The organism is Gammaproteobacteria bacterium (assembly GCA_015709615.1).
Lineage (GTDB): Bacteria > Pseudomonadota > Gammaproteobacteria > Burkholderiales > Nitrosomonadaceae > Nitrosomonas.
Genome location: CP054179.1, coordinates 973313 through 1203998, shown reverse-complemented (window position 1 = coordinate 1203998; position 230686 = coordinate 973313). Strand labels below are relative to the sequence as shown.

The window sequence follows — 230686 nt, the reverse complement described above, 5'->3', positions numbered from 1 at the left end:
GACCGCCGCGTCGTTGCCAGTATGTCCAGAGTCAGCGATGTCGGTACCGATCCCGTAATGGCGGAAAACAGTTTCAGCCGCACCGGATATTCCGGCATATTGCGTAACCAATATGTCGATGTCGGCGTCGGCAGCATATTGCTGGATCAAAAAGCGCCGGTAGCCGCCTTATTGACCAAAGCGACTTTAAACGTGGTGGCTACACCGGATCCCGATAAGTTATTTTTCCAGCGCTGGACCGACTGGATTGTGGATATTGCCAAAGCGTTCTTCCACAATGAAATCAAATCATCGATCAAACATGGCAATTACGATCCTGATACCACAGCAAAACCGCTGGCTTCATTGAACGCCTACAAGGCGCGTTCGCTGAACGGCATTTGGGCGACCGCGCCCTATTTGCACAACGGTTCTGTACCGACGCTGTACGATTTGTTATTGCCCAAGAAACATGAAGGCGATCCGGAAGACGGCGAATACCGTCCTGATCAATTTGAAGTCGGTTCGCGTGAGTTCGATCCGGCGAAAGTGGGATTGAAAAGCAGCGGCTATCAAGGATACAAGTTTGATACCAGCTTAAAAGGTAATAGCAATGCCGGGCATGAATATACAACCGGTAAAACGGCGCAGTTGAACGGAAAAATTCTGAAACCGCTGACGAAGGAGGAGCGTCTGGACTTGCTGGAATATCTCAAGACTCTGTAATTTGAACGATCAACCATCATTAATGAATGAACAGGGAGAAATGAAATGAGCACAAGTTATCTTGAACGGTATGATGCGACCCCCGATGCAGAAAAATTTCCTCTGGTGCGGCGCTGGATGGATACAGAGCCGTTGCCGTTTTTTAAGGAACTGCGCGCCAACCGTCCGATTTTAGTAACGCCCGACTGCACGCTGGTCACCCGTTTTGACGATGTCAGGGAAATCTTGAAGATGTACAAAGTGTTCACCGTCAAACCGTATGTGCCCAAGATGGACAATTACCTGATGGCGCATGATGACGATGCGCTGCATACCCGTGAGAAATCGTTGATGCAATTTATGCTGAATCGCGATGATCTGCCCAGGGTGCGTAATTTGGTTGCGGAGATCGCTAGCGGAATTCTCGATGATGCCAATGGCCAGATTGAGGTTGTAAACAGTTTTTGCCGGATGGTACCGGCAACGTTGGTGCAAAAATATTTTGGCCTGACGGGTGCAAAACGGGAAGATTTGATCGAATGGTCTTACTGGAATCAATACGATACCTTTCACAACCAGCCATTCGACCTGGTGCCGGCGGAATTATCAAAGCAGATTATCGACCGGCATAATGAGACTTCCAAAAAACTGGGCGACTATATCACGATGCTCATTGCAAAGCGCTTGCTGGCAGTGAAACTGGAAAAATTGACGTTTTCGACGATTGTCCGGCTGGATGACGATATTGTCACCCGGATGTTGCGTACCAGTTTTGCCAAGGAATTGGACTTCGACATCAAACGGCTGGGGGTGAACGCCGGCGGTCTTCTGATCGGCGCCATCGAAACCACGTCGCAAGCGGTAGCTCAAGTGCTGCAATATTTGTTTCAGCATCCGCAATGGCTGGCAGCGGCCAAAGCCGCTGCGCACAAGGAAGATACCACCGAGTTCGACGGTATTGTGTGGGAAGCGTTGCGGTTTGTACCGATCACATCGTATTTATTTCGCACCACGGTGAGCGACTATACCGCGGCGAAGGGAACAAATTACGAAACGGTTTTGCGTGCCGGTACTTATGTGCTGCCGGTGACGTTGTCTGCGATGTTCGATGAGCGGGCATTCGAGTCGCCGGATGAATTCATTCCGCAACGTAATTGGTACAACTACTTCCATTTCGGTTTCGGCGATCATGAATGTCTGGGCCGTTACGTGGGTATGGTGATGATTCCGGAAATGGCGCGGCAGGTATTTTTGAAGAAAAATATTGAGCCTAAAGGTAATATAGACTATAAGTCCGGTCCGTTCCCTGAGTCGTATGATTTGTCGTGGACTGCGGCGTAAATTCTAGTCTGGTGCAGTAATTAAACGGTAACGAATAGGAAATGAAGTTCAATCGACTGTATGGATTAGTTCATTTCCTTTCCTTTTCTTTTTGTATCATGTGCAGAAATTCTTACCGGTAGCGGTATAAAGACAGTGTTCTATAGCCTGAATTGCTTGTGATTACCGACTATAGAACACTGGCCACCCTCTAAAACTCTAGTAATTTGATTTCTCAGTCGTTGATCTGGCTTTACCGCCGCCTTCCTGATCATCTGCCGGTATTTGATGGAAAGGTTGGATGGTTTTGCCGTAAGCATCAGGATTCGGTGTTTCTGGCGCTGTTGGTTTGCCGCCGCATGCAACCAAAACTAAAACCGCCGATACTGCTAATAAATGTGTAATTCTCATATAAAACCTTCTAAATGTAAGTTGTTAACTAATATTGTGTTACGACGATTGGCAGAATACTGCTTACAGTTATGCTAAACATTGATCTTGATCAAACTAAATCAACGATGGCTAAGGGGTATTGTCATCAGTGGCGCAGATCGGCATACGTTTTTATCGCACATTAAATGATTTCATCGCGCCAGCGCTGGGTGATAGTGAGATCATTCATCATTTCGAGCGGAAAGCTTCGGTCAAGGACATGATTGAGTCTTTCAACGTGCCGCATACGGAAGTTGAGCGAATTTCGGTGAATGGCGTTGTTGTCGGCTTCAACTATATCGTGCAAGACGGAGACCGTATCGAAGCTTTCCCGGCTGGTGAGAATTTCGGCGCTATGTCCGCAGCGCAGCTTCGCCCGCCGCTAGCGCAGCCGCCGCATTTCGTGGTCGACAGTAATCTTGGGAGATTGGCGCGGTATCTGAGATTGCTCGGATTCGATTGTCTTTATTGCAATGATTACAACGATGGCACGGTCGCGAGGATCGCCAGCGAACAACAACGCGTCGTGCTCACCCGGGATCGCTCGCTGTTGCGCCGTAAAATCGTGACACATGGGTATTTCGTGCGCGCCGCTAAACCCAAAATTCAAACCCGGGAAGTTCTGAAAAGATTTGCGTTGTTTTCTTGGATTAAGCCTTTGACACGCTGCACGCATTGCAATGGGATATTGGTGGAAACCGGAAAAAGCCGTATAGAACATCGCCTGGAGCCATTGACTAGGCAATTTTACGATAAATTTCTAATGTGCCCGGATTGTCACCGGATTTACTGGCAAGGAAGTCACTCAATGCGCATCAAGCAACTGCTTGATGAGTTAGTGGATGAAAGGTTGTAATCCGATTCAAATCTTCAATTGAAGACTTCGCCGGTGGCATTTTTATTCAGTCAATATTCAGATTGAACGCATTATGATGGTGCCAAGGCGTTAAGAAAACTGATTCTCAAGTCATCAGGACGCTTTCCTTGTGTGCGAGTTGAAAGGTAATGGCTCAGCAAATTCCGATCGAGGTTGGTATGAGAAAAATTAAATTAATGTGTTTGACTATCGTCCTCTGCGGAATATTTTCAGTGAATCTGGTAAACGCTGAAGGAGATGACGGCGGTTTCGATGGCGGTGGCTTTGATGGTGGGTTCGATGGCAGTTTCGATGGCGGCGGCGATTTTGGTGGTGACTACGGCGGTGATTTCGATGCTGGCGGATATTCTGATTTTTCTGATCCGAGCGGTTCCGATCCAAGCGATGCTTTTTATCAGCATGATCAATTCAATCAGCCGGAAGATTTTGGATCCGCTGACGATGCTGGTAACGGGAGTCATTTTGATCAGACCGATGTGATTCATCAGTCAAATGATTTTGCTACGGAAAATAACGCGAATCATAGTGGTAGTATCGAAGCAGCCCCCAACAACGACGGATTTGCTCATGAATCCATGAAGAAAGAGCTGCCGGACCAATCGGCCGATACCGTTCAGCATGCAGAGCAAAATAGCGATTTTGCTCAAACGCGCGCAGCGGATCACCGGAATGATGCAGACACAAACCCTGGGGCACATTCCGTTACAGGAACTGCGGATTCAATTCAATCCACCGCAGCAGCCGACTCGAATGAAACTGCCGGCAATGCTTCTGCCGCTACGGATTCATCGATCCACCACGGCACGGTTACACAGACCGATCCATCCCTGCAAAATGTGAATATTCAGAATAATACGCATATCGATCACAATACCGGACATAGCCATTATGCCGGACATGATAATCACCATCACCATCATCACGGCGGAGGACATCATTACTACGATAACTTCGGTTTGGGGTTCGGATTAGGTTTAGGGATGGGACTGGGCATCGGTTCTTTTGGCTATTACAGCCCATTCGCGCCGTTCGGCTATTATGGCGGTTTTGGCGTGCCTTTTAGCAGCTTCGGCTTTTACAGCGGCCGTGCCGGTGCCGGATTCTATGGCCAATATGCCGGTTTTGGATCTTATCGTTATTTTGAACCGTATTATCCTTTGGGCGGTTTTCTGGCGGCTTCCCCGGTATTTGCAGCACCTCTGCTAGCACCTGCCAGAGCGCCTACCTATGTTCAACAAAATGAAGTTTCAGGACCTGCGCAGGCGCAGCAAAAAAGCTACTGGTATTACTGCCGCAATCCCGAAGGATACTACCCTTATGTGAAGCAATGTTCAGGGCAATGGATTAAGGTTCCTCCACAACCTTCCTGATGATTTCAGTGAACAGCACAACCTGATAACCCTATTGTGGTTTTACAAACCGGCTATCTTTAATTGTAAGCATCTAGGATAACCGGTAATCTATAAAACTGTGGCTGACAGCTTTGTCTGAATTTTTGGAATTTGAACTAAAGAACCTAATCTTGACAGGAATTAATGATGAAGAAACAAATAGGGATCGTAATAGCTTGTGTGATGATATTACCGTTGTTATCCGGTTGTTGGACACTGGTTGCCGCCGGCGCGGGCGCGTATGGCGGATATAAAATGAAAGAAAATGGTTATACCCTGCAGAGCCCGATCGCCAAGGAAAGGAAATCGAACAAATGAGATACGGTTGGTTATTTGACTCTTTTCGTTGAATCTTCCGGATTCTCTTTTTTCCGGAAACTGTCATAAATCATCAGCGCTGCGCCGACAAAAATGGCGGAATCGGCGATATTAAATGCCGGCCAGTGATAATTTCCAATATAGAAATCGAGAAAATCGACCACATGACCCAGCGTGACGCGATCGTACAAATTTCCCAGTGCGCCGCCCAGGATCAAGCTCAACGACAGGCAAAATAATTTTTCATGGCGGTATTTGTTAAGCAGAAAGATGATCAACAGGGCCGCGCTGCCGGCGATGCCGCTCAGGAACCAGCGCTGCCAACCGGGTTGTTCGCTGAGGAAACTGAATGCGGCGCCGGGATTGTAAGTCAGCACTAAGTTAAAAAAGCCGGTAAGCGGAATGCTCTGACCAAACTCCAATGCAGACTCGACCCAGAATTTGCTGGCAAGGTCCAGGATGAGGACGATCAGAGCGATGATCAGGCTGATGTAAAGTTTCATAGTTGCGATTTTCTTTTCAATTGAAGTCAGGTTTTACGCAAAATGCCGTTCTTCGCCAACGCCGTAAAGATTGGTGATGCAACGTGCGCACAAAGTAGGGTGCTCGGCATGATGGCCGACATCCTGGCGATAATGCCAGCAACGTTCGCATTTCGTGTGGGTGCTGGATACCACAATAATCCCTTCTTGTTGTGCATCGTTAACCAGAGTTAAACGCGTTTCGGAAACGATCAATACGAAGCGCAAATCGTCACCGAGTGCATTCAGTAGCGCGAAATCTTCATGGTTGGCGCGAATCTCTACGCTGGCCGCCAGTGAGGAACCGATTTCTCCTTGTGCGCGCGCGTCTTCCAGTTTTTTCAACACCTGCGAGCGCAATGTGCGTATTTTCGCCCAGCGCTGCTGCAACAGCACGGTATCCGCTTGTGCCGGGAAAGCATGCCAGGTATGCAGCAGCACGCTGTCGTCGCTATTACCCGTCAGATGCTCCCAGACTTCTTCCGAGGTGAAGCTCAGAATCGGTGCAAACAAGCGCACCAAACTATGCGCGATATGGTGCAACACCGTTTGCGCCGAACGCCGCGGAACACCTTTGGTCGCTGCTGTGTATAGCCGATCCTTGAGAATATCCAGATAGAAACCACCTAAATCTTCGGAGCAGAAATTATGCAGTTTATGCACGACTTGATGGAATTCATAACGCTGATAGTTTTGCGTCAAATCGTTCTGGAAGCTTTCTGTCAGCACCAGCATATAGCGGTCGATTTCCAGGCAGTCTGCCACAGCGACAGCATCGCTATGCGGATCAAAATCCACCAGATTAGCGAGCAAGAAGCGCAATGTATTGCGGATACGGCGGTAGCTTTCGACCACCCGTTTGAGAATTTCTTCGGAAATGGAGAGTTCGCCGGAGTAATCGGTCGAAGCGACCCACAACCGCAGAATGTCGGCACCCGAAGTATCCATCACTTTTTGCGGTGCGATGACATTGCCTTTGGATTTGCTCATTTTGTGACCGCTACCATCCACCACAAAGCCGTGCGTGAGCAAGGCATCGTACGGCGCGCGCCCGTCGATGGCGCAACCGGTCAGCAGCGAGGATTGGAACCAGCCGCGATGCTGATCGGAACCCTCCAAGTATAAATCAGCCGGAAATTTAAGCTGTGCATCGGCTTTCACCACGGTATCGTGCGTCGTGCCGGAATCGAACCAGACATCCAGTGTATCGGTCAGCTTTTTATATTCGCTGGCTTCAACACCGAGCAATTCGGCCGGGTCAAGCGCAAACCACGCCTCGATACCTTGTTGTTCCACTTTTTGTGCGACTTGTTCGAGTAATTCGAGTGAACGCGGATGCAGCGCGTGGGTGTCTTTATGTACAAAAAATGTCATCGGCACGCCCCAATTACGCTGGCGTGACACACACCAGTCCGGGCGGTTTTTGATCATCGCTTCCAGGCGCGCCCGGCCCCATGCCGGAAAGAATGCAGTGGATTCGACCGCTTTCATAGCGAGTGCACGCAAGGTTTCTTTCTGCGTTGCGGTAGCGGCAGTGTTGTGCAGGTTCATGCCGATGAACCACTGCGGCGTTGCGCGGAAAATAATAGGTGTCTTATGCCGCCAGCAGTGCGGGTAGCTGTGATCGATTTTTTTCAGGCAGAGCAAATGACCGCTGTTTTTGAGTGTCTCGATAACAACTTCATTGGCTTTCCATACCGGAAGTCCGCCCACCAACGGTGTGCTGGCGGTAAATTTGCCGTCGCCGTCAACCGGACTGTCGCTCGGTAGACCGTAATTTTGTCCGACAAAATAGTCGTCCAGTCCATGTGCCGGCGCTGTGTGAACCAGGCCGGTACCGGCTTCCAGAGTGACGTGCTTGCCGCAAATGATTTTTACCGTGCGCGGTTCAAACGGGTGTTGTAGCGGCAAGTGTTCCAGAGCCTGACCCTTGCAGGTGGCAAGGATTTCGCCGGTGAGATCGTAGCGCGCCAGGCAGTTTTGTTTCAGCTCGCTGGCGAGTATCAGTAATCCTTTCGCCGTCTGAATCAATTCATAATCGAAATCGGGGTGAACGCTGACTGCTTGGTTGGCGGGCAATGTCCACGGAGTGGTGGTCCATATGACGGCGTACACTTGCGCATTTCCGGAGAGCGTGATGCCAAAAATACTACCCAGTGTTGCGGGCGCGGCTGCAACGGCAAAGCCGACATCGATTGCGGGTGAAGTCTTGTCCTCGTATTCCACTTCGGCTTCTGCCAGCGCCGAGCCGCAATCGATACACCAGTTGACCGGTTTTTGCCCTTGATACAGATAGCCGTTCTGATAAATCTTTCCCAACGCACGAATAATGCCGGCTTCTGTTTTGAAATTCATGGTGAGATACGGATTGTCCCAGTCACCCAGCACGCCCAAGCGGATGAAATCGGCTTTTTGGCGTTCTACTTGTTCCTTGGCGAAAGCGCGGCAGAGTTCTCGCACTTTATCGGCAGGCAAATGCTTGCCGTGTTTTTTCTCGATTTGATGCTCAATTGGCAGACCGTGACAGTCCCAACCGGGAACATATGGTGCATCGAAACCGGCCAGGGTCTTACTTTTGACGATGATGTCCTTGAGAATTTTGTTGACGGCGTGACCGATATGAATGTCGCCGTTGGCATAAGGCGGGCCGTCGTGCAGAATGAATTTGGGGCGTCCTTTGCGGGCGGAACGGATTTTCTGATACAGATTCTTTTCTTGCCAGGCTTTCAGCATGCCGGGTTCGCGGCTGGCCAGATTGCCGCGCATCGGAAACGGCGTGTCGAGTAAATTGAGCGTTTTCTTATAATCGGTCATGAAAGTTACAATAAATAGGTTAAAGAGCGTTGCACATGCTACTGAAACGGGGTTGAGTTGTCATGAAAAAGCGTTTGGCTTGCGCGACATCTTGCTCGATTTGCCGGATGAGTGTGTCGATATCTTGATATTTTTCTTCGTCGCGCAATTTGTGCAGAAAATTGACCTGTAAATGCTGCCCGTAAATTTCCTGATTAAAATCGAACAAATGCACTTCCAGCACAGGTTTGCCGTTCTCATGCGTTGTCGGGCGTACGCCCAGGCTGGCGACGCCGGGCAGCGCAATAGCCGGTGAAGACAGAAGCGCGCCGTATACCGAGACGGCGAAAATTCCCGACAGCGGCGGGCGGTTATGTTTCAGTTGAATGTTCGCGGTCGGAAATCCGAGTTGTTTGCCTATTTTGTCGCCATCTACAACCCGTCCGCTGATGCTGTAGGGCCGCCCGAGTAATTTTTCGGCTTTATCCAGATCGCCGTGGGCTAACGCTTCACGTGTTGCGGTGCTGGAAACGCGCTGACCGTCGATGGTGAAACTCGGCATCGTTGCAACGGTATAGTTGTTTTCTGCTGCCAGCGCTTGCAACAGGGCAAAATCACCGGCGCGGCGCGCGCCGAAACGGAAATCATCGCCCACCAGCAACCAGCGCACAGCGAGTTGCTGATTCAAAATACGCGTAATAAACTGCTCCGCGCCAATTCGGGCAAAGTCATAATCGAAACGGCAAATATGAATGCAATCGACTTCCGCTTGAATCAAGCAGGTTAATTTTTCCCGCAGGCTGGTCAGCCGGGCGGGTGCCTCATCCGGGGCGAGAAACTCGCGGGGGTGGGGCTCGAAAGTCATGACGCAGGCGGGAAGTCCGAGCTGTTTGGCGGCATTTTTCAAGCGGGTGAGCATAGTCTGATGACCCAGATGAAGTCCGTCAAAATTGCCTATGGTCAGTGCAACCGGTGTTTTAACAGCGGCGGGCACTTTTCGCCACGTATGCATACGCTCGAGTCCAAAAAATTAGCAATTCTAGCGTGTTTAAGCCTATCAGGTCTAGCTTGCGCTGCGTTCCGATCCTATCGATTCCGCGTAATTATAGATACTTACCGGATGGAGAGCTGCGGAAAGGATGGATGAGTACTCGCGCCGGTTCGTTAATTTGGTTATATTCCTGCTATCGTTTTAGTTATGTAGTGATCAGAGAATTGAGGCATTCAAATCAATCCATCAACCCGGGCGAAAGAGAAGACCGGATCTTGCAGGCACTGGCCGGGATGCTCGAGCAGCCGCACAGGATTAGAATTACCACGGCTGCGTTGGCAAAGCGGTCGGGAATCTCGGCATCGGCGATCTACCGCTGCTTTCCCAATAAGTCGAAAATGTTTGAGGCTTTGATCGCATTTATTGAAAAAACGCTGTTTGTATTGATCAATAAAATTTTGCAGGAAGAGCAGTCCGGTGCCAAGCAGATTGAGAGTTTGTTATTGCTATTGTTAGGTTTCTCGCAAAAGAATCCGGGTATGACACGTATTCTGACCGGCGATGCACTGGTGCATGAGGACGATCACTTACAGCTGCGAATTCAGCGGCTGCACGACCGGCTTGAAGCAACTTTCAAGCAGGCGCTAAGGTTTGCGGTCAGTGAGCAGCAATTGAAACTTGATGCGGATATAGCGGCGCAGGCGAATTTGTTCATGTGCTTTGTGATTGGCCGCTGGTATCAATTTGTAAAAAGTGAATTCCGGCGAGATCCGCTGGCCAATTGGGAATTGCAGCGATTGACTGTGCTGCCGGATGCATTGTTGTAATGCGGCGAATTTACCGGTGGTTACGAGTGGCATACCGGACAAGCCGGATCTTTGCTTAATCTGATCGAACGCCAGTTCATGGTCAAACCATCCAATACCAGCAGACGGCCATTCAGGCTTTCGCCGATATCGAGCAAAGTTTTCAGTGTTTCCGCCGCTTGCATGCTGCCGATAATGCCGACCAAAGGTGAAAATACGCCCATGATCGCGCAGGGCATGTCTTCCTGCTCACCGTCAACCGGAAATAAGCAGTGATAACAAGGGTTGTCGCTATGGCGTAAATCGAATGCGCTGATTTGACCGGAAAATTGCACGGCCGCGCCGGAAATAAGCGGTTTTTTATAGATGACACAAGCTTGGTTGACAAGGTGACGTGTACTGAAATTGTCACTGGCGTCAATGACAGCGTCTGCTTGCGGAACAAGTTGCGACAGCCTCTCTGCATCGACGCGCGCTTGGATTGCCGTGATCTTGATTCCGGGATTGATTCTGAGCAGAGTTTGTTTGGCCGATCGTGTTTTTTCCACACCGATGGCACCGCTGTCATGCATGATTTGACGTTGCAGATTGGTCAGATCAACCCGATCGCCATCGCAGATCGTCAGATTGCCAATGCCGCTTGCTGCGAGATACAGCGCGGCAGGTGAACCCAAACCACCCGCGCCGATGATTAATACATGGGATTGATTAAGTTTTTCCTGCCCCGCAATGTCAATTTGCGGGAGCAGGATGTGGCGGCTATACCGCAGTAACTGATGATCATCCACAAGCCTTGTGCGATCAGCTTTCGCTTTTCTCGGTGTGTTTTTTCTCAGGTGATGCGGTAATGCCTTTGAAGTAATTCATGGCTTGCTTCAGCAGAAGATCTTCCTCAGAGCCGAATTCCATCGGGGCTTTGTTTTTGTCTTTGTTTTTCTTCTCTTTTTTCTCTTTTTTCTCACCGGCTGGTTTTAATGCAGCTTTATCGACTTCCGGAGCTGTTTTCTTTTCTGTTTTCTTGCCATTGGACAAATGCCGGTTCAAATCCGCTTCGCGCAAACGTTGTTCATCGCCGCTGTCGGTTTCGTCCAGAACATCGGGGGTAATGCCTTGCGCCTGGATAGATTGACCATTCGGTGTGTAATAGCGCGCGGTCGTCAGTTTGATCGCGGTGTTGTTTCCCAATGGCAGAATCGTTTGCACTGATCCTTTGCCAAATGTTTGCGACCCCATCACGACGGAACGTTTATGATCCTGCAAGGCGCCAGCAACGATTTCCGATGCGGAAGCGGAACCGCCGTTAACCAGAGTGATCATCGGTACGGTTTTCACTTCGGCCGGCAATCCTTTCAGATAATCTTCATCCGGTCCGCGCAAATAATATTCCGGATTGGCGTGCAATTTCATTTTTGCATCAGGGCTGCGTCCTTCGGTGTAAACGACCAGAGCATTTTCCGGCAGAAAAGCAGCCGATACGGCAACGGCACCATTAAGTAATCCACCCGGATCATTGCGCAGATCCAATATCAATCCTTTCATAGTGCCATTACTTCCGGCAAAAAGTGTTTTGATGGCTTGTGCCAGATTTTCACCGGTTTGCTCTTGGAATTGCGTGATCCGGATATACGCATAACCCGGTTCGATCATTTTTGATTTAACGCTTTGGATTTTAATGATGTCGCGCACCAGATTGAAGACCAGCGGTTCCGTTTCTCCTTCCCGCACAATCGTGATTTTGATCGAGGTATTGGGTTTGCCGCGCATGAGCTTGATCGCGTCATTCAACGTCATACCTTTGACGACGGTATCATCCAGTTTGACGATCAGGTCACCGGTTTTAATGCCGGCACGGAATGCCGGAGTGTCTTCAATCGGCGATATGACTTTTACGACACCGTCTTCCATCGTAACCTGAATGCCTAACCCACCAAACTCGCCTTGGGTGCCTATTTGTAATTCTTTGTATTCGTCTTTATCGAGATAGGATGAATGCGGATCCAGTCCGATCAGCATGCCATTGATAGCCTCGGTAATCAGTTTCTTGTCTTCCACGGATTCGACATAATCGCTCTTGATACGGCCGAAGACTTGGGCGAATGTGCGTAATTCCTCGATTGGCAGCGGATGGATTGCCTCGATATTATCCTTTTTGGCAATAGCGGAGAAATTCAAACTGAGCATCATGCCAGCGATTGCACCAATCAGAATTAAACCTGTTTTTTTGATTACGTTACTCATTATGCTATCTCCGCACTGGTGAAATTGATGTAAATGGCTGCTGTATTCATTCTATTTTTATCCACGTCAACGGGTCAAACGGCTTTCCTCCGTGACGAAGTTCAAAGTACAAACCTGAATCGGTATTTCCGCTGCTATTTCCAACAGTTGCAATCGTATCTCCGCCGCGGATCGGCTCGCCGACTTGTTTGTGAAGTGTTGCATTATTGCCATATAAGCTCATATAGTTGTTTCCGTGATCCAGAATTATCAAATTGCCAAACCCTCTCAACCAGTCTGCAAACACCACTCGGCCCGCGGAAATTGCTTTGACCTCGCTGCCGGGAGGAGATTCTATAAATAAACCTTTCCACGTCACGTGTTTACCTGAGCGTTGACCACCAAAGGTGTTTACAAGTTTCCCGCGTACCGGCAAATTTAATTTTCCCTTTAATGCTGAAAATGCGACGCCGGCACCGGTAGCATTGGGGAGCTGATTATTAATAACCGTATTATTGGGCTTTTCTTTAACAAGCAGTTGATTAATCTCATTGACTAAATTAGTTAAGCGCTTTTCATCCTTTTCAAGTTTGCTTATTTCCTGTTGTTGCTGGCTAATCTGCCCTGATACTTGTGCGAGTACCATTTTGTGCTTGGCTTTTTCTTGTTCAAGTTTTTTACGTTGATTGAAATATTCAGTCTGGTTGGCGGTGATTTCATCTTTTTTTTGACGGCTTGCTTTTGTCAGGGTTTCAATTTCATCTTGATTGTGCTGAAGATTTTGGATGCTATTTGCGCGTGCTTGCGAGAGCAGCCGGTAATAATAAATATCGCGGGCGATCTGGTGGGGGTCTTGCTGATTCAATACCAATCGTAAGTAATCTTGTCGTCCGCCGATATATTGTTGGTAAAACAATTTTTCAAGCTGATTGCGTTCAGTTTCAATTTCATCGCTGATTTTTTTGTACTGCATTTGCAGCAATTTATACTCTTCTACGGCTTGCCGGTCATGTTCGATGAGTTTGGCCATTTTTTGCGCAATGCTATTGATTGCACGCTCCGTATCTTGCAATGCATCCGTCGTGTCTTGTTTTAGCGTTTCCTTGTTTGCTAGATCCTTTTGCAGTGATTGGATGCGCTCGCGCAGCAGTTTGAGATTATCCTGATTGTTTGCATATCCTGGCAGTGCATAAATGAAGGTCAGAGCGCAAGTTGCCAGTATTGAGCGAATATGCTTTGTAAGGTTGGGATTAAACGTACGAGTTTCCGGATAGATGAGGTTTATTCGAAATAGTGTGCTGATCACGCGCAAATTTTGAATAAATGAATAATAATTAAGCTGTAGATTTACCTTGGTTGGCCACGCTTTGCATCGCTTCCTGAATTTCAGCCGAATTTCCAAGATAGTAATTTTGAATCGGTTTCAAGTTATCGTCTAATTCGTAAATTAATGGAACGCCGGTTGGGATATTGCAGTTCAAAATATCTTCGTCGGATATGTTATCCAGATATTTAACCAGCGCTCGTAAAGAGTTGCCGTGTGCCGCAATGATGATACTTTTGCCTGCCTGAACTTGCGGTGCGATGGTGGTATTCCAATAAGGCAGGAATCGTGTAACCGTATCCTTCAGGCATTCAGTCAAAGGAATGTCGCCGTGCGCTAAATTTTTGTAACGCGGATCCATGCCTGCATAACGGGTGTCGTCGAGGGTTAATGCAGGCGGCCTGACATCATAGCTACGCCGCCAAATGAGGACTTGCTCATCACCATACTGTGCGGCGGTTTCTGCTTTGTTCAATCCTTGTAATGCGCCGTAATGCCGCTCATTCAAGCGCCAAGTATGCTCGACAGGAATCCACATCAGATCCATTTCGTCCAGCACGATCCATAACGTGCGGATGGCGCGCTTGAGGACGGACGTATAAGCAATATCAAACGTGAAACCATGTTCGCGCAATAGCCGGCCGGCATTTTGAGCTTCTTGTATGCCTTGGGGTGTTAGATCAACATCTGTCCAGCCAGTAAACCGATTTTCTTTATTCCAGGTACTTTCTCCATGCCGCAGGAGAACAATTTTCTTCATATTGACCTTTTGATAAAAAGGAGGTGAGTTTCTTAAGCAGATTTAAAAATGTGCGTATTTTATTATATTTTTGCTGATAAACACAGCATTAGACTAATTCTTTTATACGAAAAAAGCCTCTGGTGTTTTTTTCATGAAAATGATGATGAGTTCTTATTTTTATTCCTATGCACGCCTATAAGCGCAATACTGCCGCTATGTATGCAGTCAAATGTCAAAAAACCGGAGAATCCCTTAATTTTTTAGTTTCTGATAAAATCAGCGATTCAAAAAATCGAACAAAATAAAGCTAATATGGAATTGTCATTATTTCAAGATCATTTTCTTCTCAGACTGGAGAATATTCTCTTCGTTATTACGGCCGTTATCAGCGGTTCAATGCTGTTATGGTCGATGGTGACGCAACGTGGTATCAAGGAAGTCGATACACGTACGGCGGTTCAGTTGATAAATTATCAGGACGCACTGGTATTGGATGTGCGCGATGATAGTGAATTTGCTGCGGGCCATCTTCCCAATGCTAGGCATATTCCTGCCGAGAAAATCGAGGAGCGCTGGGCGGAGCTACAAAAATTCAAGGAGAAGCCGGTTGTAGTAATTTATCGCGGCGGTATCCGATCTAACAATGCCAGCCAGGTTTTAAAGAAGAATGGCTTTTCCCAAGTGGTTAATCTGATGGGCGGTATTGATTCCTGGAAGCGCGCCGGCCTGCCGATGGTTAAACGCTAAAGGAAGTAAATGTAAATGCCCAAGGTGATTATGTATACAACAAGTTTTTGCCCTTATTGCAGAATGGCGGAAAACTTATTGCGCGCAAAGGGTGTGCAGGAAATTGAGAAAATCCGCGTTGATCTCGAGCCGCAACAACGTATCGAGATGATGGGGAAGACTGGGCGGCGTACCGTTCCGCAGATCTACATAGGCGAAAAGCATGTCGGCGGCTATGATGACCTGGCGCAACTGGATCGCGCAGGTGAATTGGCCGTTCTGCTGGCCAATTGATCAAGGGATCATGACTGATGCGCTGGCGGATCGTCATTTTAGGGTAATTTTTTAATTCACTACTTGGATAAGGTCAATATGAGTGAGCAACAGCAACCAGTTTTTGCCATAGAAAAAATCTATGTGAAGGATTTGTCCTTGGAGATCCCCAACGCACCAAATATCTTTCTGGAAAGAGATACACCGGAAATTAATTTGCAGCTTGGAACCAAGAGTCAAGGGATCGGCGAGGGGCTGTACGAGGTGCTGCTAACGGTAACGGTAACCGCTAAGATAAAAGACAAGATCATGTTCCTGGTTGAAGCACAACAGGCAGGAATTTTCCGTATCCGCAATATACCGAATGGAGAAATAGATCCTGTGCTGGGAATTGGATGTCCTAACATTCTCTTTCCTTATTTGCGGGAAGTGGTGTCGGATGTTGTGACGCGCGCGGGCTTCCCGCCGGTTATTCTCAATCCAGTTAATTTTGAGGCCATTTATCAGCAGAAAAGAGCGGAAACAAAGCCGAATTAAGAAGAACTGCGAATACGGAGGTGATGTGGCCATGGAGAAAAGCTCGCTGATTCATTCGTGCTGGTTAAAAAACAGAGTAAGTATTCCGTTGATCGGTGTTTTTCTGTTTCTTCCCGGTTACACCGTTGCCGACATAGAGTTTTTATCGATAGCTGAAAATTCCGCTGTGATGTATGACGCTCCGTCACTTAGGGCCGACAAATTATTTGTGGCGGACCGTCATCTTCCGGTCGAAGTTGTCGTGGATGTTGAGGGCTGGGCAAAAGTTCGTGATAGTAGCGGAAGTCTTGCCTGGGTTGAGAAGAAACTATTAAGCCCGCAGCGTTATGTTGTTGTGACGGTACCTTTTGCCGGTATCTACAAATCGGCCGATACGAACTCGGAATTGGTGTTTCAGGCCGAACAGAATATTGTTCTGGAATGGCTGGATTCCGATAGTAACGGTTGGGTAAAAGTGCGGCATTCCAGTGGTCAAACCGGTTATGTCAAAGCCAATCAGGTCTGGGGGTCATGAAAATTGCAGTGCTGGGCGCGGGTGCGTGGGGTTCCGCGTTAGCAATTAACCTATCGGCGCGTCATCGTATTCATCTGTGGACAAAAAATCCCGATCATGCTGCCGCAATGAATCGTCAACGAAAGAACCATGCTTATCTGCCGGATTATTCGTTACCCGAGTCTCTGAAGATTACTTCCGTGCTCGAAGAGGCATTGGAGGTTGCGGATCTTGCTCTAATCGTTGTGCCGGTTGCCGGTTTGCGCGACACATTACGTGCTATTGTTGCCGGTAATTTCAAGGTGCCTATCATCTGGGGATGCAAAGGGTTCGAATCAGAAACGACTTATTTGCCGCACCAAATTGCGGAAGAAGAATTTGCCGGCTTATTGCCACCCTGTGGCGTGTTGTCGGGGCCGAGTTTTGCCAAAGAAGTGGCTCAAGGTCTTCCGACCGCTTTAACATTGGCGTCGCGGGATGCCGATTTCGCACGTAAAATGGCGATGGAGCTGCATAGTGCAAAGCTGCGCATTTATACCAATGAGGATGTTGTCGGTGTCGAAACCGGAGGCGCGGTAAAGAATGTCATTACGATAGCGGCGGGTATCTCAGATGGCATCGGTTTCGGTCACAACGCACGTGCCGCTCTAATTACCCGAGGATTATTGGAAACTATGCGATTAGGGCTAGGTTTGGGCGGAAATAGGGAGACCTTCATGGGCTTGGCGGGTGTGGGTGATCTCATTCTGACTAGCACAGGTGATTTATCCAGGAACAGACAGGTAGGATTGATGCTGGCTGAAGGTAAGCCCCTGGACGATATTTTGAATACGCTAGGGCATGTTGCCGAAGGTGTGCATACAGCCAATTCAGTGTTGCAATTAGGTCATCGATTGAATATTGAAATGCCCATTACCCAAGCGGTATGCGATATTTTGCATGGTGTAGTATCCGCCAAGAGAGCGGTTGAGGTGTTGTTAAATCGCGAACAAAAATCAGAAATTTATTAGTGCGGAATTCCTTGTGTGAATTTAAGGTTAATTCTGCTTAATGATATTAATTGTTTGTTTCTGATCATCTTTATTTTCTGTTGACCCGATCGTTCTCGTTAAAATGGTTGATTCTCTTGATAAATGATGCAGTGGGTGAGCCTTAATATGCTTGACCAGGCGTTAACAGCTTGATATAAGAACGGCTGCAGTACTTGCTTGTGATTTAATTACCATTAACCAAGAAGGGGAATTATATGAACAAATCCGAACTTATCGAAGCTATCGCAAAATCGGCTAAAATTTCTAAGGCTTCAGCAGGCAGTGCATTGGATGGCGCATTAACTGCAATAAAAGGGGCGCTTAAGAAAAATGAAAGTGTGACTTTGGTCGGATTTGGGACTTTTAAAGTGGGCACAAGAGCTGCACGTACAGGCCGTAATCCCCGTACAGGCGCTGCCATTAAAATCAAGGCAGCGAAGGTTCCTAAATTCAGTGCTGGTAAAGCACTCAAAGATGCAGTAAACTAGCGCTCTTTTTTGACCGGGTGCTTAGCTCAGCTGGTAGAGCGTCGCCCTTACAAGGCGAATGTCGGCGGTTCGATCCCGTCAGCACCCACCAGTCAATTTTGCTAGTTCTAGGAGTGGTAGTTCAGTTGGTTAGAATACCGGCCTGTCACGCCGGGGGTCGCGGGTTCGAGTCCCGTCCACTCCGCCAAATAAAGTCAGCTTGCAGTAGTCAATTCATTAATTGCTGTTTCACTATCTAGCTTCTTAGGTTCTATTGTGTTTGATTTCGTCAATCGTAAAAAACGTATTGTTCAAGTCTTCATGGGCTTGTTAATATTGCCTTTTTTGTTCTGGGGTGTCGAGTCGTATCGTAACATGGGAGGGGAAGGTTATGTTGCGATCGTGGATGGTGAAGAGATACCGCGGCGCGAGTATGAGCAAGCATTACGTGATCATCATGAAAGAATGCGTTCTATGCTCGGGGCAAATTTCGATAGTGCAATGCTTGATACTTTTGAAGTAAAAAACTCGGTACTTGAGAGACTCATTCAGCAGCGATTATTGTACCGGGAAGCGACCGGAAACGGTTTTGCCGCGCTGGATTCGCAAGTTATCAAAACTATTCGGGATGTACCGGCCTTTCAAAAAGACAGCAAGTTTTCCAAGCAGCAATATGAGCAATTGTTGCGTGCTCAAGGTCTCACTCCGGCACTATTCGAGTCGCGCATTCGTCAGGAGCTTTTACTCCAGCAGTTGTTGGGCGGTTATAGTGATTATGCATTCGCTCCCAAAGTGGTAATCGAGAAGGTTCATTATTTGAGTGAAGTTAAGCGTGAAATTAATCAATCACAAATTGCGCCAGAGCAATTTGTGACGCAAGTAACGCCGGAAGAAAAAGACATAACCGCTTATTATGATAAACATAGAGCCGACTTTGATTTGCCGGAACGCGCGCGGGTTGAATATCTGGTTTTGTCGCTGGATGCGGTAGCCAAAAATGAAACAGTCAGTGATGAAGCGGTCACTGCTTATTTTTCCGAACATCAGCAGGAATTCGGTCAGCCGGAAGAACGCAAAGCTAGTCATATCTTGATCAGCATAGCGGCTGATGCATCAGATGAAGAAAAACAAGCTGCAAGAAATAAGGCTGAAAGCATACTGGAACAAGTCAAGCAGAATCCAGAGCAATTTGCGGAAATTGCCAAGCAAAACTCGGATGATCCTGGTTCGGCAATGCGGGGTGGAGATCTTGGATTCTTTGGCCGTGGGGTAATGGTTAAGGCTTTTGAAGATAAAATTTTTTCAATGCAGTTGGATGAAATTAGCGGTCTTGTAGAAACGGATTTTGGTCTTCATGTCATTAAACTGACTGCTATTAAAGAACAAAAACAACCCAGTCTGGGTGATGTTCGAGAGCAGATTGAGAATAAGCTCAAGTTGGAAATGGTGAGCAGTATCTTTGGAGAAATAGCTGAGGATTTCAGTAACGTCGTTTATGAGCAAGGCGATAGTTTGCAAGCTGCTGCAAAGAAGTTTGAATTATCTGTACAAACAAGTGACTGGATCACGAGAAACTCAGCGGAACCGGCAATTCTAAGTAATGACAAGTTATTATCGGCAATTTTCTCGGAGGATGCTGTTACAAATCACCGTAATACCGAAGCTATTGAAGTGAAACCTGATACGTTGGTGGCCGCTCGTGTTCTTGAGTATAAACCTGCAACGACGAGATCTCTTGAAGTTGTCAGAGATCAGATCGTAGATAAGCTCAAGAAGCAGATGGCTGAAGCGAGGGCTATTGAAGAAGGGCAAGCAAAGCTGGCGCGTTTGCAAGCAGGGGAAGATGTAAGCGATGTTACTTGGGGTGATGCAAAACAGATTTCATATATGCAGCCGCAAGGCTTGGATCCTGAGGCCTTGCGGGCGATTTTTAATACTGATACAAGCGCTTTGCCGGTTTATGCAGGGACGGTTAATTCAAAGGGCGGTTTTAATCTGATCAGGATCAATCGCGTCGTAGAGCCAGAATCTGCAGAAAAAGCTAAGCTGGATGGTTTTGCCAAACAGCTTCAGCAAATGATTACTCAAGAGGAAATGTCCGCCTACTTGGCCGCGATTAGGCAGCGCTATGAGGTAAAAGTCAAACAGGATAGCTTTTAAAATTAACTGAACTTACCTATCGCCGCGTATGTAGAAAATGACTTTCCAGTCCAGCCTCAATCATGAAGGTTGAACGCAACAGTATTAAAGCCTGCATCTACATATGTTATTTCTCCGGTAATGCCGCTAGCCAGATCACTGCATAAGAAAGCGGCAACATTACCGACCTCGTCGGTGGTTACATTGCGGCGTAACGGTGAAACTTTTTCGGTATAACCCAGTAATTTTCCAAAATTTCCGATGCCGGCAGCAGCCAGAGTTTTGATCGGTCCGGCGGAAATGGCGTTGACACGAATTCCTTTGGGGCCCAGGCTGGAAGCCATGAAACGGACATTCGCTTCAAGGCTGGCTTTAGCTAAGCCCATCACATTGTAATTAGGCATAACGCGGACAGCACCTAGATAACTCAATGTTAAAAGTGAGCCGTTGCGATTCTGCATTAAAGGCAATGCTGCTTTAGCAAGTGCGGAAAAGCTGTAGGCGCTGATGTCATGTGCAATGCGAAAAGCTTCCCGGCTAACACTTTCCAAATAATCACCGGTTAATGCCTCGCGTGGTGCAAATGCGATGGAATGAATAATACAATCCAGACCGTCCCAATGTTTCTGCAGGTTCTCAAAGCAGAGTGCGATTTCGGTGTCACTGGAAACATCGCAAGGAAACAACAGATTACTGTCAAATTCTGCAGCCAATTTTTCCACCCGGCTGCGAACCTCTTCACCTTGATAGGTAAAGGCCAACGAAGCACCTTCACGTTTCATGGCTTTTGCGATACCGTAAGCGATGGACCGGTTGCTGAGTAAGCCGGTAATAAGGACGCGTTTATTTGCCAGAAATCCCATACATTTTCCTTGTAAAATTGTGCGAATTGGCGAATTATAGCTGAAGGGCGGCGTAAGGTGGCGTTGAGAAAGGAAAGATATGCGCAGATGCATGGATTGCAGTGAATGAAAATGACATTGAGTACCAAGATTGTTTTATTGTGGGCATTGCTAGCACCTCTTTTGTTGACCGCATGCGGCGGAAATAATTGGAATAATCCCTATGCGGCTGAAGACGCGGTGAGAAATATTCTTTACACGGTGTTCACTGAACGTCCTAAGCATCTGGATCCGGTGCAATCATACAGTTCCAATGAAATTCAGTTTACTGCGCAGATTTATGAACCTCCCTTGCAGTATCATTACTTAAAACGGCCTTATGCATTAATCCCGGCTACTGCCCAGGAAATACCCGTGGTGAAGTACTTTGATGCGCAAGGTAATCAATTGCCGGATGATGCACGTGCGCACGCTATTGCATATAGTGCTTATGAAATTTCAATTCGACCGGGTATTTTTTATCAACCCCATCCAGCCTTTGCCAATGATGCGCGAGGTAATGGATTGTTTCATGATCTGAGTCAGCAGGAATTGGTGTCCATACACAAGCTTTCCGATTTTTCTCAAACTGGAACAAGAGAATTGGTGGCGGAAGATTATGTTTATCAGATCAAGCGTCTGGCGCATCCAAAATTGCATTCACCGATATATGGACTCATGGCCGATTACATCGCGGGACTTCGGGAGTATGCCGAGGTGCTCAAGCGGGTTGAGCAAAATCAACCAGAGGAAGAAATGTTTCTGGATCTGCGAGATTATCCGTTGGCAGGAGCGAAGGTGGTTGATCGATATACCTATCGCATAACCGTGATTGGTAAATATCCGCAATTTGTTTACTGGCTGGCTATGCCGTTTTTTGCACCGATTCCTTGGGAGGCGGATCGCTTTTATTCGCAACCTGGGTTAATCCAAAAAAATATTACACTGGATTGGTATCCGGTTGGCACCGGTCCTTATATGCTCACCGAAAATGATCCGAATTTACGAATGGTACTGGAAAAGAATCCGAATTTTCATGATGAGTATTATCCGAATGATGGTATGCCGGAGGACGAAGAAAACGGTTTATTAGCCGATGCCGCAAAGAAATTGCCCTTTATCGATAAGATTGTCTTCGTTCGGGAAAAGGAAAGCATTCCGCGCTGGAACAAATTCCTGCAAGGTTATTATGATGCCAGCGGTATCGGTTCGGATAGCTTTGATCAAGCCATACAATTAATTGGGCAAGGCGAAGCGACAGTGACTGAAGCGATGGCTGAGCAAGGGATAAGACTGGAGACAGCAGTTGCGGCGTCAACCTATTACATGGGGTTTAATATGCTTGACCCGTTGGTTGGCGGAGTCGATGAGAAATCGCGTGAGTCGGCTAGAAAATTGCGGCAGGCGATTTCGATCGCTGTCGATTACGAAGAATTCATTTCAATTTTTGCCAACGGTCGAGGGATGCCCGCTCAAAGTCCTATTTCACCGGGTATTGCAGGTTACCGGGAGGGTGAAGAAGGCATCAATCCGGTAGCATATGATTGGGTAAACGGTCAGCCGCGGCGTAAGTCAATTCAAACCGCCAAGGCTTTACTTGCGCAGGCGGGTTATCCGGACGGAATCGATCAACGAACCGGCGCGCCGCTCATTTTATATTTTGATGTGACTGCGCGTAGCGCCGAGGACCGATCCAGACTGGATTGGGTGCGTAAGCAATTTCAGAAGCTAAATATCCAGTTGGTGGTGAGAAGTACTGACTACAATCGCTTTCAAGATAAGATCCGGAAAGGGAATGCGCAGATTTTTGAGTGGGGTTGGAATGCCGACTACCCGGATGCGGAAAATTTTTTGTTCTTATTGCACGGACCGCAACGTAAAGTGGGAAATAGCGGCGAGAATGCCGCAAACTATCACAATGCGGAATATGATCGCCTGTTTGAACAGATGAAAAATATGGAGGATGGACCAGAGCGGCAACTGATTATTGATCGCATGGTCGAGATTCTGCGCTTTGATGCGCCGTGGCTGTGGGGCTATCACCCGAAAGACTACGGTTTATACCATTCGTGGTATCAGAATGTTAAGCCCAATCGAATATCGAATAATAATCTTAAGTATTTCAAGATAGATACTGAACTGAGGGCGCAAAAGCGAGCAGAATGGAATGAACCGGTACTATGGCCGGTTGCGTTGATTCTGGCTGTGCTGGCGGTAAGTTTTGTTCCGGCAATAAGCGCTTTCCGCCGTCACGAAAGCGGTACTGCGGTGCGTGCTGCTTCATAATCTATAATTTGGTTACATGCTAAGCTATATTGTCAGGCGTGTTTTTTACGCAATACCGATCTTGATCGGTGTCAATCTCATCACATTTGTGCTGTTTTTTGTCGTGAATACACCGGATGATATGGCGCGTATGCAGCTGGGTATTAAGTATGTAACACCGGAAGCGATTGAAAAATGGAAAGCGGAACGAGGTTACAATAAACCGCTACTGTTCAATCAAGAGGCGGGGAGGTTGGGTCAATTGACGGACACTATTTTCTTTGAGAAATCGTTATCCATGTTTGCTTTTGATTTCGGCCGGGCGGACGATGGCCGGGATATCGCACAGGAAATCAAGTCACGCATGCTGCCGAGTCTGGCTATTGCATTGCCGGTATTTGTTCTGGGATTGATTGTGTATATCACATTTGCGCTCCTGATGGTGTTTTTTCGCGCAACCTACATAGATTTTTTTGGCGTGGTTCTGTGTGTAGCATTGATGTCTATTTCTGGCCTGTTCTATATTATCGTCGGACAATTCTTGATTAGTAAGCTATGGCACTGGGTGCCCATATCCGGTTATGAGACGGGATTGGATGCGGCAAAGTTTTTGCTGCTGCCGGTTATTATCGGCGTAATCAGTAGCGCAGGATCCAATATCCGCTGGTATCGCACTCTATTTTTAGAGGAAATGAATAAGGAGTACGTGCGTACAGCCAGGGCAAAGGGATTGTCGGAGCGCATCGTTTTATTCCGGCATGTTCTGAGAAATGCATTAATTCCGATTTTGACCGGCGCAGTTGTCGTGGTGCCTTTATTGTTTCTCGGCAGTCTGCTGGTTGAATCGTTTTTTGGCATTCCGGGGTTGGGCAGTTACACCATTGATGCAATCAATTCGCAGGATTTTGCCATAGTGAGAGCGATGGTCTTTTTGGGTTCGATTCTTTATATCGTGGGTTTGGTCTTGACCGATATATCGTATACTCTAGTTGATCCACGAGTGCGATTGGCTTAAAAAGTTAGGTGTGCGATTTATTTGTTGATTTCGTTTTAATCGATTGCGAAATTTTTATAGTGTTCAAATGTGCGCAATTTAACGCAAACCCGATTTTCGCAAATATTTTCGATGAAATTAATTACTGACGCATATAACTTTTCGTTAAATCAAGATTGACTTATGGGGGCAATATATTCATAATTGCCAGTTTCGTTCGGAGGGGTTCCCGAGCGGTCAAAGGGATCAGACTGTAAATCTGACGGCTCTGCCTTCGAAGGTTCGAATCCTTCCCCCTCCACCAATTTAGGAAGCACAGCGAAATGGCTTGGCGATAGCTTGTGGCGAAGATTGGTTGATGTAGTGCTTCCAGTGAATAGTGCGGGTGTAGCTCAATGGTAGAGCAGAAGCCTTCCAAGCTTACGACGAGGGTTCGATTCCCTTCACCCGCTCCAATTGAGGGTTAGAAGGTAAACGGTTAATGGTTGTTGTTTATGCTTGCCCATGTAGCTCAGTGGTAGAGCACTCCCTTGGTAAGGGAGAGGTCACCAGTTCAATCCTGGTCATGGGCTCCATAGGTTGTATGTAAGTTGTATGGTCAAAGCACGCAAAGGGGAAACAGGACATGGCAAAGAGTAAATTTGAGCGGTCGAAGCCACACGTAAATGTTGGTACGATAGGACACGTTGACCACGGAAAGACGACGCTAACGGCGGCGATCACGACGATATTGACGAAGAAATTTGGCGGCGAAGCGAAGAGCTACGATCAGATTGACTCGGCACCGGAAGAACGTGCGCGTGGAATTACCATCAATACGGCGCATGTAGAATATGAGACAGCGAGTCGCCATTATGCGCATGTGGACTGTCCTGGGCACGCGGACTATGTGAAGAACATGATTACCGGTGCGGCGCAAATGGATGGAGCGATTCTGGTTGTGTCCGCAGCCGACGGACCGATGCCGCAAACGCGTGAGCATATATTGCTGGCGCGTCAAGTAGGTGTTCCGTACATTATCGTATACATGAACAAAGCGGATATGGTTGATGACGCCGAGTTGATTGAGTTGGTGGAGATGGAGATACGTGAACTGTTATCGAAGTACGATTTTCCAGGTGACGATACGCCAATCATTGTTGGCTCAGCGCTGAAAGCGTTAGAAGGAGACCAAAGCGATATCGGTGAACCTTCCATATTGAAACTGGCGGAAGCGCTGGATAGTTATATACCGCAACCGGAACGCGCGATTGACGGCGCATTCATTATGCCGGTTGAGGATGTGTTCTCGATTTCTGGCCGCGGAACGGTAGTAACCGGGCGTGTGGAAAGAGGTATTATCAAGGTAGGTGATGAAATTGAGATTGTTGGTCTCAAGCCCACACTGAAGACGGTTTGTACCGGCGTTGAAATGTTCCGCAAGTTACTGGATCAAGGTCAGGCTGGTGATAATGTGGGAATATTGTTACGGGGTACAAAACGGGAAGAGGTTGAGCGAGGTCAAGTGCTGGCAAAACCGGGCAGCATATCCCCTCACACCAAATTCACGGCAGAGATTTATGTGTTGAGTAAGGATGAAGGCGGAAGACATACACCTTTCTTTCCTGGCTATCGGCCGCAATTTTACTTTAGAACGACGGATGTTACGGGAGCGATAGAGTTGCCGGCGGGTACGGAGATGGTGATGCCTGGGGATAATGTATCGGTGACGGTGAATTTAATTGCGCCGATTGCGATGGAAGATGGGTTAAGGTTTGCGATACGTGAAGGCGGAAGAACGGTAGGTGCTGGTGTAGTCGCAAAAATTATTGAGTGATTTTTGATATATTTTTAAAACAATTGTTTTGGTGTGGTTTTAACCTTAGATACGTTCCAGTTAGAAGGCCAGTAGCTCAATTGGCAGAGCGTCGGTCTCCAAAACCGAAGGTTGGGGGTTCGATGCCCTCCTGGCCTGCCATAATGGATAGTGTTAAGTGTGTTGCAAGTCTAAAACAAAATAAGACTATTGCTTGTTGATCGATCAAAAAGCTATTCATGATTTTAAGAGATAAAAGGATTCAATCGACGTGAATAAACTGAAGCTTGCGCTTGTGTTTGTGTTCATTATTGCTGGTATAGCGGGATTCATTTATCTAAATGAAAGCGCTACGGTTGTGCGCATATTATCAATATTGGCGGGATTCGCGCTGGCTGCAGTTACTGCGAAATTTACAACTCAAGGTCAGGATTTTTATGTATTTTGCAGGGAATCTTCTGAAGAAGCAAAAAAGGTAGTATGGCCTAGTCGTAAGGAAACGCTTCAAACATCGGGTGTGGTGTTTGCATTTGTCATTGCGATGGCATTATTTTTATGGTTCATTGATGCTGCCTTGATGTCACTCGTAAAAATTTTGATGAGTCAAGATGCTTGATCACATTTCTCAGAGGAAAGAATGAGTAAGAAATGGTATGTGGTTCACGCTTATTCAGGTTATGAGAAAAGTGTACAACGTGCATTGAAGGATCGCATTGAGCGGGCTGGTATGCAAGATAAGTTTGGCCAAATTCTAGTGCCGGTTGAAGAGGTGATAGAAATGAAAAGTGGTCAGAAAAATATCAGTGAGCGCAAGTTTTTCCCGGGCTACGTATTGGTGGAAATGGAAATGTCTGATGATTCGTGGCATCTGGTCAAGAATACAGACAAAGTGACGGGTTTTGTGGGCGGCTCGGTCATGAAGCCTACGCCGATCAGTCAAAAGGAAGTTGATAATATACTTCATCAAATTCAGGAAGGTGTTGAAAAACCGAAACCGAAGATTCTGTTTGAAATCGGTGAGGCGGTTCGCGTCAAGGAAGGGCCATTTACGGATTTTCATGGCAATGTGGAAGATGTCAATTACGACAAGAGCAAACTCAGGGTTTCGGTTTCCATATTCGGGCGCCCAACACCTGTTGAATTGGATTTTAATCAAGTAGAGAAATCCTGATAGGGTATGGTCGTTGTTTTTATAATTGAAACTGCATTAAATTAAAGTTTTTTAGAGCGAATTATTGTTTATCACCGGGGAGAGCGAATAGTCGTTCGATTGTACCCATCGGGAGGATATTGTGGCAAAAAAAATTATCGGATATATAAAGTTACAAGTACCAGCCGGAAAAGCAAATCCGAGTCCGCCTATTGGGCCGGCACTTGGTCAGCGGCAGTTAAATATTATGGAATTCTGTAAAGCATTTAACGCGGCTACCCAGAAAATGGAACCGGGTTTGCCTGTGCCAGTGATCATTACTGCATATGCTGACAAAAGTTTTACGTTTGTCATGAAAACAACACCGGCATCAGTCTTAATTAAAAAGGCAGCGGGTGTCGGCAAAGGAAGTTCTAAACCGCATTTGGATAAAGTAGGAAAATTAAGTCGCAGTCAAGCTGAAGAAATTGCCAAAACAAAGATGCCGGATTTAACGGCGGCAGATTTGGATGCTGCGGTGCGTACAATTGCGGGGAGCGCGAGAAGTATGGGCATAGAAGTGGAGGGTATATAAAATGGCACATTCATCAAAGCGCTATAAAGCTATTGCCGGAAAAGTGGATCGTAATAAGACATATCCAATAGATGATGCATTAGGGTTAGTTAAAGAAGCAGCGACTGCAAAGTTTGATGAATCTATCGATGTTGCAGTTAATCTGGGAATTGATGCCAAGAAATCCGATCAAGCTGTGCGCGGTTCGGTAGTTTTGCCTGCAGGAACGGGAAAAACGGTTCGTGTCGCGGTGTTTGCACAAGGTGACAAAGCGAAAGAAGCGCAAGAAGCGGGGGCGGATATTGTTGGTTTTGATGATCTGGCGGCTGAGATTAAGGCCGGCAATATCAACTTTGATGTTGCTATTGCAAGTCCGGATGCCATGCGCGTTGTTGGTCAATTAGGTCAGATTCTGGGGCCGCGCAGTTTAATGCCGAATCCAAAAGTAGGCACCGTGACTGCAGATATCGCGGGGGCGGTTAAAAATGCTAAAGCCGGGCAAGTCCAATTTAGAGCGGATAAAACCGGAATTATACACTGCACGATTGGCAGGGCATCGTTTGATGCGAATGCATTAAAACAAAACCTGAAGGCATTGATTGAAGCATTGAATAAATCAAAACCTGCTTCGTCAAAAGGTGTTTATCTTAGAAAAATATCTGTTTCGAGCACTATGGGTATCGGTGTACGAATAGATCAAGCGAGTATTTCGTAATATAAAGAACTTTGGGCCACAGAATACACTATGTATTGGAGTGGATTATCAAAGACCGCTGGGGCGCACGAAAATAAATAAATCATGATAGATGTGATTTGTGGGGTGTCGCTTAATTATTCGGTAATCTTGAAGATGAAATCGTATAAATCATACGGTTTGTTTAATTCGGTATATTGAGTGCCCAGCGCAGATGGTGTACCCAAAACAGGAATCAGAGTCTTATTTTTCCTGGTTTAAGGTCACCGGTGTGTAGTGTTCGGGAAAGAGTATTTGTATAGATGAGCCGAATACTATTTTTAACTGATGGAGAGTGAACCTTGAGTCTTAATCTTGATGAGAAAAAAGCAATAGTGGCGGAAGTGGGGGCTCAAGTAGCTAATGCTCAAGCCATTATCATTGCAGAGTATCGAGGGATGGAAGTTGGTCAAATGACACAACTAAGAGCGAAAACTCGCGAGTCAGGAGTTTATTTTCATGTCATAAAAAATTCGTTGGTCCGCCGCGCCGTAGCAGATACACCATATGCGGAGTTGGCCAAACATATGGTTGGCCCGCTTGTTTACGGTATAAGCACTGATCCAGTGGCAGCTGCGAAGGTGTTGCATGAATTTTCTAGAGACAATGAAAAATTCGTAATTAAAGTTGGTGCAATTGGCGAGAAAGTGATATCACGTGATGAGATCACTGCACTCGCATCGTTGCCAAGTCGTGAAGAATTGCTGGCAAGATTGCTGGGAACAATGCAAGCACCTATTGCTAAGTTTGTACAAACATTAAATGAAGTACCTGCCCGATTTGTGCGCGGCTTAGCCATGGTACGAGACAGTAAATAGCATTCTTCAAGCTTCCTTAACGTAATACAGAAAATAACCAGGAGAAAATAATGGCTGTAACTAAAGATGATATATTAGAAGCAATTGCGAATATGACCGTACTTGAATTATCGCAATTGATTAAAGAGATGGAAGAAAAATTCGGTGTTTCTGCCGTTGCGACCGCTGCGGTTGCGGTTGCTGCTCCAAGCGGTGGTGCTGCTCCTGCGGCTGCAGAACAAACTGAATTTACGGTGATTCTGTCTTCTGCTGGTGAGAGCAAAGTCAATGTGATTAAAGTGGTAAGAGCGGTAACCGGACTAGGTTTGAAAGAAGCAAAAGACTTGGTTGATGGTGCACCAAAACCTGTTAAGGAAGGTGTTTCAAAAGAAGATGCGGCTGCAATCCAGAAACAGTTGGTCGAAGCTGGCGCTACTTGCGAAGTTAAGTAATAAAAAATTATAAATTTTCTGGGCTGGTAGGCTATTAAAGCCGCCAGCCTTTGATATTTTGACCATTTGATGCGTCATTTTGGGCATTTGAACAATTGATAGTTATCTGGCCTCAATCCTTCAATCCTCTGTCTTCTTCTGCCGGAGAAAATTCATGAGCTATTCGTTCACAGAGAAAAAACGTATCCGTAAAAGTTTTGCCAAACGTGCGAGCGTGTTGCCAATTCCGTTTCTTCTCGCTACTCAGCTCGAATCATATGCAGCCTTTTTGCAGGAAAATGTGGCACCTAATAAGCGCCAAAATCAGGGACTGCAGGCTGCTTTTAATTCAATATTTCCAATCGAAAGTCATACTAAAAATGCACGTCTTGATTTCATAAGCTATGAGCTTGGAACGCCTGTATTCGATGTCAAGGAATGTCAGCAACGTGGACTGACGTATGCATCGCCTTTGCGTGCAAGGGTAAGACTAACGATCATGGATAAGGAAATATCCAAGCCGACTGTCAAGGAAGTCAAGGAACAAGAAGTGTACATGGGTGAAATACCCCTGATGACTGAAACAGGCTCTTTTGTGATTAACGGTACTGAGCGCGTGATTGTTTCACAGCTGCATCGTTCACCTGGCGTATTTTTCGAGCATGATCGCGGTAAAACCCATTCGTCAGGAAAATTATTATTTTCCGCACGGATTATTCCTTACCGCGGATCGTGGCTGGATTTTGAATTCGATCCGAAGGATTGCTTATTTTTCAGGATCGACCGTCGTCGCAAAATGCCGGTCACTACCTTGTTGAAGGCAATCGGATGCACTTCTGAACAGATACTGCAAGAATTTTTCATTTTTGATTGCTTTCATTTCTCAGACAAAGGTATTCAGTTCGAACTTGTACCTGAACGCTTGCGAGGCGAAGTCGCGAGTTTCGATATTATAGGCAAAGGCAAAAAAGTCATTGTTCAGAAAGATAAACGCATAACGGCCAAACATATCCGCGAAATGCAGGAATCCAATATCGATCAGCTGGATGTGCCGGAAGATTTTTTATTGGGAAGAATACTGGCGCACAATTTAGTTGATAAGGAAACCGGTGAGTTTGTCGCGCTTGCCAATGACGAAATCACAGAAGATACAGTAACCAAGATTCGTAAAGCGGGCATAAAGAAGATTCATACGCTGTATGTGAACGATCTTAATTATGGTGCGTATATCTCACAAACACTGAAGATCGATGAAACGACCGATGAGATGAATGCCCAGGTTGCAATTTATCGTATGATGCGCCCGGGAGAGCCGCCGACAGAAGAAGCTGTTAAGGCCCTGTTCGCCGGTTTGTTCTACTCACCCGAGCGCTATGATTTATCAGTTGTCGGTAGAATGAAGTTTAATCGCCGAGTGGGTAGAACTGAGCTGACAGGATCGCAGACACTATCCAATGAAGATATTATCGCAGTTATTAAAATTCTGGTTGAACTGCGTAATGGCCGTGGTGAGATAGACGATATCGATCACCTTGGTAATCGCCGTGTGCGCTCGGTGGGCGAACTGGCGGAAAACCAATTCAGATCGGGACTGGTGCGTGTAGAACGTGCAGTGAAAGAACGGTTAAGTCAGGCAGAATCGGAAAATCTCATGCCGCATGATCTGATTAATGCAAAACCGGTTTCCGCAGCAGCACGGGAGTTCTTCGGTTCCAGTCAATTATCGCAATTCATGGATCAGACCAATCCATTGTCTGAGATCACGCATAAACGGCGTATTTCAGCTTTAGGACCAGGGGGATTAACGCGCGAAAGAGCGGGTTTTGAGGTGCGCGATGTGCATCCAACACATTATGGCCGGGTATGTCCGATTGAAACACCGGAAGGACCTAATATCGGTTTGATAAATTCGTTGGCGTTGTACGCGCGCACCAATGAGTATGGATTCATTGAAACACCGTACAGTAAAGTGAAAGATTGCCGGGTAACAGAAGAGATAGATTATCTGTCCGCAATTGAGGAAGGCAATTATATGATTGCCCAGGCGAATGCCGAGCTTGATGAGAATCATCGGCTGATTAGCGATATCGTATCCTGCCGTCACAAAAACGAGTTCGCATTATCTTCTCCGGAACGAATTGAGTATGTGGACGTGGCGCCGGCCCAGATTGTTTCGGTTGCCGCTTCGCTCATACCTTTTCTAGAGCATGATGATGCTAACCGCGCTTTGATGGGATCGAACATGCAACGCCAGGCTGTGCCATGCCTGCGCGCCGAAAAGCCATTTGTGGGTACGGGTATTGAACGCGTCGTAGCAGTGCATTCAGGAACTACCGTGCGTGCTAGGCGCGGCGGTATTGTGGATTATATTGATGCGAGCCGGATTGTGGTGCGAGTGCATGATGCAGAGACTCGCATGGGCGAAGTCGGTGTGGATATCTATAATCTTATTAAATATACACGTTCAAATCAGAATACCAATATTAATCAGCGTCCTCTGGTAAAGGTCGGCGATAATATCAGCAGGGACGATGTCATCGCGGATGGCGCTTCCACCGATATGGGGGAACTCGCACTGGGTCAGAACATGCTGGTGGCGTTTATGCCGTGGAATGGTTATAACTTTGAAGATTCCATTTTGATATCCGAACGGATTGTCGCCGAAGATCGTTTTACGTCGATACACATTGAAGAATTGTCCGTTGTGAGCAGGGATACCAAGCTTGGAACGGAAGAGATTACCGCTGATATTCCCAATTTGTCGGAACATCAACTAGGGCGTCTTGATGAATCGGGTATTGTTTATATCGGCGCGGAAGTTGAAGCAGGCGACGTATTAGTAGGAAAAGTCACACCAAAAGGTGAAACGCAATTAACACCGGAAGAGAAATTGCTGCGAGCAATTTTTGGTGAAAAAGCATCGGATGTAAAAGATACTTCACTGCGCGTACCGTCGGGAATCTCTGGAACAGTGATTGATGTGCAAGTATTTACGCGGGAAGGAATCGAACGTGATAAGCGCGCGCAAAAAATTATCGATGAGGAGTTGGATCGTTACAAAAAAGACCTGGCTGATCAATTACGTATTGTGGAAGAAGATGCATTTGAACGTATTGAACGCTTACTGACAGGTAAGATTGCAACCGGCGGGCCGAATAAGCTTGCCAAAGGGAAAGAAATCACGGTTGAATATCTAAAGAGCATCGATCCGCATTACTGGTTTGATATCCGCTTGGCCGACGAAGATGCTAGCATACAGCTGGAGCAAGTACGTGAGAGCATGGCGCTAAAACGTAAGGCGTTTGATGCTGCATTTGACGAAAAAAAGAAAAAACTCACACAGGGAGATGAACTAGCCCCTGGTGTGCAGAAAATGGTGAAGATTTATATCGCAATTAAACGGCGATTGCAGCCAGGCGATAAAATGGCAGGGCGTCACGGTAACAAGGGTGTGATCTCGAAAATCGTACCTTTGGAAGATATGCCCTATATGGCGGATGGAACGCCAGTCGATGTCGTGCTAAATCCATTGGGTGTTCCTTCCCGGATGAACGTAGGGCAGATTCTTGAAGTACACTTGGGGTGGGCGGCGAAGGGACTTGGCAGGAAAATCGATGAAATGCTGAAAACTCAAAAGAATGCTAGTGAAATTCGAGAGTTTCTGAACAAAATTTATAATGGCAGTGGTAAAAAAGAGGATATCTCCTCGCTATCGGATAGTGAAATTCTATCGCTAGCGGAAAATCTGACTGAGGGAGTCCCGTTCGCAACGCCTGTTTTTGATGGAGCAACCGAGGAAGAGATCAAAGACATGCTGGAACTGGCTGGATTGCCGCGATCAGGTCAGATTACCTTGTACGATGGCCGGACTGGTGAAGCTTTCGATCGCCCCGTCACGGTTGGCTATATGCATGTTCTAAAACTGCATCATTTGGTGGATGATAAGATGCATGCGCGTTCCACCGGTCCTTATAGCTTGGTAACGCAGCAACCATTGGGTGGTAAAGCGCAATTCGGCGGACAGCGTTTTGGTGAGATGGAGGTTTGGGCATTGGAAGCTTATGGTGCGGCTTATACCTTGCAGGAAATGTTGACTGTGAAATCGGATGACGTCACTGGGCGTACTAAAGTATATGAAAGTATTGTCAAGGGTGATCATAAGATTGATGCTGGAATGCCGGAATCATTCAATGTGCTGGTAAAAGAAATACGTTCATTAGGAATGGATATTGATTTGGAACAATATTGATTGTTCCGGATTTTGCGTGATCGAACGATTTTTTAGCTATTAGTACCGACTCATATAACTATTATTGCCCCCTGATTGACAGGAGTGACAAATGAAAGCACTGTTAGATTTATTTAAACAAGTTACTCATAAAGAAGAATTTGATGCCATCAAGATTGGCCTTGCGTCACCCGAGAAAATACGCTCATGGTCTTATGGTGAAGTAAAAAAACCGGAAACGATCAATTACCGTACATTCAAACCGGAAAGGGATGGTCTGTTTTGCGCCAAGATTTTTGGGCCGGTGAAAGATTATGAGTGCTTGTGCGGTAAATACAAGCGCTTGAAGCACCGCGGCGTTATTTGTGAAAAATGCGGCGTTGAAGTGACGCTATCAAAAGTTCGCCGCGAGCGAATGGGGCATATCGAGCTTGCTTCGCCGGTTTCGCATATCTGGTTTCTAAAATCGTTGCCTTCGCGCCTTGGCATGGTGTTAGACATGACCTTGCGAGACATTGAGCGAGTACTTTATTTTGAAGCTTATGTGGTGACCGATCCGGGCATGACGCCATTAACACGCTGTCAGTTATTGACCGAGGATGATTATTTAATCAAAACGGAAGAGTATGGCGATGATTTCAGTGCCAGCATGGGAGCGGAGGGTATCCGGGATTTATTGAGTAATCTCGATATAAGCGCGGAAATCGAAAGCCTGCGGCGTGAATTGGAAAGCACAGGTTCCGAGACGAAGATTAAGAAAATCTCTAAGCGTCTTAAGCTGCTTGAAGCCTTTAATAAATCAGGAATTAAACCGCAATGGATGGTGTTGACGGTTTTGCCTGTATTGCCGCCAGACCTTCGTCCGCTAGTGCCGCTGGATGGCGGGCGTTTTGCGACTTCTGATTTGAATGATTTGTATCGTCGTGTCATCAATCGTAACAATCGGCTTAAGCGGCTGCTGGAATTGAAAGCGCCGGAAATTATTGTTCGTAATGAAAAGCGAATGCTGCAAGAGGCCGTTGATTCGTTACTGGATAATGGCCGTCGCGGAAAAGCGATGACGGGTGCGAATAAGCGTGCGCTCAAATCTTTGGCCGATATGATTAAAGGTAAAGGCGGCCGCTTCCGTCAAAATCTGCTGGGTAAGCGTGTCGACTATTCAGGACGTTCGGTAATCGTTGTCGGACCTCAGCTGAAACTGCATCAATGCGGATTACCGAAGAAAATGGCGCTTGAGCTATTTAAACCCTTTATCTTCAATAAGCTGGAGCTGATGGGGATAGCAAGCACGATAAAAGCCGCCAAGCGTGAGGTTGAGAATGAGAGTGCGGTGGTATGGGACATCTTGGAAGATGTGATCCGCGAGCATCCAGTCATGCTGAACCGCGCGCCAACGTTGCATCGATTAGGTATACAAGCTTTTGAGCCAGTGCTGGTTGAAGGTAAAGCAATTCAATTGCATCCGTTAGTATGCGCGGCTTTTAATGCTGACTTTGACGGTGACCAAATGGCCGTGCATGTTCCGCTTTCGTTGGAAGCGCAAATGGAATGCCGCACCTTAATGATGTCAACCAATAACGTACTATCACCTGCTAATGGTGAACCGATTATAGTGCCATCGCAAGATATCGTGCTTGGACTCTACTATACAACGCGCGAAAAGATTGGTGCGCGTGGAGAAGGTATGATATTTCAAAACGTGAATGAAGTTTCGCGTGCCTATGAAACACGTAATGCAGAGCTGAATGCCAAAATTACGGTTAGGATTAAAGAATATGAAACGAACGCAGATGGTGAACGTTCTGAAAAAATCACCCGTTATGAAACAACGGTAGGCCGAGCCTTACTATTTGAAATTTTTCCGCCAGAACTGCCCTTTTCGCTTCTTAACAAGGCGCTTAAAAAGAAAGAGATTTCAAAACTCATCAACGCCAGCTTTAGACGGTGCGGATTGCGCGAAACCGTTATTTTTGCGGATAAACTGATGTATGCGGGCTTCAGCTACGCAACACGTGCGGGAATATCCATTTGTGCGGATGATATGCTGGTGCCGACGCAAAAAGGCGATATTATCGCGGCAGCGGAAAAAGAAGTGAAAGAGATTGAAGGGCAATATACTTCAGGTTTGGTGACTCAAGGCGAACGCTATAACAAAGTTGTGGATATTTGGGGGCGCGCGGGTGATCAGGTTGCAAAAGCGATGATGAATCAACTCGGCGTTGAACCAGTACATGATCAAATTACCAGCAAGATCAAATTGAGTGAGGATGGTAAACCGCTAACGCAAGAGTCTTTCAATTCGATCTACATGATGGCGGATTCCGGTGCGCGCGGCTCAGCGGCACAAATACGTCAGCTGTCGGGGATGCGGGGATTGATGGCGAAACCGGACGGATCGATCATTGAGACTCCAATTACCGCTAATTTCCGTGAAGGATTGAATGTATTGCAATACTTCATTTCCACACATGGTGCTCGTAAAGGTTTGGCGGATACGGCATTAAAAACAGCAAACTCAGGCTATCTAACGCGGCGTTTGGTTGATGTCACGCAGGATCTTGTTGTCACCGAAGAAGATTGTGGCACAGGCAACGGCGTTGTGATGAAGGCACTGGTAGAAGGCGGTGAGATTATTGAAGCATTGCGGGAACGGATTCTTGGCAGGGTTGTAGCAATCGATTTGGTCAATCCCGAAAATCAGGAAGTCGTTTTTGCCGCAGGTGAATTGTTAGATGAAGACGCTGTCGATTTAATTGAGTCATTGGGCATCGATGAAGTAAAAGTTCGCACACCCTTGACTTGTGAAACGCGTTACGGGTTATGCGCTAAATGCTATGGCCGGGATCTGGGACGCGGTACCCCGGTCAATGTCGGCGAAGCAGTAGGTGTCATTGCAGCTCAATCGATTGGCGAGCCGGGAACGCAGTTAACAATGCGCACATTCCATATCGGTGGTGCAGCATCGAGAACCGCCGTTGTCAGTCAGGTTGAAAGTAAGTCAAGCGGCGTAGTGCATTACTCATCCACGATGCGTTATGTAACCAATGCGCAAAATGAATTAATCGCCATATCGCGCAGTGGTGAAATCATTATTCAAGATGAGAATGGCCGTGAGCGTGAAAGGCATAAAGCATCATATGGTGCGACATTGATGGTGCGCAATGGTGAAACGGTTAAAGCAGGTCAAATACTGACTACTTGGGATCCGCATACGCGACCGATTATCACCGAGTATAGCGGCAAGGTTCGTTTCGAGAATGTCGAGGAAGGCGTGACGGTTGCCAAGCAAATCGATGAAGTAACCGGATTGTCGACATTGGTGGTTATTGATCCGAAGCGTCGTGGTGTATTGCAATCAAAAGGCCTGCGTCCTTTGGTGAAATTCTTGGATGACGACGGCAATGAGATTAAAATGGTTGGAAGTAATCAGTCTGTGAGTATTACATTCCAGATTGGTTGTATCATTACTGTACGTGACGGGCAGCAAGTAAGTGTCGGTGAGGTATTGGCACGAATTCCGCAAGAAACGTCCAAAACACGGGATATTACCGGTGGCTTGCCGCGCGTAGCTGAACTGTTTGAGGCACGATCACCAAAAGATGCCGGTATGCTGGCCGAAGTAACCGGTATCGTGTCGTTCGGGAAAGATACCAAAGGTAAGCAGCGGCTTGTTATCACTGATCTGGAAGGTGTCGTTCATGAGTATCTCATACCGAAGGATAAACATGTCATGGCGCATGATGGACAAGTTGTCAACAAAGGCGAGATTATCGTTGACGGCCCGGCTGATCCACGTGACATACTGCGTTTACAAGGTGTCGAAGCATTAGCGCGCTACATTACCGATGAAGTTCAAGATGTATATCGTTTGCAAGGTGTCAGGATAAACGACAAGCACATTGAAGTCATCGTGCGTCAAATGTTACGGCGAGTGCAGGTTGTTAATGCCGGGGATTCGTCATTTATACCCGGAGAACAGGTTGAGCGAGCTGATTTGTTGATCGAAAATGAACGGCTGATCGCAGAGAAAAAAATGCCGGCTACCTACGAGTTCTTACTGCTTGGTATTACAAAAGCATCACTGTCAACGGATTCTTTCATCTCAGCTGCATCATTCCAGGAAACAACACGAGTGTTAACTGAGGCGGCCATCATGGGTAAGAAAGATGATTTGCGAGGGCTGAAAGAGAATGTTATTGTCGGTAGGCTTGTGCCAGCAGGGACGGGATTGTCTTTTCACAGCAAACGAAGAAATCAAGAAAAGTTATCCGAGTCAGGTTTGGAATCAGATATTTCAATAGATAACACAGTCTAGCAATTAAAAGCCTACTATTCGATTATCAATATCGTCCCTTGACAGGTAATGAAGTACTAAGTAGTCTTTGCAGCTGTGTGGCTATTACTGAGGTCATGATAGATGATCAAAGTTTGAGGTAAAGCAAGAGAGGAAGGTGAGCATTTGCTAAACTCCTCATAGGTAGATTGAGAAAAAATAAAAAGAGAAGGAATAGAAGGAAGGCGAAGGGTTAAAAGAGAATGGAAAACCAAAGGAGAGAGAGATGAAAGGCAAGCTATGGCCGAAGATAGTAGCGGCGATGTTGGGTGGGTTGCTGATAGGAGCGGCGCACGCGAACATACCGAGCGTACCGAACGAATTATATGAAGCGTTGAAACTGGATCGAGAGAAAGTAACGCCGAAGGAATTGCACGAAGCGCTGGTTAAGCGTTACAAGGATCCTGCGCAAGGAGCGGGCCGCGGCACGCTGGCGCAATATTGGGAACCGATTCCGTATGGAATTTACCTGGATCCGGCGACATTTTACAAATCGCCTACCACGAACAAAGAAGTTGCGAGCCGTAAAGAATGCGTGGAATGCCACACCGACGAATCGCCGGTATGGGTACAAGCGTGGAAGAGAAGCAGCCATGCGAACCTGGACAAAGTCCGCAATCTGAAACCGGGCGATCCTACTTTTTATAAGAAAGCCAAACTGGAAGACATCGAAAAGAACCTACGCTCGATGGGCAGACTGGCTGAAGGTGAAAACCTGAAAGAAGTCGGCTGTATCGACTGCCACGTAGACATTGGCGCGAAGAAAAAAGCCGATCACACCAAAGACATCAGAATGCCGACGGCGGACGTATGCGGTACCTGTCACCTGCAAGAATTTGCAGAACGTGAATCGGAACGCGACACGATGATCTGGCCGCACGACCAATGGCCGGATGGACGTCCATCGCATGCGCTGGACTACAAAGCCAACGTGGAAACCACGGTATGGGCAGCGATGCCGCAACGCGAAGTAGCCGAAGGCTGCTCGATGTGCCACACCAACCAAAACAAATGTGACTCCTGCCACACCCGTCACGAATTCTCAGCAGCGGAATCCCGCAGACCGGAAGCCTGCGCAACCTGTCACAGCGGCGTAGACCACAACAACTGGGAAGCTTACTCCATGTCCAAGCACGGCAAGATTGTCGGCATGCTGGGTAACCAATGGAACTGGGAAGCACCGTTAAAAGACGCCTATGCAGTAGGCGGACAAAGCGCGCCAACCTGCGCCGGCTGCCACATGGAATACGAAGGCGAATACAGCCACAACATGGTTAGAAAAATCCGCTGGGCGAACTATCCGTTTGTTCCTGGGATTGCTGAAAACATCAAGAGCGAATGGTCGGAAAAACGTCTGGACTCATGGGTCGTGACTTGTACCCAATGCCACTCGGAACGTTTTGCCCGCTCCTACCTCGACCTGATGGACAGAGGCACGCTGGAAGGACTGGCTAAATACCAAGAAGCCAACGCTATCGTACACCAACTGTACAAGGAAGGCTTATTGACAGGGCAAAAAACCAACCGCCCTGCACCACCTGCACCGGAAAAAGAAGGCTATGCATACTTTGCCCAACTGTTCTGGTCGAAAGGCAACAGCCCTGCAGCGATCGAGCTGAAAGTGCTGGAAATGCATGAAAACGACCTGGCTAAAATGCACGTAGGCTTAGCGCACGTCAACCCGGGCGGCTGGACTTACACCGAAGGCTGGGGGCCGATCAACCGCGCCTACGTTGAAATTCAAGACGAAAACACCCGCATCCGTGAAATGGTTGCACTGCAAGAACGTGTTAAGAATCTTGAAAGCAAGAAAACCAGTCTACTCGACTTAGACGGCACAGCAGAGAAAATCTCGCTGGGCGGTTTAGGCGGTGGCATGCTGCTGGCCGGAACACTGGCTCTGGCAGGCTGGCGCAAACGTAAGCAAAGCGAAGCTTGATAAGCGCTAACGCAGAAGATCGCACTGCCAAGGCAGTGCGATCGGGAGACAAGCTACTCCCGTCATTAGGGATCCTCCTGGTGACGGGAGGTTTGCTTTTGTTGGGCTGGTTTACATATATATGGTTCAAACCGGTACCGGCCCCCTATCACTATCAACTGGTTGCGGAAGGCGACAGCCGGAAGTTCAGCAAAATGGACCTGGAAGGCTGGCCGGAACTGAAGCTCAGCCAATACAAAGTACAAGCCGACGGAGTAACCAAACCGATAGCCGAATTCATGGTAGCGCGGCAAGAAGGCGGAGCGCCGGTACTGATCTACTGGAAGAACAGCACCAACGAAATACTGTACAACTTCGACCGCAAACCATCGGAACTCAGTGCGCTGGCCGCCGTAATCAAAAGACACGCGCCGAAAGACGCCCTGATACTGTCCTGGTGGGATACCTCGCGGCAACTCAAACTGCTCACCGGCAACGACACGCTCTTTACCAGCCACCTGAACGAACCGCTGATGATACCGGTGCCCTGGCTGGAACAAAGCGAAGCCATCCAAGCCTATGAAAACCAATTCTGGGAAAGCAAAGCCAGTCAAAAAGAACGCGCACAATTCAAACGCTTCAGCGAAGCCCTGACAGCCCCTGCGGAAGAAGGCGTCAAGCAACTGCGGGAACTGGTAGGCTCAGACCGGGAAACCTACGTCATCGTACACGTCACCGACCTATACAAAGTCGGACTCATGCACCCGGACAAAATTGGCGTAGCGTTTCAGAACTTCCCGATGACCGGCAACATGCACGGCATGATCAACCAAATGAAAGTGCAACTGAAGGAAAACGACTTCAACACCTACACCCTGCAATCGGTCGCGGACGAAGAAATCAGAGTATTCTTCCTGAGCGATGAAAAGAGCAGTCAAACGCTACTGGCCAGAATGCTGCCGTTTGTCGACAAGAAAGCCCCGACGGAACTGGAAGTAGCGCAACTGATCTATCAACAAGGCGGCTACTGGGTTTACAAACTACCATAAACGGCAACGCCAGCAAAATAGCCATTTACACAATGCGGCGATAGCGTACAATACGAAGCCAACAAACTTGAATTAAAAAAAGCATAAAGGAGGAAGGATGAAACACCCAATAACCTATATACTGGCGGTACTAGCGGCAACCGCATTTTTTTCAGGCGCGGCACTGGCGGACACCTTTGAAGGCCGTGCGAAATGCAGCTCCTGCCACAAATCACAAGCCAAATCGTGGAAAGACACCGCACACGCCAAAGCGATGGAATCGCTAAAACCGGGCGCGCGCAAAGAAGCCAAAGTTAAAGCCAAACTGGATCCGGAAAAAGACTACACCCAAGACAAAGACTGCGTAGGCTGTCACGTCGACGGCTTCGGCAAAAAAGGCGGTTACAACATAGACGCACCGAAAAAACCATTGGCGGCAGTTGGCTGCGAATCCTGTCACGGCCCTGGAAAGAGCTACCGTGGAGATCATCGCAAAGCAGGACAAGCATTTGAAAGCAAAGGCACCACCACACAACGCAAAGTGGTTGCAGACAAAGGACAAGACTTCCACTTTGAAGAAGCATGCGCCGCCTGTCACCTGAACTACGAAGGCTCACCCTGGAAAGGCGCGAAAGCTCCGTACACCCCATTCACACCAGCAGTTGACGCGAAATACACGTTTGACTTTGACAAAATGGTCAAAGACGTCAAAGCGATGCACGAACACTACAAACTGGACGGCACTTTCGTAGGCGAACCGAAATTCAAGTACCATGACGAATTCCAAGCCAGCGCCAAGGAAAAGACAGCGGACAAAAAAGATAAAGGAAAAGAGTAATGACAGGGATACAAAAAGGAGCGATAGGCACGCTGCTGACAGGCGGATTGCTGGGTATCGTACTGGTAGCGGTAGTATTTGGCGGAGAAGCGGCGCTATCGACCGAAGAATTCTGTACCAGCTGCCACTCGATGACCTATACGCAAACGGAACTGAAGCAATCGACGCACTACGGTGCGCTGGGTGTAAATCCCGGCTGTAAAGACTGTCACATACCGCAAGGGTTCAAGAACTTCCACTTAGCCGTGTATACCCACGCGGTGGATGGTGCGAGAGAACTGTACTTGGAACTGGTGAACGATTACTCGACGCTGGAGAAGTTTAATGAGCGCCGTTTAATCATGGCGCACGATGCGCGGATGAACTTGAAGAAATGGGACAGCATCACCTGCCGCGACTGCCATAAGAACCCGAATCCGCCGGGAGCGGACGCACAGGAAGCGCACAAGAAGCTGAAGACGGAAGGTGCGACGTGCATAGACTGCCATCAGAATCTGGTACATGAAGAAGTGCCGAAGACCGACCTGAATGCGAGCTTGAAGGCGGGCAAGATGGTACTGGTGAAGGAAGAGGATGAAGGTGGGTCAGGAGAAGAAGACGAAGAGGATGAGGACGAAGGCGAAGGTGCGGGCAGCGGTGCTGCTGCTGGCGGTGAAGCCGGAAGCTCGGAAGCCTCGGACGATGATGATGAGGACGATGAGGAGTAATGAATTCCCGGTCTCGACTCTTAGTCTCTGTGCTTCATTATGAGTATTGAAAAATTCTTAATAAAGTTAACAGCATAACCTGAAAAGAACTCGCACAAATTTTTTTGTGCGGGTTCTTTTGCTTATTGAAATTGCATCATTATCATGGATATGATTAATCATTCTTCTCAAAACATTCAATTATGAGTTGTATATTTAGTGAACAAATCAAGTAATTTTCAGGAGCAGTAAAAATATGTCATTCGAGCAACTCGGTTTATCAACCGATTTATTGCGCGCGATCTCTGATCAGGGATATGTAAATCCCACTCCAATTCAAGAACAAGCAATACCCGTCATTTTAGAAGGAAAAGATGTGATGGGCGGTGCTCAAACGGGTACCGGAAAAACAGCAAGTTTTACCCTGCCAATGCTGCAACGGCTGCAGATTCATGCAAATACCAGCATGTCGCCGGCCAAACATCCAGTCCGCGCATTAATTTTAGTTCCAACCAGAGAACTTGCGGTACAGGTCCATGACAGTGTTAAAACATATGGAAAATACTTGGCACTCCGATCGACTGTTATTTATGGTGGAGTGAACATCGATACTCAGATCGATATTGTGCGTTCGGGTGTGGAAATTTTAGTCGCAACACCGGGGCGATTATTGGATCATATCCAACAAAAAACGTTATCACTGGCAAAAGTAGAAATACTGGTTTTAGACGAGGCCGATCGGATGCTGGATATGGGATTTCTGCCTGATATAAAACAAATTATTCAGTTGCTTCCGGAGCATCGTCAGAATCTCATGTTCTCGGCTACTTTCTCACCGGAAATCAAAAAACTGGCGAACAAATTATTGCAAAGCCCTGTACTGATCGAGGTTGCAAAACAGAACTCGGTCAGTGAATTGATAACACACGTTGTTTATCCGGTTGAATCCATCAGAAAGCAAGAATTATTAATTCGATTGATTCAACAAGAGGAGTTGCAGCAAGTGCTGGTTTTTACACGAACCAAGCATGGAGCGGATCGATTGACGCAGCGCTTAAAACGTCATCAAATTAGCAGTGAAGCGATACATGGCGATAGGAATCAACTGCAACGCACGCAAGCGTTGGATAATTTTAAGCAAGGTCTGATCCGGGTGCTTGTTGCAACGGATGTTGCAGCACGCGGCCTCGATATAGAAGAATTGTCCCATGTGATTAATTTTGAATTGCCCAATAATCCGGAGGATTATGTTCATCGCATCGGGAGAACCGGGCGTGCCGGAACGAAAGGGCTTGCAATTTCGCTGGTCAGTAAAGAAGAAAATAATTTACTGATTGATATTGAGAAATTGCTGGGTATTAAAATCAAAGCTGAACAAATCAATGGATTCGAATTAAAAGAAACGCAAGTTCACGATTTTAGAAAAAACACGACAAGCGAAGAGCTAAAAAGCAAACGGAGCGGATTATCCAAGCAAAGTAAGAAAACACACTCGTTCGTCAAAAACGGAGAAAAAGTTATTCACTTTAATAAAGAAACGATGACGAGAAATGCCAAGCGTGCGGATAATAAAATTGACGATCCATTATTTACTCAACCCTATATATCCAAGTATGCGGACGTAAATGCTTTAATCGAGGAATCAAATCAATTAAATAAAAAACCAGCTCATCGCCGGCTTTCCAAAAGACCGGTACCGGCTTTATTTATCTCTCCTGCAATCAATAAACAGAAAAAAAGCGAAGCTTCTTAATTCTCCCATCGACTGGTTTTCGTGAGTAACCGATGGCATAAAGCCAAACTCGAATGTAAAAAGCTGTATATTTCATGTAAGGAATTGCGGCGATAATCTATATAATAGTGTACTGATTACTTGAAAGATAACAGTGTTGCAAGGTTTTGACACTTTCCGCTCCCCAATCCCTTTTTGCTTATCATGCGCCCAATTCTAAAATCCAGCAAATTAACCAATGTGTGTTATGACATTCGCGGTCCGGTGATGGAGCGCGCCAAGCAAATGGAGGAGGAAGGTCATCACATTATCAAACTGAACATCGGTAATCCGGCAACCTTCGGGTTTGATGTGCCGGAAGAGATTTTGCAGGATGTCATCCGCAATCTGTCGGATGCTTCGGGATATTGCGATTCCAAAGGCTTGTTCGCAGCGCGCAAGGCGATTATGCATTACACCCAGGAAAAGCAGATCAAGAGCGTTCAGTTGGATGATATTTTTATCGGTAACGGCGTATCTGAACTGGTCGTATTGACGATGCAGGCGCTGTTGGATAATGGTGACGAAGTCTTGATACCGATGCCGGATTATCCGTTGTGGACGGCCGCGGTTGTGCTGTCCGGCGGTACGGCGCGGCATTACGTGTGCGACGAAGCATCGGGCTGGTTACCCGATCTCGACGATATTCGGGCTAAGATCAATTCCAGAACACGCGCCATCGTCATCATCAATCCCAACAATCCGACCGGTGCGCTTTATCCGAAGGAATTGCTGCTGGAGATCATTGAAATTGCCCGTCAACATCAACTGATCATTTACGCCGACGAAATTTATGACAAAATTCTGTATGACGAAGCTACGCACACTTCGATCGCTTCATTGGCCGATGATGTGCTGTTCGTTACATTCAACGGGCTATCGAAAAATTACCGCGCCGCCGGTTTCCGTTCCGGTTGGGCTGTGGTCTCCGGCGAGAAAACCCATGCCCGCGATTATATCGCCGGATTAAACATGCTGGCTTCAATGCGACTGTGCGCCAACGTACCGTCGCAATTCGGGATTCAAACCGCACTGGGTGGATATCAAAGCATTTACGATCTGACCATGCCGACCGGGCGGCTGATGAAGCAACGCGATGTCGCATGGAAGCTGTTGACCGATATTCCCGGTGTTTCCTGCGTCAAGCCGCGATCGGCGCTGTATTTATTTCCGCGGCTGGATCCGGAAGTTTATCCGATCGAGGACGATCAACAATTCGTGCTCGATCTTCTGCTGGAAGAGAAAGTGCTTTTAGTACAAGGAACCGGTTTCAACTGGATGAATCCGGATCATTTCCGCGTCGTGTTCCTGCCGAATGTCGATGACCTGACCGAAGCGGTTGGACGCATTGCGTATTATTTGCAGCGCTATCGCAAGCGGCACGGCACCAACTGAAAATCTAAAGGGATTGTTCAACGAATAAGTTGCCGATAAATAGCCGGCAACAAATGCGCTAGCCGGTCGGGCCGGGATACGATGGCGTAGCCACCTCTGCCGAACAAAAAGGGAAAATAGTCCTGCGCCTCGCTGTCAATCGTAATACCAAAAACCGATAAACCGCTGTGCCGGGCTTCCAGTATGGCTTGCCGAGTATCCTCAATGCCATAGCGGCCTTCATAATAATCCAGATCGTTGGGTTTGCCATCGGTCAACAACAGGATCAGGCGATGACGTTCCGGCCGCTGGTTCAGCAGTTGCCGCACATGCCGCAGCGCGGCGCCCATGCGGGTGTAATAGCCGGGGCGAAGAGCGGCGATGCGCTGCAAAACCTGCGAATCGTATGATTCATCGAAATGCTTGACTTCAGTGACGCGCACGTAGCCTTTTTTGCGTGACGTGAATGTATAGATCGCAAAGGTATCGCGGCAAGCGGCCAATCCGGATGCCAAGGCAATTAACGCTTCCTTTTCGATATCGAGGATGCGGCGGCCATCGATCCAGCTATCCGTGGACAACGAAACATCCATCAGTATGGCAACGCTCAGATCGCGCGCCTGCTGACGAGTGTTGCGATACACACCGTCGGAATGATGGCCGGTCGCCAGAAAATCACAGCGTGATCGTACCAGCGCGTCCATGTCTAGCTCAGCACCGTCGTACTGGCCGCGCAGCACTTCCCGCTTGGGTAGCAAAGTTTCGAACTGGCGGTGGATCTGGCGCAAGCGTTTCCGGGTTTGCTGGCCGGGTGTCCATAATTCATGGCCAGGTTGCGCCCGCTGAAAGATCACTTGGCATTGCCGCGGGTGATATTGCATGCGCTTGAAGTTCCACTCCGGGTAGGTGAACTCGCCCATCAGTACTTGCGGATTCACATCGTCCGGGGAGAGATCCAGATCGAACTTGAGTTGCGTGGCCGCCTGCTGCTCGTGCAGGCTCAACGTGATGGTTTCAATCGCTTGTGCGGCTGCTTTTGCGGATTGTTCGTCATCATCTTCGACAGGCCGGTTGACATTGACCATTTCCGACCAGCTCAACAGTTTTTCGAAGCGGTTCAACAAAAGGGGATCGTCGCGCCGACTTTGATCCTGATTGTGCCGTCGGGTTGGTTTTTTGTATTGCGGAACATGCGTTTCCTCGCTGTTGCTGGCAGATTTTTCGGATCCATAGGGTTCGGTGCTACCGGCTACTTGGTCGGTGTGCATGCTGCCCCAAAGCGGCACCGGCAGAAAAGTTCGATAGTGCCTTCCGGCCTGCCACGATGAAAAATCAGGAATATCTTGTTGCAGAGCACGCCAACAGGCGCCGGTTTCTTGGGAGCAAGCGGTTTGACCGAGCATCGTCCGGATCACGTCTTCGATCGTCTGTTCCTGCTTCGGAAGCGACCGGTGCGGCCGTTGCGCAAGCATGGCGCTGCACAATCTTTGATAGACAGGGAGCAGACCGGGATGATGCTGGCATGCTGCCGAGCTGATCCGGTATGACCGGTGCAGGAAAGCCAGATCGTTTTGTAGTGGATCGGTGCGGGTCTGTTCAACCGCAGCGGTGACATCCGGATGATACGGAAAGTCGCGTGCCGTGGCGAAGAATGCCGCCAGCCAGAAATAGTGCAGCCGGTTTAGATCCGGATCCGGAAAATAGGCCAGCGACGCAGGCAGCAGCATGCGTTGTGTATCGCAATCGATGTGCGTCAGCGATTCCTGCATCAGGCCCAGCCGCTGACGCCATGTCAAGCGATGTCCGGACGACTGCGGGGATCCGCTCTGGATGACGATACCGGTAGCACCGCCCAGTCCGCGAAAGAAAACCCCCAGAGCCGGGCGTACCCGGTCCAGCGATACGGCTGCCTGCGGATAATGCGGGTAGCTTGCAGCCGCACCGGCGATTCGGTGCCAGAAGCGGCCTGCCTGTTCCTCCAGCTCGGTGAATTCCAGCCAGTGCATGGCTAACCGAAGGTGGCGCGCACCAGCGCCAGCAATCCCTGCTTGACGTCATCGTCATCGCAGAGCGGCTCGATCATCGTGGCTTGTGCCGCTTGATAGGGATCGAAGCCATTTTTCAGCAATGTAGCGCAATACACCAGCAGCCGCGTGGATACGACTTCCTCCAGATCGATGTCCTTCAGTGCGCGGATGCGTTGCGCCAGATTGACCAGCGGACGGCACTGTTGTTCCGCCAGGCCGCTTTCGGTGGCGACGATCCGGGTTTCGATATCGGGTGCGGGAAAATCGAAGCTGATCGAGACAAAACGTTGCCGTGTGCTGGGTTTTAGCGATTTCAGGATATTCTGGTAACCGGGGTTGTACGATACGATCAGCATGAATCCGTCCGGCGCCTGCAGAAATTCGCCGGTACGCTCCAGCGGCAGAACCCGGCGGTCGTCTGTCAATGGGTGCAGCACAACCGTGACATCCTTGCGCGCTTCGACGATCTCATCCAAATAACAGATGCCGCCTTCGCGCACGGCGCGGGTCAGCGGGCCATCCAGCCATTTTGTTTCGCCACCCTGCAACAAATACCGTCCGGTCAGATCGGCTGCGGTCAGATCGTCGTGGCACGAGACGGTATGGAGCGACCGCCCGAGACGAGCTGCCATGTGGGCGACGAACCGGGTCTTGCCGCAGCCGGTGGGGCCCTTGAGCAGCAGCGGCAACCCTTCGCGGTAGGCAGCCGTAAACAGGGCGCATTCATTGCCGGTTTCGTGATAGAAAGGAATTTCCGTGGCGGATTGAACCGGTGTTGCGCCTGCTGCCGTAAATAGTACCGGATCGTTTGTCATTAGGCGTTATGCTGCGCGTACTTGCCGGTGGCCGATGCTTCACGGACAGATCCCAGCATTGAATAGATGAACATCAATGCGCCAAGAATGAAAAACACCCCGGCACCCAGGCGCAACCAGTAAAACAGTTCGAGTTGCGACTGCACTTGCATGTAACCCATATTCATCACACGTTGCAGATGCGTTTGCAGGATACCCGCAAACAGCAGGGCGAACGTGATGCCGATCATGGCGGCATTCATGAGCCAAAAACTCCAGATATTCAGATTCTGATTGTATGGCTGCACATTGCGTAGAGCGGGCATGGCATAGGTGAAAAAGGCCAGATTCAGCATGACATAAGCGCCATAAAACGCCAGATGCCCATGCGCCGCTGTCAATTGCGTACCGTGCGTGTAAAAATTGATCGATGGAAAACTGTGCATCAGTCCGAGCAATCCGGCGCCGACGAATGCCATGATCGGACAACCCAGGCTCCACAGCAGCGCGGCCTTGTTGGGGTGATTGCGGCCACTCTTGCGGACCAGATAGAACGACCACAGAATCATGGCGAAAAACGGCACGACTTCGAAGAAAGAAAAGACGATGCCGATCCAGTGCCAGTATTCCGGCGCGCCGATCCAGTAATAGTGGTGCCCGGTTCCCAGTAATCCGCTGAACAGCGAAAAGCCGACGATGATATACAACCATTTTTCAATCACTTCACGGTCGACTCCGGTCATCTTGATCAGCAGAAAAGCCAACATGGCCGACATGATCAGCTCCCAGACCCCCTCGACCCACACATGCACCACCCACCACCAGTACAATTTGTCCACGGCGAGGTTGTCCGGATTATAGAAGGCGAACATGAAGAACAGGGCCGCTCCCCACAGTCCCAGCAGCAAAACGATCGACACCACGGTTTTGCGGCCTTGCAGCACTGTCATGGTGACGTTGTAGATGAAAATCAGGAATGCAATGACCATCAGGATCTTGATCCAGAAAGGTTGTTCCAGGAACTCCCGGCCTTCGTGTACGCCCGAGAGATAACCGGCAACTGCCGCCAGCGCGGCAAAGACGAAAATGCCGAGTTGCAGCCAAGCCAGTTTCGGACTGTGGATTTCCCGCTCGCTTTCCTCCGGTATCAGGAAATAGCTGGCGCCAAAATAACCCAGCAACAACCAGATCAGCAGCGCATTGGTATGGATCATGCGCAGGATATGGAATGGCGCGGTTTCTGACAAGAGATTGGGGAATACGTAAATCGAACCGGCCAGAACACCTGCCAGGATTTGCAGCAGGAAAATGGCCAGTGCGGCGACAAAATAAGGGTAAGCCAGTGCCTGAGTCTGATACTTCATGGGTATGTCTCCAGTGTGGACCGTGATGAGTGAAAGTGGCGTAAATAATTGTTTGCACAAGAGATCTGTTAAGATCGCTGATGATGGAAATTTTCCTATCGTCTGGATCGGCTATATTTCCCGCACTTCACTGTTTTGTATTGTCTTGCTTGATGCGCTATTCAGCGCTTTCTCATTTTGAGTGAATATCTTAGATGCGATTACCCGGAAATGCTGGGAGGCCAGCCGAGTGTATTGATGCGGCTCGTCCATTCCAAGAAGTCGACGAGATCGTCGAGTTCCTGTTCCGATAAGTTGAACTGAGGCATCTGCCGCCGTCCTTCGGTGCGAGTGGGTTGCGCACGCATCCATGCTTTGAGTCCGGCTCTTGCACCTTCTGGGCTTTGCTGCCCGCCATAGCGAATCCACACATTGCCTAGTTCGGGTGCGAAATAGGCACCCTCGCCCAGCAGCGAGTGGCAGTTGATGCACGAGTGACGTTCCCAGACATGCTTCCCGCGTGCCACCGATTCCGTCAGCGTGGATTCATCCGTGGCAACGGTGGTCATGTAGAAGTGACTATGAACCGTCAATGCCGCGAATATCAGTAGAAAAAAAATTGACCCACCATAAAAAATGTTACGTGCGGCTGATTTGGTGAGATGTTGTGTCATATGTGATTTTTTCCTCGCGGTAGTAATTAAAGACCATTTTGAAAGGCAGTGTATTTGTCCATATTTATCATATGGATATGAGATATTTCTAGAATTGAGATTCAATTTTAGCCCATACCCGGAATGAAATGCAATGAAGCAAAGAATAGAGACAGATATGAATGTGACCAACGATTATTGAAGCTGGAAGATTATTTAAGCATGCTCTGGAAAACGGCTGGATTCGTTCATGCCGCGTTGAAATGGGATTCGAAATGCTCATTGATTACTCGTGAACTGCACTTTTTGCTACTTGTTGTTATCCTTTTCTGGATACCCCTAAGTGATGGAGCAGCCGCATAAAATTACGGAATCAATCCGGCTGCGTATTCCTTGAGGACGCGCTCGTATATAATCTCGGTCATTCTTTATTAATTTGCTTTTATTCCAAAATTTATGAAACCCATTCATGTTGGCTTATTAGGTGTAGGCACGGTCGGTGGAGGCACGTATACCGTTCTTAAACGCAATCACGAGGAAATCGCGCGCCGCGCGGGCCGGGAAATCGTTATCAAAATGATTGCCGATACCAATCAGGAAAGAGCGCGCAGCCTGGCCGATGCCGGTGTTATCGTTACTTCCGATGGTCATGAAGTGACCCGGAATCCGGATATCGATATTGTCGTCGAGTTGATCGGCGGACAAACCATTGCCAAGGAATTGATCCTGGAAGCAATCGCCAACGGCAAGCATGTCGTGACGGCGAATAAAGCACTGCTGGCCAATCACGGCACCGAAATTTTCGCCGCAGCGCGCGCCAAAGGTGTGATTGTCGCTTTTGAAGCGGCGGTGGCCGGTGGTATTCCGATCATCAAAGCGCTGCGCGAAGGACTGACGGCCAATCGCATCACCTGGATTGCCGGCATCATCAACGGCACGTCAAACTTCATTTTGTCGGAAATGCGCGATAAAGGATTGCCGTTTGAAACGGTACTGGCGCAAGCGCAAAAACTTGGCTATGCGGAAGCCGATCCGACGTATGACATCGAAGGCATCGATGCGGCGCACAAAATCACGTTGATGTCGGCGATTGCGTTCGGCATCCCGGTGCAATTCAGCAAAGTGTATATCGAAGGCATTACCAAGCTGACCGGTGAAGACATCCGCTACGCGGAAGAATTGGGGTATCGCATTAAACTGCTCGGTATCACCAAGCGCGTTGAGAAAGGGATCGAATTACGCGTGCACCCAACCTTGATTCCGGTGCGCAGGTTGATTGCCAACGTCGAAGGCGTGATGAACGCCATCGTCGTCAAGGGCGATGCGGTTGGCGCGACATTGTATTACGGCGCCGGCGCCGGGGCGGAACCGACTGCGAGTTCGGTGATCGCCGATCTGGTCGACGTCACGCGCTTGCAAACTGCCGATCCGATGCACCGCGTGCCACCGCTGTCGTTCCAGCCGGATTTGCTCAGCGACACGCCAGTCATTCCGATGGAAGACGTGGAGACCTCGTATTATCTGCGCATCCAAGTTGTCGACAAACCCGGCGTGATGGCGGAAATCACGCGCATCGTCGCGGAGCAGAATATTTCGATCAGCGCGTTGCTGCAAAAAGAGGCAAGCGACGAATCCGATCAAGTCAGCGTCATCATGTTGACCCATTTGACGGTTGAGAAAAACATCAACGCAGCCATCAGCCGCATCGAGGCGTTACCGGTGGTCACCGGTAAAGTATTCCGCTTGCGTATCGAAGAATTGAATAATTAATGTGAAATCCGGCGACAACACGGCAAGCTGCTTCGATGGCGTTTGCCGTATCCCCGGCCTCTCGCTGCTGCATAACCTGAAGAGACAAACCATGCGTTATATTTCCACCCGCGGCGGCATGCCGCCCAAATCCTTTTCTGAAATCCTGTTGAGCGGCTTATCGCCGGATGGCGGACTGGCGATACCGGAAGCGTATCCCCAAATTTCCGCAGCGGAACTGAATGCCTGGCGCGGCTTGAGCTACCCGGCGCTGGCGTTCGAAATATTGTCGCGTTTTGTCGACGACATTCCGGCGGACGATCTACGCAGCATCATCAATCAGACCTACACTGCCGAAGTTTTCGGTAGTGCGGATATCACACCTTTGAAAACGCTGGAACCGGGGCTGCATATCCTGGGATTGTCGAACGGCCCGACACTGGCGTTCAAAGACATCGCGATGCAGTTGCTCGGCAATTTGTTTCAGTATCAACTCGCCAAGACCGGCGACGAATTGAACATTCTCGGCGCGACCTCGGGCGATACCGGCTCCAGCGCCGAATACGCGATGCGCGGCAAGCGCGGCATCCGTGTGTTCATGCTGTCGCCGCTCGGAAAAATGAGCCGCTTCCAGACTGCGCAAATGTTCTCATTGCAAGACAAAAACATTTTCAACATCGCCATTCGCGGCGTGTTCGACGACTGCCAGGACATCGTCAAAGCGGTCAGCAACGACCACGCTTTCAAACAAGCGCACCGAATCGGTACGGTTAATTCGATCAACTGGGCGCGCATCGTCGCGCAAGTGGTTTATTACTTCAAAGGCTATTTCGCTGCGACCAAAAATAACAACGAGCAAGTATCGTTCGCGGTGCCGTCCGGCAATTTCGGTAATATCTGCGCTGGTCATGTCGCGCGTATGATGGGACTACCGATCAGACATTTGATCCTGGCGACCAACGAAAACGACGTGCTCGACGAATTTTTCCGCACCGGCGTGTACCGTCCGCGCACCACCACGGAAACCCAACACACCAGCAGCCCGTCGATGGATATTTCCAAAGCCTCCAACTTCGAGCGCTTTATCTTCGACCTGACCGGCCGCAACGCGCAACAAGTCAAGGAACTATGGTCGGCAGTCGATCAAGGCAAACCTTTCGACTTATCGCAAACCCCGCTATTCGGCAAAATCCAGGACTATGGCTTCGTCTCCGGCAGCAGCAACCACGCTGCGCGTATCAGTACCATTCGAGACATCTACCAACGCTACCATGTGCTGGTCGACACCCATACCGCCGACGGCCTCAAAGTCGGCCAAGCGCACCGCGAAACCGGCGTGCCGCTGATTTGCCTTGAAACCGCGCTACCGGCGAAATTCGCCGAGAGCATTCAAGAAGCCATCGGACGCGAACCGGAACGCCCGGCGGGTTTTGAGAACCTGGAAGATTTATCGCAGCGGTTTGTGGTGAAGGATGCGGATGTGCAGGCGGTGAAAGATTTTATTGATGAGCAGTGCAGGATTGCTTGATAAATCAAATTTGCTTAATTCAACATAATTCGCCGGATGGATGATGAAATAATTTCTGTAATTGATGCTGCTAAAAATCTGGATAGACATAAGGCTTATATGTAAGAATTTCTAGCGTTGTTTACAGTATTCAGGAGAATACTGTAGATGAACATACACAAACGCACTCGTTTAACATTATTGGATCGTCAGGAAATCTGGCGGCTGTATCAAACCCGGCTGTGGAAGGTAGTTCAGCTGGCAGAATACTTTCACGTCAGCCGGCCAACGATTTATGACGTACTGAAACGAGCCAGACTCCAGGAATTTACTCCGCGTAGCAGTACCAATCAGCGCTTCAAGACACTGCAGTATGGCCTCAAACGTTTGGCTAAAGTAGAGCAAACCATCCAGGAACGTCTCAAGCGTGAAGCGAAGCGCTATAACAAATCTTATCCGGGCGAGCTCGTTCACCTCGATACCAAGCGGCTTCCATTATTGAAAGGACAGTCTGCCAATGAACCTCGCGAGTACCTGTTTGTGGCCATCGATGATTTCTCCAGGGAATTATATGCCGATATCTTCCCCGATAAAACTCAATACAGCGCCGCTTGCTTTCTCATCGCTACTGTTGCCCAATGTCCTTATCAAATCGATTGCACTTATTCCGATAACGGCACGGAATTTAAAGGAACTGACGATCATGCTTTTGTCAAAGCTTGCAGGCAACACGGTATCGGTCAGAAGTTTACTCGTGTCAATCGTCCTCAAACCAACGGGAAAGCTGAGCGCGTGATCCGCACGCTCATGGACATGTGGCACAACAAATTCTGTTTTAAAGACACTGCTGACCGACGTATTCAACTTGTCCGTTTCATTAACTTCTACAACACCGTCAAACCCCATAAGAGTTTGTATAACGCAACCCCTTATGAAATACTCAACGCTTATTTCAATCAACCTCTCTGTAAACAACCCTGAGATTTCTTACAGCTTATATTTTTAAGATATTAGGTCGTCTTGGTATCGATACAGTAAAAGAGAAAAATAGCGCTGCAAGAGGACAGAAAATTGCCTACATCACGACTGATGATTATAAGAAAGTAAAAGATTATCTATCTAAAACAGAAAGAGAAAGTGACCAAACTTCTTTAACTCAGCAACCGGATGTTAGTGGGGTATTCTATTTGATTCAGCTCGAACCTGAGCATGATCCGGGTAGATTCAAACTTGGATTTGCTACTAACATCGAAGAAAGGTTGAGATCACATAAAACAGCAGCGCCATTCTCCAAAGTTCTTAAAGTATGGCCATGCAAAATACTCTGGGAGAAAACTGCTATTGAGTGCGTTTCTCAAGGATGTACGCGACTGCATACTGAATTTTCGTACCGAATCAATAAACGAGGTTCAGTCAAGGTGTGAGCAGTTTTTTAAGTTAATGCCAAAATTAGCAAGTAACCATGATGAGCCACCATTATTCGAGAGCTGATTTGAAACAATAAGTGATGAAGCTTAGCCTCTAAGTCAGAGCCATTTTCTGGTTCTTTACCTTTAAAATCTATCAAATTACTAGAAATCTCTCTCCCTATTTTTGGATTCATAAAAAAAGTATGTGCATGGTTTCTTGACGACTATGTTCTTACAAATGCAATAAAACAAAATTGCATTTCCATTGATATACCCAATCAGGCTAATTCCATGCAAGAATATGGCGGTAAATTCAAGTCAAGGAGATATTCATGTCACTACGCATCAATGATCAAGCACCCAATTTTCAAGTAGATACCACGCACGGAAAGATTGATTTTCACGAATGGATTGGAGATAAATGGGCGGTTTTATTTTCCCACCCCAAGGATTTCACACCTGTTTGCACGACAGAGCTAGGCTATATGGCGAGCATCCAAGCGGAGTTTGATAAGCGCAATACTAAAATTATCGGACTGAGTATTGATCCGCTGAACGACCATGAGAAATGGCTGAAAGATGTGGAAGAGGTCGGCGGTTCAGCCGTCCGCTACCCTGTGATCGCCGATACCGATTTGCATGTGGCCAAACTCTATAATATGTTCCCGGCGGACGAAACCGGTTCGGCGGAGGGGAGGACGGCAGTGACGAATGCGACCGTTCGTTCGGTGTTTATCATCGGCCCCGATAAAAACATTAAGCTCATGATGACTTATCCCATGACGACAGGCCGCAATTTCAACGAGATTTTGCGTGTCATTGATTCGATGCAATTAACTGCAAAACACAAAGTCGCAACCCCCGTGAACTGGAAGCAAGGCGACGATGTCATCATCGTTCCTTCGGTCAGCAACGAAGAAGCACAGAGAATTTATCCGCAAGGCTGGGAGACAGTGAAACCGTACCTGCGCAAGGTAAAACAGCCTTGATTCATGGATTGTTCTCGGAGCATTGCGAGAAACCTTGGGTCTCAATATTCCGGAATGTTCGCGCCATTCCGGGATTGATTTGAAACAACAGGCGATAACAGGCGATGAGACTGAGTTTATAATTAGCGCCATCTCTCTTTTTCTAACTTCCTGCTCAAATCCGGGGAGCTTTAAATCACTTCCCAAACGATTATCAATGATTGCCTATCATTTCACTTCATCTGGATTCGCGCTGAAAGCGTTGCGTGACCGCCGCCTGAAAATTGCCCGCATCAATGAACTGAACGATCCCTTCGAATATTGTGCTGCGGATTTTTCCGATACTGATACCCGGATCAAATTGGAAGCATTCAAGAACCAGGCGAATGAACGTTACGGTGTTATTTGTTTTTGCGAGAGTTATCACGATCCGGTGCTATGGAGTCATTACGCCGATGGTCATCGCGGTGTGGTGATGGTGTTTGAAATTCCGGATGACCAAGCGATTCGCATCAATTATCAGCCTGAGCGCTTTAAGCTGGATGTTGATGCCGCGATCCGGCGAGGCAGTTTCGATGATTCCGATTTGAATCAATTAATCTCGACAAAATTTTCAAGCTGGGGTTACGAAAAAGAGATTCGGATGATGTGCCGCCTAAACGATCATTTTTGTCAGATCGATGCTAAAGGCAAAAAAGTCTATTTTGAATCATTAAGCCTGGAATCGTATGGTGTGGATGCGTTGAAGCTGGTCGGATTAATTCGCGGCGTCCGCTGCGATTTAAAACCTGCGGATATCGCGAGCGAATTGCTGGCGGTCGATACGTTGCCGGTTCAAGATGCCCAGTTGGATTTATCGTCGTTTCAAATCATTGCCGGTGAAGCCTATCCGGTAAGCGGAGTACGATCGTTTTCCGCTTGCTGCTTCAGGGTTTGATGGCGGGACTTACTCTCCGCTGACTATGCTTTGCTATAACAGCGAAACATAAAAATCTACGTTTTATTTTTCTTTCCAAGAAGCCTATACCTATTGATCTGCCGAAAATAGAGGGAGAAATCCTTTTTATTTTAAGTTTTCTTCCATTCGATTTTCCGTAGTATTGCAATGAATAAAAAGTGAAAATTTAAAACAATTGTGACGCCATTCAGCGCCTCGCGAAAACTGAAATAGCCCGCTATCCGCAATTTCTATAGTTGTATTAGAAATGCGATTTGTAATATTCAATGGAAGAGGATAATCCAGTGATAACACGAGTTGAATGGTTTTATCGGGGAAAGTATCGAATCGGTTTTCTTTTCTTATGTTTCTTATTTCAGAATTCTCTTGTTTTTGGGTTTGAGCGCGGGCCGATAATAATAATTGGTGGCACATCAATCTATAAATCAGATCCTCAAACCGCTTGCGAATATATTGTTAATACACGGCGAGGTGGACCATTCTTTGCTGTGCCAGGTTCAAGTGATGCGGATGTTTTAAAAATATGGACCACGAACTGGCCAACTTCAGGTCCAGCATCAGGATATGCATGTAACGTAAAAATATATCGATTCCCCCCAGTCAATGCGATTTTTGATCTCATGCAGGTACAGTGGGTTTATCCAGTTTGTAATATTGGTGATCCCGTAACTGTAATTACCAATGAAACTATATGTGAAGTTCCTAACACCATTCCCGATATATCCGCCAATGCCGGCCAACCGCAGGAAGGATCATGCACCGGTAATCCGGTGAATTCCGCAACTGGCAACAAATTTGCAGAAGAAATCGATATTGCATCTTCCGGTAGTTTAAGTTTTTCCCGCTACTACAACGCTAAGGGCTTATCGGGCGGTTCACAAATAGGAGCTACTTGGAGCCACACTTTTAATCGCAATCTATTTATCAATGTGGAAACTGTCACGGCCACACGACCTGACGGCAAATCAGCATATTTCCGGTTTACCGGTTCCTCTTGGGTAAATCAGCAGGCGGGTGGTGACCGGTTGGTTCAAATCCCCGGCAACGGCTGGCAGTTGATAACAGTCGACGACACAATCGAGACATACAACACCATAGGCAGATTGCTGGCCATCTCCAACCGCAATAATCGCACGCAAACGCTATCGTACGACGCCAATGGAAGACTAAGTGCAGTAACCGATGATACTGGCCGCGCCTTGAGTTTCACTTATGATGGTTCCGGTCGTATCAAAACACTGACCGACCCGGCTGGCGGTATTTTTCAATACGCTTATGATTCTGTTGGTAATTTGACTTCAGTCACCTATCCCGACGGCAAAACCCGCACCTACCACTACAACGAACCGGCTTACATCAGTGGAGCCAGTCTGCCGAACGCGTTGACCGGCATCACCGACGAGAACGGCGCGCGTTTCGCTACCTACACTTACGATGCGCAAGGCCGTGCAGTGGTGACCGAGCATGCGGGTGGAGTGGAACGCTATGTGTTGGGTTATAGCACCGACGGCAGCTATACGCTCGTGACCGATCCGCTGGGCAGTCAATACACGCATAACTTCCAAACAATCCTCGGTGTCGCCAAAAGTACCGGTCAATCACAACCGGCGGGTTCCGGTTGCAGCGCAGCATCGAGCCACATCAGCTACGATGCCAACGGCAATGCTGTTAGCCGGGCGGACTTCAACGGCAATAAGACTTGCTATGCTTACGATCTGGACAGAAACCTCGAAATCGGGCGGATTGAAGGCGTGAGTAGCGCCGGTAGCTGCCCAGGCGATTTATTGGGTTATATACCGACTCTCGGCAGTAGCGAACGCAAGATTCTCACCGAGTGGCATGCCAACTACCGCCTGCCGGTCAAGATCGCCGAAGCCGGGCGCGAGACCGGTTTTGTTTACGACACGTACGGCAATGTCACCCAACATCAAATCAAAGACACCGTCACCAACGACGTACGCGTCCGGAGTATCCGCTATGTTTATCACCCGAGTATTCCCGGCGTGATCCTGCAAAAAACCGAAGACGGCCCGCGCACCGATGTGGCGGACGTTACCACCACCCACTATTATCCGCCAGATGCCGCCTGTAGCGGCGGTCATCCGGGTTGCCGCGGCCGGATTGCCAGCATCACCAACGCGCTTGGTCATGTGACACAACTCACTCGCTATAACGCCCACGGCCAGCCGGAAGAAATCGCCGATCCGAACGGCTTGACCACGGTATTGACTTACGACACCCGACAGCGGCTGCTGACCCGGACGGTGGGCGCGGAAACCACCGCCTACCAGTACGACGGCGCGGGACAGCTCAAGAAAATAACCTTTCCCGGCGGCAGTTTTCTTAGTTATAGCTACGATTCTGCGCATCGTCTGACCGGTATTGCCGATAACTCGGGTAACCGCATTCAATACACGCTAGATGCGATGGGCAACCGCACGAAGGAAGAGCTGTTCGATGCCGGCAATAACCTGGCTAAAACCCAACAGCGCGAATTCGATGCCTTAAGCCGGTTATGGAAAGACATCGGCGCGCAGAATCAAACCACGCAATATCAATACGACGCGCAAGGCAACCTGAAACAAATCGCCAACCCGCTGCTGCACGCGGTTAATTTCCAGTTCGATGCGCGCAACCGCCTGACGGAAACCACCGACCAAGCCAGCGGCTTGACCCGGCAAATGCACGATGCGTTGGATCAAATCACCTACTTGGCCGATCCGCGCAATATCGCCACCACGTATAGCTACAACGGTTTCGGCGATGTGACGCAAGAAATCTCCGTCGATCGCGGCACTACGACCTATACCTATGACAGTGCCGGTAATCTCAAAACCGTGCTGGACGCGCGCGGCGTCAAACATACGTATACCTGGGATGCCTTAAACCGCCCGGCCAAACGCAACCATGCCACGATACCCGGTGTGCCTGGGGCAATTGCGCTGACCTGGAGTTACGATGCAGGCGCCAATGGTATTGGCCGATTAACCGGCATGACCGACGAATCTGGTTCCACTGGCTTCAGCTACGATCAGCACGGCCGTTTACTCACAAAAATACAAACAGCCAAGATTGTTAGCGGCAATGGTGCGGCCATCAACTACATTCATACATTGAGTTACCAGTACGACAGCTTTGGCCGCTTAAGCCAAACCACGTACCCATCCGGCACGCAAATCACCACCAGCTATGGTGCCGACGGGCGTCCGAATGAGATTCGTATCGATGGCAATGTGCTGTTGAATAACATCACTTATCATCCCCTCGGCGAACCGAGGAGCTGGGTATGGGGCAATGGCCAAGCATATACCCGCAGCTTTGACTTGGATGGACGGCTCAGCACTCATCCGGTTGGCAACGACATTCGTACGCTGACCTACGATCCTGCCAGCCGCATCACGCAAACAACCGATACCAATCCGCTGTACAACCGCAGCTACGATTACGACGCGCTCGACCGCTTGGTCAGCCAGTCGGACAACAACGACTTCAAACTGTGGGAGTATGACGCCAACAGCAACCGTACCCAAGCGCAATTCGGTGGCACGGTTTATCCTTATGCCATCGCCGGAACCAGCAACCGTCTGGCAAACGTGGCCGGACCGGTTGCGAAGAACTATACCTACGATGCTGCCGGTTATCCGCTGAGCGATGGCGCTACGGCCTTCACCTGGAGTGCCGCCGGAAAACTCGTAGCTACGGTCAAAAGTACCAAGACGCACACCTACAAATACAATGCCCTGGATCAGCGTATCATCAAGAACGGCCCGCTGAGTCCGAAGCTTTTGTTCTTCTACGACCCAAACGGACAATTGATTGGGGAGTACCGCGACGATGCAAGCACGGCGCAATCAGATGACTGGCTGGTCAAACAGGAAACCGTGTGGCTGGGCAACATTCCGGTTGCGGTAATCACGAAACCCACTGCTATCAGTGAAATTCAGGTGTATTACATCCACGCCGACCACCTCAATACCCCACGGGTGATCGTGAACCCAAGCAACACCCCGGTCTGGCGCTGGGACAACACCCATGCATTCGGCGCGAATCTGCCGAACGAAGACTCAGACGGTAACGGTCAATTATTTGAATACCACCCAAGATTCCCAGGGCAGTACTTCGATAAGGAAACCGGCCTACACTACAACTACTTCCGCTATTATGAACCGGAGACTGGAAGATACATCTCGCCTGATCCGATTGGACTTGCGGGTGGAATGAATGTTTGGGGGTATGTGGGGCAGAATCCGCTGGGGTTTGTGGATGTTGATGGATTAATTCGTTATAACGCGCCTCCCCCTCGGACGGTGCCAGTCAGCGGAGCCACATTAATAGCATTACAGTGTATGGAAGAATGTCTCAGAAAATCAACAGGAAATCAAAATTTGGATTTATTGATTACAGGAGGCGCTGAAATTGTTGGTCACAGCAAAAATTCTCATCATGCTAAGGGGCAGGCTTGTGATATTGCAAGCGCAAAATTCAATCCAGGATTAACACATGAAAGTGTAGGTGCATGTGCAATTAATTGTGGATTTACTGCTGGTCAATACGAAATGTTTCCCGCTACTCCAAATAGAGACCATTGGCATCTTCAAATCGAACCTGGTAATGGTGTACCTAAGATTCTGCCGGGTGTTCTCATTCCGATCAGGAGATTTCAATGAAGTGGCAACGGGAATTAATATTGATAGTTTTAAGTATTTTAACCTTAGAGTTGGCCGATGCAGAGACAATGGAGATAAGGATGTTTTTGGCAACGATAACGGAAGGGCCTGTTAATATTACGCGAGAAGATCTCAATTGGTCAGTGCAATATTGCCCGGATAATACATGCGATTTGCTGAAATTTTCGACTTCTTTAAATGAAAAAGATCTAGAGCGGCTAGTGCTCGGTTATTTTGTTTATATTTCTTCATACATTTATTTGAAGGAATGGCAGGAAAATGCGCGAGAGGATGAAGAAATACAAAGCGAAATACGCTATTTAATTAATGAAGAGTGTCCGAAACGGGGGGGTAAGCAGCTTGTCGAATGTCGATTGAGAGAGCTTATGTCAATCGAAAAACTAACGGTGTTCCATATTAGGTATGATGAAGGTATAAGATCGGCTGTCCGTGTACATCTTGATGATGTCATTCGATGAAAGCAACAAAGGATGATTTCATCGAATACTTGATCGGGGAATACCGGAACAATGCATAACAACCACGCCAACCGATGATTGTCTAGTCAGACAGGAAACCATGTGGCTGGGCAACATTCCGGTTGCGGTAATCACGAAACCCGCTGCTATCAGTGAAATTCAGGTGTATTACATCCACGCCGACCACCTCAACACCCCGCGGGTGATCGTGGACACGAGCAACACTACCGTCTGGCGCTGGGACAACACCCATGCCTTCGGCGCCAACCTGCCCAACGAAGATCCGGGCGGCAACGGTCAATTATTTGAATACCATCCAAGATTCCCCGGGCAGTATTTCGATAAGGAAACCAATCTGCACTACAACTATTTCCGCTATTATGAACCGGAGACCGGGCGGTATATTTCACCGGACCCGATTGGTCTAGCAGGTGGGGTGAATGTTTGGGGGTATGTGGGGCACAATCCGCTGGGTTTTGTTGATTACTCAGGATTGTCAACGGCTCTAGTAGATCGGGACAACAATACACAATATCAGTTACTTTCAAAAATGGTCAGATCGTTACTTATGCAGCTGGAAATAACACGATAAATCCATCAGGTGATCCCAATAAAATAGGAAGTAATGGCCCTGCTCCGGCAGGCACCTGGCCTGTTCAGTTACCGATAAATACTTCCGGGGATATTAGGTATGGACCTTACTTCTGGCCTATAGGGGCAGTTAATGCACGAGGTAACCGTGCAGACGTCGCACGCCAACGTGGTATCGGTTTACATGGAGGGCGTCGTAGCTATCAGTCTCGCACAGAAGGATGCATTCGAATGAATGATGCAGATATTCTTGATTTGTACCAGCGCACCATCAACGATCCTATGACCACTATCGAAATTCGTTAGAAATTATGGCTATCGGTTATCGAGTAGTTTCAGGTTTTATTTTTTTGTTTTCCATTATTACCTGTTCTATGGCAGCAACGGCATTGAAGGAACAAGGTACTTATCCATCTCCTGGGAAGATGTGCACAGCAGTATTAACAGTGTCTACACAAGGTGGTTTTCTGCAACTATCAGTTCAAAGCATTAATGGAAAATTGACCCATGTGGCAGATGATGTTACCGGTTTCTTATGGATAAACGAAAAGTCTCTAGTATTTTCATCCGGTCCAATTTACGGAAGACCTGGAATTTATGAAGCTACATGTGTTCATAAGCAACCATCCTTACGAATGCTCATTGGTCCCATGAATATCAATTTATCTTATCCACATGGAGCCGATTATTTTGAATTGAAAGAAATCAATGATCGTAATCTTAAGTTCTTTTATGAGACAGATGTGGATAGCATCGACTTTAATGAGTTTCGTACTGAAAAATATTTGCGTTCGATAGAGTTAGTGCCGTGATCCTGTATTGGGAAAGCAAGTATCCTAACTTGCGTCATCCAGATTCAAGAATTTCCACACATTGTAAATAAAACGTTCTGTATCAATGCATCATCAAAAACGGGCTGTTAAGTTCGAAAATGACCGGTACCGTCAAAACTTGAAACTGAAGTCGATACGATATTATTTTTGATCGGAGCTAATTTGATTTTTAGTCCATGAGAATTCCAAGAAATCCATTTACATTACTCGCAGTAAGTGTGTTTATTGCTTTGAGCACCATTCTGGTTGAAAAATTATTTTGGTATATTGGTTATTTAAATAATTTGCAACTACTGAGTATTCTCGCTTTGATGCACGTCGTAGTTAGTGCTCTGATTATCATAGATAATCCAGGAAAACTTTTGTTGCGGCTGGGAACAGTGGTCATATTTATCATTGGTCAACAGTGGCTCATTGAGCTGATTGCAATGCTAATAATTTGGCAGGCTCGTGGATTCGCACCATAGCAAGTAGCTTGGATAAGCTTGTAACATCTAGGATTTACGTAATAACATCGTTGGAAAACTCGCTGCATCTTTTAAAGCAATCTGTCTCGTTAGCTGAATAGAAATAACTCGGTAAGCAAGCTGCTTAAGCTTGATAACATCTTGAAGTAGCGAGGTTTGCGGAAGTGGGGGCGGTGGGCGGCATTTCACTGATCTGTCTTGCGATTCACAATTTCAACCAAACGATGTCAATCTGGTTTCAAATCTGTATACTTCATGCCATTCGAAATTATTTTTGACTTGAATCCATCATTCAACCAGCCGGAGCCAGTCTATGAAGTTTTCGATTTACCGCTACGATCCCGATAAAGATGACAAGCCTTACATGCAGGATTACGACATCCAGCTGGCGCCGACCGATAAAATGCTGCTGGATGCGTTGCTGCGCATCAAATCGGTCGATGACAGTCTGAGTTTGCGCCGTTCTTGCCGCGAAGGTGTATGCGGCTCGGATGCGATGAATATCAACGGGCGCAATGGATTGTCATGCATTACACCATTGCGCGATCTGAAAGAACCGGTGGAGATCCGTCCGTTGCCGGGGCTGCCGGTTATTCGCGATCTGATCGTCGACATGACGCAGTTTTTCCAGCAATACCACTCGATCAAACCTTATTTGATCAACAATGACCCACCGCCGGAAACCGAGCGATTGCAGTCGCCGGAAGAGCGTGCGGCGCTGGACGGTGTATACGAGTGCATTTTATGCGCGTGCTGTACGACGGCATGCCCCTCGTTCTGGTGGAACCCGGATAAATTCGTCGGTCCGGCGGGGTTGCTGCAAGCGTACCGGTTTCTGGCCGATAGCCGCGATCAGGCGACCGCCGAGCGTCTGGATAATCTGGAAGATCCTTACCGGTTGTTTCGCTGCCATTCCATCATGAATTGCGTCGATGCCTGCCCGAAAGGCTTGAATCCGACCAAAGCAATCGGCAAAATCAAGGACATGATGGTCAAACGGATGGTATGAAGGAATTCGAACGTGCGCGCTGGCGCTGCCGGCGCGGTTTGCTCGAATTGGATATCGTGTTGCAGCGTTTCATGGATCAATATTACGTGCAATTGGATCAGCAGGGGCTGGAACAATTTGAACGATTGCTGTCGTTGCCAGATAATGATTTGTGGGATTTGATCTCGGAAAGAAAAACTCTTGACGATCGCAGCTTGCAAACGGTACTGGAATTGCTGAAAAAGAGTTAGGGAAGCCCTGAAAAAAGTAGCGAGCGATGATCAGGCAAGGCGGATTCAGGCGAAAATGCGCAGTTTACAAAAGGTAAATGAGCATTTTGAATCTGATTTCAACGTGGCATGACCGAGCGTAGTAGTTTTTCAGAGCTCCCTTAGGTTTCCGGCGGTATTCTGGTGATTCCGGAGCCTGAAACAGTGCATACTAATCAATCATTCGCATTAAGTGGAGAAGTCATATGGCACAAAATGGCACAGCGACGCTGAATCTGAACAATGGCAGTGCGCCTATCGAGCTACCGGTTTTATCGGGAACCATGGGTCCGGATGTCATCGATATTCGTAAGCTGCATGCACAAAGCGGTATGTTTACTTACGATCCCGGGTTTGTGTCGACGGCCAGCAATAGTTCTACGATCACCTTCATTGATGGCGACAAAGGGATTCTGCTGTATCGCGGCTATCCGATCGAGCAACTGGCGCTGCATTGCGATTTCATTGATGTGTGCTACTTATTGCTGCACGGCGAATTGCCCGCACCCGAACAGAAAAAAACCTTCGACGCCGCGATTAAAAACCACTCGATGCTGCACGAGCAGCTGGTGCGTTTTTACAGCGGTTTCCGCCGCGATGCGCATCCGATGGCGGTGATGGTTGGCGTGGTCGGTGCGTTGTCGGCGTTTTACCATGATTCGTTGAATATTTCAGATCCGGCGCACCGCGAACAGTCGGCATTCCGTTTGATCGCGAAATTACCGACGATTACTGCCATGGCGTATAAATACAACATCGGTCAACCCTATGTTTATCCGCAAAACAGCCTGAGTTATGCGGAAAATTTCCTACACATGATGTTTTCCGTGCCGACCGATAAATACGAAGCCAATCCGGTGATCGTGCGCGCTTTGGATCGTATCCTGATTCTGCACGCCGATCATGAGCAGAATGCATCCACCTCGACGGTGCGTTTGGCGGGATCCAGCGGCGCCAATCCGTTTGCCTGCATCTCCGCCGGTATCTCCTGCTTGTGGGGGCCTGCGCACGGCGGCGCGAACGAAGCGTGCCTGCACATGCTGGAAGAAATCGGCGATGTGTCGCGCATCGATGAATTCATCCGGCGCGCCAAGGATAAAGAGAGTAATTACCGGCTCATGGGCTTCGGCCACCGGGTGTATAAGAATATGGATCCGCGCGCGAAACTGATGCGCGAAACCTGTCATGAAGTGCTGAACGAACTGGGATTGCAGAATGACCGGCTGTTCAAGCTGGCGCTGCAACTGGAAAAAATTGCACTGGAAGACGAGTACTTCATTTCGCGCAAACTTTATCCCAACGTCGATTTTTATTCCGGCATCGTGCAACGCGCATTGGGCATACCGACCAGCATGTTTACCGCGATTTTCGCCATGGCGCGCACGGTCGGTTGGGTGGCACAATGGAGCGAGATGGTATCCGATCCCGATCATAAAATCGGTCGTCCGCGCCAGTTGTACACCGGTACGACGATGCGCGACGTACCCGATTCGTATCGCAAGAAATAGCCGTTTATTGATTTCAGGCCGCCTATTCTATGAACAAGCCGTTATTGGATGATACGCTATTGTCCGGCGCGAATGCCGCATTTATCGAGGCGGTTTATGACGAGTATCTGCATAATCCCAACTCGGTCGCGCTCGCCTGGCGTGAATATTTTGACCGGCTGGCGAAGCAGCCGGAAGCTGTTCCGATCAAGCAAGGCCAAATTCCAGCCGGTGAGACGCCTGCGGCTGCCGGCGTAAAACCTGCCGCGATAGAAGCGCAAACCGCATTGTCTGAAGTGGTTGGCGTGGATACCGACGAGCGTAAGCAAGTGGCCGTGTTGCAACTCATCAACATGCATCGCTATCTCGGTTTGAACCAAGCCAAGCTCGATCCGTTGGGATTGAAACAGCATGCGGATGTGGCGGAATTGAATCCGGCGCATTTCGGCTTTACCGAAGCGGATATGGATAAGGTGTTCAATACCGGTTCATTGGTCGGTCCGGAGCATGCGTCGTTGCGGGAAATATTGCAGATTCTGCGGGAAACTTACTGCGGTTCAATCGGCGCCGAATACATGTATATTTCCTCGGTGGAACAAAAACGCTGGATTCAGGCACGGCTGGAAGGTCAACGTTCGAACCCGGACTATTCTGCCGACTATAAACGCCATATTCTCGAACGCTTGACCGCAGCGGAAGGATTGGAAAAATATCTGCACACGCGCTATGTCGGGCAGAAACGTTTTTCCGGAGAAGGCAACGAAAGTTTGATTCCGCTGCTCGATTGCCTGATTCACCGCGCCGGAAAAGCCGGTGTGCAGCAAATTGTCATGGGCATGGCGCACCGCGCCCGGCTCAATGTGCTGGTAAATACGTTGGGGAAAATGCCTGCCGATTTGTTCCGCGAATTCGAAGGTACACAACCGGAGGCTTTGCCGTCCGGTGACGTGAAATATCACCAGGGATTTTCTTCCACGATCAGAACTGCCGACGGCATTGTGCGCTTGGCGCTGGCGTTCAATCCTTCGCACCTGGAAATCGTCAATCCGGTGGTCGAGGGGTCGGTGCGCGCGCGCCAGCATTTGCTGAACGACAAACTGGGCGACCGGGTATTGCCAGTGTTGATTCACGGCGACGCCGCTTTCGCCGGGCAGGGTGTGGTGATGGAAACGTTGAACCTGTCGCAAACTCGCGGTTACGGCACCGGCGGTACTGTGCATATCATCATCAACAACCAGATCGGATTCACCACGTCAGACCCGCGCGATAGCCGTTCGACGTTGTATTGCACCGATGTCGCCAAAATGATCGAAGCACCGATTTTTCATGTCAACGGCGACGATCCGGAAGCGGTGCTGATGGTCGCCGAATTGGCGTTCGATTTCCGCATGCGGTTTCACAAGGATGTCGTGATCGACATGGTGTGCTTCCGCCGTCTGGGTCACAATGAGCAGGATGAACCGATGGTGACGCAACCGCGGATGTATCAAATTATCAACCAGCATCCCGGTACGCGCAAAAAGTATGCGGATAAATTGATCGCGCAACAGATTATCAAACCGGAAGATGCGGAGCATTTGGTGCAAGCGTACCGCGATGCGATGGATGAGGGCGACAATCCGAATAAGACCGTTTGCTATGACTACAAGTCGCCGTACGCTATCAATTGGGAACCTTTTATCGGGCCGCTCAAATGGAATAAGAAAGTTAAAACCGGTGTCGCGCTGCAAACGTTGAAACAGCTGGCTTTGCGGTTGACGGATATTCCCGAGGGTTTCAAGCTGCATGCGCGCGTGGAAAAGATCATTGCCGATCGGCGTTTGATGGGAAAAGGGGAATTGCCGCTGGATTGGGGCATGGCGGAGAATCTGGCGTACGCAGCCCTGCTGAAGGAAGGTTATCCGGTCAGATTGTCCGGACAGGATTCGGGGCGCGGCACTTTCTTTCACCGCCATGCCGTGTTGCACGATCAGGTCGCGGCGGATCAGAACGAGCGTATTTATGTGCCGCTGCGCCATCTGTACCCCGAGCAGCCGGATTTTGTTGTCATTGATTCGATGCTGTCGGAAGAAGCCGTGCTGGGGTTTGAATACGGTTACGCCACCACGCAGCCGAACGAGTTGGTGATCTGGGAAGCGCAGTTCGGCGATTTCGCCAATGGTGCGCAGGTTGTGATCGACCAATTCATCGCCTCCGGCGAGGCCAAATGGGGGCGCTTGTGCGGTTTGGTGATGATGCTGCCGCACGGTTACGAAGGGCAGGGGCCGGAACATTCATCGGCGCGATTGGAACGCTATCTGCAATTGTGCGCGGATTACAACATCCAGGTGTGCGTGCCGTCGACACCGGCGCAAATGTTCCATGCACTGCGCCGCCAGATGATCCGTCCGATCCGCAAGCCGCTGATCATCATGAGTCCGAAAAGCATGTTGAGGCTCAAGGAGTCGGCATCGAGCCTGGACGAATTGGCGCACGGCCATTTCTATCCGGTCATTCCGGAAGTGGAGGCATTGGATCCGCAAACCATCAAGCGGTTGATCGTTTGCAGCGGAAAAATCTACTACGAACTGCTTGCTTACCGCAACGAACAGCGCATCCGCGATATGGCCATCATCCGTCTGGAGCAGCTTTATCCGTTCCCGCACGAGGAATTCCAGGCTGAAATCGACCGCTTCGGCAACGCCAAGGAAGTGGTGTGGTGTCAGGAAGAACCGGGCAATCAAGGCGCATGGCATCGCATCCAGCATTATCTGCTGCGCCATATGAGAGCGGATCAGGTGCTGGCGTATGCGCTGCGGGCGTCGTCGGCTTCTCCGGCGGTCGGTTACACGGCAAGACACAAATTGACGCAGAGAGAATTAATCGTCGCAGCATTCCGAGAAAAAATTTAGCACGAGGGCGCCATGCTGATTGAAGTCAAAGTTCCTGCATTATCCGAGTCGGTAGCCGAGGCTACCTTGATTTCCTGGCATAAAAAAGCAGGAGAGTATGTCAACCGGTCGGAAAATCTGATCGACATCGAAACCGACAAAGTCGTATTGGAATTGCCGGCGCCGAACGCCGGCGTGCTGGCCAAAGTGCTGAAAGGCGATGGCGCTACCGTGGTCAGCGGCGAAGTGATTGCGATGATCGAAACGGAAGCGTCCGCGTCTACCGCAACACCGGAAGCTCAAGCGCCGGCCGCCGGTCAACAAACGCAAGCACCTGCTGCGGCCAGTGCTGAAAAATCAGGTACCGAAGCCGTCGATACCGCAATTCCGATGCTGATGCCGGCAGCGCGCAAACTAGCGGAAGAAAACAACTTGAAAACCACGGAAACCTCGGCGATCAAGGGTACCGGTCTCGGCGGTCGCATCACCAAGGAAGACGTGCAAGCGTACATGGATAGCAGAACCGCAGCGGTTGCGAAAGCCGGAACCGGCAGTAGCGCCGGAGGCATTGTAACGGGCGGGCGCACCGAACGGCGTGTCGCCATGTCGCGGCTGCGTCAGCGCATTGCCGAACGTCTGGTGCAATCGCAATCGACCGCAGCAATTCTGACGACGTTCAACGAAGTTAATATGCAAGCGATCATTGACTTGCGCGCGCGCTACAAAACAGAGTTCGAGAAAGAACACGGCGTCAAGCTCGGCTTCATGTCGTTTTTCGTCAAGGCGGCTGTCGCCGCGTTGAAAAAATATCCGATCGTCAACGCCTCGGTGGAAGGCAATGAGATCGTTTATCACGATTACTATGATATCGGCATCGCCGTCGGCAGTCCGCGCGGACTGGTCGTGCCGGTCATCCGTGATGCCGACAAACTGTCGACGGTGGAAATCGAGCTGCAAATCGCCGATTTCGCCAAGCGTGCGCAAGACGGCAAACTGAGTATCGAAGAACTGAGCGGCGGCACATTCTCGATCACCAACGGCGGCGTGTTCGGCTCAATGCTGTCAACGCCGATCATCAACCCGCCGCAAAGCGCCATTCTCGGCATTCATGCCACCAAGGAACGCGCGGTGGTCGAAAACGGCCAGATCGTCATCCGGCCGATGAATTATCTGGCGTTATCCTACGATCACCGCATCATCGACGGCCGCGAAGCGGTGTTGTCGCTGGTCGCGATGAAGGAGGCGCTGGAGTATCCGATGAGTCCGTTGCTGGAAAAGTAATAAGAAACAAGAATGGATCCTTGTTTTAGGCTCGCATATTCCTCCAGATAACGTGATCGGGGTTTCATTCTTCTCAATGATTTATACGTTGTTTTTCCGGTGAAACCGGTTTCATGAATCCGGATTGCCGGGTTTATCAAGAACACACTGTAGATCGATTGCGCTACCGGCAACTTCGGCGATCCCTGTGGCGGTAAGTGGCGAAATAATATTTTGAATTCATATCCCGGGGATTTTCATGGAATTATTCCGCCCAGCCAATTTCTTCTTTTGTTTATTTTTTCTGTTGTCCGCCTGCCAAGGCGGCAACAACCCGATAGCTCCCCGCCAGCAAGTACCGACGCCGGTTGCGTTACCTGCTGCCGTGGAAAGAACGGTCTCGTATCATGACGAGATCCGTCCCATTCTGGAAACCAAATGCTTGTCGTGTCATAGCTGTTTCGACGCGCCATGCCAGCTCAAGCTGGAGAGCGCCGAAGGATTACAGCGCGGCGCTTTCCGCGAATCAATTTATGTTGGTGCGCGGGCTGAGGCTCTGTCGCCCACCCGGCTAGGTATTGACGAATTGACTGTTTCAGGATGGCGTGAGCGCGGCTTTCATTCGATTCTGCAGTCTCATAATGCACAGTCCGAGCCTCTAATTGCAGGGATGATATCACTGGCGAAACAGTATCCGTTTCCGCCAAATAGCAAGATACCGGACTCGATTGAATTGGGGGTTACCCGGAAAAACCAATGTGTCACCGGCGAGAAATTTTCAGATTATGCGCACGAGTATCCACTCAGTGGTATGCCGTTTGCCGTTACCGGACTCAGCGATCAGGAATATGCGCTGCTGGCTGGCTGGGTCAAGCAAGGCGCGGTGGTCACCGATGAATCGGTGATGCTGACTAAGGGTGAGAAAGCATCCATTCAGCAATGGGAAACGTTTTTCAATCGCACTGATGATCGCGGCAAACTGGTGATGCGCTGGTTGTACGAGCACCTGTTTATGGCGACGCTGTATTTTCCGGATCTGGATGGGGAGCTGCGGTTCTTTGAGTTAATCCGCTCATCGACACCACCCGGCAGGGATATCATTCCAATCCCCACGGTATTTCCCAATGACGACTCCGAACAGCCATTTTTCTACCGCATACGCCCGATCAGCGGCAGCATTCTGCACAAACGGCGGATTCCGTATTCGCTTAATCAGGCTAAACAACGCCGCATCAATGAATTATTTTTTGCCCAGGAATGGCCGACGGGCGATTTGCCGGGGTACAGCTATGCGGAACGGGTCAATCCGTTCGCCACGTTTGCAGCCATTCCGGCGTACGCGCGTTACCGTTTCATGCTGGACAACGCCGAATACTATATCAGGAATGTCATTCACGGACCGGTATGCCGCGGCCAGATCGCCACCGACGTGATACGCGACCGTTTTTGGGTTTTATTCCAAAATCCGGAGTCCGATCCTTTCATCACGAATAACGCTTATCAGCATCAAGCCATTCCGCTGCTGGAAATGCCCGGGCAAAACGACGATCTGCTGGCGATGGGCGAGGAATGGTTCCGGTATCTCGGTCATCATAACGACTATCTGGCGCAACGCCGCAGTCAGTATGTCATGCAATACCCCGGCGGCGCATCGCTGGATCATGTCTGGGATGGCGACGGCCGGAATAGCGATGCCTTGTTGACCATCGCCCGCCACTACGATAGCGCCTCGGTTACCAGGGGATTGATCGGTGATATTCCGCAGACATTGTGGCTGATGGACTATCCGTTGCTGGAGCGCACTTACTACATACTGGTAGTGAATTACAACGTGTTCGGCAATGTCGCGCATCAACTGTTGACCCGGCTGTATTTCGATCTGATCCGCAATAGCTCGGAGCACAACTTTTTGCGCTTAATGCCGGAGGGCCAACGCTCGGTCATACTACACGATTGGTATCAGCACTCGGGCAAACTGAAATACGGAATTTTTTACGAAAAAATCGACGATGTATCGCCCTCGGCGGAAAGCTTTACAAGCGAAAATCCGAAACAAGAGCTTGCTTTGCGAATCCTCCAGCGTTTTGAATCCGTTAATGCGATGGCGAACGATCCGGTCAATCGTTGCCAAGTGGAGAAGTGCGCTCGTTCGGATCAGCCACTGTGGATACAAAAAGCGGATCAAGCGTTATCCGCCATCGCCGCCCGCCCAGCGGCCGAACTGGCTGGCGTCAACCGCTTGCCGGAAGTGACCTTCGTGCGAGTCAAGCACGGCAAGGATAATCGCACGGTCTATACTTTGCTACGGGATCGTGCGCATAGCAACGTCGCATTCATACTGGGCGAGGAATTGCGGTATCAGCCGGAAAAAGACCGCCTAACCGTATACCCCGACATTACCGGCAGTTATCCGAATTTCATTTTCGATGTGCCGGCTGCGGATATCGAAAACTTTGCATCGTTGTTGGGCGCAGCTGAAAAGGAAGAACACTTCGAACACATTGTCAACAAATGGGGCGTGCGGCGCACGCATCCGCAGTTTTGGGAAATTCTGCACGATATCACGGCCTGGCAGAAAGAGCGGGAACCCCTGATTTCCGGTATCTTCGATATTAATCGCTATGAGAATTTTTAGGATTATACGTTGGGTTCATACGGCCCGGCCCATGAATTCTCCAGTGCTTCCTGCGGCCATCGCATTTTATATCGCTGCAAAACGGTGTTGTCGCTGGTGGCATGAAGGAAGCGCTGGAATATTCGCAGGATGCTATGTCAATTTTGCTGAGTGGAAACAATGGGAAAGTGACCGGTAAGTGGCGGCAATCGCTGATTACGATCTCGTCAGAAACAAACCTTACTAGGCCGCTGATCAGCATCCGCAAGAATCTGCTCTCATTTTGACGCAGCCGCTTCAAATTCTTTGATATTCTCCAAAACCCGAGAGAAAACCTTTTGCCAGATTGGCTCTCCTTTATACCAAGGATCTTCTTCAGAAATTGCGATGTGATCGCCATCGAAAGTTTCAACATATTTACTGTAAGCGTAGGTTGCGAATTTCACCGGTACTAAACCATCGTTTTCTCCGTGGCCGTCAGTAACGAGCTTGTCATGCCAGCATGCCAGGACTTCTGAAAAAGGTTCTTTTCTATCATGGAACTCGGATCTGCACGCAGCATCACAATTCAAACTGGCGCCGAAGCTAAAGGCACGCCCTTCCATACTCGAATCGTCTTCTGCTCTTAGCGCGTTTAGCGCATCGGAACCCGGTCTTAGATCCTCGCTCGCAGCATCAAACCCAAAGCCTTTTTTATGACTAAAGAGTTTTTTAAGCGGAGAAAAAAGTGGAGAAAAAAACATCAAAATTTTTCCTTCAGGAGTACAAGCTTCTTCTTCCTTGAGCATATTGGCGATCGGCGAGCCTTGATGCGGCGTTGAAATGGTTGTGAATGTAATGACTTGATTGGATAAGTGCGTATTGTTTTTGGCAGTATCCGCCAAAGCCTTCCGCACAGCCAGCCCTCCCATACTTTTTGCGACAATATGAAATTTCCTGCCTTGATCAGCAGGAAACTCTTCTCTTATATATTTTATGAGCGCTTTTGATAATTCCTCTACTGATGCCATCGCAGGAATTTCCGCAACCTTGAGATTAAATCCATTCTCCTTGAGCAACTGATTGAATTCTTTCCATTCCCGGTAATTCTCCGCTTCAGACTTTGTGGGCATTATTGATGCCCACAATCCCATCCCCATGCCGGGCACAAAAAGTACATCGGTACGTTGTTCATTGATAATCAAGCTTTCATCCTTTTGAGATTTTGCAGGGTTTGCGCTGCATCCGGATAGAATCAGTAGTGTTAATGTAATGATTCTAAGCATGGTCTAGAGATCCCTAATTGATTTAAGTCTTATGCTCATAATCCATAATCACACCAAATTGATTTATCTTTTTTAGCTAAGACCTTCCAGGTTGCATGTTCTACCCACCGGCGACTTGTCACCTCAGCGACAGTTTGTACAAGATGCATTAAGGTTTTATTATCTCCAATCGCGAAATCGGCGCCTAAAATGAAACTGATATTGACATTGCTGAGAAAGCCGAGGGTAATTCCAGTCAGTGCTTTTGATTGCTTACCTGCTATTTTTGAGACTCGTTTGATACACTTGGCTTCTTCTTTATTGATTTCTTGATCTTTGATTTCTAAGTTCGTTACAAATTTGTTAGCTGTTGGTTCATCTTCACTATTGGCAAAGTATTCAGAAAAGTAAATCCGCTTATATTCTTTAATTGAGATACCGTTTTGAATTTCTCCTGGTTTCTTAGATATATCTGCTTCAGGATGATATACCGGCTCCACTTTATATTGGAGAGTATAAAAAACGGGTGTGCCCAGCCACGCATCAAAAAGCGCTTCGAAGAAAACTGTCGCTAAACCTTGGATATCTTCATCACTAATACCGCTTGATGTGATTTTAGGCTTCGAAATATTGATTCCTTGTCGATCAACAAACTCACCTGATCCATATTTCTTAAGGTAGTGTATTAAAATTTTTGCAAAATTAGTTTCGTGAGCATTGTCTGGAACTCCTAATACGCTAATTTCCTTATTATCCATTTTTATAGGGAATCCCCAAACTCCAAGCTTTCTTATCCTATTTTCAAGCTCATCCTTTTTTTGCCTATCTTCTGGCTTAATTGATAATGAAGACAATTCCTCTACAGCTTTACTCTGAGCAAGATTGATCCTTTCAAGATCGGACAATAAGTCGTTGTGATTTTTTGCCAACAGCTTTGCAAATGCTATGAAATCACCCGGAGAAATATTTTTTCTTGTGGGTTCTTTATTTTGGGATATTTCATGAATGTGAGAACTTAAATTTTGTAAAACAGGGGAGCGAATAATCTCAAATGCAACACCTTCACCATCATTGTTGGCGACTGATAAAGCATCGTAGAAAGACGAAAAGTGATTACTTTCCTTCCTCATTTGAGAATAAATTTTTTTCGTATCTTCAGTGTGTGCAACAAGATCGTTTATCGAAACACCTGTTCCCGGGATAGACATGCATCCAGAAACAAACAAAGTAATAGACATATATAAACTAATCTGAAAAATCCTCATTTCTCTCTATTCTCCTCTAGTAATTCACATAGTGGTTTGCTAATTGCGGGCAAAATGACATAGCCTCACTTTTTTATCTGGAACCAATAATTGAACTTGTTCCCAAGCAGCTTTCTCCGCCACCAGACCATGTCCAAGATATTGATCCTGATAGTGAATTAGTTGACAGAATAGAGATATTCATTTTGGATGAAGTCGTTCCACCATCTTCTGGCATACTACCTGATAGGGAGATTGTATTACCTGCTAATTCACCACTGAAGGCCCCACCGCCGAATGATGCGGTAATTGATGTCCCTGTTTGATTGATCGAACCCACATAGCTTCTCAAAACACCTTGTGTCTCTCCACAATTATTTGGACCTGATGTTTCAGTAATATTCCAGTTTCCGGTGAGATCATCCGGTGATGTAACAAGTGTAACGCTTTCAATATTGGAGTAATTACTAAAACCTTTTCCATCGCTTGACTGAACCGCAATATAAAAAGCTGCTCCTTCCCACAGGGTGGCAGAAAAGCTAGTGGTATTCCCAACATCTAAACTGCCAATAGATGCCTCACCTGTGTAAGGAATAGGAGCATAACTAAGCTTGTATTCAGTTGCATTTGGAACGGCGGACCAAGAAGCGGTTACTGTGAGGCCATTAATAGAATATGTTAGTGTTGGCGCTTCGGGTGTAGCTATAGTTGTCGTTGAAAAGCCAAACAAAATAATAAATGTAAAGAGTATCTGTGACAGCTTTGATTTCATAATTAATATTCTCCTTTAAATTGTTTTTGGTTATGTCATTCTTAATTTACCGAGTCGGAGTGATGGCTACCGCCTAATTTTTTACAGCAGTTTACGGACTCAATCCTTAAGTATCTTTCTTCTATACATCATCAATTAAATCAAAAACCATTCTCTCAATACTATGATATGCTCCGCATCATCAATTCTGATGTTGTTTTGTAGGAAAATTTGTGATAGGGGAGTCACGATGAATAACAACAGACCTACGCATGAGGCACTGGTGGATGCTATTTATGAATCGGCGCTTAATCCGGTCAAATGGAAAGATACGCTTAACCGACTGAGCGTTTATCTCAATGCCAGTGCGATTAATATGATCGGTCTACAAGTGCAGAATTACGATAATCCTTTTTTACTCAGTCAGAATATTCCGAGCGACTACGGCAAAGATTATCGAAGCTACTGGCGAGAGCATGATATCTGGGTGCAAGCGGGTATCAATAAGGGTTTGAATGGCGGGGGCAAGACACTTACTGGCGGCATGCTGGTGGATCGGCGCAGTTTTCTGAAAAGTACTTTTTATAACGAATGGTTAGCGGAACAAAACATCAGCGATGTGCTTTCCACCAATCTTTGGGATGACAATCCCAATACACCGAAAGTCATACTCTGTTTTTTTCGCGGCGTCGGCCAGAATAGCTTCCAAGAAAGCGACCGGATGAATTTGCACCATCTCGCACACCATCTCAATCGCGCGTTTAGTATCACTTCCCAGCTCAAACTTTCAGAGCAGAAAAATGTATTGGAAGAATCCATTGTCGATTCGATCGGTCACGCTCTATTCGTGCTAAATGAAAATCGAAAAATCATAAAATGCAATGCTGCTGCAACGCGGCTTTTAAGTGGTCATCAGGGTTTAATCAAAATCAGGCATGAACGCCTCATTGCACTCGGGCATCACGCAAGCCCAAGCATTGAGGAAGCGATTGCATTGGTGAATCGTGGGCATCATGCGGAAATCGTGTTCACCTCCACGCAACTCGGTACAATCAAAGAAACACACCATGCGCGTTTAACACCGCTTAAAGAAGCGGCGATTTGGCCATTAACTCATCATGCGCATTATTTACTTTTGATCGAAAAAAACCAGGAAATCAAACAAGAGACACTTCGCGCATTTTGCACTTTGTTTAATATGACAGCGTCTGAGCAACAAGTTTTACTCGGTCTGATGCAAGATGCCACACCCGAAGAAATCGCACAAAGTTCAAATGTAAGCCTCGCGACGATACGCTCTCACATTCAGCATATCCGGCAAAAAACCGGAGTTCGCCGTATGACAGAGTTGGTGCGCATGGCACTGATAGCCACTCGTTCACTGTAGGAAAAATACCGATAGTCGGTTGCACAAGTAAAATCGATTCGTTGTGTGGCGCTGTGTTTATTTTTTCCATCCGCATCATCATTGCCGGTAAATAATTCCATGGCTTCTTTGAACGTTTTTCCTGGCATAAGTATTTTCTTCTACTCAATAACCAACCTCAACATTCCCATCCTTGAAATGCGCCTGCAACGATTGCAGCAAATCGTCGTGCACATAAATACGCCAGTCGTTTCCCAATTCCAGTTCGCTACTGGCTAGGTCGTTGCGGTAAACCAGTGTGACCGGGCAGTAGTTCGCATACGGTTTTTGCGCTTGGGGGGTGAAGGGCGTCAGTAAAGCTTTGAGGCTGGCGGTTTGTCCGATGGTGGAAGCGTCGCAGTGGATTTTAAGTTGCTTGGCGAAGCGTGAGCGGATTCCGGCGAAATCATACAGCTGTTCGGCGGTGATGCGCAGTTCGTCGCCTTCTTCGCCGTTGTAGTTACGGTTGCTGATTTTTACTTCGGCGATCAGTAGTTGATCTTCTTTCAGCCAGGTGCGGTTGGCGTCGAACAGTTCGCTGAAAACGACCACTTCGAGGCGCGCTTTGCCGTCGTCCAGGTTGATGACGCCCATACGGCCGCGGCGTGTCATTTGTACGCGCAGCGAGTGGATGATGCCGGCGATCAGTTGCGGTTCGCGGCTGGGATTCAGCCGGTCCAAACGGGTGCGGATGAAGCGTTTCAGTTCCGGCGCGTAGGTATCGAATGGATGACCGCTGAAATAATAACCCAGGCCGATTTTTTCCTGGCGCAGTTTTTCCCGGTCGGTCCAAGGTTCCGCCGCTGCCGGTTGCGCTTGCAGGTGCGGCTCGCCGTCGCTTGCGCCGAATAAATTGGCCTGGCTGACCGCCCGGCTCTGTTGTTCGGCGGATTCGATGGCGATGCCGACGGAAGCCATCAAACTGGCGCGGTTGGCATCAAGGGTATCGAACGCGCCGACGCGGATCAGCGATTCCATCACGCGGCGATTGGCGATGCGCCGGTCGACGCGGTTGCAGAAGTCGAATAAGCCGGTAAAAGGGCCGCCCTGTTCGCGCACCGCGATGATCGAATTAACCGCCGATTCTCCCGTGCCTTTGACGGCGCCGAGACCGAAGCGGATAGTTTTGCCGTCGACCGGGATGAAACGGTAAGCGGACAGGTTGATGTCCGGCGGCAGGATCGTCAGGCCGTTGGCGATGCTGTCTTCGACAAAAATCTGCACCTTGTCGGTGTCGTCCATGTCGGCGGACATGCACGCCGCCATGAATTCGGCGGGGTAATGCGCTTTCAGGTACGCGGTCTGGAATGCGATCAGCGCGTAAGCGGCGGCATGCGATTTGTTGAAGCCGTAACCGGCGAATTTTTCCATCAAACCGAACAATTCGGTGGCCTTATCCTCGCTTAAGTTGTTGTTGACTGCGCCGGTGACGAAAATGTCGCGCTGCTGCGCCATTTCTTCGACTTTTTTCTTGCCCATCGCGCGCCGCAGCAAGTCGGCGCTGCCGAGGCTGTAGCCGCCGATCACTTGGGCGATCTGCATCACTTGTTCCTGATAAATCATAATGCCGTAGGTGGGACCGAGAATCGGCTCCAAGCGGGGATCGAGATATTCGATATTTTTCCGGCCGTGCTTGCGGTCGATGAATTCCGGAATCAGATCCATCGGGCCGGGGCGGTACAGGGCCACCAGCGCGATGATGTCCTCGAAACGATCCGGCCGGGCTTTTTGCAACAGGTCGATCATGCCGCGCGATTCAAACTGGAAAATGCCGACTGCATTGCCTTTGCGCATCAGCGCGTAGGTCGCATCGTCATCAAGCGGCAGTGTTTCCAGTGAAAAAGGCGGGGCGGACGGATCGTCGTTCGGATGCAATTGGCGGATATAGCCCACGGCGCGGTCGAGAATCGTCAGCGTGCGCAGACCGAGAAAATCGAATTTCACCAGACCGATTTTTTCGACATCGTCCTTATCGAGCTGACTAACGACCGAATCGGCGGATTCGGTGCAGTAAATTGGGCAAAAGTCGGTGATCTCGCTCGACGCGATCAGCACACCGCCGGCGTGCATGCCAATGTTGCGCGTGATGCCTTCGAGGCTTTCCGCCAGTTCCAGCAGGTTGCGCACGTCTTCTTCTTCGGCGGCGCGCTGGTTGAGTTGCGGTTCGAGCTGGCGCGCTTTTTTCAGCGTCATGCCGATTTCGAACGGCACCAGCTTGGCGAGCTGATCGACGAAGTTGTACGGCAAATCCATCACCCGGCCGATGTCGCGGATCACCGCCTTTGCCGCCATCGAACCGAAGGTGGCGATTTGCGACACTTTGCCGGTGCCGTAGCGTTGCTTGACATAGTCGATCACCAGTTCACGCCGGTCCTGGCAAAAATCGATATCGAAATCCGGCATCGATACCCGCTCCGGGTTCAGGAAACGCTCGAACAGCAAATCGTAGCGTAGCGGATCGAGATCGGTGATGCCGAGCGAGTACGCCACCAGCGAACCCGCACCGGAACCGCGCCCGGGGCCGACCGGCACGTTGTTATGCTTGGCCCAGTTGATAAAGTCGGCAACGATTAGAAAATACCCGGCGAATCCCATCTGGATGATGGTGTTCACTTCAAATTCCAGGCGCGCTTGATATTTTGGCAGCTTACCGGCGCGTGTTTGTTCGTCCGGAAACAGGTGCAGCATGCGCTCGTGCAGGCCAGCCGCCGCTTGGTCTTGCAAATACTGATCCAGGCTTTCGTTATTCGGCGTTGGAAACAGCGGCAAACGGTTGATGCCCAATTCCAATACCAAGTTGCAACGCTTGGCGATTTCCACGGTGTTGGCTAGCGCGCTCGGGATGTCGGCGAACAATTGCGCCATTTCTTCCTGGGTTTTGAAATATTGCTGCCCGGTGAAATGCTTCGGACGGCGCTTGTCTTCCAACGTGTAACCTTCGGCGATGCACACCCGCGCTTCGTGCGCGCGGTAATCGTCGGCATTGAGAAATTGCACCGCGTGCGTGGCGGCGACGGGCAAATCGAATTTCCGCGCCAATGCTAGCGATTGCTGCACCAGCATGGCTTCGTTAGCGTGCCCGTCGCGCTGGAGTTCGAGATAAAAACGATTGGGAAACAAATCGGCCCATTTACGGGTCTGAACTTCCGCTTGTTGCGGATTATTCTGCAAAATGGCCAGGCCGATGTCGCCGAAGCGTCCGCCGGACAGTGCGATCAATCCTTGTGTGCCCGACTCATCGGGATGCAGCCACGATTCTCGGATTTCGGCCCGGCCGTGATATTGGTTTTCGCGGTAGGCGCGCGACAACAAGCGCGACAGCAGCAAATAACCGGCATGCGATTGGCACAGCAGTAACAACCGGACCGGTTTGTTGCGGTCGGATTCGTTGGTGATCCAGACATCGCAGCCGAGAATCGGCTTGACGCCGTTTTTATAGGCGCTTTGGTAGAATTTGACCAAGCCGAATAGATTGGCGAGATCAGTCAGCGCCAATGCCGGCATGTGATCCGCTACCGCTTTCGCAACGGCGTCGGGAATGCGGATCGTGCCGTCCAGAATGGAAAATTCGCTGTGCAGCCGCAAGTGAATGAAAGCAGGGTGGGTTGGCATGGTGTTACAATTCAGATCCGCTGACGCTGTCATTGATTAATATTAATCGAACGTTATTTTACCTTATGTTGAAATCACCAGAACTTTTACTTCCAGCCGGTTCCTTGGACAAAATGCGCATCGCCTATGCGTTCGGCGCCGATGCGGTGTACGCCGGACAGCCGCGTTATTCGCTGCGGGCGCGTAACAATGAATTTGCCTTGGAACAAATTAAAACCGGTATTGCCGAAGCGCACGCCCTGGGCAAGAAATTTTTAGTGGCCAGTAACGCCATGCCGCACAACGCCAAGATTAAGACTTATCTGGACGATATGGCGCCGATTATTGCCATGAAACCGGATGCGCTGATTATGGCCGATCCGGGGTTGATTATGATGGTGCGGGAAAAATGGCCGGAGGTGCCGATTCATTTGTCGGTACAGGCCAATACCGTGAATTATATGGGTGTCAAGTTCTGGCAGAAAATCGGCCTGACACGGGTGATTTTGTCGCGTGAATTGTCGCTGGATGAAGTGGCGCAGATTCGCGATCTTTGCCCGGATATGGAGCTGGAGGTTTTCGTGCACGGCGCATTGTGTATTGCGTATTCCGGGCGCTGCTTGCTGTCGGGTTATTTCAATCACCGCGATCCGAATCAGGGCACGTGCACCAATTCCTGCCGTTGGGATTACAAAGTGAAACCCGCCGAAGAAAATCCGAGCGGCGATATTCAGGAGATCGGGAAAATCGATTTCGATTTTGGTCAGGTGATGCAGCAATCGGAGCAATCCGCCCTGTCCGGCGGGTGCGGACCGGTCGAACGGCATCCGGCGGCCGATCAAGTGTATCTGATCGAAGAAAAGGAACGCCCCGGCCAATTGATGCCGATCATGGAAGACGAACACGGCACGTACATCATGAATTCCAAGGATTTGCGTGCGGTCGAGCATGTCGAGCGGCTGGTCAAGATCGGCGTGGATTCGCTGAAAATCGAAGGGCGCACCAAGTCTTTGTATTACGTGGCGCGCACGGCGCAGGTTTACCGTAAAGCGATCGACGACGCCGTGGCCGATAAACCGTTTGATCTGGCGCTGCTGGGCGAGCTGGAAGGCTTGGCCAATCGCGGTTACACCAGCGGCTTTTACCAGCGCCACAGCACCCATGAAACGCAAAATTATTTGCGCGGGCATTCGGAATCCAACCGCAGCCAATACGTCGGCGATGTCACCGGTTTCGATGAAGCCAACGGTATGGCGGAGATTTTGGTGAAGAATCGCTTTCAGGTCGGTGATCGTCTCGAGATCATTCACCCATCCGGCAATCAGATTGTCGAATTAGCGCAGATGCTGGATACTGCAGGGCGGCCGGTGCAAATCGCGCCTGGCAGCGGCCATCGCGTCAAAATACCGTTAGCCCGGAATATGGAGCGTGCTTTCGTTACGCGGTTTTTCTGAGGAAGCACCGAAAAGCTACTACGCTCGATCATGCCACGTTGAAATCGGGCTCAAAATGCTCATTTACTTTTCGTAAACTGCGCTTTTTTTACCCGATTTCGCCTTGCCTGATCGTCGCCCGCTACCTTTTTCAGAACTTCCCTAAGGCGCTTTGCTGGCACTGATGGTGAAAAAAACCGAGGATTCTTTGCGGCAGCCAATCCAGTTTTCCTGGAAACGGTCCTTGCATGAATCCGGCGTGTCCGCCTTCCTCTGGAAATTCCAGGGTGACATCGCCCGAGACTTCAGCCTGCGACGGCAGCACCGACGCCGGCATGAACGGATCGTTGCGCGCGTTGATCACCAGCGTCGGAACCCGGATATGCGGCAGCCACTGCTTGCTGCTGGATTGCCGCCAGTAATCGTCGGTATCGCGGAATCCATGCAAGGGAGCCGTGACGATATTGTCAAAATCATAAATCGAAGCGCATTTCTTCAGTGCTGGAACATCGAATAAGCCGGGAAATTGCTGGAGCTTGTCGAATGCCTTTTCTTTCAGCGTATCCAGGAAATGGCGCGTGTATACTTGATTAAACCCTTTGTCCAGAGCTGAACCGGCAGCCGCCAAATCAAGCGGCACGGATACGGTTGCGGCGCCTGCGATGAATTCCCGGGCGTGTTCGCCTTGCTCGCCTAGCCATTTCAATAGCGCATTGCCGCCCAGTGAAACCCCCATGACATACACCGGTTGAGCTGATTCCTTTGTTTTGGTCTGACCGGTGATGCGCCGCAGCATCCAATCAATCTCGGTGGAATCTCCGGCGTGATACGCGCGCGATAAACGATTCGGTTCACCGGAGCAGCCGCGGAAGTGAATCACGGCGCTGCGCCAGCGATGGCGTTTCAAGCTGTTGATCATGCTGAGGATATAGTGACTGGACGAGCCGCCTTCCAAGCCGTGGAAAAATACCATCAGGGGGGATTCGTCCGGGCCGTCGCACCAATCAACATCGATGAAATCGCCGTCGTCGAGTTCCCAGCGCTCGCGCCGGTAGGTAAACAGCTGCGCCGGTTTTTTGAAATAAGGGTAGAGCGTTTGCAGATTGCCGCCGGGTAACCAAGAGGGTGCAGTGTAATTTCCTGTGTACCTGGGGATTGCATTTTCATGCATAAGCATTATTTTTCGTTGCGGCATTCGGATGATCGATCGATGTTGAATTGCGCTAAATATACCGAATTTGTGCCGATTCTAAAACAGCAATGGCCGGCTGTTACGCCGGCCATTGCGGTTAAGGCCCCGGATATATCAGAGAATGGTCATGATTCTTCCCTAAAACTCATTCCAATGGTTGTCGCCGCCGCCAGCGGCGATTTTTTTCCTTTTCGGCAATTTTGCGCTGCTATTATGAACGATATCGTTTTCATCCCGTTCGACCAGCTCTGCGTTTCTCTTGTTAGCCAGGCGGACTACGGAACCCGGTCTTTTTGCGCTATTTTGCGACAGATTGAAGATGGAGATAGCGCCAACCAATTCGTATGCCTGTTGTTCCAGCGAAGCGGCTGCGGCTGCGGCTTGTTCGACCAGGGCGGCATTTTGTTGTGTGACATCATCCATTTGTGTTACGGCTTGGTTGATCTGTTCGATACCGGTGTTTTGTTCTCTGGATGCTGAAGTAATATCCGACATGATTGCCGTTAAATTTTTTATCGCCGCTACAATTTCATCCATGGTTTTGCCTGTTTTATCGACTAATGCGGCACCTTCCTCGACTTGTTTTACCGAATCATCGATCAATGCTTTGATTTCTTTTGCGGCGGTTGCGCTCCTTTGCGCCAGGTTGCGGACTTCTGTCGCTACCACGGCGAAGCCGCGGCCTTGCTCGCCGGCTCGCGCTGCTTCTACCGCTGCATTGAGCGCCAGGATATTGGTTTGAAAGGCGATACCGTCGATAACGCCGATGATGTCGGCAATTTTGCTTGAGCTCTCGCTAATCGACGACATTTTGGTGATGACCTCATTCATCATTTTGCCGCCTTTGGCAGTGATATCGCTGGCTGTTATCGCGATCTGGTTGGCATTAATGGAGTTGTCGGTGTTTTGGCGCACGGTTGCGGTAAGTTCTTCCATGCTGGAAGCAGTCTCTTCCAGTGAAGAAGCTTGTTCTTCCGTGCGTTGCGAGAGATCCAGGTTTCCCGAGGCGATCTCTCCGGTTGCCAGGCGTACCGATGCCGCATTCTTTTGCACATCCAGTACCGTTGCGCGCAAGTTGACACCCATTTGACTCAATGCTTTCAGTAATTCACCGAACTCATCACTGCGGTTAATGGAAAATTTGTGCGTTAAATCCCCGCCGGCAAGTTTATTGGCGATATCAATGGCTTGTTTTAGCGGTGACAGCGTATTCTTAGCCATGCCATAGGCAAGATAAGCGATCAATGCGATGCCGATTGCCGTAACTGCGGCAATCATGCTGCCGAGTGATGCGGGCGCTTGTGTTTGCGACAGTCCCCACCAGCCGATGCCGCCTGCAGCCAATAAAAAGAGCGCGGGTATCGTCATCGCAAGTGCAATGCGTTTTTTGGTCGTCATCTTGAAGAAAGCTTGCAGTTTTCCAACGAAATCGGTGCGTACGATTTGGCCTTTCTCGATTTTCAGGTTTTTTGCCTTACCTTCCAGGATTTGTTGATAGATGGGAGCCGCCCGCTCGATTTCCGCACGTGAAGCTTTGGTGCGAACCGATAAATAACCGGTTACTTTGCCGTTTTCTATCAGCGGTGTTGCGTTGGCATTGATCCAATAGAAGTCGCCATTTTTACGACGGTTTTTAACCAGTCCGGTCCACGGTAAACCTTGCTTCAGTGTTGCCCACAAATCTTCAAACGCTTCGGGGGGAACATCCGGGTGACGCACAATATTATGTGCTTTGCCGAGCAATTCTTCTTCCGAGAAACCGCTGACTTCGACAAATGTGGAATTGATATAGGTTATCCTACCCTTGGTATCGGTTGTTGATACAATTAACGTATCATCATCAATGGGATATTCGGTATTGGTAACCGGGAGATTAAGTCTCATGATTTATCCTTCTGGGAATCGTTTGTGTGAGATTAGGCTTACGGTATATAAATCAATATATTCTGTCAGTGGTTTCTTCTTTTATTGGAAAAAATATAACGTATAGAAAGTAAGAATTATCCTATTGATTTGCCATGCTATTGCGAATTTGATGTTAAAGATTGTCCGGCGCGGATTTCAATCGGAAAATCTCTTTGTAAGCTGGGAATAGGTTGATAAATTGCCCTGTTTTCAAGAAATCGCTGAACGATTAGTTCAGCTAGCATGCAATCGAGGAATTGTTGCCGTGTTGGTTAATAGCAAAATTTTGCTGAAACGAAATTTAGTTTTATGCGATTTTTGTGATGTAACACTTAAATCTTTGCTAAATTTTATTGAATAAGATTAAGTGATTAACTCAATCAATAGAAAATACAATCAGAATATTCCTATAGTTTTTAATCCATTAGGAAGATACTATTTGCGATTATTGATATTAATAAATCATCCGGTGGAGAAGGAATAACTCATTGGTCACTGATAGATGGCGATGACAAACAGATACTAGATATGTGTACGGATTAATAGCGAATGAATGCACAAAAAGAGTCCAACTGGATTGAAAAATTTTACCCGGATGCGCTGTGGAAGGTAACCGCTGATCAAGCAGCGGATTCCAAAGAAGGATCGAATGGTAATATAAAAACGCACGAAACTCAGTTTGTTTCCTATGTTTCGCGCGGCGAGAATGATTATCCGGAACCGACTGAGATTAAAATACATGCGCCGCTAATCAAACTGTCATGTTTATATGAAATTTCCCGTGTCATGCTGACAGCTCGCGCGGTCGACGATTTGTGCCGGCAGTTGATTGAGCATATGAGATTTGCGTGGCTGCCGTGTGATCGGGTCTTTCCGTTCGTTGAGATTGATGGAAAGTGCTTTACAGCGAGCAAATCAGTGCGCCTTTTAACGTATCAATATTTGGTGCCGGTAACGGTTGACGGCGTCACGGCCGGTCAAGTGGGTGTCTTTTCCGAAGATATCGATGTGGCGAGCTGGTCGGAAAATGAAGATACTGCGTTTTTAAAAAATATCGCACATGATCTCGCAACATGGTGGCAACAAAATCAGCGGGTTGCTGTGCAGAATGTATTGCTGAATGATGTGCGCATGATTGAAAACGTGTTTAACGCGCATGCCATCGTCGCAATAACCGAAAAATCCGGAAAGATACGGTATGTTAATGAGAAATTCTGCCAGGTTTCCAAATATTCCGCCGAAGAGTTAATCGGGCAAGATCATCGTATTGTCAATTCCGGCTATCACCCTAAAGAATTCATGAAAGATTTATGGGCTACTATTACGAAAGGTGATGTGTGGCGCGGAGAGATCAAAAATCGTGCTAAAGACGGTACATTCTATTGGGTTGATACAACCATAGTGCCATTTCTCGATAAAAACGGATCTCCCTATCAATATGTGGGGATACGGACTGAGGTAACGAATTACAAGCAATTGGAACAAAGAATGGAAGAACAGGTAACGGAATTGGCCCGTTCAAATGATGAGTTGGAACAATTCGCCTATGTCGTTACGCATGATCTGCAAGAGCCGCTTCGTGCTATCAATAGCTTCGTTCAGTTACTCAAAAAATACTGCGATCATCAGTTGGATGAACGAGCCAAGGATTTGATTTCGCATGCGGTGGCCGGTACCAATCGTATGCAAGTGCTGATTGATGACCTGCTGACATATGCACAGGTTAATGCCAGTCAATCGCTGATTGAAATTGATTGCGAACAGTTATTGAAAAACGTGTTGACGGATTTATCCGTCGTCGTTGGCGAGTGTAATGCGATTGTGACGCACGATAAGCTTCCGCTGGTCAAAGGCATACGCTTCCAATTTATTCAGTTATTTACCAATCTGATCAATAACGGACTCAAATTCCGCAGAAATCAGCCACCGCAGATACACATCGGCGTTGAAGAAAATCAGCGTGAATGGATTTTTTCCGTTACCGATAACGGAATTGGTATTGAAGAGCAATATCTCGAGCGTATTTTTCGAGTATTCCAGCGTCTGCACAGCCGGCGCGAGTATGCCGGCACCGGCATTGGCTTGGCCATCTGCAAGAAAGTGGTGGAACATCACGGCGGAAAGATTTGGGTTAAATCGGCGCCTAATGTAGGCTCTTCATTCTACTTCACAATTCCAAAGAACTGATAAATTATCACGATGTATCACAAAAATAATACCCACCCCAAAATAATTCTGATGATCGATGATAATCCGACCGATGTTTTATTGATCAAAGAGGCATTTGCATTCTGTGAAGCAAACAGTGAAGTGCATGTAGCCGAGGACGGCGTTTATGCGCTGGAGTTCTTGCAGCAGCAGGGCGAGTATTCGAACGCGCCGCGCCCCGATATTATCTTGCTGGATCTCAATATGCCGAGAAAAAGCGGATTGGAAGTTTTGGCGGAGTTGAAATCGAATTCTGAATTGAAGACCATCCCCGTCATCATTTATACATCTTCCATCACCAAGGAAGATGTCAAAGCGGCATACGACCATCATGCCAATAGCTATGTCAGAAAATCGGTCGATTTTGACGACTGTATTCGAACCGCGAAATCGATTAAGGATTTTTGGTTTACTTCCTCCATTCTATCCGAGCCCTGATTACATCATGACTTCATCCAAGATTCATATTTTATTGATTGAGGATAACGAAACGGATGCCTTACTGGTGCAAAGTGATTTGCAGCAAGCAATGGGCGATCAAATTACCTTGGTCCATACCGAGCGGCTAAGCTCCGCGCTTGAGTTAATCCGCCGGCACTCGTTTGATTTGATTCTGTCGGACCTCACTTTACCGGATAGCGACGGCATTACAACGATCAATCAATTGCGCGAACATGCGGCGAGCATACCGATTGCGGTCTTATCGTTCAGGAACGATGAGAAACTCGCCATCAAAGCGATCAAAGCGGGCGCTCAGGATTATCTGGTCAAGGGAAGTCTGACCGAAGGCGTATTGGCGCGCGTCATCCGCTATTCGATTGAACGCAAGCGCATTGAAGAAAGCAACAGAAAAGCGCAAAGGCGGTTCCAGACCGTTTTTGAGAAAGCGCCGCTCGGCATCGCCCTGATCAATTTGCAGACGGGGAAATACTACGATGTGAATCCCATGTATGCCTGTATCGCGGGGCGAAGCGTGGATCAACTGCTGAGCATTCATCAAGCGGATATTATTCATCCTGATGATGTCCTTTCTTATCAAAAGGATATTGAACTTTTTATTCGTCATCAACCGCATGACAGTAAAATAGTAAAAAGAGTGCTGCGTCCGGATATGTCCGTCATCTGGATCGAAATGTCGCTGGTACCGTTTGAAACGATGAATAATCATGAAGTCTGTCACTTATGCATGATCGAAGACATTACGGAACGCAAACGGATGATTGAGAACTTGCGCCATCTGACCACGCATCTGCAAGATGTCAGGGAAGAGGAAAGAACCCGGATAGGCCGCGAAATCCACGATGTGCTGGGCGGTACATTGACCGTTCTGAAAATGGATCTGGATTGGTTGTCGAAAAAGATTACGGCAGACCCGATGCATGAGCGGGTAAAATCGCTCTACGCCTTAACGGGGGAAGCGATCGAGACCGCGCGCCGGGTGTCGGTGAATTTGCGCCCCAATGTGCTGGATAATCTCGGCCTGTATGGCGCGATCGAGTGGCTGGTGCGTGAATTTGAACAGCGCACGAATATTAAATGCCACTTGGAATCGGTCATATCGACCATATGTTGCAGTAACAAGAACTTTGAAACCAGTATTTTTAGAATTATTCAGGAGATTTTTATCAATATAACCCGGCATTCGCAAGCCACGAGCGTGGATATTGAGCTCATCGAAGATGATAACGATATTGTGATTATTATTAAGGATAATGGTGTCGGTATAACGGAATCACAGCTGCTGAATCCCGAGTCATTTGGAATTATTGGCATGAAAGAGAGAACGCAGCAATTTGGCGGCAAGCTTGAAATATCTGGTAAACCCTTCAAGGGCAGTGTGGTGACACTTAAAATACCGCTGACCATTGCGGTAACAAACGTTGGGGAATTAGTCCATGATTAACGTTCTGATTGCGGATGATCACGCTTTATTTCGCGATGGCTTGAAAAGGATATTTAACGAAACGGATGATATCAATGTGGTTGCCGAAGCTACCGACGGCAAGGATATTCTCAAGAAAGCGCGGGAGTCCGACTGGGATATTGCATTGTTGGATATTAATCTGCCCGATATCAACGGTTTGGACATACTGAAAAGAATTTTATCGGCCAATGCTTCGTCGTGTGTATTGGTTCTCAGCATGTACCCGGAAGAAGAATATGCGATCCGGGCTATTCGTTCCGGCGCTTCCGGTTATTTGACCAAAGACAGTCCGACCGATCAGTTGATTACCGTGATTCGCCGCCTGGCGAAAGGCGGCAAATACGTCAATCCGGAATTGGCTGAGAAGCTGTTATTCAACCCGGTCATGGAATCGGATAAATTAACGCACACCACATTCTCCGATCGGGAGTTTCATGTTTTCAAACTGATCGTCGCCGGAGAGTCATTAACATCGATCGCCAACAAACTGGCGCTCAGTGTCAAAACGGTCAGCACTTACCGCTCGCGCATTCTGGAAAAGATGAATATGAAAAATAATGCGCAACTCGTTCGTTACGCCATCCAACATCGGCTTGTCGAATAGAATCGGCTAAATCCGGTTTCAAATTCTGTGCGCGAAATGATCGAAAACCAGCCGCTTGAGCAGCGTCAGTTTGCCGTGAAAGAAATGCTCCGCGCCGGGTACGATCACAACCGGTTGCGCCGCCGGTTCCGCCCAACCTAAGACCGCTTCGGGCAATACGATATCGTCTTTATCGCCTTGTATGATCAGAGCATATTGTGTCGTCTCCGGTACCGGCGGTGCTTGCAGATTAACCACCGACGGCGCGACCAGAAGCAGAAATTCGGGCGCCAATTCCTCCGCCGCGTGCAACTGAATGGCGCCGCCGAATGAAAATCCCGCCAGCAGCAACGGAATTTCCGGGAACTGATGGCTGAATTGATTGCGAATCGTCTGCGTCACTGCGATGACATCCTCGATTTCACCGACACCCTGCCCAAAGCTACCTTCGCTGCGGCCGACACCGCGGAAATTGAATTTTACCGTGATGAACTGAAGTTCCAGCAAAGTGCTGAATAAGGTATGCACGACTTTGTTGTCCATCGTTCCGCCGTGTAGCGGATGCGGGTGTGCAATGACGGCGATTCCCTTCGGTGCTGAATCGGGTTCGCCCAGAACGGTTTCCAGCTTACCCGCTGGGCCATCGATGAAAAATTTCTGCGTGAGGATGGACAAACTATTGTTCTCAACTATGTAGAAAACCGGTGCTGATCAGATTTTCAAGCGTTCCACGACATTGCCCTTGATCAGGTGCTCGTCGATAATTTCGTCGATGTCGTCCTTGTCGATGTAGGTGTACCACGTTTCTTCCGGGTAAATGACGATCACTGGGCCTTCGTCGCAGCGATCGAGGCAACCGGCGTTGTTGATGCGGATTTTTTTCTTGCCGTCCAGCTTGAGTGATTTGATGCGCTGCTTGGCGTAATCGCGCAGTTCCTGCGCGCCGAAATTGTTGCAGCATTTGGCGCCGCCTTCACGTTGATTGGTGCAGAAAAAAACATGGTGCTGATAATAACTCATGAGTATTCCCGGAAAGAATTTGAAAGAGGGTAAGTTTAACGCAATTTTATTTCCGTCCAAATGCGGCTGAGTATCCGGCGCTGCTGATGATTCAGGTCGGTGATCATTTCCAGCCGTGCCAAGGTATCGTCGTCCGGGAATATCACTTGGTTATGCACCAGTTCCGGCCGGATATACGGTTTTGCCGCCGTGTTCGGATTGCCGGATCCGATCAGATTGGTCAGCTCGGCGGAATTCTTGCCGTCGAGCATGAAATTAATGAATTGGTGCGCCAAATCAGGGTGTTTCCCGCTCTTATGCAACACCATGCTGTCCAGCGACATCACCGCGCCTTGCTTGGGAATAGCGTAATCGATAGTGAAATGCCGCCCGGTTTTTTGCGCATCCTGCGCGGCCTGAAATAAATCGTTCGAATAACCGTGCACCACCCATAAATCGCCGATGGCGATTTCACGGATGTAGCTGGTGTTGCTGAATGCCGCCCAATAGGGTTTGGCGCGGATAATCAATTCCTTCGCTTGATTCCAGTGCGCCTCATCCTGATCGTTTGCCGCATAACCCAAATATAACAATGCCGCAGCCATCAACTCGCGCGGACTGTCCAGCACCGTCACACGCCCTTTTATTTTCTTCAGGTATTCCGGTTCGAAAATCAGCGCCCAGGTATCCACCGGCAAACCCAGCTCGCGAATTTTGTTGGTATTGAATCCCAATAACGTGAGCGTATAGGCATACGGGACGGAATAGCGGTTTTCCGGGTCGAATTGCGTTTTCAGATAAGCGGGGTGAATATTCTTCAGATTCGGTAGCAAGGTTTTATCCAGCGGCACCAGAACGCCTTGGCGGATCAAGGTATCCATGGCGTTGCCGGTCGGGACGATCAAATCGTAGCCGGTGGCGCCGGCAGCCAGTTTGGCCAGCATTTCTTCGTTATCGGAAAAATAATCCTGTTCGACGTGGCAATCACACAAAGCCTCAAAGTGCTGCACGGTTTGCGGTGCGATGTAATTATTCCAGTTGAATAGCTGCAGGACGTTGGCGCCGGCGTGACCGGAAGCGGCAGGGCGTTGCACGCAACCGCCCAGCGTCAATGACAGCGCGAGAATGGTCGTTGTGAGCGGAAGCTGCAACTGTAACCAGTGGAGCATGATTACCTGGAGTCACCCAGCATACTGCTATCGAATCGTGAAGCGATGATGATCAGCGTCAACGTTAGCAGCATCAGCAAGGTGGAGATGGCATTGACTTCCGGTGTGACCGCCACCTTGATCATCGTGTAGATCTGAATCGGCAGAATCGGTTCGCCGACGCCTTTAGTGAAGAAAGTAATGACGAAATCGTCGATCGACAGCGTGAACGACATTAAAGCTCCGGCGATGATGGCCGGCCTGATCAAGGGCAGGGTGATTTGCCGGAAAGTCTGCCACGGCGTTGCACCGAGATCGCGCGCGGCCTCGAAAATGGATTCGTCCATGCCTTGCAAACGCGCGCGCACGATAATCGCGACAAATCCGATGCAAAAAGTCGTGTGCGCAATGATGATCGAAATCATGCCGAGAGTCAGGTTGAGCACTTGCAGAAAAAACAGCAACAACGAGACGCCGAGCAGGATCTCCGGCATGGCGACCGGGGTGAACGCCAGCACCGGCAATACTTTCAGCTTGTAGCGGTGAATCGCCAAACCGGCCATGGTTCCCAGGATCGTGGCGATGGTGCTGGCGCTGACGGCGATGATCAGTGAATTGCGCGCGGCCAGCAGCATTTCATGATCATTTAGCAAAGCCCGGTACCAATGCAGCGTGAACCCCGCCCACTCGGCATTGAGTTTCGAGTCGTTAAATGAAAATACGATGACGATGATCAGCGGGATATACAAAAAAGTGTACACCCCGATTGATACGACCCACAAAGCGGTTTGGCGATGCTGCCTGGCGGCGGGTTTATCTGGGCGGGTCATGGTCAGGTGATCTTGGTAACCGGTTTGGCGAGCCGGGCGAATAATCCGGCGATGACCAGCACCGCCAGCGTCAGCATGATCGACAGTGTCGAACCGAACGGCCAGTCGCGCGTGCCGAGAAATTGGTCTTTGATCAGATTACCGACCATGATGTCGCCGGTTCCGCCCAGGATGTCGGGAATGGCGAACATGCCGAGAACGGGAATGAACACCAGCGCCGACCCGGAAAAAATACCCGGCAGCGATTGCGGCCAGGTCACGTACCAGAAGCGCTGCCAGCGGCTCGCGCCCAGATCTTGCGCGGCATCCAGCAAGATGGGGTCGTGTTTTTCCAGATTGGTGTATAGCGGCAGAATCATGAACGGTAAGTGCACGTAAATCATCCCGATCAGAACCGCAAACGGCGAAAACAGCAGCGTGACCGGCGCGATGCCGAAAACCGCCAGAACATGGTTGATCAAGTGGCTGAGCGCCGATTCCGGGCCGAGGATGATCATCCAGGCATAAATGCGGATCAGAAAATTGCTGGCGAACGGCAGCACCACCAGCATGATCATCAAATTACGGAATTTTTCCCGGCTGCGGGCGATCAGCAACGCCAGCGGATACGCCATGGCGATGCAGATCACTGTGGTGAGCGTGGCGACAACGAAGGATTTCAGAAATATTTCGAGATAGATGAAATCGCTGAAGAAAAACTGATAGGTCTCGATCGTCAAACCGGATTCTTCGCTGACATCGCCAGACATAATATGAACCGGCGCCAGACCGCCGAATTCACCCGGCAAGCGGAATGAAGTCAACACCATGATCGCACCCGGCGCGGCGAAGAATATCAGCAGGAACAGCAGCGGCGGTGTGCTGATAAGCCATTTGACGAGATAGCTGGATGTGCGCATGCTTTTAAAATGTGATGATAAGCTATAGGCTATTGATCCGGTCGAGTGAAGCTTGAAGTATTCCTGCGGTTATTTTACACGACGGTTCCAGAAGCGATTCTTTATTAATAGACTAGAAGGGCGGCTCATATTTTGCTTCGCATAACTACTACGTTGACTTTTCAGTCAAAGCAGCCACGGCGAAAGCTCATTTGGTTCTATTCAATTCCAATTTTTTTCTCAGGCCGCTTCTTGATTGAGCTGGTTATGCTGTGGGGGGCTTTCACATGAAAGCCAGGGATATTCCTAATTGCTGGGGAGCTCATTGCATCTTAAAGAAAGATAAAGTGATTTTTATCATTTTTTGGCAGCAAATTTGCACGAACACCCTGTTTGCGTATAATGAATTTCAGTAAAAAGGTGCTTTGTTTTTATCTGTGCTCCTTTTTGCTGGCTTATACGTCTTCAAAAGTAAACGGGTGCTAGTATTACAACTTACTCTATGTCGAAAGGATTAAGCAAACATGCGACCCCATATACAAACGCCCGCCGAGCAAACCAAACAACAAAACCCAACGTCGCAACGCACGGCGCAATTTATTGCGGAGCCGCAAACAACCTTTGATGATAACCGTCCGGAAACCGCGCAGTTAAGAGCTATGCAGACGATGATGGGCAATAGTCTTCAGCAGCAAAGACTCCAAGCTCTACAAGCCAAAATGCATAGCAGTCCACAAATCCAAAGAATGCAAGCGTTGCAGGCACAAATAGCGGTAGGTACTATAACGCAGCCCCGAGTAGCACCAGGGGCGGAGGAAGTGCAGCGGGTAGAGGAAGAAAAGTCTTTGCAAGCAAAGCCTACAGGTAAAACGGCGCAGCGCGAGGCTAGCGCGGAAACGCTAAAACCCAATAACACTGGTTTACCTAGCCAACTTAAAGCCGGTATTGAATCGCTATCGGGCATGAATATGGATCATGTAAAGGTTCACTATAATTCCGATAAACCGGCACGGTTAAATGCACATGCTTACGCGCAAGGTAGTGAAATACATGTAGCGGCGGGACAGGAGCAGCATTTGCCGCATGAGGCATGGCATGTGGTGCAACAGGCGCAGGGAAGGGTTAAACCGACGATGCAGATGAAGGGCGGAGTACAAATTAATGAAGATGCAGGGTTGGAGACTGAGGCCGATTTGATGGGGGGAAGGGCGTTGTCGACTATGCCATCGGAATTTTCCGGAGAAAAAAGTATTGCGCGTGGCGGGGATAATCAATGTAAGCAGTTGGTGCCGAATAGGGTGCATGTACACGAAGATGCGAATCGATACCAAGTGGGTTATTCTGACTTGGTCGGTAGTTTCATGGGAGGCGCAGCTCCAGGTCCCGCTGCAAGACCTACTCCTGCGTCATACAATGCGCAGTACGTGAGGGAAGATAGCAACGGCACGCAAGTTCAAGCGTATAACGTTAATGTTGCTGGTAATGCAAGGGAATATCATCGTGGGCATATGCTTGCCGACGCGATGGGTGGAGGAGGGGGGTACGATAATATATTCCAGCAGGATGGCGGACAAAACACTACAGGGGCATGGCCAGCATGGGAGAGGACTGTAGCTAACGATATGGCAAATGCACCACCAGATCATAGTGCTACGATTGCAATTGAGTTGATTAAGTAAGAATAAAAAGATGTGAGATAAATATACACTCTACCTATAAGTGAGATGATGAGTGAGAAGAGGATGGACTAAGGGAGGTGGGAAGGTAAATAAGTGTCAGATTCGTTAAAGAATTCTTGTTTCTTCACTGAGTAACCCCGGAATCCCCAGTAAACTCTCTAAGAAAGTGAAAACAAGCAAGATTATGAATCAAAAACCCAGCGCAGAAAAATATCAGTAAAAAGATTAATGACGGTTTGCTGATGAGCCATTTGACAATCCGGTTCGATAATTGCATATCCTGGAAAAATTAATGATCGGTTAGTCGGGAAAGAATTGCGCAGATTGTTCCTGCCAGCTGATCACAACTGGATCGCCGATTTCAAACAGCTTGGCATGACCCGGAGCGGAATTGGGAAGCAGTGCTTCAATGCGCGTGCTGTTGGCAAGCTCGATGATATACGTCGTGACATCGCCGATGTAAAAGAAATCCTTTATTTTTCCAGCCGATTGGAATTCAGCCGTCACTTCATCCGCGCGCGCGGCGATACGAACTTGTTCCGGTCTGATGGCAATGACACCCTGAGCGCCGGTGCCGATCTGTGCCTTGAGTGGCACTTTGACTTCCCCGAGGCCGCTGACGGTTAATTTTAAATGGGCAGCGGAAACTTCGCTAACCTGGGCTTTCAGCATATTGATCTTGCCGATGAAGTCGGCCACGAAACGGTTAACGGGAAAATTGTAAATGCGCGACGGTTCGTCGATCTGCTCGATTTTTCCCTGATTCATCACGGCGATGCGGTGCGACAGCGCCAATGCTTCGTTTTGCGCATGCGTGACATAAATGAACGTAACCCCGGCTTCGGCTTGCAGCTTGATCAGCTCGCGCTGCATGTTCTCGCGCAGTTTTTCGTCCAGCGCGCCCAATGGTTCATCCAGCAACAACAAGCGCGGCTGATTGATCAGCCCGCGCGCGAAGGCCACGCGCTGTTTTTGTCCGCCGGATAGTTCATGCGGATAGCGCTCGGCAAACGGCGTGAGCTCGACTTCTTCCAGCGCTTCGGCGACTTTTTCCTTGATTTCCGCCGGTGTTTTGCCCGCCATTTTCAGCGGGAATCCGATATTGCCGGCGACCGTCATGTGCGGGAATAATGCGTAGCTTTGGAAAACGGTATGAAAGGGGCGCTTTTCCGGTGGAAGATTCACGATGTCTGCGCCGTCGAGCAAAATTTCACCGCAATCGGGCGCATCGAAACCGGCAATCATGCGCAGCAATGTGGTCTTGCCGCAGCCGGACGGGCCCAGCAAGGTAAAAAACTCCCCGGCTTCGACGGCGATGCTGACATTGTCGATAGCAGTGAAATTACCGAACCGTTTGGTTACGTTACGGATCTCGAGGAGTGTCATACGTTCATCAGCGCGAGGAAAGCGGTTACTTTAGCAAAGCTTACCGGGCTGATGGTCATTCGCTTCCGGTTCGCGCCGATGGTTGTGCGGAATTACTGGAATATCTGCCACGCCAGCAATCCCGCCAGCAGGATTGCAATGAGCAGCAGCAGCCGGTTCTGGCGTTTTTCTTCAGCTACCAGATCGGCCATTTTTCTTTCCAGTTCATGGTTACGGTTCTCAGCGAAGGCCTGATGGATCAGACGGGGAAATTCCGGCAGGATGATAGCCCAATTGGGGGCTTCCTTTTGAATCCGGCTGGCGAATCCGCGCAGGCCGATTTGTTCCGACATCCAGTTTTCCAGGAACGGTTTGGCGGTTTTCCACAGATCCAGATCGGGGTCGAGATCGCGTCCCAGGCCTTCGATATTGAGCAAGGTTTTTTGCAGCAGAACCAATTGCGGCTGGATTTCGACGTTGAACTGCCGCGATGCCTGGAACAATTGCAGCAGAACCCGCCCGAACGAGATTTCCTTCAGCGGTTTGTCGAAAATCGGTTCGCACACCGCCCGGATAGCGGCTTCGAAATCGTCCACGCGGGTATCTTTGGGCGCCCATCCGGCTTCCACGTGCGCTTGCGCGACGCGGGCGTAATCGCGGCGGAAAAAGGCCAGGAAATTTTGCGCCAGGTAGTTTTTGTCCTGATCGCTGAGCGTGCCCATAATGCCGAAATCGACCGCGATATAGCGGCCGTCTTTGCCGACGAAAATATTGCCCGGATGCATGTCGGCATGGAAATAACCGTCGCGGAATACCTGGGTGAAAAATATTTCCACGCCGACGCGCGCCAGTTGCGGAATATCGATGCCCTGCGCTTTTAATTCTTCCACGTGACTGATCGGAATGCCTTTGACGCGTTCCATTGCCATCACGCCGTTGCGGCAGTAATCCCAATACACTTCGGGAACCAGCAGCAGCGGTGAATCGAGAAAGTTGCGCCGCAATTGGCTGCAATTGGCCGCTTCGCGCATCAAGTCGAGCTCGTCGTCGAGATGGCGGGCGAATTCCGAAACAACCTGGCGCAATTTCAGACGCTTGCCGTCGGCCCACAAAGTTTCGGCCAGCCAGGCGCCGGTATCCATTAGCGCAATGTCATGTGTAATGACCGTTGCGAGATTGGGACGTAGTATTTTGACCGCGACTTCGGTGCCGTTGGGCAACGTGGCCAAATGCACTTGCGCGACCGATGCGCTGGCGATAGGGATAGGGTCGAATTTGAAGAATATGTTGTCGACTTTCTGACCGTATTCTTTTTCCAGCGTTGTGAAAACAAGCTCGGAGGAAAAGGGCGGCACCTGGTCTTGCAGCTTGGCCAATTCATCGGCGATATCCTGCGGCAGAATATCGCGCCGTGTCGACAGCATTTGGCCGAATTTCACAAAAATCGGCCCCAAGGTTGCCAGCGCCAGCCGCAGTCTCTCGCCGCGCGGTTTATCCAGTTTACGCCAGAACGTCAACGTCCTGACCAGTACGCGCAAGAACCGTAACCGGCTATGACCCAAAACGAATTCGTCCAGACCGAATTGAAACGCGACGTACTGTATTTTTAGGAGGCGGAATAAGCGCATGAAAGATCAGCAATAGGAAGTGAACGAATATCGGGCGGGTTGATTAGGGCAGCGTCAGTTTATTCATGATTGGATGAGTACTCCGGTTCTGCTGGTTGCGATGTATTACCGGGTCAACCGGTCTAACCGATTCAGCCGTTGCTCCAGTTTTTCAATGTCAAATTGTAAGTTTCTCACTTCTTGCGCAAATCGTTCGACAGCCGCCGGTTTGGTCAGAAAGCCGCTTTCTTCGGTGCAATACTCGGCAAGCGTTTGCGCTAAACGGTGAACGTTGCCGCTTTGCCACTGCACCAGCTGCTCGCCTGCCTGCACGATGCGATGTGCGGGAATATCGCCGACCGTTTTGCTCAAATCATGCGCAAGGACCACGCCCGGGTCGATCTGCTTGGCAATCGCAATCAATTCACCGGCAAACGCTTGATCGCCGCTGATGGCGATTGCCTTGAATGCATCCGGCCCCCGTGCAACCAAGCGCGGCATCGACAGCAGTGGCAAAGTCAGCGCCGCATCCGCTGGTTGTGCGCCATCCACGGGCTGTAGCTTGCCTTCGCCGTCGATCTCAACGCTGAAACCCACCATCGGCGGTATCCGGATACTGACCGTTCTGCCAGCATGCGATTGCAATCGCGTGCATGCCCACTGCTCGTTGCGCAGGACATGATTGATGGACGTGATGACAACGGATGCCAGCATTATAGTTAACGTTTGCAGATGTAATGACCGGAATAGAAGAAAAAGCACCGCTTATTTAATTCAGCGCCTGATATGTGCCGGTAAAGCGACGATTTCTTCGACGCTTACAACAGGTTTGCGAGTATAGCACTATAACCGGTGTTCATTGTATACCGGTCTGAATACCGGATTTTTTGCACCGGAAGCTTTGAAAAACTACTGTGCCCGGCCATTACTCGCTGCTCTCGGCAGGGTTTATCTAGCCATCCAGCTTTTTCTTCAGCATCGCATTCACCTGCGCCGGATTGGCTTTGCCCTGGGTAGCTTTCATGATTTGACCGACCAGCGAGTTGAAGGCTTTTTCCTTGCCAGCGCGGTAATCGGCGACTTGCTGCGCGTTGGCGGCGAGCACTTGGTCGACGATTTTCTCGATGGCGCTGTCGTCGGAAATTTGTTTCAAGCCTTTGGCAGCGATGATGGCGTCGGCGTTTTTATCCAATTCGCCGTTCCACATACTTTCGAACACTGTTTTGGCGGCTTTGCCGGAAATCGTGCCGTCGCCGATGCGCGTCAACAGCGCGGCGAGTTGGGATGGATTGACCGGGCAGGCGCTGATGTCGATGCCTTCCTTGTTCAATTGCCCGTTGATGTCGCCCATGATCCAGTTGGCGCACAGTTTGGCCTGCGCGGGTAATTGCTTGACGGCGGTTTCGAAATAATCGGCGGTTTCGCGCGAAGCGGTCAGCACCGCAGCATCGTACGCGGATAATCCGAATTCGGCGACATAGCGGTCGCGGCGCGCTTGCGGCAATTCCGGCAGGGCGGATTTGACTTGCTCGATCCAGCTTGCGGAAATTTCCAGCGGCAGCAGATCCGGGTCGGGGAAGTAGCGGTAGTCGTTGGCATCTTCCTTGCTGCGCATGGTGCGGGTTTCGTCTTTGTTGGCGTCGTACAGCCGGGTTTCCTGGCGGATCGCGCCACCGTCTTCGAGAATCTCAATTTGCCGTCGGGCTTCGTAGTCGATGGCTTTTTCCAGGAAACGGAACGAGTTCAGATTCTTGATTTCACAGCGCGTGCCGAGTTTTTCCGTGCCGCGCGGGCGTACCGAAACGTTCGCATCGCAGCGGAACGAGCCTTCCTGCATGTTGCCGTCGCAAATGCCGATCCAGCGCACCAGCGCGTGCAAGGTTTTGGCGTACGCTACCGCTTCCGCGCTGCTGCGCATGTCCGGTTCGGAGACGATTTCCAGCAGCGGCGTGCCGGCGCGATTCAGGTCGATGCCGCTCATGCCGTGAAAATCCTCGTGCAGCGACTTGCCGGCGTCTTCTTCCAAGTGCGCGCGCGTCAATCGGATGGTTTTCTCGGCACCGTCGACTTGAATCGCGATGGTACCGCCTTGCACTACCGGTAATTCATATTGGCTGATTTGGTAGCCTTTAGGTAAATCGGGATAAAAATAATTCTTGCGCGCGAAAATGGACGGCGAATTGATTTTTGCACCGACCGATAAGCCGAACTTGATCGCCCGTTCTACCGCGCCTTTGTTCAATACCGGCAACACGCCGGGCAGCGCCAGGTCGATTACGCAAGCCTGAGTATTGGGCGGCGCACCGTAGGCTGTGGATGCGCCCGAGAAGATTTTGGAGTGTGTTGACAGTTGCGTATGAACTTCAAGACCGATGACGATTTCCCACTGCATGATATGTTTTCCAGCTCAAGTGTGTTTCACAAACGAAGATTGGTTTTAAACCGGCGACCGGGTATGCCAATCGGTGGCCAGTTGGTACTGATGCGCGACGTTCAGCATGTGCGCTTCCGAGAAGTAATTGCCGATGATGTGCAGGCCGATCGGACGGTTTTTATCGCCGAAACCGATCGAGATAGACATGGCCGGCATGCCGGTCAGATTGGCAGCGCTGGTGTAGATGTCGGACAAATACATCTGAATCGGATCGCCGCTTTTTTCGCCCAGATTGAACGCAACGGTCGGCGTCGTCGGGCCCATGATGATGTCGCATTGTTTGTAGGCCTCGGCAAAATCCTGTGCGATCAGGCGGCGCAGCTTTTGCGCTTTGATGTAATAGGCATCGTAATAACCGTGCGATAGCACATAGGTGCCGATCAAAATACGCCGTTTCACTTCGGCGCCGAAGCCTTGCGCGCGCGATTTGCGGTACATGTCGGCCAGATCGCTGTACGATTCGGCGCGATAGCCGTAGCGCACGCCGTCGAAGCGCGACAGATTGCTGGAAGCCTCGGCAGGAGCCAGCACATAATAAACCGGGATTGCCAGCGGCGCGTTCGGCAACGAAATCTCGACCGTTTGCGCGCCCAGTTTGCGGTATTCGTTCAGGGCACTGTCGACTGCGCTGGCGACATCGCGGCTCATGCCCTCGGCGAAGTATTCCTTGGGTAAACCGATGCGCAACCCGGCCAGCGGTTTTTGCAGATCGCGCGCGTAATCCTCAGCATCGCGTTGCAAGCTGGTGGAATCGCGCGCATCGAATCCGACCATGACGTTCAACAACAGCGCCAGATCTTCTGCCGATTTGGCCATCGGCCCGCCTTGGTCGAGGCTGGAAGCAAACGCGATCATGCCGTAGCGCGACACCAGTCCGTACGTCGGTTTTATGCCCGAGATGCCGCACAATGCGGCGGGCTGGCGGATCGAACCGCCGGTATCGGTGCCGGTGGCCGCGGGCGCCAATCGGGCGGCTACCGCGCAAGCCGCGCCGCCCGAGCTGCCGCCGGGTACCGCCGCATGATCCCAGGGATTTTTCACCGGGCCGTAATAGGAAGTTTCATTGCTCGACCCCATGGCGAATTCGTCCATGTTGGTTTTGCCGATATTCACCGCCCCGGCTTGATTGAAACGTTCGATGACGCCAGCGTCGTACGGTGAAACGAAATTCGACAGCATTTTCGAACCGCATGTGGTTAACCAGCCTTTGGCGCAGAAAATATCTTTTTGCGCGATCGGGATGCCGGTGAGCGGACCGGCTTGTCCCGCGGCGATCATCTTGTCGGCTGCTTGCGCTTGTGCCAGGCTCATTGCCTCGTTCACGGTGATGAAGGCATTGTATTCCGGGTTGGTCTGCTGAATGCGCTTCAGAAATTCGGTGGTCAATTCGGTGCTGGAAATTTTTTTTCCGGCAAGTTGCATCGAGAGTTGTTTAAGACTGGCGTTAAACATGGATTTGCTGATCAGAAAAAATGAAATGTTACGTTAATGATTGTATTTCTAGCGCTGCGCTTTCTCGGGGGTGTTTTGTTACGATAGTACTGAGTTTATTCAATAACTTGAGGAACAAGATACAGACCGTCTTCGACTTGCGGTGCGATTGATTGGTATAATTCGCGCTGGTCGGTTTCAGTGACTTCATCTTCACGTAAACGCTGCAAGACGCTCTGCGCATGCGACATGGGTTCCACCGCCGAGGTATCGACCGCTTGCATGGATTCAATCAAATTAAAAATGCCGGATAGGTGAGTCAAAGTCTCTTTTGCCTCGTTTTCATCAATTTCAATATAAGCAAGATCAGCTATACGCTTCACGTCACTAACGGATAAAGTCATTTTAATCGGTAACCTTATATTCAAATAACTATTAGGGTATCATGCCCCCGTTTTGCCGGCGTATTATTTTTTGATGGTTTTACTTTATCATTCGCTCTCATCATGATTATTAATAACGGATTCTGCCACTATGTTTAATTTCTTGAACAACAATATCCTTGGAAGCTATTTTTCGACAGACATGGCGATCGATTTGGGCACGGCGAATACGCTGATTTATGTCCACGGCCAAGGTATCGTGCTGGATGAACCCTCCGTAGTTGCAATCCGTGAAGAAAGCGGAGCCAACGGCAAAAAAATGATTCAGCAGGTCGGTCTCGCCGCCAAGCAAATGCTGGGCCGCACGCCGGGTAACATCACCGCGATCCGCCCGATGAAAGACGGCGTGATCGCCGATTTTACCGTGACCGAGCAGATGCTGAAAATGTTCATCCGCCGGGTCAATCCGCCGCGCCTGCTTTCCGCCAATCCGCGCATCGTCATTTGTGTCCCGTACGGTTCCACGCAAGTGGAGCGCCGCGCCATTCGCGAAGCGGCCTACGGGGCCGGCGCGCGCAAGGTGGAATTGATCGAGGAACCGATGGCGGCGGCATTGGGTGCCGATATGCCGGTTGAGTCACCGACCGGTTCGATGGTGGTCGACATCGGTGGCGGCACCACCGAAGTGGGTGTGATTTCACTGGGCGGTATCGTGTATTCTAATTCGGTGCGTGTCGGCGGGGATAAATTTGACGAAGCGATCATCAACTATATCCGCCGCAATTACGGCATGCTGATCGGCGAAGTGACCGCGGAAATTATCAAGAAAGGAATCGGCTCGGCTTTTCCGGGTTCGGAGGTGCGCGAAATCGAAGTGAAGGGCCGCAACTTGGCGGAAGGCATACCGCGCAGTTTCACCATTTCCAGCAATGAAATTCTGGAAGCGCTGGCGGAACCGCTGAATAGTATTGTCAGCGCGGTTAAATCCGCGCTGGAACATACGCCGCCGGAATTGGGTGCGGATATTGCGGAAAAAGGCATGGTTATGACCGGCGGCGGCGCTCTGTTGCGCGATATTGACCGGTTGTTGATGGAAGAAACCGGATTGTCCGTCATCGTCGCCGACGATCCGCTGACCTGCGTGGTGCGCGGTGCCGGCATCGCATTGGAGAACATGGACCGGTCTATCGGTATTTTCGCCCGCGATTAAATCAATTCGGGTATTTCTTATTTTTATTTCCGCGTTGATTGAGAAATCAATTGATTGTTGAGTCCGGAATGTAATGGAAACAGTTCCTCAGTTTTTCCGGCATGGCCCAGGCCCGTTCGCGCGGCTGTTCGTTTTTACTTTGTTATCCTGTTTGCTGATTGCCGAAGATACTCGTTTCAAGTATTTTCCGCAGTTGCGCCAGACCATCGGGGTGATTATTTTTCCGCTGCAGAAAATCGCCTATATTCCCACCAACATTTACGATCAAACCGGTGAATTCATTGCCAGTTTCTACTTGCTGGAAGAAAATGAAAAATTAAGGCAGATTTATTTGGATAATCGCGAGCAGCTACTGAGATTGCAAGCGCTGGAAGCCGAGAATGCGCAATTGCGCAAACTGCTGGGTGCAGTTCAGCAAATCGAACCTGCTTCCAAAACCCAGGCGGTTCTGGCGGAAATCCTGTTCACCCCGCGCGATCCGTTCAGTCATAAAATTACCTTGAATAAGGGCAGTCAGCATCATATTCAGTTGGGTCAGGCGGTCATCGACGAAAAAGGTATCGTCGGACAGATTACCCAGCTTTATCCCTGGTCGTCCGAGGTGACACTGCTCACCGACAAGGATCACTCGGTGCCGGTGCAAGTGGTGCGTAACGGTTTGCGCTCGGTGGTTTCCGGAACCGGAAAGAACGACGAATTGGAATTGCGCTATTTGTCGGTGAACACGGATATTCAGCAGGGCGACTTGCTGGTAACTTCCGGAATTGGCGGCGTATATCCTCCTGGCATTCCGGTCGCGACAGTGCTGCGGATCGAACGCGACCCGACGGGCGATTTCGCGCAGATTATCAGCACACCCATTGCCGGGGTGGACCGCAACCGGCAAGTTTTGATTCTGGCTCTGATGCAGCCGGAATTTCATGATACTCAAGAGAATTCGGTAATTGGACCCGGAAAAAATTAAAGATGAGCCGCTGAGTAAGGAGCATTACATTGCGCAGGAAGATGTCTATGTGCCTGCCAGTAATTGGTTTGTCGCCGCCAGTTTGATCGTTACGCTGATCCTGAATTTTTTGCCGCTGCAGGGTGATATTTTAGTATTGCGTCCCGATTTTCTGGCGCTGGCGCTGGCGTACTGGAACATCAATTATCCGCATAAAATGGGCATGAGCATCGCTTTCGGCATGGGATTGCTGATGGATGTCGGCAATGCCGGGGTGCTTGGGCAGCATGCGTTGGCCTACAGCGTGGTGATTTATCTGACGCAGATTTTCGGGCGGCGCTTGCGGTTGTTTAATCCGCTCCGGCAAGCGCCGCAGATTGCTCTGATTTTATTGATGATGCAATGGATTATCGTGTTGGTTGCGGTATTGAGCGACGCTCTCTTGCCTGATTGGCAATATTATCTGTCGATCGTGACCGGAGCGTTGTTGTGGGCGCCGGCTTCCTATCTATTAAAATTGCTACTGAAGCAGAAACCGGATCCTGATGCGTTATGAAGCAACATGTCGAACTGAGAAATCATCCCGCCGAATTACATAAATTCCGCCTCCGTCTCAGTATTTGCGCCGGGTTTGTGTTGATCCTGTTCTTGATTCTGTACGCGCGTTTCTATTATTTGCAAGTGACGCAACAGGAGCACTATTACACGCTGGCGGAAGCGAACCGGATTTTCATTTCACCGCTGGTTCCCAACCGCGGCCTGATTTATGATCGCAACGGGCGGACGCTGGCGCAGAATTTTTCGGCGTACACGCTGGAAGTCGTGCCCAGCCAGATCAAGGATGTTGAAGCGACTTTGAACGAACTGGCTGAGATCATTGAAATAACGCCGACAGACCGTCAACGTTTCAAGAAATTGCTGAAGGAAAGCAAACGGTTCAAGAGTCTGCCCGTGCGCAGCCGCTTGACGGATGAGGAAATCGCAACGTTTGCGGTGAATCGCTACCGTTTTCCGGGTGTCGAAATTAAGGCGCGCGTGCTGCGCCAATATCCCGAGAAGGAAATCGTGTCGCATGTCATCGGTTATATCAGCCGCATCAACGATCAAGATCTCGAGCAACTGGAACGCAACGACGAATTGCATAACTATCGCGGTTCGCAGCACATCGGCAAGATCGGCATTGAACAAAGCTATGAAAAGCAATTGCACGGTATCACCGGCTTTGAGGAAGTGGAAACCGACGCGGCAGGCCGCTCGATTCGTATTTTATCGCGAACGCCGCCGATCCCGGGCAACAATCTGATCCTGTCTCTCGATCTCGGATTGCAGGAAGCCGCTGAGAAAGCATTCGGCGAACACCGCGGCGCGCTGGTCGCGCTGGATCCGAATAACGGCGAAGTGCTGGCGTTTGTCAGCAAACCGGGTTACGACAATAATCTGTTCATCGGCGGTATCGATCAGGAAAACTGGAATCTGCTGAACGGTTCGATCGACCGGCCGCTCAACAACCGCGCGTTGCGCGGCGTTTATCCGCCCGGTTCGACGTTCAAGCCGTTCATGGCGCTGGCGGCGCTGGAATTGGGCAAACGCACGCCGGAATACAGTATGAGCGATCCCGGTTACTTCTCCTTGCCGGGGGTGGATCGCCGCTACCGCGACTGGAAACGGGGCGGCCATGGCCGGGTCGATTTGCACAAATCGCTGGTCGTTTCTTGCGACACCTATTATTACAGTTTGGCCAACGATCTCGGCATCGACAATATTCATAGTTTTATCGGTCAGTTCGGTTTGGGAAAAAGAACCGGTATCGATATCGAAGGCGAAGTCGCCGGATTGCTGCCTTCGTCCGCCTGGAAAATGAGTCAATATAAGCAGAAGTGGTACGCCGGCGATACCATTTCCGTATCCATCGGCCAGGGATACAATCTGGCGACGCCGCTTCAGCTGGCTTTCGCCACCATGATCATCGCCAATAACGGCAAGGCGTACGCGCCGCGTCTGGTGAAACGGATTCAGAACAGCCAGACCGGGGAAGTCGAAGACATCCCGGCGAAGATGCTGTACAACGTGTACATGAAACCGAAGAATCTGGACATCGTGAAGAATGCGCTGGTGGATGTTACCCGCCCCGGCGGCACGGCGGCCAAAGCCGGCGCCAATGCGGCTTACACCTTTGCCGGTAAAACCGGCACTTCGCAAGTGATCGCGATCAAACAGGGTGAGCGCTACAATGAAAAGGCGATCAACGAGCGGCACCGCGATCACGCCATGTTTATCGCTTACGCACCGGCGGAAAACCCCAAGATCGCGTTGGCCGTTTTGGTCGAAAATACCGGCACCGGCGGTTCTACCGCAGCGCCGATCGCGCGGCAAGTATTCGACTATTTTTTGCTGGGAAAACCGGCGGAAGCAGCCGTTGCGCAATTGACGGAACCGCTGGCGGATCACGATCATGAACATTTGTGAACAATGAGCGCCGGTAATAATTCTGGATTGTATTCGCGCCGCATATCGGGTTTTTTCCAACATGATCGAAATTAAAAAGATCTGGCACTTTCTGACGCGCTATATCGATAGTTTCTTGCTGATCGGCATACTGGCGTTGATGGCGGTAGGGCTCGTCGTGCTCTACAGCGCGACCGGGGCGAATATCGCCCGGGTCAGCAATCAAATGGTCAATATGCTGGTTGCGCTGGTGGTCATGTGGCTGGTTGCGAATATTCCCTTGCAGCAGATGATGCGGCTGGCCTTGCCCATGTATATCCTTGGACTGGTTCTGCTGATCGGCGTGGCGTTATTCGGTGAAATCAACAATGGCGCCAGGCGCTGGTTGAATATCGGGGTGACACGCATTCAACCGTCCGAGTTGATGAAAATTGCGATACCGTTGATGATGGCTTGGTACTTCGATAAGCATGAAATCGCGCTGCGTTTGAGGGATTATTTGGGCGCGACGGTGCTACTGTTGCTGCCGGTTTTGCTGATTCTGCGGCAGCCTGATCTCGGTACGGCCATTCTGATTGCCGCCAGCGGTTTTTACGTGTTATTTCTGGCGGGGTTGTCTTGGCGCATCATTGCCGGATTAGCGGTGGCGGTGGCGGGCAGCTTGCCAGTACTGTGGACGGTTATGCACGATTACCAGCGAAGGCGCATCATCACCTTGCTTGATCCTTCGCAGGATCCGCTCGGTGCGGGCTATCACACCATCCAATCTTCCATCGCGATCGGTTCCGGCGGGGTTACCGGGAAAGGGTGGCAGAATGGTACGCAGACGCAATTGGATTTTTTGCCGGAACAAAGCACGGATTTTATTTTCGCTGTTTTTTCCGAAGAATTCGGATTGATGGGCAATACCGTGTTGCTGCTGCTGTATTTGCTGGTGATCGGACGGTGTTTGGTGATCACCGCCAACGCTTCGACGCAGTTTACGCGGCTGATCGCCGGTTCAATTACGCTGACTTTTTGCACGTATATTTTCGTTAACATGGGCATGGTAAGTGGTATCCTTCCGATCGTCGGTGTTCCGCTTCCGTTGATCAGTTATGGCGGCACGTCGATGGTGACAATGTTGCTCGGTTTTGGTATTTTGATGAGTATTCAGACACATCCTAAATTAGTAAAGACATGACAAGCCTTTATCCCAGACTCCAAAAAGCACGCAAATACTTACCTTTGAGAACTTTTCCGGCAAGCGGCATGGCCTCCGCAGTCGTTTTGGCCGTGCTGACCGCATGCAGTTCTACACCGCAATATCCGGGCACTGCCGCAGCCAAGCAAAAAGACAAATGGGTTGCGTCAATACCAGGTGCAGGAAAGCGTTTCGGTTCAACTGCCGGAAAAGGCGGGGGGTATTATCTGGACGACGGTCCGGAGGATAATCCGCCGTCCGATTTGCATTTGGTGCCGGATGCCGTGCCCAAAGCCGAACCATTGCGGCAAGCCAATATGCAACCTTATGTCGCGTTGGGAAAGCAATTTAAACCGATGACGGAATTAACACCCTATAAAAAACGCGGCATCGCTTCATGGTATGGCCGCCGCTATCATGGCAACAATACCGCCTCGGGTGAAGTTTACGATATGTACGCCATGACAGCGGCTCACCCCACGCTGCCGCTGCCCAGCTATGCCCGAGTGACCAATCTGGATAACGGTAAGTCTGTGATTGTGCGTCTGAATGATCGCGGACCGTTTTTATCCGACCGCTTGATCGATTTGTCGTACACCGCGGCGTATAAATTAGGCATATTGGCAGGCGGCAGCGGCCGTGTTGAAGTTGAGAGCATCGTGCCGGACGATTCGGCCACATTGGCTGCCGTTAAACCATCCGTATCGCAGCCCGCGCCGGATAGTGATGCCGTGATGAATATGGTTTACCTGCAATTGGGCGCATTCGGTTCACCGGATAACGCGCATAATTTTCTCACGCAGGTACGGAAAAAACTGCCGTCGCTTAAGGATGCCGTCAGCATTACCAAAAATAAGGGGTTGTATAAAATTCACGCAGGTCCCTACCTCGATCACACCGTTGCAAAAATTGCAGCCAATACCATTAGCCAACAACTGGCGATAACGCCTGTAATAGTAATCGATTAGACGGAAGCAAAAAAAAAATCCCTATTGCAAGCAATAGGGATTAAAGGGCCTCGTCATAAAATCATTCAGCGCAGCTACGGTCGAATGTAAAACATCTTCCTCAGTAAAAGTATCACGACAATTTTTACATTCCGGCTTCGATATTTCTATCGATATTGCGCTAACTGATTTTAAGTTTAATACCTACTGAGTACCTTTGAAGATGAAAACAGAGAGGGAATATACCCTCATATCCCGATTATGGCTGTGACTTTTCTCACACTTAGGACAAATTAGTTTAACTGCGATGAATTTTCTTGTTGACGATGACAAAAAACTGTTTTCTTGCAGGGTTTCAATAGGATAAATACCCTGTTTTTTAGTGAATATATATCCATTATAATCAGAAGGTTTTTTGTGCTTTAAAGAAAAAAATATTTTTTATGTGCCAATATTTGTATTTTTGCATCCACTCAGATTCAAACTTCTTTCTGTAAATCATTTGTATGGATAGTGGTGATCAGATTCCGGAAGATCCTGCAAACAGCGATACGGCGATTCCAGCATCCATTGTTCTGAGTGAGGAACAATTAAGCGAATTGTTCGATGGCACGATGGATCTGATTCAGAGTGTTGCGCCGGATGGCCGCCTTCTTTTTGTGAATCGTGCTTGGCGTGAAGCGCTGGGTTATACGCCGGATGAAGTGACGGCGTTGAATATTTTTCGTGTCATTCATCCGAGCCATCATGCGCAGTGCCGGAAATTCATGCAACGCATTATGGCAGGCGAACATACCGGATTAATCGAAATACCCTTTGTGACAAAGAGCGGACAAGCCATTATTGTGGAAGGCAATGTCAGTCTGTATTGCGTAGACGGCAAGCCGGTTGCAACGCGCGGCATATTTCGCAATATCACGGAGCGTAAGGCGGCGGAAACGGAAATGCTGGCGCTGAAAGCGGATCTTGAGCATACCGTGCTGCAACAAACCACCGAACTACAAGCGAGCGAGCGGCGTTTTCGCCATCTTGTCGCCAGTCTGCCAGGTGCGGTCTACGAGTTTTGCGTGGATGCCGAGGGTTGCCGCTCACTGCCATTCATGAGCGAAGGCATTGCTGATTTAATCGGACACACTGCGGCTGAATGCATGGCGGATGTCGAAATGTTATTTCACATGGTGTCCGCCCGGGCGTTACCGGGATTGGAAGAATCCATCCGGGATTCGATGGAAAAACTGACGCCGTGGTTTTACGAATTTCCCGTGCAAACCTCGTCCGGTGAGAAATGGCTGCGCGGTCATTCGATACCGCAGCGCGAGGCGGATGGCAACACGCGCTGGCAGGGTGTCTTTGTCGATATTACCCGAAAAAAGCAGATGGAAATCGCATTGCGCGATAATGAGCAGCTTTTCCGCAGCCTGACGGAAGCTGCTCCGGTCGGCATTTTCCGCACCGATGCAGCCGGCCGGTGTCTGTATGTGAACGAACGCTGGTGTGAAATTGCCGGTATGGATGCTGCCGCGGCGCTGGGGCATGGCTGGACGGCGGCTGTTCATCCCGAAGACCGGGAAAAAGTCAGCACTGAATGGAATAGGGCGGTGCAGCAACGGCAACGGTTTGTTTCCGAGTACCGCTTTCAAACAAAACAGCGCACAATCACCTGGATTCTGGGACAAGCCCAGGCGGAATGCGATCAGAATGGCGACGTGCGGGGTTATGTGGGTACGATCACCGATATTACCGGTCAGAAAATGAAAGAAACAGAATTGGCGGAGTCGCGTAATCTGCTGAAAACGATCGTTGACACGGTACCCGCGCGTATTTTCTGGAAAGACAGGGAATCACGCTATCTCGGCTGTAATCCCATTTTTGCGCAAGATGCCGGAATGGCATCGCCGCAGGAAATCATCGGCAAGGTCGACTATGAGCTAAGCTGGACCAAAGAACAAGCGGATCATTACCGGCATGACGATGAGCAAGTGATCCGTTCGGGAAATCCCATGCTTTATTACGAAGAGCCTTTGAACAATGCTGCCGGAGAGATGATCTGGATAGAAACTTCCAAGGTGCCGCTACTGAGCACAAACAAGGAAATTATCGGCGTGCTCGGTATCTATCAGGATATTTCCAAACAAAAACAGGCGAGCGACTCGATGCAGCTGGCGGCGGCAATCTATCAGTCGAGTAATGAAGCCATTATGGTGATGGATGAGAACAACCGCATCATCCAAGTGAATCAGGCCTTCACCCGTATGACCGGCTACGAGCTGGCGGATGTTGCGGGTAAGGATCCCGTGATGTTCCGCTCGGACCGGCATGATGAAGCTTTTTACCGGGAAATTTGGCACAAGCTTTTGCAGCAAGGTTATTGGCAAGGCGAAATGTGGGACCGGCGCAAGGATGGCACGGTTCATGCCAAGTGGCTCAATATCAGTGTAATCCGCCATCCGGACGGGCGTGTTCATTACTATGTTTCGCAGTTTTCCGATATCACCGAGAAAAAGAAAAAAGACGAAATCATTCTGTTTCAAGCCAACTACGATCCATTAACCGGCTTACCCAACCGCAATCTGTTCAAGGAGCTTTTAGATCAGGAAATCAAAAAGGCGCAGCGCGCTAAGACGCCGCTGTCATTGCTGCTGATGGATTTGGATCATTTCAAGGATATCAACGATACGCTGGGACATGACCGGGGCGACGAATTGCTGAAGGAAGTGGCGTCCCGCATCAAATCTTGCGCTGGTCAGGCCGATATCGTTGCGCGCTTGGGCGGAGACGAATTTGCGGTTATTTTACCGGATTGCGGAGACGTCGCATCGGTTGAGACTATGGCGCAGCAAATTACGCAGGCATTGAACAAGCCGCTGAAATTCAAGCACAACCGGGCTGATTACTATATTTCCACCAGCACTGGCATTGTGTTTTATCCGCGCGACGGAATCGACAGAAAAAGCCTGATGAAGCATGCCGATCAAGCCATGTATGCGGCAAAGCTGGGCGGGCGCAACCGTTTTTGTTATTTCACGCCTTCCATGCAGCAGGAAGCGCATGAAAAAATGATGCTGGTGCATGATTTACGCCAAGCCATCGCAAGGAACGAACTGCATGTATTTTATCAACCGATCCTGGAGCTGTTCAGCGAGCGCATCGTCAAAGCGGAGGCGCTGCTGCGCTGGAAGCATCCGAAAAGAGGCATGATCAGCCCAGCTGTATTTATTCCTTTAGCGGAAGAAAGCGGCTTGATTCTGGAAATCGGCGAGATGGTGTTCAAACGGTCGATCGATTTGATCGATCAGTGCCGCCGCAAGCTTGGCTATATCGTGCAAATCAGCGTGAACATATCGCCGGTTCAGTTCAAGCATATGAACGACTATCTCTGGCTCGACAGTTTGGCGCGGCTTGGTTTGCCCGGGGATTGTATCAATGTGGAAATTACCGAAGGCCTGTTGCTGCAGGATTCCGATGTGGTGCAGCAGAACCTGCTGGAATTACGCAATAACGGCGTTGAAGTTTCCATCGATGATTTCGGCACGGGGTTTTCCTCGCTTTCTTATCTGAAAAAATTCGATATCGATTTTCTCAAGATCGATTACTCCTTCGTCCATCAGTTGATGGCCAATGCCACCGATCGCGCGCTGGTGGAAGCGATCATCGTCATGGCGCATAAACTGGATATCAAAACCATTGCGGAAGGGGTTGAGACCGAAGCGCAGAAAGATTTGCTGGCGCATTTCGGTTGCGATTACGTGCAAGGTTTTCTCTATTCGACCCCGGTTTCCCAGCCGGTATTCGAGCAATTACTGTTTGAACAAGAACAAAGACGCAAGGCATAAGCCTGCTGTCAATTTTACTTTCACTTGGTCCGATCGCATGTCAGGGTGCGAATGTTTTCAGCAAAACCGCACATTCCTCCAGCCGGCTTAATCCACGTTCTTGAAAACGCGGGGTTTGTGCGAGCACGTTGTGTTGCGACAACAGCGTGATTTCCGCGCAGCTGCGGTAAAGCGCAGCCACCTCGTCCAAGGAAACCGCAAAAGGCGGGCCGGCCATTTCATGCTGCGGGTAATCGAGTGTGATTAGCAGGATTTGCGTGTGCGGTGGAAGAACCTGCAGCAGATGGTTCACGTAACGCCGGCGCATATCCGGCGGCAATGCCACCAATGCGGCGCGGTCGTACACGGCGTTGACCGCCGCGGTGTCTTCCCGGTTTAAGTCGAAGAAATCACCGCATAGAATTCGGATGCCGCTCGCCTCAAAATACTTGAAACGGTCACAGGCGTCGCGCTGCGGTAACAGCTCGTTCTCGGTGAAAAAAGCTTGTGCCGCGCTCGCGCTTAATTCGACGCCCAGCAGCGCGTGTCCCTGTTGACACAACCACAGCATATCGCGGCTTTTACCGCATAGCGGCACAAGCACGGTGCTTGCCGGGCTAAGCTGCAAGCGCTGCCAGAATTCGCGCAGATAAGGATTGATTTCCGCTTGATGAAAGCCGGTTTCATTTCGGTTCCAGCGCTCCAGCCAGTATTCTTTTTCCATATCGATTTTTGGTGTTCGGGTAAACCGGATACTCTAAGGAAGCTCTGAAAAAGGTAGCGAAGATGGTCAGGCAAGGCGAAATCAGACGAAAAAGCGCAATTTACGGGGTGTAAATGAGCATTTTGAGACTGATTTCAACGCAGCATGACTGAGTGCAGTAGTTTTTCAGAGCCTCCCTAATTCTTTTGCACAATCGCCAGTAATTGCCCGGCGGCAATATATTCACCCTGGCGGCATACAATACGTGCGATCGTGCCGCTTACCGGGGTTTCCACGGCGATTTCCATTTTCATCGCTTCGGTGACGATCAAGACCTCGCCTGCGCTGACTTGCTGTCCTTCTGCAGCCAATATTTTCCATACCGTACCGGTCACCGGCGAAGCGACGGCGTGGCTGCCTTCGGGCAAATCCAATTCGCTTTGTGCATCGGCTTCGTCCAAGTCGGACTCGCTGACGTATTCAGCTTGACCGTTGACTTTCCAGCGCTCGCGCTCGGCTTCAAAGGCCGCTTGTTGCCGGGTTTTGAAGTCATTGATCGCGGTTTCATTTTGCTTTAGAAATTGATGGTATTGCGGCAAACTGAACGTGCTTTCCTCGATGCGTAATTGAAACCGTCCGCTGATAAAATCCTTGCGCAGTGTCAGCAGTTCGCTTTCGCTGACCGGATAGAAACGGATCCGGTCGAAGAAACGCAACAGCCACGGTTTGCCGTCCTTGAAATCGGCGGTTTGGCGGTAGCGGTTCCACACCGGCAGCGTGCGGCCGACGAATTGATAACCGCCCGGACCTTCCATGCCATAAATACATAAGTACGCGCCACCGATTCCTACGGCATTTTCCGGCGTCCATGTGCGCGCCGGGTTGTATTTGGTGGTGACCAGCCGATGGCGCGGATCGACCGGCACCGCGACCGGCGCGCCCAAATACACATCGCCCAGACCCAGCACCAGGTAATCGGCGTCGAATACGATGCGGTAAACTTCCTCGATGCTGTCCAGTCCATTGATGCGGCGGATGAATTCGATATTGCTCGGGCACCACGGCGCATCGCTGCGCACCGATTGCATATATTTCTCGATCGCCAGACGCGTCGCCGCATCGTCCCAGGAGAGCGGCAGATGCACGATGCGCGACGGCACCGTCATGCTGGCGCTATCCGGCAGCGATTGTTCCGCGGCGATCAAGAATGGCAGCAAAGTGTCACGCGGCAGTAGATGCGAATCGAAATGAATTTGCAGCGAGCGGATCCCCGGCGTGAGATCGATAATGCCGGGCAGGTTGGTTTGCTGCATCGATTCCATCAGAGCGTGCGCGCGCAAACGCAAATCGAGATCGAGCGCCATCGGGCCGTATTCCACCAGCACGTAACGGTCGCCGGATTGCCGGTAAGTGACTTGCGGCTGCTGCGGGCTTGCTGCAATTTGGTGCAAGATCGGGCTCGGCAATGCGGTGATGTCGTGTGCAAAACGTTGTTCCGGCGGCGTGTGCAGCGAGCGGATAAATTCATCCTGCTGCTTTTCCAGCGCTTGCGCTTGTTCCAGCGTCAGCAAGCGGAAGCGGATTTGATCGCCCGGCTTGAGTTGCCCGGTTTTCCATAATTCCGCATACGCGATGGTGACCGGACAAACGAAACCGCCCAAGCTCGGGCCGTCCGGGCCAAGGATGATCGGCATGTCGCCGGTGAAGTCGACCGTGCCGATGGCGTAGGCATTGTCGTGAATATTCGATGGATGCAGACCGGCCTCGCCGCCGTCGCTGCGTGCCCATTGCGGTTTTGGGCCGAGCAGGCGTACGCCGGTGCGGCTGGAATTGTGATGCACTTTCCAATCGGTAGTGAAAAACATCTCGATATCGGCAGCGGTGAAAAAATCCGGCGCGGCATGCGGGCCGTACAGCACACCGATTTCCCATTGCTGCGGGTAGCGTGGAATGAATTCGGGCGCCAGGGCGGCTTGAACCGGCTCATATTGAGCAGCGATATGCAGCACATCGCCCGTCCGCAGCGCGCGCCCGGCGTGGCCGCCGAATTGCCCGAGCGTGAAAGTCGCTTGGCTGCCGAGATAATCCGCCGCTTGTAATCCGCCTTGCACGGCGAGATAAGCACGGCAGCCGTGATCCTTGATTTTGCCCAGTTGCAGTATGGCACCGGCCTTGATTTCGTGCGTTTGCCACAGCGCCAGCGGTTCGTTGTCCAGATAAGCATTGAGCGGTGCACCGGTGATGGCGATCAGGCAATCGCTGTTGAAACGCAGCGTCGGGCCGGTCAGTGTCATTTCCAGTGCGGCTTTGTCCGCGCTATTGTTGACCAGCCGGTTGGCAAGCCGGAATGCGAGCGCATCCATCGGGCCGGACGGCGGCACGCCAACCTGCCAGTAACCGAGCCGTCCGGGATAATCCTGTATGGTAGTTTGTACACCGGGGCTTAACACATCGATGCTGTGCGCGCGATAGTGAAAGCCGTTGAGAAAACCGGTGGTGTACCGGCCGTTTTGAAAAGCGGTGCTGTGCAGAATTTGCTGCAAGTAATCCAGATTGGTTTCGATTCCCTGCAGCGAACTGTTTTGCAATGCGGCCTGCAACCGGGCGATGGCTTTTTCCCGGTCCGGCGCATGCACGATGATTTTCGCCAGCATCGGATCGTAGAACGCGGAAACTTCGATGCCACGCTCGATCCAGGTTTCAACGCGTGCGGCGGCGGAAAATTCCGCCGCGGTCAGCGTGCCGCTGGATGGCTGGAAGTCTTTAGCCGGATTCTCGGCATAAACGCGCGCCTGGATCGATGCGCCACTGGGTTGGATGGTGAACGAATCGAGCGGCGGCAAATCGCCCGCGGCTTGCCGCACCATCCATTCGACCAGATCGATGCCGGTCACTTCCTCGGTGACGCCATGCTCCACCTGCAAGCGTGTATTGACCTCGAGAAAATAGAATTCGTTACTGACCGCGTCGACAATGAATTCGACTGTACCGGCGGACTGATAACGCACTGCCTGGCCGAGACGTACTGCGGTATCCCATAATGCTTGGCGCAGTTGCGGCGTCAGATTGGATGCCGGGGTTTCTTCGATGACTTTCTGGTTGCGCCGCTGCATCGAACAATCGCGTTCGCCCAATGCGACCACCTGGCCTTTGCCGTCTCCGAAGATTTGTACTTCGATATGGCGCGCCTGGTCGACGAACTTTTCCAGAAACAAACCGGCGTCCTTGAAATTGTTTTGCGCCAGATCCTTGACCGACTGATAAGCGCCGGTCAGTTCGCCTTCATTCCAGCACAAACGCATGCCGATACCGCCGCCGCCCGCGGTGCTTTTCAGCATCACCGGATAGCCGATATGCTTGGCTTGATGACAGGCATCGTCCAAATTTTGCAGCAGGCCGGTGCCGGGCAGCAGCGGTACCTGATTTTCCAGCGCCAAGGCGCGTGCCGTGTGTTTCAGGCCGAACGCGCGCATTTGCTGCGGGGTAGGGCCGATAAAGCAAATACCGTGCACCGCGCATTGCTCGGCAAAATCCGCGTTTTCGCTCAGGAATCCGTAACCGGGGTGAATGGCTTGCGCACCGGTTTTTTGCGCGATGGCCAGGATTTTATCCGTGCGCAGATAACTCTCGGCTGCGATGCCCTCGCCGATACAATAAGCTTCATCCGCCTCGGCGGCATGCCGCGACAGCGCATCGGCCTCGGTGTATACCGCCACGCTGGCGGCATTCAGGCGGCGCAAAGTGCGTATGATGCGGCAAGCAATGGCGCCACGGTTGGCGATCAGTACTTTGGTGAACATACGGTTCCCTCCGTTAAGGAAATGCTGATTAATTGACTACACGAGCGAATCACTTCGTTGCGCGGTACTCGCTCTCTCGCCTATCTTGTTGATATGTCTCGGCTGCTGTGTTCCGTGCACCTTGTGCTTCATCTCGTTCGCCAAATTAATCAGCGCTTCCTTAGCGGATTAATCCCAGATCAGTAAGCGTATCGGTGTCGGATTGTAGGCATTGCACGGATTGTTCAACTGCGGACAATTCGAGATCAATACCACGACATCCATTTCCGCGCGCATTTCGACATACTTGCCGGGGGCCGAGACACCATCGGCAAATTCCAGCCCACCCGATTCCGTGACCGGCACGTTCATGAAGAAATTGATGTTGCTGGGCAAGTCGCGCTTGCTCATGTTCAACTCCTGACACAGCGGATGATGCGCCAGTGCGTGCAGAAAATTGTCGCGGCAGCTGTGCATCGGAAATTTTTCCAACGCATAACGCACGGTATTGCTTTCCGCTGCGCAAGCGCCGCCGAGCGTGTCGTGCCGCCCGCAAGTGTCGGCTGTGATGGTCAGCATGACGTTGCCGGAATTGGAATACAGTTCGCTGCCGGCGGTCAAATACAGTTTTTTCTGGCGATTGATGGTGTCGGTCGCGCTGTAGCGTTCTTGCGCATCGTGCGCATTGTAAAACAGCGTATCCACGGCCTGGTTGCCTTCCAGGTCGACGATGCGGAAGGTTTGTCCGCGTTTGATCAGGTGCACCCATGGCTCACCGGCTGCGCAAATTTCATCGATGACGGCTAGATCGGGATCGAGCTGGCTTACAAATAGAGTCGATTTATTCATTTTGCACCCTCGCTATAAAAGTGTTGCGCATTCTGCAGCGCGCGCCGGTTCTCCGCGATATGCAGGCATTCGTTGGTTGCTTGCGGCGGCGTATCGAATAATTCCAGATTGACCGCGCCGGGCTGATACGTTTGTTTCGGATCCAACGGGTGCGGCGCGGTGGACAATATCACCAAGGTATTCATGACAAAACTCAGATCGACATAATCGCCCGCTTTGCTGTGATCAACGTGATATTTCAGATCACCCAAGTGATCGGCGGTGACTTTGCTGAAGAAATTGATATTGGCGACGACATCGCGCATGCCCAATCCCCATTTACCCAGCTCGATCAACATGCCGTCCAGACCGCTGCGGAACATTTCGTTGCGGTGCTCCTGATAGCGCGCGGTACCATATTTCTGCTGGATCAGATCGGCATCGCTCAGGCCGCATACAGTATCGTTCCAGCCAGTGGTATCGGCCGTAATGCAACAGAATAGCCGCCCCATATCGGAATGGCAGGCATGTCCTTTGGTCAAGCGGAAAGTATGCTGCGATTTCAGCGTGTCGGCCATGTTGTAGCGCTCGAGCTTTTCTTCCTGATTGAAGAATAACACGGCGGCATTGGCGCCCCCGTTGACATCGGTCAAACGCAGCGTGGTGCCGCGGCGCACGACGCCGGACCAGTGGCATCCGCCTGGGATCAGTTGTTGCCAGATGACGTTATTTTGTTGATTCATGATGAGTTCCTTATAAAAATGGATTTATTTGAACTGTATCCATTTTTTGCAAAGTAAGTAGAGTGTCGTGATGGTTAGAATACTGCCCAGTACCAGCGGTGTCGCCCATAACTGCCACCACGGCGCATCCGCGGAAATCGCATAGGGGCGCGGCCAGGCGATATTGATGAGTTCAAAGAGCGACCAGATAAAGGCCAGGCAATTGATGATCAGTCCCCATGCGCCCAGTTTTAATTCGCCCAGTGCGGGATTCCACCGGCCGGTGAGACGGGCGAACAAGGCAAATCCGGTGGTGAACGTGAACATGGCGTATAAACCGCCGGTGCCGAAAGCGATGATGGTGGCCACGGCATCGTCATTGAGTCCGAAGATCAATCCGCAGCCCGCCAGCAGAACGGTAAAGAGAACGGCATTGCGTGGTGTTTTGCTGACCGTTACCTGACTTAGCATCGCTGGCATATTGCCTTCCCGCGCCATCGAATAGACGATGCGCGAGGTGTACTTGACCATCGATGCGCCGCAAGCGAGAAAAGCGGTCATCACAATTGCGAGAAAGGGTTTCTCGAACCAATCGCCGATGCTGCTAGCAATCAGTGGCGTGACCGGATCGGCGGTATGGCTGGAGTGTCTCAAGGTGTCGTGCTCAAAAGCCAGAATCAGCGCGGCTGAATTGAATAAAACTACCGTGCCGACCACCAGCAGCGACATGAAAATGGCGCGGGGAACCATGCGTTTTGGTTGATGGGTTTCTTCCGCAGTGGTGGAGCAGGCATCGAAGCCGATGAAAGCCCAGCCGGAAATCGCCAATGCCGCCAGAAAAGCAGCCATTTCACTGGGTGCCGTGCCGGTACCCATGTGCTGGAACAATTCCATGAAAGGATGCTGACGGAAGAAAAGAAACAGCAAGAGTGCCACACCGAACGATCCGGCGACTTCCGCGTAAACACCCAGTTTTATCACCAGATTGAAAATGCTGACCGGGGCGAGATTGAGGAGTGTGCAAAGCAACAGAAATAGGGCACCCCAAAGCACCATCATGCCGCCGCCGTCACCCGGTAGTCCGCTAAAGATAGCCAGCCAGAAGCCGCCGGTATAAGCGGTTGTCGTGACCATGGCGATGGTGGAGCAAATATAGATTACACCGGCATATTGCCCGGCAATCGCACCACCGAGCTGACGCGCCCATTTATAGGCGCCACCGGCAATCGGGAATTGTGAAGACAGCTCCGCGTAAACAGTCGCCACCAATAACTGCATAACCAAACAAACCGCCAGCGCGGCAAACCAGCCGCCGCCAGCGACCACGGTTTGCACGCCGATGATGGCATACAGCCCGGCCACCGGTGAGACCACCGCAAAACCCAACGTGAAGCTGTGCCATACGCTCATGCTGCGGCTAAGCGTATCGCTTGTCACAGGAGCATTTTGCGAAGCAGAGATTTGTTTTGTTGAACCTGACATAACCAGTCTCCATACCAAAGGGTTTTCCGGGATTGTAATGTACTTGGAGCACATTACGCTTAATCTCCCGGGCTTTTATCCCTCCGTGGAGCCTCGTTATCACGAGACCGGAAACTCTTGGACCTGGCGCCGTTGACTGCATTGGCCGGAACCCTAGTTTCCCATTGCGTTATCGCTTTTTGAGTTGTCTATGCCGCTAATCGTTCAATGGGCGTTTTAGAAAGCTAATAACGGGTGGAATTTTAAGTTTGAATTTTGGAAAAAGCAAATTCATATTGGTATTTATTATTCCAATTTAAAAATGAAGAATTTCTTCGATGGCGGCTTTGAAAGAATTGCGAAGCGGTTTTGCTCTGATAATGTCAGCAAGAGGCAAGAAGAAAAAAGGCCGCACCCTGTAAAGGATGCGGCCTTAGTTTACATGGTACAGCCGTCAGCTAGGCAATACGGCGGCGGTTTATCCATCCGATCAGAACCAAGCCCATGCCAAGCATTGCGTAAGTGCTAGGCTCAGGCACGGCAGTGAGTATCAGCTCGGCAGTGGCACTATTGCCTAGCGTGTCGTATGCAACCGCGGTGAAGATGTTGGCGCCGAAGAATAGCGTGGCATTGGGTAGCACGAAGTTACCCAAGCCGTCGATGGCAATATGGCTAAGGAATGTGCCATCGTTCATCGTGACATCCACGTAATCAATACCAACCAGATTGCCGGCAGTGCCATTGAACAGATCAACCAAGCTGGTTAGATCGCTGGCGTTGGTATAGATGCCGTTGCCCGCGGTAGCGATACTCTGCATCGTCAATACATTATGGCCGGGAATGCCTACGGTGTGGATGGCGTCGACACCCAGGCCCAACGCGGCGGTAGCGCTGGCCACTGCAGCAGTGCGGCTGCTTTCGCCATCGGATACTACTACCATCATCTGGGTGCGGCCGTCGGTATGGTTTGGACCAGTAAGCTCGGTACTTGCCCGGTTGATGCCAGCGTCAATAGCAGTTCCACCCGAGGCATCTATTGCCGTAATTGCCGAGAGTACCGAAGCTGAGCCGCTGGATAACGGTGTGAGCCCTTGTAGTAGCAAGGCATCACTGTCGAAATCGATAACAGCCACCGAAGTGCTAGTCACTGGAAGGGCATTCACCAGTGCGGAAGAGGCTTCCTCTAACCAGGCATTGCGGGATTTGCCGCTGTTAATAGTGCTCATACTACCCGACGAATCGAGTACCAGAGCCAGATCGAGGCCTGTGCCGCCGATGATACCGCTGGCATTGGCATTGCCAAACGGATTGACCACTTCGCCTACAGTATATATCGCAAGAGGAGAAGGCCCCGTCCACGATACCGCCACTGCAGCTATGGATGCACTCGATGCACCGAGTCCGATTGATGCTATCGCGGAAACCGCGAGCCATTGTTTGATAACTTTTCTCATCAGTATTTCCTTTATTGTTAATTTTGGAATTAGCGATAAATTTCTTATTGCTTTACCTTTTTATAGTTTGTTATGCAGTTTCTTTACCATTAGCGCAATGCGATGAATCGCTCCTCATGGTTCAAAAGTGCCGGTAAATCTTATCATAATGCCGAGATGGCGATATTTTGATGAAGTGGTACCCCTAGGCGAATATTCCCCGGTGCGGCTATATGTGCGGGTTTTCGTTGCCTGAATATGGATTGAGACTGCTCCCGCGCAATGATACATGCCAGACAGATTAGTCTGCTGCAACTCAATATTCCAATGTCTTAAGATGCTATGAAAATCTCTTTGCCTATCCATAAGGATAATTTATTGAGCACATCGTTGTTTATAGTAAACTCTGCGTTCACTTGTTAGAATCACCCTTTTTCAAAAATAAATCAGACTCTATTATTAATTTAGGATTGTTCATGAATACCGAAGATTTTCGCCCCGAAAAGAAAGCTACTGTTTTTTATCCGCCGCAACGTGTTTTGATGGGACCTGGGCCGTCCGATACGCATCCGCGTGTGCTGAACGCCATGGCGCGTCCGACCTTGGGGCACCTGGATCCTGTTTTTACCGAAATGATGGAAGAGATCAAGGGGTTGATGCGTTACGCGTTCCAAACCAAGAATCGTATGACTTTCCCGGTTTCCGGTCCGGGTTCGGTGGGTATGGAAATGTGTTTCGTCAATATGATCGAACCTGGCGATAAAGTGATCGTATGCCGCAATGGCGTGTTTGGCGGCCGTATGATCGAGAACGTGGAACGTCATGGCGGTGTGGCGGTGGTGGTTGACGACAAATGGGGTGAACCGGTCGATCCGCAAAAAGTGGAAGATGCGCTGAAAAAGAACCCGGATGCCAAGATTGTCGCGTTTGTTCATGCCGAAACTTCCACCGGCGCGCAGTCCGATGCTAAGACACTGTGTGAGATCGCGCGTAAATACAACTGCCTGACGATTGTCGATACCGTGACTTCACTGGGTGGAACGCCAATTCGAGTGGATGAGTGGGGAATCGACGCGATCTATTCCGGCAGCCAAAAATGCTTGTCTTGTCCGCCAGGCTTATCGCCCGTGAGTTTCTCCGATCGCGTGACCGAGCTGGTTAAAAATCGTAAAACCAAGGTGCACAGCTGGTTTATGGATATCAGCCTGTTATTGAATTACTGGGGATCGTCCACCCGGACTTATCATCATACCGCGCCGACCAACGCATTGTATGGCTTGCATGAGTCGCTGTTGATGCTGTACGAAGAAGGGCTGGAGCATTCCTGGGCGCGCCATCGCTATAACTACGAAGCGCTGAAAGCTGGTTTCGCGACCTTGGGCATGAATTATGTGGTGAAAGAAGAATATCGTTTGCCACAGCTGAATTCGGTTTATGTACCGGCTGGTGTCGATGAAAAAGAAGTACGTCGCCGTTTACTGGACGACTACAACCTCGAAATTGGCGCGGGATTGGGCGATTTCGCCGGAAAAGTATGGCGTTTCGGCTTGATGGGCACATCCTGCCGCGTTGAGAATGTGATTTTCTGCTTGAATGCATTGGAAACCATTTTGTCCGACATGGGCATGAAAGTGCAGCGCGGTGCCGCCGCAGCTGCAGCTCATCAGAGTTATGCAGCAAAGCCGATGTTCTAAGGACATTGCAACGTAGCTTATTGTTTTTAATGCCACTTTCTTGTCCAGCGTGATAAGAAAGTGGTTTTATCTTTTCATTGATTCATCCTGGACAATCCGGTCATCATGGTGTTGGATTTTCCCGTAGCAATTGCCGCAGCGCCGCTGTTATCGTTCGTTTTATCCTTCTTCTCCGTCCTGTGGTTGATTAAAAGAAAAGCGGGTTGGGGGCTGGATCACCCCAACGCACGCTCGCTTCATGCCGTTCCGGTTCCGCGTACCGGCGGATTGGGACTTTTGTTGAGCGTGATCGTCGCGTGGTTGTGTTTTTCAGCCGCGATCCCGCCAATTATCTGGGCCGGTACCGTTGTGCTGATGGTAATATCATTGCTGGACGATATCCGGTATGTGCCGGTGTGGTGCCGGTTATTGATACACACTCTCGTTGCAGTCGCATTTTCCGTGGTTTTTTTGCTGACTGCTTATGGTTGGTTAATTGCACTGGGCGCTGTGACGGCGGTGATCTGGATGTGCAATCTCTATAATTTCATGGATGGCTCGGATGGGCTGGCAGGCGGAATGGCGGTAATCGGGTTCGGATACTACGGTTTGTTTGCGTACTTAGCCGGGGATCTTGATTTTGCCGTGATCAATTTTTCGATAGCCGCTGCGGCATTGGCTTTTTTGTTGCACAACTTTCATCCTGCGCGTATCTTCATGGGGGACGCGGGCGCCATTCCGCTCGGATTTCTCGCTGCCGCGCTAGGGATGCTGGGGTGGCTTAACCAGCTATGGTCACTATGGGTGCCGTTGCTGATATTTTCGCCGTTTATAGCCGATGCAACGGTGACGCTGATCAAGCGCTTGTTGCGCGGCGAGAAAATCTGGCAGGCGCATCGCGAACATTATTATCAGCGCCTGGTGCAAAGCGGTCTGGGGCATCGCAATACGGCATTATTGGGGTATGCGCTGATGCTGACCGCCGGCGGCTGCGCAGTATGGGCGGGCACGCAAGGTTTGCGGGTGCAAGGCTGGACCGCGACGGTCTGGGGTAGCTTTTATTTAATATTCATGTTTATTGCCGACCGGAATCAAAAAAATCAATCCAACCGGGGATAGGATGTTTCTCAAAAAATACGGAATACGCACGTTTATCGCTTTTACACATGATTTTGTCGCGATCGCTGTTGCTTGGTGGCTGGCCTATTTGTTCCGTTTCAATTTTGAAATTCCCACAGCATCGGTGCAATTGTTGCTCGAAATTTTGCCTTGGACGGTACTGGTTCAAGGTGGTCTGTTTTTATGGCTCGGGCTTTACCGGGGGTTGTGGCGTTATGCCAGCCTGCCGGACTTAAAGCGGATTTTCGTTGCAGTGCTGTGCGGCACCGCTACTGTACTGTTGATTCTCTGGCCGTTTGGCATGTTGGTTAAGATTCCGGGTGCGGTCATCGTGCTGGTACCGCTGCTGCTGATGCTCATCATGGGCGGGAGCCGCTTGATTTACCGTGCCTGGAAAGAGCGCCGCTTGTACGGACTGGAAAGCAATGAAGCCAAATTGGTTTTGATCATCGGCGCGGGCAGTACCGCGGTGAATCTGGTCAAGGCTTTGACGGGAAGCCGCGAGTGGCATGTGGTCGGCATGCTGGATGATGATCCGCGCAAATTGGGTACACGCTTGCAAGGGGTCCGGGTGCTGGGCAGGATCGACGAGTTGCCGCACTGGGTGCATAAACTGAATGTCGAGCATGTGATTATCGCTACACCGTCAGTTTCCCGTCAGATTCACCGCAAGGCTTTGGAAATGTGCTCGGAAATCGGCGTGAAAGCCATGACGGTGCCGTCATACGCGGATTTGATCAGCGGCAAGGCAACCGTGACCAATATCCGAGAAATCCAGCTGGACGATTTGCTCGGCAGGGCGCCTGTGGTTCTGGACGATGACGGCTTGCACGGGTTGTTGACGGGGAAAGTAATTCTGGTGACGGGGGCGGGCGGTTCGATCGGCTCCGAACTGTGCCGCCAACTGGCCGCATTTGAACCGGATCGCATCGTTTTTCTTGAACTGAGCGAGTTTTCGCTTTACAGCATTCAGGAAGAATTTTTACCACGCTTTCCCGCCATGAACATGTCGTTTGTGATCGGTGATATTAAGGATCGCGCGCGCATGATGCAACTGTTCGCGCAATTCCGCCCTGCGGTGGTTTTTCACGCCGCCGCTTATAAGCATGTGCCGCTGATGGAGGAAGAAAATGCCTGTCAGGCGCTGCTGAATAACGTGCTGGGCACGTATGTGCTGGCGCAGGTCGCGATCAATTTCGCGGTGGAAAAATTTGTTCTGATCTCGACCGACAAAGCGGTCAATCCAGTCAGCGTTATGGGCGCCAGCAAGCGCCTGGCGGAAATGGTGTGCCAAGCGCTGCAGCAAAGCACTGCGACTAACAATACCCGAGGGGGTCAAACCGACCAAACGCACTCGACTTGTTTTGTAATGGTGCGCTTCGGCAACGTGCTGGGCAGCACCGGCAGCGTCATTCCGAAGTTTCGCGAGCAGATTGCCAAAGGCGGCCCGATCACCATTACCCATCCGGACATGACGCGCTATTTCATGTCCATCCCCGAAGCGGCGCAGCTAGTTCTGCAAGCGGCATTGATGGGTGGCACCAATGGCGGCGGGGAGATTTTTGTGCTGGATATGGGCGATCCGGTTAGGATCGTCGACCTGGCCAATGACTTGATTCATTTGTCCGGATTGGCGGAAGACGATATCCGGATTGTGTTCAGCGGATTGCGCCCGGGGGAAAAACTGCACGAAGAGTTACTGTCCGCCACTGAAAACACACTGCCAACGCCGCATCAAAAATTGCGCATCGCGCAAGCCCGCCAAGTCGACGAGCAGTGGCTGTCGGACTTGACGGCGTGGCTGGACAAAATTTCGGTATTAAGCGACCAGGAAGTGCGGGATGAGCTGGTGAATTGGGTGCCGGAATATCATAGTAAAGAAATGCTAAAAACTACTGAATAGCACACACAACAGCGGCAGCTTGTTTTATACAGCTAGGCTAACTCTGTTTCCGTAATACAACCGTTTTCCAGCACGAAGATTCGATCAATTCTTTGCAACTGCGGAATCGATGGATTGAAAATCAGCGTGGTACGGTTCTGCATCAATGCTTCGAATGTGGCGAGCAGTTTTCCGCTAACCGGTTCTTGCTGGCAGAATGGTTCATCCAAAATCAACAGCGGTGAATTTTTTACCCATGCGCGTGCAACGGCGATCTGCTGCAATTGTTTCGGCGTGATCGCCGTGCCATCCGGACCGATGGTTGTTTGCAAGCCTTCCGGCATGTGCCGGATAAATTCGATTGCATGCGATATTTGCGCGGCCGAGGTGATTTTGGCTTCGTTGCTGCAGCGCAGCGTGCCATAGGCAATATTGCCGGCAATTTTATCGTCCAGCAAAAAGCAATCCGAAGGCACCAACGCGATATTGGCGTGCAAGTGACTTAAGCGGATATCCTGCAGCGGGTGATCGTCGAACAGAATTCTGCCGCCAGTGGGCTGCCGCAAGCGCAGAATCAGATCAATTAGCAGGTTTTTTTCTTCCGCGGTATAACCGGTAAAAACGACGATTTCGCCCCGCCGCAGGGTGAAATGCAGGTGATGGAGGACAGCTCCGGTTTGCGCGTCATTGTCGTAGCGTACGTGTTCAAATGCCAGCTTGCCGTTGCTATGCGCGATGCTGAGAGTGCCGCTATCCAGTTCGGATGGTTGATCGAGGAAGGCAAAGATGGCTTCCAGCGCTGGCTGATCGTGCTCAAGTTGCTTGGGTAGATTGGTGATGCGCCGCACCGGCCGGACCAGCAGCAGTGCGATGGTGATCAATGCAGCGGTTTCCGGCAGGCTGAGCGTGCCGTTAATCGCGTGCAACGCCATGGTATAGGCTACGGCGATTACGATCAATGCGGTAATCACTTGATCGAAGGGAGCCATCACAGCCTTGGTGTGCGCTTGTTGCGCGTCTGCTTGCGCAATTCTTTCGGAAATTTTACCCAGGCGCTGGCTTTCATGGCGCTGCCCGCCGTCCAGCCGGATTTTTCTGAAATGAGCCACGGATTGCGACAAATGTTCGATCAAATCACCGGCCGCCTGCAAGTTCTTGGCGCCGGGGTTATTGAAGCGGCCGGGTGTAGCTCGATGAATGAGGGCGATCAGCGGCGTAATCAGCAACAGCAGAATGGCAAATTCTTGATTGAGATACAGCGTGCACGTCATGAGTGCGATGATAGCCAGGGTATCTTGCGTCAACAGCGCGAACCTGCCGGTTGCGCTCTGCGCGATCGCATTGATATGGGTTATCAGCGCGCCGGTCTGATGCGGTGTGTAGCGTGCGTAATCATTGACGGGCAGCGTCAGCAGTTTATTGAAGAAATCCATGCGCAAATCGATGCCCAGCTGACTGCTGGCTTTGCCGGTGGCGCGGAGGCTGATATAGCTCGCGATTCCGCGCACGACAAAGAGGCCGATCAGCAGCAGTGATGTTGTCTGTATCAGTGACGGATCTTGCAGGATAAATGCACTGTCCAGCATGTCTTTGACGAGTATGGGCAGCAGCGCCAGTGAAGCTGCCATGACCAGCATGGCGCAAAACGCTTGCAAACGTAATGTCCAGCCAAGCGCCAGTTTTCCGATTAAGCGATGATAGTGTTGCAAATTGATCATGGTGCATCATTCTACATGAACCGGTTGCGGAATCACTTGAGGCGTGATCCGGTCAGCGGCGGGTTGCGGCGGTCATCATCCCATCATCGTGCAATTGGCGGGAACGCGCGGCGGATAGTGTACAATCGCCATTCGTTTAATGTGCTGATCTTGATGAAAGCAATTCATTGATGGGATTATCTTCTTCGTAATTGATTTATGCCCCATTGCAAAACTTCCCCTAGGCAATCCGCATTGCCGCAAAGAAAAGGCATTGTGCTGGCCGGCGGTTCCGGAACACGGCTTTATCCGGTGACGCAGACGGTATCCAAGCAACTGTTGCCGGTATTCGACAAGCCGATGATTTACTATCCGCTCAGCACGCTGATGCTGGCCGGAATTCAGGATATTCTGGTGATTTCAACACCGCGCGATGTCGGCAATTTTCAGGAATTGTTACGTGACGGAAGCCAATGGGGGTTGAATATTTCATACGCCGAGCAACCGTCTCCGGACGGTTTGGCGCAGGCTTTTCTGATCGGCGAATCGTTCATCGGCAACGATAATTCGGCATTGGTTCTGGGCGACAATATTTTTTACGGACATGATTTTCATCATTTGTTGCTGAGCGCCATGCAACGCACGCAAGGCGCCAGCGTTTTCGCCTACCACGTGCACGATCCGGAGCGTTACGGTGTGGTTGAATTCGATGCCGGCGGCAAGGTCGTGAATCTGGAAGAGAAACCTGAACAGCCGAAATCGCATTACGCCGTGACCGGTTTGTATTTTTACGATGCGCATGTGGTGGATTACGCCAAAAGCTTGAGGCCGTCGGCGCGCAACGAACTGGAAATAACTGATTTGAATCGCATTTATCTGGAGCATGACGCGCTGAGCGTGGAAATTATGGGGCGCGGCTATGCCTGGCTGGATACCGGCACGCATGAATCGCTGCTCGATGCGGGTCAATTCGTCGCCACCATCGAGCACCGGCAGGGGCTGAAAATCGCCTGTCCGGAGGAAATTGCGCTGCGCCAAGGCTGGATCGATGCGACGCAACTCGAGCAATTGGCGCTGCCGCTGGCCAAGAATGGCTATGGCCAGTATCTGCTGCAAGTGCTGAAACGCGAATTCTGATCAATATTCGAATGAACATGTCATGCTAAAGTCTACGCCGCTTACCATTCCCGATGTTTTGCTGCTGGAGCCGCGCGTTTTCGGCGACGAACGCGGTTTCTTCTTTGAAAGTTTTAATCAGCGCGAATTCGATGCTGCGGTCGGCAAGAAAGTAACTTTCGTGCAAAGCAATCACTCGCGTTCCGCGTGCCATGTATTGCGCGGCTTGCACTATCAGATCCGGCAGGCGCAGGGAAAACTGGTGCGCGTGGTGGTGGGTGAAGTGTTCGATGTCGCGGTCGATCTTCGCCGCTCTTCGCCGTCTTTCGGGCAATGGGTAGGGGAGATCCTCAGTGCCGAGAACAAAAAGCAGTTATGGGTTCCGCCGGGCTTTGCGCATGGATTCGTGGTGTTATCCGATAGCGCCGAGTTTTTGTACAACACCACCGATTATTGGGCGCCTGAATACGAGCGTTGCATCGTGTGGAACGATTCCACGCTCGGCATCGCCTGGCCAATTACCGGGGAACCGGTTTTGTCCGAAAAAGACGCGCGCGGAGCGAGGTTTGCCGCAGCCGAAGTCTACGATTAGCAGACTTTTAAAATGGCCAAACAGAAAACAGTTTATTCCTGTACCGAGTGCGGCGGCCAAACCCTGAAATGGCAAGGCCAGTGCCCGCATTGCCAAGCCTGGAATACGCTGGTCGAAACCATCGCGGAAAAATCCGTATCGCGTTTCAGTCCGGTGTCCGAAACCGGCCAAGTACAAAATTTAAGTACTATCGAAGCGCGCGAAGAACCCCGTTATCCCACCGGTATCGAGGAATTGGACCGGGTGCTCGGCGGCGGTATCGTGCAGGGCGGTGTGGTGCTGTTGGGCGGCGATCCGGGCATCGGTAAATCGACGTTGCTACTGCAAGCGCTGTCTTTCATGTCGGCGCAACATCCCGTGTTGTACGTCAGCGGTGAGGAATCGGCGCAGCAAGTGGCGTTGCGCGCCAAACGCCTTGCGCTTGATGTGCGGTCGGTCGATCTGTACGCCGAAATTCAGCTGGAAAAAATCCAAGCAGTGCTTGCTGAGCGCAAACCGTCGGTAGCGGTGATCGATTCGATCCAAACGGTTTATTCGGAAGCATTGCAATCCGCACCGGGATCGGTCGCGCAGGTGCGCGAATGCGCGGCGCAATTGACGCGTCTGGCGAAATCGAGCGGCACCTGCATCATTCTGGTCGGTCATGTCACCAAGGAAGGTGCGCTGGCCGGTCCGCGCGTGCTGGAGCACATGGTAGATACCGTGCTGTATTTCGAGGGCGACATGCACTCCAGCTTCCGCATGATCCGCGCGTTCAAGAACCGCTTCGGCGCGGTCAACGAGTTGGGTGTATTCGCGATGGGCGAGAAAGGCTTGCGCGAGGTCAAGAATCCGTCGGCGTTGTTTCTGTCGCATCACGACACGCAAGTACCCGGCTCGTGCATCATGGTGACGCAAGAGGGCACGCGTCCGCTGCTGGTGGAGATTCAAGCGCTGGTCGATGAAGCGCGCTCGCCCAGCCCGCGGCGCTTATGCGTCGGACTGGAACAAAACCGCCTGGCGATGCTGCTGGCGGTTTTGCATCGCCATGCCGGTATTCCCTGCTATGACCAGGATGTGTTCGTCAATGCTGTCGGCGGCGTCAAAATCACCGAACCCGGCGCTGATCTGGCGGTTTTGCTGGCGGTGGTGTCGTCGCTGAAAAACAAACCGCTGGCGGAAAAAATGATCGTCATCGGCGAAGTCGGCCTGGCTGGTGAAATCCGTCCCGTGCAGCGCGGACAGGAACGGCTCAAGGAAGCGGCGAAACTGGGTTTCAAACAGGCCATTATCCCGTTGGCGAACAAGCCCAAACAAGCGATCGCCGGTATGAACGTCATTCCGGTGGCGCGGATACGGGATGCGGTAGCGCATATGCATTGATAAAACCGGAAAACCCCGGTACAAATGGATGAAATCAAATAACCATCTTTGGTTACTTGCAGGAACGTCGATTCTGGTCGTCATCGCCGCGATGCTACTGCCGCCGGTTGCACAACCCGCCGAATATCATCATTTCGCCGACCGGCGCAGTTTCTTCGGCATTCCCAACTTCAACGACGTTATTTCCAACCTGGCTTTTTTGTTGAGCGGCAGCGCCGGTTTGGTGTTTTTATGGCAGGTTCATCGCAGTCCCACGCAAACCACGTTCCAGGATCGCAAGGAAAGCTGGCCGTACTGTGTGCTGTTTGTGAGCATCACGTCCGCTGCGTTCGGTTCCATTCACTACCACTGGACACCGGATATCGAACATTTATTGTGGGACCGGTTACCCATTGTCATCGCCATCGCTGCATTGCTGTCCGCAACCATCGCCGACCGCATCAGCTTGACGGTCGGATTGTGGCTGTTACCGCTGCTGGTGGTTTTGGCGGTGTTGAGCGTGCTGTATTGGTATTGGACTGAGCAGCAAGGTGCGGGCAACCTGAACTTTTATATCGTCATGCAGTTTTACTCGATCCTGCTGATCGTCTGGATCAGCTTTTGCTTTCCCTCGCGTTACACGCATGGCAATGGTGTTTTTCAGGTGATCGCATGGTATGCGTTGGCGAAAGCGGCGGAAATGCTCGATGGGGAAATTTTTACCTGGACAGATGGCTTAATCAGCGGTCACACACTCAAGCATCTGATTGCAGCGTATGCGGCTTATGGGATTGTGCGGGTGTTGCGGAAAAGAGAGACGGTGAAGTGATGTTAATAAGCGCGTGCTGATGTTGAGAAAATGTAATGTGATAAATCCTTTGCCCCGCTATTGCGGAGCAAAGGATTTTAAATGCGGTTACTTCGTGCGTGCAAACTGAAAACCAGCTTTGTTGCCGTTATTACTGCGGAAAGAATTGCCGCGATTTTCCTGATCGAACGAGCGGCCGCGTTGTCCGCTGCGGGCTCTGCTGGATTCGTTGGCCGCGCCGAAGCCGGGGCGGTTGTCGTTGCCAGCGAAGGGTGAACGCTTGCGTTTTTGTGTCACGCTGGGAGCGCTTTTCGGTCCGTTACTTTGGAAACGCGGTTTGATGCGCGGTTCCAAGCCGGGAATGATGTGCGACGCGATGCGCTGACCGGTGTAGCGTTCGATTTTCGACAGATGCGCGCTATCTTTATTGGATGCGAACGAAACGGCAATGCCGGATGCGCCTGCGCGGCCTGTACGGCCAATGCGGTGCACATAATCTTCGGCAAATTTGGGGAGATCGAAGTTGATCACGTGGGTGATATCGGCCACGTCGATACCGCGCGCAGCGACATCGGTTGCCACCAGTACTTGCAAGCCGCCGCTGCGGAGCCGTTTCAATGTGCGGGTGCGTTCACGCTGATTCATATCGCCGTGTAATGCTGCGGCTGAAAAGCCTTGCGCATATAAATTATCGGCCAAGGTGTCCGCATCGCGTTTGGTCGCTGTGAAAACGATCGCTTGTTTGACTTTTTCATCGCGCAGCACATGATCGAGCAGGCGGTTTTTGTGCGACATGTCGTCGGCGTAATGTAGCCGTTGTTCGATGTTATCGAGCTTGGCTTTTTGTGTTGCCACTTGAATGCGTTGCGGTGTTTTCAGCAATTTTACGGCGACTTTGTCGATGGCGTTATCCAATGTGGCGGAAAACAGCAAGGTTTGGCGCGTAGCCGGTGTTGCGGCAGCAATGGTTTCGACGTCTTCGATGAAGCCCATATCCAGCATCCGGTCGGCTTCGTCGAGCACGAGCATTTGCAAGCGTTTGAAATCGATGCGGCCGCGTTGAATGTGGTCGATCAATCGGCCGGGGGTAGCGACCAGGATGTCGACCGGTTGCGACAGCAGTTTATTTTGCAACGGATACGGCATGCCGCCCAAAATGCTGACGACATTGATGCGCGGCAGGTATTTGCCATATTTTTTGGCTGCTTCGGAAACTTGTAAGGCCAGTTCGCGAGTCGGTGTCAGCACCAGAATGCGCGGCCCGCGGCTGCGTGCTTGCGATGGTGTCGCCAGCAGATGCAATGCCGGCAGCATGAAGGCTGCGGTTTTGCCGGTTCCGGTTTGCGCGCTGGCCATCACATCGTGACCGGCGATTAATTCGGGAATCGCTTGTTTTTGAATCGGGGTCGGAGCGGTATATCCCGCTTCGCTAATGGCTTTGATAATAGAAGGGTGTAGATTTAAATCTTCAAAAGACACGTTGATTTCCTAAAAAAGTGAAATAGAACGCGCGGGCAAGAAAACATTGCCAAAACGGTGATGGTGCATAACCTTGCAAGCGCATTAATAAAGCATCGCCGCTAACCAAAGTTGTTGCACATTTTCCGGAAAAACTTGAAAAATTAAGGAGAGGCCAGGAACGATGAGACCAGAAAAGTTGATCAGATTAAAAATTCTGATCAACTCAGGCCGCGCAGTATAGCGGGTTCTTCTCAGGCATGCAAATTATTTACTGCCGGTAAGTTATCGAATGATGGCTTTGGCGAACTTTCGTTTGCCAACCTGGATGACGACGGATGCTCCCTGTTTAATTTTGGTGGATTTGTCTTCAACTTTTTCGCCGTCCAATTTGACCGCGCCTTGCTCGATCATGCGCAGCGCTTCGCTGGTGCTCGCGGTTAAACCGGTTTGTTTTAATAGTTGCACCAATGCGATTTCGCTGTCCGGCGTCTGAATGATTTTTTCCGGTATTTCATCGGGTAGCGCACCGTGTCTAAAGCGTGCTTCAAAATCCGCTAATGCGGCTTCGGCGTCCTTCTGGCTGTGGAAGCGCGCAACGATTTCCTGCGCGAGCTTGACTTTGATATCGCGCGGATTGCGGCCTGCTTCGACTTCCTCCCGCCATGCGCGGATGGTTTGCAGCGACTCGAAAGACAGCAATTCGAGATAGCGCCACATCAGTTGATCGGATACCGACATCAATTTGCCGAAAATTTCGTTGGGACTTTCCGTGATGCCGACATAATTATTCAGCGATTTGGACATTTTGTTGATACCGTCCAGTCCTTCCAGCAGCGGCATGGTTAGAATGCATTGCTGCGATTGCCCGAAGTGCTTTTGCAATTCCCTGCCCATCAACAGGTTGAATTTCTGATCGGTGCCGCCCAGTTCCAAATCGGCTTTGAGTGCCACCGAATCGTAACCTTGAATGAGCGGGTAAAGAAATTCATGGATGGCGATCGCCTGGTTGTTGCGGTAGCGCTTGTCAAAATCGTCGCGCTCGAGCATGCGTGCGACGGTATGCGTGGCGGCCAGTTTGATCAGACCGGCGGCATTCAGTTTGTCCATCCAGGTGGAATTGAATACGACTTCGGTTTGTTCCGGTTTGAGAATTTTGAAAACCTGCGTGGTATAGGATTTGGCATTTTCCGCGACTTGTTCGCGCGTCAACGGCGGGCGGGTGCTGTTTTTTCCGCTGGGGTCGCCGATCATGCCGGTGAAATCGCCGATCAGAAATAGGATGTGATGTCCCATTTCCTGCAACTGGCGCAACTTGTTCAGTAAAACCGTATGACCCAGGTGCAGGTCGGGTGCGGTCGGATCGAAACCCGCTTTAACACGCAACGGATTTCCGGAAATAAGCTTACTTTCCAGTTCTGTTTCTACCAATAGTTCGTGACTGCCGCGTTTTATAATTTCAAGATCAGATAATATTGATTTTTTCACGATAATGCTAAATTAATGATTTTTATTGAACTTCTTGTAATTTGAAATAATTTTTCAGTACAAAATTGGTTGTTTCCTAGTACAAATAAACTATTTTCATGTTAGACTCGCGCCTGTTTGCAAAAATGAGACAAATGACTGGAGGTACTTCATAGATGCTAAATACGCTTATTAGCAGTAAACAAAGGATTCTAGCTCAAAAATCATCAAAACTAACAAAAAAATCAATTCACTGGCTGGTAACTTTATCCAGCATTCCACTGTTCGGCATCTTTACGGCATTCGGCATCGCACCTAATTCACCTGTTTTTGAAGAAGTTCAAATTGAAGAGGTTGTGCTCGATTTATCCATTCCGGAAGCAATCGCCGAAACACAGAACAATCAGACTTTCTGGCGCCAGGAAAACATTCGCCGCGGCGATACCATTGCCGCCATTTTAAACCGCCTGGATGTCAGCGATCAGGACTCGACGGATTTTTTACAAGCGGCGCGTGGAAGCCGCGCAATGCGCCAGCTGAAACCGGGGCAGACCGTTTATGCGCAAACCACGGCCGATGGTGAATTATTGACGTTGCGTTATTTCTTCGGCAACGAAGAGCTGTTCCTGATGGAAAAAACGGATGATGAATTTAAGATGAGCGAACAGCCGGTCGAGCTGGATACGCGTATTCATATGAAATCCGGTGAGATTAACAGCTCGCTGTTTGCCGCGACCGATCATGCCGGCATACCGAACAATATTGCGATGCAGCTGACCGAGATATTTGCATCGGAAATTGATTTCTATCGCGACTTGCGTCAGGGCGATCGTTTTACCGTGGTGTATGAAACGTTTGCCAACGATAACGGCAAACGCACCAAAACCGGCCGAGTTTTAGCGGCTGAGTTCGTCAATAAAGGAAAATCGCATCAAGCGATTTATTTCAAAGCGTCGAATGGCGCGGATGGCTACTATACGCCGGAAGGGGAAAGCTTACGCAAGGCATTCCTGCTGTCGCCGCTCGCATTTTCCCGTGTCACTTCGGGTTTCACCCATGCGCGTTATCATCCTATCCTGAAAGAATGGCGCGCACACAAAGGCATCGATTATGCCGCGCCTACGGGTACTCCGGTGCGAGCGACGGCTAATGGCATCATCGCATTCTCGGGGTCACAAAAAGGATACGGTAATCTGGTGGTGCTGAAACATAACGGCAAGTTCGAATCAGCGTATGGGCATTTATCGCGCTTTGCCAGTGGAATGGGTAAAGGCAAGCGTGTCAATCAAGGCGACGTAATCGGTTATGTCGGTTCGACGGGTATGGCAACCGGTCCGCATTTGCATTACGAATTGCGCGTTGACGGTGTGCAACGTGATCCGGCCAAAGTGGTTCTGCCGTCCGCTCCGCCGATTGCAAAACGCGATTTGAACAACTTCCAAAAAGAAACACACGCTCTGGTGGCGCGATTAAACATCATGCGCAATATTCATCTCGCTTCATTGGAATAATGAGGCCGCTTTGGTCACCAAGCGGTTTATCAGCATGAATCCTTGGTGACCTCTTCTCCGCAGTAATGGCACCTCTTCGCTAAAGTCATAACAAGTCATTGGAACCGGTTTACGTTATTGGCATCATGTCGGGCACCAGTCTGGACGGCGTGGACGCCGCTCTGGTTGATTTCGGCCAGACTACCTCGGTACTGCTGCAAACCCACTTTTGTCCTTATGACGCTGGATTGCGCGAGCAATTATTGGCGCTGCACCATCCCGGTCACGATGAATTGGATCGTGCCGCGCTATTGAGTAACCGGTTGTCGCGGCTTTACGCGCAAGCAACAATGGATTTGCTGGAAAAAGCCGGTGTGGTGGTGCAGCAGGTCAGCGCTATCGGATGTCACGGTCAAACGGTTCGTCATTGCCCCGAACCAGGCAGACACTATACCATCCAGCTCATCAATGCGGCCTTGTTGGCGGAATTGACACGGATTACCGTTGTTGCGGATTTCCGCAGCCGCGATATCGCAGCGGGAGGACAGGGTGCTCCGCTGGTTCCGGCATTTCATGCTGCTGCTTTTAAACACGCAACACATCATCGGGTGATCGCCAATATCGGCGGCATCGCGAACATCACCAGCCTTGATCCCGCCAAACCGGTCATCGGCTTCGATTGCGGTCCGGGCAATCTATTGATGGATGCGTGGTGCTTGCGTCATACCGGAAAACCTTTCGATAAAGACGGACAATGGGCTGCTACCGGCCGGGTTATTGCTGCTTTGCTGAAGGATTTTTTGGCCGAAGATTTTTTCATTCGTCAGCCGCCCAAAAGTACCGGGCGCGATTTGTTCAATACCCATTGGCTGGAAAGCAAGTTGCGCGGCATTGAAGCACCGCAGGATGTGCAGGCGACTCTGCTGCAATTCACAGTCACCACGATTGCCCAGGCGATCATGGAACATTGCCCATCCGCTGATGAAGTCTATCTCTGTGGTGGCGGGGCGCATAACCAGGTGTTGTTGAACCGCTTGATCGATAATCTGCCGGGAAAAATTGTGGCGTTGACCGATCGGCTGGGTGTAGCGGCGGATTGGGTGGAAGCTTACGCTTTTGCCTGGCTGGCGCAGCAGACGCTGGAGCGGAAAATGGGTAGCCTGGCGGAAGTCACCGGCGCCAGAGGCAACCGGATTTTAGGCGCGATTTATCCTGCTTGAGTTTGCGATCTGATCAGAAACACCATGTGAAATTCATACCGAAAACGATGAGCCGCAACCGCAGGTGCTGGTGGCGCCCGGGTTTTTGATGACGAATTGGGCACCTTGTATGTTTTCCTGATAATCGATTTCGGCACCGATCAGATATTGGAAACTCATCGGGTCGACCAGCAGCTGGACACCGTTTTTTTCCGTGACGGTGTCATCTTCGTTGATCGTTTCATCGAAGGTAAAACCATACTGGAAGCCGGAGCAGCCGCCGCCGCTGATAAAGACGCGAAGTTTTAGATTCGGATTACCTTCTTCTTCGATCAGTTGCTTAACTTTTGTGGCGGCGTTTTCAGTAAATAAAATCGGGACGCTATTTTCAGTATTCATAATCGTTTCTGCCATCATTAATCAGTATTGCATAGATATTGCCGCCGATGCGCTGTGATCTTATCGCTCATGCCTCTTTTTCGCTTGAGAGGTGCGGCTGATCGGCCGAGGGTGGCAGTAATGTTATCATCTTCTCGGCTTGCTGCGCATTTCCGGTTTCCGGTTTATTGTGGTGGATCATTTTGCCGTCGACGGAAGCGCCCAGCTGTATTTCTATCGAACCGTACTGCATATCTCCATAGACCTTGGCTTTCTCCTGTAATTCCAAATAGCCCGGCGCATCGATCGGACCGATGACAGTGCCGTTAATGACGACGTTGGCGGCCTTTATTTTACCTTTGATGCTGCCTTCGTTACTCAATACCAGCGTACTTTGCTCGTCGTCCGCCGACAGGACGTTACCCGTGACCTGCCCGTCGACCCGCAAGCCGCCGGTAAAATGAATATCGCCGGTGATGGTTGTGTTTGCCCCAATCAAGGTATCGATATGATGGTGGAGCTGGTTTTTCTTTTTTCGGCCGAACATTTTTTCTCCTTCACGATGCCGGTTGGACAGTTTTAGTTACAAACGGTTTTTTGTCGCCATTTTTATAAATCTGTACTTGAATATTTTCTACCGTGGTATCCGGCGCGACTTGAAAGTTTTCTTCCAGCCGATGGAAAAACTTGAAATGAACAGGGAAATCCTGCTTGGCGTTCTTGTTGGTAAGGGGGACTGCTTTGCTTTGTCCATTCTGTGTCAATTTGACCTTGAACCGCAAGCTTCCCTTGAAGTCGCTTGGTCTTTCCCCGCCCTGAATGAGGGTCAGCGCGTAACGGTATTTCCCCGCTGTTTCCGTTTCTTGCAGATTGAATTGGTAAATGGAGATCCCGCTTTTGGTGTTGCTGGCGACCAGATGCTGGAAAAATACCAGCTTTTCTTTTAATTGATCATTTTCGCTGGCCAGCGACTTTACTTCTTCGGCGAGATTCTCGTTGGCGGTTGTGCCGATTTGCAATTGCTGAGTCAGATCGCCGATCTGAGTGCACAATTGCTGCTTTTTGGTCTGCCGGCAACTGCCCGGATCGAATAAATACGTTGATTTTTCCTCGATGGTATCGTTGTGATCGTTTACCGATTGCCTGCCGGCTTCATACATGCCCCAAGAAAGCAGTGCCAGCAAAGCGCAGACTGTAACAGCGGTGAACAAATAGAATTGCCATGAACGGCGCGGGCGGACTACAACGCGCGGAGACAGAATCTGAGGTTTTTTTTGAAAAAGCTTTAACACTGCGATACCTCACCGATTAGTATTCGATCTATCCGCGCCTGATAATCGGCGTAGAATGCATGCTCAAGGCAGCAGAGGAACCTGATGGATGCCGAGGGTTTCCGGCAAGCCGAACATGATGTTCATATTCTGTATCGCTTGACCGGCTGCGCCTTTGACCAGATTGTCGGTGACCGAGAGAACTACGACCGTGTCGCTGTTTTGCGGTTGATGCACGGCGATACGGCACAAATTCGAGCCGCGCACAGAACGGGTTTCCGGATGCCTGCCAGCGGGCAGCACGTCGACGAACGCTTCATTCTGGTAGCGTTTCTCATACAGTGCTTGCAAGTCGATGTTTTTTGTCAGCTTGGCGTACAGTGTCGCATGAATGCCGCGGATCATCGGTACCAGGTGCGGAACAAACGTTAAGCCGACAGGTTTCTGGGCGACATTGGAAAGACCTTGTTTGATTTCGGGCAGATGCCGGTGCCCCGGAACGCCATAAGCTTTGAAATTATCCGATGCTTCGGCGTGCAAGGTATGCACCTCGGCTTTCCGTCCCGCGCCGGACACACCGGATTTGACGTCGGCGATCAAGTGCTTGATATCGATGACACCGGCTTCGATCAGCGGCAGGAAGCCCAGTTGCACCGCCGTCGGATAGCATCCAGGATTGGCGATCAAACGCGCGTTCTTTACTTGTTCGCGGTTGATTTCCGGTAAACCATATACCGCTTCTGCTACCAGATCAGGGCAGGCATGCTGCATGCCGTACCATTTTTCCCACTCGGCGACATCCTTGATGCGGAAATCAGCCGCCAGATCGATCACTTTGACGCCGGCTTTCAGCAGGGATTCCGCTTGTTGCATGGCAATACCGTTCGGTGTGGCAAAAAAAACCAGGTCGCACTTGGTGAGTTTGGCATCAGCCGGATCGCTGAATTTGAGGTCGATATGTCCGCGCAGATTGGTGAATAAATCCGCAACACTCATGCCCGCTTCGCCGCGCGAGGTAATGGCCTTGATCTTTACTTTGGGATGCTGCGCCAACAAACGCAATAGCTCCACACCTGTGTACCCGGTTCCACCGATAATGCCGACATTGATCATTGCAACTCCTGTTATATTTCCTCGGTATTGGTTTTGTTTGCCTGATATCCAATAAAAAAGCCGCCCGGAAAGAGGCGGCTTTTTGATAATTCCAGCGAATAAAAAATTATCGTTTAGAGAATTGTTTGCGTCGCCGGGCTTTCCGCAAGCCTACTTTTTTCCTTTCTACTTCACGTGCATCGCGGGTAACCAATCCTGCTTTGCTAAGGGCTGACTTTAAAGTTGCATCGTAGTCAATCAAAGCACGTGTAATACCATGACGTACAGCACCCGCTTGACCCGATTCACCGCCACCATGAATATTCACCATAATATCAAAAGTATTGGCATTATTTGTAAGTTCCAACGGTTGTCTTGCGATCATGCGGCCCGTTTCGCGGGAAAAATATTCATCAATCGGTTTGTTATTGATGACGATCGCACCTTTTCCGGGTTTGATGAAAACACGCGCAACCGCGCTTTTACGCCGGCCGGTACCATAATTATATTGAGTAGCCATGGATATTAAGCTCTGATTTCGAGTGGTTTAGGTTGTTGCGCGGCGTGAGGATGCGTATCGCCGGCATATATTTTTAATTTCTTTATCATCGCGTATCCTAACGGACCTTTAGGCAACATGCCTTTGACGGCCTTTTCAAGCGGCCGTGTCGGGAAACGCGCATGCATTTTCTTGAAGCTGGTCGCATAGATCCCGCCTGGATAGCCGCTATGGCGATAATATATCTTATCTTCGGCTTTATTACCCGTTACACGCAATTTATCGGCGTTGACTACGATGATATAGTCGCCGGTATCGACATGCGGTGTATAAATTGGCTTGTGTTTGCCGCGTAAGCGATGAGCGATCTGCGAAGCAAGGCGGCCCAATACTTTGTCGGTCGCATCGATGACAAACCAATCATGATTTACTTCGTGCGGTTTGGCTGAAAATGTTTTCACAAAAACCTGTCCTGCGTATTCAAAAAGAGCCGCGAATTTTAAGTCAGGCATCAACAAAAGTCAAATTCAAAATACGTTGTTTTTTGCCGGGTTGGCGTATTTTTGCATGATCCGGAGCGGATGGGATTTGCTTAAGGATGATGGATTTTAAGCCAATCGCCGCTATAATCTCATCAATTGAAGATGTTCGCTTCGATTTGAGTATCAATTATAAACATGCCGAGAGATTCGCTTTGAAAGACAAACCTGAAACTAATTCGTCCGCTGTATCGACAACCCCGGCCAATTTCATCCGCAATATCATCGACGACGATAATCGCACCGGCAAATGGGGCGGGCGGGTGGAAACGCGCTTCCCGCCGGAACCGAACGGCTATTTGCATATCGGTCATGCCAAGAGCATTTGCCTGAATTTCGGGATTGCGCACGATTACAACGGCGTGTGCCATTTACGTTTCGACGATACCAATCCGGAGAAGGAAGCGCAGGAATACGTCGATTCGATTTGCGACAATGTGGCCTGGTTGGGTTTTGACTGGGGCAAGCATCTGTATTACTCATCGGACTATTTCGACCAGCTCTATGAATTCGCAGAATATTTGATTACGCAAGGCAAAGCCTATGTCGAGAGTTTATCCGCCGAGGAAATCCGCGAGTATCGCGGCACATTAACGAATCCCGGCAGAAACAGTCCTTACCGCGACCGGCCGGTTGCCGAGAATCTCGATTTATTCCGCCGCATGAAAGCGGGTGAATTTGCCGACGGGCAATACGTGTTGCGCGCCAAGATCGATATGGCGTCGCCCAATATCAACATGCGCGATCCGGTGATTTACCGCATCCGCCACGTGCATCATCAGCGCACCGGCGATCAGTGGTGCATTTACCCGATGTACGACTACACGCATTGCATATCCGACGCACTGGAAAAAATCACGCATTCTCTATGTACTTTGGAATTTGAGGATCACCGGCCGTTGTACGATTGGGTGCTCGATCAGCTGGCGGATAAGGTGCCATGCCACCCGCAGCAAATCGAATTTGCCCGGCTCAATCTGACGTACACCGTGATGAGCAAGCGTAAATTGATTGAGCTGGTGGAAAATAAACTGGTCGACGGCTGGGATGATCCACGCCTGAGCACCTTGGTTGGTGTGCGCCGCCGCGGGTTTACGCCGCGCGCAATCCGCTTGTTTGCCGAGCGCATCGGCATCAGCAAAGCGGATTCGTGGATCGACATGAGCGTGCTGGAAGATTGTTTGCGCGAAGACTTGAACGAGCATGCACCGCGCCGCGTTGCCATTCTCAAGCCGCTGAAGCTGATCATCGATAATTATCCGGAAGGGCAGCAGGAGGATTGCTTGGCGCCGAATCACCCGCAAAAACCGGAATGGGGCAAACGCACGATTCCGTTTTCCAAAGTGCTGTACATTGAACGCGACGATTTTATGGAAGTGCCCGCCAAAGGCTATTTCCGTTTGTCGCCGGGTGCGGAAGTGCGTTTGCGTTACGCCTTCATCGTCAAATGCGTGCAGGTCGATAAAAATGCGCAAGGCGAAATCGAGGCGATCCACTGCACCTACGATCCCGAGACCAAAAGCGGAACGCCCGGCGCGGACAGCCGCAAAGTCAAAGGCAATATCCATTGGTTATCCGCCGGATACGCACAACCGGCGGAAGTACGCTTGTACGACCGGCTATTCACCGATCCGCATCCGGACAGCGGCGGCAAGGACTACAAAACCGCATTGAATCCCGACTCTAAACAAATCATCAGCGCCTATGTCGAATCCGCTTTGTGCGACGCGCAGCCCGAACAAAGCTTCCAGTTCGAACGCAACGGCTACTTCGTCGCCGACCGCATCGACATGAAGCCCGGCAAGCCGGTATTCAACCGTTCGGTGACGTTGCGCGATTCGTGGGGGAAGATTGCCGGGTCTTAGCATGGAACCAGCGGTTTTGGTGTGACAAAACCGCTAACTAAGCCGGAAACGTTCAAGCATTGCCCGTTCGAACTACCACATATTTTTTCAGGATTTCTTGATGAAATGCGGAGGGTAGCCTTGCCCAATCGCGGGCTTCAATCAGGATTGGAATATTAGATTCGCGCAATGCTTGCAAGAAACTTTCGAATTCACCGGCGGGAATCGGGCTTAGATCTGCTGAACGTAATACCAGATCAAGGTCGCTGGCATCATGCGCGGTGCCGTTAACTCGCGAACCATAAGCCCAAGCGGTTATGTCCGGCAAATATGCATTCAGAAGCGCTATCAACCGCTGACGGTCACGTTCGCGTAGAAGAAGCCGGGGTGTCGTCATTGCCGCCGGAAAACTTCGGGGATGCGGCGGGCATCCTCGATGAACTGCGGCAGCAACGCCAACGTTTGATTGGCAAAGCCCTCGTCGTAATCATGCGCGGTATCGTTACGGTTATTCCGGTAAACCAGCCAGCGCTCGGCTTCATCAAGGGTAATTAACCCATGTTTCGCCGCTTGACGGAAAATATCCTTGAACATCAACTGATCGGCTTGTTTGCTGGAAGCGAAATACGGTTTCAAGCATTTTCTCAGCAGCTTGCCGGTTTGCTCCAGAATGATTCCAAATTCCTTGACGCAAGCCGCACGATAAATATCGTACATGTCATCGTCTCGCGGATACTGATTCAAACCGTTGAAAGCCCGGCTCAGAGTAGCGATACAGCGTTCAAAATAATCCGTGTTGAGTGAATTCATTGAAAAGTAATTGATTTTCTGAATACAGGGAAGATGATATATCGCTAATATTGTTGGGTCTTAGGAAGTTAAGCACTTACTAAAGTGTGCTAACTTTCTGAGATGAATGCTAAAAACAGATACTATTTTCGTTCTCGAATCAGAGAAGCAAAATTCAGGCAACTTATTCGATGTTTTTCGATGGATTTTACTGCTACTGACACAGCCCAATTGACCGGCATTTCTATCCGATCCGTCAATACCATTTATCTTAAAATACGACAGCGAATTGCCCAGAATTGCGAACTTGAATCCCCTCTGCAAGGTTCTGTAGAAGTTGATGAGTCTTACTTTGGTGTCCAGCGAGTCAGGGGTAAAAGGGGGCGGGGCGCTTATGGCAAAACAATAGTCTTTGGTGTGCTTAAACGCCAAGGAAAAGTTTATACAGAGATTGTTCCAGATTGCTCTAAAGCGACATTGCAAGCCATTATCCGTGGGCATGTAGCGCCCGATACCGTAATCCATTCCGATGGATGGCGTGGTTATGACGGATTGGTCGATATCGGCTTTGATAAGCACTTCAGGGTTCACCATGGTGACAATGAGTTTGCCAGTGGCGAGCGGCATATTAATGGTATCGAGTCTTTCTGGAGTTTTGCTAAAAGACGTTTGGCCAAGTTCAATGGTGTGCCCGAACATACTTTCTACCTGCACTTGAAAGAAACCGAATTTCGTTTTAATCATCGCCGTGATAATCTCTATCATGAAATTCTTAAATTGTTACGTTTAAACCCGCTTTAACTTCCTAAGACCCTATTGTTAATTCATCGATAAACCACGGCTAATCATGTAAACAGTCTATTGATGAGCGGGAAGTTTTTCAATTTTTATCAAATTATTCTTATTCAATCAATATAAAACAATCCCCGCTGCCGTACCATCCGCCAATCGGCCTGATCGTTTTCTCGACATGCACCGTAGCGGAACGACGGCGGCAGTGCCGGGAATTTGAAGCGCAGGTCGTAGAACCAGGCGCAAAATTTCTGTTCTTGCGTATCCACGGAATCCAATACCGGAAACTGCGCGAAAGCGCGGAAAGGGGCGAAAGCGGGCGCCAGCCAAGCTTCACGGATTAATGTGCTGTTGACCGGATCGTTGCCGAATTCTGGTTGAATTATCCAGTTGTTTGCTGTGACCGGCCGGTAGGCGGCGGATATTTTTGACAGGAGCCATGCGTCGGTGTTGCTTTGTTGTTGTCCGCCGGAATCCCATAGATCGATATCCGTCACATGATAAGTTTCGCGGTCGCGGATGATGATTTTCCAATGAAACGGCGAGAGCGGCTGTGGCAGCACGTCGATCTGCGGGTGTGAAATGGTTCGCGACTCGGCGTGGCGAGCGGCGATGGCGGCGGCTTGCTGGTGCAACGTGAACAAGAAGATGACATAGCCGCATAACACCAGCAATGCCGCGATAGCCGGGATTCCGCGTTGCGGATAACGCCATGAAGCGATCAGACCGGTGATGATGATCAAACTGAACCACAGATCGATGACAAATACCAATGGCAGTGAAAAACGCTGAGTGGAAAACGGTGCAAACAGCATCAACCCGTACGATGTGATCAAATCCCCAGCGATATGGATGGCGATGCCCAGACACGCGAGCCGATAAAATGATTTCCAAGCGTAGCGCATGCGGCTCAGCCATGCGAACAGCCATGCAAGCAACCATGCCCAAAGCGGCAGCAGGATCAGTGAGTGCGTCGGTCCCTGGTGCCAGTTCAGGTACGTCAGCGTATCGATCAAGCGTAGCGCAAGATCCACATCGGGGAATGCCGCGGCGGCGAAACCGGCGGCCACTTGCAAGCGCAGCGGCAAGCTGGTCTGTTCCGGATGTGTTGGTGATACAGGCGCGGCGGCACGCGCCAGCAAAGCGCCGCTTAGCGCATGTGTGATGGGGTCCACAGTTTAGTCGGACTTGGCATGCCGTGCGTGTGTAACCGGTTCTATCGATGGCGCAGGTTCAATGGCTAGCGGAATGGTATGAGCGGTCTGAGTTTCCGTATCCGTGCCGAATGTAGTTTCCGGGTGCGGTGCTTCTTTATAGACTAAGTGATCGAGCGATTCGGCCATTTTCAGCTTGTGCGCCAAAAACTCGCGCGTGTTCTGCGAATTTTCCGAATCGTCCTGCATCCAGTAGGCGAAAGTTGCGAGATAGATTGTCGTCAGCGCGGTTTCTTCCAGCGCGCGGCGCACGAAGGTGGCGTCGCGTTGCGCAGCTTCGCGCAGCCATTGCACGGTGCGGCTGACACGCATGATGGCGGGAATCTGGATGTGCAAGTGGCCGGGTTCCAGCTTGGCGCCGATCATCTGCCGCGTGACCTTGCGGTGCGCGGCCAAGGCATCGAGCCAGGCCATGATGAGATGTTGTAATCGTTCGCGCGACGGCAATGAGAGGAATTCCACCGTTTCCGCAGCCTTGAGCATCTCACTGTCGGCCCGGTCAAACCAGGCGTCGACCAGATCCTCCTTTTCGCGGAAATAAACGCGGATGTCGTCCAACGTAATATTCAGTTCAGTGGCTACGTCAAACAAACGAACTGCTTCCCAGTTGGTACGTTCCGCGATGGTAATGGCCATATCCACAATCGCTTCGCGTAACTCGGATTTGCTTTTCTTCATCGTGATCCTCCATATAGCGTTAATAGGAGTGGCATGATGCGTTGCCGGTGTCACTATAACATACTCAAAACGCTGCGCTACCCGAAAGCATGACAACCATCCCGGGAGAAAGGGAAATGCTTACTATGGTTACCCTTCTGCTTTAATGATAATTATGGGTGTGCGCGTATTTTTGTGCATTATCTTCCGATAAGGAAGCACTGATTAATTGGACGAACGAGATGAAGCACGAGGCGCACGGAACACAGCAACCGAGACATATCAGCAAGATAGGCGAGGGAGCGAGTACCGCGCAACGAAGTGATTCACTCGTGTAGTCAATTAATCAGCGTTTCCATAAGCGAACACCGGTTTTTTCTTACACAGTCATAACCTGATGAATGTATAATTTATTTCGCATGATTGTCGTGAGATTGGACACAAGATGCCGTGCACAAAAACAAGAAGATTTTTTACTGTAGTTATATTTCGGATGAGCCGAGTGGTTTGTTGATCGTTCAACTTCGACGCAATGAATACTCACCACATCCATTTTATGAATGAGGAGAAATACATCATGAAAGCTCAATCGCTTTTATTGCAAACGATGCTGACGGGAGCGGGCGTGTTGCTCGCGGCATCGGCGCAAGCCACCGTTCTGACTTTTGATTTGAATCCAGACCCACTGGATTATAGTGATATTCCTGGAAGCTACGGCGATAATGTGAGCGCCGCAAGCGACGCGGTAGGGTCATACCTGATGGGTAACGGCTATACACCCAATGTGACGACCGAGTACCGCACATGGCAAATCAGCACCAATACAGTGGCTTACAATAATCTGGACTTCTGGCATACAAGTTATGGCGATTTGTTTAAGGTTGCTTTTCCTGTAACCTCGGGCGATGCTTTCGCGGAAATTACCCTGGTGCCGGAACCCGGTTGGGCAATTCGTCTGAACAGCTTTGATCTAGCCGGCTATCCTGGTGTCGATCATCCTAATTCTCAAGTGCGCATTCTGGACGGCACCAGCAATACCATTTTGCTTGATTACTCGCCGGTCACTATTCTGGGAGCTGGCGGCACGCACAGCACGTTCACGCCGAACCTGACATTTGCAGGTCCTGTGTCGATCCGCTTCGGTTATAACGATTGGAATGTGGGAATCGATAATATCAATTTCGATCAAGTGACCGCTGTTCCAGAACCGGAAACCTACGCCATGCTGCTCGCCGGTTTAGGATTGATCGGTTTCATGGCGCGGCGCGGAAAGAAAACCGTTTAAACGGATTCAGCCATGTTTCGAGCAACCCCGTCCGAGTGGCGGGGTTTTTTTATGCAACTCACTGTCGTATCGATGTATCGCACCGGCGGTTACAGTTCCATCAACAAAAAACGGGAGCATAAGCTCCCGTTTGTGGATTTGAATAGACGAGTTTAGATGAGTTATGCAGATACTTCTTTTCTGCGATGCGCCATAAATCCCACTAAACCTAGACCAAGCAACAGCATGGCGTAGGTTTCCGCTTCCGGAACGGCGGAAATATAAGTGAAATTATCCCAGCCCAGACCGCCGCCATCGGTAATGTTGTAAATACGGATCGAAGTCACGTTATTAAATGCGGACAGATCGACCAGATCCGGAGTATTAAATATACCGCCTACCGTGATATTGTTCGTCGCGGCGAAAGCACCGTTGACGAAAACATCCACTAACGCCTGAACACCTGCATTATTGCTACCGACGGCTAAGAAAGACACGTCGGATACCGGGTTGGTGAAATTCAGAATCGTTTCGCCCACGCAATTAATGCCGGGGCTGCCGGTGCACAAGAAATTCAATCCGTCACCAATGCCGGCCTGGCTGGTAACGATATTGACGTTCGATCCTGTGGATGAAAATACCACGCCCGGATATTCGGTCGTGACGGTAGGACCGCTGACACCGACATTACCGAACTCCTCGAAGCCGATCACGGTCGGTGCGGCGCTCGCAGCGGATGCTGCACCCATTAAAAAACCTGCCGCGATTGCGTGTTTAAAAGAGTGTGTTGTTTTCATACTATTCTCCTGTTATTTAAAAGGCAGAAAGCTTGCCAAAACCGGTCCTTGCCGATAGCCGGTTTCATTGGCATGGTATGCCCGCTGCCGGTCAATTGCAAGCGGTATTTTCCAATCAGTACAGTGCGTTATGTCTATTGAGAGTTTGTCATTTCTAAAAAAGAACTGGAACAATAACCGCCAACAATTTGTTTTTTTGAGATGTGTAAGAAATCTCAGGGTTGTTTACAGAGAGGTTGATTGAAATAAGCATTGAGTATTTCATAAGGGGTTGCGTTATACAAACTCTTATGGGGTTTGACGGTGTTGTAGAAGTTAATGAAACGGACAAGTTGAATACGTCGGTCAGCAGTGTCTTTAAAACAGAATTTGTTGTGCCACATGTCCATGAGCGTGCGGATCACGCGCTCGGCTTTGCCGTTGGTCTGTGGGCGATTGATGCGAGTAAACTTCTGACCGATACCGTGTTGCCTGCAAGCTTTGACAAAAGCATGATCGTCAGTTCCTTTAAATTCCGTGCCGTTATCGGAATAAGTGCAATCGATTTGATAAGGACATTGGGCAACAGTAGCGATGAGAAAGCAAGCGGCGCTGTATTGAGTTTTATCGGGGAAGAATTCCCCGGAGAAATCATCGATGGCCACAAACAGGTACTCGCGAGGTTTATTGGCAGACTGTCCTTTCAATAATGGAAGCCGCTTGGTATCGAGGTGAACGAGCTCGCCCGGATAAGATTTGTTATAGCGCTTCGCTTCGCGCTTGAGACGTTCCTGGATGGTTTGCTCTACTTTAGCCAAACGTTTGAGGCCATACTGCAGTGTCTTGAAGCGCTGATTGGTACTGCTACGCGGAGTAAATTCCTGTAGCCTGGCTCGTTTCAGTACGTCATAAATCGTTGGACGGCTGATGTGGAAGTGTTCTGCCAGCTGAACTACCTTCCACAACCGGGTTTGATACAGCCGCCAGATTTCCTGACGATCCAATAATGTTAAACGAGTGCGTTTGTGTATGTTCATCTACAGTATTCTCCTGAATACTGTAAACAACGCTAGAAATTCTTACAAATCGGTCACCCGGATAGGATTCCGAATCGTGTAGGACGACAAGAAGTCGAACAAGTGAACGATGCTTCACACTTGCGTATGAAAAAACAGATTATGTATTGCGAGTATGTCTATAAAAATGTGGCAAATTGTCACATTGTTTTTTGCATGTTTACTCCCGGCCAATTTGTCACAGGCTGAAACGGGGAGGTGAAAGCAAGAAAGAAAGGAGTGGGAGAAGGAGTGTTTTGGAAGCAAGATAAAAGGCTGTATTACAACTAAGACAGAGGCGGAGCCGAGGCTCCGCCTTGCAATACTGCATTTTGATCCGGGATTTTACACCGGGGATTAGACGATGAAGTCGGTTGATCCGGTGAAATCCAAGCTGCCCAGAGTTGTACCCACCAGGATAATGTCTCCTGTTCCTGCTCCGTTGCTTCCTGCGGCTGCGGTCAGTTCGATACGGATATCCGCTCCGGACTGCGTGGTCAATGCCTGAACCTGTGCCAGCGATAACCCGAAACTGCTCAGGTCGATACGGTCATCACCGGTGTCATCAAAGTCCAGAATCGTCGATTCTGCGGAGGAGTTGGTGACGACAAACGTGTCTGCACCGGCACTACCACGATAGCTGGTTGCTAGGGAAGTGGAAGCGGTTATCGTGTCATTACCGGCAGCACCATCGATTTCTTCGATGTTGGCAAGGGAAGGATTGCCAGAGCTGAAATCGATAGTATCGTTACCGCTGGAACCGAAGATGCGGTCATAGCCTGCGCCGCCATCGATGGCTTCGATGGAAGTGAGGTTGTCCAGATTGCTGGTGGTACCGCTGACGAAGAAATAATCGGAACCTGAGCTGCCGAGCCAGGTATCGGAATCGCCGCCGCCATCGATTTGATCCAGCCCGTCGCCACTGCCACTGACGAGGAAGGTATCGTTACCCAGTCCACCGCTCAAGTTATCGTTTCCGGCCGAACCTCTGATGGCATCGGCATTGCCGGTGCCAACGATGGTGTCATTACCGGCAGCACCATCGATTTCTTCGATGTTGGCAAGGGAAGGATTGCCAGAGCTGAAATCGATAGTATCGTTACCGCTGGAACCGAAGATGCGGTCATAGCCTGCGCCGCCATCGATGGCTTCGATGGAGGTGAGGTTATCTAAATTGCTGGTGGTGCCGCTGACGAAGAAATAATCGGCGCCTGAGCTGCCGAGCCAGGTATCGGAATCGCCGCCGCCATCGATTTGATCCAGCCCGTCGCCACTTCCACTAACGAGGAAGGTATCGTTACCCAGTCCACCACTCAAGTTATCGGTTCCGGCCGATCCTCTGATGGCATCGGCATTGACGGTGCCAACGATGGTGTCATTGCCAGCAGCACCATCGATTTCCTCGATGTTGGCAAGGGAAGGATTGCCAGAGCTGAAATCGAGGATGTCGTTACCGCTGGAACCGAAGATGCGGTCATAGCCTGCACCGCCATCGATAGCTTCGATTCCCTCGATGTTGTCCAGATTGCTGGTGGTACCGCTGACGAAGAAATAATCGTTGCCTGTGCTGCCGAGCCAGGTGTCGGAGCCGTCGCCGCCATCGATTTGATCCAGCCCGTCGCCACTTCCACTGACGAGGAAGGTATCGTTACCCAGTCCACCACTCAAGTTATCGTTTCCGGCCGATCCTCTGATGGCATCGGCATTGCCGGTGCCAACGATGGTGTCATTACCGGCAGCACCATCGATTTCTTCGATGTTGGCAAGGGAAGGATTGCCAGAGCTGAAATCGATAGTATCGTTACCGCTGGAACCGAAGATGCGGTCATAGCCTGCGCCGCCATCGATGGCTTCGATGGAGGTGAGGTTATCTAAATTGCTGGTGGTACCGCTGACGAAGAAATAATCGTTGCCTGTGCTGCCGAGCCAGGTGTCGGAGCCGTCGCCGCCATCGATTTGATCCAGCCCGTCGCCACTTCCACTGACGAGGAAGGTATCGTTACCCAGTCCACCACTCAAGTTATCGTTTCCGGCCGATCCTCTGATGGCATCGGCATTGCCGGTGCCAACGATGGTGTCATTACCGGCAGCACCATCGATTTCTTCGATGTTGGCAAGGGAAGGATTGCCAGAGCTGAAATCGATAGTATCGTTACCGCTGGAACCGAAGATGCGGTCATAGCCTGCGCCGCCATCGATGGCTTCGATGGAAGTGAGGTTGTCCAGATTGCTGGTGGTACCGCTGACGAAGAAATAATCGGCGCCTGAGCTGCCGAGCCATTTATCGATTCCTGTACCGCCATTCAGTGTATCCAATCCATCGCCACTGCCACTTATTGTGAATGTATCATTACCTCCATCGCCAAACAGCGTGTCGTTTCCGGCAGAGCCCCTGATGGTATCGGCACCTTCACCACCGCGAAGTGTATTGGCAGTCGCATTACCGGTAATAGTATCGTTACCGAAGCGGCCATCGACTGTGACGTTGGTCAGTGTGGTGCCGGAGAAATCCAGTGTATTTCCGTTATCATCGCCGATCACATTGACGTTGGCAAAACCATTGGCGGTGATTTCCTTGATGCTGTTGCTGGATGTGAAGTTGCCTTTTAAGCCAATATTGGTTCCGTTCACCTGAGCTTTGATGACATCATCGCCGATACCACCGTTGTAGGTATCAAACCCTTCTCCCGTACCGTTGACCAAGAAAGTGTCATTACCGCCCGCACCATTGAGTATGTCATCGCCACCACCGCCCCGAATGGTGTTATCGTCGCCATTGCCGGTAATGGTATCGTTACCGAAGCGGCCATCGACGGTGACATTGGTCAGTGTGGTTGCAGAGAAATCCAGCGTCGAGCCGGTGTCATCGCCGATCACATTGACGTTGGCAAAGCCGTTGGCGCTTATTTCTTCGATGCTGTTGCTGGATGTGAAGTTGCCCTTCAGGCCGATATTGGTGCCAGCAACCTGCGCCTTGATGGCATCCGTACCATCGCCGCCGTTGTAGGTATCAAACCCTTCTCCCGTACCGTTGACCAGGAAAGTGTCATTACCGCCCGCACCATTGAGTATGTCATCGCCACCACCGCCCCGAATGGTGTTATCGTCGCCATTGCCGGTAATGGTATCGTTACCGAAACGGCCATCGACGGTGACGTTGGTCAAGGTGGTTGCAGAGAAATCCAGCGTCGAGCCGGTGTCATCGCCGATCACATTGACGTTGGCAAAGCCGTTGGCGCTTATTTCTTCGATGCTGTTGCTGGATGTGAAGTTGCCTTTTAAGCCAATATTGGTTCCGTTCACCTGAGCTTTGATGACATCATCGCCGATACCACCGTTGTAGGTATCAAACCCTTCTCCCGTACCGTTGACCAGGAAAGTGTCATTACCGCCCGCACCATTGAGTATGTCATCGCCACCACCGCCCCGAATGGTGTTATCGTCGTCATTGCCGGTAATGGTATCGTTACCGAAACGGCCATCGACGGTGACGTTGGTCAAGGTGGTTGCAGAGAAATCCAGCGTCGAGCCGGTGTCATCGCCGATCACATTGACGTTGGCAAAGCCGTTGGCGCTTATTTCTTCGATGCTGTTGCTGGATGTGAAGTTGCCTTTTAAGCCAATATTGGTTCCGTTCACCTGAGCTTTGATGACATCATCGCCGATACCACCGTTGTAGGTATCAAACCCTTCTCCCGTACCGTTGACCAGGAAAGTGTCATTACCGCCCGCACCATTGAGTATGTCATCGCCACCACCGCCCCGAATGGTGTTATCGTCGTCATTGCCGGTAATGGTATCGTTACCGAAACGGCCATCGACGGTGACGTTGGTCAAGGTGGTTGCAGAGAAATCCAGCGTCGAGCCGGTGTCATCGCCGATCACATTGACGTTGGCAAAGCCGTTGGCGCTTATTTCTTCGATGCTGTTGCTGGATGTGAAGTTGCCTTTTAAGCCAATATTGGTTCCGTTCACCTGAGCTTTGATGACATCATCGCCGATACCACCGTTGTAGGTATCAAACCCTTCTCCCGTACCGTTGACCAAGAAAGTGTCATTACCGCCCGCACCATTGAGTATGTCATCGCCACCACCGCCCCGAATGGTGTTATCGTCGCCATTGCCGGTAATGGTATCGTTACCGAAGCGGCCATCGACGGTGACGTTGGTCAAGGTGGTTGCAGAGAAATCCAGCGTCGAGCCGGTGTCATCGCCGATCACATTGACGTTGGCAAAGCCGTTGGCGCTTATTTCTTCGATGCTGTTGCTGGATGTGAAGTTGCCCTTCAGGCCGATATTGGTGCCAGCAACCTGCGCCTTGATGGCATCCGTGCCATCGCCGCCATTGTAAATATCAAACCCTTCGCCAGTGCCATTGACAATGAAGGTATCAGCGAGTGCACTACCGGTCAAGTTATCGTCATTACCACCGCCACTGATGGTGACACTAATTACGCCAGAAGCCGAGGTCAGTCCGGCCAAGTTGATGGTATCCGAACCGAATTTACCATTTATGATCAGCGTGTCATCGTTAAAGGGGCCGCTTGCCACCGCATTGAGGTTGACGTCAAACCCTGGCGTTGACGTGCTGTCCGTAATCGTTACTGTATCATTGCTATCCGTGCCATTTATTGTTTTGGTAGCCATTTTGATATCCTTTTGTAATAGAAAAAATTATTTTTGTTCATTGGCTTGCTACTACTTGTGTGATCTGGTGAATCTCATGGGTACTAACTGATACTTGTCTTCGATGCAAGTTTTGAATCTGAAGCTAACAGCCTCCAGGAAATGCAGACTAGCAGAATTCATTCTGGAGAAATAGATGGTATTTGCCTACGTAATTTACTAATTTTATTGGGATAAATATCCAGATTGTAAGAATGTAACTACAAAATGGAGGAGGTAATGAGAAGTGAAGCGTCAAACAGAAAGTTGATTAAGGAGGGGGGGGCTGTAGTAGATTAGTTGTAAGAATTCCTAACATTGTTTACAGTATTCAGGAGAATACTGTAGATGAACATACACAAACGCACTCGCTTAACATTATTGGATCGTCAGAAAATCTATTATCTCAACAAACTTCAGGATTTGTTCAGCGTTTCCCTAAAGGATCGTTTTCATTGTTTCTCAAAGAATGTGAGTTTAGATTCAATTATGGATTACCTACACATCAACTAAAAATACTCAAACTTTGGACTAGATTTAATCTGATCTACTACAGCCGCTCCTTAAGGAAAATTAATGGATTGATGGTAAGAAGTTTTGTGTTGAATTCGACCTTCATAAAATTACTTTGCCACTCGACCGCATCGTCAGCGCAATCCGTTTGCGCTTCTCATCGACTTCAACGACCTTGACGGTAACGACCTGGCCAACCTTGACGACGCTATGCGGATCCTTGACGAATTTATCCGCCAGCGCCGAGATATGCACCAGGCCGTCCTGATGCACGCCGATGTCGACGAACGCGCCGAACGCGGCGACGTTGGTGACCACGCCTTCGAGCACCATGCCGGGGTGCAAGTCCTTCATCGTTTCGATGCCTTCCTTGAACGTCGCGGTTTTAAACGTGGAGCGCGGGTCGCGGCCGGGTTTTTCCAGTTCGTGCAGGATGTCTTTCACGGTCGGCAGACCGAATTGCGTGGTGACGTACTTTTCTGGGCGGATCGATTTTAACGCGGATGAATTACCGATCAATGCCGTGACATTCAGTTTAATATCATTGAGAATTTGTTCGACCAATGGGTACGATTCCGGGTGCACGGCCGAGGCATCGAGCGGGTTGGCGCCGTTCGGAATGCGCAGGAATCCGGCCGCTTGCTCGAAGGTTTTTTCGCCTAGCCCCGGTACTTTCAGCAATTCGGCACGTTTGGCGAATCGGCCCTTGCCGTCGCGGTAAGCGACGATATTGTGTGCGATCTTGCTGCTCAGTCCGGCCACATAGCGCAGCAGCGCCGGGGAAGCCGTGTTGACGTCGACGCCGACGGCGTTGACGCTGTCTTCCACCACCGCATCGAGCGATTGCGCCAGCTGGTTTTGATTGACGTCATGCTGGTACTGGCCGACACCGATCGATTTCGGATCGATCTTGACCAATTCAGCGAGCGGATCTTGCAAACGCCGCGCGATCGACACCGCGCCGCGCAGCGACACGTCCAAATCAGGTAGTTCTTCGGACGCCAGTTCGGACGCGGAATACACCGATGCCCCGGCTTCCGACACCATGATCGAGGTCAGCTTGAGTTGCGGATAACGCTTGATCAGCTCCTTGGCCAGATGGTCGGTTTCGCGCGACGCGGTGCCGTTGCCGATGGCGATCAGCGTTGCCTGATGACGCTCAGCCAGCTGCTTTAACGTTTCAATCGCGCCATCCCAATCGTTTCTCGGCGCATGCGGATAAATCGCCGCGGTGTCGAGCACTTTGCCGGTTGCGTCCACAACAGCCACCTTCACGCCAGTGCGCAAGCCCGGATCCAAGCCGATGGTGACGCGCGCTCCGGCGGGCGGGGCCAGTAGCAGCGCTTTGAGATTCTGCGCGAACACCCGGATCGCCTCGGTTTCCGCATGCTCCTGTAAATTGCTCATCAATTCCGTTTCCAGGTGCGAGAAAATTTTTGTGCGCCAAGCGGCACGCGCCGTGTCGATCAGCCAAGCATCCGCCGCACGGTTCTGGTCGCGGATGTTGAATTGCCGCGCGATCTGTTGTTCACAAGGGTTGAGCATCAAGTTGCGGGCTTTTTCCTCCAATTCGGAATCCAGCAGCAGCTTCAATTTCAACACGCCTTCGCGCTCACCGCGCAACAGCGCCAGCGCCCGGTGCGATGGGATTTTGCCGATCGCTTCGCTGTAGTCGTGGTAATCGGTGTATTTGGTATCGCTATCTTTTTTGTCCTTGGCTACTTTCGCCGTCAGCACACCGTGTGTGCGCAGGTAGTCGCGCAACGTTTGCAACAGCGGCGCGTGCTCGGCGAAACGCTCGATCAGAATATGCTGAGCGCCTTCCAAAGCAGCAGCCGCATCCGCCACTCCGGGATTATCACCTTCTTCGGTGGTGAACGGCGCTTTCAGGTACTTGGCGGCCTCGCCAAGCGGATCGAGCCGAGGATCGTTCAGCAGCGTATCCGCCAGCGACTGCAAACCCGCCTCCATCGCAATCTGTGCCTTGGTGCGGCGTTTCTTGCGATACGGCAGGTACAAATCCTCCAGATGCGCTTTATCCGTCGCGTGCATCAACGCATCGAGCAATGGTGGCGTCATCTTGCCGAGCTTTTCAATCGCCGCAATAATCGCCGCACGCCGCTTCTCCAGCTCGCGCAAACTATGCAACCGCTCAGCTAGCAACCGCAACTGCGCATCGTCCAAACCGCCCGTTGCCTCCTTGCGATAACGCGCGATAAATGGCACCGTCGCGCCATCGTCGAGTAATTGCACAGTGGCCTGGATTTGCGAGAATTTAACCGCGAGTTCGGTGGCGAGGCGTTGTTCGATGGATGGCAGCATGGAGTGGTGTTTCGGTCGTTGAAGTGGGTAGGGATGGTAAACCAAGTGACGGCGGGATCGCAATCGGTCACGTAGAATAGCATTGACGCGACAGACCCGATTCAGATATTTTGAAATCTCTGTTTTCTGATAACTATGATACTAAGTTCATCTTTTGAGCTTTGAAAAGGAACCGGCTCAATGGGAAAAATTGATACTGTGATTGGAAAAGCTGCTACCGATATCCCAAGCGTGGCTCGATCGTGAAATCCGGGTTTTATGATAATTTATTAGAAAACTTAATCCATGACACCCTATTCCAATTTTCTTCACGATCTTCCAGCAACGGACGATGCATTCGGCCGCGAGTCTTTTGCAAAAAGTTTGGCCCGTTTTCTTGTTCTACCGAGCAAAAGCCGTGGATTGGTTGTAGGGATCGAAGGAGAATGGGGTTCAGGAAAAAGCACGCTAATCGGATTCATTGCAAAAAATCTCAGAGAAAATAAAAGAACGATCGTTATCGATTTCAATCCTTGGATGGTTAGCACTACCGGCGCCTTGGTTGAAATCCTGATCGAACAAATTGCAGCTTCAATTGGTAAGAAAGTCGCTAAAGGACAAAAAGGGATCAATGCTAGTCAGAAATTAATCAACTTTGTTCGCTTACTAAAACCACTTAAATACATTCCCGCATTATCCTGGGCTGGCCATATAGCTGAAGATGCCACTGAAGCAGCACAAGAAAATCTTGATGACATTAAAAAACTATTGCCCGACATGGATTTGGCACAAAAAAAGAATGATGTCATCAATGCACTGGAAAAATTGGATCACCCAATAATTGTTGTTATTGACGACCTTGATCGTCTTCCTGCTGAAGAAATACGGATCATGATTCAGGCAATCAAAGCTGTAGCCGATTTTCCGCAAATCACCTACCTGCTGGCCTATGATCCAAACATCATTGCCCGGGCCCTAGCCGAAAATGAAAAATCCGGTCTTTTCTATTTGGAAAAAATTGTACAAGTTGCTTATCCGCTCCCACCGCTATCAAGGAAGCAACTCAAGCGATTTGCTGACGGAAAAATTCGAGATCTGTTAAAGCAACTCGAAATCGACTTGCAGTCATATGAAAGTGATCGTTATGAAGAAGCGATCGTCTTATTGACTCAGCTATCGCGCCATCCCCGCGATGTCATCAGAATCACAAACCGGCTTTGCCTGAGCTTGCCGGCCATACAGGGTGAAGTTAATACTGCTGATGTCATCGCGTTTGAGGCTCTTTCTCAACGTTTTCCAGCGGTTCGCAAAGCAATTTATGAGCATTCGGCTGACTTTACCGGTCACCTATATCAAGGCAACATAATCAGTGAACAAGATGCATTTGATTGGGGCGTATTCCTTGGATCAAGAAAAGATGAAGCAGAACATACTTGGTTAAAACATCTACCAAAAGATGATGAACATGATCTTCAAATTGCAAACAAAACCTGCTTGTTTCTTTTTGAAAAACAAGAAAGAAATGGCGACGATTTCAAATTTGTAGATCACTTAAGAATAGCTGATCCGGATCGGTTAGCTCGCTTACTCTCATTAACTTCAATTGAAGAAGTTCCTGAAGTTAAAGATATCCATAAACTTCTGATGGAACCGGAAGAGCTAGAAAAAGAATTGAATCGCGAAGATAGCGAGGGAAAACTGTTTCTGTTGAATTGGTTGAGCGCCTATGCACCATCATGCAAAGAACCAGATATTAAAGGATGTATTGATAAACTAACAAAAATCTCACAACGATTAACTAACGACTCTCTGCTAACCAAAGAACTTACAAGGGGTATCACCGATTTAATGATACGGCTGCTGCGATTAAAATCTCTGAATTATGAACAATGCTTTCAAGACATTGTAAATAATTCACCATTGTCTATTTCTGTAATAGTGCTATTTATTGCTGTAAAAAATCAAGGAAAATGGATTATTCGACCTAGCGACAAAGTAGACACTGAACAACAATTGATCTCCAGTAGCGAATTAGTCGATCAAGCGGCGAATATCTGGCTTAATCGAGTAAGAAAATCCATTCAGGAAAATAATTTGTTTCAAGAAATTTATCTTCATCTGATTCTATATCGCTTCGCACAATTTAGCGGTAATGATTATTCCGAAGTCTACGCAGCAATTGATCAAATGTGCAGAACGGAAGATGGGCTAGATGCTTTTCTAAAAGACTTTACTCAAGAAAGCTTAGCTCGTGATTCCCACTTCACCCTTATAGAAGATGCAGAAAAACTGGTGCAATACATTCGGAGCTCATCAATTGCTAAAAATTATGAATGGTTGATAGAAATCTTGTCTGATGAAGAAATTGCTAAGAAAATTAAAGAACAACAAACGACACCGGAGCGCCGCAATAAAGAATCCTGATGCTACAGGTAAGGTAAGTTTGGTTTTTTTGCAGAAATCTTTTGGAAAGTTGTGCTTTTCACATACCTTGCTATAAATAAGGAGAGCACAGTATATCGAATCTGTGATGATCACCCGATTAAAGAAACTTACAGCCTTTTACTACTGCTTATGGTGCACAACCTCAAAGCCACTATCGCACTTTCAGTACAACTGAAAATTCACTGGATTGTTTTGGATCATGCATAGGACTTGGGTATATTTTACGATATCTTCGCGGCACGATTTGCCAAAGTTGACTGTAATAAAGTTGTGGTAAAAACCGTTATATCCAGAAATGCATCGCGGCAAATCGCTATACGGATCGTGTCGTTTCAAATGATGAGGGATGGAATATGAAATACCAACTGCCCTACACCATCACCCCGGTAATCGTAAATCTGGTTGCTGCGATCAGCGAAACCATCGGCCGCTACACCGTGCTGGCCGAGCAGAGTCTGACGCCGCGTTTGCGCCGGGAGAATCGCATTCGTACCATTCACGCTTCGCTGGCTATCGAGAACAATACGTTGACGCTGGAGCAGGTGACTGCGGTGATCGAAGGCAAGCCGGTATTGGGGCATCCGCGTGAGATTCAGGAGGTGCGCAATGCTTTTGCCGCCTACGAGGCTTTGGAGGGGTGGCACGCCAGTTCCGAGCGGGATTTGCTGTCGGCGCACGAGGTGTTGATGCGAGGCTTGATGGATGAGGTCGGATGCTATCGTTCCGGCGGGGTCGGTATTTTTCAGGGCAAACAGTTGGTACACATGGCGCCGCCCGCCAACCGGGTACCGCAACTAATGGTCGATCTGCTCAAATGGCTTGCAACGACTACCGAGCATCCGTTGATTGCCGGTTGTGTCTTTCATTACGAATTTGAATTCATTCACCCCTTTGCTGATGGCAATGGTCGCATGGGACGGTTGTGGCAAACCTTGATCTTGCGTGATTGGAAGCCTTTGCTGGTTTATCTGCCGGTGGAAACGGTGATCCGGGAGCATCAAGAAAGTTACTACCAAGCACTGGCGGCAGCCGATAAGCAAGCGAATGCGGCACCGTTCATCGCTTTCATGCTCGATGCGCTGCATGCCGCCATTCGAGAAGCAACGGGCGCCGATCAAGTAACCGACCAAGTAACCGACCAAGTTGCAGCGCTGATCCGGGGGATTGGTAACGGTGAAATTAAGCAGCGGTGATTTGATGCAGGCTTTAGGACTCGTGCATCGCCCGACTTTTCGGGAAAATTATTTGAATCCAGCATTGGCGGGTGATTGGATCGAGCGCACAGAACCGGATTTACCGCGCAGTCCCAAACAGCGTTATCGATTGACCGTTAAGGGAAGGGACTGGTTGCAGTGGCATGCCGATCAATGAACCGGATTTAACGATCAAGTAAGCTGACGGTTTCCTGCCGTTTCCAATCCACCCCCGCACTTCCAGCACAACTGAAAATTGGCCGGATTCTCCTCGCCGCAGGAGGGGCATTGCACGTTGCCGGTAGTGACCGGGGTATTTTCGTAGGTTTCAATCACCTGTTTGCCACGTTCATAATCCTCATCGCGCTTGATCCATACTTCCGGGCAGGCGTGGTGAACCGGTATTTCTCCGGCCATGCCTTGCGCGTATTGGTTGAAAATTTGCGCCGGAATGTAGGCGTGTGCGAGTAGATCAAGTACTATCTGCGCTTCCATCAGATTATTGGCGGAATAAATTTTTTTCATGCCGTGATGAGTACCCAACAGATCAATCGATTAACTGACAAAAACTATGTGGTTCAGAAATATACAAGCTTATCGTATTACCGGCGGGAATATAACTCCGGATAGCCTGGAACAGGCGTTGTCGCAGCATGCGCTGCAACCGTGCACGCAAATGGAGCCGCAGAGCCGCGGCTGGTTGACGCCGCGCGACGAGCAGCCGAATTTTGTCCATGCCTACGGCCAGCATTGGCTGATTGCGTTTGGGGTGGAGAAGAAGCTGCTGCCGGCCTCGGTGATCAATCAACACGCCAAGAACCGGATCACGCAAATCGAACAGATGCAGGGGTATAAAGCGGGCAAGAAGCAAATTCGCGATATCAAAGAAGCGACCGTGATCGAGCTGCTGCCACGCGCGTTTGCGCAGCGCCATAAAACCTACGCCTGGATCGATATGTTGAATAACCGGCTGATTCTGGATACGTCCAGCGCCAACAAGGCCGAGGAATTCATCGAAGTGCTGATTAAAACGGTGCAGGGCATCACGCTGGCGCCGCTGGATACCAAGATTTCACCGTCGTCGGCGATGACGCGCTGGTTGAGCGGCGATGATTTGCCGTCGATTTTTACCGTCGACCGCGATTGCGAATTGCAGGGGATGAGCGATGAAAAAGAAATCATCCGATATTCCCATCACATCCTGGAAGCGGAGGAAACCGCGCGCCATATCCGCGCCGGCAAGAAAGCGATCAAGCTGGCGCTGACCTGGGACAGCAAGATTTCGTTTGTGCTGCAAGACAACCTGCAACTGCGGCGCATTGCACCGCAGGATATTCTGAAGGAGTCCACCGAGAGCGCGGAAGAATTGTTTGTCAGCGATTTCACCATCATGACCGGTGAACTGAGTCAGTTGATCACCGACCTGATCGATGCCTTGGGCGGCGAAGACCGCGATTGACCGGCTGCTGGCGCAAACCGGTTATGATCGTTTCAATTTGCGCTATTTCTTGCTTTGATCATTGATTCCCGACAGCACACCGCTGGCGATTTTGCCGATGATGTCCGCCGTGGTGTGCGCCAAGCTGGCGCCGGTTTCCAATTGCGCATGTCCGACGGAAGCGACTTGCTGCGCAAACGTCGCCAGCGTTTCCTTGAGTTGCGAACCGACTGCGGTACCGTTGTTTTTCGCATGGCGGCTTAAGTCGTGCAGGACATCGGATAGCAATCCCTGCGCCGCCGTGGCGGTCTGATGCAAGGTATCCAGGAACAGATTTTCCAATCCTTCGAGGTCGGAACGGGTGCGCGTCAATTCCTGCTCGGAGAATTTCTTCGCTTGGCCGGCCGCTTCTTCAACAGCCAGCTTGGAGGCTTGTGCGAAACCGGCCAGCGCCGCGTCCAATCCGGCAACTGCCTCGGTAACTTGCGATTTCGCCGCTTGGGTCTGGTCGGCGGCGTGTTGTAATTGTTGCGTCGCGCCGTCGTGCACCCCTTGCAACACAGCGGTGACGATGCGTTGTAACGAATCCAAATCGATGTTTTTGGCATTCATGGCTTTCAGCGTCAACCGATGCACCGTTTCCTTGACATGCGTACCGTTGGCAAGCGCTTCACGAATTTCGGCTTCCAACGATTTAAGATCATCGCCGGATTGATGACTGGATTGACCGGTATTTTGATTTTCCATGATGATGCATCCTTTATAAGAATAAGAAGGGTGAAAAGATAAGGCCCGTTTTTATTGTCCTCTGCTACTCGTCAGTTGGTCAAGACCATTCATGTAAGGGCGCAACACTTCCGGGATGGTGACGCTGCCGTCGGCGTTCTGATAGTTTTCCAATACCGCCACCAGCGTGCGCCCCACGGCCAGGCCGGAGCCATTCAACGTGTGCACCAGCGCCGGTTTGCCGTTTTCGTTGCGGAAGCGCGCCTGCATGCGCCGTGCCTGAAACGCTTCGCAATTGCTGCACGAGGAGATTTCGCGGTAGGTGTTTTGCCCCGGCAGCCACACTTCGATGTCGTAGGTTTTTGCCGCCGAGAAGCCCATGTCGCCGGTGCATAGCGTCATGACGCGGTACGGCAAGCCGAGTTTCTGCAGGATTTTTTCCGCGTGCCCGACCAGCTGTTCCAACGCGTCATACGATTGATCGGGATGCACGATATGCACCAGCTCGACCTTATCGAATTGATGCTGACGGATCAGCCCGCGCGTGTCGCGGCCGTAGCTACCCGCTTCGGAACGGAAACACGGCGTGTGCGCCACGTATTTCAGCGGCAGCGACTGCAACGGCACGATTTCATCGCGCACCATGTTGGTGATGGGTACTTCCGCAGTCGGAATGAGGTGGTACTCCGGCGTGCCGGCGGAATCCACGCCACCGGCGTAAACGGCGAACAAATCCTGCTCGAACTTCGGCAGTTGCCCGGTGCCGCGCAAGCTGTCACGGCTGACCAGATAGGGCACGTAAGCTTCCTCGTAGCCGTGTTCCTGCGTATGCGTATCCAGCATGAACTGCGCCAGAGCCCGGTGCAGGCGCGCCAAGCCGCCTTTCATCAGGCTGAAACGTGCACCGCTGAGTTTGGCGGCGGTCTCAAAATCCAGTAAGCCCAAACCTTCGCCGACGCTGACATGATCCTTGACTTCGAAATCGAACGATCGCGGTTCGCCCCAGCGGCGGATTTGCACGTTGCCGGTTTCATCCTTGCCCTCCGGCACGCTGGCGTGCGGCAGATTGGGTACTTCCAGCAGTATTTTCTGCAGTTGCTGCTGAATCTGCTCGAGGTGATCTTCCGCTTGCTTCAAGGCATCGCCCAGATTGGCGACTTCGGCCATGATAGCGGAAACATCCTCGCCCTTGCTTTTGGCCTGGCCGATTCTTTTCGATGCCGAATTACGCTGCGCTTGCAGTTCCTGCGTTTGCGTCTGGATTTTTTTGCGTTCCGCTTCCAGCGCATTGAAGGATTCCACAGGAAAAACGAATCCGCGCTTGGCGAGTTGCTGTGTGACGTTGTCCAGGTCGGTGCGTAATTGTTGAATTTCTAACATGCAAGGGCTCCAAGATTAATCGATGTAAACAAGTACTATGGAAGTTCTGGAAAAGGTAGCGAGGACGGTCAGGCAAGGCGAAATCGGGCGAAAAAGCGCAGTTTACAAGGTGTAAATGAGCATTTTGAGTCTGATTTCAACACAGCATGACCGAGCGCAGTCATTTTTCAGAGCTTCCTTATATTTTATGCCGGGCTTTCTCATCCAAGTTGCGCAAATAAGCCAGCTTTTCCCGGATTTTCTGTTCCAGGCCGTAAGCGGTCGGCTGATAAAAACTGACTTCGGGCATGTCGTCCGGGAAATAATTTTCTCCCGCAGCATACGCATCCGGGCAGTCGTGTGCGTAGCGGTAAGCATCGCCGTAGCCGATGTCCTTCATCAGCTTCGTCGGCGCATTGCGCAGATGCAGCGGCACGCGCCGCGATTTATCGTGGGCGACAAACGAGCGCGCCTTATTGTAAGCCAGATAAGCGGCGTTGCTTTTCGGCGCGCAGGCCAGATACAAAACCGCTTGCGCCAATGCCAGCTCGCCTTCCGGGCTGCCCAGCCGTTCAAAAGTCTCGCATGCGTCCAGCGTCAGGCGAAGCGCGCGCGGATCGGCCAGGCCGATGTCTTCGGTCGCCATGCGCACCAGCCGCCGCCCGATATACAACGCATCGGCACCACCGTCGAGCATGCGGCACAGCCAATAAAGCGCCGCGTCCGGCGAAGAGCCGCGCACCGATTTGTGCAGTGCGGAAATCTGATCATAAAACGCATCACCGCCTTTATCGAAGTTGCGCGCATTGCGCGACAGGGTATTCACGACCAAATCCTTGTCGATAGACGTGATGCCTCCGGTTTCCGCCGCGGTTTGGATTTGTTCCAGCAAGTTCAACAGACGGCGGGCGTCGCCGTCGGCAAATTCGATCAGCAACTGCCGCGCGTCATCGGTGAATTGCAGATTGCCGAGCGCCAGCTTTTGCGCGCGCTCGAATAATTGCGCCAATTCCGTTTCCGATAGGGTGGTCAGCACATAAACCTGCGCGCGCGACAGTAACGCGTTATTGACTTCAAACGATGGGTTTTCCGTAGTTGTGCCGACAAAGGTGATCAAGCCTTGTTCGACGTACGGCAGAAAAGCATCTTGCTGCGATTTGTTGAAACGATGCACTTCGTCGACAAACAGGATGGTATGCCGTCCGCTTTGTTGCAACGTCAGTTCGGCTTGCTCGATGGCGGCGCGGATGTCCTTGATACCCGATAATACTGCGGACAGTGCGATGAATTCGCTGTTGAACTCGGTCGACATGATGCGCGCCAGCGTAGTTTTACCGGTTCCCGGGGGGCCCCACAAAATCATCGAATGCGGTTTGCCCGATTCAAACGCCAGGCGCAACGGTTTTCCGGCTCCGAGCAAATGGCTTTGCCCGATAATGTCGTTCAGATGCTTGGGGCGTAACTGCTCGGCCAGCGGTACTTTGGGTTGATGCGGTGCAAACAGGCCGGAGTCACTCACGGATGACGTCGGCCTTGTCGGGTGGTGTGAATTTGAACAAATCGGCGGGCAGCGCGGGGTTTTTGTCCAAATCAGAAAAGGACAGGATAGTGGTCTGGCCGAAACTATCGCGCAATGCCATGATTCTGAGCGTGCCGTCCGGCGAGAAAGCCATCTGGATGAATTCAAACGCGCTTTCCTTGCTTTTCGGGACGGCTTCGAGCCATTCCATGTCGTTTTGCACACCCAGCTCGATCAACTCGAAATTGTCCTCGATGGCGCTGCTACCCGCCAATAGCGCGGCCGGACTGCTGCCGATGGCGATATTGAATGGCCGTTCGGTGACTTGATTCAAATCGCGGTCGTAAAACCACACTTTGCTGCCGTCGCCGACGATCAATTGTTCGTGCGGTTTTTCATAGGTCCAGCGGAACTTCTCCGGGCGCTCGAATTGCATCGTGCCTTTCGATTCTTGTATCGTGCGCGCACTTTTGTCGTACACCGTCTGGGAAAAGTTTGCGCGTACCGTGCGCGTTTCCTGGATGAACGTTTTCAGGCTGGCAATGGCGGCCGCTTCGGTGCACAGCGGTATCAGGCTGCCAAAGAGCAGAAGCAAAACAAAGCGGCTTGAGCGGAGCATAAAATTCCTAATCTGTCGTTGTGAATTAAAGTAGGGTATCGCAGCTGGAAGGCGGATCATTCGTTGCGCGCCGGAGCCAATACTTCCCGGTTGCCGTTGCTTTGCATCGATGAGACCAAACCGGCGCGCTCCATGTCTTCGATGAGGCGGGCGGCGCGATTATAGCCGATGCGCAAATTCCTCTGCACCAGAGAAATCGATGCGCGACGGGTTTTGACGACGATAGCGACCGCTTCGTCGTAAAGTGGATCGGCTTCCCCTTCCGATGGTTTTTTGATTTCAACCGGACCGTTACCATCGTTTTCTCCATCACCGGCTTGCAGGATTTCTTCGATGTAGTCCGGCTCGCCGTGTTCTTTTAGGTACTCCACGACTTTATGCACTTCGTGATCGGCGACAAACGCGCCGTGCACGCGTTGCGGGTAGCCGCTGCCGGGCGGCAGATACAGCATGTCGCCTTGGCCGAGTAAGGCTTCGGCACCCATTTGATCGAGAATGGTGCGCGAATCGATTTTGCTCGACACCTGAAAGGCGATGCGGGTCGGAATGTTGGCTTTAATTAGACCGGTAATCACATCGACCGACGGGCGTTGTGTCGCCAGCAGCAGATGGATGCCGGATGCGCGCGCTTTTTGCGCCAGCCGGGCGATCAAGTGTTCGACTTTTTTACCGGCGACCATCATCAGGTCGGCCAATTCGTCGATCACCACGACGATGAGCGGCAGTTCGCCGAGATATTCGGCTTCTTCCCCGGGTGGCAGCAAAGGATTGACCACAGGCTCTTCATTTTTGGCCGCTTCCTGGATTTTTTGATTGTAACCGCTGAGATTGCGCACACCCAGCGCTGACATCAGCTTATAGCGCCGTTCCATTTCACCCACGCACCAGTGCAGCGCACTGGCGGCCTCGCGCATGTCGGTGACCACCGGTGTCAGCAAATGCGGAATGCCTTCGTACACGGATAGTTCCAGCATTTTCGGGTCGATCAGGATCAGGCGGGTTTGTTCCGGCGTGGTTTTATAAATCAAGCTTAGAATGACTGCGTTGATCGCAACCGATTTGCCCGAACCGGTGGTTCCGGCGACCAGTGCATGCGGCATTTTGGCCAGATCGGAGACGATCGGACGGCCGCTGATATCCTTACCCAAAGCGATAGTGAGCGGGGAAGCGGAATCGGCGTAGACCTGCGAACTGAGAATTTCCTGCAAGCGCACAATTTGCCGCTTTGGATTTGGGATTTCCAATCCCATGCTGGTTTTGCCCGGAATGGTTTCGACCACGCGGATGCTGGCCACGGACAATGCACGCGCCAGATCTTTGACCAGATTGATGACCTGATTGCCCTTTACGCCGACGGCGGGCTCGATTTCATAGCGGGTGATGACCGGACCGGGAAAGGCGGCGACCACTTTGACGTCGACGCCGAATTCCTTGAGTTTGCGTTCGATCAAGCGGGATGTGAATTCGAGCGTTTCCTTGGACAGCACTTCAAAGTCTTTTTCCGGCTCATCCAGCAGATGCAAAGGCGGCAGCGGTGAGTCGGGGAGGTCGGAGAACAGCGAGGGTTGTTTTTCCTTGACGATGCGCTGCGACTTGATGATGGTCGTCGTCGGCGGTTCGATATGCAGCACCGGTGTGCTTTCGATGCGTTTCTTTTCAGTTTCGACGATTTTTTTGCGCACTTGTGACGCGATCATGCCGGCCAGTTTATCTTGCCGGGTTTCCCAGGTTTCTTTTAGCAGCAACAGCAAATTTTCAATGCTTTCACCGATTTTTTCCACAAAACGCACCCACGACAAACCGGTAAACTGACTGAAACCGACCGCGATCAGGATCAGCAAGGTTAGTGTCGCGCCGGTAAAGCCGAGGATTTGCGCCAGATAATGGCTGATGGTGTTACCCAGCATGCCGCCCGGCATCAACGGCAATGCGATGTTGATGGAATAAAACCGCAGCGACTCCAATCCACTGCTGGCGGTCAGCAGTAAGAAAAAACCACCCAAGGTCAGGAACAGGGAGTGACGGTCAAAAATTCCGGCGGTGTCGATGCGGCGGTAGCTCCAGGCGATTGCGGAGAGAAAGAAGGCCACCCACCACCAGGCCGACGCGCCGAACAAGTACAGCAGCAAATCCGCCAGCCACGCACCGGCGTGCCCGCCGGCATTCCGCACTTGATTGAAATCACCGCTATGCGACCAGCCGGCGTCGCCGCGGTCGTAACTGAAAAATATCAATACCAGATAAAGCGCGGCGCCCATCAGCATCAGCAAACCGGATTCCCGCAATAACCGGGCGACTCTGGGTGAGAAGGAATGGCCGCTTGATTTCTTGGCCATCGGCTTGTTGATTAAACTCATGGGTATCTCAGGAAGGAATCATTGGGTCTGACGGATACGCTGAATTATATAAGAGAATGCGCAGTAATTTTTCAATACTGCGGTAAATGCATTTTATTACCGTGCCGACAGACAGTTGCAAATGGCTGGGGAGGGTATCAGCGTTTAAACTTGGAAAAATAAGCCCCGCGAAGGCACCTAAACGGTATCGGTTGACCGTGAGCGCGATAAAATAGCAGCGACTGCCGGTTTGTCTTTATTGGCGATCTGCGGCAATGTCGAAACCTGGTTTCCGCCATTACGCTTGGCGATAAACAGCGCATCTTCAGCGCGTTTACACAGTTTCAGCTTATTATCGGTTTCATCCAGCATGGCGATGCCGATGCTGACCATGATTTTATTCTCGGTATTCTTATCCATCCGGGCGGAAACTTTTTTGCGCACCGATTCGCACACTTTTTTCGTTTCGCATAAATCCGTCTCGGGAAATAAAATGGCAAAGACGTTGATATCAATGCGATAGAACAGATCGGTGATTCTGATGTTGGTTTTAATTTCTTGCGAGATCTGTTTTATCGAATCATTGTTATTTTTGTAATCATAGTCATCGCTGAATAGCTTGAGCAGATCGATATCGACGATCGCGATGGAGAAACTGCGGTGATAGCGCCGCGAACGTAGAATCTCGGTATCCAGTTCGGTTTCGAAAGCTTGTCTGTTTTTGTATCCGGTTACCGGATCGATCAGCATCTGTGTCATCAAAGCGGACATGTCGATGTTCGCTTTTTTGATTTTAATGACCATCAACGCCGAGCAAATGATGAGTAAGAGTGTCAAGGCGCGGTTAAACAGCACAATATTCATCGGCATGACAATGCCGGGTGATAAATAGAAACCGGTAATGGTAAATACAAACGACAAAGCGGCAATGAAATAAGTAAACCGGATTCCGCTTACCCATAGACTAGCCAGGATAACCAGCACATACGGTACCGCCGCAGCTACACCCAATGGCGTATTTAAATCGATGACAAAAATGCAAAGCATTAAGGCTATGATAATGAGCATATTTGCCTGGATTGCACATTCTCTGAAAAAGATTTTCAAAGCTGCGGTTGCTGAGAGTATTTGGCTGCGCATCGGTCCGAAAATTTGAAAAGTTAAGCTGCTTACATGTTTCAGGTTCTAAGTTCTATAAAGCAATCTTTACAAGTAAATAAATATCCGAATAATCGGATTGCAATCAATTCATTATATCTTCTTTTGAAGATGAGATCGTAAAATCTGCTTATAAATTTTTGCCGGTAAACGCGTATTTACCGGTAACGGTATCATAGGAAATTGTAGCCGGTAATCAACCTTCAAGTTTAATAATGCGAGTTCCGGCCAGCCGGTCATGCAGATATTGGTGATCGGGGTCGAATAAAGCCCAAATAAATCCGGAGCCGAAAATCAACACGCTGACCAGTGCGAGTTGTTGATAGGAAATAAAATTAATGGGGAATAGATAATTGACGACTACAAAAAAGAAAATACCCGTTAAGGAAAATAGGTAGCGGGCAACAGCTTGTTTTTTCGTCAGACTGCGGCCATCAGCGGATACAAGCCGCATCTTCCAGGTTTGCATCGCCAGCGTCTGCCCGCCATGCGTCCAGAACCAAGTGAAGTAATACCCCATGATAATAAACAGATAAAATTGAAAGAGCGGTTTGAAATAGGCTGCTTGCGTATCGCTAAAAATAAAATGAAAAATGAAGCTGGCGATAAACAAAATAGCCAATATCAGAAGAAAGTCATAAATCAGGCAGATGGTGCGCCGCCAGAACCCAGGTGTGGAATAAGTCATGTTAGGTTTTAGTGAATAAGAAGTAATGAAATTGCCGCAATGTGCTAATAGCGAATAAATCGCTGCAAAACCGGTAAACTCATCATTGTATGTTGAAATGGAATTTAATATAAGCTTCAGTTATTGATAATTATTATCGTTTCCGTTATTATAGTTAGGAAATTAGTTTATTCTGAAGTTGGTTGCATATTACTGCAGCGCAGGGCGGTTTTCAGGATTTGGCCAGTATGAGAAAAAAACAAAATTGCTGATGTTCGGTGTATTTTGGATCAAGTAAGTGAGAAGTTCGTCTGATTTGTTTATTCTGTAATGCACTCATTATCCCGCAAAAATATCGAGTATTTTGAGCAACGGCAGCGTCTTATCTCATTACCTGGGTTGTTGTTTGTAATTGCCGTGCATGCCGCGCTGTTTTATTTTTTGTGGCATCAGCGTCTGATTCCGCATCCCGAACAGGCGATGACTTTGTTTGCCGAATTGATCACGCCACCCGCGCCGGTTACACCGCCTAAAGCATCACCCGAGCCCGCGCCGGTTAAACTGCAACCGGCGAAGAAGCCTGTCGTCAAACCGAAACAAGAGCAACTTGCGGCGAAATCCCAGGCACCCGCCGAAAAGAAACAGACTGAACCCGCACCGGAACCGCCGAAACCGGCCGAGCAGGTTAAAGAATCGGCGCCTGCGCCTGCGGCAACACCCAAACCAGCACAAGCGGCACCCGTGGCACTGTCCTCCGAGCTAGCGGTATCTTGCCCCAAACTGACGCCGCCCGAATATCCGGCAATTTCACGGCGCATGGGCGAAGAAGGGAAATTGATATTGCGTGTGGAACTGGATGAAAACGGGCACATCGATAATGCAAAAGTTCTCAATAGCAGCGGTTATGAACGGCTTGACGCCGCGGCACTGAGCGCGGTGAAGAGCTGGCAATGCAATCCTTCGCTGCGCGATGGCCAGCCGGTGCGGGCGGTGGCCTTACAACCCTTTAATTTTGTACTGCAAGGAAATTAATTCATGGAACAAGGGCTTGGTTTTTCTCATTTTCTCGATCAGATCGACGGCGTCGGCATGAGCGTGCTGGTGTTGTTGTTGTCACTCTCGGTTGCGAGCTGGTATCTGATCATTGCAAAAAGTATTGCGAATCTGATCGCGAAGCGCCGCGCCGAAGCTTTTTTGAAACACTTCTGGAGTTTCGATTCACTCCAGGCGGTTCATACCGAGTTCAAAAATGCCGCCCCGGATAATGCATTCGCAGAACTTGCCAAGCTGGGTATCGATGCGGCGGCCGATTCTAAAATCCACAGCTCGCACAAATTGGCCGCAGCCGGTGGCACCAGTGAATTCCTGACACGTACCTTGCGTAACGGTATCGATCAGGAAGCAACACGTGTTGAAAATGGCCTCACATTGATTGCCACAGCGGGTTCGGCGGCACCTTATATCGGCTTATTCGGAACGGTTTGGGGCATTTATCATGCGCTGATCCAGATCGGACTTTCTGGCCAGGGCACCCTGGATAAGGTGGCTGGCCCCGTCGGCGAAGCGTTGATCATGACCGCGCTGGGGTTGGCGGTGGCCATTCCGGCGGTGCTGGCTTATAACGCGTTTGTCCGCCGCAACCGCATTTGGCTCGCGCGCCTTGAAGCGTTCGCGCACGATCTGTTCATCCTGATCACGGTCGGCGATAACAATGAATCACCGGCTGCCGAATCGCAATCGCAGGTTGCTGCTGCAACCGGAATCGCCGATGTTGCAATGGAAAGGGGGCAATAATGGCGTTCGGCAGCATGCAGGATAGCGGGCGTCAGGCGCCCATGTCGGAGATCAATGTAGTGCCGCTGGTGGACGTCATGCTGGTGCTGCTGATCATCTTCATCATCACGGCTCCACTGTTGACGCATTCCGTCAAGGTTGATCTGCCCAAAGCGGAAAGCAATCCCAATATCACCCAGCCTGAACATGTCGAGCTGGCGATTCGCGCCGACGGCAGTCTTTTCTGGAACGGCGAACCGGTGGCGTTGGAACAACTGGCGCCGCGTTTTACAGCCAAAGTGGCGCAAGCGCCCAATACGGAACTGCATATCCGCGCCGATAAGCTGGCGCATTACGAACATGTCGCGCGGCTTATGAGTATTGCAGCCAAGTCTGGCATGACGAAAATCGGCTTTATTACCGATCCTTCTGAAAAGTGACTGTCATTCAAAACCGCAGCTGATGCGGGTCTGTTATTGCCGATCCGATTAGCCGATACGCTATTTTGCTCGACCGAGCAAGGTTAATGCCGCAGCAGTCATTGCACCAGCAATGGCCAGTAGCCAGTCATCGAAGTGCAGGGGCGCAAGGTGTAGGATTCCGGCCAGCGCCGGTGTTTGAACCAGCAACAAAGCCAGCCCGATCGTTATTGCGGTGATCAGCCAAGCGGCACGTGATCGCAGGCCGCTTAGCTTAACATGACCGTGATTCCGGCACTGGCGGCGGTCAAGGTCACCAGCGCCATCGCACGGGCGTGTTCGACATCGTGTTCTGCTCCAAGACTGCAGATATAAGCGAACATCACGATGGCGGTTATGGTGAATCCTGTCAATGCAATTACAAACCACTGCCAGGATGTGAAGAAGCGCAGCTCCTTCAAACGCGGCTGGTACGTCAGCTTGCCGTCCGCAGCCATTTCCTGGAATACTAGCAGCGCGGTGGGGTGAATGATGAGTTCCAGTCAAACGATATGCACCGGCAAATACAGCATCGGATACCCGGCCAATGGAATGATCGCGGCCGTGAGCACCAGCGGCAAATGGATCATCAGCAAGTATTGGAAGCTTAATTGCAGATTGGTAAATAATTGCCGCCCTTCCGCGATGGCGCGCACAATGCTGTGGAAATTATCGTCGAGCAGAACGATGGCGGCGACCTCGCGCGCGCTGCGGGTGCCGCGTTGTCCCATGGCGATACCGATATCGGCGGCTTGCAGCGCGGGTACATCGTTCACGCCGTCACCGGTTACGGCGACGATTTCCCCATTATTTTGCAGTGTTTGCACCAGCAGCAGCTTTTGCGCGGGAATTGCGCGCGCGATCACATCCACAGCGCGCAATACATTTGCTTCGCCGCGATCCAGCCGGGTCTGGATTTCATCTGCGGTGACCACACAGGGTTCGATTGCGCCTAGACTGATCTCTTTAGCAACCGCACGTGCGGTGGCGGGGTGGTCGCCGGTGATCATGATGATGCGGATGTGCGCATCGCGGCATTGACGAACGGCTTCCGCTACGCCTGCACGCACCGGATCCTCGAACGCCAGCACCCCGGCGAAAATGAAATCACGGTCGGGTTCACCGCCATGCCAGCTTGCGCCATCGAGTGCTTGCCAGGCGCATGCGATCACTTTATGGCCGCCATCCGCCAGCCAATCGATGCGTGCTTGCCACTCGGCAAACATCGTGTCTGGCAGCGTGCAGCGCGCCAGCACAATTTCCGGAGCACCCTTGAGGGCGGCGAGAAGCGCGCCGTTGCATCGAATGATCGCGGTTTCGCATTTGCGGTCTTCGGTAAATGGAAAAATTTCAACCGTTGTTGCTTGCAACGTTGTTGCCAATGAATTGAAGATGGCCAAATCGACCGGATCGTTTGTTTCTTGTCGCGAAGCCATCGCGGCAATTTCCAGCAAGCGTTCTTCGCTCATACCCTCTGCCGGATAGCGATGCGCTAACCGTAGACGGCCTTCTGTCAGTGTACCGGTTTTATCGGAACAGATACACGATATGCGGCCAATGTTTTCGACCACGACAGCGCGCCGCACCAATGCACGCCGCTTCGCCAAGCGATAGACGCCGACACCGAGAAAAAAAGTCAGAGCGACGGGAAATTCTTCGGGCAGCGCGGCAATGGCCAGTGTAACCGCGCTTAACAACGCATCTAGCAATCCGCGGCCTTGCTCCCAGCGCACCCATGCCAAGCCCAGGCATATGACCGTGGCCGCACCGATCAGTACGGTAACGAGACTTCCAACCGCATTTTGCAGCGGAGTGCGCGCATGGGTGCCCAGCATGGCCGAATGCACGATATCGCCATAAAGAGTTTCCACACCGGTGAAAACGACCCGCAGCCGGGCATTGCCCTTGAGCAGGCGTGTACCGGTGAACAACCAGGATTCACTGGCGATGTGCGCATCGCATTCGCGCCGCGGTAAGGCAGCGACTGCATATTTGCGCGCAGGACCAGATTCACCGGTCAGCAGCGATTCGTCGCACAATACATCGTTGCTGTATTCAATTAAGCCATCGGCCGGACAAGATTCCCCCGGACTTAACAGAACTAAATCACCGGGAACCAGCTCCGTGGCGGCGATACGAAGTTGCTGGCCGTCTCGTATGACGGTAGCTTGCGCCGCCAGGCAATCACTTAGACCGGCAATGGATGCCTGCGTGCGCCGGTGCAAATAGGCATCCATACCGGCAAAAGGGAGCACCGCTACGAGCAATATGGCTGCTTCCGTAAATTCCCCAATGATCAGAAATACTGCGCTGGTGCCAAGCAGGAACCACAGCATCGGATCTTTGGCCGTGTTGCGCAGAATATCTTGCCAGCCGGTCTGCGGCGTTTCAACGATGCGATTATCGCCATATCGCTGCCGCCGTATTGTTACTTGCCCGGAATCAAGGCCATCTTGCAATGAACCAAGACCATTTAAACGATCCAAAGGGGCGAGACGCAGCATAGCGTTACACTTAATAGATTGTTTGGATAGCTTCTATTCGAAAAAAACCGGATTGTGTTTTCACTTCAGCCCTTTTGCACAAAAACTTTGCCAGGTACTTTTTTACGCTGTATTGCTACATTAAAGTAACAATTGTGAACTATAGCGGTGCCGCTATGGTTGCTGTGAGAAGATTGGAATTGTGATTAAGAGAATTATCCCTGCCGAATAATCCTCAATAAAAAAACGGCCCCTGATAGGAGCCGTTTGATAATCAATCAACCGATTATTTTTTACCGGCTTCGGCACCCAGCCTTTCGCCTGATTCAGGATCTTTATATAAGCTTGGCGGTTTATTATATGGTTTGGGCTCACCACATCCGGCGAGTAAAGCTGTAGAGGTAAACGCGATAAGGACGATAGCTAAAAGTGAGTATTTCATGAAAATCTCCTTTGTTATTAAAATCAAAAATTGTTTATCAACAAATTTAATGTCACGTTGAAACTTAATCAGCTACAAGCCATATCCCAAATCTAATCCGGCATCGAACTGCTTTTTGCAGAAAAAGACCTTTTAGAAGATCATCTGATCGTGCAACCTAAAAACCCTCTAAAACAAGACATGGTTTCGTTACGAATAAGAAAATCACTTATTCATAATAAGGATAACATTAAAAAAAAAAGTATGGAATTGAAATGCGCCAGATATTGCTAACTCAGTAAGGCTGGAGTTTCCGGTATGAGGTATAACCAGCAGTAACTAAAAGAAATAATCCAGATGCAAAACCGTAAATTTATGCCGCCCGGCTAACCCACGGCTTGCCGGTATGCTTGCAGGCAACGTTCACGCGCGAGCGTGTGATCAACAATTGGTGCGGGATAGGTTAGGGTATGCCAATCGCTTACCCAGGTTTGAATATAAGTAAGCTGTTTATCGAATTTTTCCGTTTGTGCGGCTGGATTGAAAATCCTGAAATAAGGTGCGGCATCGACGCCGCAGCCCGCTACCCACTGCCAGTTGCCGACATTGCTGGCCATGTCGTAGTCCAGCAATTTTTGCGCGAAATACGCTTCGCCCCAGCGCCAATCGATCAACAGGTGCTTGCATAAAAAACTCGCGGTGATCATGCGCACACGGTTGTGCATCATACCGGTGGCGTTGAGCTGGCGCATGCCGGCGTCGACGATGGGGTAACCGGTGGTGCCGTCGCACCAGTGCTTGAATTCCGCTTCATCGTTGCGCCATTGAATGCGATCGTAACGCGGCTTGAAACTGCGTTGCTGCGTATGCGGGAAATGCCACAGTATCTGGCTGAAGAATTCGCGCCAGATCAGTTCATTGCAAAAAATATCGCTATCCTTGAGTGCCTGCCGGAAGATTTGCCGGATGCTGACCGTGCCGAAGCGCAAATGCGGCGCCAGCAGTGAAGTTCCCGGGATCGCCGGAAAATCCCGGTCGCGTGCATAGTGTTGCAGCATCCCGCTATCCAGCCGGTAAGCGGGGACGGTAATGGCCGAGCGGGTAAAACCGATTCCGGTCAATGTCACGTCCGGCAGCGGTGTTTGCTTGATCAGGTGGGTCAGTTTGGTTGCGGTGGCGTAAGTTGCCAGCGTTGTCTGGCTGTATACCTGTTTCCACTTGCGCATGTACGGAGTGTATACGCCGTACGGGCCGCCATCGTCCTTGACGACTTCGTCTTTTTCAAATAAGACGTGATCCTTGTAAGTGTTGAACGCCACCGATCGCGCTTGCAGCCACTGATGGATCGTTTCGTCCCGTTCGCGCGCGTACGGTTCGTAGTCATGGTTGGTGTAGACCGCGGCGACCGGATAGGTGTGCAGAATCCGGTCGAAAACCTCCAGCGGTTTGCCGTGATAAAGCGCCAGCGAACTGCCGTGTTTTTGCGCAAGTTCCGTACGCAGTGCTTGCAAGGTGTCAAAAATGAACGTGACACGCGCATCGTCTCGCGGTAATCCAGTCAGTATGGCGGGGTCGAAAATGAAAATGGGCAGAACCGTGTGCCCGGAAGCCAAGGCGTGCGAGAGTCCGGCGTTGTCGTCCAGGCGCAAATCGCGCCGGAACCAAAAAACAGCAAGTGGAGTCGTCATGAGGCTGTACTTTGCTTCGCAGCACCGGTTTTATCGAACAAATCGGCCAAAGCGGCCGGTAAATCCGTAAATTTGAACGTGAAACCATATGCATCCTGCAATCGTTTGGGTGCGATGCGATAGCTGTTCAACGCCAGCGCGGCGGCTTCGCCCAGCGCCAATTTCAGAACGAATGCCGGTGTCGGGAAGAATGCGGGCCGCTGCAACGCCTTACCGAATGCAGTTGCGAATTCGCGGTAGCGCACCGGGTTGGGCGACACGGCGTTGACCGGGCCTTGGTAGCGTGCATCCTGGACAGCCGCGGCGTAAACCGAAACGATGTCGTCGATGTGAATCCACGGCAGCCATTGCTGGCCGTTGCCCACTGGTCCACCCAATCCCAGTTTGAAAACCGGTAGCAGCTTTTGCAGCATGCCGCCGTGACCGAGCACCACGCCGGTGCGGATGCTGACCCGGCGTACACCCTTGTTTTCGATTCTTGCCGCTTCTTGTTCCCAATCATGGCAAATGCTTTGCATGAAACTGGGCTGCCCGGGAACGGCATAAGATTCATCGTAAAGATCGTCACCGGAGCCCGGATAAATGCCGATGGCTGAGCCACACACGAAAGCTTGCAGACTTTCCGGCGCGGCGGCGACCAGTTTGCGCGTGCTGAGGATGCGGGAAGCGTAAATTTCGTGCTTACGGGCTTTGGTCCAGCGGCCATCGCCCAGATTCTCGCCCATCAGATTGATGACGATTTGGCAATTGTCCAGCGCTTCCGCAGGTACGTCCTGCGTTGCGTAATCCCAGTCAAATGCCGGTACACTCAGCAATTGACGGGCACGCGCGCCGTCACGGCTCAATACCGTGACGGTATGCTGTTCCTGTTGCAAACGCCGCACCAAATGGCGGCCGATAAATCCGGTTGCGCCTGTGATCAGTATGTTCATTGTTGCACGCTCATGGACGGATTGGAGACCGGTTCAGCATACACGTATTCCCGGTTTTGTGCAGTTTGTGCGCGATACTGCCGGCGAATCAGATTTTTCCGTGTCCGCGCGCCAGATAGTCTTGCGATTGCATTTCCGTCAAGCGGGAAATCGTGCGCTCGAACTCGAAGCCGACGTCGCCGCCGGCATATAGCGATTGCAGCGGCACGGCGGCGGAGCAGAGGAATTTGACACCATGTTCGTACAGGGCATCGACGAAATGGATGAAGCGCCGCGCTTGGTCGCTGTTTTCCCGAGTGAATTGCGGGATCGCGACCATGATGACGGTGTGATAGGCCCGGGCGATGGCGAGATAATCGGCCGTGCCGAGCGGGTTGGCGCAGAGGCGCTTGAACGAAAACACGGCGACGCCGCGCGCCGCTTTCGGCACAAACAATGTGCGTCCCTGCACGATCAATTCTTCGCTCGGCACCTTGGCGCGATCCTCGACGCGCCGGTCGGTCAAGCGGAAGAACGTTGCCGATAATTGCTCGGAAGTTTCCGCATTGACCGGAAAATAATAGGTTTCCGCGCCTTGTAAGCGGCTATAGCGGTAATCGACCGGGCCGTTGAGCGCGATGATTTCCAGCCTCTCCTTGATATCCGCAATGAACGGCAGAAAGCGCTGGCGCTGCAAGCCGTCTTTGTACAGATCGTCGGGCGGGCGGTTGGAGGTTGCCACCACAATCACACCGAGTGTGAACAATTCCTTGAACAACCGGGTCAGCACCATGGCATCGGCAATGTCGGTGACTTGCAATTCGTCGAAGCACAGCAACGTGGTTTCATGGGCGATTTGCCGTGCAACCGGCGGGATCGGATCGCCGCCACTATCACGCCCATGCTGCGCCCGTTCGCGCGCGGAAAGATCGTGCCAGGCTTTGAGGCGTGCATGGATATCCAGCATGAATTCATGAAAATGGATGCGCCGTTTGGCCGGGGTTGCCGCTACGGAATAAAACAAATCCATCAGCATCGATTTGCCGCGCCCGACGCCGCCATAGAGATAAATGCCCTGGGGGGGCGGTTTGCCGCCGAACCAGCGCAACCAGCTGGCCGTCCATCGTTTTCCGCTGAGGCGGTATTCGATCAGTTCATGATGCAACCGCTCCAGGCTGGCGATTGCATTGGCCTGATGGGCATCCGGTTGCAATTCGCCCGCTTCGATCAGGGCACGGTATTCAGCTTCGGGGCCATTTTTTTGCACAGTTTGCGGCATGCTTCGATGGCGGATTATTCGCGGGAATGGGCAAATCTGGCCTGCCCGGCGAGCCAGACCAGAATCAGCACCGGCAATCCCAGCAGCGCTGTAGCGATGAAGAAGGTTTCATAGCCGTAGGCATCGACGAATTCACCGCTGAAACCGGCAATGAATTTGGGCAGCAACAGCATCACCGAGCTGAACAGCGCATACTGCGTGGCCGAATACGCGGCATTGGTCAGGCCGGATAAGTAAGCGATGAAGGCGCAGGAGGCGATTCCGGCCGACAGGTTGTCCGCCGAGATGGTGAAAATCAAACCGCTGACATCGTGCCCGCGCCCGGCCAGCCAGACGAATAGCAAATTGGTCGCGGCGGATAATACGGCGCCGAGGAACAGCGTGCGCATGATGCCGATTTTCGCCGTCAGCACGCCGCCGATCGCGGCACCGGCAATCGTCATGATCACGCCGTAGACTTTGGAAATGGTGGCGACCTCGTCCTTGCTGTAGCCCATGTCGACGTAAAACGGATTGCTCATCACGCCCATGACGACATCGGAAATGCGGTAAATGGCGATCAAACCGAGAATCAGCAGCGCTTTACGGCCGTGATGCACGATAAAGTCACGGAACGGCGCGATCAGTGCGCCGTACAACCAAATCAGCAGGGCTTTGCTGCGTTCCGGCAGCGCCCAATGCGCCAACGCGCGCTGCGCGATTTGTTCGTTTTCCGAAACGGTGCGGCTAAAAAGTACATCCGGTTCGCGGATGATCAGCGTGGTGACGATGCCGACAATCATGCTGGCCGCCATCACCAAATAAGCGAAACGCCACGGCGCGTGATCGTAGGTATCCGCGGTCATATCGACTGCTGCCGCGATCCACAATACACCGGCGGAAGCCAAAATCATCGCTACGCGGTAACCGGCTTGGTAGGTTGCCGCCATCGCGCCTTGTAATTCGACCGCAACCGCCTCGATGCGATAAGCATCCAGTGCGATGTCTTGCGTAGCGGACGCAAACGCGACCGCAAGCGCGAAGAAAACCAAATGCGTCAGATTCATGACCGGATCGGTGACCGCCATGCCCATCAGCGCGCAGGTAATGACGATTTGCGACAGTAATAGCCATGCGCGCCGCCGTCCCAGCCAGCGCGTCAGCAGCGGCAGCGATAGCCGGTCGACCAGCGGCGACCACAGCCATTTGAAACTGTACGCCAAGCCGATCCAGCTTAAGTATCCGATGGTTGCGCGGTCGATGCCCGCTTCGCGCAGCCAGAACGACAGCGTGCCCATGATCAGAAGCAGCGGCAGCCCGGCGGAAAATCCCAGCGACAGCATGCCGAGCACGCGCGGGTGCGTATAAACCCGCAGCGCTTGCGACCAGCTGGAAGCGGTGGCAGGGGTCATAACGTATGGTCGTAATCGACGATCAGCGGCGCGTGATCGGAAAAGCGTTCGTCTTTGAAGATCGATACGTTGCGCGCGGTCTGTGCGATTGCAGGCGTGGCGATTTGGTAATCGATGCGCCAGCCGACATTTTTCGCCCAAGCCTGGCCGCGGTTCGACCACCAGGTGTATTGATCGGGTTCGGTATTCAAGCGGCGGAACACATCGACAAAACCGATCTCATCGAACACATTCGTCAACCAAGCACGTTCTTCCGGCAGAAAACCGGAATTTTTCTGGTTCGAACGCCAGTTTTTCAAATCGATTTCTTTGTGTGCGATATTCCAGTCGCCGCACAAAATGATTTGCCGTCCGCTTGCCATCAGGTTTTGCAGGATCGGGAAAAATTCTTCCATGAAATAGAATTTTGCTGCCTGGCGGTGCTCGCCGCTGGAACCGGATGGCAGATAAATCGACACGATGCTCAGATTGCCGAAATCCGCTTGTAAAAAACGCCCCTCGGCGTCGATATCCGCAATGCCGATACCCTCGACGATGCGATCCGGTTTTTTTCGCGTATAAATACCGACGCCGCTATAACCTTTCTGCCCGGCGCAATGAAAATAACCGTGATAATCGTCCGGCGCTTGCATTTCTTCGGAAAGATCAGGCAGCTGCGCTTTCAATTCCTGCACACAGACGACATCCGCGGTCTGCGCCGCCAGCCAATTGAAAAAGCCTTTTTTGTCGGCCGCGCGAATGCCGTTTAAGTTCAGCGTTATAATTTGCATCTTTTTCTTATCGAGAGTGATTCAGGTTATGTCCGATTTCCGGCAAGCGTTTATTCAATTTGCCATCGAGCGCAACGTGCTGTGCTTCGGCGAATTCAAAACCAAAGCAGGGCGCCTGTCGCCGTATTTTTTCAATGCCGGTTTGTTCAACGACGGCGATGCCTTGCGCAAACTCGGGCAATTTTACGCCAAAGCGATTGTGGCTGCCGAGCTTCCGTTCGATACTTTGTTCGGCCCGGCGTATAAAGGCATCCCGCTGGTCAGCGCCATCGCCATTGCATTGGCAGAAATGGGCATGAATTACCCATTCTGTTTCAATCGTAAGGAAGCCAAAGACCACGGTGAAGGCGGTGTGCTGGTCGGCGCACCGATGCAAGGCCGGGTGCTGATCGTCGATGACGTTATTTCCGCCGGCACGTCGGTGCGCGAATCGGTCGAACTGATCAAAGCTGCGAGCGCAACGCCCAGCGGCGTCGTCATCGCCCTCGATCGCATGGAACGCGGCAGCGGGGAATTATCGGCGGTGCAGGAAGTGCAGCAAATGCACGGTTTAACGGTTACCTCGATCATCAATCTGGATGATTTGGTGGCCTATTTGCATCATCACCCGGAGCTGTCGCAGTATTTACAGGCGGTGCAACAGTACCGAGAGCGGTATGGGGTGAGCTACTGATGTGGAAGACGATTACGTTCATAGTGAACCGTTCGAACCATGAACATAGCCTACTCGTTCGGCATTTCTTTAGTCTGCTGGTTTGACTCTACAGCTTGCTTTCGATACATTTGTTTTCTGCAACACAATGTTTATCTTTCAGAAAAATCTCACAAGGAGTGTTCCAATGAAAAAGAGCATCGTTCGAGCGTTCATGATGTTGTGTTTAATCGGCGGTCCGTCGGCCCATGCCGCTGTGACTCTTTATACTTCGCAAGCCGATTATCTGGCAGCGGTCGGAGCAACCTCCACCTATATCGATTTTGCCGGATCCCCGGCGCTGACCGTCAACGGCGGCAGTTTTAGCCCGGCGATCACATTCGGCACTTGTGATGGCGGATTGGCGAGTTGTAGTACCAGCGTGTTCCATAACAGTGATGGCATCACCGATACCGGCGGCGTAGCCGCGCCCAATTTTGTTGCTGCAGTTGGTGGCCATTTTACCGCTCCGGTGTATGCCTTCGGTTTTAACTACATCAGCGGCGGTATGGGCGCTATTGAGTTGAATGGGGCGACGGTCGTTCCGGTTGGCAGTGCACTCTCGGGATTTGTCGGCATCGTATCGACGGATCCGATCGACGGTTTTGTCGGGCTTAATCACATTTTTTCTTCAGCCGGCGACCGTGACCGCTATTTTATCGACGATTTCTATATCAACCCAGTACCGGAACCCGGCGAGTGGGCGATGCTGCTAGCCGGTTTAACCCTGCTTGGATTCCGCGCGGCTAGAATTCGCGGCTAAGTTTCAGTCTCTCGAATCGGGTGGAGTCAGAGGCTGTTCGGACAGTGCCTGACTCCATTCCAATACGGAAATGAATTTAATCAAGCAGCCAGCCGTTACTCGTCAAGCGGAATCTGCGGGGGCGAATTTACCCAAGGATTGATGATTGCAACGCCGCAACCGGTAAAATCCTTAAGAAAGCGCTGATTAATTGACTGCACGAGTGAATCGCTTCGTTGCGCGTTACTCACTCCATCGCCTATCTGATTGATATGTATCGGTTGTTGCGTTCCGTGCGACTCGCCCTTTATCACGTTCGTCGAATTAATCAGCGCTTCCTTAAGTGACGGCGAAACCGTAATGAAAACGGGATCAATAACTATTATCGTTTATAATCAATAATTTGTCATTGTAATTGTGTTGCATGGTTCATATAATACCGGGTGTTTGCACATAATGCCGTTGGTGCCTGCTCGCATGAACAATTCGCCGGCGCTGTCTGTTACTCCATAGAATTAGAGGGATAAGATTATGAAAGGAAATCCAAAAATCATCGATTTGCTGAACAAGCTGCTGGCGGAGGAACTGACCGCCATGGATCAATATTTCGCCCATTCGCGGATGTACGAGGACTGGGGTTTCAACAAACTGTATGAGCGCACCAGTCATGAAATGGACGACGAGAAACAACATGCCGATCTGTTGATCAAGCGGATTCTGTTTCTGGAAGGTGTGCCGGTGATCGGCAACCGCAGTCCGTTACGCATTGGACGGGATGTGCCGGAAATGCTGCAAAACGACCTCGCGCTGGAACGTTCGGTAATCGATGCGTTGCGCGGCGCCATCGCGATTTGCGAGCAGGAGCGCGATTACCAGACGCGCGAAACTCTCGAAGTGATGCTGGCCGAAACCGAGGAAGATCACGCGCATTGGCTGGAGCAGCAATTGGGATTGATCGGCCGTATAGGGCTGCAAAACTACTTGCAGTCGCAGATGTGATGCAGGCTTGATCCGTTGCTGCCGGTTACATTCATGGCCGGTGCGTTACGCCATGAATGTAATCAAACCGGCATCCCCCTGAATTCTCGTTACTATTATCAATTAAAACTTTAATCCCGCTTGCCAGAGCCTTGGCAGCCCGCTGAAAAACTGTCCGCGTTGCCGCTGCGTTGGGTAGCGCTCAAGAATTCGCTCATTGCCGCATCATGCTTCAGCGGTCTTTGCGCCATTCGTCTTGCTTGCCCGATTGTCCGGCGTTTCCTTAGCAGTGTTCCCTGGATATGGTTGTTCTTCTTGTCGTCATTCCGGTGAATGCGCTCCAGATGTGATAACGATAAGCCGTATAATGCAAGTCTTGTAAATATTTATTGAAATAACAGGTTGTTATTTTGATTCGATGGCGATAAATGGCTGAGAGAATGCTTCAAACCTTGCAATACAATGTCTTAGGGGCATCCGGCTATGCAGCGCTCGGCGTATTGGGATTACTGCTGGCGATTCCGCCAGGTTATGCGAGCCCGGTGTTTCCTGCCTCTGGTTTAGCGCTTGCATTGACGCTGGTGTCGGGCTATCGCATGTTGCCGGGCATCTGGATCGGCTCGTTGGGGCTCAATATCTGGGTTGCTTGGAGTCAGGACGATCTCACGCGGGATAGCATCCTGGTTGCGGTGCTGCTAGGGATGGGGGCGATGCTGCAAGCCGCTAGCGGCGCTTGGCTGGTGCGTAGATTCATCCAGGATCGCTGGCAAATGTTGATGCGGGAACAAGAGATCTTTGCGTTTTTTCTGCTCGGTGGCCCGGTGTCTTGCGTGATTTCAGCCAGTGTCGCGCAACTGACGCTGTTTTTTTCCGGTGCTATCGGTGCAGCCGATGTCTCTTGGTCGTGGTGGAATTGGTGGGCGGGCGATACCTTTGGGGTGCTGGTCTTCGCGCCGCTATTGCTGGCTTTTCTTGGCAAGCAACCTTACTGGAAAACGCGCAAGGCCGTCATTGCCCCCATTACGTTGATTCTGGTGGTGTTGATCGTAGCGGGATTCGTTAACACAGCGAAACTCGAAAACCGGCAACAGCAAGCCGAGATTCAAGGTATCGGGCAGAACATCGCTTTCCAGTTGCAGGAACGTTTCAACGCCTACAACGAAACGCTGTCGGCATTGCGGCGTTTAGTCGAACTAAGTCCGGATATGGGCTTCCGCCAGTTCGATTACTTTACTCAAGAGATTTTAAAGGAATCTCAAGGTATCTCAGGATTTAGCTACAATTATTTTGTGCGTGACCGGGACCGGCAGCACTTCGAGCAAACCCAATCTGCAAATGCCCCCGGCAAACCGTTCCACATAACCGAATTGAGTGCGCAGGGCGAACTAACCGTTGCCAGCAAGCGCCCGGAGTATATCGTGGTGACCTATATCACACCACTTGAAAGCAACCGGAGAGCCATCGGATACGATATTTACTCCAATCCGATCCGGGCGGAAGCCATTGACCGTGCCCGGTATTCTGGCCGGCCGGTGGCCACGGGTTTGATCAATCTGGTGCAGGATCAACACAATAAAGCGGGCATATTGGTATTGCATCCCGCTTACCGCCAGAATTTCGGCCGGAGCGGCCAGGAATATCCGCCGGAATTTACCGGTTTTGTCGTGGGTGCATTGAAAATCTCCGATATGGTCAACGCTGCCACCGGCAATGTCGCGGCGCCGGGTATTGTTTTTCAATTGCGCGATTCCGCCGGGCAATCCGGCAATCAATCGTTATTCAGCTCAGCGCCAGGAATGGCGGCAAATACCGGTCTCGATTGGCGGACGACGCTGACGATGGCGGATCGCAGCTGGGAATTGATCGTTTTTCCGGATGAGGATTGGTTGCATGCGCACCGGCCGTGGCAGGCCTGGGCGCTGAGTTTTGCCGGTCTGCTCGTGGCCAGCATGCTGCAGTTGTTGATGCTGGTTACCACAGGCCGGACCCTGCTGATTCAGGAGACCGTCGACGAGCAGACGGCGCAATTACGCGCTAACAGCGAAGCGCTGCGGCAGGCCAAGGTTGCGGCGGAATCGGCCAATTTGGCCAAGAGCCAGTTTCTGGCGACCATGTCGCATGAAATCCGTACGCCGCTGAATGGCGTTCTGGGCATGGCCTATCTGCTGCAAAAGCCGGACATCAAAGATAACGAGCGATTGGATTATGCCCGGGTGATCATGACTTCCGGAAATAACTTGTTGACCATCCTTAACGATATCCTCGATTTGTCCAAAATTGAAGCCGGAAAAATCAAATTAGAGAACCATGTTTTTGATCCCGGGCAACTGATGCTGGAAACAGCGGCGCTGTTTGCCGAGAGCGCGAATGCGAAAGGGTTGGCGCTCGATGTATCGTGGCGCGGGAAAGCGCGCATGCGATACCGTTCCGATCCGGTCAGAATAAGCCAAATGCTGGTTAATCTGGTCAACAATGCGATCAAGTTTACGCCGCAAGGTTTCGTGCGTATCGAAGCGCGCGAACTCGAAAGCGCAGCCGGTGAAACGCTGCTGGAGTTTGCGGTGACCGACAGCGGCATCGGCATTCCCGCGGACAAGCACGACCGGTTGTTTAAGCCTTTTTCCCAGGTGGACGCTTCAACCACCCGGCAATACGGCGGTACCGGTCTTGGGCTTTCCATCGTGCACCATTTGGCCAGATTGCTGGGCGGGTGCACCGGGTTCGAAAGCCAGGAAGGCAAAGGCACCAGAATATGGTTCCGCATCCGCGCTAACCCGGAAAGCACCGGCGATGCGCGCGATCTTGCCGCAACCGCTGCCAACACTGGCGATGAAGTGCCGGTTATAAAAATTGCTCCGCAAGATAGGCCGATTTTGGTGGTTGAGGATAATGCGATCAGCCGCAGGGTCATCACCGCTTTATTGGAAAATCAAGGATTGCGCTGCAAAGTGGCGGCCAACGGGCAAGAAGCGGTAAAAGAGGTCATGCAGGGAATGCAGCCCGCGCTGGTGCTGATGGACTGCGAAATGCCGGTGATGAGCGGTTATCAAGCGGCAGAAACGATTCGCCAATGGGAACGCGAGAACGGCAAAGCGCATTTACCTATCATTGCCTTGACAGCCAATGCATTCGAGGACAATCGCCAGCGCTGCTTAGCGGCAGGGATGGACGATTTTCTTGCCAAACCCGTCAATATGGATCTGTTGGTGGCGATGCTGAATAAATGGACCGATCAGTCCAATACTCCAAGCCGCTAGGAAATTTTTCAACCCGCTACCAGTAACGGAAATTTCCGGTATCCAAATGGATGAAGTTGGAGGAAGGATAATAACCGACACCGCCCATTTGCAGCGACATGGCTGCTGCACGGATATCTGAAAGTTTGCGGCCGGGCAGACGGATGTCGATGGCTTTGCCGTGCGTGTGCATGCTGTTCTTTGCGACACCGCCGCTTTGTTCGGCTAGTTTGGCGTTGGTGGCGGGGGAACGGTACGCGGAGATGACGTGGAATTCTTGTTTGGTGCCTAATTTGTGTTGCAGCAGATGGAGCAGGTCAAATAGCTGGGGATCGATCGGACGGCGGTCGCCGGTGCGGTGATCGCGCAGCACATGGTTGATGGCGCGCATGCTTTCCGGGATATAACGGCCGTTGGCCCAGAATACTGCTTGAGTGCGTTCGCCGGTGTGTAAATTCAGAAAACTCAGTTTTTTCTCGAACGGTCTTCTGATCGCCGCGTGCGCGGTCGACGCGCCCATCGGTAATGCCAGTACGGCGCAAGCGCCTAATCCTGCACGTAAAAAGCGGCGGCGGCTTAATTCGGGTTCTTGTTCTGATAAGTTTGCTAGATTGAGTAAACTTCGTATCATCGGCTGTTTTCTCCCTGAAAATCTTGCGAATGTGTGCGAATAATAAATTACTACCAGCGAGCATAGCGCAAAGTGCTTGAATCCCTGTCATAAATATCGGGATAAAAATGTACCAATTTGCTTGGCTCATCAATCCAGGCCGTAATATACACTAAGTAAATCGGCAGTGGTTTAGGTAAATGCTTGGTGATGGTTTTATCGCTGTCCAAATCTTCGCTGAATTTTTCCGGCAAACTCTCTTGATTCAAAGCGAAAGCGGCCAATTCGAACGGCTTTTCCAGCCGGATGCAACCGGAACTGAACGTGCGGATATCGCGCTGGAAGAGCGATTTGGACGGCGTGTCGTGCAAATAAATGTTGAACGGATTGGCAAACATGAACTTAATCCGGCCCAGCGCGTTGTGTTTGCCGGGGTCCTGGCGTAGAAAATACGGAAATCCTCTTTTCAGGTTATGCCAATCGATCGTATCCGGATCGATAGCTTCGGCGTTGCGGTTATTGCCGGGATAAATCTTGAAGCCGCCGTGCGTGAAGAACATCGGATCGCTTTGCTGCTTCGGCAGTAAATCCTTGGTGGCGATACTGGTCGGCACGTTCCAATAGGGATTCAGCACCATGTGCGACAGCGCGCCGTTGAAGCTCGGTGTGCTGCGGTAGTCGCGTCCGACGATGATGCGCATGGTCAGAACCGGCTCGTCGTGTTCAACCGCGCTGAGATGAAAACCGGCGGTGTTGACCAGCAGGTAACGCTGGCCCATATTGCGCGGCAGCCAGCGCAAGCGCTCCATATTGACGCGCAACTGGCGTATTTTCCAGTCGAGCGGGATATTCAGCGCGCGGAGGGTGTTTTTTCCGATCACGCCGTCGCTGTTCAATCCATGCTGCGCTTGAAACGCCTTGATGGCGGCAACCAGTTCCTTGTCGTAGCGTTCGCTGGCGATATCCGCGATGTTAAATCCGGCGGTGTCATCGGCTTCATGCGCTTGCACAATGCGCCGGCGGATCAACGGAATGTTCGGGTGCGTGTCGCCCGGCCGTATCGAGGATGAAGCGGGAATATGAATCCACTCGGTATGATTACTCGCGAGCTGGCGGTAGTGCGCCAAGGTCTGCTTGAGCAGTTGATAAGCGGGATTTTTCGGCGGCAGATCGTCCAGCGCTTGCTGCAAGCGGTCTGGCTTGATGGTTTGCTGTAAAAATGCGACCGCGTCGAATGCCGCTTGCGCAATGTGCCAATCCTTGTCGGCCGATGCCGCCGTCAGCCGCCCGCGGGACAAATCGCGCGCCAGCGTCAATACCGCATGGGTGGTGCGCACTTCCAGTTCGCTGGCGGCGGCTAACGATTCTCCGGTCTGTTGCTGCAATTGCCGGATCGATTGCAGTTGATAATCGCGGCTGTCCAATCCTTCGCTCTCGGCGCTGGCGATGAATGCCAATGCCGTGTCGAGCAAAGGCGAATGCGGATTGTTCGTCACCCACACCGGCTGATAACGGCGCGCGCTATAAAAGCGCTGCAAATCATCCAGCGCGTTTTTGCTCAAACCCAGCGCGGCGGATTTTGCCAGTTGCTGCTCGATGTCATGCGCTTCGGCCATCAGCGCCCGCGCCGCTGGCGCATTGAACAGAAAAAACAGGAAACAAAAGGATTGGAAAAACGGCAAGAAAAGTTTGAGTCGAAAACGCGGCACGCGGTGATTCCTTTACTTAAGGCGATAGAATATTTGTCGAATGGCCGGGATTTTATCATCAATGTCCAGTTTCCATGCATCGGCTGAACGGTGCAATACCCCTTCATTTCCGGGCTTATGCATACCAGTGTCATTTGACTGAGCCAGCGGCTTTCCGTATATTCTGGCGGCGCAATGCAACCGCGATCATCGATTAACCAACTGAACCGGCACTATAAATCCAAATCATGACAGCACAACAACACGTAAAGCATTTACTCGATTTCATCGATGCCAGTCCAAGCCCGTGGCACGCGGTTGCTTCGGTCGAAACGGCGATTCAAAAGTTTCACTTCGTGCGCCTCGATGAAACCGCCAAATGGCAGTTGCAAGCGGGCGGGCGCTATTACGTGGTGCGCGACGATTCGTCGATCGTGCTGTTCGTGGTGGGGCGCAAAGCGCCAGCCGAATCGGGCTTCAAAATTGTCGGCGCACATACCGATTCGCCGGGATTCCGCATCCGGCCGAACGGCGCGACGGTGAACGACGGTCTGGCGCGGCTAGGGGTCGAGATATACGGCGGGCCGATTCTGGCGACGTTTACCGACCGCGATCTGAGCCTGGCCGGGCGCATCAGCTTTCTCGATGACAACAAACAACTAATGCACAAGCCGGTACGCTTCGATCAGCCGCTGCTGCGCTTGCCGAATCTGGCGATTCACATGAACCGCGGAGTCAACGAAGACGGCTTGAAGTTGCATAAACAAAACGAACTGCCGCTATTGTTCGCGCAGTTGACCGCCGAACAGTTGCCGAAACCGTATTTCCTCGAACTGCTGGCACACGCATCCGGCATCGATGCCGCGCGGATACTGTCGTGGGACCTGGCGGTTTACGACACGCAAAAAGGCGCATTCTGGGGCGCGAATCAGGAGTTTTACACCGACAGCCAGATCGATAACCTCGCTTCCTGCCACGCCGCACTGCAAGCGCTGCTTGACAAAACCGTGCTGGAATCCGCGCAAAGTACGCTGGTGTGCGCGTTTTTCGATCATGAGGAAATCGGCAGCGAAAGCCATATCGGCGCGGGCGGCAGCTTTCTGACCGACGTCTTGCAGCGCATCCATATCGCCACCGCAACGGAGCGCGAAGACAGCGCGCGTGCGCTGGCGCAGAGCTTTCTGATCAGCGCCGACATGGCGCACGCCTACCAGCCGAATTTTCCCGCGGCGTACGATGCCGATCACCGCGTTTTCGTCAACAAAGGCCCGGTGATCAAATCCAACGCCAACCGTCGCTACAGCTCGGAGAGCGTGTCGATTGCGCGTTTCATCCAGTGGTGCGAAGAGGCGGGCGTTCCCCATCAAAGGTACACGCACCGCAGCGACCTGCCGTGCGGCAGCACCATCGGCCCGATCGCCTCAGCCAAACTCGGCATCCGCAGCGTCGACGTCGGCTGCCCGATGTGGGCCATGCACAGCGTGCGCGAAAGCGCCGGTGTGCAGGATCACAGTTATATGATCAAAGTGTTGAGGCGGTTTTTTGGTGATTAGGTGCGGTAACCAAGTTCAGCAGCTGTTTCTTAAAAAAGCGGAGGAAGCTTGGTTCTTCAATTGCGCAATAGCGCGGTGATCATGTTTTAATTTCGATAGGAATTTTTAATGTTTGCGGAAAATGATGAAATTATAAGAAATTTTCTTCGAAAAGCTTCAATCAAGCAGTTTGAAGATCCTGAAGTACAAACTAGATTGAACATTTCTGTTGAGATGATTAAATTAATAGCTGGAAACCCTAGCGATTGGGACAGAAAGTGTCCTTTTAACATCAATCATATAGGGGATACGTTTATTAGTGATCTTCGGGATTTTGGAGCTGGGCAAAATATAAATTACGAAGTTAACTCGATATTTGTTTTGAGTTATCGATTTCTGTGTGAATATGATTTCAATCGTCGTACGCCGGGAAGTTATCCTATTGAACTTGCTAGTCTGAAATCCAGAATTCTTGAACAGATAGATTCGTTCGATGGAAATCTGCGTTCGCAGATGATATATGCATCTTACGTAATGCCTTCAGAGATAATTCAGGAGTACTTATTAAATCCAAATGTCGTTGCATTTAAGAATTTTGAGCAAACAATGGTAGAAGCTACTAAGCTTCATGAAAATTGGAGTAACGAATTTGCTTTAAAAGAAGCACGAATAACCGAACTGAAGAATAAACTTGATGAATACCAAACAGGTTTTAATTTTGTTGGGCTTCATAAAGGATTTTCAAAGCTCGAGAATAAAAAAACAAGTGAGTCAAATGCGTTAAGAAATTTACTATTATTTCTTGGTTTTTTGATACTTTTACCAATCTGCAGTGAATTATATTTTGTCTTTTCAAAAATTTTATCTGGAGAAGTGATGGACTTAAACCACTTCATTTTTCTGATTCCACTTATTTCTCTTGAAATTATTTTGATTTATTTTTTTCGGGTAGTTTTGCTGAATTATCGTTCGGTAAAAGCTCAAATATTGCAGATTCAATTGAGGCAGACACTCTGTGAATTTATACAAAGTTATGCTGAGTATTCTTCAGAAATAAAGGAAAAGGATAAAGAAGCGCTTAATAAATTTGAAAATCTGATTTTCAGTGGTGTGTTGTCAGATCCCGAGAAATTGCCTAGTACGTTTGATGGCCTTGAGCAGATTGCCGCCTTGATTAAAAATATTAAAAGCAATTCATAATCCTCATCCCAAATCGATTTTTAACAATAGCTCACACTACTAAGAATCACCCGGTTGCAATCTAAGATAGAAAGGTTGCAGCTCCCTTCATTTGATGTCCCCGCTGCTTTTGCCTATAGTCACCAGCAAGCGTTCTTCCCGATGCTGTATCAATTGCCAACTACAAGGAAGCCGATCATAAAAAATCAACGACCTTTTGTGGTACAAAATATAACCAGCATCAGCACAAACCTTACTTTCTTTGCCGTGCCTTCCAAGCGGTTGATATTGCATAACCATGAGTTGCTAATGGTTTGTTTAACAGGCGTGTAAGACTTTGCTGATATAAATTTATTCTTCTTTTTGTTAATTTGTTTCCTCTTTCTTGATTCCTTCTGTATGAAGTTAGAAATTCTATAATATTCATTGATATCGGGCGCTTATTCAAACAAAAATATTAAGTTACATAATTCACCCGTTTTTTCACGGTGAGAAATTGCCGGAGAAGGATGCTGAAATGTAGGTAATTGTTTATTTGAAATTATTGTTTGCAATAGGATGGGCAAGTATGAATGGATTCGTCAAGATACTCATCGTTGAAGATGAAAAGATTGTTGCGCTTGACCTGAAAAGACGCCTGACAAAATTAGGGTATCAGGTTACCGGCATGGCGGCTAATGGCCAAAAAGCACTGACGCTGGTGGATCAGGAGCTCCCGAATATTGTGTTGATGGACATTCACATTCAGGGCGAAATGGATGGTGTTGAAGTCGCGGATTGGTTACAAAAAGCACATAGTATCCCAATTATTTATCTGACCGCTTATTCCGAAGAAAAAACCGTCACCCGGGCGAAAGCGACCAAGCCTTACGGTTATCTGTTAAAGCCGTTTTCCGACCGAGAACTGCACATCATTATCCAAGTCACGATCGAGCGTTACGAAAACGATATTCTGTTAAAAAAGAATGAGCAGCACTTTCGTCTCGCACTGGAAGCGGCGCGATTGGGTACCTGGGAAGTCACGAGAGAATCCAGTGAAATATTCATGGGCAAAAGCCTGGAAGGAAACATAGAACCGATATCCAGCTGGGAAAGCTTCTTTCTTTCGATAGACGAAAATCACAAACCGAAAGTAGCCGGCTTTATCGATAGGCTGCGCACTAAAAAGGGTTCATCCGCCGAAATAGAATTCCGTGTCAGCCCCGATCCCGGGAAAAGTTGCTGGTACAAACTGTACGGCAAATCGTTTAAAAATAGCGATGCGGGAAAGCATCAGATCGTCGGCATCTTGCAGGAAACGACCGAGAGCCATCTGGCAAAAGACCGGCTGGCGCAAGCGGCGACTGTTTTCAATTGCGCTTCGGAAGGCATTATCATTCTGGATAAAAACAGAAAATTCAATTGCGCCAACAGCGCCTTTTATAAACTCACCAAGTTTCAGCCCCATCGTCTCCGCAATAAGGAACTGCCCTTTCTTACCAGCCTTTCCTTAGGCGAGAATACCTATAATAGTATATGGCAAGGCATTGAAAAGCATGGTCATTGGCGCGGAGAAATCACGGCGTTCAAGAAAAATAACGAAACCATGTATGTCTGGCTGACGATCGGGCTCATTCCCGTCGACGCGAGCGAAGAACAGCAATTCGTCGTCATGATATCGGATATCACGCCGATCCGTGAAACGCAGGAACGGCTATCGCATATTGCTTACTACGATAGCCTGACCAACTTGCCCAACCGGATGTTGATCATGGACCGGCTGCGATTGGCGCTGGCCAAAGCGATACGAAACTCCTCGTTTCTCGGTGTGTTGTTTATCGACCTCGATAATTTTAAAAGAATCAATGACACCCTCGGGCATACGCAAGGCGATTCCATGCTTTGCTTCGTGGCGCAGAGAATGCTTTCGGTGCTGCGGCAAAGCGATACATTGGGCCGGTTAGGCGGCGATGAATTCATCATCATCGTAACGAATGCCGAATCCCGCGACGCCTTGATTACCGTCGCTGAGAAAATACTGGAATGCCTTTCCCATCCGGTAGCCATCAGCAACATGGAAATCGTTCCGTCGTGCAGCATCGGGATCAGCGCATACCCCGATCATTCCTCGCATCACGATGAATTGGTGCAAATGGCGGACACGGCCATGTACGAAGCGAAAAACAAAGGGCGCAACAGTTACGCTTTTTATCATCCGTCCTTGACGCAAAAAGCCGCTCATTATTTAACGCGAGAACGGGAGTTGCATCATGCTTTAATCAGAAATGAATTTCTGCTTCATTATCAACCCCAGTTTTCTCTATCGCAGAACAAAATCACCGGGGTGGAGGCGTTGATCCGCTGGTTGCATCCGGTAAAGGGGCTGTTATCGCCCGCCGAAATAATTCCGGTTGCCGAATCGAGCAGGCTGATCGTGGAAATCGGCAATTGGATCCTGACGGAAGCCTGCAAGCAACTCGAACAATGGCGGGCTGAAGGTTTCAGCGATCTGCGCGTGGCCGTGAATATTTCCATACGCCAGCTTGCGGATAAGGATTTGCAGCAATTTATTGCAAAACTATTGCAGCAATATTCTTTGCCGGCCCATGCGCTGGAATTGGAAATCACCGAATCCTGCCTGCAAAATGAGTTGATCTATATTAAATGCCTGGAGCAACTGGAGGGGCTGGGTATACCGATTTCCATCGATGATTTCGGTACCGGTTATTCCTGTTTGAGTTCATTGAAAAATCTTCCGATAAACCGGTTGAAAATCGACCAAAGCTTTGTCAAGGGGATACCGTATGACACGAATGATTGCGCCATAGCGGCGGCTATTCTGGCATTGGCTCAGAAACTTAATTTGCAGGTAACGGCTGAGGGTATCGAAACACTCAAGCAGGCGGATTTTCTTGGCGAACTCGGGTGCGATGAACTTCAGGGATATTTCCTCAGCAGACCGGTCGATGCCGAACAAATCCCTTATCTGCTGCGGAAATTGCCGGATCGTCTGAATAACCTGAAGTTGTAGGCCGCTTTTTTTGACTCCGGAATTCAATCCAGCCATGCCGCCGACCCGATTCAAAAGTTTCAGCAATACTGAAGAAATGATGCATCTTGCCGTGGAGGCCTCTCCGAATGGCGTGGTCATGACCAATTGCGACGGAAAAATCGTCATGGTGAATTCCGCCACGGAAAAGCTGTTCGGCTATTCCCGCCAGGAACTGATCGGCCAGTCTCTCGAAATGCTTATCCCGGAACGATTCCGTTCCCATCATCCTGAGTATCGGCAAGCTTATTTCAGTGAATCGAAATCCCGCCCGATGGGGCATGGTAGGGATCTGTACGGATTACACAAGAGCGGCAAGGAATTTCCGGTCGAGGTTGGATTGAACCCGGTCGAGACCGAGCATGACGGCGTTTTCGTGCTCGCCGCCATCGTCGATATCACCGATCGCAAGCACGCGGAGGAAATGATATACCTGGCCGTCGAGGCTTCTCCGAACGGGATGGTAATGACCAATCATGAAGGGAAAATCATGATGGTGAATACAACGACCGAGGCGCTTTTCGGTTACCGGCGCGAAGAGCTGCTGGGACAATCGATTGAGATTTTGATACCGGAATCGCATCGCGCCCATCATCCCGCCTTGCGAAGCAATTATCTAAAACAGCCAAGTACGCGTGCCATGGGGCATGGCAGGGATCTGTACGGTTTGCACAAAAATGGCAAGGAATTTCCGGTTGAAGTGGGTTTGAATCCGATCCAGACGCCCAGGGGGATGATGGTGCTTGCTTCGGTCATCGATATTACCGAGCGGAAACATCAGGAGGAACAACTCAAAGCGGCGTTAAAGGAAAAAGATTTGTTGCTTGCGGAAATTCATCACAGGGTTAAAAACAATTTGCAAATTATCGATAGCTTGCTCGGTATGCAATCCGATATGGTGGAAAACAGTACTGCCCTGTCCGTTTTGAAAGAGAGTCAAAACCGGGTGAAATCCATGGCTCTGATTCATCAAATTTTGTATCAATCGTTGGATTTCTCCCGTGTCGATTTTGCCAGTTTCATCCAATCCCTGGTTGACAATCTGACCGTTTCCTATGCCCTGAATACGTCGAAAATCGCCTTGAACATCGATACCGATCAGGTGCTTCTGCCGATCGATATCAGTATTCCCTTGGGGCTGATTCTGAATGAACTTTGCACCAATGCGATGAAGTATGCGTTTACGGAAGGACGGCCGGGAAAAATCGATATCAGCCTGAAACATCATGGTCCGGGGCGATTGCTGGTGCGCATCAGCGATGACGGGGTCGGCATACCGGACGACTTCGATATTGAAAATACCCAATCTCTGGGGTTGCAACTGGTCCAGTTGCTCAGCGAACAGATTTCGGCGGAACTCACCATTCACCGTAAAAACCCGACCAGCTTTACACTGGTTGTGCCGCTATAAAATGATTGCAATATGAACATCTTTCCGAATTCTTGCGCAATTTTTTTCCGCCAATCAAGGAAACGGCTGAAGGAAGGTGGATTGAATAATACGGCCGCTTCGTTTGACGTCCCTGCCGCTTTTGCCTATAGTCTCAAGCGAGCGTTCTTCCCGATGCAGTATCAACCGCCACTCACAAGGAGCGTCCATCATGAAAAAAATCAATGACTTTTCGCGCTACAAAAATATCCTGCCGTACGATAGCGAGATTTTCGGCGTGTATCAGCCGATGATCGGATGGAAATCGAAGCGCATCAGGCAGCGCATCGAAAAGGGCTTCAGCGCGGATTTGAGCAAAGCGCGCGAACAACTGTTCAAACGTTTTCGCGGTAATTTCGAGATGGTGCTGGACGAACGTGGCGTGCTGCAAAAGATCTCGCGGCTGGAAACGGGTGGCAGCGATGTGCCGCGTAAGGGGGCCTACGGTGCAATGGGCAGTTTCGTCATTGAGAATTTGACGCGCGAGTTGCCGCCGCTGGAGCGTTACGACGAACGCTTGTGGGACAGGCTGATCGACGCCGATCGTATCAAGACCACATTGAATCAGGATGTGATTTCCCAGGTGACCGAGTGGTACAAGACCGCGCAAGACCCGCGTACCAATCCGCGCGGCACGGAAGCGGCCAATGCGCTGGCGGCCGAGCAATTGCAGCATGAATCCGCGGTGGCGGGCTATGTGCTGCATCTGAAACAAACCAAACAGTACGAAACCCTCAAACAGTTGTTCTACAAGCAGGACAATCAATTGGCGAATCTGCAAAAGCTGCTGAATTTCAAGGATCCGCTCGATTACATGGACCCGTTCAAGGACATCGACCGCGCCGGACTGTCGCCGATCGGCATTGTGCACTTGTTCCGGCAATATTTTTTCGAGTTCGATACCTTTCTCGGTTCGCCAGTCGGGCATGTGTGGCTCAGTCCCGGCAGCAGCGTGGAATTGGTCGAAGTCAGTACGCGCCGGACGCTGGTCGAACGCACGATGGAAACAGCGCTGGAGACGACGCTCAAAACCGAGAAATCGCTGACCGAGGAAGACGAGCTGTCGCAAGCGGTGAAGGAGGACAACAAATCCGATACCAAATTCGGTATGAACGCCACCGCCAACCAGAGCTGGATTGGCGGCAGCGCCAGTGCATCCGCCAGCATCGATATGGCCAATACGCAATCGAAGGCGCGCGAAGTGACGCACAAGCACATGCGCCAGCAGACCGAGAAAATCTCCACCGAAATCCGCAAAAACTACAAATCGACTTTCCGCACCGTCACTGAAACGACCGACACCTCGAGCAAACGCTACGTGTTGAACAACACCACGCCCGATCTGCTCAATTACGAAATGCGCCGCAAAATGCGCCAAGTCGGCGTGCAAGTGCAGGACATCGGCACGTATTTGTGCTGGCAGACGTACGTCGACGACCCGGGCCGCCAGTTGGGGATTGCCAAGCTGGTGCATTTGGCCAAGGGGCCGGAAGTGGGCGAGATACCGCCGCCGGAAGCGATCCCGATGCCGCAGCCGGTGACGACCGACTTGAATATCGATATTCCGTTCGTGCCGAAAACCGAAGACACGCTGCCGGAAGACGACATGGACGAAGTCTACGCCGAAGGCCGGGAAGTGAATCTGGATAGCAACGAAGGCGAGCCGGAAAAAATTCAATGGCATTTCGGCGGTTTTAAGGCGCAGTGCGACCAGCCGGGCTATGAATACGGCGAGTCCGGTTTCATCAGCTTTGATTACGGTGGTAACGATATCCGCCTGCAACTGGACGAAGTGCAGGAAGACACGCCCGGCGCGATCCGCTTTTCGGTCAGGGTCAAGCATGTCAACTTTCGCAATGTGTCGCCGCTGCGCGTGGTGGCCAAAATCACCTGGCAGCCGGGCAAAAAACTGAACGACGAAGTTACTGCGCAGAACGAGCAAAAGATCAAGGAGTTCAATGAGAAATCCAAGTTCGAGTACGAACAGGCATTTGTCGAAGCGGCGCGTGACCGCATCAACAAAATGTCGCGCGTTGCGCCGCGCAAATATGAAGACTTGCGCGAGGAAGAGCGCATCGTGGTGTACCGCTGCCTGATTCAGGATATGCTGACCAAAGGCTTGCCGATGCCGGACGACCGCACGCGGCACGTGGTGTCGGAGCTGCTCAACACGATATTCGACATCGACAAAATGCTGTACTTTGTCGCGCCGGAATGGTGGCGGCCGCGCCTGCACCACAGCCACCAGGGTTTGGGCGGTATCCGCAAACCGTCTTCCGTCACGCCCGCAACCGCACCCGCGGGTGGTTCGGTACATTCACAAATTAAGGCCAAGTTGACGAAAAATTTGATCACAGCTGCGGCAGCCGCTTTCGAGAATACGCAAATTGCGTCGATGGATACCGTCTCCTGGGGCGGGACGCACGACAACCGGGTGGATAACTATTACATCACCGAGGAATCCGATCCCGCCAAGCTGGGCGCATCGCTCGGCTGGCTGTTGCAGCTCGACGGCGACAATATGCGCAATGCGTTCCTGAACGCGCCGTGGGTCAAAGCGGTGATTCCGATCCGCCCCGGCAAGGAACGCGCAGCGATGAACTGGTTGCAGCGCCTGCATGTGGAAGGCACCGACGGGCTGGACGACAATTACGTTGCGCCGCTCGATGAGCTGGGAAAAATTCCGCACAGCGGGCCGAACGTGACGATCCGCGATGCCATCAACCATTTATGCGATGTCGTCGCCGATAAGCATACCAAGTCGATGAAAGTGGGACGTTATCCCGGCGACGAAATCAACGACGATAATCGCGTATCGGCGACGCCGGTGGACAAGGTGTACGAACACGGCTTCTATCCGTTGCAAGGCGGTTTCCGCGCGCTGCAAGGCGGCGAGGATTTCGAGGTGTTCGACCAGTGGGTGGAAGTGCTGCCGACCGATCAAGTCGTGCCGGTACCGGTGGCGTACGATCCGAAAACCGGGCGGCAGTTGTAGTCATGGCGGATTTCGAAGTGCAATTCGCCGATCCATCGTTCATTGAACCGTCGGCGCAGGAAGCGGCGTTCGGCTGGAAGAACAACGAAGTGGTGGTGTTCCGCGGCGCCGACGAATCCCAGGTTTTGCAGCTCGACGCCAGCGGATCGTGCAAGTGGTCGAGCGGCACTGCCGATCCCTGGAGCATATCGGATATCCGCCGGCGCGTGCAGAATGTGCCGTACGCGTGGCGCATGGCGGGTCAGGCGGCATTGATTCCCAAGGTCGATGCCGGTACGCCGTTGCGTGCGGTCGTGTCGGCGCGATCCCGCTTGTCGTTGTGGACCGGTTTGGCGAACTTCACCAAACGTGTTGCCGTTTTCCACAAAATAGACGGAAAAATTCCTTCGGCGCAGCAGTACCAAGCGTTCATGGATAAGTTTTGCGGCGGGCTGGACGATATTTCGCTGATCGCCACGATCAGCCGGCGGGCGGACGGTTCGGTCGATCTCTCCCCGGAGTTGGCGGTATTCGGCCACGCGGTTGGGAAAAAAACCGGCAAGGAACGCAGCTTTGTCGAACTGGCGCTGAAGAACTTGATCGGTGCCAGCCATGCGCTGGGCATTCAGGTTACCGCGGGTTATGAAGTGCGCGACGATTACGATAAGCAGACGCAAGGCGATTTTGTCTCGTTCATCACGTCGCGCAATTCCGATATGACGGATCACGCCAATCGCATCCGCGATGTGCTTGATGCCTGGGATTTCGACGGCGTCGGCTTCGATATCGAAGTAAACGGCATCGGTCCGGGTGAGCAAAGCAATACCATGAAAGCCTGGTTCAAACAGGGTAAGACGATCAAGGATTGGGTGGTGGCGAGACCGACGTCGTCCGATCCGGCCGCCAAAAAGGAGCAAGCCGCGGCGGATAATATCCGCAACCTGTACCAAACGCTGGCGCAACTGCTGATTACCAAAGGCCGCTTCGTGTCGTACGCGACAGCGGCTTTTGTCGACGCCAAATCCGGTAATTTTGACGACGGCGTTTATATTTTCGGCCATACCCGGGTGCAGCCGATCGGACTGACCGCCGGACGCGCCAACATGATCGCCCGGATCATGGCGTACGACGAAGGATTCCAAGCAGGCGGCGGGGGGAAAAACGGGAAATCATCCGCCGGGCAGGATTCGCTGACGAAACGGCATGTGCAAATCCTGAAATCGATCACCGGCGCCGGTGTTCATCCGTCCACCGTGCAACTGGGCGTCAAGATGGAGAGTCTGAAGGATTTAGGTATGAAAAGCGGGCACATGACCGTGGACCAGACGGCCGATCGCTGCGCCGATTTGCGCCGCTTCCGCATCGGGCTGATTACCTTTTCCGGCAGTAACTCGACGCCGGGCGACGAAGTGGCGGCATTTGTCCGCTACGATAAAGCGCTGAACGAATCGGAATTCAACCGGCGGCATTTTCTCGGCGTGCCGTTCCAGGCGCCGCATTGAGAACCTGTTCAAGATCTCACTGAAAGGTGCATTGCCGCGTTAAAATCGAACTCAAAATGCTCACACACTTCGAGTATGCTCCGCTTTTTCGTTCGGTTTTGCCTTGCACTGCATCCCTTGATTGAGATCTTGAACAGGTTCTGGGAAATCGAGGAAGTCGATGCGGCGTTCTCTCGCTGCTTATATCCAGCCGTCGTGCTGCATCACACTGCCGACCAAATGCGCGGCCGCTTCATCGCTTTGCGCAATTTCGACCGTAAGCCAGTTGCGATCGATCGCGTGACTTTCCAGCCGGGTCAACTGCTGATGGAGTTCATCGTCCGTTGCCGGGCGGCCCAGCGTATGGTTGTAAATCGCCTGAATGTAATCGGTATCGGATAGCGCTTGCAGCCCGGCGCGCTGCTGGAACCAATCCAGAATCGCATCGGCATCGTAAGGCTGCTGCAATGTTTCACGTCCGAGCTGCCATTCCGCTACGCTGGCATCGCGGTCAAAGAAGCTGTGCACCAGACGCGCCAGAATGCTTTCGACTGGATTGTGCGCGATCACGACGGTTTCACGGTTGTCGAACGCGATCATTTCCGCGTTCTTCAGGCTGAACATAGCGCCATCGCTGAGTTGCGTCAGTTCCAGACGATCGCCGGAAAACTCCAGATGCGCGCCGTCACGGCTGCCCGGCATGCGCAGTACATCTTGACCCGCGTCGCCGTCCGCATTTATCGCCAGCCCGAGCGGCAAATAGCCCTGATTGTTTTCAGCGCCGCCGGTAAAGCCGCGTGCGGCATCGATCCGGATGATCGTTGGATCGGTATCCCAACCGGCCAGCAATTCGCTATCAGTTTTGTCTTGCAATCCCAGTGTGATCGTTTCTGGTAAGCTGCGGAAGGCCGTCAAAATATCTTCTGTTGTTGCGCCCACCCAGTTTTGCACCGCGCTTCCTTCTGCAACGGTCAAGTCGCGTCCCAACCAGGTTCTGGCCAGATGATGCGCAACCGCTTCGGCTTCAGAATAAGCGATCGCCAGACTCGGGCCGCTGGCAAACCGGACTAATTCGACATCGGTCAGGGTATCGCTTTCACCGTTCGCCTGCGTCAACGTAACCGCATTGTCGTGTACCGTAACCCGGTAATCGGATAATTGCCCCGCTTGAATTGCACTATCGAAACCCAAACCGCCGTTGAGCCGGTCGTTGCCGGTACCACCGCTCAAGACATCGTTGCCGGTACCGCCATACACCGTGTCGTTACCGGCATCGCCGGAGGTTCGGTCGTTGCCGCCCAGACTGCCGACGGTATCGTCGCCGCCGCCGCCGGACAAAATATCGTCGTCCGCGCCGAGCACGATGAATTGGTTCTGATCGTCGCCCGCGGCGAAGTTTTCACCGCTGCCGCCGGTAATTCGCGCAGCACCGATGATCGATACGAAGGACACGTTATCCAGTTGAATAATGGTGCCCGAAGGCAATTCGCGGGCGTCGATTATCAGCATGTTGCCGGGTTTCACAGCGGTTGGGCTGCTGATGATAACCGGCAGCGCCGGCGGCAGATCACCGGCAACACGCGGTGTGACGGTATGAATACTGACCGGATTGCCGTCCGGCAGTTGCGCCAGAAAATCTCTTGCTTTCGCAGTCAGGTCACTGGCGGCGTCAACGCTCAAACCGGAGATTTGCGCCAATGCGGTAATGGCGCTTGCTTCGGCTTGCGCCGAGTCTGTCACCGGCGGCCGGTCCGTGACAGTCAATCCGGCGCCGGCCGGCAAGCTGATCGTCAGCAAAGGGTTGCCCTCCGTATCCTCGGCCAGCGGAATATCCGCATAATTGCTGAACAACGAATCGGGGTCGTCCTGCCGCGAAGGATCAACGGCCGAAACGACCGTGACGACGGTACCGTCCGGTTGCGTAGCCGTCGTGGCGGCTGCGCCGTCGATGGTCGTGGCCGTGCCGCTGCTGCCACCCCCTCCACCGCCTCCGCCTCCGCCGGAAGAAGGGATCGTTACGGTAATACCGTTGCCGCCGGTATCGGCGATCGTGACGGCGGCATCGGCGCCTGCCGCCCAATCCTCGGCGGCCGCCAGGTTGTAAGTTGTCGCATCATTGGAAGCCGTACCGGCCTTGTTCAGCAGCAGATTGACCGCGGTCTTGTCGGTACTGCTTAACGTCAGGGTGAACGTTGTGCCGGAGGTGATTTCGACATCGGCGGTATCGGTCAGCGTATAGGTTGCGCCGCCCTCGCCGGTGAAGGTGAATTTGGAGGCGTCGATATCGTTGGCCGCGCCGCTGGCTTTCAAGAATCCCGACCCGGTCACGGTCAGCGCGCCGGTGTCGGTATTGTAGGCGGCCGATGTAATCGCGGGAGCGGCAACACTCGACGCGGTGATGTCATTGCCGGTTAGATCGGCCACGGCTACCGCCGCACTGGCGCCCGCCGCCCAATCCTCGGCGGCGGCCAAGTTATAAGTCGTGCCGCCGGTGGAAGCGGTGCCGTTTTTATTGACGATCTGATTAACCGCCGCTTTGTCGGTGCTGCTCAAAGTCACGGTGAATGCCGTGCCGGAGGTGATCTCGACATCGGCGGAGTCGGTCAGTGTATAGGTATCGCCGCCTTCGCCGGTGAAGGTGAGCTTCGATACATCGATATCGTTGGTTGCGCCGTTCAGCTTCAAGAAGCCGCTGCCGGTGACCGCCAATGCGCCGGTGCTGGCGTCGTAGGTGGCCGACGTGATCGCGGGTGTTGCGGCATTCGAAACGGTGATGCCGTTGCCGGTGGCGTCGGCAGTATCGCCGCTAGTGGCATTGGTGTTCCAGTCGTCCGCCGCGGCTAGATTGTACGTGGTGCCGCCGGTGGAAGCGGTGCCGTTCTTGTTGGCGATTTGATCGATGGCGGCTTTGTCGGTGGCGCTCAGGGTGATCGTGAATGCCGTGCTCGAGCTGATTTCGACATCGGCGCTATCGGTCAATGTGTAAGTGGAGCCGCCTTCACCGGTGAAGGTGAACTTCGACGCATCGATGTCGGCTCCGCTGCCGTTGGCTTGCAGATTGGTGCCGGTTACGGCCAGCGATCCGGACGAGGCATCGTAAGTGGCCGAGGTGATGCGCGGATTGATTGACACTGTAACCGCATTGACGGCATCGCTGATATCGGTGGCGGCATCGGCGGCGCTCAACCAATTATCGGCGGCCGCCAGATTGTAGGTCGAACCGCCGGACGACGTCGTTCCGGTTTGATCCAGTAAGGCGTCGACGGCGGTTTTGTCCGCTCCCGATAAGGTAACGCTGAACGACGTGCTGGAAGTGATCTCGACATCCGATGCGCTGGTGATGGTGTAGGTGGCGCTTGCGGTTCCGCCGGCCAAGGTCAGCGTGGAAATATCGATGTCGTTGCTGGCGCCGGTCTTTTTGAAAAGATTGCTGCCGGTAACAACCAAAATGCCGGTATCGGAATCGTAAGTGGCCGACGTGATTGCGGGTGTTTGCACATTCGAGACGGTGATGCCGTTGCCGGTCAGATCGGCGACCGTGATCGAAGCCGCGGTGCCGGCCATCCAGTCTTCAGCCGCCGCGATATTGTAGGTCGTGGCGCTGGAAGACGTTGTGCCGTTCTTGTTCAACAATCCGCGTACCGCCAACTGGTCGTCCGCATTGAGCGTGACGCTGAAGGCAGTGGCCGACGTCACGTCGACAGACGAAGAGGTCAGCGTGTAACTGCCGCCTTCACCTGTCAGCGTCAGCAGTGAAACCGTCACATCGTTGCTGGCGCCGCTGTTGGCAACGAAGTTGGTGCCGCTGACCGTCAGCACGTTGGTGCTGGCGTCGAATGTAGCGGAAGTGATTGCAGGCGCGGCGTAGTTGCTGACGGTGATGCCGTTGCCGGTGGTGTCGGCGACGGCGACGGCGCTGTCCGCCCCGGCCGCCCAATCCTCGGCGGCGGCTAGATTATAGGTGGTGCTGCCGGCCGATGACGTACCGTCTTTATTCAGCAACGCCTCGACATTGATCAAGTCCGCACCGGTCAAGGTCACTGTGAATGACGTGCCGGATGTGATTTCCACATCGGTTGCCGTGGTCAGCGTGTAGGTGGCGCCGCCTTCGCCGGTGAACGTCAGCTTGGATAAATCGATATCGTTGGTTGCGCCGCTTTTCTGCAAGAAGCCAGTGCCGGTCACGGTCAGCACATTGCTGCTGTAATCGTAAGTGGCGGACGTGATGGCCGGCGCCGCGACATTCGAGACGGTGAGGCCGTTGCCGGTGGTGTCGGCGGTGACGACGGCGGCATCCGCACCGGCGGCCCAATCTTCCGCCGCCGCCAGGTTATACGTGGTGCCGCTCGTCGAGGAGGTACCGTTTTTGTTGACGATCTGGTTGACGGCGGCTTTATCGGTGGCGCTCAACGTGATGGTGAACGCCGTACCGGAAGTGATCTCGGCATTGCTTGAATCGGTCAGGGTATAGGTGCTGCCGCCTTCGCCGGTGAATGTGAATTTGGACGTCACGATATCGTTGGCCGCGCCGCTGGCATTGAGGAAACCGGAACCGGTGACCACCAAAGCGCCGCTATTGGCGTCGTATGTGGCCGATGTGATCGCCGGTACTGCAACATTCGATACAGTGACGCCGTTGCCGGTGGTGTCGGCGGTGACGATGGCGGCATCCGCGCCGGCGGCCCAGTCTTCCGCCGCCGCCAGGTTGTAGGTGGTGCCGCCGGTGGAGCTGGTGCCGTTTTTGTTGACGATCTGGTTGACGGCGGCTTTGTCGGTGGCACTCAGTGTGATCGTGAACGCCGTGCCGGAGGTGATTTCGACATTGGCGGAATCGGTCAGTGTATAAGTATCGCCGCCTTCGCCGGTAAACGTGAATTTAGATGCGACGATGTCATTGCTCGCACCATTGGCTTTCAGCAAGCCGCTGCCAGTGACTACTAAGGCGCCGGTGCTGGCGTTGTACGTGGCGGAGGTGATCGCGGGGGCTGCAACATTCGAAACCGTGATGCCGTTGCCGCTGGTATCGGCAATGCTGGTGTTGCCGATGACCGTGTTCCAGTCATCCGCCGCAGCTAGATTGTACGTGGTGGCACCGGTCGAGCTGGTGCCATTTTTGTTGACGATCTGGTTGACCGCGGCCTTGTCGGTGCTGCTCAAGGTGACGGTGAATGAAGTGCCGGAAGTGATTTCGACGTCGCTGGTATCGGTCAGCGTGTAGGTCGAACCGCCTTCGCCGGTGAAGGTTAGCAGCGATGCATCGATATCGTTGGTTGCGCCGCTGGCTTTGACCAGGTTTGCGCCGGTGACGGTCAGCGTGCCGCTGCTGGCGTCATACGTGGCGGAGGTGATCGTGGGTGTTTGCACGTTGCTGACAGTGACGCCGTTGCCGGTGGTGTCGGCGTTGCCGCTTTGCGCCGGATTCCAATCCGCTGCCGCGGCGATATTGTAGGTGGTGCCGCCGACCGAAGACGTGCCGTTCTTGTTCAGCAAACCTTCGACATTGAGCTGATCGGCGGCATTCAGCGCGACGGTGAATTGCGTGGCGGAATCGAGCTCGACGTTCGACGACGTGAGGGTGTAAGTGGCGCCGCCTTGGCCGGTTAATGTCAGTTTCGAGACATCGATATCGTTGGTTGCACCGGACGTGGCGGTCATGTTGGCGCCGGTGACGACCAGTGAATTGGTGCTGGCGTTGTAAGTGGCTGATGTGATCGTTGGCGGCACTACCACGGCGGAAGTATCGATGTCGTCGATGGTCAATTCCACTGCGCTGCCGAATACGAAGCGGATTTCGTCGATATTATTAAATGCGGAGTTAAATGTCAGCAATCCGCTATATTCTGTTCCTGCGTTGCTTTGCTGCGTATAACTGATATTTCCAGCCGCATCGCTGGTTGTTAAATTGACTGACTCCGCCGCAACGATCAAAGCGCCATCCCGGTAACCGGCAATGGTCAAGGAACTTGAAGCGCCACTCGGGCCATTATCAATCTTAAATGAATTAAGCTGAAAGTCGGAGCCATCCGAAGATTTGAAATAGAAATTGGTTACATTGGCGCCGCTATAATTGGAAATAATGGATCGTCCGCCGGATTGATTCAGAAGCGCGGTAAGTTCCGCGGCATTGGCATTTGCGAAATCAACCGCGCTGCTGGCGCCGAATGTCCATCCGCTATAAGTGGCCGAGGTAACGCCATCGTTAGTGACTAGCGAACCGCTGTCGAAATTGGTAGTGGTCATTGCGTAACTCCTTTAAGTGCTTTAGAACGGCAAATCAACCGTTGCGATTGGATTTCATCAACGGGTTTCTGTTCAATTTCGCTGTAAATGCTGGGCAATTTTCCGGTCGAGTTCGGCCAACCATGTTTTTGGCATGATGGCGAGTATTTGTTGCCGGATTAATTGGGCGGCAAGAATCTCTTCCGTATCTTCGGATCTTTGTATTGCGGCGGAAATCCACAGATACGCTTTGGCCAGATGCTCCGCCGCGAGCCGATTGGTTGCTGCATCAGGTTGCGCGGCAAAAAAATGTTTGCCTGCTTGGAAATAGGCCGGAGCGTATTTGAGCGCGGCGGCTTGCTCGAAAAGTTGCCGAGTCTGTGTCGCATCATGCCCGCTGATCAAACCTTGCGCCAGCATCATGCCTAAATGATAGAACGCTTCCGCGGACTGTTTTTGCGCCGCTGCCAGGAACCACTGGTAAGCTTCTTGAGGATTGCGCACGCTGGGGTCGCCGTACAGATAAAACTTGCCCATCCAGATTTGCGCCGGTACCGATCCTTGCAATGCTGCGGGACGGCAGAGCTCGAGCGCCTGAGCCGGGTTTCTGGCCACGCCGTTTCCGGTCATCAGCAAATTGCCGAGATGGCAGTACGAATTCAAATGTCCAGCTTGCGCGGCTTTCTGAAACCATTGAGCGGCCGCTGCGGGATCGACCGGGCGGTGTACGCCTTCCTCGAAACACAGGCCGGTCATGTGTTGCGCCGCCGGAACGTTGTTTTGCGCCGCTTGCTCGAACCACTCACAGGCGGACTCGCGGTCGGCTGCGCGCCCCCAGCCATTCTGGTAAAACAGCGCCAAAGTAAATTGCGCCAGCGGATGACGGCCATTCACGGCGGCGGTGTGATACCGGTCGAAAGCGTTGCCGTAATCGCCGGACGCCAGCAGTGCTTGCGCGGTTTTTAAGTCCAGATCGTCATTGAGCGTTGCGTTTGCAGGTGCTGTGACGCTTGCGAAGGCATTGGGAAGAAAGAATGTAGTGCAGAGAATTATGCAAAGAGATTTGATCATTTTTTTACGGGTGCAGTGGGTTGCCGGATGGCATCAACGGATTGGAAAGGTTGGTCATGTCCGGCAGAGAACCCATCCGTCCCGGACATGACCAACGCGATCCAATCGTACATTCCGGTAGAAATTACGGCCGTGGCGGATAAATACCTTGCCACGCGATGATGCAGTTCACCACGGTATACGGCGGCATGATCGAGAATGGCTGGGAATTGCCGGTTGAACCGATACTGACGTTGGTATTGGTTGTGGTGGTGATGCCGAGTCCGCTCAGCGTGGTTTCGATCGAAGCCGCGTTCATGTTGACATTCGGCGCGGCGGCGGAGTAATTCGAATTTAATCCTTTGGCGTTGGCCAGCGAATTACCGCCGGCGTTTTTCTGGTCGGCGTCGCTGTTTACCGCTTTCAACGTCGACGTGGCGCTGGCGCCCGGCGCGACCGCTGATGTGGATACCGAGGTGGCGGTAGCTGTGTGGTTATGCGCGGGCAGATTGTTGACGGTTAACGCGGTGTTTTCCGCGCCGCCGGTCTGCCCCAACGTAAACATCGAGCCGCCCGGATGCTGCCCGCGGTGCACCGGCACCCTGCCGCGCATATCGGGCAGTGCGAAAGTTGTGCTGCCGTTACCGCCGTAAGTGTTGCCGATCAAGGAAAAAAGCGCATTGTACTGATTGATGGGTAATACTTGCCCGTCGCATTGCAACCACCCTTCGGGCGCATAATTAAACGCCACGTAACTGATTTCCCCGACGAACGGGTCCATGCCGGCCGTTGCGCTGCCGGGTGCGGCGCTCATCAGCAGAGCGGCTGCGGTTAATGAAAGTACACTATGTCTGGTCTTATTCTGTTTCATTGGTTTTTCCCTTTCTTTTGAGATTAAACTTCCGGTTCCACAGCTAACCCTGCGGATGCGACTGTGGATTTCTCCTGATATTTTTGATTCGGAAGTGATGTTAGCAGGCAGGTAAGCCGGTGATAGCGTGTTAAAAGGATACTTTTCACCCCCTTTTATTGGCGATGGCCGATGGTTACCGGCGGGCGGGCAAATTTAATTCTGCGATGTACTGATGATAAGATGACCGCATGAATCTAAACGATCAAAAAAACTGGACCGGGTACTGGGAGCAACTGCGTACGGCATTGCTCGAACCCAAAGTCGATCCGGCGCTGCTGGAAGCATCGTTGCGCGAAGCACGCGCGAAGATGCCGGTGCCGGTGTTGTGGCTGCTGGGCAAAACGCAATCCGGCAAGACCTCGATCATCCGGGCGTTGACCGGCAGCGCTGCGGCGGAGATCGGCAACGGTTTTCAGCCGTGCACGCGCAGCGCGCGGTTTTATGATTTTCCGGCGGAAGCGCCGTTGGTGCGGTTTCTCGATACGCGTGGTTTGGGCGAGGTGGCCTACGATCCGGCCGACGATATGCATTACTGCGAGGCGCAGGCGCATTTGCTGGTGGCGGTGATGAAGGCGGCGGATGTTCAGCAGGCCGCGGTGTTCGATGCATTGCATGCGATCCGCAAGCGCCATCCGGAATGGCCGCTGCTGCTGGTGCAAACCGGTTTGCACGAACTCTATCCGCATGGCGGCGGACATATCCAGCCGTGGCCGTATGCGGACGATCCGCTGCCGGAGGCGGTGCCGTCCGATGTGCGCCGTGCCATTGCGGCGCAGCGCGCTGCGCTGGGAACATTGCCCGGCTTTTCACCGGTGCGCTGGGTGGCGGTCGATTTGACCTTGCCCGAGGACGGTTTCGACCCGCCGGATTATGGTCTGGAAGCATTGTGGCAGGCGATCGAGTCGCTTACGTCGCTGGGCTTACAGCATCAGTTGAGCGGCGATGAAGCCGTGCAAGATTTGTTTGCGCGCGCCGCGCATCAGCATATTGCCGGTTATGCCATTGCGGCGGCGGGATTGGGTGCCTTGCCGGTGGTCGATTGGGTCGCGGTATCGGCGGTGCAGGCGAAATTGCTGCACAGTCTGGCGCTGCTTTACGGTCAAAATTGGGATAGGAACACGATCACCGAGTTTCTCGGTCTGGCGGGTGTCGGAATTGCCACGGGCTATTTAGCCCGGCTGCTGAGCCGCACTGCCGCGAAGATGATTCCGGTTTGGGGACAGACTATCGGTGCGATTTGGGGGGCGAGTTCCAGCGGTGCGACTACGTACGCATTGGGCAAGGCGGCGATTTATTTTTTTGCGCGGCGCAAGGACGGTTTGAACGTGGATGCGGATACCCTGCGGCAGATTTATGCGCAAGAATTGGAGCGCGGCGCGTTGTTCCTGAAAGACCGCTTGCGGGGTAAATCCGCATGAAAGCGCCGCTACCGTCCGTCGATCCGCTGCGGCTGCTGGTATTCATCCTGATGCTGCTGCCGTTGCTGGCATTGCTCGGATTGGGCGTGTTGTGGTTGTGGCAGAGCGGTAATTTGCAGTATTGGCTCGTTGCTCTGGTGGTGTGCGGTGGTCTGGGATACGGCTTGCAGGTTTGGCTGGTACGGCGGGAACGGCAATTGCTCAGGGATTCGGCCACCGAACCCAATCCGGAATGGCCGCCCAGCGCAGAAAAAGTGTGGCGGGAGGTGGAAGCGCTGGCGCAGACGTGCAGCCCGGAAGATTGGCCGATCGAAGAGGGTGATTGGGTGCTGGCGCTGGGGCAGAAAACGATGGAAACGGTCGCGCATTGTTATTACCCGGATGTCGAGAAACCGCTGCTGGAACTCACCATACCGCATACCTTGCTGATTATCGAACGGGCGAGCCGCGACTTGCGCCAGGATGTCGCGGAAAAAATACCGTTCAGCAACCGCCTGACCATCGGCGACTTGTTCCGCCTGCAACGCTGGAAAGAAAAAGCCGAACGAGTGTTCAATATTTACCGCGCCGGCAGCTTGCTGATCAATCCGGTCAATGCGCTGCTGAGTGAAGCTTGGCGGCATTTGCGTGCGCGTAGCTTTGACCAGGCCAGGGACGAGTTACACCGCTGGTTTTTGCGCGCTTATGTGTGCAAGGTTGGTTACTACGCGATCGATTTGTATAGCGGCCGCCTGCCGCTGGTCGAGGAAGAATCCGTCACCGCGCCGACGCCGGTGTCGCAGGCGGATCTCGGGCAAGCCGAACAGGTAACGAAAGCAATTGTCGAACCGTTGCGCATTTTGGTGCTGGGACGGACGAATTCGGGCAAGTCCAGTTTGATCAATGCGTTGTTCGGTGTGGTTACCACACCGGCCGACGTGTTGCCGGACACGACGCAGGCGCTGACGCCGTTTGCTTTGTCGCGCGAAGGGTTAACGCAAGCGCTGATTTTCGATAGTCCAGGCTGTGACAGTGCGTTGTTCGATCGTCAACGCATGCTGGCGGCGGCGGAAAACGCCGATTTGATTTTGTGGGTGACTCCGGCTAACCGGCCAGACCGGCAAAACGAACGCGATTGCCTGGATACGTTGCGTACCGCTCAGGCTGCGCGTACCGACCGGCGAGCGCCGCCGTTGCTGATAGCGGCGAGTTTTATCGACCGCTTGCGGCCCGTCAACGAATGGCGGCCGCCGTACAATCTGACCGATTCGCTGAATAGTAAGGCGGTCAATATCAATGCTGCGGTGCGCGCGATTGCCGCCGATCTGGCTGTGCCGATTGAGCAAGTGATTCCGGTCTGCCTGCTTGCGGGCAAGGTTTACAACGTCGACGATACCTTGTGGGCGGCGATCCTGAACCATCAGGACGAAGCATTGCGCGTGCGTTTGATGCGCTGCCTGAATGCCCGGAAACGCGCCGAGGATTGGGTGCTGTTGCGGCGCCAGATGGCTGGAGCTGGGCGGTTTTTGCGCGATTTGCCGGAAATATTGGGGAAACGTACTGGAAGTAATACAGAGTGAGAATAGAAATGAAGCGTGTTTTTATCGTGGGTGGACTGTTACTGATTCTGGGAGTGACTGTGATGATCGTTATGCCGGACCGGGCGCGGGCGCAGAACTGGTGGAGTGCGAGCCGCGAACCGGCCGGTTTGGCGCCCGATCCTGGCACAACACCCGAGGCGATCGTGCAAGTCTACGGCGCGCGCGCCTTCAGCTGGCGCGGTTATTTTGCCATTCACACCTGGATCGCGGTGAAACCGGCCGCGGCGCAGTCGTATACGATTTATGAAGTGATCGGCTGGTTGCAGCGCCGCAATCTGCCGGTGCTGGCGATTTATGACAATGTGCCGGACCGGCGCTGGTACGGTAACATGCCGGAGATACTGCTGGAGAAACGCGGCGCGGAAGCGGATGCGCTCATTGAGAAAATAGACGAAGCCGCGCGTAAATATCCCTACGCAAAAGATTACACGATCTGGCCGGGACCGAATTCCAATACGTTCACGGCTTGGGTTTCCCGCTCCGTTCCCGAACTGCAACTGGATTTGCCGCCGACTGCCATCGGCAAGGATTATCTGGGTTACCGGCTGGTTTCGCAGGCACCGAGCGGCAGCGGTTTGCAGATTTCCTTATTTGGCCTGATGGGGATGCTGGTCAGCGCGGTGGAGGGTATCGAATTCAACCTGCTGGGATTGTCGTTCGGCGTCGATTGGGATCCGCCCGCGCTCAAATTGCCGCTGGTTGGACGCAAGGAGCTGGATTTTCTGTCGCAACCCGTGGTTGAGAATTGATTCCGATCATTCAATTGATAATTATTCTTATCCATACTATAGTAACCGCCAATAGTTAATCCGATTGACGCACGTTTTCTTGGAAGTATTTTCATGTTGAAATCAAACCTAAACCGTTTCTCTATTGCCGTTTTTTTTCTGCTTTCCTTGCTGGCCGTAAAACCGCTGTACGCCGAGGAAGTCGTGGTTTATTCCGCACGTATCGAACAACTGATCAAGCCGATGTTCGATGCATTCACCAAGGAAACCGGAATCAAAGTTAAGTACGTCACGGATAATGAAGGCGCATTGCTCGCCCGGCTCGAAGCGGAAGGAAAAAATACCCCGGCCGATATGCTGATCACGGCCGATGCCGGTAATCTCTGGGCGGCTGCGCAGGCGGGGTTATTGCAGCCGGTCAAGTCCGCTACGCTGGAAAGTAATATTCCGGCGCATTTGCGCGACCCGGATAATGCATGGTTCGGTTTGTCGATCCGCGCCCGGACGATGATTTACAACACGAAAAAAGTAAAACCGGAAGAGTTGTCGACTTACGAGGATCTGGCCGATCCCAAGTGGAACAAGCGCCTGTGCTTGCGGACATCGAAAAAAGTCTACAACCAATCGCTGGTGGCAATGATGATCGCGGAACATGGCGAAGCCGAGACCGAGAAAATCGTCAAAGGCTGGGTGGCCAATCTGGCGGTTGATCCGCTGTCGGACGATACGCGCGCTTTGGAATTCGTTGCTGCCGGCAAATGCGATGTGACGTTGGTCAATACGTACTACTTTGGCCGCTTGATGAAGAAAGATCCCAATCTGCCTTTGGCGGTTTTCTGGCCGAATCAGAAAACTAACGGTGTGCATGTCAATGTTTCCGGCGCCGGTGTGACGCGTCATGCCCGTCATCAACAAGCTGCCGTCAAGCTGCTGGAGTTCTTGTCATCCGACAAAGCGCAAAATCTTTTTGCCGATGTCAACATGGAATATCCGGTCAATCCTAGAATTTCAGCCGATCCGTTTGTCGCCGCCTGGGGTAGTTTCAAACAAAATCCGATCAATCTGGTGAAAGCCGGCGAGCTGCAAACTACAGCCGTCAAACTGATGGACCGTGCCGGTTATCAGTAGAAAGGTGCAGTAAATACCAAGATCAAGGCGGCGGAAGAAGCGATAGAAAACAGTAGCTTCTCGCGCCATTTTCTATTCTGTTTCTCATTAATAAGTCATGGCCATTTGGCGCTCAGTTCCTTTTATCGCGGCTGCACTGGTACTGGCGCCTGTCGGCGTGATTGTTTCTGCTTTTTTTGCGCCTGCCAGCGATGTCTGGCAGCATCTGATCGAAACGACACTGCCGCAACTGCTGATCAATACCTTCTGGCTTGCATTGGGCGTTATTACCGGAACCGCGCTATTGGGAATTAGCTTGGCGTGGATTACCGCGGTATATGAATTTTCCGGGCGGCGTTTTTTTTCCTGGGCGTTGCTGTTGCCGATGGCGATGCCTGCATATGTGACGGCGTTTGTCGCGCTGGGTTTGTTTGATTTTACCGGCCCGGTGCAAACGGCGTTGCGTGCCTGGCTGGCTTCCGATTTATCCTGGTTTCCCGATATTCGCGGCAGAATGGGCGTGATTGCGGTGATGACGCTGGCTTTTTATCCCTATGTGTATTTATTGGCACGCAATGCTTTTTTGAGTCAAGGTAAACGTTCTCTGGAAGTGGCGCAATCGCTCGGTTTCAACCGCAAGCAAGGATTCTTCAAAGTGGTGCTGCCGATGGCGCGCCCCTGGATAGCGGGGGGGCTTATGCTGGTGCTGATGGAAACATTGGCGGATTTCGGCACGGTGGCGGTTTTTAACTATAATACGTTCACGACGGCGATTTACAAGGCGTGGTTCAGCATGTTCTCGCTGCCGGCGGCCTCTCAGTTGGCTTCCTTGCTGATCATGATCGTTTTTGCCGTGATTGTAATAGAACAGCAATTCCGGTTGCGCATGCGCTATGCGGAAAATAAGCGAACGGAACGGGCGCAGCGTATCCGCTTGACGGGATGGCGCAATTGGCTGGTTACCGGTTTTGTGCTGGGCGTGTTGTTTTTGGCATTTTTGCTGCCGGTGCTGCAATTGTGCCGCTGGGGCGCACAGTCGTTCGTGCAGGATTTCGATTTTGACCGTTACCTCGAATTTCTCTGGCATTCCCTGACGTTATCCGGTTTGGCGGCTTTGTTGATCTGCATCGTCGTTATTGCGATGGTCTATGCGGCGCGACGTTATCCTAGTCCGGCAACGCGTTTTGCCGTGCGCATTGCCACGATCGGTTACGCGCTACCCGGTACGGTGCTGGCGATTGGCGTGTATGTGCCGCTGGTGTGGTTGGATGGACGGCTGAGCGAATGGCTGGCACGCTGGTTGCAAACCGAAACAGGCCCGTTGATACAGGGTACCTTGACGATTATGCTAATCGCTTATTTGATCCGCTTCATGGCGGTGAGTCATTATCCGGTTGATGGTGCGATGCAGCGGATTACGCATAGTATCGATGAAGCGGCGATGAGTTTGGGGATACACGGCTGGGCGATGATTCGGAAAGTGCATATCCCGATCTTGAAGCCGGGGATTTTTACGGCTGCCACGCTGGTATTTATCGATGTCATGAAGGAAATGCCCATCACGCTGATGACGCGGCCATTCGGTTGGGATACGCTGGCGGTGCGGATTTATGAACTGACGTCGGAAGGGCAGTGGGAGCAAGCGGCTTTGCCTGCGGTGACGTTGGTGCTGGCGGGATTGATTCCGATTTTCTTGTTCATGCGTCAAACAGAGAAGTAAAAAGGATGGATACGGTATTGCTGCAATTGAATAACATCCGGCAAGCATACGGCGAGCAGGTTGTCATCCATAGCTTATCCTTGCAATTGCGCAAGGGACAGATCGGCTGTTTGCTCGGCTCGAGCGGTTGCGGTAAAACCACGGCGCTGCGTTGTATCGCCGGTTTTGAGCGGGTAGCGGCCGGTGAAATCGTGCTGAGCGGAGTTAGTGTCAGCAGCACGAGTGTTTTTGTGCCGCCGGAGCGGCGCCGCATCGGTATGGTTTTCCAGGACTATGCCTTGTTTCCGCATCTGGACGTGGCGGCCAATATCGGTTTTGGCCTGCACCGGTTAACCCGGCCGGAACGGGAACGGCGGATTGAAGAACTTCTGCACGTGGTGCATCTGGCCAGCGTTGCAAAAAAATATCCCCATGAATTGTCGGGCGGGCAGCAGCAACGCGTAGCGTTGGCGCGTGCACTGGCGCCGAAACCGGACTTGTTGCTGCTGGATGAGCCTTTTTCCAATCTGGATGTTAGTTTGCGCGAACGTTTGAGTATGGAAGTGCGCGAGATCATCAAGAATCAGGGAACCACCGCCATTCTGGTGACGCACGATCAAGCGGAGGCATTTGCGATTGCCGATGTCATCGGAGTGATGGATCATGGCGAGATTCAGCAATGGGATACCGCATTCAATCTGTATCATTGTCCGGCCAATCGTTTTGTGGCCAACTTCATCGGTCAGGGCGTATTTGTTCCGGGCAAGGTAATCGATGCACATCAGGTGGAAATTGAACTGGGCTTATTAAGCGGCGTGATACCGCAACACTGTGAAGCCGGATGCTGTGTGGATGTGTTGTTGCGTCCGGATGATATCGTGCATGACGATACCAGTCCGTTGCAGGCGATGGTGATTCACAAGGCATTTCGCGGTGCGGAGATTTTATACACTTTGCGCCTGGCGAGTGGAGCCAAAGTGCTTGCGCTGGTGCCCAGCCATCATGATCACGCGATCGGCGGGAAAATCGGGATTAAACTCGCAGCCGATCATATCGTGGCATTTCAGCAACCGGAAGAATGATCGTGCGATGGTGATTCGTTTGCACGAAACATTTATTTCCGGATGTTTCTTCCGGTTGCTATTTTGAAAAGCTACTTCCCTTTTAACAATTTTTTCTATAGCATAACAATTCAGTTTGATACCATTCTTTTACAGCTTTATTCCAATCAATCCCGTAAACCGCTCTTTGAGATAATAAGGTTTACTGTTCTTAATACTGAATAATTTGAATGAGGATTATATGAGTCAGCATATTCATTACGTTACCGATGCAAATTTTGATGCGGAAGTTCTGCAATCAACAACGCCTGTTCTAGTCGATTACTGGGCGGAATGGTGCGGCCCTTGCAAAATGATCGCGCCGATACTCGATGAGATCGCGAGTGAGTATGGTGAACGCCTTAAAGTCGCCAAGTTGAATATCGACGAGAATCAGCTGACACCACCGAAATACGGTATTCGTGGTATCCCGACCCTGATGCTGTTTAAAAACGGCAATATCGAGGCGACCAAAGTTGGGGCTTTATCAAAATCGCAATTAACCGCCTTTATTGACAGCCATATTTAAACCCGCTAGTCTAATGCAAATGATTTATTTGTGGACTTGTGACCGGTAAAGATCCGCGCCGCCCTATTCGATAATCCCATCCGTAACAGCTTTCCTTCCAGCATCATTATCTTTCACTTAAGTATTATTTTTTCACGAGCTTTTTCATGCGCTTATCTGATTTAAAAAACCTGCACGTCACTGAATTAGTAAAAATGGCTGTCGAGAACGAAATCGATGGGGCCAACCGAATGCGAAAGCAGGATCTGATTTTTGCATTGCTTAAGAATCAGGCGCGAAAGGGTGAAAACATATATGGTCACGGAACGCTGGAAGTATTGCAGGATGGCTTCGGGTTTTTACGTTCCCCGGACACTTCCTACTTGGCTGGGCCGGATGATATTTATATTTCGCCCAGCCAGATCCGCCGTTTTAATCTGCACACCGGGGATTCGATTGATGGTGAGATTCGCCCGCCGAAGGATGGCGAGCGTTATTTCGCGCTGGTGAAAGTTGATAAAGTTAACAACGAACCGCCGGAAAACTCCAAACAGAAAATCCTGTTTGAGAATTTGACGCCGCTGTTTCCCGATGAACGGCTAGTACTCGAACGCGATATCAAAGCCGAAGAGAATATCACCAGCCGCATCATCGATTTGATCGCCCCGATCGGCAAAGGTCAGCGCGGTTTGCTGGTAGCCAGTCCAAAATCCGGTAAAACCGTCATGTTGCAACATATTGCTCATGCGATAGCGGCGAATTATCCAGATGTGATTTTGATGGTGCTACTGATCGATGAACGTCCGGAAGAGGTGACGGAAATGATCCGTTCGGTGAGAGGGGAAGTGATTTCTTCCACTTTCGACGAAGCCGCCACGCGGCATGTGCAAGTGGCCGAAATGGTGATTGAGAAAGCCAAACGTCTCGTTGAGCATAAGAAGGATGTCGTGATACTGCTGGATTCGATCACCAGGCTGGCGCGCGCTTATAATGCCGTCGTGCCTGCTTCGGGTAAGGTGCTGACTGGCGGCGTGGATGCCAGCGCATTGCAGCGGCCCAAACGTTTCTTCGGTGCGGCGCGTAATATTGAAGAAGGCGGATCATTGACTATTATTGCAACGGCGTTGATTGATACCGGATCACGCATGGATGATGTCATTTATGAAGAATTCAAAGGTACCGGCAATATGGAAATTCATCTTGACCGGAAAATGGCCGAGAAACGGATATATCCGGCAATCAATGTGAACCGATCCGGTACTCGCCGGGAAGAATTGTTAATTTCACCCGATGTCCTGCAAAAAATCTGGGTCTTGCGCAAGTTGTTGCATCCAATGGATGACATGGACGCGATGGCGTTTTTACTCGATAAAATTAAGGCAACCAAGAATAATTCCGACTTTTTTGATTCCATGCGACGGGTCTAGGATTGAATTTTCGCAGTTGCACCGATACGCACATTAAAGGATAATACACCGCTTTTTAATCTTCCCATTGGGGATTGGAATAATTAAGGATATAGGCAATGAAAGCAGACATTCATCCGGATTACCAGGAAATAACCGTGACTTGCAGTTGCGGTAATGTGTTTAAAACACGCTCTACCATGAACAAACCCTTGAATATTGAGGTATGTTCTCAATGTCATCCCTTTTACACAGGTAAGCAAAAGATCGTTGACACAGCTGGCCGGGTTGAGAAGTTCCGCCAGAAATACAGCAAGCAAATGCGCAAATAACTGCCAGAACAAAAGTAATATCAAGTCATCAACAGGATTTCTGATGGTGGGCAGGAATAACAAAATTTCTTGCCGGTTTCTGCTGTCTGATTTTCAGTCAAGTGATTGCTTCAATAATGAACAGCGAGCCAGATCGTTTCATTATCCGGATCTGTCCATGCCACCTTGTGTTTTTTATGAGCGGGGATATTCATAAAATCTCCCTCATTAAGATGTACCGATGCTTGATCTTCAAAAGACAGCACGGCTTTGCCTTTTAATACCAAAACCCATTCGTTTTTTTCCTGATCATACCAGCCGGATTCCGGCGATTTTTGCCCTTTCGAGATAATTCTTTCTATCGTCACCCGGTCGTTCTCAGCCAGTAACTCAAAGATTTCCTGATTCAATTTTTCGGGAATTCCGGCGAAAATATTGTGTGATTTCATTTGCGATCAATAAACTGGATATTCGATTATTTCAACTCATCTCGTTCATGTATGCGCTGCAAATTTTATATCCATTTCCATTTTATTTTCATAAAGCTAAAAATTTTTATAAAACTATGCTATAAACACCCATCAAAATTTTCCTGTTAACTTCATAGAATTAGAGGCTTCTTTTGATGATTAGAAAAACCGGTTCAAGCCCAAAGAAGTTAATCGCAATAAAACAAAAATCGCGCTTAAACTCATCGGTTCTATCTAATCAGCCAATCGATCCAGAAAAAGCGTTTGTTCCGGTGGTGGGTATTGGTGTTTCAGCGGCAGAACTCGAGTCTCTGCGGCAATTCTTCACTCATATGCCGGCGGATAGCGGGGCGGCTTTTGTGGTCGTTCAATCAGCCGCGATTCAAGAAAAGCTATCACCTCAGCAACTGCTGGATGTTACCAGCATGCGCATGGTGCGGGTGGAGAATCTGATGGAATTAAAGTCCGATTGCATCTACATCGTCGCGCAATCCGGCAAGAATGTATTTATCTCCAACGGATTTTTATGTCTGCTTGATACTGCACTGGGGGGGGCGGATTCTCTGCTTGATTTTTTCTTTCACAGTTTGGCGGAAGAATATAGGGAATCGGCGATCGGTATTATTCTTGCCGGCTCAGGCAGCGACGGAGCCCAGGGTTTGCAGGCCATAAGGGAAAAAGGAGGATTGGGGTTTGCTCAGGATCCTATGTCCGGTCAATTGGGCGGCATACCGGATTGTGCGGTTGATGCAAACACGCGGGATACGCCAACAACACCCGGCATATTGCCGGGCATTATTAGCGATTATTTAAAATCCAAATCGCAGAGATTTCATCTCACAGGCGCCATGAGTGAAGTTGTGCGTCTCTTGTCGAGGCGCACGGGCAACGATTTCTCGCAGTATAAGCGAAGCACGCTGTATCGCCGCATTGACCGGCGGATGCAGCACAATCAAATCAGTAAGATTGAGGATTACGCTCGTTTCTTAAACGAGAATCCTGAAGAACTGGATTTGTTGTTCAAAGAGCTATTAATCAATGTGACGCATTTTTTTCGCGATCCGGTCATGTGGCAATACGTTAAAGCCGAGATCATTCCGCCGATTTTGGCGGCAAATCCTGCAGGAGAAACCGTGCGGATTTGGGTGCCTGCGTGTTCGACCGGCGAAGAGGCTTACGGATTTGCCATTCTGTTCCGGGAAGCACTGGAACAAAGCGGCTTGCAAGACCGGTACCTGGTAAAAATATTTGCTACGGATCTGGATCAAGATGCTATTACGAAAGCCCGCCAGGGTTTCTATCCTGTCAGTATCAGTCAATATATTTCTTTGGAACGCTTAAACCGGTTTTTCATCCGGCAGAAAAACGGTTACCGGGTTTGTAATGAAATACGCCAGATGGTGGTGTTCGCGCCGCAGAATCTTATCTCCGATGTGCCATTTTCCAAACTGGATATTTTGTCGTGCCGCAATTTGCTTATTTATCTGGATCGTGAGTTACAAAAAAGATTACTACCGCTTTTTTATTACGCACTGAATCCTGGTGGTGTCTTGCTGTTGGGTACCGCGGAATCGATCGATCAATTTCCGGAGATGTTTGCGCCTTTGGAGCGTAGTTTAGCGGTGTATAAACGGCTTGATAATGCGCTGCCGCAGGAGAAGCGCAATCTGATTCAGGATTTCTCTCTGCAAGCCATGACCAAGAAAAATCCAATGATCAGTCTGGAGGAGATTTTGCAGCTGTCGGAAATAAAGCGGACGATGGATTTATCGGAAAATGATGCGGCATTGGCAATGATGATGACCGAACTGCAACTCATGCGTGAAGAGATGCAGGCCACTCATGAAGAAATGCAGACTTCCCAGGAAGAACTCAGGTCAAGCAACGAGGAGCTGCAGTCGACCAATGAAGAATTGCTGGCGGCCAACAGGGATCTGCAAGCTGCCAATAGCGCGCTGCTGGCATCCAAAGCCAAGTTGAAATTACTTTACGAGGAATTGCAAACCACGCACGCGGAATTGACAACTTATCTCGAAGCCATCGGGCAACTGGCGTTGGTTTCCGTTAGTGACCGTTCCGGGCGGATTACTGAAGCCAATGACCGGTTTTGTGAAATCAGTGGTTACGGCCGTTCCGAGCTGATCGGACAAGATCATCGCATTCTCAATTCGGGCATGCACTCCAGGGATTTCTTTATCGATATGTGGGAAACCATCACCAACGGAAAGATTTGGCATAAGGAGATCTGCAACCGGAGAAAAAATGGCAGCTTTTACTGGGTGGATTCCACCATCGTTCCGTTCAAGGACAATAACGGCCGGGTGATCCGTTATATATCCGTGCGTGTGGATATTACCGCGCGCAAGCAAAAAGAATTTATTTTGCGTGAGAGACTGAAGGAGAGAACTTGCTTGTATGCGATCCGGCGTGAGATGGAGCAAGATTTTTCCATTAGTGAACTGTGCGTGCGAATTTTTGAACATCTTATTCCGGCTATGCAGTTTCCTGATCATGTCGCGTGCATGATCAGTCTTTATGATCAGTGTTATACCTCCTATAACTACAACGAAAGCCTGACCCAAGGGATTTTCGCAAGAATCAAAGTAAACGGGACGGTCTGCGGTCAATTGCAGGTTTTCTACACGGAAGAAAAGCCATTCATATTACCGGATGAACAAAACCTCATTAATTATATTGCGGATGATTTCACGCTTTGGCTGGAACGCAAGCAATTGGAGCGGCATATCAACTTCATGGCTAATCATGATGCGCTGACAGGCTTGCCGAACCGAATATTGCTGCAGGACCGGTTGTCGCAGGCGTTGGCGCATAATCAGCGCCATCGGGATTTTTCTGCGGTGCTGTTCATTGATCTGGATCATTTCAAAGTAGTGAATGACACGCTGGGTCATGGCTTTGGCGATCTTTTGCTGAAAGAAGTGGCTGCCAGGCTTGTGTCCAGCATACGCAGTGAAGATACGGCATCTCGTCAGGGTGGAGATGAGTTTATCGTGATATTGACGCAAATTACCGATATCGCCGCTGTCGAATCGATTGTGAAGAAAATATTGCATGGGTTGGCGCTGCCCTATCACATTAATGAGCAGGTGTTGCATATCGATAGTAGCATTGGCATTGCGTTGTATCCTAAAGACGGGAAGGATGTGGATACGCTGCTAAAGCACAGTGATTTGGCGATGTACCATGCAAAAGCAACGGGGCGCAGCAACTACCAGTTTTATTCCGCAGAGATGAATCGTTTGATTCAAGAAAAGCACGAATTGGGAAATGATCTGCATAAGGCAATAAGAAATAACGAATTGATGCTCTGCTATCAGCCGATTATTGATGCGGAGATGCATCATTGGATTGGCCTGGAGGTATTGCTACGCTGGCAGCATGCGGAAAAAGGATTGATTTCACCCAGTCAGTTTATTAAGTTGGCTGAGGAAACGGGCTTGATCCTGCCGATTGGAGATTGGGTCATCAGGACAGCCTGTGAGCAACTAAAAGAATGGCAGAATCAGGGACTTGAAGTACCAAGGATTGCTATCAATCTTTCCGTCAAACAGTTCCAGAAGAAATATTTTGTGCAGGATGTGGCGAGTATTCTGAAGCAACTTGAGGTTTCAGCAAATTGTCTGGCTTTGGAAATTACCGAGAGCATGCTGGCGGAAAACATCGGTGAAGTAAATGAAACATTACAGCGGTTGAGTGCCATGGGATTTAAGATATCAATCGATGATTTTGGCACCGGCTATTCGAATTTGAGTTATTTGAAACACTATACGATTGATGCATTAAAAATAGACCGTTCTTTTGTACGTGATATCGCAATCGATGAAAATGATGCGGCGATAGTAACGGCGATCATAGCGATGGCGGATAGTCTGAATATGCATGTAGTGGCCGAAGGTGTCGAATCAAGAGAACAAATTGATTTTCTCAAGCGACGCGGATGCAAGCAATATCAAGGATTTTATTTTAGTAAGCCGCTACCGGCGATAGAAATCGCAGATAAACTAAAACAATTGGATACAACTTGGGTGCCTGTTAATGCGCAGAAATGACGGGTATCCGCATGTTTGAGATCGAAAACATACCATGCCAGAATGAGAATTTGTCTAATGCCGATAAGGATGCTGATCCAGAAAGTAGTATTTATTGATTGCTAAGGACAATACGATATTTTGCTTTGCCGCTGGCTAGTTTGGCCAGCGCTTCGTTGACCTTGTCAAAGGGAAAAATCTCGACAACCGGTTTTATATTATGCCGGTTGGCAAAATTCAACATGGCGATCATGCTTGTCGGGCTGCCGGTAGGGGAACCGGATATCGAATACTGGCCGGCGATTAATGGGAATACATTAATATCCAATGATTCTAATGTCACGCCTAAAAAGTGTAATCGCCCTTTGGGGCGCAGAGTTGCGAGATATGCATTCCAATCCAGCTTGACATTGACTGTCGATAAAATTAAGTCGAATTGGTTCGATGCCGCAGTAAACTGAGCAGGGTCGCGGGTATCCAAGACTTTGTGCGCACCAAGTGCTAATGCTTCATTTTTCTTGTCATCGCTGGTTGTGAAGGCGGTGACCTGGCAGCCCCAGGCTCTTAGAAACTGCAGTGCAATGTGCCCTAAGCCGCCGATACCTATGACAGCGACGTTTGCAGTGGGCGAGATATTAAACTGTAACAGGGGATTAAAGACAGTGATTCCGGCACAAAAGAGTGGTCCTGCGCTTTGGACATCAATATTATCCGGTAGCGCGACAACGCTGGCAGAATGAGCGCGAACTTTATCAGCGAAACCGCCATGACGATTAACAATGGTCGATTCCGATTGTACGCAAAGATTGTGATCGCCCGACAGGCAGCTATAACAAGTCATGCAATATCCGGAATGCCAGCCAAGACCAACTCGTTGACCTAATTGAAGATTATGTACACTATTCCCTTTGGCGGAGATTGTGCCGACAATTTCATGACCTGGTACAAATGGGTATTGAGTTATTCCCCATTCGTTATGTAGCATGCTAAGATCACTATGACAAATGCCGCAATATTCAATTGTTATTTCTACTTCATGATCATTCAATATGCCCGGATCATACTCGAAGGGTTGAAGCATTCCACCTGCCTCAAATGCTGCATAAGCTTTAATCATAAACTTTCTCAGAAAAATTTTTGATTTAATCAAGATTTAATATAAATCAATTAGTATCGAACTTTTTGTAAAGAAAACTGAAATTTAAGGTATATTTTAATAAAAATCTTACATTAGAAACTGTTTCAATGGAACAAGCGAGCAAGATTATCTGCCGCATAATTTTGAAGAAATTAATTGCTTATAGGGTACTCTGTAAATTCAAGAGGTTTCTGGTATTTAATGGAGGCATATTTTTATGCTATTGATTATTAATATATACTGATCAATCTCATAAAGAAATGCTTTAAGTATTAAAGTTTGGAATTTAATTGTCGTATCCAACTTAAGTAAATAATAAACTTATTGATTGTAATGTGTTCGCTATAAAGGTGTGTGCTGGATTTTGAATTACTTCATTATTTTATAATCACAAAAGGAAATAGTATGGTATTGGCGAAAACGCGAGTGGCATTAACAGGATTGGTGATTGTTTCTACTTTGATGCTAGCTGCTTGTGACAGCAATGAACCAAAAGAAAAGAAATCCGGGCAGGCGTTAGTTAGTGTCGACGGGAAAGAAGTTACCACACTTCAATTAAATGATGAAATAAGGCGTGCCAATATTCGTCCTGATCAGTACGAAGCAGCGAGTAAGCAGTTACTGGAGTCATTAATTGTCCGTCAATTAATAATTGATGAGGCGATACGAAATAAACTGGATCGTACTCCTGATGTAATGCAAGCACGCGACCGCGCCAATGCGCAAGTGATTGCACAGGCTTATATGCAAGGTATTGCAAGTAAAGTTGCTAAACCTACTCAGGCGGAGATTAATGAATACTTCCAAAGTCATCCTGAATTTTTCTCGCAACGTAAACAATTTGATTTGATAACGGTTCGCGTCGCAACCAAGGATCTCAGTGATGAATTAAAGAAAACTATCGATGCGGCTAAGTCTTTAGATCAAGTTGTTGCTTGGCTTGATAAGAATAAAGTTCAATACTTTAGGAGTCTTGCGTCGCGTAGCTCAACGGATTTGCCGCCTCAGATGGCAAAGATGTTGCAGGAAAAAAGCAAAGACACTATTTTTATCGTTAATGAGCAAGAAAATAGTTTACTGATTTCGGTCAATGCAATTAAGGATAGTCCAGTGACGTTGGCAATGGCGGCGACTCAGATTGAACGATTTTTGCTTAACCAAAAGTATAAGGAAGCGACCGATGCAGAAGTTGCGCGTTTACGCGCAGCTGCAAAAATAGAGTATCTTAATGCTGCAGCGCCAGTATCCGCTAATGTGGAAAAATCGGCTGCTCCACAGATTGCACCAACGACATCTCCCGGTATAACAAATACTGAACCTGCTGCTGAGGGTGCAATCGAACGTGGTATTATGGGCTTAAAATAAGCTTCTGGGTGTTAGGTTGTGGAATGTTTATGGTATGAATTAAGGGTTGTAGACAAATGATAAATGTTATGAAGAAAACGCAGATTTTGGCAATAATCTTTATGGTTTTATGGACAGTCTGTATTGAAAACGCGGTTGCGGGTGACGCTGGTGAAAGTGTATTGGGGGCAGGCGATACATTAAGAATTTTTGTCTATGGTCATCCTGATATGACTACCGAAACTAAAGTAAGTGAAACAGGGAAAATTACATTTCCACTGGTGGGAGAAGTGACAGTTGATGGATTAACACCGTCAGAAACCGAAAGAAAAATAGCAAATCTTCTGGAATCGCGAGATATTTTGCGTAAACCACAAGTGATAGTTGTTACTGCTTCATTGCAGAGTCAGATGGTATCTGTACTTGGTAATGTCCGTAATCAAGGGCGATATCCAATCGAAGGTAAGCGCAGTTTGACCGAGATTCTTGCTATGGCCGGGGGAATAATTCCTGAAGGTGGAGAACTTGTTACTTTGATTCGTACAGATGGAAATAAATTTTATAAAGAAGTTGTTGATATATTGGAAATGATTCGTACTGGCGATTTATCTCGAGATATCGATATACGAAGTGATGATCTGATTTATGTTGAGCGTGCTCATCGATTTTATATATATGGTGAAGTTCAGCGTGCCGGAGTTTATAAGTTAGAACGTAATATGACAGTTATGCAAGCATTGTCTGTTGGCGGTGGTTTGACTCAACGGGGAACTGAACGTGGATTAAGGGTTCAGCGCCGAGATAGTGAAGGTAATTTAAAGGAAATTAATGCTCAATCAGGTGACTTGGTTCAACCAGACGATGTGATTTATATTAAAGAGAGCTTATTTTGATTTTAACTTTAATATTTTTGTTTCGATTTTATAAAGTGGAAACTATAACCAATCAGGTTTAAACTGGGATTTTTTATATGGATTTTTCTCGTTTCTTTCTAATTATTCTTGCTCGCCGGAAACTTATCTTATTTACATTAATTAGCACAATATCAATAACTTTGGTGGTTAGCCTTCTTCTGCCGAAGAGCTACAAATCTACTGCAACACTTGTTCTTACCTATAAAGGAGCCGATCCTGTAACAGGAACGATGTTGCCAGCGCAATTGAACTCAAGTTATATGGCTACTCAATTAGATGTTATTAAAAGCACTAAGACTGCATTGATGGTTATTGATCAACTTAGACTTGATCAGAACGAAATTGTAAAGAAGCAGCATAAAGATAGTAATAGTGACATAGGGCTGCGGGAGTGGTTGGCTGCTTTTCTACTTAAAAACCTTGATATTGAAACTTCGCGTGATAGCAGTGTGATTGGCATTAGCTTTAAGGGAATAGATCCTATGTTTGCCACAATTATTGCGAATGCATTCGCGAGTGCTTATCAGGAAATAAGTATTCGTCTTACCGTGGAACCTTCACAAAAGGCTGCAGCCTATTTTACCGATCAGCTTAATGTGTTACGTGAAAGACTGGAGACAGCACAGAAAAAGCTAACTGATTATCAACATGAAGTAGGGATTATTGATGCGGATACTCGTTTGGATATAGAAACAAGGCGATTAAACGATCTTTCTAGTCAATTGATAATTGCCCAAGCAGAGTTAATGGGAACAGATTTAGAGCAAGGCGCTAATCGTCGAGGTGGCGAAACTAGCAACATTGTGAGAAATTCGATGATTAGTAATCTCAAGCTAAGCGTGGCACAAGCAGAATCAAAATTCTCAGAGATTTCCCAGAAGCTAGGATCTAACCATCCTAGTTATGCAGGTGCGAAAGCAGAGGTGGAAAAATTACGAGCAGAACTTAATAAATATATAAAAAGCACCATGCATACTGCTATTAGTCAAGAAGCAGAAATACGCGCAGCGCTCGAAGAGCAAAAAACAAAAGTACTATCACTTAATCGTGCAAGAAATGAGTTGCAAATTCTTTTTAAGGAGGTGGAAGGGGCTCAGCAAGCATATAACAATGCGATGCAACGCTTAAATCAAACAACACTTGAAGGTCAAGCTAACTTATCGAGTGTTTCTTTACTTGATGCTGCGAAAATTCCTGAAAAGCCTGATAGTCCTAAATTACTGTTAAATGTGGTTCTGTCAGTAATCTTTGGAGTTCTTCTTGGACTTGGGGTAGGCTTGCTCGCAGAAATGTTTGACCGCCGTGTGCGCTCCCCTGATGATCTTGTCGATGTACTTCATGTACCTGTACTTGGTGTTATAAAAAAAGGAATATCAAAACAAAAACATTTGTCTTTTGGCTGGCCACGTTTGATACGATGAGTCTATCTAAGCTTAGGATAGGGAGAAAATAATGAGTATTGTGAATTCCTCAGAAACTAAAAAGCTTAGTGATTCCAGCTCTCTCGGTACCAATGCATCGCAAATCCGCAAGTTTAGCATTGGTCATA

Annotated in this window: 175 protein-coding genes, 6 tRNA genes and 4 pseudogenes (2 of these 185 cut by a window edge); 110 read left to right on the top strand and 75 right to left on the bottom strand. The window is 50.6% G+C overall.

The genetic code is table 11. From position 1 onward, the window contains the following. Together HRU77_05770 and HRU77_05765 are read left to right on the top strand one after the other, a co-directional pair. A protein-coding gene (locus HRU77_05770) for a ribonuclease E (protein ID QOJ20242.1) crosses the window boundary here: on the top strand, nucleotides 1-705 show its 3' end. 1350 nt of this gene lie to the left of the window's left edge; the window shows 705 of its 2055 coding nt (coding positions 1351-2055); its start codon lies off the left edge, out of view; it ends in the stop codon at nucleotides 703-705. Between the two features lie 45 nt (nucleotides 706-750). Beyond that, nucleotides 751-2025: a cytochrome P450 gene (locus HRU77_05765; protein QOJ20241.1), complete on the top strand. Its 1275-nt coding sequence runs from the start codon at nucleotides 751-753 to the stop codon at nucleotides 2023-2025. A 198-nt stretch (nucleotides 2026-2223) separates the two neighbouring features. On the opposite strand, the gene HRU77_05760 is transcribed toward HRU77_05765, so the two are convergent. Further along, nucleotides 2224-2415, bottom strand: coding sequence for a hypothetical protein (locus tag HRU77_05760; GenBank protein QOJ20240.1), 192 nt, complete (start codon nucleotides 2413-2415; stop codon nucleotides 2224-2226). Between the two features lie 130 nt (nucleotides 2416-2545). On the opposite strand from HRU77_05760, the gene HRU77_05755 reads away from it, so the two are divergent. From HRU77_05755 to HRU77_05745, 3 genes are all read left to right on the top strand, one after another. Beyond that, entirely contained in the window at nucleotides 2546-3292 is a 747-nt protein-coding gene (locus HRU77_05755) for a Mut7-C ubiquitin/RNAse domain-containing protein (protein ID QOJ20239.1), read from the top strand. 848 nt (nucleotides 3293-4140) lie between these two features. Further along, nucleotides 4141-4683, top strand: coding sequence for a hypothetical protein (locus tag HRU77_05750; protein QOJ22076.1), 543 nt, complete (start codon nucleotides 4141-4143; stop codon nucleotides 4681-4683). Between the two features lie 165 nt (nucleotides 4684-4848). Then, entirely contained in the window at nucleotides 4849-5022 is a 174-nt protein-coding gene (locus HRU77_05745) for a hypothetical protein (GenBank protein QOJ20238.1), read from the top strand. An 11-nt stretch (nucleotides 5023-5033) separates the two neighbouring features. Here HRU77_05745 and HRU77_05740 read toward each other — a convergent pair whose 3' ends face one another. The 3 genes from HRU77_05740 to HRU77_05730 are packed head-to-tail and all read right to left on the bottom strand — an operon-like array spanning nucleotide 5034 to nucleotide 9348. After that, entirely contained in the window at nucleotides 5034-5525 is a 492-nt protein-coding gene (locus HRU77_05740) for a lipoprotein signal peptidase (GenBank protein ID QOJ20237.1), read from the bottom strand. 33 nt (nucleotides 5526-5558) lie between these two features. Further along, nucleotides 5559-8357 (bottom strand): isoleucine--tRNA ligase, encoded by a 2799-nt coding sequence (ileS, locus tag HRU77_05735; GenBank protein ID QOJ20236.1) that lies wholly within the window; start codon nucleotides 8355-8357, stop codon nucleotides 5559-5561. A gap of 19 nt (nucleotides 8358-8376) precedes the next feature. Then, nucleotides 8377-9348, bottom strand: a complete 972-nt coding sequence (locus HRU77_05730; GenBank protein QOJ20235.1) for a bifunctional riboflavin kinase/FAD synthetase — start codon at nucleotides 9346-9348, stop codon at nucleotides 8377-8379. A 131-nt stretch (nucleotides 9349-9479) separates the two neighbouring features. Between HRU77_05730 and slmA the strand changes: the two genes are divergently transcribed. Continuing rightward, nucleotides 9480-10154, top strand: coding sequence for a nucleoid occlusion factor SlmA (slmA, locus tag HRU77_05725; protein QOJ20234.1), 675 nt, complete (start codon nucleotides 9480-9482; stop codon nucleotides 10152-10154). A 20-nt stretch (nucleotides 10155-10174) separates the two neighbouring features. Here slmA and HRU77_05720 read toward each other — a convergent pair whose 3' ends face one another. Genes HRU77_05720 through gpmA form a run of 4 tightly spaced genes read right to left on the bottom strand, consistent with a single transcriptional unit; the run spans nucleotide 10175 to nucleotide 14434 of the window. Continuing rightward, nucleotides 10175-10921 carry a HesA/MoeB/ThiF family protein gene (locus HRU77_05720; protein QOJ20233.1) on the bottom strand — a complete coding sequence of 249 codons (747 nt, stop codon included), beginning with the start codon at nucleotides 10919-10921 and terminating at the stop codon, nucleotides 10175-10177. A gap of 13 nt (nucleotides 10922-10934) precedes the next feature. After that, nucleotides 10935-12371 (bottom strand): S41 family peptidase, encoded by a 1437-nt coding sequence (locus tag HRU77_05715; GenBank protein QOJ20232.1) that lies wholly within the window; start codon nucleotides 12369-12371, stop codon nucleotides 10935-10937. Nucleotides 12372-12417: 46 nt separating this feature from the next. Continuing rightward, complete coding sequence (locus HRU77_05710; protein ID QOJ22075.1) at nucleotides 12418-13662, bottom strand: peptidoglycan DD-metalloendopeptidase family protein; 1245 nt, start codon at nucleotides 13660-13662, stop codon at nucleotides 12418-12420. A 22-nt stretch (nucleotides 13663-13684) separates the two neighbouring features. After that, the gene (gpmA, locus tag HRU77_05705; protein ID QOJ20231.1) at nucleotides 13685-14434 is read right to left on the bottom strand and encodes a 2,3-diphosphoglycerate-dependent phosphoglycerate mutase; all 750 of its coding nucleotides are present in this window, start codon (nucleotides 14432-14434) and stop codon (nucleotides 13685-13687) included. Nucleotides 14435-14728: 294 nt separating this feature from the next. On the opposite strand from gpmA, the gene HRU77_05700 reads away from it, so the two are divergent. The 9 genes from HRU77_05700 (at nucleotide 14729) to HRU77_05660 (ending at nucleotide 20103) form a co-directional block, all read left to right on the top strand. Then, nucleotides 14729-15163, top strand: a complete 435-nt coding sequence (locus HRU77_05700; GenBank protein ID QOJ20230.1) for a rhodanese-like domain-containing protein — start codon at nucleotides 14729-14731, stop codon at nucleotides 15161-15163. Between the two features lie 15 nt (nucleotides 15164-15178). Next, complete coding sequence (grxC, locus tag HRU77_05695; protein ID QOJ20229.1) at nucleotides 15179-15436, top strand: glutaredoxin 3; 258 nt, start codon at nucleotides 15179-15181, stop codon at nucleotides 15434-15436. Nucleotides 15437-15514: 78 nt separating this feature from the next. Beyond that, entirely contained in the window at nucleotides 15515-15952 is a 438-nt protein-coding gene (secB, locus tag HRU77_05690; GenBank protein ID QOJ20228.1) for a protein-export chaperone SecB, read from the top strand. 31 nt (nucleotides 15953-15983) lie between these two features. Then, nucleotides 15984-16466, top strand: a complete 483-nt coding sequence (locus HRU77_05685) for an SH3 domain-containing protein (GenBank protein ID QOJ20227.1) — start codon at nucleotides 15984-15986, stop codon at nucleotides 16464-16466. Beyond that, complete coding sequence (locus HRU77_05680; GenBank protein QOJ20226.1) at nucleotides 16463-17455, top strand: NAD(P)-dependent glycerol-3-phosphate dehydrogenase; 993 nt, start codon at nucleotides 16463-16465, stop codon at nucleotides 17453-17455. The genes HRU77_05685 and HRU77_05680 overlap by 4 nt, the downstream gene beginning before the upstream one ends. A 236-nt stretch (nucleotides 17456-17691) precedes the next feature. After that, complete coding sequence (locus tag HRU77_05675; protein ID QOJ20225.1) at nucleotides 17692-17964, top strand: HU family DNA-binding protein; 273 nt, start codon at nucleotides 17692-17694, stop codon at nucleotides 17962-17964. 15 nt (nucleotides 17965-17979) lie between these two features. Further along, nucleotides 17980-18055 (top strand) — tRNA-Val (locus HRU77_05670). A gap of 19 nt (nucleotides 18056-18074) precedes the next feature. Continuing rightward, nucleotides 18075-18151, top strand: a tRNA-Asp gene (locus HRU77_05665). Between the two features lie 68 nt (nucleotides 18152-18219). Then, a complete protein-coding gene (locus tag HRU77_05660; protein ID QOJ20224.1) occupies nucleotides 18220-20103 on the top strand; it encodes a SurA N-terminal domain-containing protein in 1884 nt (627 codons plus the stop codon). Nucleotides 20104-20159: 56 nt separating this feature from the next. On the opposite strand, the gene fabI is transcribed toward HRU77_05660, so the two are convergent. Then, the gene (gene fabI / locus HRU77_05655; GenBank protein QOJ20223.1) at nucleotides 20160-20945 is read right to left on the bottom strand and encodes an enoyl-ACP reductase FabI; all 786 of its coding nucleotides are present in this window, start codon (nucleotides 20943-20945) and stop codon (nucleotides 20160-20162) included. A 111-nt stretch (nucleotides 20946-21056) separates the two neighbouring features. Between fabI and HRU77_05650 the strand changes: the two genes are divergently transcribed. The 21 genes from HRU77_05650 to HRU77_05550 all read left to right on the top strand — a co-directional run bounded on the left by HRU77_05650 (nucleotide 21057) and on the right by HRU77_05550 (nucleotide 45878). After that, nucleotides 21057-23249, top strand: coding sequence for an ABC transporter substrate-binding protein (locus tag HRU77_05650; protein QOJ22074.1), 2193 nt, complete (start codon nucleotides 21057-21059; stop codon nucleotides 23247-23249). Between the two features lie 16 nt (nucleotides 23250-23265). Beyond that, nucleotides 23266-24243 (top strand): ABC transporter permease, encoded by a 978-nt coding sequence (locus tag HRU77_05645; GenBank protein ID QOJ20222.1) that lies wholly within the window; start codon nucleotides 23266-23268, stop codon nucleotides 24241-24243. Between the two features lie 198 nt (nucleotides 24244-24441). Next, a tRNA-Tyr gene (locus HRU77_05640) sits at nucleotides 24442-24526 on the top strand. Between the two features lie 77 nt (nucleotides 24527-24603). Next, a tRNA-Gly gene (locus tag HRU77_05635) sits at nucleotides 24604-24677 on the top strand. A gap of 45 nt (nucleotides 24678-24722) precedes the next feature. Then, a tRNA-Thr gene (locus tag HRU77_05630) sits at nucleotides 24723-24797 on the top strand. Between the two features lie 50 nt (nucleotides 24798-24847). After that, entirely contained in the window at nucleotides 24848-26038 is a 1191-nt protein-coding gene (gene tuf / locus HRU77_05625) for an elongation factor Tu (GenBank protein ID QOJ20221.1), read from the top strand. A 65-nt stretch (nucleotides 26039-26103) separates the two neighbouring features. Beyond that, a tRNA-Trp gene (locus tag HRU77_05620) sits at nucleotides 26104-26179 on the top strand. 109 nt (nucleotides 26180-26288) lie between these two features. Then, nucleotides 26289-26633: a preprotein translocase subunit SecE gene (secE, locus tag HRU77_05615; protein QOJ20220.1), complete on the top strand. Its 345-nt coding sequence runs from the start codon at nucleotides 26289-26291 to the stop codon at nucleotides 26631-26633. Between the two features lie 21 nt (nucleotides 26634-26654). Further along, nucleotides 26655-27188, top strand: coding sequence for a transcription termination/antitermination protein NusG (gene nusG / locus HRU77_05610; GenBank protein QOJ20219.1), 534 nt, complete (start codon nucleotides 26655-26657; stop codon nucleotides 27186-27188). Between the two features lie 121 nt (nucleotides 27189-27309). Beyond that, on the top strand, nucleotides 27310-27741 hold the full coding sequence (gene rplK, locus HRU77_05605; GenBank protein QOJ20218.1) for a 50S ribosomal protein L11: 432 nt from the start codon (nucleotides 27310-27312) through the stop codon (nucleotides 27739-27741). A 1-nt stretch (nucleotide 27742) separates the two neighbouring features. Then, nucleotides 27743-28435: a 50S ribosomal protein L1 gene (rplA, locus tag HRU77_05600; protein ID QOJ20217.1), complete on the top strand. Its 693-nt coding sequence runs from the start codon at nucleotides 27743-27745 to the stop codon at nucleotides 28433-28435. Nucleotides 28436-28755: 320 nt separating this feature from the next. Continuing rightward, nucleotides 28756-29271: a 50S ribosomal protein L10 gene (rplJ, locus tag HRU77_05595; protein QOJ20216.1), complete on the top strand. Its 516-nt coding sequence runs from the start codon at nucleotides 28756-28758 to the stop codon at nucleotides 29269-29271. Between the two features lie 50 nt (nucleotides 29272-29321). Continuing rightward, a complete protein-coding gene (gene rplL / locus HRU77_05590; GenBank protein QOJ20215.1) occupies nucleotides 29322-29702 on the top strand; it encodes a 50S ribosomal protein L7/L12 in 381 nt (126 codons plus the stop codon). Nucleotides 29703-29856: 154 nt separating this feature from the next. Beyond that, nucleotides 29857-33930: a DNA-directed RNA polymerase subunit beta gene (gene rpoB, locus HRU77_05585; protein QOJ20214.1), complete on the top strand. Its 4074-nt coding sequence runs from the start codon at nucleotides 29857-29859 to the stop codon at nucleotides 33928-33930. 91 nt (nucleotides 33931-34021) lie between these two features. Continuing rightward, nucleotides 34022-38224 carry a DNA-directed RNA polymerase subunit beta' gene (rpoC, locus tag HRU77_05580; protein QOJ20213.1) on the top strand — a complete coding sequence of 1401 codons (4203 nt, stop codon included), beginning with the start codon at nucleotides 34022-34024 and terminating at the stop codon, nucleotides 38222-38224. Between the two features lie 244 nt (nucleotides 38225-38468). Next, on the top strand, nucleotides 38469-40181 hold the full coding sequence (locus HRU77_05575; protein ID QOJ20212.1) for a hydroxylamine reductase: 1713 nt from the start codon (nucleotides 38469-38471) through the stop codon (nucleotides 40179-40181). Continuing rightward, nucleotides 40178-41209 carry a hydroxylamine oxidation protein HaoB gene (haoB, locus tag HRU77_05570; GenBank protein QOJ20211.1) on the top strand — a complete coding sequence of 344 codons (1032 nt, stop codon included), beginning with the start codon at nucleotides 40178-40180 and terminating at the stop codon, nucleotides 41207-41209. Before HRU77_05575 ends, haoB begins: the two co-directional genes overlap by 4 nt. A gap of 97 nt (nucleotides 41210-41306) precedes the next feature. Beyond that, a complete protein-coding gene (locus HRU77_05565; protein ID QOJ20210.1) occupies nucleotides 41307-42026 on the top strand; it encodes a cytochrome C554 in 720 nt (239 codons plus the stop codon). Continuing rightward, entirely contained in the window at nucleotides 42026-42733 is a 708-nt protein-coding gene (locus HRU77_05560) for a NapC/NirT family cytochrome c (GenBank protein QOJ20209.1), read from the top strand. Before HRU77_05565 ends, HRU77_05560 begins: the two co-directional genes overlap by 1 nt. A 235-nt stretch (nucleotides 42734-42968) precedes the next feature. Continuing rightward, entirely contained in the window at nucleotides 42969-44465 is a 1497-nt protein-coding gene (locus tag HRU77_05555) for a DEAD/DEAH box helicase (protein ID QOJ20208.1), read from the top strand. A gap of 183 nt (nucleotides 44466-44648) precedes the next feature. Next, entirely contained in the window at nucleotides 44649-45878 is a 1230-nt protein-coding gene (locus HRU77_05550) for a pyridoxal phosphate-dependent aminotransferase (protein ID QOJ20207.1), read from the top strand. A gap of 17 nt (nucleotides 45879-45895) precedes the next feature. On the opposite strand, the gene HRU77_05545 is transcribed toward HRU77_05550, so the two are convergent. The 4 genes from HRU77_05545 to HRU77_05530 form a co-directional block, all read right to left on the bottom strand. Beyond that, entirely contained in the window at nucleotides 45896-47863 is a 1968-nt protein-coding gene (locus HRU77_05545) for a VWA domain-containing protein (protein QOJ20206.1), read from the bottom strand. A gap of 2 nt (nucleotides 47864-47865) precedes the next feature. After that, the gene (locus tag HRU77_05540) at nucleotides 47866-48699 is read right to left on the bottom strand and encodes a CbbQ/NirQ/NorQ/GpvN family protein (GenBank protein QOJ20205.1); all 834 of its coding nucleotides are present in this window, start codon (nucleotides 48697-48699) and stop codon (nucleotides 47866-47868) included. Further along, nucleotides 48699-50042 (bottom strand): cbb3-type cytochrome c oxidase subunit I, encoded by a 1344-nt coding sequence (locus HRU77_05535; GenBank protein ID QOJ20204.1) that lies wholly within the window; start codon nucleotides 50040-50042, stop codon nucleotides 48699-48701. The genes HRU77_05540 and HRU77_05535 overlap by 1 nt, the downstream gene beginning before the upstream one ends. A gap of 200 nt (nucleotides 50043-50242) precedes the next feature. After that, a complete protein-coding gene (locus HRU77_05530) occupies nucleotides 50243-50695 on the bottom strand; it encodes a cytochrome c (protein ID QOJ20203.1) in 453 nt (150 codons plus the stop codon). A gap of 435 nt (nucleotides 50696-51130) precedes the next feature. On the opposite strand from HRU77_05530, the gene HRU77_05525 reads away from it, so the two are divergent. From HRU77_05525 to HRU77_05445, 17 genes are all read left to right on the top strand, one after another. Beyond that, a complete protein-coding gene (locus HRU77_05525; GenBank protein ID QOJ20202.1) occupies nucleotides 51131-52444 on the top strand; it encodes a homoserine dehydrogenase in 1314 nt (437 codons plus the stop codon). Nucleotides 52445-52535: 91 nt separating this feature from the next. Further along, a complete protein-coding gene (locus tag HRU77_05520) occupies nucleotides 52536-53951 on the top strand; it encodes a threonine synthase (protein QOJ22073.1) in 1416 nt (471 codons plus the stop codon). 147 nt (nucleotides 53952-54098) lie between these two features. Then, nucleotides 54099-54911: a transposase family protein gene (locus HRU77_05515; protein ID QOJ20201.1), complete on the top strand. Its 813-nt coding sequence runs from the start codon at nucleotides 54099-54101 to the stop codon at nucleotides 54909-54911. A gap of 760 nt (nucleotides 54912-55671) precedes the next feature. After that, nucleotides 55672-56328 carry a peroxiredoxin gene (locus tag HRU77_05510; protein ID QOJ20200.1) on the top strand — a complete coding sequence of 219 codons (657 nt, stop codon included), beginning with the start codon at nucleotides 55672-55674 and terminating at the stop codon, nucleotides 56326-56328. Between the two features lie 196 nt (nucleotides 56329-56524). After that, complete coding sequence (locus HRU77_05505; GenBank protein QOJ20199.1) at nucleotides 56525-57244, top strand: DUF2971 domain-containing protein; 720 nt, start codon at nucleotides 56525-56527, stop codon at nucleotides 57242-57244. Nucleotides 57245-58035: 791 nt separating this feature from the next. Continuing rightward, nucleotides 58036-61932 (top strand): RHS repeat protein, encoded by a 3897-nt coding sequence (locus HRU77_05500; protein ID QOJ20198.1) that lies wholly within the window; start codon nucleotides 58036-58038, stop codon nucleotides 61930-61932. Next, nucleotides 61929-62411 (top strand): hypothetical protein, encoded by a 483-nt coding sequence (locus HRU77_05495; protein QOJ20197.1) that lies wholly within the window; start codon nucleotides 61929-61931, stop codon nucleotides 62409-62411. Before HRU77_05500 ends, HRU77_05495 begins: the two co-directional genes overlap by 4 nt. Nucleotides 62412-62511: 100 nt before the next feature. Further along, nucleotides 62512-63003, top strand: coding sequence for a hypothetical protein (locus HRU77_05490; GenBank protein QOJ20196.1), 492 nt, complete (start codon nucleotides 62512-62514; stop codon nucleotides 63001-63003). Then, nucleotides 62904-63308: a L,D-transpeptidase gene (locus tag HRU77_05485; GenBank protein QOJ22072.1), complete on the top strand. Its 405-nt coding sequence runs from the start codon at nucleotides 62904-62906 to the stop codon at nucleotides 63306-63308. The genes HRU77_05490 and HRU77_05485 overlap by 100 nt, the downstream gene beginning before the upstream one ends. Before the next feature lie 5 nt (nucleotides 63309-63313). Then, a complete protein-coding gene (locus tag HRU77_05480; GenBank protein ID QOJ20195.1) occupies nucleotides 63314-63814 on the top strand; it encodes a hypothetical protein in 501 nt (166 codons plus the stop codon). 197 nt (nucleotides 63815-64011) lie between these two features. Next, nucleotides 64012-64302 (top strand): hypothetical protein, encoded by a 291-nt coding sequence (locus tag HRU77_05475; protein QOJ20194.1) that lies wholly within the window; start codon nucleotides 64012-64014, stop codon nucleotides 64300-64302. A gap of 313 nt (nucleotides 64303-64615) precedes the next feature. Further along, entirely contained in the window at nucleotides 64616-65311 is a 696-nt protein-coding gene (locus HRU77_05470) for a succinate dehydrogenase iron-sulfur subunit (GenBank protein ID QOJ20193.1), read from the top strand. After that, nucleotides 65308-65541 (top strand): succinate dehydrogenase assembly factor 2, encoded by a 234-nt coding sequence (locus tag HRU77_05465; GenBank protein QOJ20192.1) that lies wholly within the window; start codon nucleotides 65308-65310, stop codon nucleotides 65539-65541. Before HRU77_05470 ends, HRU77_05465 begins: the two co-directional genes overlap by 4 nt. Before the next feature lie 224 nt (nucleotides 65542-65765). Then, a complete protein-coding gene (gene gltA / locus HRU77_05460) occupies nucleotides 65766-67067 on the top strand; it encodes a citrate (Si)-synthase (GenBank protein QOJ20191.1) in 1302 nt (433 codons plus the stop codon). Nucleotides 67068-67096: 29 nt separating this feature from the next. Beyond that, the gene (locus HRU77_05455) at nucleotides 67097-69937 is read left to right on the top strand and encodes a 2-oxoglutarate dehydrogenase E1 component (GenBank protein QOJ20190.1); all 2841 of its coding nucleotides are present in this window, start codon (nucleotides 67097-67099) and stop codon (nucleotides 69935-69937) included. Between the two features lie 12 nt (nucleotides 69938-69949). Then, nucleotides 69950-71197, top strand: a complete 1248-nt coding sequence (gene odhB, locus HRU77_05450) for a 2-oxoglutarate dehydrogenase complex dihydrolipoyllysine-residue succinyltransferase (protein ID QOJ20189.1) — start codon at nucleotides 69950-69952, stop codon at nucleotides 71195-71197. A gap of 238 nt (nucleotides 71198-71435) precedes the next feature. After that, nucleotides 71436-73811: a fatty acid cis/trans isomerase gene (locus tag HRU77_05445; protein QOJ20188.1), complete on the top strand. Its 2376-nt coding sequence runs from the start codon at nucleotides 71436-71438 to the stop codon at nucleotides 73809-73811. A gap of 257 nt (nucleotides 73812-74068) precedes the next feature. On the opposite strand, the gene HRU77_05440 is transcribed toward HRU77_05445, so the two are convergent. The 3 genes from HRU77_05440 to HRU77_05430 form a co-directional block, all read right to left on the bottom strand. Beyond that, entirely contained in the window at nucleotides 74069-75055 is a 987-nt protein-coding gene (locus tag HRU77_05440) for a hypothetical protein (protein QOJ20187.1), read from the bottom strand. Between the two features lie 35 nt (nucleotides 75056-75090). Continuing rightward, nucleotides 75091-76272: a hypothetical protein gene (locus HRU77_05435; GenBank protein ID QOJ20186.1), complete on the bottom strand. Its 1182-nt coding sequence runs from the start codon at nucleotides 76270-76272 to the stop codon at nucleotides 75091-75093. Between the two features lie 100 nt (nucleotides 76273-76372). Then, nucleotides 76373-77050, bottom strand: a complete 678-nt coding sequence (locus HRU77_05430; GenBank protein QOJ20185.1) for a hypothetical protein — start codon at nucleotides 77048-77050, stop codon at nucleotides 76373-76375. 229 nt (nucleotides 77051-77279) lie between these two features. Between HRU77_05430 and HRU77_05425 the strand changes: the two genes are divergently transcribed. Next, entirely contained in the window at nucleotides 77280-78416 is a 1137-nt protein-coding gene (locus HRU77_05425) for a hypothetical protein (protein QOJ20184.1), read from the top strand. Nucleotides 78417-78560: 144 nt separating this feature from the next. On the opposite strand, the gene dnaE is transcribed toward HRU77_05425, so the two are convergent. Further along, nucleotides 78561-82046, bottom strand: coding sequence for a DNA polymerase III subunit alpha (dnaE, locus tag HRU77_05420; protein ID QOJ20183.1), 3486 nt, complete (start codon nucleotides 82044-82046; stop codon nucleotides 78561-78563). Nucleotides 82047-82111: 65 nt separating this feature from the next. Here dnaE and HRU77_05415 point away from each other — a divergent pair, with 65 nt between their 5' ends. Next, on the top strand, nucleotides 82112-83479 hold the full coding sequence (locus HRU77_05415; GenBank protein ID QOJ20182.1) for a tRNA 5-hydroxyuridine modification protein YegQ: 1368 nt from the start codon (nucleotides 82112-82114) through the stop codon (nucleotides 83477-83479). A gap of 130 nt (nucleotides 83480-83609) precedes the next feature. On the opposite strand, the gene HRU77_05410 is transcribed toward HRU77_05415, so the two are convergent. Together HRU77_05410 and HRU77_05405 are read right to left on the bottom strand one after the other, a co-directional pair. Next, nucleotides 83610-84629, bottom strand: coding sequence for a hydrolase (locus HRU77_05410; protein ID QOJ22071.1), 1020 nt, complete (start codon nucleotides 84627-84629; stop codon nucleotides 83610-83612). A 159-nt stretch (nucleotides 84630-84788) separates the two neighbouring features. Continuing rightward, nucleotides 84789-86534 carry a PAS domain-containing protein gene (locus HRU77_05405; protein QOJ20181.1) on the bottom strand — a complete coding sequence of 582 codons (1746 nt, stop codon included), beginning with the start codon at nucleotides 86532-86534 and terminating at the stop codon, nucleotides 84789-84791. 570 nt (nucleotides 86535-87104) lie between these two features. Between HRU77_05405 and HRU77_05400 the strand changes: the two genes are divergently transcribed. From HRU77_05400 to HRU77_05385, 4 genes are read left to right on the top strand one after another with little or no spacing between them, the layout of a single operon-like run. After that, a complete protein-coding gene (locus HRU77_05400; GenBank protein ID QOJ20180.1) occupies nucleotides 87105-88742 on the top strand; it encodes a PAS domain-containing protein in 1638 nt (545 codons plus the stop codon). A gap of 12 nt (nucleotides 88743-88754) precedes the next feature. After that, entirely contained in the window at nucleotides 88755-89201 is a 447-nt protein-coding gene (locus HRU77_05395) for a response regulator (GenBank protein QOJ20179.1), read from the top strand. 7 nt (nucleotides 89202-89208) lie between these two features. After that, nucleotides 89209-90666, top strand: a complete 1458-nt coding sequence (locus HRU77_05390; GenBank protein QOJ20178.1) for a response regulator — start codon at nucleotides 89209-89211, stop codon at nucleotides 90664-90666. After that, nucleotides 90659-91291 (top strand): response regulator transcription factor, encoded by a 633-nt coding sequence (locus tag HRU77_05385; protein QOJ20177.1) that lies wholly within the window; start codon nucleotides 90659-90661, stop codon nucleotides 91289-91291. The genes HRU77_05390 and HRU77_05385 overlap by 8 nt, the downstream gene beginning before the upstream one ends. 18 nt (nucleotides 91292-91309) lie before the next feature. Here HRU77_05385 and HRU77_05380 read toward each other — a convergent pair whose 3' ends face one another. From HRU77_05380 to HRU77_05360, 5 genes are read right to left on the bottom strand one after another with little or no spacing between them, the layout of a single operon-like run. Beyond that, nucleotides 91310-91945, bottom strand: coding sequence for an alpha/beta hydrolase (locus tag HRU77_05380; protein ID QOJ20176.1), 636 nt, complete (start codon nucleotides 91943-91945; stop codon nucleotides 91310-91312). Nucleotides 91946-91981: 36 nt separating this feature from the next. Continuing rightward, on the bottom strand, nucleotides 91982-92290 hold the full coding sequence (locus HRU77_05375; GenBank protein QOJ20175.1) for a (2Fe-2S) ferredoxin domain-containing protein: 309 nt from the start codon (nucleotides 92288-92290) through the stop codon (nucleotides 91982-91984). A 35-nt stretch (nucleotides 92291-92325) separates the two neighbouring features. After that, complete coding sequence (locus tag HRU77_05370; protein ID QOJ20174.1) at nucleotides 92326-93438, bottom strand: spermidine/putrescine ABC transporter substrate-binding protein; 1113 nt, start codon at nucleotides 93436-93438, stop codon at nucleotides 92326-92328. Between the two features lie 2 nt (nucleotides 93439-93440). After that, nucleotides 93441-94199 carry an ABC transporter permease subunit gene (locus HRU77_05365; GenBank protein ID QOJ22070.1) on the bottom strand — a complete coding sequence of 253 codons (759 nt, stop codon included), beginning with the start codon at nucleotides 94197-94199 and terminating at the stop codon, nucleotides 93441-93443. A 50-nt stretch (nucleotides 94200-94249) separates the two neighbouring features. Continuing rightward, nucleotides 94250-95146, bottom strand: a complete 897-nt coding sequence (locus HRU77_05360; GenBank protein QOJ20173.1) for an ABC transporter permease — start codon at nucleotides 95144-95146, stop codon at nucleotides 94250-94252. A 503-nt stretch (nucleotides 95147-95649) separates the two neighbouring features. On the opposite strand from HRU77_05360, the gene HRU77_05355 reads away from it, so the two are divergent. Then, nucleotides 95650-96804, top strand: a complete 1155-nt coding sequence (locus tag HRU77_05355; GenBank protein ID QOJ20172.1) for a DUF4157 domain-containing protein — start codon at nucleotides 95650-95652, stop codon at nucleotides 96802-96804. A 300-nt stretch (nucleotides 96805-97104) separates the two neighbouring features. Here HRU77_05355 and HRU77_05350 read toward each other — a convergent pair whose 3' ends face one another. From HRU77_05350 to gatC, 6 genes are all read right to left on the bottom strand, one after another. Beyond that, nucleotides 97105-98190 carry an ABC transporter ATP-binding protein gene (locus tag HRU77_05350; protein ID QOJ20171.1) on the bottom strand — a complete coding sequence of 362 codons (1086 nt, stop codon included), beginning with the start codon at nucleotides 98188-98190 and terminating at the stop codon, nucleotides 97105-97107. 92 nt (nucleotides 98191-98282) lie between these two features. After that, nucleotides 98283-99797 carry a ubiquinone biosynthesis regulatory protein kinase UbiB gene (gene ubiB, locus HRU77_05345; protein QOJ20170.1) on the bottom strand — a complete coding sequence of 505 codons (1515 nt, stop codon included), beginning with the start codon at nucleotides 99795-99797 and terminating at the stop codon, nucleotides 98283-98285. Between the two features lie 105 nt (nucleotides 99798-99902). Further along, nucleotides 99903-100490, bottom strand: coding sequence for a hypothetical protein (locus HRU77_05340; protein ID QOJ20169.1), 588 nt, complete (start codon nucleotides 100488-100490; stop codon nucleotides 99903-99905). Nucleotides 100491-100728: 238 nt separating this feature from the next. Beyond that, complete coding sequence (gene gatB, locus HRU77_05335; GenBank protein ID QOJ20168.1) at nucleotides 100729-102168, bottom strand: Asp-tRNA(Asn)/Glu-tRNA(Gln) amidotransferase subunit GatB; 1440 nt, start codon at nucleotides 102166-102168, stop codon at nucleotides 100729-100731. Nucleotides 102169-102213: 45 nt separating this feature from the next. After that, nucleotides 102214-103662 carry an Asp-tRNA(Asn)/Glu-tRNA(Gln) amidotransferase subunit GatA gene (gene gatA, locus HRU77_05330; protein ID QOJ20167.1) on the bottom strand — a complete coding sequence of 483 codons (1449 nt, stop codon included), beginning with the start codon at nucleotides 103660-103662 and terminating at the stop codon, nucleotides 102214-102216. A 95-nt stretch (nucleotides 103663-103757) separates the two neighbouring features. Next, entirely contained in the window at nucleotides 103758-104045 is a 288-nt protein-coding gene (gene gatC / locus HRU77_05325) for an Asp-tRNA(Asn)/Glu-tRNA(Gln) amidotransferase subunit GatC (protein ID QOJ20166.1), read from the bottom strand. A 130-nt stretch (nucleotides 104046-104175) separates the two neighbouring features. On the opposite strand from gatC, the gene HRU77_05320 reads away from it, so the two are divergent. The 7 genes from HRU77_05320 to HRU77_05290 all read left to right on the top strand — a co-directional run bounded on the left by HRU77_05320 (nucleotide 104176) and on the right by HRU77_05290 (nucleotide 114585). Further along, nucleotides 104176-105234 carry a rod shape-determining protein gene (locus HRU77_05320; protein ID QOJ20165.1) on the top strand — a complete coding sequence of 353 codons (1059 nt, stop codon included), beginning with the start codon at nucleotides 104176-104178 and terminating at the stop codon, nucleotides 105232-105234. A gap of 73 nt (nucleotides 105235-105307) precedes the next feature. Continuing rightward, nucleotides 105308-106198, top strand: coding sequence for a rod shape-determining protein MreC (gene mreC, locus HRU77_05315; GenBank protein ID QOJ20164.1), 891 nt, complete (start codon nucleotides 105308-105310; stop codon nucleotides 106196-106198). After that, complete coding sequence (mreD, locus tag HRU77_05310) at nucleotides 106179-106733, top strand: rod shape-determining protein MreD (GenBank protein QOJ20163.1); 555 nt, start codon at nucleotides 106179-106181, stop codon at nucleotides 106731-106733. Before mreC ends, mreD begins: the two co-directional genes overlap by 20 nt. Further along, nucleotides 106730-108643: a penicillin-binding protein 2 gene (gene mrdA, locus HRU77_05305; protein ID QOJ20162.1), complete on the top strand. Its 1914-nt coding sequence runs from the start codon at nucleotides 106730-106732 to the stop codon at nucleotides 108641-108643. The genes mreD and mrdA overlap by 4 nt, the downstream gene beginning before the upstream one ends. A 61-nt stretch (nucleotides 108644-108704) precedes the next feature. After that, nucleotides 108705-109805, top strand: a complete 1101-nt coding sequence (gene rodA / locus HRU77_05300) for a rod shape-determining protein RodA (GenBank protein QOJ20161.1) — start codon at nucleotides 108705-108707, stop codon at nucleotides 109803-109805. After that, nucleotides 109802-110773 (top strand): septal ring lytic transglycosylase RlpA family protein, encoded by a 972-nt coding sequence (locus tag HRU77_05295; GenBank protein QOJ20160.1) that lies wholly within the window; start codon nucleotides 109802-109804, stop codon nucleotides 110771-110773. The genes rodA and HRU77_05295 overlap by 4 nt, the downstream gene beginning before the upstream one ends. Before the next feature lie 485 nt (nucleotides 110774-111258). Beyond that, entirely contained in the window at nucleotides 111259-114585 is a 3327-nt protein-coding gene (locus HRU77_05290; protein QOJ20159.1) for a PAS domain S-box protein, read from the top strand. Nucleotides 114586-114625: 40 nt separating this feature from the next. Here HRU77_05290 and HRU77_05285 read toward each other — a convergent pair whose 3' ends face one another. The 6 genes from HRU77_05285 to HRU77_05260 form a co-directional block, all read right to left on the bottom strand. Next, nucleotides 114626-115288 carry a thiopurine S-methyltransferase gene (locus tag HRU77_05285; GenBank protein QOJ20158.1) on the bottom strand — a complete coding sequence of 221 codons (663 nt, stop codon included), beginning with the start codon at nucleotides 115286-115288 and terminating at the stop codon, nucleotides 114626-114628. Between the two features lie 176 nt (nucleotides 115289-115464). Next, complete coding sequence (gene uca, locus HRU77_05280) at nucleotides 115465-119067, bottom strand: urea carboxylase (protein ID QOJ20157.1); 3603 nt, start codon at nucleotides 119065-119067, stop codon at nucleotides 115465-115467. A gap of 168 nt (nucleotides 119068-119235) precedes the next feature. Continuing rightward, entirely contained in the window at nucleotides 119236-119895 is a 660-nt protein-coding gene (locus tag HRU77_05275; GenBank protein ID QOJ20156.1) for an urea carboxylase-associated family protein, read from the bottom strand. Continuing rightward, a complete protein-coding gene (locus HRU77_05270) occupies nucleotides 119892-120617 on the bottom strand; it encodes an urea carboxylase-associated family protein (GenBank protein ID QOJ20155.1) in 726 nt (241 codons plus the stop codon). The genes HRU77_05275 and HRU77_05270 overlap by 4 nt, the downstream gene beginning before the upstream one ends. Before the next feature lie 24 nt (nucleotides 120618-120641). Continuing rightward, nucleotides 120642-122078 carry an amino acid permease gene (locus HRU77_05265; protein QOJ20154.1) on the bottom strand — a complete coding sequence of 479 codons (1437 nt, stop codon included), beginning with the start codon at nucleotides 122076-122078 and terminating at the stop codon, nucleotides 120642-120644. Between the two features lie 437 nt (nucleotides 122079-122515). Then, nucleotides 122516-122875 carry a PEP-CTERM sorting domain-containing protein gene (locus HRU77_05260; protein ID QOJ22069.1) on the bottom strand — a complete coding sequence of 120 codons (360 nt, stop codon included), beginning with the start codon at nucleotides 122873-122875 and terminating at the stop codon, nucleotides 122516-122518. 1091 nt (nucleotides 122876-123966) lie between these two features. On the opposite strand from HRU77_05260, the gene HRU77_05255 reads away from it, so the two are divergent. The 3 genes from HRU77_05255 to HRU77_05245 all read left to right on the top strand — a co-directional run bounded on the left by HRU77_05255 (nucleotide 123967) and on the right by HRU77_05245 (nucleotide 128185). Further along, nucleotides 123967-125184 carry an alanine--glyoxylate aminotransferase family protein gene (locus HRU77_05255; GenBank protein ID QOJ20153.1) on the top strand — a complete coding sequence of 406 codons (1218 nt, stop codon included), beginning with the start codon at nucleotides 123967-123969 and terminating at the stop codon, nucleotides 125182-125184. A gap of 105 nt (nucleotides 125185-125289) precedes the next feature. Beyond that, nucleotides 125290-126282: a glycosyltransferase family 4 protein gene (locus HRU77_05250; GenBank protein QOJ20152.1), complete on the top strand. Its 993-nt coding sequence runs from the start codon at nucleotides 125290-125292 to the stop codon at nucleotides 126280-126282. A gap of 1 nt (nucleotide 126283) precedes the next feature. Continuing rightward, complete coding sequence (locus HRU77_05245) at nucleotides 126284-128185, top strand: polysaccharide biosynthesis protein (protein QOJ20151.1); 1902 nt, start codon at nucleotides 126284-126286, stop codon at nucleotides 128183-128185. Between the two features lie 32 nt (nucleotides 128186-128217). On the opposite strand, the gene HRU77_05240 is transcribed toward HRU77_05245, so the two are convergent. Further along, nucleotides 128218-129882: an ATP-binding cassette domain-containing protein gene (locus HRU77_05240; protein ID QOJ20150.1), complete on the bottom strand. Its 1665-nt coding sequence runs from the start codon at nucleotides 129880-129882 to the stop codon at nucleotides 128218-128220. 198 nt (nucleotides 129883-130080) lie between these two features. On the opposite strand from HRU77_05240, the gene rfbA reads away from it, so the two are divergent. From rfbA to HRU77_05220, 4 genes are read left to right on the top strand one after another with little or no spacing between them, the layout of a single operon-like run. Continuing rightward, on the top strand, nucleotides 130081-130998 hold the full coding sequence (rfbA, locus tag HRU77_05235; GenBank protein ID QOJ20149.1) for a glucose-1-phosphate thymidylyltransferase RfbA: 918 nt from the start codon (nucleotides 130081-130083) through the stop codon (nucleotides 130996-130998). 22 nt (nucleotides 130999-131020) lie between these two features. Then, complete coding sequence (rfbC, locus tag HRU77_05230; GenBank protein ID QOJ20148.1) at nucleotides 131021-131569, top strand: dTDP-4-dehydrorhamnose 3,5-epimerase; 549 nt, start codon at nucleotides 131021-131023, stop codon at nucleotides 131567-131569. A gap of 12 nt (nucleotides 131570-131581) precedes the next feature. Continuing rightward, complete coding sequence (gene radA, locus HRU77_05225) at nucleotides 131582-132931, top strand: DNA repair protein RadA (protein QOJ20147.1); 1350 nt, start codon at nucleotides 131582-131584, stop codon at nucleotides 132929-132931. A gap of 28 nt (nucleotides 132932-132959) precedes the next feature. Then, nucleotides 132960-133739 (top strand): alkaline phytoceramidase, encoded by a 780-nt coding sequence (locus HRU77_05220; GenBank protein ID QOJ20146.1) that lies wholly within the window; start codon nucleotides 132960-132962, stop codon nucleotides 133737-133739. Nucleotides 133740-133826: 87 nt separating this feature from the next. On the opposite strand, the gene HRU77_05215 is transcribed toward HRU77_05220, so the two are convergent. Then, nucleotides 133827-135197: a DEAD/DEAH box helicase gene (locus tag HRU77_05215; protein QOJ20145.1), complete on the bottom strand. Its 1371-nt coding sequence runs from the start codon at nucleotides 135195-135197 to the stop codon at nucleotides 133827-133829. Nucleotides 135198-135461: 264 nt separating this feature from the next. Then, a complete protein-coding gene (locus HRU77_05210) occupies nucleotides 135462-136664 on the bottom strand; it encodes a tyrosine--tRNA ligase (protein ID QOJ20144.1) in 1203 nt (400 codons plus the stop codon). A gap of 155 nt (nucleotides 136665-136819) precedes the next feature. Here HRU77_05210 and HRU77_05205 point away from each other — a divergent pair, with 155 nt between their 5' ends. Then, complete coding sequence (locus tag HRU77_05205; GenBank protein ID QOJ20143.1) at nucleotides 136820-138154, top strand: peptidoglycan DD-metalloendopeptidase family protein; 1335 nt, start codon at nucleotides 136820-136822, stop codon at nucleotides 138152-138154. Between the two features lie 125 nt (nucleotides 138155-138279). Continuing rightward, entirely contained in the window at nucleotides 138280-139353 is a 1074-nt protein-coding gene (locus HRU77_05200; GenBank protein ID QOJ20142.1) for an anhydro-N-acetylmuramic acid kinase, read from the top strand. Nucleotides 139354-139386: 33 nt separating this feature from the next. On the opposite strand, the gene erpA is transcribed toward HRU77_05200, so the two are convergent. The 6 genes from erpA to rplM all read right to left on the bottom strand — a co-directional run bounded on the left by erpA (nucleotide 139387) and on the right by rplM (nucleotide 143033). After that, complete coding sequence (gene erpA / locus HRU77_05195; protein QOJ20141.1) at nucleotides 139387-139731, bottom strand: iron-sulfur cluster insertion protein ErpA; 345 nt, start codon at nucleotides 139729-139731, stop codon at nucleotides 139387-139389. A 67-nt stretch (nucleotides 139732-139798) separates the two neighbouring features. Continuing rightward, nucleotides 139799-140257 carry a polymer-forming cytoskeletal protein gene (locus HRU77_05190; protein ID QOJ20140.1) on the bottom strand — a complete coding sequence of 153 codons (459 nt, stop codon included), beginning with the start codon at nucleotides 140255-140257 and terminating at the stop codon, nucleotides 139799-139801. 10 nt (nucleotides 140258-140267) lie between these two features. Further along, nucleotides 140268-141002, bottom strand: a complete 735-nt coding sequence (locus HRU77_05185) for a hypothetical protein (protein QOJ20139.1) — start codon at nucleotides 141000-141002, stop codon at nucleotides 140268-140270. A 63-nt stretch (nucleotides 141003-141065) separates the two neighbouring features. Next, nucleotides 141066-142094: an N-acetyl-gamma-glutamyl-phosphate reductase gene (locus HRU77_05180; protein QOJ20138.1), complete on the bottom strand. Its 1029-nt coding sequence runs from the start codon at nucleotides 142092-142094 to the stop codon at nucleotides 141066-141068. A gap of 106 nt (nucleotides 142095-142200) precedes the next feature. Then, the gene (gene rpsI, locus HRU77_05175) at nucleotides 142201-142593 is read right to left on the bottom strand and encodes a 30S ribosomal protein S9 (protein ID QOJ20137.1); all 393 of its coding nucleotides are present in this window, start codon (nucleotides 142591-142593) and stop codon (nucleotides 142201-142203) included. Between the two features lie 5 nt (nucleotides 142594-142598). Beyond that, nucleotides 142599-143033 (bottom strand): 50S ribosomal protein L13, encoded by a 435-nt coding sequence (rplM, locus tag HRU77_05170; protein QOJ20136.1) that lies wholly within the window; start codon nucleotides 143031-143033, stop codon nucleotides 142599-142601. A 140-nt stretch (nucleotides 143034-143173) separates the two neighbouring features. Here rplM and HRU77_05165 point away from each other — a divergent pair, with 140 nt between their 5' ends. After that, the gene (locus HRU77_05165) at nucleotides 143174-144976 is read left to right on the top strand and encodes a glutamine--tRNA ligase/YqeY domain fusion protein (GenBank protein ID QOJ22068.1); all 1803 of its coding nucleotides are present in this window, start codon (nucleotides 143174-143176) and stop codon (nucleotides 144974-144976) included. Nucleotides 144977-145028: 52 nt separating this feature from the next. On the opposite strand, the gene HRU77_05160 is transcribed toward HRU77_05165, so the two are convergent. Together HRU77_05160 and HRU77_05155 are read right to left on the bottom strand one after the other, a co-directional pair. Further along, nucleotides 145029-145352, bottom strand: coding sequence for a nucleotidyltransferase domain-containing protein (locus HRU77_05160; protein QOJ20135.1), 324 nt, complete (start codon nucleotides 145350-145352; stop codon nucleotides 145029-145031). Continuing rightward, the gene (locus tag HRU77_05155) at nucleotides 145349-145765 is read right to left on the bottom strand and encodes a nucleotidyltransferase substrate binding protein (protein ID QOJ20134.1); all 417 of its coding nucleotides are present in this window, start codon (nucleotides 145763-145765) and stop codon (nucleotides 145349-145351) included. Before HRU77_05155 ends, HRU77_05160 begins: the two co-directional genes overlap by 4 nt. 102 nt (nucleotides 145766-145867) lie before the next feature. Between HRU77_05155 and HRU77_05150 the strand changes: the two genes are divergently transcribed. Then, nucleotides 145868-146545 (top strand): IS1595 family transposase, encoded by a 678-nt coding sequence (locus HRU77_05150; GenBank protein ID QOJ20133.1) that lies wholly within the window; start codon nucleotides 145868-145870, stop codon nucleotides 146543-146545. Nucleotides 146546-146649: 104 nt separating this feature from the next. On the opposite strand, the gene HRU77_05145 is transcribed toward HRU77_05150, so the two are convergent. Together HRU77_05145 and HRU77_05140 are read right to left on the bottom strand one after the other, a co-directional pair. Then, on the bottom strand, nucleotides 146650-147711 hold the full coding sequence (locus HRU77_05145) for a metal-dependent hydrolase (GenBank protein QOJ20132.1): 1062 nt from the start codon (nucleotides 147709-147711) through the stop codon (nucleotides 146650-146652). A gap of 3 nt (nucleotides 147712-147714) precedes the next feature. Next, nucleotides 147715-148428: a TetR/AcrR family transcriptional regulator gene (locus HRU77_05140; GenBank protein ID QOJ20131.1), complete on the bottom strand. Its 714-nt coding sequence runs from the start codon at nucleotides 148426-148428 to the stop codon at nucleotides 147715-147717. 1165 nt (nucleotides 148429-149593) lie between these two features. Here HRU77_05140 and HRU77_05135 point away from each other — a divergent pair. Continuing rightward, nucleotides 149594-149692, top strand: a pseudogene (locus HRU77_05135) (PEP-CTERM sorting domain-containing protein). A gap of 161 nt (nucleotides 149693-149853) precedes the next feature. On the opposite strand, the gene HRU77_05130 reads toward HRU77_05135, so the two are convergent. The 3 genes from HRU77_05130 to HRU77_05120 all read right to left on the bottom strand — a co-directional run bounded on the left by HRU77_05130 (nucleotide 149854) and on the right by HRU77_05120 (nucleotide 156149). Further along, a complete protein-coding gene (locus HRU77_05130) occupies nucleotides 149854-150420 on the bottom strand; it encodes a PEP-CTERM sorting domain-containing protein (protein QOJ22067.1) in 567 nt (188 codons plus the stop codon). Between the two features lie 263 nt (nucleotides 150421-150683). Beyond that, nucleotides 150684-151484 carry a transposase family protein gene (locus HRU77_05125; protein ID QOJ20130.1) on the bottom strand — a complete coding sequence of 267 codons (801 nt, stop codon included), beginning with the start codon at nucleotides 151482-151484 and terminating at the stop codon, nucleotides 150684-150686. A 375-nt stretch (nucleotides 151485-151859) separates the two neighbouring features. After that, a complete protein-coding gene (locus tag HRU77_05120) occupies nucleotides 151860-156149 on the bottom strand; it encodes a calcium-binding protein (protein QOJ20129.1) in 4290 nt (1429 codons plus the stop codon). A 464-nt stretch (nucleotides 156150-156613) separates the two neighbouring features. On the opposite strand from HRU77_05120, the pseudogene HRU77_05115 reads away from it, so the two are divergent. Beyond that, nucleotides 156614-156697, top strand: a pseudogene (locus HRU77_05115) (IS1595 family transposase). An 85-nt stretch (nucleotides 156698-156782) separates the two neighbouring features. Here HRU77_05115 and HRU77_05110 read toward each other — a convergent pair. Beyond that, nucleotides 156783-159002 carry an RNA-binding transcriptional accessory protein gene (locus HRU77_05110; protein QOJ20128.1) on the bottom strand — a complete coding sequence of 740 codons (2220 nt, stop codon included), beginning with the start codon at nucleotides 159000-159002 and terminating at the stop codon, nucleotides 156783-156785. A 285-nt stretch (nucleotides 159003-159287) separates the two neighbouring features. On the opposite strand from HRU77_05110, the gene HRU77_05105 reads away from it, so the two are divergent. Both HRU77_05105 and HRU77_05100 read left to right on the top strand, forming a co-directional pair. Next, on the top strand, nucleotides 159288-161405 hold the full coding sequence (locus HRU77_05105) for an AAA family ATPase (protein QOJ20127.1): 2118 nt from the start codon (nucleotides 159288-159290) through the stop codon (nucleotides 161403-161405). 374 nt (nucleotides 161406-161779) lie between these two features. Further along, a pseudogene (locus HRU77_05100) lies at nucleotides 161780-162797 on the top strand (Fic family protein). Nucleotides 162798-162811: 14 nt separating this feature from the next. On the opposite strand, the gene HRU77_05095 reads toward HRU77_05100, so the two are convergent. Next, the gene (locus HRU77_05095; GenBank protein QOJ20126.1) at nucleotides 162812-163144 is read right to left on the bottom strand and encodes a DUF2007 domain-containing protein; all 333 of its coding nucleotides are present in this window, start codon (nucleotides 163142-163144) and stop codon (nucleotides 162812-162814) included. Nucleotides 163145-163190: 46 nt separating this feature from the next. Here HRU77_05095 and HRU77_05090 point away from each other — a divergent pair, with 46 nt between their 5' ends. After that, the gene (locus tag HRU77_05090) at nucleotides 163191-164078 is read left to right on the top strand and encodes a recombination-associated protein RdgC (protein ID QOJ20125.1); all 888 of its coding nucleotides are present in this window, start codon (nucleotides 163191-163193) and stop codon (nucleotides 164076-164078) included. A 42-nt stretch (nucleotides 164079-164120) separates the two neighbouring features. Here the strand turns inward: HRU77_05090 and HRU77_05085 are convergent, their stop codons facing one another. From HRU77_05085 to HRU77_05055, 7 genes are all read right to left on the bottom strand, one after another. After that, nucleotides 164121-164804 carry a hypothetical protein gene (locus HRU77_05085; GenBank protein QOJ20124.1) on the bottom strand — a complete coding sequence of 228 codons (684 nt, stop codon included), beginning with the start codon at nucleotides 164802-164804 and terminating at the stop codon, nucleotides 164121-164123. A 51-nt stretch (nucleotides 164805-164855) separates the two neighbouring features. Beyond that, nucleotides 164856-166163, bottom strand: a complete 1308-nt coding sequence (gene serS, locus HRU77_05080) for a serine--tRNA ligase (GenBank protein QOJ20123.1) — start codon at nucleotides 166161-166163, stop codon at nucleotides 164856-164858. Between the two features lie 178 nt (nucleotides 166164-166341). Further along, complete coding sequence (locus HRU77_05075; GenBank protein QOJ20122.1) at nucleotides 166342-167661, bottom strand: replication-associated recombination protein A; 1320 nt, start codon at nucleotides 167659-167661, stop codon at nucleotides 166342-166344. Beyond that, a complete protein-coding gene (gene lolA, locus HRU77_05070) occupies nucleotides 167654-168280 on the bottom strand; it encodes an outer membrane lipoprotein chaperone LolA (protein ID QOJ20121.1) in 627 nt (208 codons plus the stop codon). The genes HRU77_05075 and lolA overlap by 8 nt, the downstream gene beginning before the upstream one ends. 56 nt (nucleotides 168281-168336) lie before the next feature. After that, the gene (locus HRU77_05065; GenBank protein QOJ20120.1) at nucleotides 168337-170637 is read right to left on the bottom strand and encodes a DNA translocase FtsK 4TM domain-containing protein; all 2301 of its coding nucleotides are present in this window, start codon (nucleotides 170635-170637) and stop codon (nucleotides 168337-168339) included. Nucleotides 170638-170814: 177 nt separating this feature from the next. Further along, entirely contained in the window at nucleotides 170815-171756 is a 942-nt protein-coding gene (locus tag HRU77_05060; GenBank protein ID QOJ20119.1) for a GGDEF domain-containing protein, read from the bottom strand. Nucleotides 171757-171970: 214 nt separating this feature from the next. Beyond that, a complete protein-coding gene (locus tag HRU77_05055; GenBank protein QOJ20118.1) occupies nucleotides 171971-172462 on the bottom strand; it encodes an RDD family protein in 492 nt (163 codons plus the stop codon). Nucleotides 172463-172771: 309 nt separating this feature from the next. Here HRU77_05055 and HRU77_05050 point away from each other — a divergent pair, with 309 nt between their 5' ends. Genes HRU77_05050 through HRU77_05040 form a run of 3 tightly spaced genes read left to right on the top strand, consistent with a single transcriptional unit; the run spans nucleotide 172772 to nucleotide 174654 of the window. Next, nucleotides 172772-173473 (top strand): energy transducer TonB, encoded by a 702-nt coding sequence (locus HRU77_05050; GenBank protein QOJ20117.1) that lies wholly within the window; start codon nucleotides 172772-172774, stop codon nucleotides 173471-173473. Nucleotides 173474-173476: 3 nt separating this feature from the next. After that, on the top strand, nucleotides 173477-174235 hold the full coding sequence (locus HRU77_05045) for a MotA/TolQ/ExbB proton channel family protein (protein QOJ20116.1): 759 nt from the start codon (nucleotides 173477-173479) through the stop codon (nucleotides 174233-174235). Further along, the gene (locus HRU77_05040) at nucleotides 174235-174654 is read left to right on the top strand and encodes a biopolymer transporter ExbD (protein QOJ20115.1); all 420 of its coding nucleotides are present in this window, start codon (nucleotides 174235-174237) and stop codon (nucleotides 174652-174654) included. Before HRU77_05045 ends, HRU77_05040 begins: the two co-directional genes overlap by 1 nt. Nucleotides 174655-174714: 60 nt before the next feature. Here the strand turns inward: HRU77_05040 and HRU77_05035 are convergent. The 7 genes and pseudogenes from HRU77_05035 to xth form a co-directional block, all read right to left on the bottom strand. Next, nucleotides 174715-177173: pseudogene (locus tag HRU77_05035) on the bottom strand (cation-transporting P-type ATPase). A 268-nt stretch (nucleotides 177174-177441) separates the two neighbouring features. Then, nucleotides 177442-177597: a hypothetical protein gene (locus HRU77_05030; protein QOJ20114.1), complete on the bottom strand. Its 156-nt coding sequence runs from the start codon at nucleotides 177595-177597 to the stop codon at nucleotides 177442-177444. A gap of 365 nt (nucleotides 177598-177962) precedes the next feature. Further along, a complete protein-coding gene (locus HRU77_05025; protein ID QOJ20113.1) occupies nucleotides 177963-179264 on the bottom strand; it encodes a deoxyribodipyrimidine photo-lyase in 1302 nt (433 codons plus the stop codon). Next, nucleotides 179261-180196 (bottom strand): TIGR01777 family protein, encoded by a 936-nt coding sequence (locus HRU77_05020; GenBank protein QOJ20112.1) that lies wholly within the window; start codon nucleotides 180194-180196, stop codon nucleotides 179261-179263. Before HRU77_05020 ends, HRU77_05025 begins: the two co-directional genes overlap by 4 nt. An 88-nt stretch (nucleotides 180197-180284) precedes the next feature. Beyond that, on the bottom strand, nucleotides 180285-181454 hold the full coding sequence (locus HRU77_05015) for a cell division protein ZapE (protein ID QOJ20111.1): 1170 nt from the start codon (nucleotides 181452-181454) through the stop codon (nucleotides 180285-180287). Between the two features lie 14 nt (nucleotides 181455-181468). Continuing rightward, entirely contained in the window at nucleotides 181469-182845 is a 1377-nt protein-coding gene (locus HRU77_05010) for an MFS transporter (GenBank protein ID QOJ20110.1), read from the bottom strand. Next, on the bottom strand, nucleotides 182842-183615 hold the full coding sequence (gene xth / locus HRU77_05005) for an exodeoxyribonuclease III (GenBank protein ID QOJ20109.1): 774 nt from the start codon (nucleotides 183613-183615) through the stop codon (nucleotides 182842-182844). Before xth ends, HRU77_05010 begins: the two co-directional genes overlap by 4 nt. Before the next feature lie 28 nt (nucleotides 183616-183643). Here xth and pyrE point away from each other — a divergent pair, with 28 nt between their 5' ends. From pyrE to HRU77_04985, 4 genes are all read left to right on the top strand, one after another. Beyond that, nucleotides 183644-184288 carry an orotate phosphoribosyltransferase gene (gene pyrE / locus HRU77_05000; GenBank protein ID QOJ20108.1) on the top strand — a complete coding sequence of 215 codons (645 nt, stop codon included), beginning with the start codon at nucleotides 183644-183646 and terminating at the stop codon, nucleotides 184286-184288. Nucleotides 184289-184454: 166 nt separating this feature from the next. Beyond that, complete coding sequence (locus tag HRU77_04995; GenBank protein ID QOJ20107.1) at nucleotides 184455-185069, top strand: hypothetical protein; 615 nt, start codon at nucleotides 184455-184457, stop codon at nucleotides 185067-185069. 510 nt (nucleotides 185070-185579) lie between these two features. Further along, nucleotides 185580-186047, top strand: a complete 468-nt coding sequence (gene bfr, locus HRU77_04990) for a bacterioferritin (GenBank protein QOJ20106.1) — start codon at nucleotides 185580-185582, stop codon at nucleotides 186045-186047. A 419-nt stretch (nucleotides 186048-186466) separates the two neighbouring features. After that, nucleotides 186467-189283: a CHASE domain-containing protein gene (locus HRU77_04985; protein QOJ20105.1), complete on the top strand. Its 2817-nt coding sequence runs from the start codon at nucleotides 186467-186469 to the stop codon at nucleotides 189281-189283. Between the two features lie 16 nt (nucleotides 189284-189299). On the opposite strand, the gene HRU77_04980 is transcribed toward HRU77_04985, so the two are convergent. After that, nucleotides 189300-189893, bottom strand: coding sequence for a DUF882 domain-containing protein (locus HRU77_04980; GenBank protein ID QOJ20104.1), 594 nt, complete (start codon nucleotides 189891-189893; stop codon nucleotides 189300-189302). Nucleotides 189894-189943: 50 nt separating this feature from the next. Next, entirely contained in the window at nucleotides 189944-191581 is a 1638-nt protein-coding gene (locus tag HRU77_04975) for a L,D-transpeptidase family protein (protein QOJ20103.1), read from the bottom strand. Nucleotides 191582-191808: 227 nt separating this feature from the next. Here HRU77_04975 and HRU77_04970 point away from each other — a divergent pair, with 227 nt between their 5' ends. The 6 genes from HRU77_04970 to HRU77_04945 all read left to right on the top strand — a co-directional run bounded on the left by HRU77_04970 (nucleotide 191809) and on the right by HRU77_04945 (nucleotide 203204). Continuing rightward, nucleotides 191809-193113, top strand: coding sequence for a M18 family aminopeptidase (locus HRU77_04970; GenBank protein ID QOJ20102.1), 1305 nt, complete (start codon nucleotides 191809-191811; stop codon nucleotides 193111-193113). Nucleotides 193114-193221: 108 nt separating this feature from the next. Then, the gene (locus HRU77_04965; GenBank protein QOJ20101.1) at nucleotides 193222-194292 is read left to right on the top strand and encodes a hypothetical protein; all 1071 of its coding nucleotides are present in this window, start codon (nucleotides 193222-193224) and stop codon (nucleotides 194290-194292) included. Between the two features lie 547 nt (nucleotides 194293-194839). Further along, nucleotides 194840-197281: an EAL domain-containing protein gene (locus tag HRU77_04960; protein QOJ20100.1), complete on the top strand. Its 2442-nt coding sequence runs from the start codon at nucleotides 194840-194842 to the stop codon at nucleotides 197279-197281. A 34-nt stretch (nucleotides 197282-197315) separates the two neighbouring features. After that, complete coding sequence (locus tag HRU77_04955) at nucleotides 197316-198710, top strand: PAS domain S-box protein (protein ID QOJ20099.1); 1395 nt, start codon at nucleotides 197316-197318, stop codon at nucleotides 198708-198710. Nucleotides 198711-198900: 190 nt separating this feature from the next. Further along, a complete protein-coding gene (locus tag HRU77_04950; GenBank protein QOJ20098.1) occupies nucleotides 198901-201723 on the top strand; it encodes a peptidoglycan-binding protein in 2823 nt (940 codons plus the stop codon). Nucleotides 201724-201725: 2 nt separating this feature from the next. After that, the gene (locus HRU77_04945; protein QOJ20097.1) at nucleotides 201726-203204 is read left to right on the top strand and encodes a hypothetical protein; all 1479 of its coding nucleotides are present in this window, start codon (nucleotides 201726-201728) and stop codon (nucleotides 203202-203204) included. Nucleotides 203205-203384: 180 nt separating this feature from the next. On the opposite strand, the gene HRU77_04940 is transcribed toward HRU77_04945, so the two are convergent. From HRU77_04940 to HRU77_04930, 3 genes are all read right to left on the bottom strand, one after another. Further along, on the bottom strand, nucleotides 203385-209423 hold the full coding sequence (locus tag HRU77_04940) for a DUF4214 domain-containing protein (GenBank protein ID QOJ20096.1): 6039 nt from the start codon (nucleotides 209421-209423) through the stop codon (nucleotides 203385-203387). 72 nt (nucleotides 209424-209495) lie between these two features. After that, nucleotides 209496-210473: a sel1 repeat family protein gene (locus HRU77_04935; GenBank protein ID QOJ20095.1), complete on the bottom strand. Its 978-nt coding sequence runs from the start codon at nucleotides 210471-210473 to the stop codon at nucleotides 209496-209498. A gap of 124 nt (nucleotides 210474-210597) precedes the next feature. Next, nucleotides 210598-211233, bottom strand: coding sequence for a phage tail protein (locus HRU77_04930; protein ID QOJ22066.1), 636 nt, complete (start codon nucleotides 211231-211233; stop codon nucleotides 210598-210600). Nucleotides 211234-211553: 320 nt separating this feature from the next. Here HRU77_04930 and HRU77_04925 point away from each other — a divergent pair, with 320 nt between their 5' ends. The 9 genes from HRU77_04925 (at nucleotide 211554) to rpmE (ending at nucleotide 221243) form a co-directional block, all read left to right on the top strand. Then, nucleotides 211554-212783 carry a DUF697 domain-containing protein gene (locus HRU77_04925; protein ID QOJ20094.1) on the top strand — a complete coding sequence of 410 codons (1230 nt, stop codon included), beginning with the start codon at nucleotides 211554-211556 and terminating at the stop codon, nucleotides 212781-212783. Beyond that, nucleotides 212780-214342: a 50S ribosome-binding GTPase gene (locus tag HRU77_04920; protein QOJ20093.1), complete on the top strand. Its 1563-nt coding sequence runs from the start codon at nucleotides 212780-212782 to the stop codon at nucleotides 214340-214342. The genes HRU77_04925 and HRU77_04920 overlap by 4 nt, the downstream gene beginning before the upstream one ends. Before the next feature lie 8 nt (nucleotides 214343-214350). Next, nucleotides 214351-215112 (top strand): DUF3750 domain-containing protein, encoded by a 762-nt coding sequence (locus tag HRU77_04915; protein ID QOJ20092.1) that lies wholly within the window; start codon nucleotides 214351-214353, stop codon nucleotides 215110-215112. Nucleotides 215113-215205: 93 nt separating this feature from the next. Next, nucleotides 215206-216219, top strand: coding sequence for a Fe(3+) ABC transporter substrate-binding protein (locus HRU77_04910; protein ID QOJ20091.1), 1014 nt, complete (start codon nucleotides 215206-215208; stop codon nucleotides 216217-216219). Between the two features lie 97 nt (nucleotides 216220-216316). Then, nucleotides 216317-217918: an iron ABC transporter permease gene (locus tag HRU77_04905; GenBank protein ID QOJ20090.1), complete on the top strand. Its 1602-nt coding sequence runs from the start codon at nucleotides 216317-216319 to the stop codon at nucleotides 217916-217918. Nucleotides 217919-217923: 5 nt separating this feature from the next. Continuing rightward, the gene (locus HRU77_04900) at nucleotides 217924-218979 is read left to right on the top strand and encodes an ABC transporter ATP-binding protein (protein QOJ20089.1); all 1056 of its coding nucleotides are present in this window, start codon (nucleotides 217924-217926) and stop codon (nucleotides 218977-218979) included. A gap of 220 nt (nucleotides 218980-219199) precedes the next feature. Beyond that, nucleotides 219200-219526 (top strand): thioredoxin TrxA, encoded by a 327-nt coding sequence (gene trxA / locus HRU77_04895; protein QOJ20088.1) that lies wholly within the window; start codon nucleotides 219200-219202, stop codon nucleotides 219524-219526. A gap of 146 nt (nucleotides 219527-219672) precedes the next feature. After that, entirely contained in the window at nucleotides 219673-220932 is a 1260-nt protein-coding gene (gene rho / locus HRU77_04890) for a transcription termination factor Rho (GenBank protein QOJ20087.1), read from the top strand. 98 nt (nucleotides 220933-221030) lie between these two features. Beyond that, nucleotides 221031-221243 carry a 50S ribosomal protein L31 gene (gene rpmE / locus HRU77_04885; protein ID QOJ20086.1) on the top strand — a complete coding sequence of 71 codons (213 nt, stop codon included), beginning with the start codon at nucleotides 221031-221033 and terminating at the stop codon, nucleotides 221241-221243. A 110-nt stretch (nucleotides 221244-221353) separates the two neighbouring features. Here the strand turns inward: rpmE and HRU77_04880 are convergent, their stop codons facing one another. After that, complete coding sequence (locus tag HRU77_04880) at nucleotides 221354-221671, bottom strand: cupin domain-containing protein (protein ID QOJ20085.1); 318 nt, start codon at nucleotides 221669-221671, stop codon at nucleotides 221354-221356. Between the two features lie 176 nt (nucleotides 221672-221847). Between HRU77_04880 and HRU77_04875 the strand changes: the two genes are divergently transcribed. Beyond that, the gene (locus tag HRU77_04875; protein ID QOJ20084.1) at nucleotides 221848-225762 is read left to right on the top strand and encodes an EAL domain-containing protein; all 3915 of its coding nucleotides are present in this window, start codon (nucleotides 221848-221850) and stop codon (nucleotides 225760-225762) included. A 91-nt stretch (nucleotides 225763-225853) separates the two neighbouring features. On the opposite strand, the gene HRU77_04870 is transcribed toward HRU77_04875, so the two are convergent. Further along, entirely contained in the window at nucleotides 225854-226858 is a 1005-nt protein-coding gene (locus HRU77_04870; GenBank protein QOJ20083.1) for an NAD(P)-dependent alcohol dehydrogenase, read from the bottom strand. Between the two features lie 426 nt (nucleotides 226859-227284). Here HRU77_04870 and epsD point away from each other — a divergent pair, with 426 nt between their 5' ends. The 4 genes from epsD to epsG form a co-directional block, all read left to right on the top strand. Continuing rightward, entirely contained in the window at nucleotides 227285-228244 is a 960-nt protein-coding gene (epsD, locus tag HRU77_04865; GenBank protein QOJ22065.1) for a peptidyl-prolyl cis-trans isomerase, EpsD family, read from the top strand. A 56-nt stretch (nucleotides 228245-228300) separates the two neighbouring features. Further along, the gene (gene epsE, locus HRU77_04860) at nucleotides 228301-229116 is read left to right on the top strand and encodes a polysaccharide export protein EpsE (GenBank protein QOJ20082.1); all 816 of its coding nucleotides are present in this window, start codon (nucleotides 228301-228303) and stop codon (nucleotides 229114-229116) included. A gap of 77 nt (nucleotides 229117-229193) precedes the next feature. Then, complete coding sequence (gene epsF / locus HRU77_04855; protein QOJ20081.1) at nucleotides 229194-230558, top strand: chain length determinant protein EpsF; 1365 nt, start codon at nucleotides 229194-229196, stop codon at nucleotides 230556-230558. Nucleotides 230559-230589: 31 nt separating this feature from the next. Further along, nucleotides 230590-230686, top strand: partial view of a chain length determinant protein tyrosine kinase EpsG gene (gene epsG / locus HRU77_04850; GenBank protein ID QOJ20080.1) — the 5' portion only. It continues 809 nt past the right edge of the window; only the first 97 of its 906 coding nucleotides appear in the window; its start codon is at nucleotides 230590-230592; the stop codon falls past the right edge of the window.

Excerpts from the sequence above, each read along its gene's own strand:
- HRU77_05765 (QOJ20241.1), top strand. The coding sequence starts at position 751 with ATGAGCACAAGTTATCTTGAACGGTATGATGCGACCCCCGATGCAGAA.
- HRU77_05760 (QOJ20240.1), bottom strand. The coding sequence starts at position 2,415 with ATGAGAATTACACATTTATTAGCAGTATCGGCGGTTTTAGTTTTGGTT.
- HRU77_05745 (QOJ20238.1), top strand. The coding sequence starts at position 4,849 with ATGATGAAGAAACAAATAGGGATCGTAATAGCTTGTGTGATGATATTA.
- HRU77_05740 (QOJ20237.1), bottom strand. The coding sequence starts at position 5,525 with ATGAAACTTTACATCAGCCTGATCATCGCTCTGATCGTCCTCATCCTG.
- ileS (QOJ20236.1), bottom strand. The coding sequence starts at position 8,357 with ATGACCGATTATAAGAAAACGCTCAATTTACTCGACACGCCGTTTCCG.
- HRU77_05730 (QOJ20235.1), bottom strand. The coding sequence starts at position 9,348 with ATGCATACGTGGCGAAAAGTGCCCGCCGCTGTTAAAACACCGGTTGCA.
- slmA (QOJ20234.1), top strand. The coding sequence starts at position 9,480 with ATGAGTACTCGCGCCGGTTCGTTAATTTGGTTATATTCCTGCTATCGT.
- HRU77_05715 (QOJ20232.1), bottom strand. The coding sequence starts at position 12,371 with ATGAGTAACGTAATCAAAAAAACAGGTTTAATTCTGATTGGTGCAATC.
- gpmA (QOJ20231.1), bottom strand. The coding sequence starts at position 14,434 with ATGAAGAAAATTGTTCTCCTGCGGCATGGAGAAAGTACCTGGAATAAA.
- HRU77_05700 (QOJ20230.1), top strand. The coding sequence starts at position 14,729 with ATGGAATTGTCATTATTTCAAGATCATTTTCTTCTCAGACTGGAGAAT.
- grxC (QOJ20229.1), top strand. The coding sequence starts at position 15,179 with ATGCCCAAGGTGATTATGTATACAACAAGTTTTTGCCCTTATTGCAGA.
- secB (QOJ20228.1), top strand. The coding sequence starts at position 15,515 with ATGAGTGAGCAACAGCAACCAGTTTTTGCCATAGAAAAAATCTATGTG.
- HRU77_05685 (QOJ20227.1), top strand. The coding sequence starts at position 15,984 with ATGGAGAAAAGCTCGCTGATTCATTCGTGCTGGTTAAAAAACAGAGTA.
- HRU77_05680 (QOJ20226.1), top strand. The coding sequence starts at position 16,463 with ATGAAAATTGCAGTGCTGGGCGCGGGTGCGTGGGGTTCCGCGTTAGCA.
- HRU77_05675 (QOJ20225.1), top strand. The coding sequence starts at position 17,692 with ATGAACAAATCCGAACTTATCGAAGCTATCGCAAAATCGGCTAAAATT.
- fabI (QOJ20223.1), bottom strand. The coding sequence starts at position 20,945 with ATGGGATTTCTGGCAAATAAACGCGTCCTTATTACCGGCTTACTCAGC.
- HRU77_05650 (QOJ22074.1), top strand. The coding sequence starts at position 21,057 with ATGACATTGAGTACCAAGATTGTTTTATTGTGGGCATTGCTAGCACCT.
- HRU77_05645 (QOJ20222.1), top strand. The coding sequence starts at position 23,266 with ATGCTAAGCTATATTGTCAGGCGTGTTTTTTACGCAATACCGATCTTG.
- tuf (QOJ20221.1), top strand. The coding sequence starts at position 24,848 with ATGGCAAAGAGTAAATTTGAGCGGTCGAAGCCACACGTAAATGTTGGT.
- nusG (QOJ20219.1), top strand. The coding sequence starts at position 26,655 with ATGAGTAAGAAATGGTATGTGGTTCACGCTTATTCAGGTTATGAGAAA.
- rplA (QOJ20217.1), top strand. The coding sequence starts at position 27,743 with ATGGCACATTCATCAAAGCGCTATAAAGCTATTGCCGGAAAAGTGGAT.
- rplL (QOJ20215.1), top strand. The coding sequence starts at position 29,322 with ATGGCTGTAACTAAAGATGATATATTAGAAGCAATTGCGAATATGACC.
- rpoB (QOJ20214.1), top strand. The coding sequence starts at position 29,857 with ATGAGCTATTCGTTCACAGAGAAAAAACGTATCCGTAAAAGTTTTGCC.
- rpoC (QOJ20213.1), top strand. The coding sequence starts at position 34,022 with ATGAAAGCACTGTTAGATTTATTTAAACAAGTTACTCATAAAGAAGAA.
- HRU77_05575 (QOJ20212.1), top strand. The coding sequence starts at position 38,469 with ATGAAAGGCAAGCTATGGCCGAAGATAGTAGCGGCGATGTTGGGTGGG.
- HRU77_05565 (QOJ20210.1), top strand. The coding sequence starts at position 41,307 with ATGAAACACCCAATAACCTATATACTGGCGGTACTAGCGGCAACCGCA.
- HRU77_05560 (QOJ20209.1), top strand. The coding sequence starts at position 42,026 with ATGACAGGGATACAAAAAGGAGCGATAGGCACGCTGCTGACAGGCGGA.
- HRU77_05555 (QOJ20208.1), top strand. The coding sequence starts at position 42,969 with ATGTCATTCGAGCAACTCGGTTTATCAACCGATTTATTGCGCGCGATC.
- HRU77_05550 (QOJ20207.1), top strand. The coding sequence starts at position 44,649 with ATGCGCCCAATTCTAAAATCCAGCAAATTAACCAATGTGTGTTATGAC.
- HRU77_05545 (QOJ20206.1), bottom strand. The coding sequence starts at position 47,863 with ATGCACTGGCTGGAATTCACCGAGCTGGAGGAACAGGCAGGCCGCTTC.
- HRU77_05540 (QOJ20205.1), bottom strand. The coding sequence starts at position 48,699 with ATGACAAACGATCCGGTACTATTTACGGCAGCAGGCGCAACACCGGTT.
- HRU77_05535 (QOJ20204.1), bottom strand. The coding sequence starts at position 50,042 with ATGAAGTATCAGACTCAGGCACTGGCTTACCCTTATTTTGTCGCCGCA.
- HRU77_05530 (QOJ20203.1), bottom strand. The coding sequence starts at position 50,695 with ATGACACAACATCTCACCAAATCAGCCGCACGTAACATTTTTTATGGT.
- HRU77_05525 (QOJ20202.1), top strand. The coding sequence starts at position 51,131 with ATGAAACCCATTCATGTTGGCTTATTAGGTGTAGGCACGGTCGGTGGA.
- HRU77_05520 (QOJ22073.1), top strand. The coding sequence starts at position 52,536 with ATGCGTTATATTTCCACCCGCGGCGGCATGCCGCCCAAATCCTTTTCT.
- HRU77_05515 (QOJ20201.1), top strand. The coding sequence starts at position 54,099 with ATGAACATACACAAACGCACTCGTTTAACATTATTGGATCGTCAGGAA.
- HRU77_05510 (QOJ20200.1), top strand. The coding sequence starts at position 55,672 with ATGTCACTACGCATCAATGATCAAGCACCCAATTTTCAAGTAGATACC.
- HRU77_05505 (QOJ20199.1), top strand. The coding sequence starts at position 56,525 with ATGATTGCCTATCATTTCACTTCATCTGGATTCGCGCTGAAAGCGTTG.
- HRU77_05495 (QOJ20197.1), top strand. The coding sequence starts at position 61,929 with ATGAAGTGGCAACGGGAATTAATATTGATAGTTTTAAGTATTTTAACC.
- HRU77_05490 (QOJ20196.1), top strand. The coding sequence starts at position 62,512 with ATGTGGCTGGGCAACATTCCGGTTGCGGTAATCACGAAACCCGCTGCT.
- HRU77_05480 (QOJ20195.1), top strand. The coding sequence starts at position 63,314 with ATGGCTATCGGTTATCGAGTAGTTTCAGGTTTTATTTTTTTGTTTTCC.
- HRU77_05475 (QOJ20194.1), top strand. The coding sequence starts at position 64,012 with ATGAGAATTCCAAGAAATCCATTTACATTACTCGCAGTAAGTGTGTTT.
- HRU77_05470 (QOJ20193.1), top strand. The coding sequence starts at position 64,616 with ATGAAGTTTTCGATTTACCGCTACGATCCCGATAAAGATGACAAGCCT.
- HRU77_05465 (QOJ20192.1), top strand. The coding sequence starts at position 65,308 with ATGAAGGAATTCGAACGTGCGCGCTGGCGCTGCCGGCGCGGTTTGCTC.
- gltA (QOJ20191.1), top strand. The coding sequence starts at position 65,766 with ATGGCACAAAATGGCACAGCGACGCTGAATCTGAACAATGGCAGTGCG.
- HRU77_05455 (QOJ20190.1), top strand. The coding sequence starts at position 67,097 with ATGAACAAGCCGTTATTGGATGATACGCTATTGTCCGGCGCGAATGCC.
- odhB (QOJ20189.1), top strand. The coding sequence starts at position 69,950 with ATGCTGATTGAAGTCAAAGTTCCTGCATTATCCGAGTCGGTAGCCGAG.
- HRU77_05445 (QOJ20188.1), top strand. The coding sequence starts at position 71,436 with ATGGAATTATTCCGCCCAGCCAATTTCTTCTTTTGTTTATTTTTTCTG.
- HRU77_05440 (QOJ20187.1), bottom strand. The coding sequence starts at position 75,055 with ATGCTTAGAATCATTACATTAACACTACTGATTCTATCCGGATGCAGC.
- HRU77_05435 (QOJ20186.1), bottom strand. The coding sequence starts at position 76,272 with ATGTCTATTACTTTGTTTGTTTCTGGATGCATGTCTATCCCGGGAACA.
- HRU77_05430 (QOJ20185.1), bottom strand. The coding sequence starts at position 77,050 with ATGAAATCAAAGCTGTCACAGATACTCTTTACATTTATTATTTTGTTT.
- HRU77_05425 (QOJ20184.1), top strand. The coding sequence starts at position 77,280 with ATGAATAACAACAGACCTACGCATGAGGCACTGGTGGATGCTATTTAT.
- dnaE (QOJ20183.1), bottom strand. The coding sequence starts at position 82,046 with ATGCCAACCCACCCTGCTTTCATTCACTTGCGGCTGCACAGCGAATTT.
- HRU77_05415 (QOJ20182.1), top strand. The coding sequence starts at position 82,112 with ATGTTGAAATCACCAGAACTTTTACTTCCAGCCGGTTCCTTGGACAAA.
- HRU77_05410 (QOJ22071.1), bottom strand. The coding sequence starts at position 84,629 with ATGCATGAAAATGCAATCCCCAGGTACACAGGAAATTACACTGCACCC.
- HRU77_05405 (QOJ20181.1), bottom strand. The coding sequence starts at position 86,534 with ATGAGACTTAATCTCCCGGTTACCAATACCGAATATCCCATTGATGAT.
- HRU77_05400 (QOJ20180.1), top strand. The coding sequence starts at position 87,105 with ATGAATGCACAAAAAGAGTCCAACTGGATTGAAAAATTTTACCCGGAT.
- HRU77_05395 (QOJ20179.1), top strand. The coding sequence starts at position 88,755 with ATGTATCACAAAAATAATACCCACCCCAAAATAATTCTGATGATCGAT.
- HRU77_05390 (QOJ20178.1), top strand. The coding sequence starts at position 89,209 with ATGACTTCATCCAAGATTCATATTTTATTGATTGAGGATAACGAAACG.
- HRU77_05385 (QOJ20177.1), top strand. The coding sequence starts at position 90,659 with ATGATTAACGTTCTGATTGCGGATGATCACGCTTTATTTCGCGATGGC.
- HRU77_05375 (QOJ20175.1), bottom strand. The coding sequence starts at position 92,290 with ATGAGTTATTATCAGCACCATGTTTTTTTCTGCACCAATCAACGTGAA.
- HRU77_05370 (QOJ20174.1), bottom strand. The coding sequence starts at position 93,438 with ATGCTCCACTGGTTACAGTTGCAGCTTCCGCTCACAACGACCATTCTC.
- HRU77_05360 (QOJ20173.1), bottom strand. The coding sequence starts at position 95,146 with ATGCGCACATCCAGCTATCTCGTCAAATGGCTTATCAGCACACCGCCG.
- HRU77_05355 (QOJ20172.1), top strand. The coding sequence starts at position 95,650 with ATGCGACCCCATATACAAACGCCCGCCGAGCAAACCAAACAACAAAAC.
- HRU77_05350 (QOJ20171.1), bottom strand. The coding sequence starts at position 98,190 with ATGACACTCCTCGAGATCCGTAACGTAACCAAACGGTTCGGTAATTTC.
- ubiB (QOJ20170.1), bottom strand. The coding sequence starts at position 99,797 with ATGCGCTTATTCCGCCTCCTAAAAATACAGTACGTCGCGTTTCAATTC.
- HRU77_05340 (QOJ20169.1), bottom strand. The coding sequence starts at position 100,490 with ATGCTGGCATCCGTTGTCATCACGTCCATCAATCATGTCCTGCGCAAC.
- gatB (QOJ20168.1), bottom strand. The coding sequence starts at position 102,168 with ATGCAGTGGGAAATCGTCATCGGTCTTGAAGTTCATACGCAACTGTCA.
- gatA (QOJ20167.1), bottom strand. The coding sequence starts at position 103,662 with ATGTTTAACGCCAGTCTTAAACAACTCTCGATGCAACTTGCCGGAAAA.
- gatC (QOJ20166.1), bottom strand. The coding sequence starts at position 104,045 with ATGACTTTATCCGTTAGTGACGTGAAGCGTATAGCTGATCTTGCTTAT.
- HRU77_05320 (QOJ20165.1), top strand. The coding sequence starts at position 104,176 with ATGTTTAATTTCTTGAACAACAATATCCTTGGAAGCTATTTTTCGACA.
- mreC (QOJ20164.1), top strand. The coding sequence starts at position 105,308 with ATGGAAACAGTTCCTCAGTTTTTCCGGCATGGCCCAGGCCCGTTCGCG.
- mrdA (QOJ20162.1), top strand. The coding sequence starts at position 106,730 with ATGAAGCAACATGTCGAACTGAGAAATCATCCCGCCGAATTACATAAA.
- rodA (QOJ20161.1), top strand. The coding sequence starts at position 108,705 with ATGATCGAAATTAAAAAGATCTGGCACTTTCTGACGCGCTATATCGAT.
- HRU77_05295 (QOJ20160.1), top strand. The coding sequence starts at position 109,802 with ATGACAAGCCTTTATCCCAGACTCCAAAAAGCACGCAAATACTTACCT.
- HRU77_05290 (QOJ20159.1), top strand. The coding sequence starts at position 111,259 with ATGGATAGTGGTGATCAGATTCCGGAAGATCCTGCAAACAGCGATACG.
- HRU77_05285 (QOJ20158.1), bottom strand. The coding sequence starts at position 115,288 with ATGGAAAAAGAATACTGGCTGGAGCGCTGGAACCGAAATGAAACCGGC.
- uca (QOJ20157.1), bottom strand. The coding sequence starts at position 119,067 with ATGTTCACCAAAGTACTGATCGCCAACCGTGGCGCCATTGCTTGCCGC.
- HRU77_05275 (QOJ20156.1), bottom strand. The coding sequence starts at position 119,895 with ATGAATAAATCGACTCTATTTGTAAGCCAGCTCGATCCCGATCTAGCC.
- HRU77_05270 (QOJ20155.1), bottom strand. The coding sequence starts at position 120,617 with ATGAATCAACAAAATAACGTCATCTGGCAACAACTGATCCCAGGCGGA.
- HRU77_05265 (QOJ20154.1), bottom strand. The coding sequence starts at position 122,078 with ATGTCAGGTTCAACAAAACAAATCTCTGCTTCGCAAAATGCTCCTGTG.
- HRU77_05260 (QOJ22069.1), bottom strand. The coding sequence starts at position 122,875 with ATGCAGAGTATCGCTACCGCGGGCAACGGCATCTATACCAACGCCAGC.
- HRU77_05255 (QOJ20153.1), top strand. The coding sequence starts at position 123,967 with ATGAATACCGAAGATTTTCGCCCCGAAAAGAAAGCTACTGTTTTTTAT.
- HRU77_05250 (QOJ20152.1), top strand. The coding sequence starts at position 125,290 with ATGGTGTTGGATTTTCCCGTAGCAATTGCCGCAGCGCCGCTGTTATCG.
- HRU77_05245 (QOJ20151.1), top strand. The coding sequence starts at position 126,284 with ATGTTTCTCAAAAAATACGGAATACGCACGTTTATCGCTTTTACACAT.
- HRU77_05240 (QOJ20150.1), bottom strand. The coding sequence starts at position 129,882 with ATGATCAATTTGCAACACTATCATCGCTTAATCGGAAAACTGGCGCTT.
- rfbA (QOJ20149.1), top strand. The coding sequence starts at position 130,081 with ATGCCCCATTGCAAAACTTCCCCTAGGCAATCCGCATTGCCGCAAAGA.
- rfbC (QOJ20148.1), top strand. The coding sequence starts at position 131,021 with ATGCTAAAGTCTACGCCGCTTACCATTCCCGATGTTTTGCTGCTGGAG.
- radA (QOJ20147.1), top strand. The coding sequence starts at position 131,582 with ATGGCCAAACAGAAAACAGTTTATTCCTGTACCGAGTGCGGCGGCCAA.
- HRU77_05220 (QOJ20146.1), top strand. The coding sequence starts at position 132,960 with ATGAAATCAAATAACCATCTTTGGTTACTTGCAGGAACGTCGATTCTG.
- HRU77_05205 (QOJ20143.1), top strand. The coding sequence starts at position 136,820 with ATGCTAAATACGCTTATTAGCAGTAAACAAAGGATTCTAGCTCAAAAA.
- HRU77_05200 (QOJ20142.1), top strand. The coding sequence starts at position 138,280 with ATGTCGGGCACCAGTCTGGACGGCGTGGACGCCGCTCTGGTTGATTTC.
- erpA (QOJ20141.1), bottom strand. The coding sequence starts at position 139,731 with ATGAATACTGAAAATAGCGTCCCGATTTTATTTACTGAAAACGCCGCC.
- HRU77_05190 (QOJ20140.1), bottom strand. The coding sequence starts at position 140,257 with ATGTTCGGCCGAAAAAAGAAAAACCAGCTCCACCATCATATCGATACC.
- HRU77_05180 (QOJ20138.1), bottom strand. The coding sequence starts at position 142,094 with ATGATCAATGTCGGCATTATCGGTGGAACCGGGTACACAGGTGTGGAG.
- rpsI (QOJ20137.1), bottom strand. The coding sequence starts at position 142,593 with ATGGCTACTCAATATAATTATGGTACCGGCCGGCGTAAAAGCGCGGTT.
- HRU77_05165 (QOJ22068.1), top strand. The coding sequence starts at position 143,174 with ATGGATTTTAAGCCAATCGCCGCTATAATCTCATCAATTGAAGATGTT.
- HRU77_05160 (QOJ20135.1), bottom strand. The coding sequence starts at position 145,352 with ATGACGACACCCCGGCTTCTTCTACGCGAACGTGACCGTCAGCGGTTG.
- HRU77_05155 (QOJ20134.1), bottom strand. The coding sequence starts at position 145,765 with ATGAATTCACTCAACACGGATTATTTTGAACGCTGTATCGCTACTCTG.
- HRU77_05150 (QOJ20133.1), top strand. The coding sequence starts at position 145,868 with ATGAATGCTAAAAACAGATACTATTTTCGTTCTCGAATCAGAGAAGCA.
- HRU77_05140 (QOJ20131.1), bottom strand. The coding sequence starts at position 148,428 with ATGAAGAAAAGCAAATCCGAGTTACGCGAAGCGATTGTGGATATGGCC.
- HRU77_05130 (QOJ22067.1), bottom strand. The coding sequence starts at position 150,420 with ATGGGTGCAGCATCCGCTGCGAGCGCCGCACCGACCGTGATCGGCTTC.
- HRU77_05125 (QOJ20130.1), bottom strand. The coding sequence starts at position 151,484 with ATGAACATACACAAACGCACTCGTTTAACATTATTGGATCGTCAGGAA.
- HRU77_05120 (QOJ20129.1), bottom strand. The coding sequence starts at position 156,149 with ATGGCTACCAAAACAATAAATGGCACGGATAGCAATGATACAGTAACG.
- HRU77_05110 (QOJ20128.1), bottom strand. The coding sequence starts at position 159,002 with ATGCTGCCATCCATCGAACAACGCCTCGCCACCGAACTCGCGGTTAAA.
- HRU77_05105 (QOJ20127.1), top strand. The coding sequence starts at position 159,288 with ATGACACCCTATTCCAATTTTCTTCACGATCTTCCAGCAACGGACGAT.
- HRU77_05095 (QOJ20126.1), bottom strand. The coding sequence starts at position 163,144 with ATGAAAAAAATTTATTCCGCCAATAATCTGATGGAAGCGCAGATAGTA.
- HRU77_05090 (QOJ20125.1), top strand. The coding sequence starts at position 163,191 with ATGTGGTTCAGAAATATACAAGCTTATCGTATTACCGGCGGGAATATA.
- HRU77_05085 (QOJ20124.1), bottom strand. The coding sequence starts at position 164,804 with ATGGAAAATCAAAATACCGGTCAATCCAGTCATCAATCCGGCGATGAT.
- serS (QOJ20123.1), bottom strand. The coding sequence starts at position 166,163 with ATGTTAGAAATTCAACAATTACGCACCGACCTGGACAACGTCACACAG.
- lolA (QOJ20121.1), bottom strand. The coding sequence starts at position 168,280 with ATGCTCCGCTCAAGCCGCTTTGTTTTGCTTCTGCTCTTTGGCAGCCTG.
- HRU77_05065 (QOJ20120.1), bottom strand. The coding sequence starts at position 170,637 with ATGAGTTTAATCAACAAGCCGATGGCCAAGAAATCAAGCGGCCATTCC.
- HRU77_05060 (QOJ20119.1), bottom strand. The coding sequence starts at position 171,756 with ATGCGCAGCCAAATACTCTCAGCAACCGCAGCTTTGAAAATCTTTTTC.
- HRU77_05055 (QOJ20118.1), bottom strand. The coding sequence starts at position 172,462 with ATGACTTATTCCACACCTGGGTTCTGGCGGCGCACCATCTGCCTGATT.
- HRU77_05050 (QOJ20117.1), top strand. The coding sequence starts at position 172,772 with ATGCACTCATTATCCCGCAAAAATATCGAGTATTTTGAGCAACGGCAG.
- HRU77_05045 (QOJ20116.1), top strand. The coding sequence starts at position 173,477 with ATGGAACAAGGGCTTGGTTTTTCTCATTTTCTCGATCAGATCGACGGC.
- HRU77_05040 (QOJ20115.1), top strand. The coding sequence starts at position 174,235 with ATGGCGTTCGGCAGCATGCAGGATAGCGGGCGTCAGGCGCCCATGTCG.
- HRU77_05030 (QOJ20114.1), bottom strand. The coding sequence starts at position 177,597 with ATGAAATACTCACTTTTAGCTATCGTCCTTATCGCGTTTACCTCTACA.
- HRU77_05025 (QOJ20113.1), bottom strand. The coding sequence starts at position 179,264 with ATGACGACTCCACTTGCTGTTTTTTGGTTCCGGCGCGATTTGCGCCTG.
- HRU77_05020 (QOJ20112.1), bottom strand. The coding sequence starts at position 180,196 with ATGAACATACTGATCACAGGCGCAACCGGATTTATCGGCCGCCATTTG.
- HRU77_05015 (QOJ20111.1), bottom strand. The coding sequence starts at position 181,454 with ATGCCGCAAACTGTGCAAAAAAATGGCCCCGAAGCTGAATACCGTGCC.
- HRU77_05010 (QOJ20110.1), bottom strand. The coding sequence starts at position 182,845 with ATGACCCCTGCCACCGCTTCCAGCTGGTCGCAAGCGCTGCGGGTTTAT.
- xth (QOJ20109.1), bottom strand. The coding sequence starts at position 183,615 with ATGCAAATTATAACGCTGAACTTAAACGGCATTCGCGCGGCCGACAAA.
- pyrE (QOJ20108.1), top strand. The coding sequence starts at position 183,644 with ATGTCCGATTTCCGGCAAGCGTTTATTCAATTTGCCATCGAGCGCAAC.
- HRU77_04995 (QOJ20107.1), top strand. The coding sequence starts at position 184,455 with ATGAAAAAGAGCATCGTTCGAGCGTTCATGATGTTGTGTTTAATCGGC.
- bfr (QOJ20106.1), top strand. The coding sequence starts at position 185,580 with ATGAAAGGAAATCCAAAAATCATCGATTTGCTGAACAAGCTGCTGGCG.
- HRU77_04985 (QOJ20105.1), top strand. The coding sequence starts at position 186,467 with ATGCTTCAAACCTTGCAATACAATGTCTTAGGGGCATCCGGCTATGCA.
- HRU77_04980 (QOJ20104.1), bottom strand. The coding sequence starts at position 189,893 with ATGATACGAAGTTTACTCAATCTAGCAAACTTATCAGAACAAGAACCC.
- HRU77_04970 (QOJ20102.1), top strand. The coding sequence starts at position 191,809 with ATGACAGCACAACAACACGTAAAGCATTTACTCGATTTCATCGATGCC.
- HRU77_04965 (QOJ20101.1), top strand. The coding sequence starts at position 193,222 with ATGTTTGCGGAAAATGATGAAATTATAAGAAATTTTCTTCGAAAAGCT.
- HRU77_04960 (QOJ20100.1), top strand. The coding sequence starts at position 194,840 with ATGAATGGATTCGTCAAGATACTCATCGTTGAAGATGAAAAGATTGTT.
- HRU77_04955 (QOJ20099.1), top strand. The coding sequence starts at position 197,316 with ATGCCGCCGACCCGATTCAAAAGTTTCAGCAATACTGAAGAAATGATG.
- HRU77_04950 (QOJ20098.1), top strand. The coding sequence starts at position 198,901 with ATGAAAAAAATCAATGACTTTTCGCGCTACAAAAATATCCTGCCGTAC.
- HRU77_04945 (QOJ20097.1), top strand. The coding sequence starts at position 201,726 with ATGGCGGATTTCGAAGTGCAATTCGCCGATCCATCGTTCATTGAACCG.
- HRU77_04940 (QOJ20096.1), bottom strand. The coding sequence starts at position 209,423 with ATGACCACTACCAATTTCGACAGCGGTTCGCTAGTCACTAACGATGGC.
- HRU77_04935 (QOJ20095.1), bottom strand. The coding sequence starts at position 210,473 with ATGATCAAATCTCTTTGCATAATTCTCTGCACTACATTCTTTCTTCCC.
- HRU77_04930 (QOJ22066.1), bottom strand. The coding sequence starts at position 211,233 with ATGGACCCGTTCGTCGGGGAAATCAGTTACGTGGCGTTTAATTATGCG.
- HRU77_04925 (QOJ20094.1), top strand. The coding sequence starts at position 211,554 with ATGAATCTAAACGATCAAAAAAACTGGACCGGGTACTGGGAGCAACTG.
- HRU77_04920 (QOJ20093.1), top strand. The coding sequence starts at position 212,780 with ATGAAAGCGCCGCTACCGTCCGTCGATCCGCTGCGGCTGCTGGTATTC.
- HRU77_04915 (QOJ20092.1), top strand. The coding sequence starts at position 214,351 with ATGAAGCGTGTTTTTATCGTGGGTGGACTGTTACTGATTCTGGGAGTG.
- HRU77_04910 (QOJ20091.1), top strand. The coding sequence starts at position 215,206 with ATGTTGAAATCAAACCTAAACCGTTTCTCTATTGCCGTTTTTTTTCTG.
- HRU77_04905 (QOJ20090.1), top strand. The coding sequence starts at position 216,317 with ATGGCCATTTGGCGCTCAGTTCCTTTTATCGCGGCTGCACTGGTACTG.
- HRU77_04900 (QOJ20089.1), top strand. The coding sequence starts at position 217,924 with ATGGATACGGTATTGCTGCAATTGAATAACATCCGGCAAGCATACGGC.
- trxA (QOJ20088.1), top strand. The coding sequence starts at position 219,200 with ATGAGTCAGCATATTCATTACGTTACCGATGCAAATTTTGATGCGGAA.
- rho (QOJ20087.1), top strand. The coding sequence starts at position 219,673 with ATGCGCTTATCTGATTTAAAAAACCTGCACGTCACTGAATTAGTAAAA.
- rpmE (QOJ20086.1), top strand. The coding sequence starts at position 221,031 with ATGAAAGCAGACATTCATCCGGATTACCAGGAAATAACCGTGACTTGC.
- HRU77_04880 (QOJ20085.1), bottom strand. The coding sequence starts at position 221,671 with ATGAAATCACACAATATTTTCGCCGGAATTCCCGAAAAATTGAATCAG.
- HRU77_04875 (QOJ20084.1), top strand. The coding sequence starts at position 221,848 with ATGATTAGAAAAACCGGTTCAAGCCCAAAGAAGTTAATCGCAATAAAA.
- HRU77_04870 (QOJ20083.1), bottom strand. The coding sequence starts at position 226,858 with ATGATTAAAGCTTATGCAGCATTTGAGGCAGGTGGAATGCTTCAACCC.
- epsD (QOJ22065.1), top strand. The coding sequence starts at position 227,285 with ATGGTATTGGCGAAAACGCGAGTGGCATTAACAGGATTGGTGATTGTT.
- epsE (QOJ20082.1), top strand. The coding sequence starts at position 228,301 with ATGATAAATGTTATGAAGAAAACGCAGATTTTGGCAATAATCTTTATG.
- epsF (QOJ20081.1), top strand. The coding sequence starts at position 229,194 with ATGGATTTTTCTCGTTTCTTTCTAATTATTCTTGCTCGCCGGAAACTT.